General features: G+C 49.9%; 197 protein-coding genes, 12 tRNA genes, 1 rRNA gene, 3 pseudogenes, 2 riboswitches and 1 other annotated feature (1 of these 216 cut by a window edge). Of the genes and pseudogenes, 161 read left to right on the forward strand and 52 right to left on the reverse strand.

The annotated features are described in order from the left end of the window. Nucleotides 1-245 precede the first annotated feature (245 nt). From rrf to catA, 24 genes are all read left to right on the forward strand, one after another. Nucleotides 246-362, forward strand: a 5S ribosomal RNA gene (rrf, locus tag AR333_RS17900). A 5-nt stretch (nucleotides 363-367) separates the two neighbouring features. Next, nucleotides 368-443 (forward strand) — tRNA-Asn (locus AR333_RS17905). Nucleotide 444: 1 nt separating this feature from the next. Beyond that, nucleotides 445-517, forward strand: a tRNA-Thr gene (locus tag AR333_RS17910). A gap of 8 nt (nucleotides 518-525) precedes the next feature. Beyond that, a tRNA-Glu gene (locus AR333_RS17915) sits at nucleotides 526-600 on the forward strand. 4 nt (nucleotides 601-604) lie between these two features. Beyond that, nucleotides 605-680: transfer RNA gene (locus tag AR333_RS17920), tRNA-Val, on the forward strand. Nucleotides 681-685: 5 nt separating this feature from the next. Further along, nucleotides 686-761, forward strand: a tRNA-Thr gene (locus AR333_RS17925). Between the two features lie 9 nt (nucleotides 762-770). Beyond that, nucleotides 771-845: transfer RNA gene (locus tag AR333_RS17930), tRNA-Gln, on the forward strand. A gap of 8 nt (nucleotides 846-853) precedes the next feature. Further along, a tRNA-Lys gene (locus AR333_RS17935) sits at nucleotides 854-929 on the forward strand. A 13-nt stretch (nucleotides 930-942) separates the two neighbouring features. Next, nucleotides 943-1023 (forward strand) — tRNA-Leu (locus AR333_RS17940). Between the two features lie 63 nt (nucleotides 1024-1086). Beyond that, nucleotides 1087-1161 (forward strand) — tRNA-Gly (locus AR333_RS17945). Nucleotides 1162-1170: 9 nt separating this feature from the next. After that, a tRNA-Arg gene (locus AR333_RS17950) sits at nucleotides 1171-1247 on the forward strand. Between the two features lie 10 nt (nucleotides 1248-1257). After that, nucleotides 1258-1334 (forward strand) — tRNA-Pro (locus AR333_RS17955). A 7-nt stretch (nucleotides 1335-1341) separates the two neighbouring features. Continuing rightward, a tRNA-Gly gene (locus tag AR333_RS17960) sits at nucleotides 1342-1415 on the forward strand. A gap of 231 nt (nucleotides 1416-1646) precedes the next feature. Continuing rightward, entirely contained in the window at nucleotides 1647-4433 is a 2787-nt protein-coding gene (gene ppc, locus AR333_RS17965; protein WP_068776758.1) for a phosphoenolpyruvate carboxylase, read from the forward strand. Between the two features lie 127 nt (nucleotides 4434-4560). Next, entirely contained in the window at nucleotides 4561-5139 is a 579-nt protein-coding gene (sigW, locus tag AR333_RS17970) for an RNA polymerase sigma factor SigW (RefSeq protein WP_068776759.1), read from the forward strand. 81 nt (nucleotides 5140-5220) lie between these two features. Then, on the forward strand, nucleotides 5221-5820 hold the full coding sequence (locus AR333_RS17975) for a zf-HC2 domain-containing protein (RefSeq protein WP_068776760.1): 600 nt from the start codon (nucleotides 5221-5223) through the stop codon (nucleotides 5818-5820). 214 nt (nucleotides 5821-6034) lie between these two features. Beyond that, nucleotides 6035-6853 carry a diadenylate cyclase CdaA gene (gene cdaA / locus AR333_RS17980; RefSeq protein ID WP_068776761.1) on the forward strand — a complete coding sequence of 273 codons (819 nt, stop codon included), beginning with the start codon at nucleotides 6035-6037 and terminating at the stop codon, nucleotides 6851-6853. Next, nucleotides 6846-8195 carry a YbbR-like domain-containing protein gene (locus AR333_RS17985; protein ID WP_084783795.1) on the forward strand — a complete coding sequence of 450 codons (1350 nt, stop codon included), beginning with the start codon at nucleotides 6846-6848 and terminating at the stop codon, nucleotides 8193-8195. Before cdaA ends, AR333_RS17985 begins: the two co-directional genes overlap by 8 nt. 143 nt (nucleotides 8196-8338) lie before the next feature. After that, nucleotides 8339-9679 carry a phosphoglucosamine mutase gene (gene glmM, locus AR333_RS17990; RefSeq protein WP_068776762.1) on the forward strand — a complete coding sequence of 447 codons (1341 nt, stop codon included), beginning with the start codon at nucleotides 8339-8341 and terminating at the stop codon, nucleotides 9677-9679. A gap of 1241 nt (nucleotides 9680-10920) precedes the next feature. Next, the gene (gene glmS, locus AR333_RS17995) at nucleotides 10921-12750 is read left to right on the forward strand and encodes a glutamine--fructose-6-phosphate transaminase (isomerizing) (protein ID WP_068776763.1); all 1830 of its coding nucleotides are present in this window, start codon (nucleotides 10921-10923) and stop codon (nucleotides 12748-12750) included. A 412-nt stretch (nucleotides 12751-13162) separates the two neighbouring features. Continuing rightward, nucleotides 13163-13306, forward strand: coding sequence for a molecular chaperone DnaJ (locus AR333_RS25045; protein ID WP_068776764.1), 144 nt, complete (start codon nucleotides 13163-13165; stop codon nucleotides 13304-13306). A 63-nt stretch (nucleotides 13307-13369) separates the two neighbouring features. Beyond that, on the forward strand, nucleotides 13370-14128 hold the full coding sequence (locus AR333_RS18005; protein ID WP_068776765.1) for a MerR family transcriptional regulator: 759 nt from the start codon (nucleotides 13370-13372) through the stop codon (nucleotides 14126-14128). Between the two features lie 12 nt (nucleotides 14129-14140). Next, on the forward strand, nucleotides 14141-14803 hold the full coding sequence (locus tag AR333_RS18010) for a GAP family protein (protein ID WP_068776766.1): 663 nt from the start codon (nucleotides 14141-14143) through the stop codon (nucleotides 14801-14803). 123 nt (nucleotides 14804-14926) lie between these two features. After that, nucleotides 14927-15586, forward strand: coding sequence for a type A chloramphenicol O-acetyltransferase (gene catA / locus AR333_RS18015; RefSeq protein WP_068776767.1), 660 nt, complete (start codon nucleotides 14927-14929; stop codon nucleotides 15584-15586). A 247-nt stretch (nucleotides 15587-15833) separates the two neighbouring features. On the opposite strand, the gene AR333_RS18020 is transcribed toward catA, so the two are convergent. Beyond that, entirely contained in the window at nucleotides 15834-16751 is a 918-nt protein-coding gene (locus tag AR333_RS18020; protein ID WP_068776768.1) for an aminoglycoside phosphotransferase family protein, read from the reverse strand. Nucleotides 16752-17094: 343 nt separating this feature from the next. Here AR333_RS18020 and AR333_RS18025 point away from each other — a divergent pair, with 343 nt between their 5' ends. The 3 genes from AR333_RS18025 (at nucleotide 17095) to AR333_RS18035 (ending at nucleotide 22096) form a co-directional block, all read left to right on the forward strand. Next, a complete protein-coding gene (locus AR333_RS18025; protein ID WP_068776769.1) occupies nucleotides 17095-19563 on the forward strand; it encodes a response regulator in 2469 nt (822 codons plus the stop codon). A 281-nt stretch (nucleotides 19564-19844) separates the two neighbouring features. After that, nucleotides 19845-20837, forward strand: a complete 993-nt coding sequence (gene asnA / locus AR333_RS18030) for an aspartate--ammonia ligase (RefSeq protein WP_216638987.1) — start codon at nucleotides 19845-19847, stop codon at nucleotides 20835-20837. A gap of 200 nt (nucleotides 20838-21037) precedes the next feature. Beyond that, the gene (locus tag AR333_RS18035; RefSeq protein ID WP_156430954.1) at nucleotides 21038-22096 is read left to right on the forward strand and encodes an NAD(P)/FAD-dependent oxidoreductase; all 1059 of its coding nucleotides are present in this window, start codon (nucleotides 21038-21040) and stop codon (nucleotides 22094-22096) included. A gap of 27 nt (nucleotides 22097-22123) precedes the next feature. Here AR333_RS18035 and AR333_RS18040 read toward each other — a convergent pair whose 3' ends face one another. Together AR333_RS18040 and AR333_RS18045 are read right to left on the reverse strand one after the other, a co-directional pair. After that, nucleotides 22124-22657, reverse strand: coding sequence for a DinB family protein (locus tag AR333_RS18040; RefSeq protein ID WP_068776771.1), 534 nt, complete (start codon nucleotides 22655-22657; stop codon nucleotides 22124-22126). An 82-nt stretch (nucleotides 22658-22739) separates the two neighbouring features. Next, nucleotides 22740-23657 (reverse strand): YafY family protein, encoded by a 918-nt coding sequence (locus AR333_RS18045; protein ID WP_068776772.1) that lies wholly within the window; start codon nucleotides 23655-23657, stop codon nucleotides 22740-22742. Nucleotides 23658-23974: 317 nt separating this feature from the next. Between AR333_RS18045 and AR333_RS18050 the strand changes: the two genes are divergently transcribed. From AR333_RS18050 to AR333_RS18095, 10 genes are all read left to right on the forward strand, one after another. After that, nucleotides 23975-25588 (forward strand): DNA-binding protein, encoded by a 1614-nt coding sequence (locus AR333_RS18050; RefSeq protein WP_068776773.1) that lies wholly within the window; start codon nucleotides 23975-23977, stop codon nucleotides 25586-25588. A gap of 249 nt (nucleotides 25589-25837) precedes the next feature. Then, the gene (locus AR333_RS18055; protein WP_068776774.1) at nucleotides 25838-26308 is read left to right on the forward strand and encodes an NUDIX domain-containing protein; all 471 of its coding nucleotides are present in this window, start codon (nucleotides 25838-25840) and stop codon (nucleotides 26306-26308) included. Between the two features lie 353 nt (nucleotides 26309-26661). Then, a complete protein-coding gene (locus AR333_RS18060) occupies nucleotides 26662-27636 on the forward strand; it encodes a LacI family DNA-binding transcriptional regulator (RefSeq protein WP_068776775.1) in 975 nt (324 codons plus the stop codon). A gap of 13 nt (nucleotides 27637-27649) precedes the next feature. After that, nucleotides 27650-28534 carry a ribokinase gene (gene rbsK, locus AR333_RS18065; RefSeq protein ID WP_084783798.1) on the forward strand — a complete coding sequence of 295 codons (885 nt, stop codon included), beginning with the start codon at nucleotides 27650-27652 and terminating at the stop codon, nucleotides 28532-28534. Nucleotides 28535-28605: 71 nt separating this feature from the next. Then, nucleotides 28606-29532, forward strand: a complete 927-nt coding sequence (rihC, locus tag AR333_RS18070) for a ribonucleoside hydrolase RihC (RefSeq protein ID WP_068776776.1) — start codon at nucleotides 28606-28608, stop codon at nucleotides 29530-29532. Nucleotides 29533-29566: 34 nt separating this feature from the next. Further along, nucleotides 29567-30997 carry a C4-dicarboxylate transporter DcuC gene (dcuC, locus tag AR333_RS18075; RefSeq protein ID WP_068776777.1) on the forward strand — a complete coding sequence of 477 codons (1431 nt, stop codon included), beginning with the start codon at nucleotides 29567-29569 and terminating at the stop codon, nucleotides 30995-30997. A gap of 329 nt (nucleotides 30998-31326) precedes the next feature. Continuing rightward, nucleotides 31327-31583: a binding site (T-box leader), on the forward strand. A gap of 78 nt (nucleotides 31584-31661) precedes the next feature. Beyond that, nucleotides 31662-34748, forward strand: coding sequence for an isoleucine--tRNA ligase (gene ileS / locus AR333_RS18080; RefSeq protein ID WP_068776778.1), 3087 nt, complete (start codon nucleotides 31662-31664; stop codon nucleotides 34746-34748). Nucleotides 34749-35037: 289 nt separating this feature from the next. After that, nucleotides 35038-35391 (forward strand): hypothetical protein, encoded by a 354-nt coding sequence (locus AR333_RS18085; protein ID WP_068776779.1) that lies wholly within the window; start codon nucleotides 35038-35040, stop codon nucleotides 35389-35391. 70 nt (nucleotides 35392-35461) lie between these two features. After that, a complete protein-coding gene (locus tag AR333_RS18090; protein WP_068776780.1) occupies nucleotides 35462-36670 on the forward strand; it encodes a hypothetical protein in 1209 nt (402 codons plus the stop codon). A 367-nt stretch (nucleotides 36671-37037) separates the two neighbouring features. Next, nucleotides 37038-37619 carry a TIGR00730 family Rossman fold protein gene (locus AR333_RS18095; RefSeq protein WP_068776781.1) on the forward strand — a complete coding sequence of 194 codons (582 nt, stop codon included), beginning with the start codon at nucleotides 37038-37040 and terminating at the stop codon, nucleotides 37617-37619. A gap of 295 nt (nucleotides 37620-37914) precedes the next feature. On the opposite strand, the gene AR333_RS18100 is transcribed toward AR333_RS18095, so the two are convergent. Next, nucleotides 37915-39909, reverse strand: a complete 1995-nt coding sequence (locus AR333_RS18100; protein ID WP_068776782.1) for a serine hydrolase — start codon at nucleotides 39907-39909, stop codon at nucleotides 37915-37917. 550 nt (nucleotides 39910-40459) lie between these two features. On the opposite strand from AR333_RS18100, the gene AR333_RS18105 reads away from it, so the two are divergent. The 12 genes and pseudogenes from AR333_RS18105 to AR333_RS18155 all read left to right on the forward strand — a co-directional run bounded on the left by AR333_RS18105 (nucleotide 40460) and on the right by AR333_RS18155 (nucleotide 52882). Then, nucleotides 40460-41080: a sensor domain-containing protein gene (locus tag AR333_RS18105; protein WP_068776783.1), complete on the forward strand. Its 621-nt coding sequence runs from the start codon at nucleotides 40460-40462 to the stop codon at nucleotides 41078-41080. Nucleotides 41081-41157: 77 nt separating this feature from the next. Continuing rightward, entirely contained in the window at nucleotides 41158-42984 is a 1827-nt protein-coding gene (locus tag AR333_RS18110) for a hybrid sensor histidine kinase/response regulator transcription factor (RefSeq protein WP_068776784.1), read from the forward strand. A gap of 615 nt (nucleotides 42985-43599) precedes the next feature. Continuing rightward, on the forward strand, nucleotides 43600-44535 hold the full coding sequence (locus AR333_RS18115) for a sugar-binding transcriptional regulator (RefSeq protein WP_068776785.1): 936 nt from the start codon (nucleotides 43600-43602) through the stop codon (nucleotides 44533-44535). A gap of 528 nt (nucleotides 44536-45063) precedes the next feature. Further along, nucleotides 45064-45729, forward strand: coding sequence for a deoxyribose-phosphate aldolase (deoC, locus tag AR333_RS18120; RefSeq protein WP_068776786.1), 666 nt, complete (start codon nucleotides 45064-45066; stop codon nucleotides 45727-45729). Nucleotides 45730-45744: 15 nt separating this feature from the next. Continuing rightward, nucleotides 45745-46149, forward strand: coding sequence for a cytidine deaminase (locus AR333_RS18125; RefSeq protein ID WP_068776787.1), 405 nt, complete (start codon nucleotides 45745-45747; stop codon nucleotides 46147-46149). Nucleotides 46150-46271: 122 nt separating this feature from the next. After that, nucleotides 46272-47450, forward strand: coding sequence for a NupC/NupG family nucleoside CNT transporter (locus AR333_RS18130; protein WP_068776788.1), 1179 nt, complete (start codon nucleotides 46272-46274; stop codon nucleotides 47448-47450). A gap of 44 nt (nucleotides 47451-47494) precedes the next feature. Then, complete coding sequence (gene deoB / locus AR333_RS18135; protein WP_068776789.1) at nucleotides 47495-48676, forward strand: phosphopentomutase; 1182 nt, start codon at nucleotides 47495-47497, stop codon at nucleotides 48674-48676. Nucleotides 48677-48698: 22 nt separating this feature from the next. After that, on the forward strand, nucleotides 48699-49406 hold the full coding sequence (deoD, locus tag AR333_RS18140; RefSeq protein ID WP_068776790.1) for a purine-nucleoside phosphorylase: 708 nt from the start codon (nucleotides 48699-48701) through the stop codon (nucleotides 49404-49406). 200 nt (nucleotides 49407-49606) lie between these two features. Next, on the forward strand, nucleotides 49607-50908 hold the full coding sequence (locus tag AR333_RS18145; protein WP_068776791.1) for a pyrimidine-nucleoside phosphorylase: 1302 nt from the start codon (nucleotides 49607-49609) through the stop codon (nucleotides 50906-50908). 518 nt (nucleotides 50909-51426) lie between these two features. Further along, nucleotides 51427-51534 (forward strand): annotated as a pseudogene (locus AR333_RS25465) (IS30 family transposase); the annotation flags it as partial. A gap of 108 nt (nucleotides 51535-51642) precedes the next feature. Beyond that, the gene (locus tag AR333_RS18150; RefSeq protein WP_068776792.1) at nucleotides 51643-52404 is read left to right on the forward strand and encodes a hypothetical protein; all 762 of its coding nucleotides are present in this window, start codon (nucleotides 51643-51645) and stop codon (nucleotides 52402-52404) included. A 247-nt stretch (nucleotides 52405-52651) separates the two neighbouring features. After that, nucleotides 52652-52882, forward strand: a complete 231-nt coding sequence (locus AR333_RS18155; RefSeq protein ID WP_156430955.1) for a transposase — start codon at nucleotides 52652-52654, stop codon at nucleotides 52880-52882. 612 nt (nucleotides 52883-53494) lie between these two features. Here AR333_RS18155 and AR333_RS18160 read toward each other — a convergent pair. After that, entirely contained in the window at nucleotides 53495-53725 is a 231-nt protein-coding gene (locus AR333_RS18160) for a hypothetical protein (protein ID WP_068776794.1), read from the reverse strand. Between the two features lie 298 nt (nucleotides 53726-54023). Between AR333_RS18160 and AR333_RS24750 the strand changes: the two genes are divergently transcribed. Both AR333_RS24750 and AR333_RS18165 read left to right on the forward strand, forming a co-directional pair. Then, entirely contained in the window at nucleotides 54024-54176 is a 153-nt protein-coding gene (locus AR333_RS24750; RefSeq protein ID WP_156430956.1) for a hypothetical protein, read from the forward strand. A 12-nt stretch (nucleotides 54177-54188) separates the two neighbouring features. Beyond that, nucleotides 54189-54494 (forward strand): annotated as a pseudogene (locus AR333_RS18165) (DUF5680 domain-containing protein); the annotation flags it as partial. A gap of 89 nt (nucleotides 54495-54583) precedes the next feature. Here the strand turns inward: AR333_RS18165 and AR333_RS18170 are convergent. After that, on the reverse strand, nucleotides 54584-55009 hold the full coding sequence (locus AR333_RS18170; RefSeq protein ID WP_068776796.1) for a hypothetical protein: 426 nt from the start codon (nucleotides 55007-55009) through the stop codon (nucleotides 54584-54586). A gap of 170 nt (nucleotides 55010-55179) precedes the next feature. Between AR333_RS18170 and AR333_RS18175 the strand changes: the two genes are divergently transcribed. The 5 genes from AR333_RS18175 (at nucleotide 55180) to AR333_RS25050 (ending at nucleotide 58189) form a co-directional block, all read left to right on the forward strand. Continuing rightward, nucleotides 55180-55854 carry a 4'-phosphopantetheinyl transferase superfamily protein gene (locus tag AR333_RS18175; protein ID WP_068776797.1) on the forward strand — a complete coding sequence of 225 codons (675 nt, stop codon included), beginning with the start codon at nucleotides 55180-55182 and terminating at the stop codon, nucleotides 55852-55854. 127 nt (nucleotides 55855-55981) lie between these two features. Continuing rightward, on the forward strand, nucleotides 55982-56245 hold the full coding sequence (locus AR333_RS18180; protein ID WP_068776798.1) for an excalibur calcium-binding domain-containing protein: 264 nt from the start codon (nucleotides 55982-55984) through the stop codon (nucleotides 56243-56245). Nucleotides 56246-56357: 112 nt separating this feature from the next. Next, on the forward strand, nucleotides 56358-56939 hold the full coding sequence (locus AR333_RS18185) for a hypothetical protein (RefSeq protein WP_068776984.1): 582 nt from the start codon (nucleotides 56358-56360) through the stop codon (nucleotides 56937-56939). A 363-nt stretch (nucleotides 56940-57302) separates the two neighbouring features. Further along, nucleotides 57303-57890 (forward strand): hypothetical protein, encoded by a 588-nt coding sequence (locus AR333_RS18190; RefSeq protein ID WP_068776799.1) that lies wholly within the window; start codon nucleotides 57303-57305, stop codon nucleotides 57888-57890. Between the two features lie 41 nt (nucleotides 57891-57931). Next, nucleotides 57932-58189, forward strand: coding sequence for a hypothetical protein (locus AR333_RS25050; RefSeq protein WP_172798891.1), 258 nt, complete (start codon nucleotides 57932-57934; stop codon nucleotides 58187-58189). A gap of 52 nt (nucleotides 58190-58241) precedes the next feature. Here AR333_RS25050 and AR333_RS18195 read toward each other — a convergent pair whose 3' ends face one another. The 3 genes from AR333_RS18195 to AR333_RS18205 all read right to left on the reverse strand — a co-directional run bounded on the left by AR333_RS18195 (nucleotide 58242) and on the right by AR333_RS18205 (nucleotide 61258). After that, nucleotides 58242-58952 carry an ABC transporter permease gene (locus AR333_RS18195; protein WP_068776800.1) on the reverse strand — a complete coding sequence of 237 codons (711 nt, stop codon included), beginning with the start codon at nucleotides 58950-58952 and terminating at the stop codon, nucleotides 58242-58244. After that, nucleotides 58949-59797, reverse strand: coding sequence for an ABC transporter ATP-binding protein (locus tag AR333_RS18200; protein ID WP_068776801.1), 849 nt, complete (start codon nucleotides 59795-59797; stop codon nucleotides 58949-58951). Before AR333_RS18200 ends, AR333_RS18195 begins: the two co-directional genes overlap by 4 nt. 276 nt (nucleotides 59798-60073) lie before the next feature. After that, on the reverse strand, nucleotides 60074-61258 hold the full coding sequence (locus AR333_RS18205) for a LytTR family transcriptional regulator DNA-binding domain-containing protein (RefSeq protein WP_068776802.1): 1185 nt from the start codon (nucleotides 61256-61258) through the stop codon (nucleotides 60074-60076). Nucleotides 61259-61499: 241 nt separating this feature from the next. Here AR333_RS18205 and AR333_RS18210 point away from each other — a divergent pair, with 241 nt between their 5' ends. The 4 genes from AR333_RS18210 to AR333_RS18225 all read left to right on the forward strand — a co-directional run bounded on the left by AR333_RS18210 (nucleotide 61500) and on the right by AR333_RS18225 (nucleotide 65410). Beyond that, on the forward strand, nucleotides 61500-62384 hold the full coding sequence (locus tag AR333_RS18210) for a Virginiamycin B lyase (protein ID WP_068776803.1): 885 nt from the start codon (nucleotides 61500-61502) through the stop codon (nucleotides 62382-62384). 165 nt (nucleotides 62385-62549) lie between these two features. Next, nucleotides 62550-63056: a hypothetical protein gene (locus AR333_RS18215; protein ID WP_068776804.1), complete on the forward strand. Its 507-nt coding sequence runs from the start codon at nucleotides 62550-62552 to the stop codon at nucleotides 63054-63056. A 147-nt stretch (nucleotides 63057-63203) separates the two neighbouring features. After that, nucleotides 63204-64184 carry a serine hydrolase gene (locus AR333_RS18220; protein WP_068776805.1) on the forward strand — a complete coding sequence of 327 codons (981 nt, stop codon included), beginning with the start codon at nucleotides 63204-63206 and terminating at the stop codon, nucleotides 64182-64184. Between the two features lie 254 nt (nucleotides 64185-64438). After that, nucleotides 64439-65410 carry an NAD(P)-dependent oxidoreductase gene (locus AR333_RS18225; protein ID WP_068776806.1) on the forward strand — a complete coding sequence of 324 codons (972 nt, stop codon included), beginning with the start codon at nucleotides 64439-64441 and terminating at the stop codon, nucleotides 65408-65410. Nucleotides 65411-65489: 79 nt separating this feature from the next. Here AR333_RS18225 and AR333_RS18230 read toward each other — a convergent pair whose 3' ends face one another. Then, nucleotides 65490-65972 (reverse strand): hypothetical protein, encoded by a 483-nt coding sequence (locus AR333_RS18230; protein ID WP_068776807.1) that lies wholly within the window; start codon nucleotides 65970-65972, stop codon nucleotides 65490-65492. A gap of 330 nt (nucleotides 65973-66302) precedes the next feature. Between AR333_RS18230 and AR333_RS18235 the strand changes: the two genes are divergently transcribed. The 3 genes from AR333_RS18235 (at nucleotide 66303) to AR333_RS25800 (ending at nucleotide 70162) form a co-directional block, all read left to right on the forward strand. Continuing rightward, the gene (locus AR333_RS18235; protein WP_068776808.1) at nucleotides 66303-67913 is read left to right on the forward strand and encodes a septation ring formation regulator EzrA; all 1611 of its coding nucleotides are present in this window, start codon (nucleotides 66303-66305) and stop codon (nucleotides 67911-67913) included. Between the two features lie 484 nt (nucleotides 67914-68397). Then, entirely contained in the window at nucleotides 68398-69372 is a 975-nt protein-coding gene (locus AR333_RS18245; RefSeq protein WP_068776810.1) for a ring-cleaving dioxygenase, read from the forward strand. Nucleotides 69373-69589: 217 nt separating this feature from the next. Next, nucleotides 69590-70162 carry a VanZ family protein gene (locus AR333_RS25800; protein ID WP_367584787.1) on the forward strand — a complete coding sequence of 191 codons (573 nt, stop codon included), beginning with the start codon at nucleotides 69590-69592 and terminating at the stop codon, nucleotides 70160-70162. A gap of 149 nt (nucleotides 70163-70311) precedes the next feature. On the opposite strand, the gene AR333_RS18255 is transcribed toward AR333_RS25800, so the two are convergent. Beyond that, nucleotides 70312-70695 carry a hypothetical protein gene (locus tag AR333_RS18255; protein ID WP_068776812.1) on the reverse strand — a complete coding sequence of 128 codons (384 nt, stop codon included), beginning with the start codon at nucleotides 70693-70695 and terminating at the stop codon, nucleotides 70312-70314. A 388-nt stretch (nucleotides 70696-71083) separates the two neighbouring features. On the opposite strand from AR333_RS18255, the gene AR333_RS18260 reads away from it, so the two are divergent. From AR333_RS18260 to AR333_RS18330, 15 genes are all read left to right on the forward strand, one after another. Continuing rightward, nucleotides 71084-71656 (forward strand): sulfurtransferase TusA family protein, encoded by a 573-nt coding sequence (locus tag AR333_RS18260; protein ID WP_068776813.1) that lies wholly within the window; start codon nucleotides 71084-71086, stop codon nucleotides 71654-71656. Nucleotides 71657-71701: 45 nt separating this feature from the next. Beyond that, entirely contained in the window at nucleotides 71702-72097 is a 396-nt protein-coding gene (locus AR333_RS18265; RefSeq protein WP_068776814.1) for a DsrE/DsrF/DrsH-like family protein, read from the forward strand. A 93-nt stretch (nucleotides 72098-72190) separates the two neighbouring features. Next, nucleotides 72191-73327 carry an MBL fold metallo-hydrolase gene (locus AR333_RS18270; RefSeq protein ID WP_172798893.1) on the forward strand — a complete coding sequence of 379 codons (1137 nt, stop codon included), beginning with the start codon at nucleotides 72191-72193 and terminating at the stop codon, nucleotides 73325-73327. Nucleotides 73328-73341: 14 nt separating this feature from the next. Next, nucleotides 73342-73569 carry a sulfurtransferase TusA family protein gene (locus AR333_RS18275; protein WP_068776816.1) on the forward strand — a complete coding sequence of 76 codons (228 nt, stop codon included), beginning with the start codon at nucleotides 73342-73344 and terminating at the stop codon, nucleotides 73567-73569. Between the two features lie 161 nt (nucleotides 73570-73730). Continuing rightward, complete coding sequence (locus AR333_RS18280) at nucleotides 73731-74213, forward strand: DsrE/DsrF/DrsH-like family protein (RefSeq protein ID WP_068776985.1); 483 nt, start codon at nucleotides 73731-73733, stop codon at nucleotides 74211-74213. A gap of 226 nt (nucleotides 74214-74439) precedes the next feature. Then, nucleotides 74440-74814 carry a hypothetical protein gene (locus AR333_RS18285; RefSeq protein WP_156430958.1) on the forward strand — a complete coding sequence of 125 codons (375 nt, stop codon included), beginning with the start codon at nucleotides 74440-74442 and terminating at the stop codon, nucleotides 74812-74814. A 2-nt stretch (nucleotides 74815-74816) separates the two neighbouring features. Then, the gene (locus tag AR333_RS18290; RefSeq protein ID WP_068776818.1) at nucleotides 74817-74999 is read left to right on the forward strand and encodes a hypothetical protein; all 183 of its coding nucleotides are present in this window, start codon (nucleotides 74817-74819) and stop codon (nucleotides 74997-74999) included. 320 nt (nucleotides 75000-75319) lie between these two features. Next, complete coding sequence (locus tag AR333_RS18295) at nucleotides 75320-76267, forward strand: ABC transporter permease (protein WP_068776819.1); 948 nt, start codon at nucleotides 75320-75322, stop codon at nucleotides 76265-76267. After that, nucleotides 76264-77217, forward strand: coding sequence for an iron chelate uptake ABC transporter family permease subunit (locus tag AR333_RS18300; RefSeq protein ID WP_068776820.1), 954 nt, complete (start codon nucleotides 76264-76266; stop codon nucleotides 77215-77217). Before AR333_RS18295 ends, AR333_RS18300 begins: the two co-directional genes overlap by 4 nt. Continuing rightward, nucleotides 77211-77969, forward strand: a complete 759-nt coding sequence (locus AR333_RS18305; protein WP_068776821.1) for an ABC transporter ATP-binding protein — start codon at nucleotides 77211-77213, stop codon at nucleotides 77967-77969. Before AR333_RS18300 ends, AR333_RS18305 begins: the two co-directional genes overlap by 7 nt. Before the next feature lie 125 nt (nucleotides 77970-78094). Then, on the forward strand, nucleotides 78095-79066 hold the full coding sequence (locus AR333_RS18310) for a siderophore ABC transporter substrate-binding protein (protein WP_068776822.1): 972 nt from the start codon (nucleotides 78095-78097) through the stop codon (nucleotides 79064-79066). Between the two features lie 137 nt (nucleotides 79067-79203). After that, complete coding sequence (locus tag AR333_RS18315; protein ID WP_068776823.1) at nucleotides 79204-79758, forward strand: DinB family protein; 555 nt, start codon at nucleotides 79204-79206, stop codon at nucleotides 79756-79758. A 339-nt stretch (nucleotides 79759-80097) separates the two neighbouring features. After that, nucleotides 80098-80859: a DeoR/GlpR family DNA-binding transcription regulator gene (locus AR333_RS18320; RefSeq protein ID WP_068776824.1), complete on the forward strand. Its 762-nt coding sequence runs from the start codon at nucleotides 80098-80100 to the stop codon at nucleotides 80857-80859. Nucleotides 80860-81181: 322 nt separating this feature from the next. Next, nucleotides 81182-82000, forward strand: a complete 819-nt coding sequence (locus AR333_RS18325) for a glycerophosphodiester phosphodiesterase family protein (RefSeq protein WP_068776825.1) — start codon at nucleotides 81182-81184, stop codon at nucleotides 81998-82000. 668 nt (nucleotides 82001-82668) lie between these two features. Then, the gene (locus tag AR333_RS18330) at nucleotides 82669-82929 is read left to right on the forward strand and encodes a metal-sensitive transcriptional regulator (protein ID WP_068776826.1); all 261 of its coding nucleotides are present in this window, start codon (nucleotides 82669-82671) and stop codon (nucleotides 82927-82929) included. Between the two features lie 220 nt (nucleotides 82930-83149). Here the strand turns inward: AR333_RS18330 and AR333_RS18335 are convergent, their stop codons facing one another. Beyond that, entirely contained in the window at nucleotides 83150-84790 is a 1641-nt protein-coding gene (locus AR333_RS18335) for a glycosyl hydrolase family 18 protein (RefSeq protein ID WP_068776827.1), read from the reverse strand. A gap of 423 nt (nucleotides 84791-85213) precedes the next feature. Between AR333_RS18335 and AR333_RS18340 the strand changes: the two genes are divergently transcribed. Next, nucleotides 85214-85882, forward strand: coding sequence for a phosphatase PAP2 family protein (locus AR333_RS18340; RefSeq protein ID WP_084783801.1), 669 nt, complete (start codon nucleotides 85214-85216; stop codon nucleotides 85880-85882). Nucleotides 85883-85975: 93 nt separating this feature from the next. Here the strand turns inward: AR333_RS18340 and AR333_RS18345 are convergent, their stop codons facing one another. Next, nucleotides 85976-86923, reverse strand: coding sequence for an ROK family protein (locus tag AR333_RS18345; protein ID WP_068776829.1), 948 nt, complete (start codon nucleotides 86921-86923; stop codon nucleotides 85976-85978). A 726-nt stretch (nucleotides 86924-87649) separates the two neighbouring features. Here AR333_RS18345 and AR333_RS18350 point away from each other — a divergent pair. The 5 genes from AR333_RS18350 to AR333_RS18370 all read left to right on the forward strand — a co-directional run bounded on the left by AR333_RS18350 (nucleotide 87650) and on the right by AR333_RS18370 (nucleotide 101802). Then, nucleotides 87650-93424, forward strand: coding sequence for a HAMP domain-containing protein (locus tag AR333_RS18350; RefSeq protein WP_068776830.1), 5775 nt, complete (start codon nucleotides 87650-87652; stop codon nucleotides 93422-93424). Between the two features lie 342 nt (nucleotides 93425-93766). Beyond that, the gene (locus AR333_RS18355; protein WP_068776831.1) at nucleotides 93767-94456 is read left to right on the forward strand and encodes an N-acetylmannosamine-6-phosphate 2-epimerase; all 690 of its coding nucleotides are present in this window, start codon (nucleotides 93767-93769) and stop codon (nucleotides 94454-94456) included. A gap of 241 nt (nucleotides 94457-94697) precedes the next feature. Beyond that, a complete protein-coding gene (locus tag AR333_RS18360) occupies nucleotides 94698-96407 on the forward strand; it encodes a DUF4127 family protein (protein ID WP_068776832.1) in 1710 nt (569 codons plus the stop codon). A gap of 242 nt (nucleotides 96408-96649) precedes the next feature. Continuing rightward, nucleotides 96650-97357, forward strand: coding sequence for a zinc ribbon domain-containing protein (locus AR333_RS18365; protein WP_084783804.1), 708 nt, complete (start codon nucleotides 96650-96652; stop codon nucleotides 97355-97357). A gap of 419 nt (nucleotides 97358-97776) precedes the next feature. Continuing rightward, on the forward strand, nucleotides 97777-101802 hold the full coding sequence (locus AR333_RS18370; RefSeq protein ID WP_068776833.1) for a metallophosphoesterase: 4026 nt from the start codon (nucleotides 97777-97779) through the stop codon (nucleotides 101800-101802). A gap of 156 nt (nucleotides 101803-101958) precedes the next feature. On the opposite strand, the gene AR333_RS18375 is transcribed toward AR333_RS18370, so the two are convergent. After that, on the reverse strand, nucleotides 101959-102528 hold the full coding sequence (locus tag AR333_RS18375; protein ID WP_068776834.1) for a TraR/DksA C4-type zinc finger protein: 570 nt from the start codon (nucleotides 102526-102528) through the stop codon (nucleotides 101959-101961). 253 nt (nucleotides 102529-102781) lie between these two features. Next, nucleotides 102782-102890, forward strand: a riboswitch (TPP riboswitch). Nucleotides 102891-103194: 304 nt separating this feature from the next. Here AR333_RS18375 and AR333_RS18380 point away from each other — a divergent pair. From AR333_RS18380 to thiC, 8 genes are all read left to right on the forward strand, one after another. Then, entirely contained in the window at nucleotides 103195-103866 is a 672-nt protein-coding gene (locus tag AR333_RS18380) for a thiamine phosphate synthase (protein ID WP_068776986.1), read from the forward strand. A 44-nt stretch (nucleotides 103867-103910) separates the two neighbouring features. Continuing rightward, a complete protein-coding gene (gene thiO / locus AR333_RS18385) occupies nucleotides 103911-105071 on the forward strand; it encodes a glycine oxidase ThiO (protein WP_068776835.1) in 1161 nt (386 codons plus the stop codon). 272 nt (nucleotides 105072-105343) lie between these two features. Further along, nucleotides 105344-105547, forward strand: coding sequence for a sulfur carrier protein ThiS (gene thiS / locus AR333_RS18390; RefSeq protein WP_068776836.1), 204 nt, complete (start codon nucleotides 105344-105346; stop codon nucleotides 105545-105547). A gap of 2 nt (nucleotides 105548-105549) precedes the next feature. Next, nucleotides 105550-106317: a thiazole synthase gene (locus AR333_RS18395; RefSeq protein ID WP_068776837.1), complete on the forward strand. Its 768-nt coding sequence runs from the start codon at nucleotides 105550-105552 to the stop codon at nucleotides 106315-106317. 137 nt (nucleotides 106318-106454) lie between these two features. Continuing rightward, nucleotides 106455-106607, forward strand: coding sequence for a hypothetical protein (locus AR333_RS24760; RefSeq protein WP_156430960.1), 153 nt, complete (start codon nucleotides 106455-106457; stop codon nucleotides 106605-106607). 16 nt (nucleotides 106608-106623) lie between these two features. Beyond that, nucleotides 106624-107538 (forward strand): bifunctional hydroxymethylpyrimidine kinase/phosphomethylpyrimidine kinase, encoded by a 915-nt coding sequence (gene thiD / locus AR333_RS18400; protein ID WP_084783806.1) that lies wholly within the window; start codon nucleotides 106624-106626, stop codon nucleotides 107536-107538. Beyond that, nucleotides 107535-108239, forward strand: a complete 705-nt coding sequence (gene thiE, locus AR333_RS18405; RefSeq protein WP_253735902.1) for a thiamine phosphate synthase — start codon at nucleotides 107535-107537, stop codon at nucleotides 108237-108239. The genes thiD and thiE overlap by 4 nt, the downstream gene beginning before the upstream one ends. A gap of 83 nt (nucleotides 108240-108322) precedes the next feature. Continuing rightward, the gene (gene thiC, locus AR333_RS18410) at nucleotides 108323-110098 is read left to right on the forward strand and encodes a phosphomethylpyrimidine synthase ThiC (RefSeq protein WP_068776838.1); all 1776 of its coding nucleotides are present in this window, start codon (nucleotides 108323-108325) and stop codon (nucleotides 110096-110098) included. 177 nt (nucleotides 110099-110275) lie between these two features. Here the strand turns inward: thiC and AR333_RS18415 are convergent, their stop codons facing one another. Continuing rightward, a complete protein-coding gene (locus tag AR333_RS18415; protein WP_068776839.1) occupies nucleotides 110276-110620 on the reverse strand; it encodes a hypothetical protein in 345 nt (114 codons plus the stop codon). Between the two features lie 448 nt (nucleotides 110621-111068). Here AR333_RS18415 and AR333_RS18420 point away from each other — a divergent pair, with 448 nt between their 5' ends. After that, nucleotides 111069-111500 carry a methylglyoxal synthase gene (locus tag AR333_RS18420; RefSeq protein ID WP_068776840.1) on the forward strand — a complete coding sequence of 144 codons (432 nt, stop codon included), beginning with the start codon at nucleotides 111069-111071 and terminating at the stop codon, nucleotides 111498-111500. Nucleotides 111501-111566: 66 nt separating this feature from the next. Here the strand turns inward: AR333_RS18420 and AR333_RS18425 are convergent, their stop codons facing one another. The 3 genes from AR333_RS18425 to AR333_RS18435 form a co-directional block, all read right to left on the reverse strand. Then, complete coding sequence (locus tag AR333_RS18425; protein WP_253735903.1) at nucleotides 111567-112076, reverse strand: spore coat protein; 510 nt, start codon at nucleotides 112074-112076, stop codon at nucleotides 111567-111569. Between the two features lie 32 nt (nucleotides 112077-112108). Further along, nucleotides 112109-112342, reverse strand: a complete 234-nt coding sequence (locus tag AR333_RS18430) for a hypothetical protein (RefSeq protein ID WP_068776841.1) — start codon at nucleotides 112340-112342, stop codon at nucleotides 112109-112111. Nucleotides 112343-112519: 177 nt separating this feature from the next. Beyond that, a complete protein-coding gene (locus tag AR333_RS18435) occupies nucleotides 112520-112846 on the reverse strand; it encodes a hypothetical protein (RefSeq protein WP_068776842.1) in 327 nt (108 codons plus the stop codon). Between the two features lie 406 nt (nucleotides 112847-113252). Here AR333_RS18435 and AR333_RS18440 point away from each other — a divergent pair, with 406 nt between their 5' ends. Continuing rightward, the gene (locus AR333_RS18440) at nucleotides 113253-114197 is read left to right on the forward strand and encodes an MBL fold metallo-hydrolase (RefSeq protein WP_068776843.1); all 945 of its coding nucleotides are present in this window, start codon (nucleotides 113253-113255) and stop codon (nucleotides 114195-114197) included. Between the two features lie 127 nt (nucleotides 114198-114324). Then, nucleotides 114325-115587: a M48 family metallopeptidase gene (locus AR333_RS18445; RefSeq protein ID WP_068776844.1), complete on the forward strand. Its 1263-nt coding sequence runs from the start codon at nucleotides 114325-114327 to the stop codon at nucleotides 115585-115587. A gap of 105 nt (nucleotides 115588-115692) precedes the next feature. Here AR333_RS18445 and AR333_RS18450 read toward each other — a convergent pair whose 3' ends face one another. The 4 genes from AR333_RS18450 to AR333_RS18465 form a co-directional block, all read right to left on the reverse strand. Beyond that, nucleotides 115693-116844 carry a virulence factor gene (locus AR333_RS18450; protein WP_068776845.1) on the reverse strand — a complete coding sequence of 384 codons (1152 nt, stop codon included), beginning with the start codon at nucleotides 116842-116844 and terminating at the stop codon, nucleotides 115693-115695. Between the two features lie 253 nt (nucleotides 116845-117097). Next, a complete protein-coding gene (locus AR333_RS18455; RefSeq protein WP_068776846.1) occupies nucleotides 117098-117685 on the reverse strand; it encodes a guanylate kinase in 588 nt (195 codons plus the stop codon). Nucleotides 117686-117959: 274 nt separating this feature from the next. Continuing rightward, entirely contained in the window at nucleotides 117960-119972 is a 2013-nt protein-coding gene (locus AR333_RS18460) for a DEAD/DEAH box helicase (RefSeq protein WP_068776847.1), read from the reverse strand. A gap of 219 nt (nucleotides 119973-120191) precedes the next feature. Next, nucleotides 120192-120860 (reverse strand): hypothetical protein, encoded by a 669-nt coding sequence (locus tag AR333_RS18465; protein WP_068776848.1) that lies wholly within the window; start codon nucleotides 120858-120860, stop codon nucleotides 120192-120194. Between the two features lie 288 nt (nucleotides 120861-121148). Between AR333_RS18465 and coxB the strand changes: the two genes are divergently transcribed. The 16 genes from coxB (at nucleotide 121149) to AR333_RS18545 (ending at nucleotide 145196) form a co-directional block, all read left to right on the forward strand. Further along, entirely contained in the window at nucleotides 121149-122147 is a 999-nt protein-coding gene (gene coxB / locus AR333_RS18470; protein WP_068776849.1) for a cytochrome c oxidase subunit II, read from the forward strand. Nucleotides 122148-122239: 92 nt separating this feature from the next. Continuing rightward, the gene (ctaD, locus tag AR333_RS18475) at nucleotides 122240-124069 is read left to right on the forward strand and encodes a cytochrome c oxidase subunit I (protein ID WP_068776989.1); all 1830 of its coding nucleotides are present in this window, start codon (nucleotides 122240-122242) and stop codon (nucleotides 124067-124069) included. Beyond that, nucleotides 124066-124686, forward strand: coding sequence for a cytochrome (ubi)quinol oxidase subunit III (locus AR333_RS18480; protein ID WP_068776850.1), 621 nt, complete (start codon nucleotides 124066-124068; stop codon nucleotides 124684-124686). Before ctaD ends, AR333_RS18480 begins: the two co-directional genes overlap by 4 nt. A gap of 1 nt (nucleotide 124687) precedes the next feature. Continuing rightward, entirely contained in the window at nucleotides 124688-124999 is a 312-nt protein-coding gene (locus AR333_RS18485) for a cytochrome C oxidase subunit IV family protein (protein ID WP_068776851.1), read from the forward strand. A gap of 134 nt (nucleotides 125000-125133) precedes the next feature. Beyond that, a complete protein-coding gene (locus AR333_RS18490; protein ID WP_068776852.1) occupies nucleotides 125134-125961 on the forward strand; it encodes a cytochrome c oxidase assembly protein in 828 nt (275 codons plus the stop codon). Nucleotides 125962-126014: 53 nt separating this feature from the next. Beyond that, a complete protein-coding gene (locus AR333_RS18495) occupies nucleotides 126015-126470 on the forward strand; it encodes a DUF420 domain-containing protein (protein ID WP_068776853.1) in 456 nt (151 codons plus the stop codon). A 193-nt stretch (nucleotides 126471-126663) separates the two neighbouring features. After that, nucleotides 126664-127410, forward strand: coding sequence for a hypothetical protein (locus AR333_RS18500; protein WP_068776854.1), 747 nt, complete (start codon nucleotides 126664-126666; stop codon nucleotides 127408-127410). A gap of 73 nt (nucleotides 127411-127483) precedes the next feature. Continuing rightward, nucleotides 127484-127978, forward strand: a complete 495-nt coding sequence (locus AR333_RS18505) for a GntR family transcriptional regulator (RefSeq protein ID WP_084783810.1) — start codon at nucleotides 127484-127486, stop codon at nucleotides 127976-127978. After that, nucleotides 127971-128942 carry an ABC transporter ATP-binding protein gene (locus AR333_RS18510; RefSeq protein WP_253735904.1) on the forward strand — a complete coding sequence of 324 codons (972 nt, stop codon included), beginning with the start codon at nucleotides 127971-127973 and terminating at the stop codon, nucleotides 128940-128942. The genes AR333_RS18505 and AR333_RS18510 overlap by 8 nt, the downstream gene beginning before the upstream one ends. Before the next feature lie 56 nt (nucleotides 128943-128998). After that, a complete protein-coding gene (locus AR333_RS18515) occupies nucleotides 128999-129901 on the forward strand; it encodes an ABC transporter ATP-binding protein (RefSeq protein WP_068776855.1) in 903 nt (300 codons plus the stop codon). Beyond that, entirely contained in the window at nucleotides 129894-131210 is a 1317-nt protein-coding gene (locus tag AR333_RS18520) for an ABC transporter permease (RefSeq protein ID WP_068776856.1), read from the forward strand. Before AR333_RS18515 ends, AR333_RS18520 begins: the two co-directional genes overlap by 8 nt. Before the next feature lie 339 nt (nucleotides 131211-131549). Then, nucleotides 131550-133016: a hypothetical protein gene (locus AR333_RS18525; RefSeq protein WP_253735905.1), complete on the forward strand. Its 1467-nt coding sequence runs from the start codon at nucleotides 131550-131552 to the stop codon at nucleotides 133014-133016. Further along, nucleotides 133013-137587: a DUF6603 domain-containing protein gene (locus tag AR333_RS18530; protein WP_068776857.1), complete on the forward strand. Its 4575-nt coding sequence runs from the start codon at nucleotides 133013-133015 to the stop codon at nucleotides 137585-137587. The genes AR333_RS18525 and AR333_RS18530 overlap by 4 nt, the downstream gene beginning before the upstream one ends. Continuing rightward, a complete protein-coding gene (locus AR333_RS18535) occupies nucleotides 137580-139967 on the forward strand; it encodes a hypothetical protein (RefSeq protein WP_068776858.1) in 2388 nt (795 codons plus the stop codon). Before AR333_RS18530 ends, AR333_RS18535 begins: the two co-directional genes overlap by 8 nt. Continuing rightward, complete coding sequence (locus tag AR333_RS18540) at nucleotides 139967-143782, forward strand: hypothetical protein (protein ID WP_068776859.1); 3816 nt, start codon at nucleotides 139967-139969, stop codon at nucleotides 143780-143782. The genes AR333_RS18535 and AR333_RS18540 overlap by 1 nt, the downstream gene beginning before the upstream one ends. After that, nucleotides 143769-145196, forward strand: a complete 1428-nt coding sequence (locus tag AR333_RS18545; RefSeq protein ID WP_068776860.1) for a hypothetical protein — start codon at nucleotides 143769-143771, stop codon at nucleotides 145194-145196. Before AR333_RS18540 ends, AR333_RS18545 begins: the two co-directional genes overlap by 14 nt. A gap of 267 nt (nucleotides 145197-145463) precedes the next feature. Here the strand turns inward: AR333_RS18545 and AR333_RS18550 are convergent, their stop codons facing one another. The 4 genes from AR333_RS18550 to cyoE all read right to left on the reverse strand — a co-directional run bounded on the left by AR333_RS18550 (nucleotide 145464) and on the right by cyoE (nucleotide 150812). Next, nucleotides 145464-147515, reverse strand: a complete 2052-nt coding sequence (locus AR333_RS18550; RefSeq protein WP_068776861.1) for a serine hydrolase — start codon at nucleotides 147513-147515, stop codon at nucleotides 145464-145466. A 118-nt stretch (nucleotides 147516-147633) separates the two neighbouring features. Then, nucleotides 147634-148917: an ATP-binding protein gene (locus AR333_RS18555; RefSeq protein ID WP_068776862.1), complete on the reverse strand. Its 1284-nt coding sequence runs from the start codon at nucleotides 148915-148917 to the stop codon at nucleotides 147634-147636. A 1-nt stretch (nucleotide 148918) separates the two neighbouring features. After that, a complete protein-coding gene (locus AR333_RS18560) occupies nucleotides 148919-149659 on the reverse strand; it encodes a LytTR family DNA-binding domain-containing protein (RefSeq protein ID WP_068776863.1) in 741 nt (246 codons plus the stop codon). A gap of 208 nt (nucleotides 149660-149867) precedes the next feature. Next, the gene (gene cyoE / locus AR333_RS18565; protein ID WP_068776992.1) at nucleotides 149868-150812 is read right to left on the reverse strand and encodes a heme o synthase; all 945 of its coding nucleotides are present in this window, start codon (nucleotides 150810-150812) and stop codon (nucleotides 149868-149870) included. Nucleotides 150813-151151: 339 nt separating this feature from the next. Here cyoE and AR333_RS18570 point away from each other — a divergent pair, with 339 nt between their 5' ends. From AR333_RS18570 to thrC, 4 genes are all read left to right on the forward strand, one after another. Next, nucleotides 151152-151979, forward strand: coding sequence for a creatininase family protein (locus AR333_RS18570; protein ID WP_068776864.1), 828 nt, complete (start codon nucleotides 151152-151154; stop codon nucleotides 151977-151979). A gap of 118 nt (nucleotides 151980-152097) precedes the next feature. Next, nucleotides 152098-152520: a DUF1801 domain-containing protein gene (locus AR333_RS18575; RefSeq protein ID WP_068776865.1), complete on the forward strand. Its 423-nt coding sequence runs from the start codon at nucleotides 152098-152100 to the stop codon at nucleotides 152518-152520. A gap of 576 nt (nucleotides 152521-153096) precedes the next feature. After that, nucleotides 153097-153633 (forward strand): phosphotransferase, encoded by a 537-nt coding sequence (locus tag AR333_RS18585; RefSeq protein ID WP_068776867.1) that lies wholly within the window; start codon nucleotides 153097-153099, stop codon nucleotides 153631-153633. A gap of 238 nt (nucleotides 153634-153871) precedes the next feature. Then, nucleotides 153872-155125: a threonine synthase gene (gene thrC, locus AR333_RS18590; protein WP_068776868.1), complete on the forward strand. Its 1254-nt coding sequence runs from the start codon at nucleotides 153872-153874 to the stop codon at nucleotides 155123-155125. Nucleotides 155126-155237: 112 nt separating this feature from the next. Here thrC and AR333_RS18595 read toward each other — a convergent pair whose 3' ends face one another. The 4 genes from AR333_RS18595 to AR333_RS18610 form a co-directional block, all read right to left on the reverse strand. After that, entirely contained in the window at nucleotides 155238-155597 is a 360-nt protein-coding gene (locus AR333_RS18595) for a potassium channel family protein (RefSeq protein ID WP_068776869.1), read from the reverse strand. Between the two features lie 72 nt (nucleotides 155598-155669). Continuing rightward, nucleotides 155670-156308, reverse strand: coding sequence for a GTP pyrophosphokinase family protein (locus AR333_RS18600; RefSeq protein WP_172798895.1), 639 nt, complete (start codon nucleotides 156306-156308; stop codon nucleotides 155670-155672). 344 nt (nucleotides 156309-156652) lie between these two features. Further along, entirely contained in the window at nucleotides 156653-158398 is a 1746-nt protein-coding gene (locus AR333_RS18605; protein WP_068776871.1) for an ATP-binding protein, read from the reverse strand. A 33-nt stretch (nucleotides 158399-158431) separates the two neighbouring features. Beyond that, nucleotides 158432-159514 (reverse strand): B12-binding domain-containing protein, encoded by a 1083-nt coding sequence (locus AR333_RS18610; protein ID WP_068776872.1) that lies wholly within the window; start codon nucleotides 159512-159514, stop codon nucleotides 158432-158434. Nucleotides 159515-159786: 272 nt separating this feature from the next. Here AR333_RS18610 and AR333_RS18615 point away from each other — a divergent pair, with 272 nt between their 5' ends. From AR333_RS18615 to AR333_RS18700, 18 genes are all read left to right on the forward strand, one after another. Beyond that, nucleotides 159787-161547 carry a sensor histidine kinase gene (locus AR333_RS18615; RefSeq protein ID WP_068776873.1) on the forward strand — a complete coding sequence of 587 codons (1761 nt, stop codon included), beginning with the start codon at nucleotides 159787-159789 and terminating at the stop codon, nucleotides 161545-161547. Further along, a complete protein-coding gene (locus AR333_RS18620; protein WP_253735906.1) occupies nucleotides 161544-163397 on the forward strand; it encodes a response regulator in 1854 nt (617 codons plus the stop codon). The genes AR333_RS18615 and AR333_RS18620 overlap by 4 nt, the downstream gene beginning before the upstream one ends. A 279-nt stretch (nucleotides 163398-163676) precedes the next feature. After that, a complete protein-coding gene (locus AR333_RS18625; RefSeq protein ID WP_068776874.1) occupies nucleotides 163677-164999 on the forward strand; it encodes an extracellular solute-binding protein in 1323 nt (440 codons plus the stop codon). Nucleotides 165000-165245: 246 nt separating this feature from the next. Then, nucleotides 165246-166121 (forward strand): carbohydrate ABC transporter permease, encoded by an 876-nt coding sequence (locus AR333_RS18630; protein ID WP_068776875.1) that lies wholly within the window; start codon nucleotides 165246-165248, stop codon nucleotides 166119-166121. A 19-nt stretch (nucleotides 166122-166140) separates the two neighbouring features. After that, nucleotides 166141-167034: a carbohydrate ABC transporter permease gene (locus AR333_RS18635; RefSeq protein ID WP_068776876.1), complete on the forward strand. Its 894-nt coding sequence runs from the start codon at nucleotides 166141-166143 to the stop codon at nucleotides 167032-167034. Nucleotides 167035-167249: 215 nt separating this feature from the next. Then, nucleotides 167250-167417: a hypothetical protein gene (locus AR333_RS25055; protein WP_172798892.1), complete on the forward strand. Its 168-nt coding sequence runs from the start codon at nucleotides 167250-167252 to the stop codon at nucleotides 167415-167417. A 525-nt stretch (nucleotides 167418-167942) separates the two neighbouring features. Further along, nucleotides 167943-168530 (forward strand): TetR/AcrR family transcriptional regulator, encoded by a 588-nt coding sequence (locus AR333_RS18645; protein ID WP_068776877.1) that lies wholly within the window; start codon nucleotides 167943-167945, stop codon nucleotides 168528-168530. A gap of 159 nt (nucleotides 168531-168689) precedes the next feature. Beyond that, nucleotides 168690-169931, forward strand: a complete 1242-nt coding sequence (locus AR333_RS18650) for an MFS transporter (RefSeq protein ID WP_068776878.1) — start codon at nucleotides 168690-168692, stop codon at nucleotides 169929-169931. 387 nt (nucleotides 169932-170318) lie between these two features. After that, nucleotides 170319-170591, forward strand: a complete 273-nt coding sequence (locus AR333_RS18655; RefSeq protein WP_068776879.1) for an acyl carrier protein — start codon at nucleotides 170319-170321, stop codon at nucleotides 170589-170591. Further along, nucleotides 170572-172077, forward strand: a complete 1506-nt coding sequence (locus tag AR333_RS18660) for a hypothetical protein (RefSeq protein ID WP_253735907.1) — start codon at nucleotides 170572-170574, stop codon at nucleotides 172075-172077. Before AR333_RS18655 ends, AR333_RS18660 begins: the two co-directional genes overlap by 20 nt. Nucleotides 172078-172096: 19 nt before the next feature. Next, nucleotides 172097-173200, forward strand: coding sequence for a hypothetical protein (locus AR333_RS18665; protein ID WP_068776880.1), 1104 nt, complete (start codon nucleotides 172097-172099; stop codon nucleotides 173198-173200). Then, complete coding sequence (locus AR333_RS18670) at nucleotides 173172-174347, forward strand: radical SAM protein (RefSeq protein ID WP_068776881.1); 1176 nt, start codon at nucleotides 173172-173174, stop codon at nucleotides 174345-174347. Before AR333_RS18665 ends, AR333_RS18670 begins: the two co-directional genes overlap by 29 nt. A 106-nt stretch (nucleotides 174348-174453) precedes the next feature. Beyond that, entirely contained in the window at nucleotides 174454-175437 is a 984-nt protein-coding gene (locus tag AR333_RS18675; RefSeq protein WP_068776882.1) for an ATP-binding cassette domain-containing protein, read from the forward strand. Beyond that, entirely contained in the window at nucleotides 175434-176243 is an 810-nt protein-coding gene (locus tag AR333_RS18680) for an ABC-2 family transporter protein (protein WP_068776883.1), read from the forward strand. Before AR333_RS18675 ends, AR333_RS18680 begins: the two co-directional genes overlap by 4 nt. Further along, nucleotides 176244-177059 (forward strand): ABC transporter permease, encoded by an 816-nt coding sequence (locus tag AR333_RS18685; RefSeq protein WP_068776884.1) that lies wholly within the window; start codon nucleotides 176244-176246, stop codon nucleotides 177057-177059. Between the two features lie 100 nt (nucleotides 177060-177159). Next, the gene (locus AR333_RS18690; RefSeq protein WP_253735908.1) at nucleotides 177160-178149 is read left to right on the forward strand and encodes a zinc-binding dehydrogenase; all 990 of its coding nucleotides are present in this window, start codon (nucleotides 177160-177162) and stop codon (nucleotides 178147-178149) included. A gap of 23 nt (nucleotides 178150-178172) precedes the next feature. Next, nucleotides 178173-179855 (forward strand): beta-N-acetylhexosaminidase, encoded by a 1683-nt coding sequence (gene nagZ / locus AR333_RS18695; protein ID WP_068776886.1) that lies wholly within the window; start codon nucleotides 178173-178175, stop codon nucleotides 179853-179855. Beyond that, a complete protein-coding gene (locus AR333_RS18700; RefSeq protein ID WP_253735909.1) occupies nucleotides 179791-180852 on the forward strand; it encodes a hypothetical protein in 1062 nt (353 codons plus the stop codon). Before nagZ ends, AR333_RS18700 begins: the two co-directional genes overlap by 65 nt. 102 nt (nucleotides 180853-180954) lie before the next feature. On the opposite strand, the gene AR333_RS18705 is transcribed toward AR333_RS18700, so the two are convergent. The 4 genes from AR333_RS18705 to AR333_RS18720 form a co-directional block, all read right to left on the reverse strand. Then, complete coding sequence (locus tag AR333_RS18705; RefSeq protein ID WP_068776887.1) at nucleotides 180955-181509, reverse strand: hypothetical protein; 555 nt, start codon at nucleotides 181507-181509, stop codon at nucleotides 180955-180957. 385 nt (nucleotides 181510-181894) lie between these two features. Beyond that, nucleotides 181895-182695 (reverse strand): YwmB family TATA-box binding protein, encoded by an 801-nt coding sequence (locus AR333_RS18710; protein WP_068776888.1) that lies wholly within the window; start codon nucleotides 182693-182695, stop codon nucleotides 181895-181897. Between the two features lie 173 nt (nucleotides 182696-182868). After that, on the reverse strand, nucleotides 182869-183459 hold the full coding sequence (locus AR333_RS18715) for a general stress protein (RefSeq protein WP_068776889.1): 591 nt from the start codon (nucleotides 183457-183459) through the stop codon (nucleotides 182869-182871). A 92-nt stretch (nucleotides 183460-183551) separates the two neighbouring features. Beyond that, nucleotides 183552-187025 (reverse strand): PAS domain S-box protein, encoded by a 3474-nt coding sequence (locus AR333_RS18720; RefSeq protein ID WP_068776890.1) that lies wholly within the window; start codon nucleotides 187023-187025, stop codon nucleotides 183552-183554. Between the two features lie 289 nt (nucleotides 187026-187314). Here AR333_RS18720 and AR333_RS18725 point away from each other — a divergent pair, with 289 nt between their 5' ends. From AR333_RS18725 to AR333_RS18740, 4 genes are all read left to right on the forward strand, one after another. Then, a complete protein-coding gene (locus AR333_RS18725; RefSeq protein ID WP_068776891.1) occupies nucleotides 187315-188238 on the forward strand; it encodes a D-alanyl-D-alanine carboxypeptidase family protein in 924 nt (307 codons plus the stop codon). A gap of 192 nt (nucleotides 188239-188430) precedes the next feature. Further along, nucleotides 188431-189165: a VOC family protein gene (locus AR333_RS18730; RefSeq protein WP_068776996.1), complete on the forward strand. Its 735-nt coding sequence runs from the start codon at nucleotides 188431-188433 to the stop codon at nucleotides 189163-189165. Nucleotides 189166-189313: 148 nt separating this feature from the next. Next, a complete protein-coding gene (locus AR333_RS18735) occupies nucleotides 189314-190792 on the forward strand; it encodes a cell wall metabolism sensor histidine kinase WalK (RefSeq protein ID WP_068776892.1) in 1479 nt (492 codons plus the stop codon). After that, entirely contained in the window at nucleotides 190789-191493 is a 705-nt protein-coding gene (locus AR333_RS18740) for a response regulator transcription factor (RefSeq protein ID WP_068776893.1), read from the forward strand. The genes AR333_RS18735 and AR333_RS18740 overlap by 4 nt, the downstream gene beginning before the upstream one ends. Here the strand turns inward: AR333_RS18740 and AR333_RS18745 are convergent. From AR333_RS18745 to AR333_RS18765, 5 genes and pseudogenes are all read right to left on the reverse strand, one after another. Next, the gene (locus tag AR333_RS18745) at nucleotides 191483-191971 is read right to left on the reverse strand and encodes a spore germination protein GerPE (protein WP_068776894.1); all 489 of its coding nucleotides are present in this window, start codon (nucleotides 191969-191971) and stop codon (nucleotides 191483-191485) included. The two genes, AR333_RS18740 and AR333_RS18745, sit on opposite strands and share 11 nt — an antisense overlap. After that, nucleotides 191968-192147 (reverse strand): spore gernimation protein GerPD, encoded by a 180-nt coding sequence (locus AR333_RS18750; RefSeq protein ID WP_068776997.1) that lies wholly within the window; start codon nucleotides 192145-192147, stop codon nucleotides 191968-191970. Before AR333_RS18750 ends, AR333_RS18745 begins: the two co-directional genes overlap by 4 nt. 2 nt (nucleotides 192148-192149) lie before the next feature. Further along, nucleotides 192150-193118, reverse strand: coding sequence for a spore germination protein GerPC (gene gerPC / locus AR333_RS18755; RefSeq protein WP_253735910.1), 969 nt, complete (start codon nucleotides 193116-193118; stop codon nucleotides 192150-192152). Between the two features lie 214 nt (nucleotides 193119-193332). Then, nucleotides 193333-193485: pseudogene (locus AR333_RS24765) on the reverse strand (spore germination protein GerPB); the annotation flags it as partial. Further along, entirely contained in the window at nucleotides 193482-193709 is a 228-nt protein-coding gene (locus AR333_RS18765) for a spore germination protein (RefSeq protein WP_068776896.1), read from the reverse strand. The gene AR333_RS18765 and the pseudogene AR333_RS24765, both read right to left, overlap by 4 nt. A 155-nt stretch (nucleotides 193710-193864) precedes the next feature. Here AR333_RS18765 and AR333_RS18770 point away from each other — a divergent pair, with 155 nt between their 5' ends. Further along, nucleotides 193865-194329, forward strand: a complete 465-nt coding sequence (locus tag AR333_RS18770) for an Hsp20/alpha crystallin family protein (RefSeq protein ID WP_068776897.1) — start codon at nucleotides 193865-193867, stop codon at nucleotides 194327-194329. 154 nt (nucleotides 194330-194483) lie between these two features. Then, on the forward strand, nucleotides 194484-195233 hold the full coding sequence (locus AR333_RS18775) for a YheC/YheD family protein (RefSeq protein WP_068776898.1): 750 nt from the start codon (nucleotides 194484-194486) through the stop codon (nucleotides 195231-195233). A 10-nt stretch (nucleotides 195234-195243) separates the two neighbouring features. On the opposite strand, the gene AR333_RS18780 is transcribed toward AR333_RS18775, so the two are convergent. Next, nucleotides 195244-196611 (reverse strand): cell wall metabolism sensor histidine kinase WalK, encoded by a 1368-nt coding sequence (locus AR333_RS18780; protein WP_068776899.1) that lies wholly within the window; start codon nucleotides 196609-196611, stop codon nucleotides 195244-195246. Continuing rightward, on the reverse strand, nucleotides 196601-197299 hold the full coding sequence (locus tag AR333_RS18785; RefSeq protein ID WP_068776900.1) for a response regulator transcription factor: 699 nt from the start codon (nucleotides 197297-197299) through the stop codon (nucleotides 196601-196603). The genes AR333_RS18780 and AR333_RS18785 overlap by 11 nt, the downstream gene beginning before the upstream one ends. A 118-nt stretch (nucleotides 197300-197417) precedes the next feature. Here AR333_RS18785 and AR333_RS18790 point away from each other — a divergent pair, with 118 nt between their 5' ends. The 6 genes from AR333_RS18790 (at nucleotide 197418) to AR333_RS18815 (ending at nucleotide 202711) form a co-directional block, all read left to right on the forward strand. Further along, nucleotides 197418-197930: a hypothetical protein gene (locus AR333_RS18790; protein ID WP_068776901.1), complete on the forward strand. Its 513-nt coding sequence runs from the start codon at nucleotides 197418-197420 to the stop codon at nucleotides 197928-197930. Between the two features lie 275 nt (nucleotides 197931-198205). Then, on the forward strand, nucleotides 198206-198823 hold the full coding sequence (wrbA, locus tag AR333_RS18795; RefSeq protein WP_068776902.1) for an NAD(P)H:quinone oxidoreductase: 618 nt from the start codon (nucleotides 198206-198208) through the stop codon (nucleotides 198821-198823). 149 nt (nucleotides 198824-198972) lie between these two features. Beyond that, a complete protein-coding gene (locus tag AR333_RS18800) occupies nucleotides 198973-199443 on the forward strand; it encodes a MarR family winged helix-turn-helix transcriptional regulator (protein ID WP_068776903.1) in 471 nt (156 codons plus the stop codon). 55 nt (nucleotides 199444-199498) lie between these two features. Then, nucleotides 199499-200344, forward strand: a complete 846-nt coding sequence (locus AR333_RS18805) for a pirin family protein (RefSeq protein ID WP_068776999.1) — start codon at nucleotides 199499-199501, stop codon at nucleotides 200342-200344. Nucleotides 200345-200715: 371 nt separating this feature from the next. Next, a complete protein-coding gene (locus AR333_RS18810) occupies nucleotides 200716-201978 on the forward strand; it encodes an MFS transporter (protein WP_068776904.1) in 1263 nt (420 codons plus the stop codon). A gap of 130 nt (nucleotides 201979-202108) precedes the next feature. Next, complete coding sequence (locus tag AR333_RS18815) at nucleotides 202109-202711, forward strand: hypothetical protein (protein WP_068776905.1); 603 nt, start codon at nucleotides 202109-202111, stop codon at nucleotides 202709-202711. Between the two features lie 95 nt (nucleotides 202712-202806). Here AR333_RS18815 and AR333_RS18820 read toward each other — a convergent pair whose 3' ends face one another. The 4 genes from AR333_RS18820 to nrdI all read right to left on the reverse strand — a co-directional run bounded on the left by AR333_RS18820 (nucleotide 202807) and on the right by nrdI (nucleotide 207545). Further along, nucleotides 202807-203556, reverse strand: a complete 750-nt coding sequence (locus AR333_RS18820; protein ID WP_068776906.1) for a sulfite exporter TauE/SafE family protein — start codon at nucleotides 203554-203556, stop codon at nucleotides 202807-202809. A 393-nt stretch (nucleotides 203557-203949) separates the two neighbouring features. Further along, nucleotides 203950-204909, reverse strand: coding sequence for a class 1b ribonucleoside-diphosphate reductase subunit beta (nrdF, locus tag AR333_RS18825; protein WP_068777000.1), 960 nt, complete (start codon nucleotides 204907-204909; stop codon nucleotides 203950-203952). A gap of 205 nt (nucleotides 204910-205114) precedes the next feature. Next, complete coding sequence (gene nrdE, locus AR333_RS18830; protein ID WP_068776907.1) at nucleotides 205115-207199, reverse strand: class 1b ribonucleoside-diphosphate reductase subunit alpha; 2085 nt, start codon at nucleotides 207197-207199, stop codon at nucleotides 205115-205117. Further along, the gene (gene nrdI, locus AR333_RS18835; protein WP_068776908.1) at nucleotides 207186-207545 is read right to left on the reverse strand and encodes a class Ib ribonucleoside-diphosphate reductase assembly flavoprotein NrdI; all 360 of its coding nucleotides are present in this window, start codon (nucleotides 207543-207545) and stop codon (nucleotides 207186-207188) included. Before nrdI ends, nrdE begins: the two co-directional genes overlap by 14 nt. 338 nt (nucleotides 207546-207883) lie before the next feature. Next, a riboswitch (cobalamin riboswitch) is annotated at nucleotides 207884-208081 on the reverse strand. Between the two features lie 239 nt (nucleotides 208082-208320). Here nrdI and AR333_RS18840 point away from each other — a divergent pair. After that, complete coding sequence (locus AR333_RS18840) at nucleotides 208321-209838, forward strand: FAD-dependent oxidoreductase (protein WP_068776909.1); 1518 nt, start codon at nucleotides 208321-208323, stop codon at nucleotides 209836-209838. A 131-nt stretch (nucleotides 209839-209969) separates the two neighbouring features. Here the strand turns inward: AR333_RS18840 and AR333_RS18845 are convergent, their stop codons facing one another. From AR333_RS18845 to AR333_RS18855, 3 genes are all read right to left on the reverse strand, one after another. Further along, a complete protein-coding gene (locus AR333_RS18845; protein ID WP_068776910.1) occupies nucleotides 209970-210521 on the reverse strand; it encodes a hypothetical protein in 552 nt (183 codons plus the stop codon). A 210-nt stretch (nucleotides 210522-210731) separates the two neighbouring features. Further along, nucleotides 210732-211685 carry an aldolase catalytic domain-containing protein gene (locus AR333_RS18850; protein ID WP_068776911.1) on the reverse strand — a complete coding sequence of 318 codons (954 nt, stop codon included), beginning with the start codon at nucleotides 211683-211685 and terminating at the stop codon, nucleotides 210732-210734. 186 nt (nucleotides 211686-211871) lie between these two features. Continuing rightward, entirely contained in the window at nucleotides 211872-212183 is a 312-nt protein-coding gene (locus tag AR333_RS18855) for a hypothetical protein (RefSeq protein ID WP_068776912.1), read from the reverse strand. A 256-nt stretch (nucleotides 212184-212439) separates the two neighbouring features. Between AR333_RS18855 and AR333_RS18860 the strand changes: the two genes are divergently transcribed. Further along, nucleotides 212440-212886, forward strand: a complete 447-nt coding sequence (locus AR333_RS18860; RefSeq protein ID WP_068776913.1) for a hypothetical protein — start codon at nucleotides 212440-212442, stop codon at nucleotides 212884-212886. A 242-nt stretch (nucleotides 212887-213128) separates the two neighbouring features. Here the strand turns inward: AR333_RS18860 and AR333_RS18865 are convergent, their stop codons facing one another. Next, entirely contained in the window at nucleotides 213129-214409 is a 1281-nt protein-coding gene (locus tag AR333_RS18865) for an NAD(P)/FAD-dependent oxidoreductase (protein ID WP_068776914.1), read from the reverse strand. A 485-nt stretch (nucleotides 214410-214894) separates the two neighbouring features. On the opposite strand from AR333_RS18865, the gene AR333_RS18870 reads away from it, so the two are divergent. The 9 genes from AR333_RS18870 (at nucleotide 214895) to acpS (ending at nucleotide 222520) form a co-directional block, all read left to right on the forward strand. Further along, nucleotides 214895-215188 (forward strand): hypothetical protein, encoded by a 294-nt coding sequence (locus AR333_RS18870; RefSeq protein WP_068776915.1) that lies wholly within the window; start codon nucleotides 214895-214897, stop codon nucleotides 215186-215188. A 52-nt stretch (nucleotides 215189-215240) separates the two neighbouring features. Then, nucleotides 215241-215900, forward strand: a complete 660-nt coding sequence (locus AR333_RS18875) for a PspA/IM30 family protein (protein WP_068776916.1) — start codon at nucleotides 215241-215243, stop codon at nucleotides 215898-215900. 3 nt (nucleotides 215901-215903) lie between these two features. Further along, entirely contained in the window at nucleotides 215904-216431 is a 528-nt protein-coding gene (locus AR333_RS18880; RefSeq protein ID WP_068776917.1) for a PspC domain-containing protein, read from the forward strand. Nucleotide 216432: 1 nt separating this feature from the next. Next, nucleotides 216433-217137 (forward strand): PspA/IM30 family protein, encoded by a 705-nt coding sequence (locus AR333_RS18885; protein ID WP_068776918.1) that lies wholly within the window; start codon nucleotides 216433-216435, stop codon nucleotides 217135-217137. A gap of 266 nt (nucleotides 217138-217403) precedes the next feature. Further along, nucleotides 217404-217538, forward strand: coding sequence for a hypothetical protein (locus tag AR333_RS25640; protein WP_301336128.1), 135 nt, complete (start codon nucleotides 217404-217406; stop codon nucleotides 217536-217538). A 144-nt stretch (nucleotides 217539-217682) separates the two neighbouring features. Next, nucleotides 217683-218117 (forward strand): BrxA/BrxB family bacilliredoxin, encoded by a 435-nt coding sequence (locus tag AR333_RS18890; RefSeq protein ID WP_068776919.1) that lies wholly within the window; start codon nucleotides 217683-217685, stop codon nucleotides 218115-218117. 627 nt (nucleotides 218118-218744) lie between these two features. Further along, complete coding sequence (locus AR333_RS18895) at nucleotides 218745-221048, forward strand: glycosyl hydrolase family 18 protein (protein ID WP_068776920.1); 2304 nt, start codon at nucleotides 218745-218747, stop codon at nucleotides 221046-221048. A gap of 133 nt (nucleotides 221049-221181) precedes the next feature. Next, entirely contained in the window at nucleotides 221182-221991 is an 810-nt protein-coding gene (gene nadE / locus AR333_RS18900) for an ammonia-dependent NAD(+) synthetase (RefSeq protein WP_068776921.1), read from the forward strand. Nucleotides 221992-222124: 133 nt separating this feature from the next. After that, nucleotides 222125-222520 carry a holo-ACP synthase gene (gene acpS, locus AR333_RS18905; RefSeq protein WP_068776922.1) on the forward strand — a complete coding sequence of 132 codons (396 nt, stop codon included), beginning with the start codon at nucleotides 222125-222127 and terminating at the stop codon, nucleotides 222518-222520. A 225-nt stretch (nucleotides 222521-222745) separates the two neighbouring features. Here acpS and AR333_RS18910 read toward each other — a convergent pair whose 3' ends face one another. Next, nucleotides 222746-223303 (reverse strand): hypothetical protein, encoded by a 558-nt coding sequence (locus AR333_RS18910; RefSeq protein WP_068776923.1) that lies wholly within the window; start codon nucleotides 223301-223303, stop codon nucleotides 222746-222748. 163 nt (nucleotides 223304-223466) lie between these two features. Between AR333_RS18910 and mutY the strand changes: the two genes are divergently transcribed. Then, nucleotides 223467-224942, forward strand: a complete 1476-nt coding sequence (gene mutY, locus AR333_RS18915; protein ID WP_084783824.1) for an A/G-specific adenine glycosylase — start codon at nucleotides 223467-223469, stop codon at nucleotides 224940-224942. A gap of 301 nt (nucleotides 224943-225243) precedes the next feature. On the opposite strand, the gene AR333_RS18920 is transcribed toward mutY, so the two are convergent. Beyond that, entirely contained in the window at nucleotides 225244-225858 is a 615-nt protein-coding gene (locus tag AR333_RS18920; protein WP_068776924.1) for a superoxide dismutase, read from the reverse strand. 85 nt (nucleotides 225859-225943) lie between these two features. Then, nucleotides 225944-226150, reverse strand: a complete 207-nt coding sequence (locus tag AR333_RS18925) for a hypothetical protein (RefSeq protein WP_068776925.1) — start codon at nucleotides 226148-226150, stop codon at nucleotides 225944-225946. A 389-nt stretch (nucleotides 226151-226539) separates the two neighbouring features. On the opposite strand from AR333_RS18925, the gene AR333_RS18930 reads away from it, so the two are divergent. The 4 genes in view from AR333_RS18930 to AR333_RS18945 are tightly spaced (at most 60 nt apart) and all read left to right on the forward strand, a layout consistent with a single transcriptional unit that may run on beyond the window. Beyond that, nucleotides 226540-227433 (forward strand): carbohydrate ABC transporter permease, encoded by an 894-nt coding sequence (locus tag AR333_RS18930; protein WP_068776926.1) that lies wholly within the window; start codon nucleotides 226540-226542, stop codon nucleotides 227431-227433. Beyond that, the gene (locus AR333_RS18935; RefSeq protein WP_068776927.1) at nucleotides 227430-228317 is read left to right on the forward strand and encodes a carbohydrate ABC transporter permease; all 888 of its coding nucleotides are present in this window, start codon (nucleotides 227430-227432) and stop codon (nucleotides 228315-228317) included. The genes AR333_RS18930 and AR333_RS18935 overlap by 4 nt, the downstream gene beginning before the upstream one ends. Before the next feature lie 32 nt (nucleotides 228318-228349). Beyond that, the gene (locus AR333_RS18940; RefSeq protein ID WP_068776928.1) at nucleotides 228350-229723 is read left to right on the forward strand and encodes a sugar ABC transporter substrate-binding protein; all 1374 of its coding nucleotides are present in this window, start codon (nucleotides 228350-228352) and stop codon (nucleotides 229721-229723) included. A 60-nt stretch (nucleotides 229724-229783) separates the two neighbouring features. Next, nucleotides 229784-230686, forward strand: partial view of a LacI family DNA-binding transcriptional regulator gene (locus tag AR333_RS18945; protein WP_068776929.1) — the 5' portion only. Its footprint extends 105 nt past the window's final position; only the first 903 of its 1008 coding nucleotides appear in the window; its start codon is at nucleotides 229784-229786; its stop codon lies beyond the right edge, outside the window.

Below are 230686 nucleotides of genomic sequence, written 5' to 3' on the forward strand. Positions count from 1 at the left end.
GAGGTGGAAGCACAGCAATGTGTGGAGCTGACCAATACTAATCGGTCGAGGGCTTGACCTACAGGTCTTTACGCGAGTAGAGGCCAACATCTAAAGCATAGTCTATGGCTGTGCACCACAAGATCTTTGGATGGATCTTAGTACATCTTTCGCTGCTAGTTTTCAGGGTACAACCCTGCTATGAGTAGTATGTCCGCAAGGAGATGCTGCGATTTTCGAAGTCTCTAACACTTCGAAATATCCTGTTTGGTGACGATGGCGGAAGGGAACCACGCGTACCCATCCCGAACACGACCGTTAAGCCTTCCAGCGCCGATGGTACTTGGACCGCAGGGTCCTGGGAGAGTAGGACGTTGCCAAGCGTTATTCCCTGATAGCTCAGTTGGTAGAGCACTCGACTGTTAATCGAGTTGTCACAGGTTCGAGTCCTGTTCGGGGAGCCATGCTTCCATAGCTCAGTAGGTAGAGTGCTTCCATGGTAAGGAAGAGGTCACCGGTTCGAATCCGGTTGGAAGCTTGCCAGAAGGCCCGTTGGTCAAGGGGTTAAGACACCTCCCTTTCACGGAGGTAACAGGGGTTCGAATCCCCTACGGGTCACCATAGTGGAGGCTTAGCTCAGCTGGGAGAGCATCTGCCTTACAAGCAGAGGGTCGGCGGTTCGATCCCGTCAGCCTCCACCATATATGCCGTTGTAGCTCAACTGGTAGAGCAACTGACTTGTAATCAGTAGGTTGGGGGTTCAAGTCCTCTCGACGGCACCAGATTTACCTTGGGGATTAGCCAAGCGGTAAGGCAACGGACTTTGACTCCGTCATGCATAGGTTCAAATCCTATATCCCCAGCCATTTGTTTTGAGCCATTAGCTCAGTTGGTAGAGCACCTGACTTTTAATCAGGGTGTCGAAGGTTCGAGTCCTTCATGGCTCACCATTTTTACTTACATGCGCGTGTGGCGGAATTGGCAGACGCACTAGACTTAGGATCTAGCGTCTTTGACGTGGGGGTTCAAGTCCCTCCACGCGCATATTAATTCCAAGTATTTCTAACACAAATAATACTTGCTAATTAATAAGAAGTATGATATAATGCGGAAGTGGCTCAGCGGTAGAGCATCGCCTTGCCAAGGCGAGGGTCGCGGGTTCGATTCCCGTCTTCCGCTCCAACTTCATACGTGCCCTTAGCTCAGCTGGATAGAGCGTTTGACTACGAATCAAAAGGCCGGGAGTTCGAATCTCTCAGGGCACGCCATATTTTTTGTCGGGACGTAGCTCAGCTTGGTAGAGCACCTGGTTTGGGACCAGGGGGTCGCATGTTCAAATCGTGTCGTCCCGACCATATGTATGCGGGTGTAGTTCAATGGTAGAACTCCAGCCTTCCAAGCTGGTAGCGTGGGTTCGATTCCCATCACCCGCTCCATACATACAAGTACAGACCTCTAAGAGGTCTTTTTTTGTTATATCCGATAGTTGACTTATTTAAATTGTCGAAGGATTCTGCACATTTCCTTAAATTGCATGTGCTCTTTCTTTAAAAATAGCTATAATGCAACGCGTGAATGTGGTAAAATATTCTGCAATGAGTATCAATTTTGACGAATTAGGGTGTTTTTTGTTTCAGCGATTAACAGTAGAGAGAAGAGGCGAGGACATGTCGGATAACGAATCAATTGTTCAGAAAAATACAACGAACAACTTGCTTCGCAGGGATGTGCGATTTCTAGGGCATATACTTGGAGAAGTACTGGTCCATCAGGGTGGCAATGAACTTCTTGCCGTGGTAGAGAAGATCCGAGAACTGAGTAAGTCACTGAGAGCTCAATACGATCCTGCTATATATGCAGAAATCAAGGAAACAATAAATGGATTGCAACCTGAAATTCGACATCAGGTTATTCGTGCGTTTGCGATATATTTTCAGCTGGTCAATATTGCTGAGCAGAATCATCGGATCCGTCGTAAGCGTGATTATGAACGTTCTTCCGGGGAGACAGTACAGCCCGGTTCGATCGAAAGCATCGTACAGCGTCTTAAACAAAACGAAATTTCCTATCAGGAAGTGCAGGATATCCTTCAGGAAATTTCTCTTGAGCTGGTTATTACAGCACATCCGACGGAAGCAACCAGACGTGCTGTTCTGGACATTCATCAGCGTATATCCCAAGATGTTATCCTGCTTGATAACCCGACATTAACTTTCCGTGAGAGAGAAAACCTGCGGGAGAAGCTTTTGGCTGAAGTAATGACGCTTTGGCAGACGGATGAGCTTCGTAATCGTAAACCTACAGTTATCGATGAAGTGCAGAATGGGATGTATTATTTTGACGAAACTTTGTTCGATGTGCTTCCTGAGGTATATCAGGAGCTTGAGCGCTGTCTAGACAAATACTATCCGAATGAAACCTGGCATGTGCCTAGCTTCCTTAAATTCGGCTCATGGATCGGTGGAGACCGGGACGGTAACCCGTCCGTTACTTCTGATGTAACGTGGGAAACGCTTGAGCTGCACCGCGGGCTTGCTTTGAAGAAATACGAAGCCATTCTTGCAGATGTCATGAACCACTTGAGTTTCAGTAAGAATCTTGCCGAAATCAGTGAGGAGCTGCAGAACTCAATCGAAGTGGATAAGGAAGTATTCGGACCGCGTACTGAATTGTGGAGTAATAACGATGAGCCTTACCGTATCAAGCTCGCTTATATGATCGAAAGAGTGCGTAATACGGGGAATGCTCTTGCTGAATCTAATGAAAAGTATGCTTCTCCGGATGAGATGATCCAGGATTTATATATTATTGAAAGAAGCTTGCGGAGTCACTTCGCGGACTTTGCAGCGGATGCTTATATCAAAAAGCTCATTCGCCAGGTAGAGCTGTTCGGATTCCACTTGGCTACTCTCGATATTCGTCAACACAGCAGAGAGCATGAACTGGCGATGACAGAAGTCTTAAAGAGAACCAGCATCGTGGAAGATTACAGCCAGCTATCTGAGAAAGAGAAGATTGATCTGCTCAGCAAGCTACTTGACGAACCGCGTCCAATTACATCGCCTTATATGAAATATACGGAGTCGACTGAAGAGTGTCTCAATGTATATCGCAATATATATAAAGCTCAGCAGGAATTCGGACGCAATTGTTTGCACAGCTATCTGATCAGTATGACTTGTGGTGCAAGTGATATGTTGGAGGTTATGGTATTTGCCAAGGAAGTGGGCCTTTACCGGAAAGAAGAAGATGGCACAGTCGTGAGCACCATTCAATCGGTTCCTCTGTTTGAGACGATTGATGACCTGCATGAAGCTCCTGAAATTATGAATACGCTGCTGAACATTCCAGCGTATCGTGCCAGCCTTAACCAGGCGGCTCCCATGCATGAAATTATGCTCGGCTACTCGGACAGCAACAAAGACGGCGGTGTGATTACAGCCAACTGGGAGCTGCGCGTAGCTCTGCGTGAGCTTACCGATATGGGGAATAAGAACGGAGTTAAGCTCAAGTTCTTCCATGGACGTGGAGGTTCCTTAGGACGCGGAGGAATGCCTCTAAACCGCAGTATCCTGGCACAGCCAGTGGATACAATCGGCAGTGGAATTAAGATTACGGAGCAAGGAGAGGTATTATCCTCCCGTTATTCCTTGCAAGGTATTGCGTACCGCAGCCTGGAGCAGGCGACGTTCTCTCTGATCAAGGGTGCCGTGCTTGCCCGTAATCCCGAGCGTCCCGCTAAAGAGACGCAATGGGAAGCAATCATGAAGGATATTTCGGAAACTGCACAGAATAAGTATCAAGATCTTATTTTCCGTGACAAAGACTTCATGACGTTCTTCAAGCAATCCACACCGCTTCCGGAAGTCGGAGAGCTCAATATCGGTTCCCGCCCTTCCAAACGTAACAACAGCGACCGATTCGAAGATTTGCGCGCGATTCCATGGGTATTCGCATGGACACAGAGCCGTTATCTGCTTCCGGCTTGGTATGCCGCCGGTACAGCGCTCCAGACCTTCTATCAGAACAAAGAAGAGAATATGGAAGTTCTGAAGGATATGTATGAGAACTGGTCATTCTTTAGATCCATGATCGATGGTCTTCAAATGGCCATAGCTAAGGCAGATCTGCTTATTGCGAAAGAATATGGCAGCTTGCTTAAAGAGAGTGATATCGCTAATCGTATCTACGAGCTGATCAGCACGGAGTACAACTTAACCTCCGAGCTGATTCTGCAAATTACGGGTCAGCAGGAAATTCTCGATAACGTACCTGTTATTCAGGAATCGATCCGTCTGCGCAATCCATACGTCGATCCGCTAAGTTATTTGCAGGTAGATCTGCTTAAAGAACTGCGCGCGATCCGTGAGACCGACCAGGATGATGCCTTCCTGCTTCGCGAAGTTCTTCTCACCATCAATGGAATCGCTGCAGGCCTTCGCAATACAGGTTGATCGTCCACAACATGCATAGGCACTGGAACAACGAAGTCAAGCCGTCCTCCGGGCGGCTCGACTTTACGTGTTTTACCGAACATTAGTGAAAAGAAGCCCGCATTTCCTAGGGTTGGAGGAGTTATCGTTGAATTTAGTAGAAACACGATTAGCCAAGCTTGCAAGGAATGGGGATCGTGGTGCTTTTGAGGAACTGGTGAATTTATATAAAGACAAAATCTTTCACCTGGCCTACCGAATGCTCGGTAATAAGCAGGAAGCCGAAGATGCGGTGCAGGATACTTTTCTGCGCGTGTACAACAACCTAGACCGGTATGATGAGAACCAGAAGTTTTCTACCTGGATTTTCAGAATCGGAACGAATTTATGCATAGACCGGCTGCGCAAACGAAAACCAACTTATTCCCTCGACGCCGAAATGCCGGATAGCGACGGGAACGATTTTTATGCCATGCTTGCAAGCAAGGACAACCTGCCAGTAGACCAGATCATCCTATCGGAAACGCAGCAGGTCATACGCCGAGCCATTGACACCCTACCGGAAAAATATAAGTCCGTCGTTATTCTCCGCTATCTGCACGACATGTCGCTGCAAGAAATAGGAGACGTACTGAAGATGCCGGTAACAACCGTCAAGACCCGCGTACACCGTGGACGGGAGTACTTGCGCAAAAAACTTGAGGCGGACGGAAATTTTTCTAAGTAGTCCTCGATATTTTGAAACATCTTTGCCGGCCATACGTATGGTATTACACTAATGGCAAAGAACGAGAAAGGAGTGGCTCGGATGAATTGCAAACAGGCCCTCCCTTTGATGCACGAATATTTGGATGGGGATTTGCAAGGGTCGGAGGCGCTGGATCTAAAGCAGCACCTTTTGACATGCCCGGAGTGTCATGCGATTTTCCGTCAGATGGAAACAACGGATGCACTAGTTCGGTCCATACCGGCTCCAGTCGCATCGAATGATCTCACCGACCGTATTATGGGCTCTCTGCCTCCTGTTAAGAAACGCTCGCCTTGGATCCAGTGGGTGCGTAAGCATCCGGCCGTATCTGTCGCGGCAGTATTCCTTTTGACGATGGCAGGAAGCTTCGGGTCGATGTGGAACAACAACACGGAGTTGATGGTACGCGGCACGGACCTCGATAGGGTCATCATTCAAGGCGATAAAGTTATCGTGCCCAAAGGTGAGACGGTAAAAGGCAATCTAGTCGTTGAGAATGGGGAGCTAGTTGTCGAAGATAACGCTAACGTTGAAGGCAACCTGGTGGTTATAGACGGAAATATGTATTTAGCTTCTACTGCTCATATCACGGGAGACAAGATCCGGATTGATCAGGCATTGAGCTGGCTGTGGTTTAAAATAAACGAGATAGTGCACTGAGCGGCCGTCTCCTCCATTTCAATCAGTAGTGAAAGAATGAATTATTCACTCGAGGTCCTTTTTGGTAATTCCAAAAAGGACTTTTTCTCATTTTTTCCTGAAAATCGCTCCGATAGAAGAATTGCATGGAATGTGGTATTATCAAGGAATAGACAGATAAAGATAAGAAAGCGTAGAAGATTCTGATTCGTTGCTTTGATTTGGGGGAACTACAGTGGAATTATTCTCAGATATTTCCATCACGGATATTATTGATATTTCGATTGTCAGTTACGTGGTATACAAATTAATTATGCTGCTGCGCGGCACAAGAGCCATTCAGCTAATGAAGGGTATCTTCGTTGTTTTGGTTACGTGGGCCCTTAGTGTAGCATTTTCATTGAATACCCTGCAGTGGATTATGAACCAGATGTTCACCGTAGGCTTGATCGCAATCATTATTATTTTCCAGCCGGAGCTCAGGAGAGCCTTGGAACAACTGGGACGTGGGCGTTTCTTCTCAAGAATGTCCTCCAGTGATGTGGATCATGACGTGAACATCCGAATTGGAGAAGTCATTAAAGCAATGAACTACTTGTCCCGGCGCAAGATCGGGGCTTTGATCGTTTTTGAAAAGGAAACGGGCCTTACGGATTACATTGAATCGGGGATTGCTGTGAATGGGCGGATCAGTTCGGAGCTGCTTATTAATATTTTCATTCCGAACACGCCTCTTCATGATGGTGCGGTCATTATTCGTAACAATCAGCTGATGGCTGCGGGTTGTTATTTGCCTCTGTCGGAGAATCCTTTTATCAGCAAAGAACTGGGTACCCGGCATAGAGCGGCCATTGGTATGAGCGAGGTATCGGATGCTATCTGTCTTATCGTGTCCGAGGAAACAGGCCAAATCTCTTTGTCGCTCAACGGGCAAGTCGTACGTGACATTAAGGAAGAATCCTTGATTTCGAAACTGTTCGATGAACTCAGGCCGAAGGCGAAAGTCAGGCAGAACCCTTTGAAGAAATGGTGGGGGGGACGCAAACGTGGATAAATGGCTAAGGAACACTAACGTCGTAAGAGTAATTGCCATTATAATCGGAATCCTGCTCTGGGCGGTCGTCCGTATGGAGGGAAGTACGGTAACCAATACGGGCTCGTCGGGTATTAAGGAGCTGCCGATCAGCAACGTAGAGATTACCGCTAAATACGATTCTGATCAGTATTATATCTCTTCCATTGAGCCAAGCCGGGTTCAAGTTATTTTGAAGGGAAAAGATTCAGCTCTTAAAAAAGTCAGCACGAGTAACTATAAGGTTATTCTGGATTTAACAAAATCCTCCGGCAAGGGGGAATACGTTCTGCCGCTGGAAGCGGTCGGTTTCCCATCCTCACTCGAAGTGGAGATTGTTCCGCGGAATGTGAAGGTAGTTGTGGAAGAAATGGTGAAGAAGGAAGTGCCGGTCAAAATTAATGTAAAAGGTACTCCGGAATCGGGGTACAAGCCCGGAGATCCTATTGCTAAGCCGAATAAAGTACACGTAACGGTCCCTGCGGGCAAAGAGGGAGAGGTATATTCGGTTCAAGGAGATATATCGGTAGAGAAGGCGGATTCTGCAGTATCCAAGCAGGTTAAGCTGAAGGTCTATAACAAAGAGGGAAGTGAGCTGAATTACAGCGTAAGTCCGGCCGTAGTGGATGTGGATGTGCCTGTAACCAGTCCTTTCAAAACCGTGCCGCTGCAGATTCAGCTGACAGGAACCCCTCCGGCTGGATACAGTATAGGATCCGTTAAACAGAATCCGGATAAGATCATGGTCTATGGCCCGCAGAATATACTGGATAGCATGGAATTCTACTCGGCCGGTCCGATCAAAATCGACGGGCTCACGGCAACGAAAGAATTTACACTGGATATTCCTCTTCAAAAAGGGGTTACGCAGGTGGAGCCATCCAAAGTTCAGGTGACGGTAGAGATTGTACCTTCTACGAAGAAAGACTTCCCTGACATTCCGCTGAAAGTCGTCGGGCAGGCAGAGGGGACGGATGTGAAGTTCAGTTCTCCTGCGGAAGGGAGCATTACCCTCACGTTAGAAGGTGCGGCGCCGCAGATTGCCGCATTGAAGCCGGAAGATGTGCAGGCCATTGTGGATATAAGCAACTTGCCGCCGGGGACGCATGAGCTGCCGATTACGCTTAATCTGCCCTCCTATATCAAAGACGGGGGAACAGCGGTAACGAAGGCTACTGTAGTTATTACAGCAAGCGGCAATCCGAAGGAGACGGCCAAACCGACGCCTACTCCTGCTCCTACTCCTACTCCATCCCCGTCAGCATCGCCAGCTCCTGCAGAGCCAGGAACGGCCCGCCCGCCGGTGGAGAAAAAGGAACCGTAAGCCTTAACCACTGAAAGTCAGCATGGAATCCGAATAGTTTAAAAGTCGCCGGTAATTAACCAACTAACGGATTTCTATGTATGGGATCGGTGCTTTGTATATGAAGATGGATGAAGCTTGTGATAAAAGGGGAGAAAAGAGATATGGGGAAATATTTTGGAACGGACGGAGTACGCGGGGTTGCCAATAAGGAGTTAACACCCGAAATGGCTTTCAAAATCGGGCGCTGCGGGGGTTTTGTGCTGACGGGCAAGGCTAAGCACCCTAAAGTAGTCATCGGGCGCGACACCCGGATCTCCGGCCCGATGCTGGAGTCGGCGCTGGTCGCCGGTCTGCTGTCGATCGGCGCTAACGTGATCCGCCTGGGCGTCGTATCCACGCCAGCCGTCGCGTACTTGACGCGAGTGATGGGCGCCGACGCCGGCGTGATGATCTCCGCCTCTCATAATCCCGTGGAAGACAACGGGATTAAGTTCTTCGGCGGAGACGGGTATAAGCTGCTCGATGAGACCGAGAACGAAATCGAGCGTCTGCTCGACGCGGACTGCGACGATCTGCCGCGGCCGGTGGGCGGGCAGATCGGGAGCGTGTCCGACGATCTGAAGGCGAAGCAGAAGTACGCCGACTTCGTGAAGGCGACGGTAAATCACTCCTTCGGCGGCATGAAGATCATCATGGACTGCTCGAACGGAGCGGCCTACGAGCTGGCGCCGAAGATTTTCCGCGAGCTGGGAGCGGAAGTGATCACGCTCGCCGTTGAGCCGGACGGCTGCAACATCAACGAAGGATGCGGTTCGACGCATCCGCAGAACTTGCAGCGGGCCGTCGTGGAACATGGCGCGCACCTGGGGCTTGCCTTTGACGGCGATGCTGACAGGCTGATCGCCATTGATGAGCTTGGCGAGGAAGTCGACGGTGACTTCATTCTGAGCATTTGCGGGGATGCGATGAACCGGGCCGGCAAGTTGAACCACAGCACGATTGTGACGACGGTAATGGCCAACATCGGTTTTTTCAAGGGAATTGAGGGCTATGGGCTCAAAGCGACGCAAACCGCTGTAGGCGACCGTTATGTGATGGAAGAGATGCGTAAGGGCGGCTACAATCTGGGCGGCGAGCAGTCCGGTCATGTGATCTTCCTGGACTATAATACGACAGGCGACGGCATCCTGACAGGTTTGCAGCTGGTAGATACCCTCGTATCTACAGGGCGTTCGCTGAGCGACTCCAAAACCATTATGCGCAAGTTCCCGCAGGTGCTGGTGAATGTGCGCGTAGCCGACAAGAGCAAGCTCAGCGACAATGGGGCGATTGCAGGTGCGATCACAGCCGTTGAGAGCCAGCTTGGGGATAATGGGCGTGTGCTGGTGCGTCCTTCCGGTACGGAGTCTCTGATCCGCGTTATGGCGGAGGGACCCGATAAGGAGACGGTAGAAGGCTACGTGAACGATATCGTCGAGGTTGTGAAGCGGGAGCTAGGCTAAGCTTGCAGCGATCCCTCAGCAGCGTATGGAGGTCCTTGCCTTGGTAAGTGCACTTGAGGCTTCCTGATGGATATGAGAGTTGGTTTTTTTATAAATGGAAGCGTGAAAGGGTAAGCCCCTTTCGCGCTTTTTTTTGTCGGAGCAATGGTTTGGTTCTACCTTGGGGTGGTGATTTTTAAAAGGGGTATGGAGGTAACGAATGCGGTACGGTGGGTTTAAGTAATTGGTAAAATTGCTGCTAAACCAACGGGTATAGTACGTGGACAGTGGCTTATAACAAAGTGGGGAAACCTGATTAGGAATGGGGTTAGTTAACGGTACAAAGAAGGATGCATCCCACATATTTGCCCAATATTTAACTGCGGATTTGGTGCTTGTATCTCGATTCGCGGCATAGAAGTTGCAAAGCTGCGCAAAAATGAATATGATAGGGTATATCTTTTTTACTCAAGCATAGAAAGGTGGGTCGTTAAACGGGTTTCAACAAGCGCCAGAACTTGTGCGGAAAGCAGATCTCTCTGTAAGGGGTACGCGGACAATAGTCTAGTGTGCAGGGCAGAGGCGATAAGCGGAACCGACAAGTTGACGAGGTGAAGGTGTTCGAATTTTCGGCGGGGACCTTCCGGCATTCTCATTCGTGCCGACAAGCTGACATGCAAACTGTCCGGGTGACCGGGCATACAAGAATTCAGCGGAATGATCCATAGTTTGTATGTAGAGATAGGGGACTGACTTGTGCTGCTAAGGGGCCATGCAGATCTCATCTTCAGACTGCACATCGTATCGGACGGAACCGCAGAAGCGGCGAACGAGGCAGTCAGCTTTGTTTTCTTATGCCTAAGGGATCTGTGTGCAGATGCGGTCCTTCTCTTAAGGTGTATCTAAAAGCACCCTTCGGGTGTTGTTGAAAAAAACGGCTTGTGAAAAGCTTTTTTGAGTGCGCCTTTTATAGAAACCAGACGTTGTTGTCTTATAAACCTTACTTGATTTTAAATAATCACATGGAGTGGCGAGATAGAAATTCGTGTATGTCGAAAAAAGTACTAGCGTAACAGCGCTATAAAAATCGACCTTTTGATACGAAATGTATCGGTCATGAATAAAGCAAGATAGACGGCAGGAGACAGACGAGAAATGGAGAGAGAAATCCATTCACAGATCCGCCGATCTTTGACAAACAGCCTGTGATCATCCGCATGAGGCGGAGCGGGTCATGGAGCTTAATATTGGGGGTATTCACTATGTGCGGTATTGTTGGATATATTGGTAAACGTGATTCACAAGAGGTTCTGATCGAGGGGCTTAAAAAGCTGGAGTATCGCGGTTATGATTCGGCGGGTGTCGCTGTGTACACAGAAGGCGGGCTGGAGATCAAGAAGGCCAAAGGCCGTCTGGCGGTGCTGGAGTCGGAGCTGAGCGATGCACCTCTAAATGGTACGGTCGGAATCGGACATACCCGCTGGGCTACGCACGGCAAGCCTTCGAACGAGAACTCGCATCCGCATACGGACAATTCGAAGAAATTCTCCGTGGTTCATAACGGAATTATTGAGAATTACATTTCGCTAAAAGAAGAGCTGATTGCACAAGGGCATACATTCGTTTCGGAAACGGACACCGAAGTGATTTCGCACCTGATTGCAGAGCTTTACGAAGGCGATATTGTAAAAGCGGTTCAACAGGCGGTGAAGCGGATGAAGGGGGCTTTTGCTCTCGGAGTGCTGACGGAGTACGAACCGGATCGTCTGGTCGCTGTCCGTCTGGCAAGTCCGCTCGTTGTCGGCGTAGGAGATGGAGAGAACTTCATCGGATCGGACATTCCGGCGATCCTCGAATATACGCGCAATGTGTACATTCTGAATGATGGTGAAATGGCACTTTTAACGCGTGAGGGTGTCGAATTAATGACGATCGAGGGGAATTTTATTTCTCGGGAAATGTTCCACGTTGATTGGGATTTGGTGACAGCCGAGAAAGCGGGCTTCGATCACTTCATGATGAAAGAAATCTACGATCAGCCCAAAGCGTATCGCGATACGATCGGAAGCCGGATTTCGGAAGATGGAAGCCGGGTTGTGCTGGATGAAATCGGGATGACTGCGGATGAGATCCGTAAAATCCGCAACATTCATATCGTGGCGTGTGGTACGGCTTATCATGCAGGACTTGTCGGCAAAAGTGTAATTGAGAAGCTGGTACGCATTCCGGTCGAAGCGGATGTCGCTTCGGAGTACAGGTACCGGGCGCCGATTATTACACCGGAAACGCTGGTTATTGTGGTAAGTCAGTCCGGTGAAACGGCGGATACGCTGGCTGCGCTGCGTGAAGCAAAGCGAAATGGCGCGCGTGTCTTAGCCATCACGAATGTCGTCGGCAGCTCTGTCTCCCGTGAAGCGGACGATGTACTCGTCACATGGGCCGGGCCGGAGATCGCGGTCGCTTCGACAAAAGCTTACACGACGCAGCTCATGGCGTTCTATCTGCTCGGCCTGTATCTGGCGCAGACGCTGGAAACGCTGGAGCAGGCGGAAATCGGCCGTACGCTTGCAGCTATGCAGAGCCTGCCGGATCAGGTGGAGAGCATTCTCGCGCGCAGCGAAGAAATTAAAGCGTACGCGGAGAAAATTGCTGCGCATGAGCACCTGTTCTTCATCGGCCGCGGCATGGATTATGCGGTGGCGCTGGAAGGGTCGCTGAAACTGAAGGAGATCTCGTACATTCACTCCGAGGCTTATCCGGCAGGTGAGCTGAAGCACGGAACCCTCGCGCTGATCGAGGAAGGCGTGCCGGTCATTGCGCTGGGGCTTCAGACGGAGCTTATCGAGAAGACCGTCAGCAATATCAAGGAAGTCACCGCGCGCGGCGGTGAGGTGCTGGGGATTGCTTATGAAGGCGACAACGAACTGGCGAAGTCGGTCGACCAGACGTTCAGCATTCCGCGCACGCTGGATCTGCTCTCGCCTGCTCTGACAGTGATTCCGCTGCAGCTGCTGTCTTATTACGCATCGCTTGCTCGCGGTAATGACGTGGATAAGCCGCGGAATCTGGCGAAGAGCGTGACGGTGGAGTAGGGAGTTGGTAGTGGATCGACTCTCGCATTTGCCTTTTACATTGAAAGACTGTGAATACCAACATGCAAGATTATTTCCTGACATGCTGGGCAGTAGAAAGTGTGCCTTTGAAATAAAGTCGTACCGTTTATAAAAAAAGATGCACCGTTTTACCCCTTTAGACAGGATTGTCTGAAGGGGTTTTTGTTCATCTAAAAAAAGAACATCTAAAATTGAAAAATTAGTAGGTGACGTCACGTCAATTTCAAGCTTATTAATAAAAATTAAAAAAAGTCTAAAAAAGCCTTGAAGTTTACGCTGCGTCATTTTGTATACTATTTAGCAAATACTATAAATCCATTTTGATTATTCGACTATAAGCCCCGCCTGTCAGAGTTATTTATAAAAAGATTAGAAAAATAGGAGGGTTTAGATGAAACAGGGAGATATTATTATTTATGGCTGCGTCATTATAGGAGCAGGTATTGGACTGACAATGGATAATGCAATTCCCGGTGTGCTGATTGGTTTGGGAGCAGGATACTTGCTTAAAAAAATGTTTCATAAAGAAGAATAAATGCAGAATGAACAAAACTATTGTTAACGATAGAGTTATGACGCACAGAAAGGCTGGTTATCAGTGATACATATTAATAAGGTTGGGGAGCTGACAGGTGTTACAGTAAGAACACTGCGTTACTACGATCAAATCGGATTATTAAAACCAGCATCCAAAACAGAGGGTGGGCATCGTTTATATACGAATGAAGAAATAAAAAAACTACAGCAGGTTCAATTTTTAAAAAAGGCTGGATTTCCGCTGCATGAGATTAAGAATATGCTCGCTTCCAGTGCCTGGGATTGGTCGGAAAGTCTAAAGAGTCAACTGTCTTTTATTATAAAAGAACAGGAAAATTTAAAGAAAATAGAGTTATCTTTACGGGAAATGATACATGGAATTGCGATAGAAGGAGAAGAAAACTGGGTCGCGATTCAGAAGATTATGCAATTATCGAATAAAGATAAAGAAATACGGCAGTATTATCGTGAATCTGTATTTACAGACAGAGAAATAAGACTATGGAACAAGGTTCCCAATATGACAAGTGACAGCTCTGATTCACTCGAATGGATTGCTCTGATAGGTCAGTTAAAGCTCTATATGGATGAGGGCCCCAAAGCACCTAAAGTTCAAAATATCATTAGAAGAATGGATGAAAAGCGCTTAGAGGCGTTTGAAGGTGAGGATGAATTTCTAGATAAGCTGTGGGAAATAAGGATGTCGCCCAAGCAATCAGAGAAACTGAGTTTATATCCAATTGACCAGGATGTACTTGAGTTCATGGAGGAGGCATATGCCATTTTTACAGCTGAAAAGAATAATCCGCAACTGGAGTAAGGAGGGAGAACGATGAGCATAGAACTACTTCTCCTAATAGGGGGCTTGGCTCTATTGGACACGCTAAGCCCGGCCACATTAGGGGTAACTGTGTATCTGCTTCTGACAGATAAAGAGAGAGAGAGGCTTACCAAACGTTTATTGGTTTATTTATTGACGATAGCAGGATTTTATTTTGCTGTTGGAGTTTCACTCATGTTAGGATTAGATTTCTTGCTTGATATTATTTCTGGCGTATTACAAAATAGAATCGTAAGCTGGACGTTCTTTATTATTGGGGGCATCTTGTTCATAGCAAGTTTTTATGTTCCAACAAAGAAAGGTTCAGACCTGCCTGCACCAAAATCAAAAAGCATTCTTTCAATGATTGTTCTGGGATTCACTACTTCATTAATTGAAGTAGGTACTGCATTTCCTTATTTTGCAGCAATTGGCATCATGACTACTTCTAATCTATCGTGGGCGGAATGGTCTTCTATTTTAGCTGGTTACAACTTTATCATTGTGTTGCCTTCCCTCGTGCTGTTTCTCTTCTATCTCCTGTTTGGGAGGGGGATGCAAAAATCTCTCGAGAAGCTTCGAGTAAAAATCGCTAATCATACAGGATCGGCTCTTTCGTGGATTATGTGTATAGTTGGACTCATTCTGATTTTTAATAGCCTGGATTATTTGTAGAGTGTTATTCATGCAGCAGCAATAGCAAAATAATTTGTTGGGGATTGTGGTGAGGATATGGTTAAAGCAGTGGATGGGACCTCCTAAAACGAAAAATGCTTTAATTTTAGGAGGTTATAATAAATGATTTTTAATCCGATAGTCATTGATAAATGGAGCAGAAAACCCTACTTTGAACATTATTTAAACAATGTCAGATGCACCTACAGCATGACTGCAAATATTGACATTACCGGGCTGTTGAGAGAACTTAAGAATAAGGGGATTAAGCTGTACCCGGCGCTAATCCACATGATAACTACAGTGGTAAACCGGCACTCTGAATTTCGCACATGTTTTGATTCTGCGGGAAGGTTAGGTTATTGGGACAGTTTGTCTCCTAGCTTTACAATTTTCCATGATGAGGATAAGACTTTTTCAAGCATTTGGACTCCGTATAATGAAGAATTTAATGAATTCTACATTCGTTATCTTGATGATATGGAAAATTACGGAAAGGTGAAACAATTTGTCCCTAAAACAAATGAACCACCTAATACTTTTCCCATTTCCAGCATTCCGTGGGTCAGCTTCACAGGCTTTAACCTGAACGTTTATAACGAGGGTACCTATTTATTACCGATCTTTACTATGGGGAAATATTTTCAGCAGGACGAAAAAATACTGTTACCTTTATCGGGGCAATTTCACCATGCCGTTTGCGACGGGTACCATGCAGGCGTGCTGTATAATGAGCTGCAATTACGTGCAGATACCTGTAAAGAGTGGTTGCCAAATGATTAATTAGCTAACATATTCCGCTTCGTCAGTTCAAATTAAGCAGCGGCAGTCTGGGACTTATTTTTTTATCCAACGCTGCCGCTTTGTATTGCAGGGATAAAAAGCTCTAGGGCCCCTATTAGGGTTAATTCCTGCTAAATACGTACCTTCTAAGCTCCATATTAGACCCAGAGGTTAACCGGTACTAATGTTTTTAGCATGTTTTTCTATCGAGGCTACAATACTTGCTGAGCTATAGTTCCTATGGAGTTTAATGGACTCCTCCATTTCCCTGAATGATTAGATCTATCTGATGAATAAAATCCTCCGCAAGTTCAAGCTGTTTAAATGCAAACTCCAAATCTCCGTTGCCTGAAAGGGCAAAATCCAGATTACCTAATGTAGACATTAGTATACGTGCGGTAACAGCAAATCCAAAAGCTGCTAGATCGGGTCCATTGTTTATTTGGCTTAATATATATTTGAAGGTTGGCTCCTGAACTCCGCTGAATAATGCAAGATTCCCAACAAATGAAGCCAGGTCCCAGTATGCAGGCATCAGTGATAAATCTTCAAAGTCCGCCCAGATCCAACCCTCAGGACTTGGTAATAAGTTTCTCGTGTGGGCATCTCCATGACACGGTATTAGTAAACTTGTATCGAGACGCATCTGTCTATCAGCTGTTACGAACATATCTAACAATGCTTGTATGCGCTGGTCGGGATGATTCATCAATCTATTAACGGATTCACATGTACGCTCCCAAACTCCAAGTAAAGGAATTTCACATGAGAAGTCTTTCATGCCTAGTGAAAGCGTATTTACTAACTCAACGGCTTCGCTTGGTGAGGGCGGTTTTAAATGAGTTTGCGGAACATACTCCCAAAATGTCAACCATGTGCCACCAATATCGTATGGTCCTGCATCAATAGGGTCAGATGGTAATAATACGGGTACGCCCTTAGATTGAAGGTGACGTGCTACCCTTAACTCGCGATCAAGTATCTTGTATGCATAGGCTGCATCTTCTTTTGATAGGACAGTGGCTATTCGGGCAACAATTGGATGCGGATCCAAGTGAATGATCAGGTTCGCACCATTGCTAAGCTCGATAGGTGTGACCTTATTTAATCCAGCTTTCTCTGCTATTAATAACACTTCTGAAATAAGTTTACCTTTAACCGACACTAAAACAGCTCCTCGACTGTGTATAAAAATAATCTTAGCACCATGACTGTATGACTGATAGGTACAAAATCTTTAATAATCAACTCTCCATTCCTCTTTGTTCTGAACTTCATTCTTCATTTAACACTCTTCTTCCATTCAAGGGACTTACTTCTCAGACCATCTGAGACAAGTCCCTTATTCTGGTCGACCTGTTTTGTTGGAGATATCCGAAAACTATGCTAGATTTTAGAGGAGGTAAACAGATTACTGGGTAATGTAAAGTAACTCATAACTCTTGCTGGAAATTTTTAAAGCATTTTTTATATAAGGTAGTATTCAGCATTCTAACGGGGGCTAGTTGATGACAGAGAAGCTCGAAGAGAAGTTGTACCGGAATTTAGACGAAGCGGCGAAACATGTTCTGGCTATGGTCAGCGAGCTGATTAAAGTAAATACCCTTTTTGTTGCGAGTAACGATAAGGTATCCAATACGATATTCAAAGTGTTTAATCGTCATGAGCAGCTTATTGAGGAAGGGACGGTACTTCCTTATGAGCAGACCTATTGCAGTCTAGTGATCGAAGAAGGGGCGAAGCCCCTTGTGATTGAAGATACGACGGCACATCCTTTAACCTGCGGAATGGGTGTTACAGCAGCGTTGGGAAGTTGTTCATTCATCGGCGTACCCATCTGGCACAAGAATGGGCAAATCTTCGGCACGATCTGTGCGATGGACCGGGAGCCGTATACGTATACCGAACGGGAGATCAATCTTCTGAATTCCATGTCCATGTTTCTTTCTTACGTGATTGAACTAGAGAACTCCGTGGAAGAATTGCAAGAAGCCCGGCATGAAATCATGCAGGCCAAAGAGGTGGCGGAGCGGGCAACACAAGCCAAAACCGAATTCCTAGCCATGATGAGTCATGAAATACGTACACCGATGAACGGGATCATGGGCATGACAAGCCTGCTTCAGGAAACCGATCTAACGGAAGAACAACGGGAATACACGGAGATTATCCGCGGCAGCAATGAGTCTCTTCTGTCAATTTTGAATGATATTTTGGATTTCTCGAAGATGGAGTCAGGCAAAATGGTATTGGAACATCAGCCTTTTGACCTCAAGTCCTGTGTGGAAGACATCTTGGATTTATTTGCTTCCAAAACGGTTGGAAAAGATGTGGAATTGGTTTGCTATATTGATCCCGATATACATCCGTTCCTGATGGGAGACGTGACACGGCTTCGTCAGGTGCTGGTGAATTTGGTCGGCAATGCGGTGAAATTTACGGAGACGGGCGAAATTTTAGTTTCAGTCATTAAGGGGCCTGGAAAGAATTCAAAATCCTCCGAGCTGTATGTGACGGTTAATGATACGGGAGTGGGCATTCCTGTGGACATGCAAAGCCAATTATTCCAATCGTTCTCACAAGCTCATATGCCTAATACGAAACGCCGATATGGGGGGACTGGTTTAGGGCTTGCGATATGCAAGCAGCTGGTGGAACTTATGGGCGGCCGTATTTGGCTGGAGAGCCATGAGGGAATCGGATCTACCTTTCATTTTACGATTGCAGCTGAGAGCGCGGATCTCTTTCTGGAGAATGAAAATAAGGAGCTCCTGCTGCGGCACAAGCGCGTGCTCATCGTCGACGACAACAGCACCAATCTGAGGATCTTGAGGACGGTGCTCGAAAGATGGGGCATGTATGTGAAAGCGACTGTTTCAGCAAGAGAAGCGCTGCTTTGGATTGAGCAAGGAGATATTTTTGATCTGGCGATTATTGATATGCGAATGCGGGAAATGGATGGAATTCAGCTGGGACGCAAAATCCGGAAACATCGCACTCCCGAAAGTTTGCCTATGATCGTATTGACTTCCGTGGGTACGGACCAGCATGAGATAGATTTCAAGTCGATCTTTGCGGCTGTAGTCACCAAACCTGTCCGCGATCAGCAGCTGGTAGGGGTTATGCTATCCAGCTTGTTCGAGAACCACCCGGTACCGTCTAGAAAATCAAATTCCTCCTTATTGGACGCTACACTGTCCGAACGCCTGCCGATGAGGATTTTGGTGGCTGAAGACAATGCCGTCAACCAAAAACTCCTCCTTCGCATTTTGGAGAAAATGGGCTATTCGGCCGATGTTGTCGGCAATGGTCTTGAAGCGGTACAGGCTTTAGTCCGGCGCCATTATGATCTGGTCTTTATGGATGTTCAAATGCCGGTGATGGATGGCCTGGAAGCCACCAAGATGATTGAGCAGCGGATCGGCCGTGCACAACGTCCTGTGATCATTGCTGTAACCGCGAATGCTCATAAGGAAGACAAAGAGCAGTGTCTGGCTGCAGGGATGAATGATTATATGAGCAAGCCCCTGCGGCTCGATGATGTCCAGCGGTTACTCGAATACTGGGCCAGAGAAATACGCTTCTCTACATCAACGAAAACGAATAAGGCTGCTGAAGACGAAAGCGAGAATCTCATTGATGTAACCTTGATTCAGGAGCTCCGCAGACTGGATGAAAACAAGTCGTTTTTTGACGATTTATACCGATTGTTTGATGTCGAAGCGGCTTCGTGCATTAAGCAAATTCATGATTTGTGGAGTAAAAAGGAACTGGCTCAATTAGCTTCGAAGGTTCACATGTTAAAAGGGGTCAGTCTGAATGTAGGTGCAGCCCGGCTTGCTCATCTCTGCAATCATTTGGAGCAGGAATTAAAACATGCCGAAGAAATCGAAGAGGTCATTCAAGAACTGCAAGATGTATTTGAACAGACTAAATTTCAACTGGATAAGTTATCCGATATCTCCGGAAAATTGTGAATAAAAGAAAGTGCCGATGATTGTGTCGGTGCTTCTTTTGTCTGTAAGAGAAAATTGTATACAAATATTTAACAGAAAAGTAATTTACAACTAAATTTACGTATGGTAATATTTCTATTAAACAAAAGTAAACTTCTCGGATAAGTCAGTATACATAAATAATCGTGAGAGTCCGGTTTGTGTTCATTTGAGTGTGAAAATCAGAGCTTTCTCGTGATCTAAAAAATTAAAGAGACAAGAGGAAGATATCTATGAAAATTTTGGAGAACTCGATCCGATTAATGGAGCCTTACTCCGCAAAGCTAAATGTGAAAGAAACCCAGAAGGCACTGAACACGTTAAAGCAAGCGTTTGAGCTGCATCTCTCCACGGCTTTAAATCTGACTCGTGTCAGCACGCCGCTCTTCGTCCTGTCCGGCACCGGTATCAATGATAATTTGAACGGCATGGAGAGGCCGGTTCAGTTTACAGCGCTTGACCTTGGCGATCAGTCTCTTGAAATCGTACATTCGTTGGCCAAATGGAAGCGGATGGCGCTGAAGCGGTATGGTTTTGAACAGGGAGAGGGTCTATTCACTCACATGAACGCAATTCGCAGAGATGAGGGGCTTGATCATCTTCATTCGATTTATGTGGACCAGTGGGATTGGGAAAGAGTGATTGCCAGGGAAGAGCGGACATTGACGACTCTTCGGCAGACGGTTGAGAAGATCTACAGCGCTATGAAGGAAACCGAGCGCGTTCTTGTAGAGCAATACCCCGGCTTAAGCCGCAAACTGCCGGAATCGATCACATTCCTAACCGCTCAGGAGCTTGAGGACCGGTTCCCGCATTTATCCGCCAAAGAGCGCGAAGATGCGATTACCCGGGAATATGGAGCGGTATTCGTTATGCAGATCGGAGGAAAGCTCCAGTCGGGAATTCCGCATGACGGACGGTCACCTGATTATGACGATTGGCAGCTTAACGGCGATATTCTGGTATGGAATCCTGTTCTGAAGAGTGCTTTCGAATTATCTTCGATGGGAATTCGTGTGGATGAGGTTACACTGCGCCATCAACTGGAGGAAGCGGGGTGCCCGGAGAGATGTACGCTGGAGTTCCATAAACAACTGCTGGAGGGGCAGCTTCCGTATACAATCGGCGGGGGTATCGGTCAGTCCCGTCTAGGTATGTTCTTCTTGGAAAAGGCTCATATTGGTGAGATACAGGCTTCCGTGTGGCCTTCGGAGATGAAGAAAGTATGCGAGAGCGCTAATATTTTTCTGCTATAAAAGATGCATGCGAATTCTGTTATGAACCTATACCCGTATAAGCGGGTATTTTTTTATTTGGCTATGGTTCTATAGGTGGGTAGGGTATATAATAGTCAATAAGCAGGTAAATAAACCCAATAAGAAACAATCATAGGATCGAATGATAAATGGAAATACAAGGGCAAGGGACAGAGACAGAGACAGAGGGGGAACCGACGTTGATTGAAAAAGAAGTTGTCGTTATTGGAGGCGGCCAGGCTGCTTTATCGGTGGGATACTATTTGCAGCAGAACGTCCGCGATTTCGTTATTCTGGATGCGAATCCGCGAACGGGTGATAACTGGCGGAATCGCTACGATTCCTTGGTTTTGTTTACTCCAAGGATGTACTGCAGCTTGCCGGGGCTGCCATTTGCCGGCGTCCAGGACGGACTGCCTGCCAAGGATGAGGCTGCAGATTACCTGGAGGAGTATGCACGGTACTTTTCACTTCCGGTCGTTTCAAGCGCCGAAGTAAGCCTGCTGCAGAAGAGGCCGGATGGCTTCTATGTGCGAAGCCCTGTGGGGGAATTCAAGGCCAAGCAGGTAGTAGTTGCCACAGGCCCTTTTCAGCAACCCGTTATACCGGCCTTTGCTGCATCGCTCAGTCCTGACATTTATCAAGTTCATTCTTCCGCATACAGGAATCCTGCTCAATTAAATGAAGGGTCTGTTCTGGTAGTGGGTGCGGGTAATTCAGGAGCACAAATTGCAGTAGAGCTGGCCCGGGAGCGGGAAGTAACCATTTCGTCCAGTCATCGCCTCAGCTTCAGGCCGCTGCAAATTTGGGGGAAAAGCATCTTCTGGTACTTCAATACATTAGGGCTGCTGCAGGCGGGCCCTACCTCCACGCGGGGAAGATGGCTCCGGAGACAGGCGGAACAAATCTACGGGCTGGAATTAAAAGAAGAAATCCAGGCTGGGCGGGTTCAGGTGAAAACCCGTGCACTTCAGGCTGAGGGAAGAACGGTAAGCTTCGAGGGAGGATCACAGCTGGCTGTGAACAATGTAATCTGGGCCACAGGCTTCCGTTCGGACTATAAGTGGATGGACATACCCGGTGCACTGGGAAGTAACGGAATTCCTAAGCATGTTGAGGGTGTGAGCCCGGTAGAAGGGATGTACTTCGTGGGCCTTCCCTGGCAGTCTAGCAGAGGCTCGGCTCTACTGGGCTGGGTGAGCCGGGATGCCGAGTCTGTCACGAGGCACATCACCGCTGCAATTAACACCAAAAGCTGACTGCCGCTTGGCAGTCAGCTTTTGGTGTCAGAGGGAGGCTGCTGACCGAAGGGGGACATCTTCCTGATACCAGAAGAGAGCGTACTCCGTCATCGTGGAAGCATGACCCGTCTGGCGCAGCATGGTCGTGATATTCCCCCGGTGGTAGGTGCCGTGGTTGACAACTTGGAAGACGATTTGGGATAAACGAATATTACGGCTATCTGCATAAGGATTATCCAGCAGGATCGTTTTCTCCAGATCGGGCTGCTTTGCGAAGAATGTTTGATACTTCAGCGTTAACTCTTTAAATAGGGCTTCCAACTCACTGAGGCTCTTGGACTCGATTTCCTCCTGCATCTCATGTCGTGCCGTCATGGATTCCATCATATCTTTACCGTTCAGAATATCGAGCCACCCGACATCGACAAGATAGATGTGAGCGAGCGCTCGGGACAAGCTGGCGAAACTGCTGCTCTGTATCTCCTGCGTGTAAAGCTCAGCCGGCAGTTCTTTTAGCCGGTCGATAATCGTTTGCGTAGCCCAGGCATGGAAATGGTACATCGTTACTGGAGTTGTCATTTAGTATCGTCTCCTTTAAGATTCGCGTTTTATTTGTTCGCTGTTGATATCAGTATAGGAAAAGAAGTATGACAGCAGAGTGTCATACTTCCGAGTATGTTTTTAAAATTTTTTCGAGCTTAGTTTTCAACGTTTTTCTCAGCTCAAGAGGTTCCTTCACCTCAACGGTCTCACCGAAGCTTAGCAGCACGGGCAGCAGCCATCGGGTATCCGAAGAATTCGGAACTTTCAATGTGATCGTAAGCGTGCCGTCATCGTGGAAGGATTTGTCCATATCGTAAAAGTGGTCCATGGCTCTAGCCAGCGCGTCAGCCGAAAAATGAAGCACAACCTCTTCTTGGTTGGCGGATTTTGCCCAGTCTGGGCTAGAATCTCTATTGTTCACGGCATGATCGTGTGTGTATACCCGGTTCATCATAGTTACATCCGCCATGCGCGAGGTCCGGAATTCACGATAATCCATGCGGGTCTGGCAAAAACCGTACACATACCAGTTCCCGTGTTTGTAGTTAAGCTGGATAGGCTCGATAACGCGCGCCGCCCTTTCGTTCTTCATATTGATGTATTCAAATTCAATGATACGCCGGCCTGTAATCGCTGTGCGGAGGAGGCGCAGCAGTTCATTGGACTGCTGGCGGCTTCCGATATCCATCGATAAGCTCGGTGCTGCCGGGCCGGAGCGGATCGTCTGCAGACGATTGATCGTACCAAGAGCGCGCTCGTCATCAAAAACGGTGGACATGCTGTGCAGAATCGTAATGAGCGAGCCGACATCGTAAGAGCCGAGCAGGCTTTTATCCATCTTATATTCCTCGATAATCCCATAACCCCCATGAACGCCCTGATAGGAGACGACAGGTATGCCAGCCGCACAAATCGCGTCGATATCACGGTATATGGTCCGCTGGGATACGCCGTATTTTTCAGCTAAGGCTGAGGCGGACAGTACTTCGTTATTGAGCAGCATGTAAATCATTGAAATCAGTCGTTCCAATTTCACGGTCATCATCCTGTCCGGTGGTTTGGTAAACCAGTTCAACTATTTTCTACATTGTATCATATATTTTTCCAATTATTCGGCTGGCCGTTCATTCCCAGCCGTTTCCAGTAAGCACATCATATATCGCTGAGAGCAGGACGATATGCTTGAATAAGGAAGCAAGCGAGCCGGATGAGCTATCTCGATGCCAGGGGACAGTCATGCTGAATTAACACAAAAAACATCCAGACTTTACAAACAATTGCCACTAATTGTTAATTTGGTATGCTAAAATAAAATCGTTGGTTTACAGTCAGATACCCAAAAGGAGGATATTCATGGGAAACGTATTCGTCCGCTGGAAATCGAAACTGGTTCAATCGGTGCTTGCCCTGACGTTAGCGCTGCCGCTGCCATACATCGCGGCTGGAAACTCTCAGATTGCTCTGGCCGAGGGACCCGCGGACCCGGCTCCTTTTATTGAAGCGAAGGTTGTTAATGAGAATGCGGGAAAGAAGGTGCTTTTCGACAACACCCATGAACAGACAGCTGGTGCGGCAGACTGGGTCATCGACGGGGCTTTCTCGGATTTTGGGAACGCGCTTGCGAATCAGGGCTATTATGTCAAGGAACTCCGTAAAACCACTCCGATTACGCTTAGCGATCTGAGCGGCTATGATGTCTTTGTGGTTGCGGAAGCGAACGTTCCTTATAAGGTCAGTGAGCAGGCCGCCATGGCGGCTTATGTGCAGGGGGGCGGCAGCATTTTCTTCATCGGCGATCATTACAACGCCGACCGGAATAAGAACCGATGGGACGGCTCCGAGGTATTCAACGGCTACCGCCGGGGAGCCTGGACGAACCCGGCCAAGGGGATGAGCGCCGAAGAGGCGGCATCTGCCGCTATGCAGGACGTCGCCAGCTCGGATTGGCTCGGTGCGCAGTTCGGCGTCCGCTTCCGCTACAATGCGATCGGCGATGTGGCCGCGAGTAACATCGTCGCTCCGAGCCAGGCTCTTGGCATCACAGCCGGCGTATCCTCGGTCGCCATGCATGCCGGCTCCACGCTGGCGATTCTCGATCCTGCCAAGGCGAAGGGGATTGTCTATCTGCCGCAGACGAATGCGGCTTGGGCTAATGCGGTCGACCAAGGCGTCTATAACGGCGGCGGGGTCGCGGAAGGCCCCTTCGTGGCAGTCTCCAAGAAAGGCGCCGGGAAGGCGGCTTTTATTGGAGATTCCTCGCCTGTCGAGGATGCCACGCCGAAGTATCTGCGCGAGGACACGGGAGCGGTCAAGAAGACGTACGACGGCTTCAAAGAAGCCGATGACGGCGTGCTGCTCGTGAACACGGTGAACTGGCTCGCGAAGAAGGAGAGCTACACGAGCCTGTCGCAGGTCCCGGGCCTACAGCTCGACCAGCCGACGGCCCTGCTGCCGATGGAGGCCCCGGCAGCTTCGACGGAGCCTCAGCCGGAGCCATGGGCCGCGCCGGCCGCGGGCTACAAGTGGTATGACCGTACCACTTTCAAGGCGGGCTCCTTCGGCGGCGGCAGCGGCGGTCCCGGACCCGGCATTCCGGGCCAGGTCACGTACAGCTTCGTCCGGCAGGCGGTTCTGCCTAACGCGCAGGACTTCCAGATCCGCGTTGTCGTTGACAACCTGCCGGCGGGCAGCACCGTGAGCGGCTACAACGCCGGCATTTATCTGGCTTCCGGCGGCACGCAGGCAGCCAAGGTCCGTAATGCGGACGGGACATGGCCGTCCGCATACGGCTACAGCGCGGCGTTCAGCCTGACCGCCGACAGTACGGGCCGCGCTTACAAGGACCTGACGGTCCGGATTAAGCCGGGGACGAGCGGAGCGGCGAACCTGCGGCTTCGCCAGAACAGTACGAATCTGAAGACGGAAGCCGTTACGATCGGGAACGTCCCTGCCGAGCCCCTTCCGTAAACGGACGGGGTTATGCGGGCGGTAATGGCCGTAAGGAAAAGTAGGTTTAAGCCGAGGCGGCCGGCAGATGGAATGGCTGCGATCTCCCTCTGGCCGAGAAGAAGTAACTGGAGTAGAATGGAATCACAAAAACCTGTTTTCAAGGTTTTTGTGATTTTCTTTTTTTGTGCCGCGAGATCCGAAAAGACAGGAAATTATCCTATACTTGTGTATAACTGACGAGCTCTTAATCGAGGAGGTTGCGAGCCGATGCCAATGTCCGAATACTACAAAGACTTGCGTCATAAAATCGGGACACAAATGATTTTTAGTCCTAGTGCCGCTGCTGTAATCCGTAATGAGCAAGATGAAATCTTATTTCAGCGGCCCGTTTCAAATAGGGATACATGGAGCTTGCCTGCCGGGGCAATCGAACTCGGAGAGACACCGGCAGAAGCGATTATCCGTGAAGTATGGGAAGAAACGGGGTTACGGGTAACCCCTGTGAAATTACTAGGCGTGTTCGGCGGGAAGGATTTTAGATTTACGTATCCGGACGGGAACCAGGTTGAATATGCTATATTCCTGTTTGAATGCGTCGTTGACAGCGGAACTCTTGAAGCAATCGACGGCGAATCTGCTGAGTTACGCTATTTCAGCCATGCCCGCATGCCGGAGCTTGCCATCCCTTATCCGAAAGAAATATTCATCAAGACGGAGTCTGAACGTACTTTCTTTTAGGCTAGGTAACTGGGGATATTGAAAAAAACGGGGGACCGCTATACAGACGTTACTTACAGCATTCGCGGAAGAAAGCAGGGGCGCACTCTCTTTCTTGCTTTTTCGGCGGACGATGGATGCTTAAGCAGCTTGAATATTTCTATTATTAAAATTCCTTTCTGAGGTGGATGCTACGACTGATATTTGTGCACGTGTCCGAGCTCAGAAGCCTGTAGTTTCCCGCGTGATCACCTTGACCACATTGTAAGAATGGGGTATTTACTTTAAATGGATTTGAAATAGCGTTGACTCGTCATTTAATCAATAGTATATTATTTGTGTAACCGGTTACCTATGTAAGGTGGAGTGAAAAGATGACTTCCATTAAAGACGTTGCCAGAATTGCAGGTGTATCTGTTGCAACGGTGTCCAGAGTACTGAACGATAAAGGATATGTTGGGCAGAATACCCGGGAAAAGGTTGAGAAAGCGATTAAAGAAACGAGCTACAAGCCTAATGAGGTAGCGAGAAGTTTATTTAAGAAGCAATCGAATACGATCGGATTAATTGTGCCGGATATTATGAATCCCTTTTTTACGGAGTTAGCGAGAGCGGTTGAAGATATGGCTACCAAATTGGGCTATAACGTCATTCTGTGCAATTCTGACGGGGACAAAGACAAGGAACAAGCCTATTTGGATGTACTGAAACAAAAATATGTAAATGGAATTATAGTTTCTTCCAATACGCTTACGGCTCAGCAGGTGGAAGAACTTAATGTTCCCGTAGTAAGCATTGACCGGGAAATCAGCAAAGGTCTGCCGACTATTGTCGTAGAGAACAAGAAGGGGGCCGTGATGGCTACACGTTATTTGCAGGACAAAGGGTGTAGAAGAATCGGTCATATCAGAGGTTCCTACGGGGTAGCGAATGCAGAAGAACGTTATGAGGGCTACAAAGAAGTAGTTTCGAAAGAAACGTGGTTTAGGGAAAGCTTTATTGTCAACGGGGATTTTGATATGCAATTCTCCATTGAAGCGACGGCGGAGCTTTTAAATCGGCATCCTGACATTGACGGTATTTTTGCCGCGAATGATATTATGGCGATCGGTGCGATTAAAGCAGCTCATCAGCTTGGCAGGAAAGTGCCCGAAGAGCTTGCCGTCATCGGATTCGACGGAATCAAGCTGTCCGAAGTGATAACTCCGGAGCTAACCACCATTGTACAGCCCATTTATCAATTGGGCGAAACATCGACTACGATGTTGATCAGCCTGATGGAGCAGCAGCCGGTTGAACAAACGTATTATACGATGGCTGTGGAACTTGTAGAGAGAAAATCAACTTAAGGAGTATATCGCTGTGGAACAGAAACCTAGAATTACGGTTGTGGGCAGCATTAACATGGATTTAGTGACGATTACCACTCAAGTGCCGAAGGTAGGAGAGACAGTTTTCGGTAACCGGTTTCAAATGAATCCTGGCGGAAAGGGAGCCAATCAAGCCGTAGCAGCGGCCAGACTGGGAGCGCATGTTCAATTAATTGGTTGTATAGGCAAGGACGTCTTCGGCAAGGATATTCTGAGACATCTTCAGCAAGAAGGTGTCGATGTAAGCAATGTGGAACCGGTTACAGATTCGACGGCAACGGCAACAATCACTGTTTCTAACGGAGACAACAGTATTATTGTCGTACCGGCGGCTAATCAGTATGTAACGGCTGCATTCGTTGAATCCAAACGAGCTGTTATCGCCAACAGCGACATTCTCATTCTTCAGTTGGAAATACCGCTGGATGGTGTGGAGAAGGCAGTTGAGATTGCCAAGGAAAACGGAGTTACGGTCATTCTTAATCCGGCCCCGATCCGGGAGCTGCCGTCTGAATTAATTCAGCTGATTGATTATGTTACCCCCAATGAACATGAACAAACCCTGCTCAAACAAGGGAGAAGCAAGGAAGAGCTGGATGGGAAACTGATCGTCACGAAGGGCAGTCAAGGGGTCTCGATTCATGAAGGAGATAAGGAAATCAACATTCCTGCTTATAGGATAGATGTGGTTGATACTACCGGAGCGGGAGATGCCTTTAATGGCGGTTTGGCTGTTGCTTTGGCAAAGGGTACTCACCTGAGGGAGGCTTGCAAATTCGGAAATGCGGTTGCCGCATTATCGACGACCAAGCTTGGGGCCCAGACAGGAATGCCTACAGCTCAAGAGGTAGAAAAGTTTATAGGCAGCCGGGATTAGCCAGCTACGCGAAGCTGCTCTTTTCAACATATTGCAATCGCTTACTACAAAAATTCAGGAGGAATACAACCATGACCCAAACACCAAGACCTATAATTATTGACACAGACCCTGGAATTGATGATGCAGTTGCGCTTGCCATAGCGCTGTACAGTGAGAGATTGGATGTCCGCTTAATCACGACGGTTGCCGGCAATGTCGGACTGGAGAAGGTAACGTTGAATGCTTTGCGTTTATTGAAATTTTTCGGGAAAAATATACCGGTTGCCCTGGGGGCTGACAGACCGCTTATCAAGGAACCGATTGATGCAAGCGACATCCATGGATCTACGGGCATGGACGGGTTTGATTTTGAAGAGCCGACGGAAAACCTTGTGCTCGAAGAGCATGCTGTGAACGCCATGTACCGCGTCATTATGGCAAGTGAAGAGCCTATGACCTTGGTGCCGATCGGTCCATTAACCAATATCGCTCTCTTGCTGAGACTGTACCCGGAAGTGAAAGGAAAGATTGCTGAAATTGTACTCATGGGCGGTTCCACAGGACGGGGAAATTCGGGCGTGATGGCTGAATTTAATATTTTTGCCGATCCGGAAGCAGCCAAAATCGTTTTTCAGAGCGGCCTGCCTACTGTCATGGTGGGACTTGACGTTGGATTGAAGGCTCTCGTGTACCCGGAAGACAGCGAACAGCTGAAAGATATGAATCAGACGGGGCGGATGATTTATCAATTGTTCCAGAAATATAGAGGCGGCAGCATGAAAACAGGGCTGAAGATGTACGACAGCTGCGCGATTGCATATCTGTTGCAGCCGGAAATGTTCCAGGTTGTGGATACCTTTGTTGATGTGGAATTAGGCGGTTCTTTGACGACAGGATGTACGGTAGTGGATTTGAAAGGATATTTAAAGAAAGCCAGTAATGCCAAAGTATGTGTCGATTTGGACCCGCAGATGTTCAAGCTATGGTTTATGGAAAGTCTGAAGAAATGCAACTAAGCTGCATTCATATGAACAGGGAAGGAACAACACCATGGATTCTAACATTGTAATGTATGCTTCTGCTATTATAGCTGTATCCATAGTCATCTATATGCTAATCAAGAAAATGGATATCAAAATCACATTGTTCTTAATGGGGATTGTACTCATATTGATCAGCATGGGGATGGGAAAAGAGATCGCCATTAAAGGCTTTGAATCGACAGGATCGATCTGGTTAGATCCGCTTCAAGTCATCGTTACCCAGTTTAAACAAACTTTTGGCGCGGCGGGCTTTATTGTCCTTATATTGGGCGGATACACCGCTTATATGTCTTCCATCGGTGCGAATGAAGTAACCGTAAATGCTTTAACCAAACCTATTGCTAAAATTAAATCCGTCTACGTTCTCGTTCCGATTGTATTTCTGTTAGGAAACGTATTGTCTCTTGTCATTCCCAGCGCTTCGAATCTGGCCATCATATTGCTGGCTACACTGTATCCTATTATGAGAAAAGCAGGGATGTCTGCTCTGACGGCAGGTGCTATTATAGCAACATCGGCAACCATAGTGCCGACCCCGCTAGGAAGCGACAACGTTGCCATTGCGGAGGAATTAGCCAAACATTCATTGTTCGCCGGTATGAACGTGACGGACTATGTGTTTAACTATCACGCGGTGGTTTCCATACCGACTTTAATTTTTATAGCGGTCATTCATTATTTTTGGCAGAAAAGAATGGATCGTAAAGAAAACCAGCTCACAAAGCCTGCTCATGAGGAGAATATCGAAGCGCCTGCCGTCGCTGAAATCAGCGGAGGCAAATTATATAAAACGGTATACGCGATTCTTCCCGTTTTCCCTATTATTCTTCTGTTAGTTGTGTATGCGGTTCAACTTACTACAGGCCAATCAATCAATATGAGCGTGGAAGTAGCCGCATTAGTATCCTTGATTCTTGCTATTGTGTGTGAATTAATCCGTCACAAAGGAAATAAAAGCGTCCTGGAAAAAACGGAAGCATTCTTTAAAGGAATGGGTGGAGCTATCCCTATTGTGGCCCTGCTGGTTGCCGCATCCGTGTTCGTAACAGGGCTGAAATCGATCGGGTTGGTTGATGAGCTTCAAACATCCATGCAACAAATTCAAGGGAATGGGTTAGACTTTATTCTACCTCTCATCCTGGTCGCATTGACTGCTCTTATCGTCATTTTGAGCGGAAGCGGTACTGCCCTGATTTTCGCTATGGTGCCTTTGATCGTACCGTTAGCAGTTGCAGCTGGTATTAACCCCATTGCCATATCGGTTCCACTCGGTCTATCAGGAAACCTCTTCAGGGCCGTTTCACCTGTAGCTGCCGTTATTCTGATCGTTGCGGGAACAGTTAAGGCAGATCCTATCGCCATTGTAAAAAGAACATCTGTCCCTATGATTGCCGGAGTCGTTTTTATGTTCGTGCTCTCCATGATTATATTTTTATAAAATTACGCCTACAGCCGGTTATCGTTCTTTTCGATGACTGGCTTTTTAGGCAAAAACTATCACTACCATCTTAGAACGTTCGGAGAGGATGATCTGACTGCTCTTCATGGAGAATTCATGATCTTCAACAAGCGGCACGTAATTTATTGGGCAGTCCGGGACCAAGCAGGATCAGTGTCGGTGTCGTCCCTTTGCGGAAGCAGGCGGGTTATTCCTCGGTTCCAGAGGGTATACTAGTAAAATTAGACGCGGTTTTCTGAGGAAATCAAGTTGACATTTACATGGAAATGGCGTATACCTAAAACTAGCTAGAAATTGAATAGTCCCAATCAAATTCATTGACGAGAACGAGTACGCTAAATTCCTTGTCCCCCAGAGAGTCGGTGCTGTGCTGAAAGCCGATGTTCAAGACTTAGCCGGAAATCCTCTCCGAGAAGGAAAGCTGAATGCTGTGAGTAAGCTGCCCCGGAGTCCTGCCGTTACCAAGGACGCGTATGCTGGTACGCAGTGGAGGTGCCGTGGAGTCACACAATGGTGATTCTGACGGAACAAGGGTGGTAGCGCGAGATACAATCTCGTCCCTTAGGGGACGGGATTTTTTTGTTTTTTTTCAGATAGCAGGAGCAAGTTCCAATAGAGCTTAAACAAGAGGAGATGAAGATCCATGAGACAAGTGGATGTTAAAGAAAAAGCGAGAATGCGCGAGCTGCGTGTGCTCCAGCAGTGGAAAGAGAACGATACGTTCCGTAAGTCGATCGAAAACCGCGAAGGCAAGCCGAACTTCGTCTTCTATGAAGGCCCTCCGACCGCTAACGGCAAGCCGCATATCGGCCACGTGCTCGGACGTGTAATCAAGGATTTCGTCGGCCGTTACAAAACGATGTCGGGTTTCCGGGTTGTCCGCAAAGCGGGCTGGGATACGCACGGGCTGCCTGTAGAGCTGGGCGTGGAGAAGCAGCTAGGGATTTCCGGCAAGCAGGAAATTGAGAAATACGGCGTTGCCAAGTTCGTGGAACAGTGCAAAAGCAGCGTGTTTGAGTACGAGAAGCAGTGGCGTGAGCTGACCGAAGGAATCGCGTACTGGACCGATATGGATAATCCGTATGTGACTTTGACGAACGATTACATTGAGAGTGTATGGCACATTCTGTCCCATATTCATGGGGAAGGCCTCTTGTACAAAGGCCATCGTGTAAGTCCGTACTGCCCGGATTGCCAGACGACTCTGAGCTCCCACGAAGTAGCGCAAGGCTATGAGGATGTCAAAGATTTGAGTGCAACGGTCAAATTCAAAAGCAAGGCTGCGGATGAGTCCTTCCTGGCCTGGACAACAACGCCTTGGACACTTCCGGCTAACATTGCGCTCGCGGTTAACCCTCAGATGGACTATGCCAGAGTCAACTACGAAGGCGAAGTATATATTGTAGCGAAGAACCTGGCGGAGAAAGTGTTCAAAGAAAATTTCGAAATCCTGTCTGTGCATAAAGGTTCCGAGTTCGTAGGCACGTCCTATCAGCCTCCTTTCGGCTACATTTCCGTGGACAAAGGACATGTGGTAGTGGATGCCGACTATGTGACGGATGCAAGCGGTACGGGGATTGTTCATATTGCTCCGGCACACGGTGAGGACGACTATCGTACGGTGAAGCAGCATGAGCTCGCTTTTGTGAACGTGGTTGACTTGGCGGGGCGTTACACGGATCAAGTGACGGATTTTGCCGGACGCTTCGTTAAGGATTGCGATATTGATATTGTCAAAAACTTGTCCGAACACGGACTGCTCTTCTCCAAAGAACGCTACGAGCACAGCTATCCGTTCTGCTGGCGCTGTAAGTCTCCGCTTCTCTACTATGCGATGGAGAGCTGGTTCATCAAGACAACCGCTGTGAAGGATCAAATGATCGAGAACAACAGCAAGGTGGAGTGGTATCCTTCCCACATCCGTGAAGGACGCTTCGGGAAGTTCCTGGAGGATCTCGTCGATTGGAACATCAGCCGGAACCGTTACTGGGGTACGCCTCTGAACGTATGGCTCTGTCAGGAGCCGGGCTGTGATTGTCAGTATTCGCCGGGAAGCTTCGCCGATCTGCAGGCTAAGGCAGTTGATCCGGTGAGTGACGATCTGGAGCTGCATAAGCCGTTCGTCGATGATGTGCTGCTGCGCTGTACATGCGGCGGCGTAATGGAAAGAACGCCGGAAGTGATCGACGTCTGGTTCGACAGCGGCTCGATGCCGTTCGCGCAGATGCACTATCCGTTCGGCGACAAGCAGCAGTTCGAGGATCAGTACCCGGCAGATATGATCTGCGAAGGTGTAGACCAGACACGCGGCTGGTTCTTCAGCCTGCTTGCGGTATCGACGCTGTTTAAGGGCAAAGCGCCTTATAAAGCGGTTATTTCGACAGGCCACGTGCTGGATGAGAACGGGCAGAAAATGTCCAAGAGCAAGGGCAACGTTATCGATCCTTGGGAAATCATCGAGGAATTCGGCACCGATGCGTTCCGCTGGGCGCTCCTGTCGGATAGCGCGCCTTGGAACAGCAAGCGCTTCTCGAAAGGTATCGTCGCGGAGGCGAAATCAAAGCTCGTCGATACGCTGAATAACGTGCATGCTTTCTACGTGCTGTATGCCGGAATCGACGGTTATAAGCATGAGGATCATGCGCAGCAGGTGTCGGAGAATGAGCTGGACCGCTGGATTCTATCGCGACTGAACAGCGTGCTGAAGAATGTGATTAAGGGGCTGGAAGTCAATGACTTCCTCAATGCGGCGAAGCAAATGGAGCTGTTCGTCGATGAGCTGAGCAACTGGTACATCCGCCGTTCACGCGACCGCTTCTGGGGCAGCGAAATGACGACGGATAAAGTATCGGCTTACCAGACGCTGCATGAGGTGCTCGTGACACTATCGCGCATGGTCGCGCCTTACACTCCGCTGATTGCCGATGATATTTATATGAACCTGACCGGAGACGGCAGTGTACATCTGGCTGATTATCCGCAGGTGAATGAGGCGGTAATTGACGCCGGGCTTGAGAAGGAAATGGATACCGCCCGTAAGATCGTAGAGCTGGCGCGCAGCGTCCGCAACGAAACGGCGATCAAGACGCGTCAGCCTTTGTCGGAGCTGATCGTATCCTTGAGCGGGGATTTCGATCTGAGCCGTTTTGAATCCATCATCAAAGATGAAATCAACGTGAAGGAAATCCGCGTGGAGCAGAGCGACAGCCGCTACGTCCAGTTCAGCCTGAAGCTGAACCTGAAGGTCGCGGGCAAGAAGTTCGGCAAGCTCGTCGGGCCGATCCAAGGCCACCTGAAGCAGATGTCTCCAGAGGAGAGCAAGGCCGTCGTGGATAGCGGCTCCCTGAATCTGACGCTGGACGGCGAGGCGGTTCAGATCGCGCTGGATGAGCTGCTGGTCGAGAAGCACGCGAAGGAAGGGTTCGCTTCCATGTCCGGCTACCAGATGACCGTTGCGCTGAACACGGAAATCACCCGTGAGCTGGAGCAGGAAGGTCTTGTCCGCGAGATCGTCCGTGCGATCCAGGATTACCGCAAGAAGCTGGAGCTGCCGATCGAGAAGCGCGTGAACCTGGTGCTGAACGTGGATGCGGAGCTAAGAGCAGCACTTGAAGCATTCGACCATGTGCTGCGTGACAACGTGCTGGTCAACGAGGTTACTTATGCGGAGGAATCCGGCATGGAGACTTTCTCATTCGGCAGCAAGTCGTTCGGAATGCGGATTGAATAGGAACTGAATAAACAGGCTGTGCCCTTAGGGGTGCAGCTTTTTTTTGTATCGTTCGAGTAAGTGCTGGCAATGTCTGAAGAGAGATAAAGGCTAGCTGAAATGAAAAAATTATTGTTCGTTTGAAAATATGGTATATTTTGTTACAATGTTTTATAAGATGCGTAGGGAGGTTTGTTGATAATTTTAGAAAGAACAAGATATTGTAACGATGACCGGATTGATATGAAGGTGAGTGATAAAGCTGATAAGGTTTGAAGATTATAAAATTAGCCGTTGAGGAGTGATTACAGTGAAATTAAAGAAATTATGTTATTTTCTGCTTTTTCTCTTACTAATTGGTTGCACGAGCCAAAAGGAAGTTATTAAAGAATTAAAATCGAAATCGTCCGATACTTATACCCTGCATGTCTTTAAAGAAGACAGTGGGGCTGATGAAATAGATAAAGAAGTAAATAGGATATGGAATAACAATATTAAGAAAATTGAATCCGTTCAATTCTATGACAACTTTCAAAAACGTAATAAAGAGATGATTAAGGCTCTGGATATTGCGGATTTCCCAACTTTTGTTGTTTTGGATGATGCAAAGATTGTATTAAAAACAACGGACCTTAATGATGTGACTAAGATGATGGAAAAATAATTGCAGGGTTGTTTTAAAATATGTATTTGGAGGTAATAAATGTAAGAATTTATCTGAAGGAGGATTATTTATGAGGAAAAAGATTCCGACTGTACTAATAGCAACTGTTTTTGCTATTAGTACCCCTGTAGGCGGAATAGGAGAAACTTCTGCTCAAACGATTGATGTTACAGATCAGGTTAATAAAGATTTTGTTAGAAGTTTAAGTTTTGAAAATGTCTATCAGTTTGATGCTAAAACGTATAACAAGATCTCCAATAATAATAAAGTCACATTGAGTTTTATAGATGAGTCCAAGGCTGCACTGAATTTACAGTTGAATAACGGAAAAACAATTTTACTGAAAGATATAACTTATACTAAGAAAACTAGTAAGGATTCGAATTCTGATCTAACAGTCATTCGTGGTAAAGCTTCTCTAAATAGTGATGAATTTGTATCTTTCAATATGATTTATGATAAAGTAGAAAATGCAAATGGGAATATTACTATCACGAAAAAGAGCACTACTCTTCAACCAAATGGATCAAAAAGTGTAACCTATAATGATACTAAATATCGTTTTTATAAAGGTACTGATATTGCTCCAGATATTATTCAGTCTCTAAACAAAAATAGTAATCAGTCCCTAAATCAAAATAGTCAAATCACTCCATATGCAAGCATAGATTATCCCCAAACAATAAATTATAAGTATGGAAATAAATTTTATGTAGGGTACTTAATGAATTATAACTATATTCAAGGCAATGGGGGACAAAACCCTTTTCAAATAAAATTGAGTCCATTGGGTAGTTTATATACTTATAAACATTATACAGGTGAAACGGGAAGGCTTCGTGAAGACCTTTCATATATTTCTAAGTTTCTTTTTAGACACGAGCGTATAAGTGGTGTAGGAATGCAAACTTATCCTAATATAAGTAACAGCCCTAATAAATCATTTGATGTAGATTTAACATTTGCGTTTCCGGCGGGTATAGGATTTGGTTATACAGTTAAAGTTCCTATTAGTGGTTCAAATAGTGAAGAACATGGAAATAAGGCAAGATGGGACATGTACGATGTATTATTGGATATGAGCAGTAATGGAAGCCCAGTTAATGCTTTTTATATGTACGGATATATTGCTGGTACAGGATCTGGTACTACAACCTTCAGTTCGGGGGCATCAGCCACTTTATCAGCAATTTATAACTTCCCTAACCAACCCGCAGTTATAGTAGATATTTCTGAAGATATTCCTCTGCCCAATAAAACCATAAACGTCAAACCTTAATAGATACAGCATAGAACTATACAAGGAACGGTCTATATAATGGCTGTTCTTTTTTATTACCAATTGAGACATATTTCATATCCAAATATATAGATCAAAAACCATGCAACTAGGGTGAAAATAGCCGTGAGTGAGCAACAGTATTCGTATTAAATCATCTCTTCCTCCTTCTTGGGGTTTTATTGAAATTTTATTTATATTACATTATTGTGATAACATCGTGCCAACATTGTTCTCATATTCTTCTCAAAGGGGTATCTATATAATTTTATTATAAGTTTGAAAGAGAGCTTCTTTCCCTTCCGCTAATTAATCGATATACTAATAGTAATATCCAAAACTTAGAAAAACGGATGGAGGAGAAATCATGAAAAGTATCGCGGTTTTCTGCGGATCAAGTAATGGGGCTTCGGCCGTGTATAAAGAAGGAGCTGCCGCGCTCGGTAAGGAGCTGGCAAAGCGCGGGATTACGCTCATTTATGGCGGAGCCAGTGTAGGTCTTATGGGTGCCGTCGCGGATGCCGTTCTGGCTGAGGGCGGCAAGGTAATCGGCGTGATCCCTCAAATGCTGCAAACGCGCGAAATTGCGCATACGAACTTAACCGAGCTGATTGTGGTGGAATCCATGCACGAGCGCAAGGCGAAGATGGAACAGCTGTCGGACGGATTCCTGGCTCTGCCCGGAGGGCCCGGTACACTGGAAGAATTCGTTGAAATTTATACATGGGCTCAGCTTGGACTGCACCGGAAGCCATTCGGGCTGCTTAACATCCAGGATTACTACGAGCCGCTCGTGAAGTTTTTCGATCATATGACGAGCGAGCAGTTTCTGCAGGAGAAGTACCGTTCTATGGTGCTTGTGGATTCCGATCCGGCGGCGCTGCTGGATAAATTCGGTTCCTATGAGCCGCCTGCCGTGAAAACTTACATCAAGGAAGACCAGACGTAAACTGCCTTTTCGTGGTGGTCGTCTTCGTACCATCCGTTTGCATAGTGTTGTTTCTTACATAGGCAAAAAATAAAGGAGTGGGCCCGGCATGTTTGCCGGGGCTCACTCCTTTTGAATTTATACAGATGCTGCTGCGAGGCAGCTCGAATTCTTCGGAGATGTCGAAGAAGAACTGTACGGCTGCTCCTGGCGGAATTAACTCTCTGTTCATGTAACTGTGCAGATAGGGTCAGTCTGTCCGCTGAAGCACGATGTTCCTTGCAGCCTGAGGTTCTGGACAAGCATCGGGCCCGCTCTAGTTCTTAATCGGCAAGCTATACGCGCCGAATGCTTGGTCGAGCAGGGCTGCGGCTTCCTGGCGAAGCAGCGGCTGCCTGGAGCGGAAGTCGGCAGAACCGTCCGCGCCGACTTTCGTGTCCGGATCGGCGATTCCTTGCGAGAGGAGCGCGGAGATTCTCGCTGCGGCCCATTCATCCGTCGGGCCCGCTAACCGGATCTCAGACGCTGGTTTGGCCTGCTTGAGGTTCTGAATCATAGCTGCTGCCATTTGCCGGGTAATCACTTCGGATGATTCGAATCCGGGAATATCCGCCATCATTTGTTTCTTGTTGTTCTCACTCTGTCCGGGGAAGATGTACCAGCCATGAGCCTGAATTAGCAGGTCCGCGAATTCTCCTTGGGTCAGGGTCCTAGTGGGCTCGAAAAGATTGCCTTGTGCAGCCCCCATAATATCAAGTGCATTCAAATGATCAATATGAGGCTTGTACGGGCTGGCAGCCGGCACATCCGCAAAGGCTGGTTTCATCTCCACTTTCTGAGAATGTCCGACCACATTGATCCCGTTCTTGCTTGTGTAGTAGAAGTACTTGATGTTGCCGGCTGAATCCTTCTGGAAAGCCAGTTTCTCGCCGGCCTCGTCATCGAATAGGGTCGGCGTAATCATCCGGAGCGTATGCTTGCCGGTGCTTCCATCCTCCATGATGAGTTTTCCGTCCTGGTAGGTGAATCGGGCTCTTAAACCATAAGCGCGTGTATTCTGGTACAAGCCCAAATATTTCTGCGCGTCTTGCTCGGTCAGGTCTTGATAAGCAGGTGTCGGCTTTTTCACAGATTCCGGGAAATAGTGGTCCATGAACGCTTCATAGAAACCAAGACTCATTTGAGTATCACTATTGTAGGACATATAGAAGGCCGTGTTCCGCTCCGGGATCAGAACCATCAGGGAAGAGTGGCCTGGCATGTTGCCGCCTTTAAGAACGACATGCTGCCCATTCATTAATTCTTTGTAATAGCCTTCAAAACCTACTGTTGCAATCGGAATGGTTTTGCCGGCATCGGCAAAGGCGGAATAAGTGTGCATCGGTTCCATGCTCTTGGCACTGACAATCTGCTTGTCCCCGAATTTGCCTTTGCCCAGCTGCATGATCAGGTAGTTCGCCATATCAGTTCCGGTAGAAAGGATACTGCCTTGAGGGCCGTCGGTCGGCGCATGTCCAAAAGCCGGCTGAAGCTCGCCTGCAGGGGAGTAATGCTGCGCCATTCTAGACGTAAGCTCAGGCGTATAGCGTACACTGGTTGATTTCATGCCGAGCGGCTCAAACACTTTAGTCTTCATATACTCATCGAAACGCATTCCGCTCACGTTCTCCACGGCTAAACCTGCCAGCAGAAATCCGAAGTTGTCATACGTGTAAGCTTCGCCCGGCGGCCGGACGACTGTCGGCATGTGCCCGGCGATGAACGACTTCATCGGAATGTCCTGGCCGATATAATCCGGCGAGATGAAGGTGGTGATATCGGGTTTGTCCACCCCGCTCGTATAATTCAGCATCTCGAACAAAGTAAGCGGTTTGCCCGTTGTGTTCGGCACCTTCAATCCGCCCAGGTATTCATTGACATCTCTCTTCAGATCCAGTTTTCCCTCATCGACCATCTGCATCACAGCGAGTGCCGTGAAAGTCTTGGATACGGAAGCGATCTGGAACACCGTGTCTGGATCGACTGGAATCTTCTTCTCTTTATCCGCGTAACCGTATCCCTTGTTGACCAGCACTTTGCCATCTTTAACGACGACGAAATTCGACCCGGCCACATTATCTTTCTTCATCAATTCCGCAAAAAGAGGATCGGCGAACGCTTCGACTTCTTTACCGTCTTGCGGGCCGTTCGTTTTATCCGGATCAACCGGCTGAGACACCTCCGGTTTACCCGGTGCTGGTGTGCAAGCTGTAATTGCAGCGGAGGCTGCTAATAGGGCGGCTAGACTCAGGCTGCGTATCATCGTATTCATCGTGGGGTTCTCCTTTAACTGCTTGTATTTTACTGGTTGTTTCCTTGTGCAGGATCATCATTTTATACAAATAGAGCCGCTTCCTCCTTTCGGTTGTGTTCTCATCGTGTATCGCCCCCAAAGTATCTCAATGAGGCTGTCACAGCGGCAAGTTAGCTTTCGTCACGAGATGGAAGATCCGGACGGGGCGGGAATTTGCAGCCTGATGAATGATGAATCGTAATTAAGGCATGACACTTGTCTGCCGGCATGCACGAAGTGAGGATCACAACCTGCGAATCACGCTTGGGCGGTCTATTTCCTTATGAAATCAGCACCGGAGATTATTGCACGCGTCATATGACACTTTGACACTAGTCTTGTTGACACCAGGAGAGATAGGATACAGGCAGAAGCAGAAGAGAGGGGAAGGAAACTTTCGTACATGCGGCATAATTCAGACACAGGGCAAACATGCGACTTACTTGCACAGGAGATTGAAATACGAAGTTATCAGAAAAGGGTATCGAAAAAAATAAGCAGGAAATAGAAGAAAGGGAGCGGAACTTTTATGGAAAGAAGATTACTTAAGCACGTACAAAACTTTTGGTTTTTGTTGATTACTTTTGGAACAGGGCTATTTTATTTTTGCTTTTATTTGGTCAGTCTGATATTCGGTTTGTCACTGTCTTTTACGCTGATCGGCATTCCGCTGCTTAAGAACATCATGCGCACGACGCAGACTTTTACGCAATATGAACGGATTCAGACGAAGCTTTACACGGATATTTCTATTGAACCGTACCCCGGGAAAACATTAGCGGAAGGCAGCGTATGGCTGCAGGCCAAAGAGGAACTGCTTGATCCGGTTAACTGGAAAGCGATTCAGTGGCTCATGCTGAAGTTTCTGCTCGGTCTGGTTTGCCTCGTTGGGGCATTCGTCCTGTACCTCTCACCGCTGATCATGATCTTGGCACCTTTGATGCTTCACTATGTGGATATGTATATCGTGGTTCCAATCGATACGCTGTTTAAATCTCTGATTGTGATGGCGATTGGATTTATCTGCGTGTTCGCAGGCGGGAAGCTGGGGAGTCTTCTGGTAAGGCTTGCAGGCGGTTATACCCGTGGCATGTTTCAGGCTCTTAACCGGACCGACAGGAGAAAGAACTGGGATGTCTTCTCCCGTTGAACCATATACGTTATGTAGAGGTCTGGTCTATAATAGCGTAGGAACATATGGAAGAAAGAGAGCAGGGGGTGAGTGATTTGTTCGATGTTATAAAAAGATGGTTCTGGTATGACTGGCTGCTGCTTCTCATTCGAATTCTCAGCTGTATATCCCTCCTACTCACGGAGATCCAGGTTCGTAATGAATTAACGCTCCCGTTAACTATCGTACTTTTCTGGCAGATCGCCGCTTTTTCGATTCCGTGGCTGGCACTGCTTCTCAATTATAAATCTTATCTGATTACCGAAATGATCCTATTCGGCGGGATCGTCCTGTATCTGGTCACCCTATTTCCCCAAGCCTATTTGACGTATATTGTCCCCGCATTTCTGATCGCAGCCAATAGTGCAGGCAAATCCTATAAGTGGACGGCCCCCATCACTGTAATCGGCTTTCCGGTGCTCATCCTGCTCTTCTCTCAGGTAGACAAGGGCGGGGTCATTTTCATCAATTATGGGCTGGCTTATACGCTCGGATTTGCTTTTCACCTGCTTGTGGTCAACCATCGGCAGAATGAGATTATCCGGGACCAGAATCACATAATGAAGCAGTATATGTCTCAGATCGAGCGGATTACGCTGTTGGAAGAGCGCAACCGGTTATCCAAGGATCTTCATGATACGATGGGGCATTCTTATACGACGATTATCATGGGACTGGAGACGTTGAAACCAGAGCTGGCCACTGGGGCCGGGCAAGAAAAACTGGGCTCCTTGCTCCAGGTGGCACGTAAAAGCATGAATGATGTGCGAAGTTATCTACACGGGATAGAATCCGACCAAGAGAGTCTTCCGTTGGTCGAGTCTCTCAAGCAGCTCGCTGAAGAGTTTGAAGAGAATGCGAGAGTGAAAGTCGGGTTCCGCACGTTCGGGGAGGATCATCCGTTGCCGAAGCAGGCGCAGATGGTTTTCTACCGCTGCTTGCAGGAATCCTTAACCAACGCTGTCCGGCATGGCGGTTCGACGGAAATAGACGTATCGCTGCAGTTTGAGGACCGGCAGACCCGGCTCGAAATACGCGACAACGGACGGGGGGCAGACCGTCTGCAGGACGGTTTCGGCCTCAAGGCGATGAAGGAAAGGGCGCTCAACCTGCAGGGGCAGGTCTCGGTTTACTCCGGTTCTGATGAGGGAACGGTAGTGATGTGCACGCTGCCCAGACAAGTGGAGCAGCCCGAAGAGGTCATCCGTCTGCTGCTTGCAGACGACCAGCCGTTCATCCGCGAGAGTCTGCGTACTATTCTCGAAGAGCACAAGGATCTCTTGGTAGCGGGCCTCGCGGCAGACGGCCAAGAGGCCGTGGAGATGTGCGGCACTCTGGGGCCGGATCTGGTGGTGATGGACCTGGATATGCCAGGCATGGACGGGTTGTCCGCGACACGGGCCATCAAGCACAAGTGGCCGCACATCCGCATTGTGATTCTGACGACTTTCCAGGACAAGGAAAGGGCTATGGAAGTTCTGCGGAGCGGGGCTGACGGGTATTTGCTCAAGTCGATCGAGCCGCGCGAATTAGCCGAAACGATCCGGCTCGTCCATAGGGGCGGAACGATGATTGCTCAGGACATCTCCTCTAAATTATTCGAGGAGGCGGATCTTCCTGCGGCAGCTCAGTTCAAGGAGCCGGCTGCCGCAGAGGAGAGGCCGGAAGAACGGAGGGAAACCGACAACGAGTACAGCCTGACGCCTCGGGAAATCGAGATTTTGCAATTGCTGTCCCGCGGGCTGCGGTATAAAACCATTGCGGCCAAATTGTATTTGTCCGATGGCACGGTGCGTAACTATGCTTCGGCCGTGTATGCGAAGCTTGATGTGCGCAACCGTGAAGAAGCGGTGCAAAAGGCTGCAGAAGCAGGCCTTTTGTAGTTCTCGTTGTCTGGTCTAGGCATGTGCGGGGATGCCGGATCGCCCACTGTGGGTGTTCGGGTCGTAGGATCATGCCTGACGCAGAGATAAAAGAGACCATGGGAATGTGGCATTCCCATGGTCTCTTTATCTTGTTTGTTGCGTTACATCCTTGTTGGGTAGACCATCATCTTAGGAGGCTTCTCCCCCGCGTAATATTCCCGGCTCGGCATGCGCTGTCTGCCGCCGTGCTTGATGATTTTCTTAACCAGCCCTCCAGCCCTCCAACAATGTCCGGGTCTTGTATAGCGAAATGAAAGATGCCTGTTTTCCCGAATTAAAGTTATCCACGGTTTGTTCATCGTTCGGGAAATGAAAGAGGCCCATTCCGACTTTATCCACTTGTGGATAAGTGAGTGATTTTAAAACTTCCCCAGCCGGGACCGAACACATCCGTGCACATTGTGCCTACGGGACAATCACCTTCATCTATAACATATCAAATATATGTGATTAAGAATCATTCCGTGTTCTTTAAAAGAAAGTACCAGGCGGACTTGCCAAATGGCGGATCAGCAGTGGTATACTGAGCAATACAATGAAGATTGAACCTTGAACAAAAAGTGGGTTGTAAACATGGAGAACGAGAAGCAGCGACTAAGTATTGAAGCGGCAAGACTTTACTATCTGTCGGATTACAGCCAGCAGCAGATTGCAACAAGGCTTGGCGTATCCCGTCCGACAGTGTCCCGGCTGCTGCAGCATGCCAAGGAACAGGGCTACGTACGGATCAATATCGTAGATCCTCTGCAGGATTTGGACGCTCTTGGCGATCAGGTGAAAGCCAAGTATAACCTGGATACCGTGCTGGTGTGTTATTCGCCCCTGGATGAATACCAGGAAATCACCAAACAGATCAGCAAGAAAGCAGCCGATTATTTGCACGAGACGATCCAGGACGCCGATATTATTGGAGTTACGTGGGGCAAAACGATGTATGCGATCGCACGTGAGCTTCAGCACAAGCAGGTTAGAGGTGTTGAGGTCGTTCAGCTAAAAGGGGGCGTAAGCCATTCCCATGTGAATACTTATGCAGCCGAAACGGTTAATCTGTTCGCGGAAGCTTACCATACGATTGCCCGTTATTTGCCGCTCCCTGTTATTTTTGACAGCAACGCTTTGAAGAAGATGGTGGAGGAAGACCGGCATATTCAACGCATTATCCAACTTGGCAAGCAAGCGAATATCGCGGTGTTTACCGTTGGTACGGTGAAGGACGATGCACTCCTGTTCCGGCTCGGATACTTCACTCCCCAGGAGCAGAAGCTGCTTCAAAATAGCGGCGCCGGCGATATTTGTTCCCGTTTCTTCGATGAGAACGGGAATATTTGCAGCGAGGAAATTAACAATCGTACCGTGGGGATTGACCTTGCCGATCTGCGCAGCAAAGAAAAAGCGATTCTCGTCGCAGGAGGCCAGCGGAAGATCGATGCGATCCGGGCGGCTCTCATTGGCCGCTATGCGAACATTCTGGTGACGGATCAGTTCACCGCTCAAGCGCTGCTGGGGTGAATGCCAGGTTTGAGGTATGCTTGGGCAACAAGCAACAAGCAACAAGCAACAAGCAACAAGCAACAAGCAGCAAACAGCAAGTACGCAAGCATGCCGTCACGAGCGGCAATGCATCATGGTCAGTTATGACAAGCACTAAGCCGGGATTAATCAAATACCCTCCAGATGTGGAACAAATGGGATGGACAACCGTAACGGTCATCCTTTCCTTCCGCAGCTGCAGGGTATTTTTTTGCTTGAGCAGAGGAAGATGGGGCAGGTGCGGGCTTTTTTTCATAGATTGTTAAACCGGGTAAGGAAGAGGAACGTTGACAAAAAGGCTGTGCGATAAAGCTCTCAGCGGGTTAATGCGGCTTAAAGGCTCCGCTAATGAAGAGAGAGTGAAGGTCGTTTTTTTTGCATGAACAAATTTTCAATGATGGTTTTACATATGTTCATGTCTGTGCTATCATAGATTATGTAACCAATAACTAATTGAATGAAAGAGTAACATCTTACAGAAGATATAAATAGAAGGAGTTGTTGAATGTGAATATAGCCGCAATGATTGACCACACGCTCCTGAAGGCGGATGCGACCCGGGAAGAGGTTGCTAAACTGACAGAAGAAGCGAAGAAATATGGTTTTGTATCGGTATGTGTGAACCCGGCATGGGTGGCTTTTTCGGCGGAACAGCTGAAGGGCACGGAAGTTAAAGTATGTACGGTAATCGGATTTCCGCTAGGCGCCACTACTCCTGCTGTAAAAGCTTTCGAAACACAGGATGCAATTGCAAACGGCGCGACCGAGGTCGATATGGTCATCAACATAGGCGCATTGAAAGCAAAGGACAACGAGCTGGTAGAGAAGGATATCCGTGCAGTCGTTGAGGCGGCTAAAGGCAAAGCGCTGGTGAAAGTCATTATTGAAACCTGCCTGCTTACGGATGAGGAAAAAGTACGCGCATGTGAACTGGCAGTCCAGGCGGGCGCTGATTTTGTCAAAACATCCACAGGCTTCTCCACAGGCGGAGCTACACGTGAAGATATCGCGCTGATGCGCAAAACGGTCGGTGCAGGCGTGGGAGTTAAAGCATCCGGCGGCGTGCGCAGCCTAGAAGATGTGAATGGCATGATCGAAGCGGGAGCAAGCCGTATCGGCGCAAGCTCGGGTGTTAAGATCATAGAAGGCGGCACGTCTACTTCTTCTTACTAAAGGGAGGACTGAATCATGAAGGATCAATTGATTCAAGAAGCGATTGAAGCCCGCAAACAGGCGTACGTTCCTTACTCCGGCTTTCAAGTCGGGGCTGCCGTGCGGACAGGCGGCAAGATCTACCGGGGATGCAACATTGAGAACGCATCCTACGGGTTAACCAACTGCGCGGAGCGGACGGCCATCTTCAAAGCGGTCTCTGAAGGAGACCGCAAGATCGAAGCCATCGCGGTTGTGGCCGACACGGAAGGTCCGGTATCCCCATGCGGCGCTTGCCGACAGGTATTATCGGAATTTTGCGATAGTGATACGGTTATTTATCTCACGAATCTCCACGGACATACGGAAGAATGGACGATGGACCGTTTGTTGCCGGGAGCTTTCCAGGCTCAAGATATGGATCACCAGAACGAGAGTTAATCTTGTTCTTGTACAACCGGATATGCCCTTCTTCACATGGTTTGTAAGCGCTATAGAAAAGTGATATACCTCACAGTCAGCCGCTTACACCATACACAAGCTCACCAATGGGGGAAGCACAAATGAAATTTCTAATCGCAATCTTGGGCATACTTGTCATCTTCGGTCTCACATATGCAGCCAGCAACAACAGGAAAGAAATTCGTTACCGGCCTTTGTTTGTGATGATCGTCCTTCAAGTACTGCTGGCGTTTGCTCTCTTGAACACGGGTATTGGAGAATTTTTAGTAAAAGGCTTTGCCGGCGTGTTTGAAACGTTGCTAGGCTATGCAGCGGAAGGGATTAATTTCGTCTTCGGCGGTATTGCAAATGAAGGCGAAGGTCCGTTCTTCCTGAACGTGCTGCTGCCGATTGTATTCATCTCCGCTCTGATCGGTATTCTGCAGTATACGAAAATTTTGCCGTTCGTGATTAAATATATTGGTCTTGTACTCAGTAAAATTAACGGAATGGGCAAGCTGGAGTCTTACAATGCTGTCGCTTCCGCGGTTCTCGGACAATCCGAGGTGTTCATTTCCGTGAAGAAGCAGATCGGTCTGCTTCCGAAGCACCGCATGTATACGCTGTGCGCATCTGCCATGTCTACGGTGTCGATGTCCATTGTCGGTGCCTACATGACCATGATTGAACCGAAATATGTCGTTACCGCTCTCGTGCTGAACTTGTTCGGCGGTTTCATCATCGCTTCAATTCTGAATCCTTACAAGGTATCGGCGGAAGAAGATATTCTGGAAGTACAGGAAGAGGAGAAGCAGTCTTTCTTCGAAATGCTGGGGGAGTATATCCTCGACGGATTTAAAGTCGCGATTGTGGTAGCTGCGATGCTGATCGGTTTCGTCGCCGCCATCGCCATGGTGAACGGGATTTTCAGCGGAATCTTCGGGATTTCGTTCCAGGAGATGCTGGGGTATCTGTTCGCGCCGATCGCATTCGTTATGGGTGTACCGTGGAAAGAAGCAGTCGATGCGGGAAGCATCATGGCAACCAAGCTGGTCTCCAACGAGTTCGTCGCGATGCTGGATCTGGGCAAAATGACCGACTTGTCCGGACGCACCGTCGGAATCGTATCGGTATTCCTCGTATCTTTTGCGAACTTCTCTTCCATCGGTATTATTGCCGGAGCTGTTAAAGGGCTGCATGAGAAACAAGGTAATGTTGTAGCTCGGTTTGGTCTTAGGCTGCTCTTCGGTGCTACAATGGTGAGTGTACTGTCGGCAACTATTGCCGGATTGTTCCTATAATTGTTCCTTTAAAGATAGCCGAGAATGGAAAGGGTGCATAGAACATGGACGCATTTAAAAGAATTCACCTGATTGTAATGGACTCCGTAGGAATTGGCGAAGCACCCGATGCTGCCGAATTCGATGATACAGGTTCCGATACGCTTGGTCATATCGCCCGTGAAATGGGCGGTCTGCAAATGCCGAATATGGCCAAGCTGGGCTTGTCCAACATCCGCGAGATCGAGGGCGTGCCTGCTGCACAGAAGCCTCTCGCTTACTACACGAAGATGCAGGAAGCTTCAAGCGGCAAGGATACGATGACCGGCCACTGGGAGATCATGGGCCTGAACATCGCAACACCTTTTCGCGTGTTCGAGAACGGATTCCCGGATGAGCTGATTCAGCGGATCGAGGAGAAGACCGGCCGCAAAGTCATCGGCAATAAGCCTGCCAGCGGAACGGAAATCATCGAGGAGCTCGGTGACGAGCATGTGAAGACAGGCGCGTTGATCGTGTACACGTCCGCGGACTCGGTTCTTCAAATCGCGGCCCATGAAGAAGTGGTTCCTTTGAAAGAACTCTATGAAATTTGTGAGTTCTGCCGGGAAATTACTTTGGATGACCCGTACATGCTTGGCCGGATTATTGCCCGCCCATTCGTAGGAGAAAGCGGTCATTATACCCGGACCTCCAACCGTCATGACTATGCGCTTAAGCCGTTCGGCCGTACGACGATGAATGAGTTGCAGGATAAAGGCTTTGATGTCATCGCACTGGGTAAAATTTCCGACATCTACGATGGCGAGGGAGTTACCAAGGCAGTCAGAACGGTGTCCAATATGGACGGTATGGATAAATTGATCGCTGCGATGGACGAGTCTTTCACAGGGCTGAGCTTTGTGAATCTGGTTGATTTCGATGCCTTGTACGGACACCGCCGCGATCCCAAGGGATACGGGCAAGCGCTGGAAGAATACGATGCGCGGCTGCCGGAAGTCTTCGCGAAGATGAAGGAAGACGATCTTCTCATTATTACGGCTGATCACGGGAATGATCCGACCTATAAGGGCACGGACCATACCCGCGAGTATGTGCCGCTGCTGGTTTACTCGCCGCGCTTCACGGCTGGAGGTAAAGAGCTGCCTCTGCTTAAGACATTCGCGGATATCGGCGCTACCGTTGCAGAGAACTTCGGCGTTCAAATGCCGGAACACGGAACGAGCTTTTTGAGCGCTTTAAAATAAACCTAACCGGAGGTATTTGTTCATGAGCACACACATTGGAGCTGGCAAAGGCGAGATTGCGGAAACGATTCTACTGCCGGGAGATCCGCTCCGGGCGAAATATATTGCGGAAACTTACTTGCAGGATGTGACCTGCTATAACGAAGTGCGCGGGATGCTCGGTTTCACCGGAACTTATAAGGGCAAGCGTGTATCCGTTCAAGGAACGGGCATGGGTATTCCTTCGATTGGTATCTATGTCAACGAATTGATTCAGGATTACGGAGTCAAGAACCTGATGCGCGTAGGAACATGCGGTTCCATGCAGAAGGACGTTCATATCCGTGACGTGATTCTGGCGCAAGCGGCTTGCACGGATTCGGCTATGAACCGCCATATTTTCAGAGAGTATAATTATTCTCCGATTGCAAGCTTCTCGCTGCTGAAGAAAGCCTATGATCTCGGTGCCGAGAAAGGCTTGAACATGCATGTGGGCAACGTGTTCACTTCGGATGTATTCTACCGTGAAGACAAGTCCGTCGTGCAGAAGCTGATGGATTACGGCGTGCTTGGAATCGAGATGGAATCCACGGCACTCTACACAATTGCAGCTCAATATGGTGTGAATGCCCTGACAATCCTGACGGTAAGCGATCATCTGATCACAGGAGAAGAAACCACTTCGGAAGAACGCCAGACAACGTTTAACGATATGATGGAAGTTGCTCTGGAGACTGCTTATTCCCTATAAACGGCCTGACAAAGATAGAGTGGACCCGAAGTGCCCGCCTTGCGGCTGCCGGTTGAGGCCAGCGGCTGATCCGGAATTTCTTGAGACAGAGTGTCTCTTGGGATTCGGGGGGCGAGCATAGTTAATTAAGCACACACGAAGCGGAGTTTGGCTTACGGCGCTGCTGGCGGTGACTAAGGGTAAAGTGAGGAGAATAGACAATGAGAATGGTGGATTTGATTGCGAAGAAGCGTGACGGCAAGGAACTGACAACGGAAGAGATCAATTTCATTATTAATGGATATACCAAAGGCGATATTCCGGATTACCAGGTTAGCGCATTTGCAATGGCTATTTACTTCAAAGACATGACTGAGCGCGAGCGTGCCGATCTGACGATGGCGATGGTCAATTCCGGTGAAACCATTGACCTGTCTGCGATTGAAGGCGTCAAAGTAGACAAGCATTCCACAGGGGGTGTCGGCGACACGACGACGCTGGTGCTGGCTCCTCTGGTTGCGGCTCTGGATATTCCGGTCGCCAAAATGTCCGGACGCGGCCTTGGCCACACCGGCGGTACGATCGACAAGCTGGAAGCCATCGAAGGCTTCCACGTGGAGATCACGAAAGACGAGTTCGTGAACCTCGTCAATAAGCACAAGATCGCCGTAATCGGCCAGACGGGCAATCTGACGCCGGCCGATAAGAAGCTGTACGCTCTGCGCGATGTAACCGCGACAGTCGATGCGATTCCGCTTATTGCGAGCTCCATCATGAGCAAGAAAATCGCAGCCGGTTCCGATGCCATCGTGCTGGATGTGAAGACAGGCGCAGGCGCGTTCATGAAGACCGCCGAAGACGCCAAAGAGCTGGCCCACGCGATGGTCAGCATCGGCAACAGCGTCGGCCGCAAGACGATGGCGGTCATCTCCGACATGAGCCAGCCGCTCGGCGTTGCGATCGGGAATGCCCTCGAGGTCCAGGAGGCGATTGACACGCTCCGCGGTCAAGGGCCTAAGGACCTCGAAGAGCTCTGCCTCGCGCTCGGAAGACAGATGGTCTTCCTCGCGAAGAAAGCCGATTCGCTCGAAGAAGCGGAAGAAATGCTCAAAGAAGTGATGCATAACGGTAAGGCGCTGGAGAAATTCAAGGAATTCATCGCCAACCAAGGCGGAGACCCTGCTGTTGTCGACGACCCGAACAAGCTGCCAAAGGCCGCTTACCAGATCGAGCTTCCTGCCCGTGAAGACGGCATGGTAGCGGAACTGGTTGCGGATGAAATCGGCACCGCGGCCATGTTGCTCGGAGCGGGACGCGCAACGAAGGAATCCGAAATCGATCTGGCTGTCGGCCTTATGCTGAACAAGAAGATCGGCGACAAGGTCAAAGCCGGAGAGTCCCTGGTGACGATCCATTCCAACCGCGAGAACGTCGATGATGTCATCGAGATGTTGTATGCCAATATCCGCATTGCGGACCATGCGGAAGCACCTGTGCTTGTGCATGATATCGTGACGGAATAGGATTTGTCTCCCTCGGAACACATATATAATAAAGAAATAAGTACCGGAATACCAAAAGCAGACTACTCAATAATCTTTATAAATGTGTGTAAGTTACACTATGGTTTACTGAGACCGCCCAAAAAATTCCTTAACTACATCAAAAGGTACAGCCCACTCAAAAAATGAGGATGCTGTACCTTTTTTTTGGCATGAATAGTGTATTAATCTACAGTAACTGTATGTGTTGTTGATCCATGACATTAAGCCCGTATTCAATAATTTCTAATAGTGAAAACATGTTGAGTGGTGGACCCTTCGTTTGTGACCCGATCGAATGTTAAAATACCTGCTATTAAAAGCAATCTTCGAGTTATCCGACGTGGATATCGTTGAGCGCTCACGCATACTAAAGCCCATTATAATCCGAAATCCACAGGATAAATATTCCAAGAACGTTTTCGGAAACTGAGAAAAGCCGTCTGCGCCAGTGAGGAATTCATGAAAGTAAAAGCTTCCGGCGAAAATACAACCAATGTAAGGAATTAGCGAATGCTGTCCACCGTATCAATCACCGCCCTCGTAAATGTTTAGGCTGGAAATCTGCTCATGAAGCATTAATGGACGAACTATCGCACTTAGCGTGACAACCATCTAATAAAAAATGGTTAAATAAATAAAATATGGTAAAATTGTACAATTGCATGTTATGATTAAAAAGGTGGCCGCCTAAACTGGTTTTGGAGGAATTTATTATGTGCATATACAGACAAAGTAGATTAATAACAAGCCTGCTTTTAGCAATTACTTTGTGCTTAATTATTACATCGGTAGGTAGTGCGAATTCATCAGAAAAAAAACCTGGAAGTGATGGGCAAAAAATTGTTAAAAGTTATAGGGTTACAGAAAACGGATTAGTAGAACTTACACTCGATCAGGTTGCGAAGCTCTATAAAGACGGTGATATAGTTGAAAAGAACAAAAATAATATAAAGTCTAATATGTATAATATACAAAATAATATTAAAGGAATAGTGACTCCTCAAGCACCTGCATTTTGTGGAACTGTATGTATATGGGATGTATATAAACAATCCCATAGTTATCTTACACCTAGACCTACGAAAAGAGAAAGGGTTACACCGCCCGTATCCCCTGGTGGTAAGGTATCCTTTAGCGTTAATGAATCCTATACGTGGGAGGTAAATTTAACTTTTAATTCTAATTTAAAAAAAGCCCTAGATATAGCTCTGGGTGGGAGCTGGTCGCAATCAAGTCAGTATCAACAAACAATAAATGTGGAAGCACCATATAATAAATATGCTTGGTATGATTTTACACCAATTATGAGAAACTCTTATGGAATAACTGAGCATTGGGAAAATAGCTACTATACCTCATGGAAAGACAAGGTTCAGAGTACAGAATTTACAGACATATATATGGTGAATAAAGTTGGGGGATTTCAGGATGGAATTTTACAATATGTTGAATCGGATACTCCCCCTAATTACTGATGATAATAAATTATATAAGGCCTACTTTTTTTCATGGATTGATCGACCTGAAGGAGACGTTTTTGAAAAAAAATACAAATATGTCTGATTAATCAAAAGGACTGCCCCCTACTTATGAGATAGGGATCAAAACAACTTGTAAATTATGTAGCCAGTCGTCGAAATTCAACCGCGACTGGTTATTTAGTTTTTTGAATGCAAATAATTTATGGTAGAGTATGTAAAATAATCTGTATAAATTAAGAATTTGTTTACTGAGAAGTTTCAAGAAATGCTAGAAGCAGAAATAGATACACACTTGGGCTACCAACAGCACGAAGTGGCAAACAAAACAACTACGAAAAGCCGTAATGGAAAGAGCAAAAATCGCTTAATCAGTGAGTATGATGAACAAGAAATTATTCGTAGGGATCGTCAGGACGGGTTCCAACTTAACAAACAAGATTATCTCTTTATCAAAGGAAAGAGGTATAACTAAGTCTAATATGGTACCGATACACTGCACAGTCAAAAGGCGTTTAGTGTATCCGTAATTTTTCGTATGCGGGAGACAACTGTTAGAGGTGATTACAAGCAAAAACACTTTAATAAACGTGAGCAGAAACACTTATCTGACAATCGTATGTCTTACGTGTCAGTGAAAAATGAATTACGTACCCAGATGAATTTAAGCGTCTGTTTATCGTTCAATACATGCTAAAGAGAACGCCAAGAGGGTTTTTTCGAATCTAGCGGGTTTCTTGTAGAAATCCTCGGGATGAAGCGTATCGAACAAGGCGCAGATCGGTGTAAGAAGCTTACGAGAAGAATGGAATTATTGTCACAAAGGTAACTGTTGGGACAATGCTCCCCAGGTGTCTTGTTTCAGGCATATGAAAGATCATGTAAAGAGCAGTAATTGTATGACTTAGCCGAAGTGAAACGAGAAATTAATAGTTATATCCGTTATTATATTCATCATCGATATCGATGGGGCTAAAAAAGATGACTCCTGTGCAATACGCGATACAGGAATCATCTTTTAGTGCTGCTTAACGCTTTTTTAATGTTTCCTTGACAGAGGGTCCAAATTATTCCCGCGGATATCCAGCTATTTTTTTTTAGATGTGTAGTCTCCAATTTCGGCACTAATAAGAAATGCTATCCCGAGTAGAAGAGTTAGAACAATTAATCCTGTAAAAGGTTCTCCAATTACATTAAGGAAAATTGTATAATTTTCGAATTTACCACCTGAGGTAGCAATAGCAGCTAACAAGTTAGGTAGGATATACAGAAAAAGAGAAGTGATACAAAAAACTACTCCAGATCCTCTTTTTGTCATGAATTTCTCCCTTCGCAATTATTTTATTTATTATATATATTACCACTCTTTTTTTTTAGAAGGAAGAACTTTATTCATTTTATGGAATAATTGGGTTTTATGTGAAAAATCCATGGTAACAGAATAAGAATATCTACTTTATTTAGCAAGCAAGGGCGTGACCGTATACCGGTTACGCCTTTGTTTTTTGCTCAAATATCGATTAACAGTGAGTTCTTTAACCCTGGAGGAAATATCTGTATATTTGTAGAAGTTATTTAAGAAGCTTAAGAGAAACGGTTAAGTGAGGAGTGGAATTATGACGGAATACGAACGTGGTTTAGTCCTTTTCGTGCGGGAAGCCAAGCATAACGCTTATGCTTCCGGAAGCGGCAGCAGGGTTGAGCCTTCCCGGCCGGGGGCCAAGGACATTCCTTATGAGAGTGGGGAGTTTACCTATCTGGATAGTTAATACGGTGAGCTCAATTTTATCGGACAGGAAGTGGTTTGGCGCAGCGGACAGGCGGTTTGGGGGATGAATTACCATGGGGTTACGGCAGATCCGGTCCCGGGCTTTCCGGATTTTCTGCTTGCAGCTTTGAGAAATGCTCCTGCCGAGACTCCTTACAGAGGACCAGAGTCTTACACGGATGGCGAGTTTGAAAATTTTGAGTATGCGTGCAGTTGGAGCGGCGGCTTCGGTAATTTTGCCGGGCAGGAGCGTATTGTATACAAAGGGAAAGAAATTTATACGCTAAAATTCCATGGAGGCCGGGTGGATTACGCTTAAGATACATGAGAGTGCAGGGAGCTGCCGCATCCCCTTCCTGGCTGGAGAGCCGGTTGCCGCTTGCGCATAATAGGCAGCCCGAACTTTTATCAGGTTGATGATTGACGGTGTAAAGCTCTCTCGGCGGCCCATGAACCTGCAGCAAAGGACAAACCCGTCCCGACAAAAAACAGTAGAAAACGCAGAATATCCGGCGAAAAATAATAATCCGGGTTACAGAAAACACCGAAATACATGAAATACGGGACCAGTAAACCTGCACCAATCAAGCTAAAGAAAGACAGAGCTAGGGCATCGGAAACAGGTGAAGTAAAGCCAAGGATTCTGCGGATACAGAGCAGCGTGATATAGACGGGGACGGCAATAAAGAAGTAGATGACAGCTTTCGGGTCATAAAACTCCTCCCTGTGGTTGAAGACCTCTTTATGAAAAGGAAGTTTGGCTAGTGTGCCAAGCAGCATCCCTGGAAAATAACTCGCGCTGATTACCAGGATATAGAGCAGAAATCGCAACATAAGTGCATACACCTTCCTTTTCCCGGCTCAGATTATTTGGAAGAGAAGAAGCCTCACTTGTATTTTAGCGGGGGAGTGAAGTTGCCAGTAGTACTATCTTTTATAGTACGGGTGTTTATTAGCCTCAACAGCTGTCAAAACAATATGAGAACTTTACAGGAGATCGTGCCATGGATATTTATGCAATCAAACTGAAGTTGGACGAGGAAGATGAATTCAGGAGAGTAGAGCGGCTCTCGGGCTATATAACGGAGGAGAAGAGGGCGAAAGCGGAGCGTTTCGTCCGTGCCGAAGACCGGATGAGGGCGATTGCTGCGGATGTACTGGCCCGGTGGAGCCTGTGCAGGAAGCTTAACGTGCCTAATGATGAGCTCCAGTTCTCGGCGAATGCGTACGGCAAGCCTTTTTTAAGCGGCGCGGCAGAAGAATGCAGCTACAATGTTACTCATTCGGGTGAGTGGGTGGCGGTGGCGGTCGCAGACGTTGAAGTTGGAATCGATGTGGAGCAGATCAAGCCGATCGACCAGGGAATTGCGGAGCGGTTTTTCTCACGGGGAGAGAATGACGATCTGGGAAGACTTCAGCCAGAGGACCAGCTGGATTATTTCTATGACTTGTGGACGTTGAAAGAAAGCTACATTAAGGCCGTAGGCAAAGGCTTATCCATTCCGCTGGGTTCCTTCACGCTGCGCAAAAATGGGGAGAACATCGTGCTCGAACCGGAGGAAACGCATTTTTTCAAACAATATGAAGTAGATGGGCCCTACAAGCTGTCGGTGTGTTCGGTCAAAAGAGAATTCCCGCAGGCGATAACTTTGCTGGAGTTAGAAGATTTGAGACTGTAACCTTTGGAGTACAAGACATCTGTTGATCAAATCTTTAGCAAAATTAAGCGGGAATTGTATTGGAAATAATAAACAGGTGGTTTATGATGAATGGGCTTAATTAATTTCGTCTAAGGGGATAAATACAATGAAGAAAAAGCTCGCAGCAGCCTTAGCTGTAGCACTATTTATCGGGATTCCGCTAGGTTACGGCAATGTCGCAGAAGCAAAGGCCAAGACGTACAAGAATTGCACCGAACTTAACAAAGATTACAAAGGCGGCGTAGCTCGTTCGGCTTCCGTCAAGAACAAAGGCGGTAAAACCAAGTACAAGCCTTACGTTTCACAGGAACTATATGACGCTAATAAGAAGAGTGATCGGGACAAAGATCTGATCGCTTGCGAACAATAAGACAGAGGGCCCTTCGGCAGAAGGGTCTTTTTCTATTCACACCTTGCCCCCGGAAATAGTACACTCTAGTAAAGGACAACCGAGCAGAATATGGAGTTTGAAAGGAACCGTTATGAATTTTTTTAAAAAATCCACCCATGAAATCAGAACCCCCTTCGAGCTTGAGTTGCTTGAAAAAGCTCAGAATATGCAGCAGACCGTCCCACCGGAGCCATGGATCTATGAAGTCATCGTACCGGCTTCGGGCGTTACCGCATGCGGCTGGGATGAGGATGAGAACCTCGTGCTGATCAGCGGCTCCGGGTACAGCATTACCCAGGCGATTACGGGAAATAGGATACATAGAGACCGGGATTCCTCTCTAACGGACGAAGGGATGAGTAAGGATTATTTAAAATTTACAATTCCTTTGACGGGCCTGGAAATTGGTATTTTTGGATTCCAAGCCGGGGATGGCAGCTTCGGGACGGATGACGGCTGGCGGCTTGATGTCATTTATCCGTGGTGGCCGAGAGCTTCCGTTGTTCTGGATAACGTGTTCCGGCAAGGCTACCGCTATTTGAAGGATGCGGTCATGATTGACCTCAAGCGCTTGGATGGACCGGTCAAATGCGGATTTTCCCCGTCGGGCAAGCATTTTGTTGTAATGGGTTCGGGAGGCGCACTCGTGTATTCGAGGAATCTTGCCGCATGAATCCCCGGCGAGAACATCATAGAACCGCTGACCGCTTTAACTATAGCCGGGATCGTGCTAACGGTACTAGACCGGATAATTCTGTATCGAATAAAACCAGATAAAGCTGGCACCGGATGAATCCGGGGCCAGCTTGTTTGCTCTATTCGTCCACCATACGCTTTTTGTACAGAGTGACGACCGGTACATGGACCTCGATTCACCGCAGAGCGATGATCCCGGGATGGGGCAGCCCCTCGGCAAACATTAAATTGATCCAATCTTTAGAAAACAACTGAAACATTCTACCCATTCCCGCGTCTCCAAGGATGAAAGGAGAAACAAGCATACAAATTCATACCAGATGAAGGAGCCGTTTAAACCATGATAACCAAACTTATCCTTACGGCTGGAGTTGTAATGACTCTAACCGTTTCAGGCCTATATGACCGCATTCCGTTTATGCCTGTCTCGGAGCACACCAAAGTGCCGAATACGAAACAGGATTTTGAAAAAAGCGTTCGGCAGAAAAAAGCCAGCGCATTGGAACTTAAAAATAAAGTGCCGGCTGACGAACGGATATTGACGACATTTACTTTTGCCAAAGCGCTGTCCGAACAAGAAGTGCAGAAACTGGTGGATCTGTATGAATTGGAATTAACACACGTTTACTCCCGGTTCATTGATGGACAAGGTCTGCGGGCAACTTCCGTTAACAGGGTCAAAGGAACCCCGTATGTCGACAAAGCTTTTATTGACGACCAAATCAAGAGATTGGGCGGAGAATATAAAGGCATTATTGAAGCGAATGGCTATATCAAAGCCGGCATGTTGGAGAAGGCGGCCCAAGAGAAACTTATTTATGTAGCGGACATCGACGGCGATCCGAAGGTGACTTACAACCCCAAGAAAAAATTCCCTGTAGGTCAGTATTGGAATTTAGAAGATTACAAGCTGACTCTTGCCGAGTAAGCCCGAATATAGCAGCTTAGACTGAGATTAGAGGTGCTGACATGAGAACTCTAAAATGGATCATAGCCGTCATTTTGCTGCTGCTTGGATTCTTCTCGTTTTATTTTACTCGCCGCCTGTATTTGTTAAGTGAACCTCAAGCGTTGAGAGGGCAGCCGGGTACCGGGGTAGGTTTATGGGAATTTAAAATCCGCAGCGAGAACATTCGAGACGATGGTCGTGTTGCTGATCGCCGGTGTCGTGTTCACGCTGCCGGGACTCATTCTGCTGTATACGACGCTCCGCCGCAAAAAGCATAAAACCGAAAACAAGGCGGGCATCGGATGAATTTCGGCGCCCGCCTTGTTTGTTCTATTCGTCCACCATACGCTTCTTATACACCACCACTGCCAGGACATGAACAACGATAGCCCACAGCAGAATGACCCCCAGATTCGGCCACACACCTGCCAAACCTGCGCCGGATTCCACCTGATTCGCTAATTCAACAAGTTGAATGTTCGGCATGTACTCCGCGATTTTGAGAATCGGGTACTGCTCGGTATAGGCGGTAATCAGAGATCCGAAGGAAAAGAGCAGAAAGATCGGCATAACAGCCACGGAAGCTTCCATCACGTTCTTGGTTACCAGTCCGAGCAGGGTCCCCATACCGATGTAGAACACCGCCGAGAAGAGAAGCGCAAGAGAGACGATCACAATATTGGCCGGATTGTACTCCATGAGCAGCATAGAAGCAGCCAGGATAACGATGGTGCCGAGCAGACTGAGCAGGCTTTTGCCGCCAATGATGTCTAAAGTACTGGCAGGGGAAAGCATAAGTCCCCGCAGCGTGTTCTTTTCTTTCTCCTCTGCAATAAGAGAGCACTGGATAAACGTGGCTACCAGCGTGAAGGTGATATTAAACACCATAAAGTAAGAATTTACCGTCCCCATTCCCATCCGGCTGTACAGCGCAGCCATGAGAAGAGGAATGAACAGCGTGGTGGATACATACAAATTTTTGGAAATATCCTTAAAATCTTTCTGTAAAATAGCCATCGAACGTTTCCATGAAAATGTCATGCCAGTTCCCTCCCGGTTATGTCTACAAAGATGTCTCCCAATGTGGGGTTGTTCGAATATACGGATTTAACCTGGTTTGCATTCATGAAGTCGTACAGCGTCTGGGCGCCTTCGGACCCGCGCTTCACGATCACCAGGGTTCCATCGTTTAATTCTACGGTGAGTGTGGCATCTCCGAATTTCTCACGCAGGTTGCGGGGGGAATCCATGAGTTGAATCGACCCGTTGTTCAGAAAAGCGACCCGATCACACAGCGTCTCCGCTTCATTCATGTCGTGTGTCGTTAAGAAGATCGTCGTTCCGCCGGCTTTAAGACGGGCCAATCCCTCATAAACGTGCTTGGTGTTCACGGGATCGAGTGCCGATGTAGGCTCATCGAGGAACAAGAGCTCCGGCTCATGCAGGAAAGCACGGGCCAGCGTCACCCGCTGGAGCATTCCCTTGGATAGCTTGGCGACGGTTTTCTTCCGTTCGGAAGCCAGATTCACCATCTCCAGTACCTCGCCGATCCGCTTAATTGGAACATCGTACAGGTCGCAATAGAGCTTCAAGTTGTCTTCAATGCTCAAGCGGGTATACAGGGAACTGTTATCGGTAAGCACGCCGATTTTCTTACGGTAGGCCTCTTCTTTTAATTGAGTAGTCGGGACTCCGAACACACAAGCGCTGCCTGAAGTCGCATGGAGCTGTGCCGTTAATATTTTAATGGTTGTGGTTTTTCCCGATCCGCTCGGACCCAGGAACCCAAAAGTTTCTCCCTTCCGTACATGGAAGGATACGTCCTTGAGGGCCGGAGAATTTGTAAATAATTTGCCTAACGATTTGACTTCGATGATGTTTTCCATACTCGCTTGCCTCCACTCATTCGTTCGTTTTGTCGATACCCTTACTCTAAACGAGCCTGGGAAAGCCCGCATTATAATGGCATTGAAAGGAGCATACGGGCCTGTGAATGGAGCGTATTTGGAGGCGAATGGAGTGGCTAAATGAGCGGATGAAGCGGTTTTCGGGCCGAATGGAGCATTTTTCAGGCTGAAAATCGCACGGAATCAACTAATAGGAGGGAATATTTCCATTATCTTAAAGTTGTATGGGTTTAGCGCATGCCAGTCATTCAGACCTCATTTGAGTCCGAGCATTTCCTTGAGTTCGGCCATTTTGGTCTTGGACAGAGGCACCGATGACTTCGCCTGGTCCTCCAGAATGAGACTGTAACTGTTCCGTGTCCAGGTCACAATTTCTTTGACCTTCTGCAAATTCACAATATAGGAACGGTGGCACCGGAAAAATCCATAAGGACGCAGCCGCTCCTCCAGTTCATTGATTTTGAACGCACTCGGATACACATCGCCTTTGATGTAAATATTCGATTGCCCTTCGCTGCTTTCGATGTAGTCGATCTCAGGGGGATCGAACAAAATGATTTTATCGTTCATCTTCGTTGGAATTTTGCCAAAACGGACGGGCTGCGAAGTAACCTCAGGTTCCGCATCATCTTCATCATTTGCAGTTTCCGCTGCGACAGCTGCATCCGATGCCGTATCCGGTGCTTCAGCCGCCTCCCCGGCAGCCGGTTCATGCTCAACCACTGTACCGGTTACTGCTTCGGGTTTCTTGGAAGCCGCTGTGACCTCCTGCTGTTCCGCTAGTCCATCTTGCTCCTGGTCGTCGGCGATATCGAAGGCGTGAAGGCCTTTATGATCGAGACGATACACTCTATTGGTAAGACTGAGAGCTGTTTCCATGTTCCCGGTCAGGACGAGAATGCTTTTGCCGCTTGCGCTGAGACCACGGACCATTTTCTGAAAAACCATCTTCGTTTCATTGTCCACATTCTGTTCCGGTTCCTCATACACATGCAGAGCCGGATTCTGACAAAGCAGCCGCGCATACTGCACCCGCTTCTTCTCCGATACGGAGAGCTTGCTCACCCGGATATTCGTTTTCATTTCCAGCTGTACCGTCCGCATGACTTCTTCTATTGGAAAAGGCGAATCATACAGCTTTTTGAAGAAAACCAAGTTCTCTTTCACCGTCAGCCGTTCATACATACCGTCATCTAATAGGGAAAAGCCGATTTGGGCAAAATACCGCGCTTTATTCTTCGAAAGCTGCTGCTGATTGATTTGAATCTCGCCGCTGTAAATCGCGATTTTGCCAAGCAGCATATGGAGCAGCGTGTGCCGCACATTCATGCTGGAATATAGTGCGATTACATCATGCTGGCTGATTTCCAGACTAAACGCGGGAAATACGATCATATTCTCCGTATATTTCTCTAAATCCTTAATGGCTAGAACCGCCACTTCTCATCACCTGATCTTCGTCATATTCACGTTATGGAGTGTAGAGGTAAGACTTTTTTTATTATACATGAGGGCGAACGCAATGTAATGGATAAGAGACGTCCCGTTGAAGATACAAAATGACTAGAATCATTCTCTCTCTGGATAAGCTGCCATTCAACAAGTAGAGTGAGAAGTATAAATGAATAGAAGATTCGTATCAGTCAACCTATCAATCTATTACGAGGGAGGACGTATGAAGATGCCGATAATTAAAGAATTCACGCTGCCGCATCCGAACTCGGGGCCCTACGGAATGACACTCGGACAAGATGGCTCGATGTGGTTTACGGAACAAGAAGGGAATCGGATCGGAAGAATAACCGCGGATGGCGATATCCGGGAGTTTCCGCTGCCTACTGCAAACGCAGGAGTTTCTTCGATCCTGTGCGCAGCTGACGGTACCCTGTGGTTTACCGAATATAAGGCGGGTAAGATAGGGAAAATGACCATGGACGGACGCCTGGTGGAATATGATGTGCCTACAGAAGATGCAGGACCCTATGGCCTTGCAGAAGGACCGGACGGGGCTATCTGGTTTACGGAAATCACGGGCAATAAGATTGGGAACATTCGTGCAGCAGGTGAAATCACTGAATATGAGCTTCCGGAACCGGGGGCATTCCCTTCTTTTATAACGGCGGGGCCGGATGGTGCCTTGTGGATCACGTTGAACCAGGGCAATGCGATCGGTAGAATGGCGATTGACGGTACCCTGACAACGTATCCGCTTCCGCACCAACAAAGCGGACCCGTTGTTATTACTCATGGACCGGATGGTGCGCTTTGGTTCGTAGAAATTATGGGGAACAGAATCGGAAGAATCACGACTTCGGGTGCAATCACGGAATATCCGCTCCCCACCGAAGGTGCCCGGCCTCACGCAATCATTGCCGGACAGCACGGTGACCTCTGGTTCACGGAATGGAGTGCAAACCGCATTGGACGCATCACGTTGCAAGGGGATATATCGGAGTATCCCATCCCTACGGACCATGCTGAACCACATGGGCTTGCACTGGGACCTGACGGTTCCGTATGGTTCGCGGAAGAGTGCAACAAGATCGGGCGCTTAACGCACGAATAACCAAAGAGTATAATCTAAGAACAAAAGGCTCCAATCCTGTTGTGGCGACAGTGATTGGAGTCTTCTATTTTGAAAAGCGATGTTATTAGAAAGGTGTATAGAGTTTCTAGTCAAAATATTCCACGAATGTGATACGATAATAGAAAATAATTAGGGGGAAACAGGTTGGAAAAGAAAGCTCTGCAAGCTCTGAACATTAAAAAAGGTATACTTATCCTCATATCTGCGGCTTTGGTATATCTGCTCGTTACCAGTTTGCTGTCCGCTACACTGCTTCCTAATCGTACGGCGTTTGCCGATTTCGGAAAAGCGGAGACGTTATATTTCATGGAGGAACAGACCGGTCTGAAGGAGACGGCTCTGGTAAGCAAGTTTTTCTCCCTGAACGAGGACAAATGGGTGTCAAAAACACCCGAGCGGATACTGAAACATATGAAGCCGTCCTCCTTTACAAGGATCTCCTACGATTCGGACAAGGGCAGGAACCTGCTAATTGATGAACAAGGCCGGGTCTTTATTGCCCAAACGAAGTCGGAGATTCGCAACAAGTCCAGCCTTCACTGGTTGTGGTGGGTTCTTGAATTCAACAAGGAAGGTATCATTTATTATAGAACGGAGCCGGATCGGGCCGTCGTTGAGCTTGTGAAAGAGATGAAAGCCAGCTTGAAGTAGAAGATCGGGCTTTTCCTTGGTATAGTTAAATAGAGCAGGAATGGCCTGCCGTCGTTTGGATTTTTTTGCTGGGAGGTCGTTAACCTTGCCCTTAGATCACATTTCAGGTACCTAACATTTCTCATTTTAAAAGGAGTGCCTGAAAACATGTTGAAATATGCGATTCATACCTATTTGTCTCAGAATCCCGAGAAATTTAATGGCGCTGTTCTTGTTTCACAAGAGGGGCGGCTCGTATATAAAGAAGCCTTTGGTATCGCCAACAGAGAGTGGAACATTCCTAATACCTGCGCCACCCGTTTCCGAATAGGCTCCGTTACTAAATCGATCACGGCTTTGGCTATGTTGATGCTCGCCGGGAACAAGCGGATCAACTTGAGCGATCCGGTCGGCAAGTTTCTTCCTGCCTTCTCGACGGCCCGGGGAGCTACGCTTACGCATTTGCTGAACCATACATCGGGAATCGGTAATCTGACGATGCAGCCCGATTTTGCCGTGCGGTCTCTTCAACCGCATTCTGTGGATGAACTGCTGGAATGGATCGAATCTCTTCCGCCAGAGTCCGAACCGGGCGAGAAGTTTAGCTACTCCAATTCAGGCTACTTGATCCTGGGCAAAATCATCGAAACTGTCAGTGGTTTGCCGTATGAGGATTTCCTGGACCACAGAATTTTTCAGCCTGCCGGTATGCAGAATACCATTCTCGATTCCAGGACGATCTTGCTTCATAAAGCAAGCGGCTATGAGATGACTCCCGCGGGTGAGCTTCAGAACGCTTCGTACATGGACATGTCCAATGCCTATTCGGCCGGAGGGCTTGTCTCTACCGCAGAGGATCTGCATTTGCTTGATTCCGCGCTTGATGAAGGTGTTCTGTTCCCAAGCGGCATGACAGCACAGATTTTTGCTTTCGATGAGCGGCAGCCTTACCGGTACGGCTGGCATTTGGCCAGAACCGCCCGTAATCAAGCGTTAGCTTTTCATCACGGCGGCATTAACGGCTATACCGCTTCTTATATGAAATTGCTGGATAAGAAAGCCGCCGTCATTGTGCTGAGCAACGTATCTACTTTGCTGACTTCTACATTAGCAGGCGTTATTGCGGAGGCTCTGGATAGCGGCAATTAGCTCTTATGCCAAAAGAAGAAGATCAAGTTCCTCTCGGGAGCTTGGTCTTCTTCCTTTGTATTTAGAGCTCTGGAATAGAAATAGATTCTGCATGAATGTGTGCAACTTTTCATGCCGAAAACTTTGAGAAAAAATTCACAAAGTCTTCAAGATGAAGGGTGTATTTTGGAATAAAAATCCTTTATCATAGAAGTATGAAAAAGATTTCATTCACAACCTTCTCTTAAAACCAACAAGCATAGGGGATGAACTCCATGGCAAACGTATTCGTATTGGGTGGAACAGGATTTTTAGGGTATTACACGATCAAAGAACTGCTAACCCGCGGCTACAAGGTTTCGACGTTGTCGTTGCCGCCAATGCCTGCAGAAGAGCTGCTTCCTGGCGAAGTAGATTGCAAGTTAGGCGATATCAATGAGATGAGTGACGAGGAAGTCCTGGAGCTGCTGGCCGGCAAGGATGGGTTTATATATGCAGCGGGTGCCGATGAACGGATCGTTCCGGAAGCCCCGGCCATGAAATTCTTCTATGAGGCGAATGTTCGGCCGACTCAGAGATTGGCTCGTCTGGCGAGACAAGCAGGCGTAAAGAAATTCGTCCTGTTCGGCTCGTACTTTGCGCATTTTGCCGAAGTGTGGACCGATCTGCCGCTGATGAACAATCCTTATCCGCGTACGCGTCTGCTTCAAGAAGAAGTCGCCTGTATGGAGGGCGAAGGCGCGATGGACGTAACGACTCTGCGTCTGCCGTATATTTTCGGAACGATGCCGGGCCGTATGCCGCTGTGGACCATGTTCGTCGACCAGGTCAAAGGCAAGGAAATCGCCCCGGTACTGGGCGGTGGAACCGCTATGGTAACCGCGCAGCAGGTTGCCGAAGCGGCAGTCGGGGCCATGGAACATGGTGAGCACCGCGGTAAATACGCGATCAGCGGCATCAATATGAAACACAGTGAGTTTCATCAAATGATTCTGGATGAACTCGGCCAGACCGAGACCAAGGTTGTGGTTATGCCGCTGGAGCAGATGAAGCCAGCCATGGAGCAGCATGACGCAGCCACAGCGGCCGCGGGCAGAGAGCACGGCATCCACATGGGCGTCGCCGTACAGGTTCAGGACCGGGATGCTTATCTGGATCCGGCAGATACGATGCCGATTCTGAAGTACAGGGAAGACGATGTTATAGCATCGATCGTGGAGACCCTTCGGAAGTGTGTGAAAGGTTAGGAAACCAAGGAAAGCCTGCGCGGGAGCGTGGGCTTTTTTGTGTATATCCTTTTAATAATAGAGATAAAGAAATAGGACATTAATTAAACATAGGAATTAACATACTTAATAAAAATAAAAAGAGTAGGGGTGAGCTGAGCACAAGCAATTTTAAGAAAGTATAGTTGTGATTAGCAAAGCTTAATATTCTTTCCGTTATAAAATAAGAAGATGCCCCGTAAAGTCCAGTTGTTCCTCCTATAAAACCTCCGGTTAAATATAAACTGAATCTTATAAAATTTCGGAGAAACCAATTTTTTATAGGAATCCGAATGAGAAGCCGCTCTGACAATAGAGAAACGATCCCTCCATAGATGGTGATTACAGGAAGCGAGTATATAAAGTAGATAGAGAAACTAGAAGCGGATAAAATAAAAAGTTCTTTCTTATCAAGGTTAGTTATATCAAGAAATAAATTAGGGTTAAGGAAACTGAAAAAAATAACAAAGATCGCGGAAGCCCAAACGCCAACTAATATTTTTGTAAAGAGGAATTGCTTAGAAAAGAGATCGCTGTTATCCATGTCCCACACTCCTGTTCAATAGTTGACTGGCATTTGTGTATTATTATGGAAATAAAAGCGGGATAAATCAAGAGGGTTAATAAATAGCTGGCCCCTTTTATAGAGGAATTTCACGCTGGAACCTAGTATTAAAACTAGTTGATATATGTAAATTTTTTACTCCAAATGTTTACTGATCTTATGGTTTAATTAAGGAGAAGACTGCCAAGTTTAACCTGCTGCTGAAAAAGGTAGGGCTGTCTGCACAAAGTACCTGCCCGGGAATCTTTTCCTAACCACATTCATGTGTTCCGATATACGACAAAAGTATGTTCACCAGGAGGCTTTTCGATGAAAAAATGGTTGTCACTTGCATTATCCTCTTTTCTATTCTTAACGAATACGGTTTATGCCGCTGCTCCTGCCGCTAACCCGGCTCAAGTAACTACATTTAGTCAGGCTTTACAGTTTTTTATTATATTCATTGTGCTTCTGGCCTGTGCAGTGCTGCTTCTGTATCAATTAGTCCGCATCAGCAAGCTAAAGAGTCAGAAGAAGAAGTTTCTGGAGGAAGTCGAACGCTTCTCGGCCGCTTTGTACCGTGATAAGGCAAGGCTGTCGCTGCTGCTGGAGCTGTACTCCGGTCCTTCCGCAAGGCGGCTTATTCAGCCGGTAGATGCAGAGGTGAGCGAGATGCTCACGATTATCGAGGAACTACAAAGGGTTACGTCTGAAATCCCATCTGCTTTTTTCTCGTTCTCATCCGGAGCCTCCATAGAGGAATGTAAGGTGCTTTTTAAGGAGTACCAGGGTGTGTATGAAAATCTGAGTCAGAAAGTCGAGAAATTCAGCGAGCTTGAGAAAGAAAACAACAAAGCGATGGGTGAGCTGGAAGAAAAGATTCAGTTCCTGATGAATAGAACCCGGGATCGCGCGGGTATTTACGGGGTGGCGGAGATCGAAGCCGAGCTTGCGCAAGTGAACAACCGGATTGAGATCGTGAAGAGGGAACAGTTGTCCGATTTTATCAATGTCAACGTCGGGATTCAGCCTATCCTTAACCAGCTGTCGGATATTGAGCGTTTGCTCAAGGTGATTCCGGAGCTGTATGACAGGCAGCAGCAGTTTATCCGCGAGATCGGTGAGGTGCGGTCTACCGTAGACAGGAGTATGCATGACAACGGTTTGACTCCTGCAGAGCTTGATGTGCACCATGAGCTGGATCGTGCCCAGGAGAAGGCTGTTTTCCTGCTGGAGCAGCTGCAGGCGGGCAAAATCAGGGACGCGGAACGGTTGTCCAGAGATATAGCCATTACTATCCGGCGTGCGGGCAGCTCGGTACAGGATACGCTGGAGCTGCGGGACAGTGTCCACAAGAATTTGAAATTGCTGGACGATAATATCCGTGATCTGCATTATCCGGAGGCGGAGTATAGGGAAGAACTGCAGCGGGTTCAAGAAAATTTCCATGAAACCGTGTGGTCATCCATGGAGCGGGATTATAAGGAGTTTACGAAAGCTTACGAAGGGCTGAGAGACGAACTGCCCGAAGCAAGAGATCTGCTGGAGGCAGGCCGTTACAGTAAAGCGGGCGAGAAGGTCATGGCTCTGCTGGAATCTTACACAGAACTGTACAACAAGATGTCCCGTCTGAAGGTATATGAGAATGCGGTGGAGGAGTTTAACCAGCATAGAGCTCAAATCGGCCATCTCTGGCATACGTTCCAGGCGACGGTAGCGCTCATTTCGACCAATAGGCTGGAAGCCGCTATTCATTCGGAAGAGCTGGGTACGCTCCGCTTCAAGATTCAGGATCAGAAGGAAATGCTGGATCGGCGCCTGAATATGCGCCCTATCCATCTGAAGCGTCTGGATGAGGAAGTAGAGGTTTTCCAGAAGCATGTGAATGTCTTTAGGGAACAGGTTATGGTATTCGATGCTCAGAAGCAGTGGGTCAGATAGAAGGTGTACAAATGAGATTCCGGCATGCAGCGGGAAGCGGCGGCAGTTGTGAAAGGAAGAAGTACCTGTAAGGGATCTTGATAGCAATTGCAGCCTTCCTTTGTCTAAGAATAGCGTGAAATAACGAAAGATACCGTGTCTAGCAACGCGGTGTCTTTTCTTATGAACGTGCAAGTAATCGTTGTTTAAAAGAACTTCCCGGGTCGTGGCGCCCTCCCGTCTATAGCGTGGTGATAGTAATGGGCAAGATATGTCCTTTCGTGAATTAACATAGAGCCGATGACTATTTTTCGGGGATGTCGAATGTTTGACTTTTTATCAGTTTAGCACTAAACTCATTACTATAAGGCGGACTTATCAGGGAATTGGCGGCTGCTCGCTGCTCGTAAAGAAGAGGAATATCACGCAGTGAGAAAGCCAGGCCCGTTTCGTCATACATTTCTTGAATCACGCAAATATTATATGTAATCAGGAGGGTATCCCTATGGAACTGAAAGGCATTCACCACGTATCCGCAATTACAGCAAAGGCTCCTGCCAACTTCGAGTTTTACACGAAAGTGCTCGGCCTCCGGCTGGTCAAGAAGACAGTCAATCAGGATGATATCAGCGTCTATCACTTGTTCTACGGCGATGAGAAGGGGAATCCGGGAACGGAGCTGACGTTCTTTGAAATTCCGATGGCAGGCAAGAACCGGGAAGGAGTAAACAGTATTTCGGCGATCTCGCTGCGCGTAGCGAGCGATGAGGCTTTGACCTACTGGTCTAAGCGATTCGATGAGTTCGGAGTAGACCGGGATGAGATCAAGGACCGGGCGGGCAGAGCTACGCTGGCCTTCCGGGATTTGGAGGGGCAGCGTCTCATTCTCGTATCGGATCGCAAGAACCAGGGCGTCCAGGGTGGCATTCCTTGGACGAAGAGCCCGGTTCCCGGCGAGTTCGGCATTCTCGGGCTCGGTCCGGTCCGGCTGACCGTCGAAGATCCGCTGCCGACCACTGTCGTTCTCACGGAGCTGCTGGGATTCCGCCGCGCGGGCGAGTACGCCTCCGAGGCTGCCGGACAGCCGGACATCGTCGTATTCGAGACGGGGGAAGGCGGCAGCGGGGCTGAAGTACACGTCGAGGAGCGTCATGACCTCGCTCCCGAACAGCTCGGCCGCGGCGGTGTGCACCACGTGGCGTTCCGCGTAGACAACGAGGAGGAACTCCGCGAATGGATTCAGCGGATCCGGGCCGCGCGGTTTGCGAACTCAGGCTTTGTGGATCGCTTTTACTTCCGTTCGCTCTATTTCAGAGAGCCGAACGGCATTCTGTTCGAGCTGGCAACGGACGGCCCGGGATTCGATACGGATGAAGATATCCTTCATCTGGGTGAATCTCTTGCGCTGCCGCCGTTCCTCGAATCCCGCAGAGCGGAGATCGAGGCACACCTCAAACCGCTGGATACTAAAGGGGAGTAAAAGGTGGACCCACATCAGGTCGAGGCTGGCAATAAAAACAGTACTTTAGCAGCATGAAATTAACTAGTTGGAAGGTTATGATCGATTCATGAGTACTGGGAGCACGCAGGTACATTAACTTCAATGTAGTAAGATTGTTAATTGAGCTGCTACCTCCGGCAGCTCAATTAACACATTAAGGAGCAGCTCTATTATGCTAAGATTTCATATCTTCTATATGATCTTAAGTCTGCCCGTTTATTTGATTTTTGTTTATCTGCAACAAAGAAAAAATAACCCCAAAGTATACATAAGCTTAATTTTTCATGGAATCTTTTATATCTATGTATGCTATGTCATCAAGTACACACTATTTCCAATTCCGGTGAATGAAAATTACTTGAGTCTTGTAAGGCCTGGCACAGCATTTAGGCAAAACATAAATATGCAGCTCTTATGGTTGTCCGACAATTTTTCATTTACTAAAGAACATGCTTTAAATATCCTGATGACGATCCCATTTGGTTTTATCATTAATTATTTAATAAAACCTCGCGGTTTCGGAAGGATAATTCTGCTTGGCGCACTAGTAGGAATTTGTATTGAATGCTTCCAGTTAAGTATCTCTGTCCTCTTAAATTACCCTTACCGAATTATAGACAGTAACGATGTTGTGATGAATTTAGCCGGTGTAGTCGCAGGTTACTTGATTTTCAGGGTGATTTCTTCGGTCTATATAAGGTTGGCTGATACTCTTCATATGGAACACAACTCATTTACTAAATATGTATATGATTGCAGTAAAAACTAATTAAGTCGGATATAGAGGTCAAAAATCTCAGGTAATCGTCGCAGCAAAAAAATCACCAAAAACGCTTCTCAGACACGTCCGACGTGCGAGAAGCGTTTTGTTTGGTTATAGGGAGGATTACGACTGCCGTGATCGTGATCCTTCGTCCCCTAAATCTTCAACCCGGCAAAATAAGCCCCTTCGGCCGCGACTTCGCGCTGATTGCTGCGTTCCAGCACCTTCACGGCAATGGTACGGCCCTGCTGGAATTGTGGAAGCTGATCCCTCACAACAACGGTGGTTAACTCCGTCCGGAATGTCTCTCCGCTTTCCATAGTGACGGCCAGTTCCAGAAATACTTCCGGCTGGTCATCCACCTGTACGGAGGATTGGGTGAACGCCGTTACGACCGCGCTTGCGGGTGTGCCGTTTGTAAGGATGTGTTTGGTTTTACGGATCTCTTGGATAAACGTATTCCGCTGCCTGATCATCCTAACCGCCGCAGGAACGATCAGACTCAAGACCACGACGATCCCTGCAATAATAAAATCCATAGTATGTACCGCCTCGCCTTGCAGTAGTTTAAGGTTAACAGCCTTGTCCAATTATACCGAATTAACTTCATGGGAGTAACCTTTATCGATGTACAGCAGTCCAAACCAGATGCTTGCTCTGTATTCGAATGGGATCAGGCAAAGATTACCCGTATCCCCGACTTGACGAAAAGAACAAATCCAAGTATAGTGTCAATATACCCATACGGGTATCAGTATTAAAGAAAACAAGGTTTATGAAATCTGAAGCCTTGGCACGTGAATGAAGCAGGAAGAAAGAATGGATACTAAACAGACGCAGCTTGTGCTAAGAGGGCGTGAATGTCCTCGATGCGAAAAGTCCGGTCGGAATAGTAGAGCAAACTACCTACAAGGAGGCACCCATATTATGTCATCCATTAAAGCGGACCAAGTCGTAGATGCAAGAGGACTGGCATGTCCGATGCCGATTGTCAGAACGAAGAAGTCTATCGAACAGCTGCAGTCCGGACAAGTGCTGGAAGTGCAGGCGACGGACAAAGGCTCCCTCGCGGATATTAAGAGCTGGGCCAAGACCACCGGCCACCAGTATCTCGGTTCTAATCAGGAAGGGGATGTATTTCACCATTTCATCCGTAAATCCGACCCTTCCGAAGTAAAAGAAGAACACAAGTTTCCGCACACCATATCCAATGAGCAGCTGCAGCAGAAACTTCAGGATAACCCGCAAATCCGGGTGTTGGACGTTCGCGAGCCGGCTGAATATGCATTCGGCCGTATCCCTGGCGCGATTTCGATTCCCTTCGGAGAGCTGGAGCAAAGACTGGGCGAGCTTAACCCGGAGGAGGAACTGCACGTAGTTTGCCGGACAGGCAGACGAAGTGATATGGCTGCCCAGCTTTTGACGGAGAAAGGATTTAAACAGATCCGGAATGTAGTGCCGGGCATGTCGGAGTGGAATGGCTCCCAAGAGCAGAATTAAATGAACGTAACTTATTATATTTGAATCCCAGGAGGGCTTACGATTATGACTAACAAAGTAGCGATTATCGCATCCAACGGCGGATTATTTGACGCTTATAAAGTATTTAATATCGCCACGGCAGCCGCGGCAACTGATGCTCAGGTTGCTATCTTCTTTACCTTCGAAGGGCTTAACCTGATTCACAAGGACATGCACAAGCAGCTGCCGCTTCCGGCAGGCAAAGAGCAGATGGCTGAAGGTTTCAAGAATGCCAACGTACCCGCAATCGAGCAGCTGCTGGAAATGGCTCAGGAAATGGGCGTCCGTATTATCGCCTGCCAGATGACAATGGACGTAATCGGACTTAAAGAAGAAGATTTCGTGCCGGGTATTGAAGTCGGCGGCGCGGCAACCTTCCTGGATTTTGCCTTTGACGCGAATGTAACTCTCACATTTTAAGGAAAGTTAACTGCTTGAATCATTAACGGTGCAACAGCAGCAGGCGAACAAACACAACTATGGAACAAAGGGAGGAAATATGAAATGAGTACAGTGGAAATCCGGGGAATGACAGCAGCTGAAGTAACCCGCAAAGTGCTTCGTGACGAGCCTCTTTTTATACTAGATGTACGTAATGAGGATGATTTTAACGATTGGAAGATTGAAGGCAACCGGGTGGAGGTTATTAACGTCCCTTACTTCGAGCTTCTTGACGGCGTGGACCACGTACTGGACAAGATTCCGGCTGACGGGGAAGTGCTGGTCGTCTGTGCCAAGGAAGGCTCCTCCAAGTTCGTCGCAGAACAGCTGGCAGAGAACGGCCGTACGAATGTAGCTTATCTTCTGGGAGGAATGAAATCCTGGAGTGAGCATCTGGAGCCGGTTAAGGCTGGCGACCTGAAGGACGGGGGCTCGATCTACCAGTTCGTACGTATCGGTAAAGGCTGTTTGTCGTATATGGTAATCTCCGGCGGAGAAGCGGCTGTAATTGACGCGGTACGCACCACGGATGTATTCGCGGATTTTGCGAAGGAGCGCGGCGCCGTCATTAAGCACACGCTGGATACGCATCTGCATGCGGACCATATTTCCGGCGGCCGTAAATTAGCGGAGCAGACGGGCGCAACCTACTGGCTTCCTCCCAAAGACGCCGATGAAGTGGTCTTCAGCTATGAGAAGCTGGAGGAAGGGGCGGATATTACGGTAGGCAGCACGAGAATCGGCATAGAGCCGATCTATTCTCCGGGCCATACGATCGGAAGCACATCGTTTATTGTCGATGACCAGTATCTGCTGACAGGCGATATTCTATTCGTGGCTTCGATCGGGCGGCCGGACTTGGCAGGTAAAGCGGAGGACTGGGTCGCGGACCTGCGGACCACGCTGTATGACCGCTACAAGCGGTTGTCAGACGAACTGCTCGTTCTCCCGGCTCACTTCGGTAAGTTCACAGAGCTGGGCGAGGGCGGCCTGGTGTCCGCCCGTCTCGGAGACCTGTTCAAGGATAATCCGGGCCTCAATATTCAGAATGAAGCGGAGTTCAGAAGCACGGTATCCGAGAACCTGCCGCCTCAGCCGAACGCTTATCAGGAAATCAGACAGACGAACATGGGCAAAATTACGCCCGACGAAGAAGAGCAGCGCGAGATGGAGATAGGTCCGAACCGCTGCGCTGTTCATGACAATTAAGGAGGAATACACACATGGAATCCAACATTACAGTAGACACCAAAGGCATGGCTTGTCCGATGCCGATCGTTAAAGCGAAGAAAGCTCTCGATACGCTGGAGAGCGGTCAGGTTATGCAGGTCATCTCGACCGATAAAGGCTCACTGAACGACTTTCAGGCCTGGGTGAAGCAGACGAAGCACGAGCTTGTGAAGCATGAGGAAGACAATGGGGTGTACACGTTTTATGTGAAAAAAATATAAGGGAGTGAAGCGGACCCGTTCTGGTGTTCGCTTCCCTTTTGTGGGGCTTCGAAGGAGGTCGTGGAGGATATTAACGGTTGAATTAAAAAAAATTTTAACCTAAAATATACGTATACGGGTATATGTAAAATACAAACAGCAAAGAGGTGCGATTAATGGAGATGGAGAATCAGAAGGAACGAACGACGATTGTACTTTTCAGCGGTGAACTGGACAAAGCCATTGCCGCTTTTATCATAGCTAACGGCGCAGCCGCTTATGACCACGAGGTCACGATTTTCTTCACATTCTGGGGCCTCAACACGCTCCGCAAGGACGAAGCCGTGAACGTGAAGAAAGGCTTTCTCGAGAAAGCCTTCGGCTGGATGATGCCGCGCGGCCCCGAGAAGCTCGGGCTGTCCAAAATGAATTTTGCCGGCATGGGTCCGCAAATGATCAAACACGTCATGAAGAAGCACAATGCACTGTCCTTGCCGCAGCTGATTGAGCTTGCGCAGGAGCAGGGAGTCAAGCTCGTTGCCTGCACGATGACAATGGACCTGCTGGGCTTGCAGAAGGAAGAGTTGATTGACGATATCGAATACGCCGGTGTAGCCGCTTATCTGGGTGACGCCAACGAGGCGAAAGTGAACTTGTTTATTTAATTTCATACACGGGAAATAGAAAAGCAGGGAGGTTCTCCTCCTTGCTTTTTCTTCGTCTGAATGAACGGTACCGAGGAAGGAAGCGGCAGCCTTTTGGTTTAGGATATGCACGGATTAGAAAGTTAATTCTTCACGTTTGTCAGGTCTCTTTTGCATGATCTGATATACTAGAAGGCAGAAGATGACTCCCTCATTTTACGAAAAGAACTTGAAGGGTGTGAGCAGAATGTTTCGATGGATCGATAAACATTACGAGAAATTGACATGGATGATTCTTCTGGCGGGCGCTATTCTTTTCTTCACGGCCCGTGCCTATATCGGATTTAGTGTTACCGCTTACCTGATCGTCAGTATCGTTAAGGAGCGGAAGGCCATACGTACACGGATCAAGGGGACCTCTGCGCGAGGCAAGCTTTATTATCTGATTGGCTTTATGCTATTAATAGGCCTTATTATGCTTTGTTTCAAAGCCGTTGCCCTACTGAATCTTCCCGTATGGCTGCTCTATATCACGATATTTATCCTATTGAATGCAGCCTCCATAGGGTATTTGACCGTTATGAGAAAATGGACTTTACGAGATAGGGAAAGGGAGGACTGAGCTTGCAGCTAGACCAACTTCTGCACAGACCAACCAAAGAAAACCGGGCACTTCTGATGAAGAAGATTGTCTGGTTTTTCGTTGTTTGGCAGAGAGCCAAGTATAAGGTGGTTACAAACTTCTGTTACTTACTTGTGGCGACCTTCTCACTTCGTGTGTATCAGACTTTCTCTAATGCTAATTGAGAATCGTATCTGGTCATGAAGCTTCATTATGAAGCATGTAGTACAACCCGATAATCATTATAATCTGCATAATTTTGTTTGTATGTGAAATATAAACCCATGGTTTGTCCTTATAATCCCGTATAAACAGCTGATTTTTTCGATATTTGTTCAAATGTATAAATATACAATTAAAAAACGCTTTATAAGATTGACAGATGAGGGGGAGGTGCTATAATACTTTAAGTAAGCCTAATTGATAATGAATCTCATTCTTAATGAGAAAGTTTCTGTTAACGAACTATTCATTCAACATTACTACGCCGCCCAAAGGAACTGTTATGAAAAAGAGATATCTCGTCATTGCGCTCATCGTCTTTTCATTTATCTCACTGTTTATCGGGGTTAAGAGCATAAGCCCTTTGGATCTGTTTAATCTGAGTGATGATAAAGTACAAATTATGCTCGTCAGCAGGCTGCCACGATTAATAGCGATTCTGATCGCGGGAATCTCAATGAGTGTGGTCGGTCTGATTATGCAGCAGCTAAGCCGCAACAAGTTTGTGTCACCGACAACGGCCGGAACCATGGATTCCGCGAGGTTCGGTATTCTCGTTGCAATGATGCTGTTCGGATCCGCGACTCCGCTTCAGAAAATGCTTGTGGCTTTTGCTTTCGCCCTCCTCGGTACCTTCATCTTTATGAAGATTCTAGACCGGGTGAAATACAAAGATACGATTTTCATTCCTTTGGTTGGATTGATGTTCGGTAATATCGTTAGTTCCATCACAACCTTTTTTGCTTACAAGAATGGTCTTATCCAGAACATGTCCGCATGGCTGCAGGGTGATTTCTCGATGATCATGAAAGGTCGCTATGAGCTGCTCTATGTAAGCATACCGATCCTGATCATTGCTTACTTCTATGCGAACCGCTTCACCATTGCAGGAATGGGGGCAGAGTTCTCAACGAATCTCGGTCTCAAATACAAACAGGTCGTCAACATCGGCCTGATTATCGTAGCGCTTGTGTCTTCCGTAGTTCTGCTGACTGTCGGTATGCTGCCCTTCCTGGGTCTGATCATTCCGAATATCGTTACCTTATACACGGGCGACAACCTGAAGAAAAGCCTTCCTCATACAGCTTTGCTGGGCGCCATCTTCGTTCTGTTCTGCGACATCTTGGGCAGGATTATTATCTTCCCGTATGAGATTTCCATCGGACTGACCGTCGGCGTTATCGGAAGTGGAATTTTTCTTTATCTGCTTATGAGGAGAAAGGCATTATGAACGCAAAAGTACAACTGAAAATCAGCATCTTAGCCATCATCGCGCTCGTCCTCATTGCCATCTTTATGACGATTGATGCAGCGGGCAACTGGGACTATATACTGCGGACTAGACCCAAGAAGATTCTCGCCATTATTCTGACGGGCGGAGCGATCGCCTTCTCGACGATGGTCTTCCAGACGATTACGAATAACCGGATTCTGACGCCGAGCATTATCGGACTGGATTCCTTGTATATGCTGTTCCAGACAGCCATCGTCTTCCTGGGCGGCTCAGCCAGCTTCCTGCTTAACAAGAACGTCAACTTCCTTCTTTCCATTGCGCTCATGGTCATGTTCACCGGGGTGCTGTACAAACTGCTTTTCAAAAGAGAAGGCAACAATCTTTACTTCCTCCTGCTGGTCGGGTTAATCTTCGGGACGTTCTTCCAGAGTATTTCTTCGTTCATGCAGGTACTGATTGATCCGAACGAGTTCTTGCGGGTACAGGACAAAATGTTCGCCAGCTTCAATAACGTGAACACGGATTTGCTGATCATCTCGATTATCCTGCTGGCGCTGGTCATTGCGTACTTCGCCCGGTTTACCAAATATCTGGATGTGCTGGCGCTGGGCAGGGAGCATGCCGTGAACCTGGGGATCGATTACGATTATGTGGTCAAAAGGCTGCTGGTCGTGGTCGCGATTCTAATCTCGATTGCCACCGCGCTCGTCGGTCCGATTACGTTCCTGGGGCTCCTGGTTGCGAACGTGGTTCATGAATTCCTGAGAACCTACCGGCACAAGGATCTTATTACGGGTTCCATCCTGATCAGCATCATTGCTTTAGTAGGAGGTCTGCTGATTGTAGAACGGGTATTCACCTTCTCAACAACTTTGAGCGTGATTATCAACTTCATTGGCGGTGTCTACTTTATCTATCTTCTATTAAAGGAGAAAAAATCGTGGTAGAGGTCAAGAACGTATCCAAACAATACGGCGGCAAAAAAGTCGTCGACAAAGTCTCGGTCAAGATCGAGAAAGGGAAGATTACTTCTTTTATCGGACCTAACGGGGCCGGCAAAAGTACGCTGTTATCTATGGTCAGCCGCTTGATTACTAAAGATGAAGGCGAAGTCTTCATTGACGGCCAAGAAATCGGGCAGTGGAAAAGTAACGATCTGGCCAAGAAAATATCTATTCTCAAACAATCCAATCATATCAATATACGCCTTACGATCCGGGATCTGGTTAACTTTGGGCGGTTTCCATACTCTCAGGGCAGACTTACTGCCGAAGACAACAAATTCGTCGATGAAGCGATCGCTTATATGGAGCTTCAAGAGCTGCAGGATAAGTTCCTGGATGAACTCAGCGGCGGCCAGAGGCAAAGAGCCTATCTGGCGATGGTGCTGGCTCAGAATACGGAATATATCCTGCTCGATGAGCCTTTGAATAACCTGGATATGAAGCATTCCGTGCAGATTATGAGGGTGCTCAGAAGGCTGGTGGAGGAGCTTGGCAAGACGATCGTCATCGTGATCCACGACATCAACTTCGCTTCCTGCCACTCCGATTACATTGTCGCTCTGAAGGACGGCAAGGTGGTAAAGGAAGGGAAGACAGACGAGATTATTGATTCTGCCGTTTTGAAGGAAATCTACGATATGGATATCGAGATCCACAACGTGAACGGCAACAGATTCTGTCTCTATTTTAACTAGTATCTTATAATACTTAAGCCTGTCTGCAGTACCTGAAGCTGTTATTCAAACAGTGGATAAACTCACACAGAGGTGCGGCTTATCCACATGTGTATAATACAAATTATTCTATAGGAGTGATTCAAGTGAGTAAAAGAATTTCGATGCTTTTCATGACGTTAATCCTGGCAGTCGTTACAGCGGCCTGCGGGAACAATAAAGAGGTAACTTCCGGCGCATCCAAGGATGGGGCAGCGCCAACCACATCGACCGCACCGTCCAAGGACATTACGATCAAGCACCAGCTCGGTGAGGCTACGTTCAAAACCAATCCGGCTAAAGTTGTCGTATTCGATATGGGCGTACTGGACTCCCTGGATAAACTCGGCGTACCGGTAGCGGGCGTACCGCAGGACGGGCTTCCTAAATACCTGGAGAAATACAAAGATGCTAAGTACACGAACGTAGGCAGCCTGAAAGAACCAGCCTTTGAAGTCATTAACAAATTGAAGCCGGACCTGATCATTATTTCCGGCCGTCAGCAAGAAGCTTACAAAGAGCTGAATTCGATCGCTCCGACGATCTTCATGGGTGTAGATGCTTCCAAATATATGGATTCCTACAAAGAAAACAATAAGAACCTGGGTCTGATCTTCGGTAAAGAAGCAGAAGTGGAGAAAGAAGTAGCGAGCGTAGAAGCCTCCATTAAGACGCTGAATGAGAAAGCAACGGCAAACGGTAAGACAGGTTTGATTACGCTGGTGAACGGCGGTAAAATCAGTGCTTACGGTCCAGGCTCCCGTTTTGGAATTATTCATGACGTATTGGGTGTAAAACCCGTAGATCCGACGATCAAAGTATCGACTCACGGTGATACGATCTCCAATGAATTTATTGTTGAGAAGAACCCGGATTACCTGTTCGTAGTTGACCGCGATTCCGCGATCGGCAACGAAGGAGCCAGTAAGAAAGTGATTGAGAACGAACTGGTCAAGACAACGAAAGCTTTCAAAGAAGGCAACATTGTTTACCTGAACCCGGATTACTGGTACCTGTCCGGCGGCGGATTGGTGTCCGTAGCTGAAATGGTGAAAGAAATCAGCAGCGCTATTAAATAAGCGGAAGTACTTTTCCGGTAAGCTCAGCCAAAAGGTTGAGCTTTTTTGTTTATTTGTTGGCCCAGACAGGATTTGGATAAATTCGTATAGAAGAGAAGAAATAGGAAGTACATATAAACAGGAGGATTGAATGCCATATGGATATCAATCAGGAGAAAGCGTTCCCGTCCAGCGGAAATACAGATCTTCACCCCGCTCAGCGGCAGTTTAATTATCATGAGTGGGCTAACCGGAGAGTCATCACGTCCATTCTGGAGCTTCCGGCGGAAGAACACCGCCGCCGCATACAGAGTACGTTTGCTTCCCTCTCGGAAGCGATTATCCACATGTATGCGATAGATGCCAGATGGCTTAGTGTGCTCTCAGGTGCAAGCTTTGAAGAATCCGGAGGGCTTCTGATGAAACTTACTGATGAAAGCAAAGAAATGCCATTAGAAGAGGTGTGGGCACGGTATAACGGGATTTACGAGCGTTATCACGTATTCCTTAAGGAAGCGGATCTGGATGCCTTATTTGAACTGGCCCATCCTCAGTTCGGAGTTTTCCATATAAAGCTTTCCGAAGTCATCCAGCATGTCGTTAATCACGGTACCTACCACCGTGGCAATCTTTCCTCTATGCTGCGGCAATTAGGTAATAAGAGTGTGCCGACCGATTATATGTTTTATTTGTTTGCAGAATCCCGGCAGTAAGCTCTAGCAAAGATGAGCAGCGCTTGAGATCTGTGTGAGATAGGGAGTTATTCCGTTTTCTCTCCCGTTTACGGCAACCGATCGTATCCCAAAGATGCACGCTTGAAGACACTTTGACCCGGCGGTTGAAGTGTCTTTATTGCGCGGCATTGTTCGAATTGGAGGAAGATCGCTGAATTAATATTTTTTTTCTAAATAATAGGAATAGATCTTGACTTGAATGAAAATGTTCCATAATCTATACATATAAACGAGCATAAATAAGCACAAATAAACATCGCGTTCATTCATACCCGGTGTAATTGACTCTATACAGACAGGAAAGGATGTGACTGCTAATTGCTTGCGGCGGAACGTAAATTAAGAATCGTGGATTATGTCAAAGAAAACCGGATCGCTGCGGTATCGGTGCTTGCTAAAGAATTCAATGTACATGAGGCAACGATCCGCAGAGACCTGGCCGAGATTGAGCAGGAAGGCCTGCTGCGCAGAACACATGGCGGTGTCATTGTGGACCCCGGGGCCAACATAGAGCCTTCCTTCTCGGAACGGGCGAGCGATCAGCTGGACCAGAAGAAACGGATCGGCAGGATGGCGGCATCCATGATCGAAGACGGAGAGCATGTCATTCTGGATTCGGGAACGACGACGATCCATATTGCGCAGCACCTCGTCAACCGGACGAATCTGACGGTCGTGACGAACGACATCAACGTCGCGGCGGAGCTGCGGGATTCAGCCGGTGTCACAGTCATCATAACCGGAGGGGAGCTCTATCGCTCTAGCTATATGCTCAATGGCATGTTTACCGATCAGATCTTGTCATCCCTGCATGTTCAGAAGGCTTTTCTCGGGACTCCCGCCATTCATCCCAAGCACGGGCTTACTCATCCGGAAGCGCAGCTTGTCGTGACCAAACAGGGAATGATCCGATCTGCGCAGGAAATCATTGTGGTGGCCGACGATACTAAGATTGGCAAGGTATCTCTGCATTCCGTGGCGCCTGTTCAGGCTGTCCATACCTTTATTACCGGTTCCGAGGCTTCTGATCCGCAGGTGAGATCGTTTCAGGACGCGGGAGTCAGAGTCATCACGGTGTAGCCTGGCGGGGGCAACTGCTGCAGGTGCACAAGTGCGTAAGGGAGTAGGAGCGTAGGTGTGTAAGTCGTAAGTGCTAAGTGCTAAGTGCATAAGTGCTAAGTGCATAAGTGCTAAGTGCTAAGTGCATAAGTGCTAAGTGCTAAGTGCGTAAGTCGTAAGTGCTAAGTGCGTTAGTTGTAAGTGCATAAGTGCATAAGCGTGTTAATGCTCCTGCTGCTTGAAGGGAATTCCGCTGCCCATCTGCCCATGACGCTGTCCGGGAACTGATTGTGAATATGCAGACTGAAATAAATTCGCTAACTTCACCTTGAGGAGGAATATCATGAAGACGTCTGTAGAAAAGGTTTATTGGCAGGCACACCGTGGAGGCGGAGCCTATGAGCGCCCCGACAATACGATGGCGGCCAATCTGTACGCATGGAGCCTCGGAGGAATCCCTGAAGCGGATATCCGGACGACAAGAGACGGGATCATTGTATGCCTTCATGATGAGACGCCTGCTAGAACGACAACGGCGCCGGATGATGTCAAGGACCGTCTCGTCTCTTCTTTTACGTTCGAGGAAATCCGGCAGTGGGATGCGGGGGTGAAATTCAGCGAATCCTTCAAGGGCGAACGGATTCCATCATTGAAGGAAGTGTTCGAAGAGATGAGCGGCAGGCCGGAGCGCTTGTTCTATCTCGATCTTAAAGAAGTGGACTTGCAGCAGCTTGGAGCCCTGATCGATGAATACGGAGTTCATGAGCAGGTGATTTTTACCCACAATGTCCAGGATAATTGTAAGAGGATGAAGACGATCGCTTCCGGTGTCCGCAGCATGCTGTGGATAGGCGGTAACGCGGAGCGCATCCAGGAGACTTTCTTGCAGGCGCGGCAATCAGAGTTTGACGGGCTCGATCAGATTCAGCTCCATCTGAAAAAGTCGGGTCAGGATGGAGCTGTCTGGCCGTATGCACTGGAGCCGGCTTTCTTGGAGGATGCCTTGGCTGCCGCGCAGAATGCCGGTCTGGATTTGGAGGTATTTCCATTTGAATTCGAGGAGGCCTCTATTCATGCTCTGCTTGATATCGGAATTCGCTGGTATGCAACGGATGAACCCGCGAAATTCGTACAAAGTGTACGTTCATGGATGAGTAATTAGATCCTTGCTGTGGATAGACTTTAGAGGGCGGTTCTCCGGATTGGAGAGCTGCTTTTTGTATTGCGTGAGCTGTGTGGGAAGAACTAACTACATCTGTTTTCTGGGAAAAGAGTGTGGTATAATCGTATCCCCGTCAATCGGTAAGGATAAATTTTGGTGGAGATATGCACAGGTTTATACACAAATCAACAGGTGTTCAAGTGCCTATTGTGTATAAGTTTATCCGCTTGTATGAACATATCCACAGATAAAGTTATCCACATGTTTTCTTGATATAGGGGAGAAAGAGTCATGTGGATATGTTGACAGAAATGGAAGAGAGTATTATAGTGAATTTATACCCATAGGGGTATATGGAGGATTTACAATGTGCTATGTGCGATATGCGAATATAAATGAAATATCGAATTTACATTTACGACCGGTGCAGAAGGTCTTCTGAATTTTAAATAGAAGAACGGAAGAGCGAAAGATGAGGATGGCTTTCAAATCGAGGGTCTATACAGTGCAGGAAGTTCCAGATTGTCTGGGAATCGGCGGACCCCTGCCGTTATTGATATGCGCCGGTTCCACATAATTTGTAAACGTATAGCCGGATGCTGTAAGCTTGTTCGTTTTTTTTGGTATAATCATAACTATAAGCGTGTGTAAAGAAAGGAAGTATCCTTATGAATTATGATGAAAATATTGTGCGGCGTTTGAAAAGGATGGAAGGACAAATCCGGGGCGTTCTCAAGATGATGGAGGACGAGAAGAACTGTAAGGACGTAGTAGCTCAGCTTTCAGCGGTCCGCAGCGCGGCTGACAAAGCCATGGCCTATATTGTGGCCACGAATTTGGAACACTGCATCCGTCAGGAAGAGCAGGAAGGCAAAGATACCGGCAAGCTGGTACAGGAAGCGGTGGAACTGCTCGTTAAGAGCCGCTGAAGCTGATCTTCAGATAAGGTGGCCAAGTCTGAAGTCTGGTAACGCACGGCAAGCCCCGGTAGAGTACAGGGGCGGAGAGCGGAGCCGGCAGGCGCATTTAGGAAGCGATAGAGCGATAGACACGGGGAGCTGCCCCTGTTTATAGAGAAGAGGTGCCCGGGGTCCGTAATGGACTCCCGGGCACCTCTTTTCTCAGCTGCGGCCTGATTACTGCCCCTGGTCAGTTCATTGTGCTGTAGATTGCTTGCAGAAGCTCGCCGTCCAGATTCTGGCCGTAATCCCAGAACATGATGCCGCCAAGGCCGCCATTTTTCAAATAATTGACCTTATGAGTAAGCGATTCGGTGTCATCGTAACCCAGGAAGCTGCTGCCCTTGGTCAGGTAAGGTGCTTTGGCCGTATCGTCCCATTGGCGAACCCAGCCGTTCTTGTTGATATAGTTGTTCTTGAGATCGTCATACTTGTATTCCCCGAGTCCACGGGAATAGAAGGCTCCGCCGATCACGATTTTATTTGCCGGTACGCCGCGCCCCTTATAGAGCTGTACGGAATTATGCACGCTGTAGCTCGGGTTCAGGGGAGAAGTGTACAGGTTAGCATGGTGGCTGTTCGAATTAATCTGCATATCATACGTCATGATGTTGATGAAGTCGAAATAAGGATGGACAGCCGCCAAATCAATTCCCTGAAGGGAATATTCGGAGGCACCCATGGCCGCAGTAATCTGATAGCGCGCTGCGCCTGTGCGGCCATCGGCCGCACTTCCGGCATCCAGCACTTCACGGAGTTTCTTCAGCAGCAGCGTATAATTCTGCTTGTCCCCTGCCGCCGGATATTCCCAATCCAGATCGATGCCATCCAGCTTATGCGTACGAATGTATTGAAGAGCGCTGTTCGCAAAGGCGGTACGGTTAGCTTCGGTGGAAGACGCGCTGACAAAGCCCTGCGAACGTCCCCAGCCGCCGACGGAAATCAGCACCTTCAGGGCCGGGTTCTTCTGTTTCAGAGTGACCAATTGGGCAATATGCGAGGCATTGCCGCCGCTCACGCCATTGCCGGCCACGTCTGCGAAGGCGTAGAAAGCATGCGTCAGCTTATGGGCAGGGACCGTGCTGACGTTGGGGAAATTCCAGGCGGCTACATAAGCGCCGATAATCCCGCTCGGCGGGTTGGAGCCTCCGCCGTCGCCGCCAGCCGATGTCTTAACGGTCAAAGCAGCGCTGGCTGCGGAGAGGTTCCCGGCTGCATCTTTAGCTTTTACCGTGAAGGTGTAAGTGGTATTGGGAGTAAGCCCCGTTACCGTCGTGCTTGTTCCCGCTGTCGATACGGCGAGTACTGCTCCGTTGTATACCTCGTAACCCGTTACGGCGACGTTATCCGTGGAAGGCTGCCAGGATAGTGCCACACTGGTTGCGGCTGCCGCACCTGCGCTCAGATTAGCAGGCACCGTTGGAGCGGTGGTGTCCGTGCCTCCGCCCGTGCAATCCGAGACGGTCTTCCAGACGCCCCAAGTGCCGGATAAGTCCGGCCGGTCACCTTGTGTCCACCACTTGGCTTCGTATACTTTGCTCAAGTAGGTAACTCGCTGCCCGCCCGTGTAGGCAGTGCTTGCGTTCCACTCGGCAGGGGCGCAAGCTGCGGCAAGTGTGTTCGCGCCAGCCTTGAAATTGGCAGTCTTCTCGGCTGCTTGTGCGGCGGTTGAGTCCGTGGCATCCACGCGGAATATGACCTCCGGTGAGTGGGCCGGAGCTTGGCCGGCGGCATGGGATGTCCCTGTAGGGAGCAGACTAATACATAACATGAGGGCAAGTAAAATACGCACAATTACGGGTTTTCCCGACAGGAAAGCCTGTCTGATCATAATCTGGATTCCTCCTTTAAGATGAAATATAGAGATGAATAGGTATACCGGTGTGTATCGTGTATCATCACCCCCCTTTGAATCGGCTGTCGATGAGATAGAAGAAACGGTTGGGATAGCGCTTTCATAATACTTCGGACTAAAGCGCTCTTTGTCTCTGTAGACATAGCTGCTCTTTTAATTATCCGAGATATTGCTTGTCAGTAGAAGGGAGAATATTTTACTTTGAAGGGGTATTTTCCTCTTTTTACCTCAGGTGGAAGCGGAGTGGATGATTTGATTTTGGCCTTGCGGGGACGGGAATGACTCGGATTTTTAAACCTCATATAGAATATGGTATGATCAGGCAGGTACAACTCTCTGAGAATAACAGGCCTGCAAAGGCAAACTGTCGCATATGAAAGGCAGGTACTCCACATCACCATGCATACAAAATTACAGGGAATGTTAACGCGTGCTTTTCTGATAAGTTTATTCACTGCGGTGGGCTTCGGTGTAATTGCGCTGCTGGTAAGCCAGCAGAAAATCGCCGCATTTGATCTGGCCATCATTTCAGCCGTACAGGGCCTGGAGAGTCCCGGCTGGACCCGATTCGCCATACTGCTTGATAAAGTAGGCTCTACTGCTTTTGTGCCCGTCATTACGGTGGTGGCCGGACTGTACTTGTACGTGGTGCTGAAGCATAGATCGGAGCTGGTGCTTCTGATCGCGGCGATAGGCGGAGCGGCACTCCTTAATACGATTCTGAAGAAAATGTTCCAGCGCGAAAGGCCGACTCTTAATATTATTATGGAAGAAACCGGCTTCAGTTTCCCGAGCGGACATTCGATGGCTGGATTTGCGCTCTATGGAATCTTGATCTTCCTGCTCTGGAAACATATCAGGAGCACGGCCGGACGAGCGATTCTGCTTGTACTGGCCGGAGGTATGATACTTGTGATGGGAATTAGCCGTATCTATCTTGGTGTTCATTACCCCAGCGATGTGTTGGGAGGGTTCCTCGCCAGCGCTTTCTGGCTGACCGTGTGTATCTGGACGTACCAGAGATATCAGCTCAAGAGAGAGCAGCGTACCGGCCGGGCGCAGGATTAGAACGGTCCTGCCGGCGTTTCCGGGCAGGAAGCAGCCCGCCCGGCACATAAGAAGAGGCCCCCGCGAAGATGAATTCGCGGGGGCCTCTTGCCTTTACTCTTGTCCGGCCGTAATGTGGCCGAACAGCAGCTTCGCGGCGCCAAACATGCCGGCCGATCCGCCAAGCTCGGCCGGGATGATCGGCACCGGCGTCGCCGTATAAGCGGGCATGGTGATGTCCTTCACATGCCGCCGGATCAGATCGAACAGGAAATCCCCCTGTTCGGTAACCGCCCCGCCCACGACAATGGCGGACGGGTTGAACACATGGATGAGGCTGCTAAGCCCGATGGCGACATATTCGGCATACTGTCGGACGACTGTCATCGAAGCCTCATCCCCGGCGCGCGCCTGCGCGAACAGCTCAGGCGGAGTCGCTCTTGTCAGCGATGCGGCGCCATGCTCGCGCATGAGTCGCTTCAGCGCGGTCACCGACGCGTATTGCTCCCAGCAGCCGCGGTGGCCGCAGGTACACGGCTGTCCTCCTGCTGCCACAACCATGTGGCCGTAGGCACCGGCGAATCCGTCACGGCCCCGCAGAGGACGGCCCTGCCGGATGAAACAGCCGCCGACCCCGGTGCCGAGCGCTACGCAGAGGAAGCTGTCCCAGTCTCTTCCTGCGCCAAGCCACTGCTCCCCGAGTGCAATGACGTTAACGTCATTGTCCACGGCAGCAGGCAGGCCGGACAGTTGCTCGATGTCCGCACGCAGGGTCGTGCCGCTCCAGCCGGGCAGATTATCGGTCGCGAAGGCGACGCTGCCTTCCCGGTTGATGTAGCCTGCGCTTCCGATACCGATGCCTGCAATCGGCAAGTTCAATTGATTGGCCTCATGCTTATAACCCTGAATGAGCTCACTGAGCTTGGCCATGAGCCCGGCCTTGCCCGCTGATGCTTCTGTTTCCAGTTTGCGGGTTGCGTGCACGGTGCCATCCGGTCCGATCAGTCCGCTTTTGATATGAGTTCCGCCGATGTCAATACCGATGGCTGCGTGAGAAGACATGGGAAATCCCCCGTTCGTCTATTTTTGAAATGGAAACTATTTTTCGTAATATGAATTGCAGAAGAGTGCTTAGCTCCTTTTTATTATAGGAGAAGGCTGGAAATGTGTAAATGATAATAACTAAAACCGGCAGCTTCATTTGTTCCTAAAGAAAATCCAATCCTCACAATGGTCCTCTATTTAATGTAAGGTTTTTTGGAACCTCCTCTTTTTGATAGCTGAATTTGATCATAGCCGCAGCTTTTAAGGGCCTGTAGAACATAATTTTCAGCTTTTTTAAAAAAAATTGATATTCTCTGTATTTTCCTGTTTCACTCGGGCTTCATTGGGGTATAAAAGCGCAGCAACGTGCCTTGGTGTCGAAAGCTGTCAGGCAAATTTGAAGGAATTACCTTGTTCCCGAGGGGTGCAAATTTTCTTATTAGGGGAACCTTAAAAGGCAAAGTTGCGTAGGAATAGCAGCACAAGGTATTCATTCTCAGTCTTATATGTAACGGGTTTACCAGGACAATACGGGAAAAGAGGGGAGAGCCTGACGGGGCAAGCGGGAAGCGGAGATACGAAAATCACTCCTTCTAAATAAGTTCTATTTACAAAATATTTTGTGAAATTTCCTCTACTTGCTATTGTAATCATACTGGAGAACCACTACCATTAGAGTTAACATAACTATCGACTACCCATGAAATTATACTATGTTATATACAAATTCGGAGGAAAAGCCGTATGTCGGAACATGAAAAGAAATCCAGTGAATCAACGGATATTTTAGACGAAAAGCAATTGCTTCAAGTGCTGCTGGCTTTTAAAAAAGGCGACTTTTCTGTTCGGATGCCTTACGACCTGAACGGGATGCCGGGTAAGATTGCGGACACCCTGAATGATATTCTGGATATGCAGGAAAATGTGGTGCAGGAAGTCCAGACCGTTGAGCGCATCGTAGGCAAAGAAGGCAATACAAACCGCCGTTTCACGTGCCGGACTAATGGTGGAAGCTGGAATACGTTCAATGATTCGCTGAATAATTTGATCAGTGATCTCATCCAGCCGACAGGCGAAATGGTTCGTGTGATTAACGCAGTTGCCCAGGGGGATCTATCCCAGAAAGTCGAAGTCGATTTCGAAGGGCGTTCTCTGACGGGAGAATTTCTGCGTACGGCTAACAACATTAACCGGATGGTTAACCAGTTGGGTACTTTTGCCGCCGAAGTTACGCGCGTAGCGCGGGAGGTAGGTACCGAGGGGATCTTGGGCGGACAAGCCGAAGTCACGGATGTCTCGGGTACTTGGCGCGATCTGACCGAAAGTGTAAACAATATGGCGAGCAACTTGACTGATCAGGTCCGGAATATCGCGGATGTGACAACGGCTGTGGCGAAGGGTGACTTGTCGCGCAAAATTACAGTTAACGCCAAAGGCGAAATCCTGGAGCTGAAGAACACGATCAATACGATGGTGGATCAGCTTAGTACGTTCGGCTCCGAGGTTACCCGTGTGGCCCGTGAGGTAGGCACCGAAGGTAAGCTGGGCGGACAAGCCGACGTTAAGGGCGTTTCGGGAACTTGGTACGATTTGACTGAAAGTGTTAACGATATGGCAAGCAATTTGACCAACCAGGTCCGGAACATTGCGGTTGTGACGACGGCGGTAGCGAACGGGGACCTCTCCAAGAAGATTACCGAAGAAGCGCAGGGCGAGATTCTGGAGCTGAAGAATACGATCAATACGATGGTGGACCAGCTCAGCACCTTTGGTTCCGAGGTTACGCGTGTGGCGCGTGAGGTAGGTACGGAAGGTATTCTCGGAGGACAGGCGGACGTTAAAGGCGTGTCCGGAACATGGCGCGATTTGACCGAGAGCGTGAACTACATGGCGACGAACCTGACGAATCAGGTGCGGAATATCGCCGAGGTCACGACAGCGGTAGCGACAGGCGATTTGTCCAAAAAGATCGCCGTAGACGCCAAAGGCGAGATTCTGCAGCTGAAGAGTACGATCAATATCATGGTGGATCAGCTCAGCATCTTTGCTTCCGAGGTTACGCGTGTAGCGCGTGAGGTCAGTAATGAGGGCAAGCTGGGCGGCAGAGCGGATGTTAAAGGCGTGTCCGGAACTTGGAAAGACCTGACGGATAGCGTGAACTACATGGCGAGCACGCTGACTGATCAGGTCCGCAATATCGCGGAAGTCACAACCGCTGTTGCGAAGGGTGACTTGTCCAAACAGATTACGGTAAATGCGACAGGTGAAATTCTGGAGTTGAAGAACACGATCAACACGATGGTGGATCAGCTCAGCACGTTTGCGTCCGAGGTCACGCGTGTTGCGCGGGAAGTAGGCACGGACGGCAGACTGGGCGGTCAGGCGAACGTGAAAGGCGTATCCGGTACATGGAAGGATTTGACCGACAGCGTTAATGACATGGCCAGCAATTTGACCAATCAGGTCCGGAATATCGCGGTGGTGACGACAGCGGTAGCGAACGGCGATTTGTCCAAGAAAATTTCCGAAGACGCCCAGGGCGAAATTCTGGAGCTGAAGAACACGATTAATACAATGGTGGATCAGCTCAGTACGTTTGCATCCGAAGTTACGCGCGTGGCGCGTGAGGTAGGTACGGAAGGAAGATTGGGCGGACAGGCCCAGGTTAAAGGTGTAGCGGGTACCTGGAAAGACCTGACGGAGAGCGTTAACGACATGGCGAGCAATCTGACGGATCAGGTTCGGAACATCGCGGACGTGACGACTGCCGTAGCGAAAGGTGATTTGTCGCGCAAAATTACGGTAGACGTTAAGGGCGAAATGCTGCAGCTGAAAAGCACGATCAATACAATGGTGGATCAGCTCAGCAACTTTGCGTCCGAGGTTACCCGTGTGGCGCGCGAGTTCGGTACGGATGGCAAGCTCGGAGGCCAGGCGGATGTGAAAGGGGTCTCGGGTACCTGGAAAGACCTGACGGATACGGTGAACTACATGACGGGCAACTTGACCAGTCAAGTTCGTAATATCGCGGACGTGACGACAGCCGTAGCAAACGGAGACCTGTCCAAGAAGATTACGGTTGATGTGAAAGGCGAGCTGCTCGAGCTGAAGAACACGACCAACACGATGGTGGACCAGCTCAGTTCCTTCGCCTCCGAAGTTACGCGTGTCGCCCGTGAAGTAGGTACGGACGGCAAGCTGGGAGGCCAAGCGCATGTGAACGGAGTCGGCGGGATCTGGAAAGACTTGACCGACAATGTTAATACGATGGCGACGAACCTGACCAACCAGGTACGGGGCATCGCCAAGGTCGTGACTGCCGTAGCGAACGGTAACCTGAAACAGAAGCTGACGGTCGATGCGGCTGGTGAGATTTATGATCTGAGCGAAACGATCAATAGCATGATCGATACGCTCGATACGTTCGCTGACCAGGTTACCACTGTTGCACGTGAAGTAGGCACGGAAGGTAAGCTGGGAGGCCAGGCGCATGTTCCGGGAGCATCGGGTACATGGCGTGACTTGACGGATAACGTTAACTACATGGCGTCAACCTTGACCACTCAGGTGCGGCAGATTACGAATGTAGCTACGGCCGTAACCAAAGGAGATCTATCCCGGAGCATTGATGTTGCCGCGGGTGGGGAAGTTGCCACACTCAAAGACAATATCAACGAGATGATCCGTAATCTCAAGGAAACGACCCGGATCAATACCGAGCAGGACTGGTTAAAAACGAACCTGGCGAAATTCAGCCGGTTGCTTCAAGGGCAGCGTGATCTGTATGAAGTCTGCCGCATGATCATGTCCGAGCTTGCACCGCTTGTCTCGATGCAGCACGGTGTATTCTATATGAACGAAGCTAACGGGGGAGAGCCTCTCCTGCGGATGTTCTCCAGTTATGCCTACCAGCAGCGGAAGCATCTGTCGAATGAGTTCCGCATGGGGCAAGGGCTTGTCGGCCAGTGCCTGATCGAGAAGCAGCGTATCCTTCTGACCAATGTACCCGAAGACTACGTGGTTATCGGTTCCGGTCTGGGTGAGGCGGCCCCCCTCAATATCGTGCTATTGCCGATTATGTTCGAGGATCAGGTCCTGGCGGTTATGGAGCTCGCCTCCTTCCGCCGGTTTACCGAGATCGATATTGCCTTCCTGGATCAGCTGACCGAGAGCATCGGTATTGTGCTGAACACGATGCAGGCGAACATGCGAACGGAGGAACTCCTGTCTCAGTCCCAATCGCTTGCCGAGGAGCTTAAGAAGCAGCAAGAAGAGCTTCAGCATACGAACGACGAGCTGGAAGACAAAGCGAAGCTGCTTGTTATCCAGAAGGCGGAAGTAGAGAGCAAGAACAATGAAGTGGAGCAGGCCAAGCACTTCCTCGAAGAGAAGGCGGAACAGCTTGCGCTGACGTCCAGATACAAGTCCGAATTCTTAGCGAATATGTCGCACGAGCTCCGGACTCCGCTGAACAGCTTGCTGCTACTTGCCGAGCAGCTGTCCGAGAATCCGGATCATAACTTGACCGGCGATCAAGTGAAGTTTGCCCGGACCATTCACGAGTCCGGTCTGGATCTGCTTAATCTCATTAACGATATTCTGGACTTATCGAAGATTGAATCAGGCACGATCTCACCGGATCTCAATGAGATTAAGCTGACCGAAATCTCCGATACGATGGAGCGTACGTTCCGTCACATCGCTAATGACAAGCAGCTTGATTTCAAGATCAAGATGGAGAAAGCTCTGCCTGAATCCATTATTTCTGATTCCAAGCGCTTGCAGCAAATTTTGAAAAATCTGTTGTCCAACGCGTTTAAATTCACCGAGAAGGGTGAAATTGTCCTTCTTATGCGCCGCGTTTCCAGCGGTTGGAGCCAGGATAATGAATCGCTGAACCGGGCCCGGATGGTTCTCGCATTCTCGGTAGGGGATACCGGAATCGGAATTTCGGAGGACAAGCAGCATATTATCTTCGAGGCGTTCCAGCAGGCCGATGGCAGTACGAATCGCGTATACGGCGGTACCGGACTGGGGCTGGCCATTTCCCGTGAAATTGCCGGTATGCTGGGCGGGGAAATTACGCTCTTCAGTGTCGTAAACGTGGGAAGCACCTTCACACTGTTCCTGCCGGTTGATCTTGATCCGGCTATGCTGGAAGCTGCTGCAACCTATGTGCCTGAAGTGATTGACGTTACGCCTCCTCCTCAGAGTTATCTGGGTGTGGATCGGGTAGAACCGACGCAGCTTGTAGATGACCGCAACGATATCGAACCCGGAGATCGTGTGTTCCTTATTATCGAAGACGACATGAAGTTCAATGAAATTCTGCTGGATCTGCTTCATAAAAAAGGACTGAAGGGTGTTATCACGCCTAAAGGTAACAAAGCTGCGGCGCTTGCGAAGAAATACAACCCTGTAGCGATTACGCTGGATTTAAGGCTCGAAGATATGAATGGCTCCTCAGTACTCGATCAGTTGAAAGATGACATCGAGCTGCGTCATATTCCAGTTACGGTCATGACGATTGAAGATGATGCGACCGAACTTCTGCAGCGCGGTGTATTCGACTTCCTATGCAAACCGATCAAGAACGAGGATCTGGAGAACGCTATCGATAAGCTGAATGCATTCAGCGAGAAGCCCTATCAGCAGCTGCTTGTCGGGATGTCGGATGCGGACCGCCGGAAGCAGACAGTAGATCTTGTTAAGAATTCAGATATCAAAATCAGCTCGACAGATACCGGGCGTAAGGCGCTGAATCAGCTGAAATCCAAAGATTTCGACTGTGTACTCGTCGATACGGATTTACCGGATATGGGTCCGGCCCAGTTTGTCAGAGAGATGCAGAAGAACGCTAAAAATAAACACAAGCCGGTACTGATTAACCGCAGCCAGAAGCTCTCCAGAGAAGAAGAAGCGGATCTGGAGGAACTACGCTCCATTGCGGTGATCAAGGATGTCAGAACGCCAATTGGCATTGTTGATGAAACGATGTTGTTCATGCACCGCAAACTGGATAACCTGAGGGATGATCAGAAACAAATTCTGATTAAGAATCATCAGTCTAATGAACATATCGAGTCCAAAACAGTTCTGATCGTCGATGACGATATCCGTAATATCTTTGCATTGACCACTATTCTGGAGCGTCAGAATATGAAGGTTCTTTCCGCTGAGAACGGGCATGATGCAATTGAAATCCTGGAACAGTCGCCGGATATCAACATCGTCCTGATGGATATTATGATGCCGGTTATGGACGGTTACGAAACGATGCGCGAAATCCGCAGCAGACCGCATTTCGCGGACCTACCGATCATCGCGCTGACCGCCAAGGCGATGAAGGGTGACCGCGAGCAGTGTCTGGAAGCGGGAGCTTCGGATTACATTACGAAGCCGGTCAACAGCGCGCAGCTCTTAACGATGCTGCGCGGCTGGTTTATGGCCCAGGACGGGCAGGAGCCTGCTCCTACCGGGGCGCCGGGTTCCGAGCCGTTCGGATGGATGAAGGGCTAATAGAAGGGAAGATAGAGCCGTGTGCGCAAGCACACGGCTCTTTTTTAAGGGATGATATGGAAGAAGGAGCTTGTTGTGAGTTGGTGAATAAACAGAAAATTTACTCCAAAATTATGTTGAATTACGGATAATTACTTCATATAATGAGATCAACCCGATCTTTTTAGACCGCGGGATTTCTTGAAAGAACGAATAGATGGTACAAGTGGGCAATTCAGCGCACATACAGATAGATTGGCCTAGCTACGAACAGAACAAAGGCCATCCGTGGGAGAGACCCGTAAGATGAATGGGGATACGTCTTAATTTGCAGATCGTCCTACACACACTGGAGGTACAATTATGGACAAAACCATGCTGGAAAAAGTACGGGGAGGAATCATTGTTTCGTGTCAGGCGCTGCCTGAGGAGCCTTTGTTCGGCAGCGAAGTGATGGCGAAAATGGCAATAGCTGCGCAAGCGGGAGGCGCAGTCGGGATACGGGCCAACACCCCGGTAGATATTGCAGCTATTAAAGCGGAAGTGAATTTGCCTCTGATCGGGCTGTGGAAACGCGATTATGAAGGCAGTGAAGTCTATATTACTCCTACTCTCGAGGAAGCCGAAGAAGTCATCCGCGCAGGAGCGGACATCGTAGCGCTGGATGCGACCTCCCGTCCCCGCCCCAAAGGGGAGACGCTGGAAGAGCTGGCGGCAAAGCTCAGAAGCCGGGGAGATGTCCTGCTGATGGCGGATATTTCTACAGTGGAGGAGGGGCTGCGGGCGGAGGAGCTCGGCTTCCATATTCTCTCGACTACGATGTCCGGATATACACCGTACAGCCCGCAGCAGGAAGGCCCCGACTTTGATTTGATCCGGGAGCTTGCCGCGAGAGCTTCTGTACCGGTGTTTGCCGAAGGGCGCATCCATACCCGGGAAGAAGCGGTCGAATGCTTCCGCAGCGGCGCGTATACGGTTGTAATCGGAGGTGCCATAACGCGTCCTCAGCAGATTACGAAGCGGTTTACCGACTTTGTCCGGACTCAAGGGTAAGACGCTGCGACATAGATCCGGCTGCCTGTTCTTCCCCAGGGCGTTACAGCCGAAGCTTGTAAGTGCAGGGGCGGAGTCCGCAGAAGGAAGCGGACGTAGTCGGATGGAATACAATAGAAAGCACAGTTAATTCTTGCTTGGGCTGGATAGACGTTCATCTTGTTATTCATACATACATATCCAGATCAGGAAGAAGCCCGAACCTAATTATTTTTCCATGTATATGAGGAGGATATCAAGAATGACGAAAATCGCTTTTGTACCCTTGGACGAGCGGCCCTGCAATCTGGAATTCCCGCGTCAGCTAGCGGCTATGACCGATCTGGAAATGTCGGTACCGCCCGTTTCCATTCTGGGCCGGAAGAAGACGCCGGCAGACACGTCTGCTCTGCAGGACTGGCTGCTTCATGAAGGGGAACAGGCGGATCATGCCATCGTTTCCCTCGATATGCTGGTATATGGGGGCATTGTGCCCTCGCGTTTGCATCACTTGACGGAGCAGGATACGCTGAACCGCCTGGAAGTGCTGCGTGAACTGAAGCGAATACGCCCTCAGCTGCGTATTCATGCGTTCAATCTCATTATGCGCGTACCGGCTTATTCCAGCAGTGAGGAGGAGCCGGATTATTACGCGGACTACGGCCGCGAATTGTTCCTGTACGGCTGGTACCGGGACAAAAAGGAGCAGGAAGTCCTGACGGAGGAAGAGGAGCAGGCTTACGCGGATATTCTGGCAAAAGTACCGCCGGAGGTGCTGGCTGATTTCGTAGGCCGCCGGGCTATTAACTCCTTCGTGAATCATCAGGCCCTGCAGCTTGCTGCGGAAGGCATCATCGATTATCTGATCATCCCTCTGGACGATAACTCCCGCTACGGCTTCTCGCCTCTGGAACAGCGGGCGCTTGCCATTCGCTCCGAGGAACTGGATCTGCTTGACCGCGTAGCGATCTATCCGGGCGCGGATGAGATCGGCTGCACGCTGTTCGCGCGTATCTTCTGCGAAACGAAGCAGTATCTGCCCAAAGTGTATGTGCGCTATTCGTCTACACGCGGGCCTTTCTGCATTCCGAAGTATGAGGACCGCAGCCTGGGCGAGAGCATCAAGGCGCACCTGACCAGTGCGGGCGCCTTTATGGCGGACAGCTCGCATGGCGCAGACGCCGTGCTGATGGTCCACTCGCCGGCTGTCGGTGAGGCCGACATGGCCGAGACGTCCCATGCGTGGGGACAGCGCCACCGCACCTACTTCTCCGAAGTGAATATGCGCGAGTTCGCCCAGGCGATGCGCGTCTACCTCGGCGAAGGCCGCACTGTGGCGCTTGCTGACGTCTCCGTCTGCAACGGCGGAGACACAGTCCTGCTCAAGCTGCTAGCCCGCCTGGGCCAGCTTGAGGGGCTGTCCGCGTATGCCGGATGGAACACCTCCGGCAATACGCTGGGCACGGTGATCGCCCACGCGATCATCGAAGCGTACTACGCGGGCGCAGAGAGCGCCTCTGCGGGCGCCTTTGCGCAGGCGGCTGTGTCTGGCGCATCTCTGCCAGCAGAGGCGGCAGCGGCTGTCTCCGCGGCCGGAATTCCGGCAGTAGAAGCCGCCCCAGCCGCAGCAGCCGGGACGCCTCTTGGCTGGCAAGGTGCGCTGACGCGCAGCGAAGAGCAGCAGCGAAGCAGCCGGGCGTTCTATCTGTACCGGCTGGTGGAGGATTGGGGCTACCAGGCGATTATCCGCAAGGAAGTAACGGAGAAAGTACTGCCCGGGCTTGGAGCCAACTACTTCAGTCTGCCTGGAGTACAGCAGCAGGTTGAAGATCTCATTGCGGACAAGCTCCGCGCTTTCGCGGAAGAGCGTCTTAACGGCATTACGCCGCTTCGGATCGATATTACCAATGTGCACCTGCCTTGGAACCGGATGTTTGAGGTCGGTTTTGACCTTGCTTTGAAGAGCGAATAAAAAAGGTTTGTCCCGCTTGTCCGGGACCTGCCGGAGCCGTTCTCTGTCATGGACAGGGACGGCTTTTTTGGTTCTCCGGCATAATGTTCAGGGCTGCGGATGAACTGTTGTCCTTTTTTCCGGAACAGGCCCATACAATATAGGGTGAATGTCATTCGCACAACTGCCGTGAAACAGGTATAATGGTGATGTCGAAATATGTAGATTGTGCCCATGCAATCTTGATCATTGAGGAGGTACCTATGTCCGGATTTATTGGGAAGATTAAACAGGGCGCAGCCGAAGCGGGTAAGAGAGCGCAGCAAACAATCGAAGTAAACCGGCTGAAGCTGCAAATAGCGGCCAAGCAGAAAGATATGCAGAAACTGTATACCCAAATCGGTGAAATCGTCTATGAGGCCTACAAACATGAAGATCCATACCCAGACAGTCAGGTTGCAGCCGTAACGGGCGATCTGAGCACCCTTGACGCCGAAATCAAAGCCATGCGGGATCGTATGTACAGCCTGTATGACGAAAAGTCATGCGAATGCGGCCATGTTGTCGCCATCGATACCAGGTTCTGTCCTAACTGCGGCCGTAAATTCGAGCCGTATACAGAGCCGGCCCAATTTAATGCGATCGTGGATCTCAAGCCTTTCTGCCCGCACTGCAAAGAAGATATCGAACCTGGCATGCAGTATTGTACCGGCTGCGGCTATCATTTGAGTGAAGAGGATATCGCCAAGCAGGGGCAAGAAGGCGGAGTTCCATACGCGGGTAAGTATGAGGATACGTTCGAAGACTCCGCAGTTAATCAGGAGGACCGCGATCAGGGAAACAGCCGCCAGTCCAACCAGTATGTGCAGCGGGATGTGAATCATGCTGAAGATGCCCGCGAGGAAACGGACAACAGATATTACGGGAATAGCTACGGCGGAAGCTATGAGAATAAGCCGGACAATAAATAAGCTCGCAGCTGGAATTTTATCGTTTTAATTCGGGCGGTGGCCTGTCGGCTACATGATTGGCTCCGGTACTCAGTTTTATTCCCGGTTCAGCAGGTAGTCCCAAGTAAAGATGCTATAGACTGCGGTACTTTCTTTTTAGAAGACCCGATATTAGAAAAATCCAGTGCTGCCTGCAAATATATGGCGTATGCTGAGAATATCCTTGCATCAGGCATGGCTCCTTCAACACGGGCCATCCCGGTGGAAGGATTTTTTTATTGCCATTATTTATGATAGCGCTTGCAAAATTGTGGAAAACGTTAAATAATAAGATGGAATATTCCATATATATTAATTACATTGAAGAATAAATTTAAAAGGAGGGACGTTTGGTACCGGGTAACTGGCATACATCAAAACAACATACACAGGAGGATGTTATGACGAAAAGAAAGCGTTCTCGTATTCTTGCCGCTGTTCTGGCTCTTGGCTTGACACTATCCCCCGCTCTACCCTATGGTTCCGGGTCCGCCGTCTACGCGGCAGGTGCCAAGAACGTATCGCCGCCTCTTTTGATTACGGAGCTGATGCCCGACACAGAGAATGTCAATGGGGCAGACGGGTATGAGTTTATTGAGATCTATAACAATACGGACAAGCCTCTTCCGTTTCATGATTACAAAATTCTTTACCGCTATCTCGAGAGCTCAACACTATGGCCGTCGGTTCCGGATGATGTAGTCATTGAGCCGGGCGGAACCCTTGTTTTCTGGATCATGAACGGGAAGAACGGTGAGAAAACCGTCGCGGATTTCAATACCCACTTCGGGACACAGCTTGTAGAGAATAAGGATATCGTCCAGATCTATTCGGGCGGCATGGCGAATACGAGAATGCGCGAGGTAGTGGTTACGACCAATACGGGACGTGAGCTTGTCTCGGCTTTTTATAATGAGGGGGAGCAAATATCCGCTCCGGATAAAGCTATTCTCTATCAGTACCCGGAGACAGGCGGCAAGCAGATGAAGCTTATGGGCTGGGGCACGAAGCCGGGTACTCCGGGGTCTGTCAGCCCCGATCAGGTTCCTGCAGTGCCGGTCCAAGTGACGGATACGCTGCCGCCGGCTATTGAGGATCGTACGGACAAGGAAGCAGCCGCATCCGGAGAGAATCTGTCCATTGTCGCCGAAGTCACAGATAATGTCCAGGTGACCAGTCTGACTCTGTTCTACAAAACGGACAAACAGAATGACTACCGGAAGGCTAACGTACGGTTAGATCCGGAGGATGGGCTGTACCGGTACTCAATCGGATTGCTGGATCTTCTTGGCGGCAGTTATATCGATTACTATTTTACCGCTTCCGACGGCAGACAGGAGACAACAAGCGGCACGAGCCGTATTGCTTATGGAGACAGTCAGACAAGCCCCAGACTGAATGTCCAGAGCGGTAAAGTTCTCGGTGGCTCGACCGTTCTCAGAGGGACAGTGAACGGAACCTCCCCCGACCAGTTAAAGCTTACGATAGACGATACATTGGTGACGGGAACGTATCCTTCGCTGGAAAAGCCGGCCTATTTCGTTTTCGAAGCGAACGGAATCGGGCAGGGCAATCAGAATGCCCTGACGATCGGTTCGGAATTAGTAGGCCTGGTGGACAAAACGGCTTCTAATTTCGAGACGGTCATTGTCCCGGTAGATCCTTCCCTGCTCCGGGAGGGGAAGAATGACATTGCCTTCCGGGCAGGCTCAAGCACGGGGACTTATTATGAGGACAAGCCGATTACAGGGCTTGACGATTATGACGTGCGCAATGTCCGTCTTGTGCTGCCGGACGGTACAGAGCTCCGGGATCCTGCCTACGCGGACCCGGCCGCTTTGATCGATATGGGAGACGACGGGCGCTTTCTCCCTGTTGTGACCTTCTCCTTCCCGGTAGCGGGCGAGGAGCTGACATCGATTGCTTACCCTTGGGACACTGCAGGCGTAACGGACGGAGCGCATGTGGTTAAGGCAACAGCACCGGATGGCCAATCGGCTTCAGCACGCGTCATCGTGGACAATAACGGCCCGTCCATCGCTACGACGCTGGAGGAAGGAAAGCAGTATAAGGGGCCCTTCACCATTGATGCGGACATAACGGATGCGGGCGCCGGCATTGCATCTTCTCAGGTGATGCTTGACCGGCAGCGTATTCAGCTTCCTTATGAGGCGTCATCTGCGAAGCTGGCCGCTGGCAGCCACGAGCTGTTCATTACCTCTGAGGATAAAATCGGCAACAAAAGCGAGCTGACGGTCCGGTTCACTGTGCCGGCGGAAGCGCCGGATCAGCCTGTCCTGGTGACTCCGGAGCACGGCGCTGAAACCGGTTTGAACCCGGAACTCCGCGTATCGGTGAGCGATCCGACGAACGATGACCTCAGTGTCTCCTTCTTCAAAGGCTACAAGTACGATGCGGCCAGCGGAGGTGTGCAGCTCTTCAAGAATGCGACGGAATGGGAGCCGCCGTTATCTTCTTCCCCTGCGGGAGAATCCGCTTTGACGGAAGAGGAGAAAGCAGCGGTTAGCGCTTCCGATGACCAGTACGTCACGGTCGATTCGGAGACGGAATTTCCTTATCTGCGCTTCCAGATTAAGCTGGACGGACAGATCGGAGCGCAGGACATCGTAGAGGTGGACTGGGTGGGCAAGACGCTTCCAGGCCGTAAGGTAACTATGTATGCCTGGAACCATACCAAAGCCAAGTGGATGCCGGTCACTTCGCATGTGCCTTCCAGTGAAGCGGACTTTACCCTTAAAGGCAAGGTGAGCGGTCAGGATTACGTTCGGGAGAATATCGTGAATGTCTTGATCCAAGATCTGATACCGGGACGCGGCGACTATGACTTTACGATGGTTTGGATGTCGGATACCCAGTTCTATTCGGAGCTGTACCCTCAAATTTACGAGTCGCAGGTTAACTGGATTAAAGATAATGCCGGGGCTATGAATATCCGTTATGTGGCCCATACAGGGGATATTGTCAACGAACCGACATCGGTATTCCAATGGGAACGCGCCTCCAAGAACATGCAAGTATTGGAGGACGCCAATGTGCCTTATGGCGTTCTTGCAGGGAACCATGATGTAGGCACGACGGACAGTGACTATACGACTTATTATCGTTATTTCGGTGAGGACCGCTTTGACAAGCAGCCTTACTACGGGGGGGCCTACAAGAATAACCGGGGCCATTATGATCTGATTTCGGCGGGCGGCAATGATTTTATTATCGTTTATATGGGCTGGCAGCCGGAGGATGAGGATATTGCCTGGATGAATCAGGTGCTGCGCGAACATCCGGACCGCCAAGCTTTTCTCGGTTTCCATGATTACATGCAGCCTAACGGTACACGTTCAAGTATGGGTGAGCGGATCTACGAGCAGGTCGTTGTGCCTAACCCGAATGTAAAGATGGTTATGAGCGGGCATTATACCGGCAGCTCTATGCAGACCGATGCCCTGGATGACAATGGGGATGGCACGCCGGACCGCACGGTATACCAAATTTTGAATGACTATCAGGGACATGAAGAAGGCGGTCTCGGCTACATGAAGCTGCTGCATTTTGATACGGAAAGCGGCAGCGTGTACTTGAATACTTATTCGCCCTATAAGAATGATTACAATTACTATGAACCGGAACAGTATCCTGGAAAAGATGAGACTACGCTTTCATTTGATTTAACACCGCAGATGAAAAGAGTGGCGACCAATTATTTAACGGCTAAGCTCTATACGGATGAGAAAATCGGCAGTCCTGTGCAAGCCGCAAGCGGACAAACCGCGTCGGTAGAATGGTCCGGCCTTCAGGCGAATCAGCCTTATGGATGGTATGTACGGGTAGAGGATTCTTTCGGCGGATTGACCTATGGAGATGTCTGGAGCTTCCGTACCCGGAATTTACCAGGTGTACCCGCTAATCTCCGTGCCTCGGCCGTAACGGAATCATCGGTATCTCTGGTATGGGATCAGAACGGGGAGCCGGGAAGTGTAACCTATGATGTGTATCAGAACGGGACGTCAATTGCCTCCGTGAGCAGTGCTCCCTATCAGGTTAGCGGTTTGTCTGCCGATACGAGCTATCAGTTCTATCTGCGTGCACGTGACGGCAACGGAGTTCTTTCGGAGCCAAGCGAGACGATTACCGTCAGGACAGCGATCAATCTGGGAGTCCTGACGGACCAGACGAACCGGTATATACAATCAGGTGAGCTTGGAGGACCTCTGGCCAAACAACTGACGAATAGTCTGGAGCAAGTGCGCCATCATCTGGATAAAGGAAACACCAAGCAGGCAGCTGGACATCTCGAGAACTTCCAGAAGCATCTCAACAACAAGGCGCTTCAGAAACATATTCAAGCTGCCGCCAAAGAGCTGCTGAATCAGCAGTCCGACGCGCTGCTGAAAGCATGGAGAACTCAGTGAATCCGGTTTACCGGATGAAGTGAGCGATAGGTAAAGATAAAGGCACTTCAATACGAATCTTTACACGCAGCAGCGGCTGCTTCCCGGAATGAAGAGGGAAGCAGCCGCTGTTTTTTAATGGAATCATCCGACCCGTGTTCGGATTCTGGGGTTCTGTCATTCACAAGGATCTTCGTTGGTCTTCGGACGGCTGTTTCCCGTTTCCTGCATATCTGAGCTGTTACCGTAGTTCTTAACTGCTCTCCAAGCATCGGTATCGTCGATTTCAGCCTGTCCTTGATCGTCATCGTTAGGAGAAGCGAGGATCGGTTCCAGGACCTCTTCTTCTATAGGACGCTGAACCTGTGCGGCCGTATCCTCGCCCTCACGGACCTCGGAATGCTCCACACAAGTGGAAGCCCATGGAATAGCTTCCAGCCGTTCGAATGGAATCGGCTCGCCGCATACCTCACATTTACCGTAGGTATCTGTCTCAAAGCGGCCAATCGCTTGTTTGACGTCCGCAAGCTGCTGCTGGATATTCTCATCTACTGCCTGATCACGCCCCCGTTCAAAAGCTTCTGTAGCTATATCGGCGGGATGATTGTCATAAGACGACAATTCTCCTGTAGAATCTCGGATGGACTCCTCCTTGCGGTCGGTATCCAGAATATGTTCAAGCTCGTTTTTTTCGCTATATAATCGTTGTTCAATCAATTGTTTTTCTTCGTTGCTTAACCCTGCCATCGTCGATTTCCCCTTTCGTATAAACAGGTTTGCATCGGTCAGTACTTTTCATCAAATCTCCGAAGCAAGTGTACAAATCTATTACCCGGACAAGCCTTCGTTTGACGCACGAAGAGACACGGCGATAGGGGAAGTATGTGGGAAACTTCCTTTTGAATACGGGGGGAACAGCAATCTGTAAGGAATTAAAGAGTTTTTAATTGGAAAATAAAAGCTTGTAATCGCCAAAAGGATAAGGTATGGTAAGAATAACCTTATATGTATCGGGAGCTGGATAAAGTCCGGCTGAGAGTGTGACCGCATGTCACTAACCGTATCTGATCTGGGTAATGCCAGCGTAGAGAGAATAGCCCTGCCAATCCAAGGCCGCACGGTATATTCCGTTCGGTCTTTTTATGTTCATTGCAAGCCGTAATCTTCATCTTCATATCCCCATCCACAGGTGTTAGAGCCTTATGATCATTATGGGCGTCCGCTGCCGGGGAAGAATTGAAGATTGCCTCAAGCTGTTGAGGCGGCGGCAGTAAGGAGCATTATGGATACGGGTCAGCCACTTTCTGCGGGAAGTGGTTTTTTGCGTTTGTATCTTTTACTGGCCGCACCTTTGGAGGAGCGATATTGCATTTCGGAAGCCAGGAGGTAGCAACTAGGGAAGGGGCGGAGGATATGAGCAAAACCGGCGGGTTAACGAACGGATACAAAGCACATCCGCAGCTGCATGCGGTTTCGACCGGGCGGCAATCTCCTGACACTTTAGTACAAATTGCATGCGAGATACATCCTTATCTGACCTTCTTTCATCTTCGTGAAAAAGAACTCCCGCCCCGCGAGCTTTGGAGGCTGATCGAGCGTCTGGTGACCAAGGGATTCCCGCTTGACAAGCTGGTCGTTAACGACCGCGCGGATGCGGCTTGGTGCGCGGGCGCAGCGGGAGTGCAGCTGCCTGGCAGCGGGCTCCCGCCTGCTGTTGTAAAGCAGCGGTTTCCCGGGCTGAGAGTAGGGGTGTCGGTGCATTCGTCCCAAGAAGCACGGCAGGCCGCTGCGGGGGGCGCGGATTATGTGCTGGCGGGACACATTTACCCGACAGGCTCTAAGCCCGGTCTTGAACCCCGGGGAATCGGCTTGCTCCGGGAGGCGGCAGAGAATTGCGAGGTGCCGGTGATTGCCATCGGCGGAATCATGCCCCGGCACGCGGAGGAACTGCTGAACGCCGGTGCCGGCGGCATTGCCGTCCTGAGCGGGATATTGAACGCGGATCATCCCGCCGAAGAGGCGGAGCGTTACAGGAAGTGTCTGCTGCTGGCGAGTGGGATGTGCGAGGCGGATCTCAGGCTTTGAAAATGTGGATGATCTTATGGGGACAAGACAGGAGGAGACAGAGAATGAATCTCATTGTAGATACGGTTGTGATCGGAGGAGGTGTAATTGGAAGCTCCATCGCTTACCAGTTGGCCCAAAGAGGCCGGTCTGTGGTCCTGCTCGAACGTGACCGGATCGGCGGGCAGGCGTCCGGCGCGGCCGCGGGTATGCTCGGTGCCCAATCGGAGATGCATGAGCCGGGGCCCATGTTCGATTTGGCACGGTTGAGCCGGGAGCTGTTCCCGGCAGCTGCAGATGAACTTCGGGAGCTGACCGGGATACATATCGGGCTGACCCCAAGCGGCATGCTCAAGGCGGCATTCACGGACGCAGATGAAGCTGTCCTGAAAGCGGACATACACTTTCAGCGCGGGGAAGGCGGCCGCGCCGAGTGGCTGGATGCGGAGGATGCCTGTCGGCTCGAACCCGCATTGAGCCGGGATATCCGCGGCGCGGAGTATCTGCCGGACGAGGGACATGTTCTTGCGCCGGAGCTGACGGCTGCACTGGCTCGCGGCGCAGAGCTGCTGGGCGTCCAAGTGATTGAACACGCCGAGGCGCTTGAGCTGCTGACGGAGCGGGGCCGCATCTGTGGTGTGAGGACACGCGGGGGCACGATCCGCTGCGCGGAGGCAGTGCTTGCAGCCGCGCTGTGGAGCGACCGCCTTCTGGCTCCACTCGGAGTGGAGCTTCCGGTATATCCGGTGAAGGGAGAATGCTTCTCCCTCACTGGCGGTGCCCCGCTCCTCAAGCGGACGCTCACCTCGGACGGCTGCTACATCGTGCCCAAGCCCGGCGGGCGCATTATCGTGGGCGCGACGGCACTGCCGGGTTCGTTCGACCTGCAGCCGCGTCTGGGCAGCCTGATCTCACTGGCAGCGAAAGCGCAGCGGCTGGCACCGGTCCTGGCAGAAGCAGCGTGGGAGCGCACCTGGGCAGGGCTAAGGCCCCAGACGCCCGACGGGCTGCCCTACATCGGCGAAATCAGCGCCTGCCAGGGGCTGTTCGCGGCGCTGGGCCACTACCGCAACGGCATCCTGCTCTCGCAGGCGACGGCAGTGCTGGCTGCCGCCGTGATCACCGGAGGCACTGCCGCAGCGGCTCGGGAGCTGCCCGGTGCCGGTCAATTGCTGCAGGCGTTCCGCCCGGAGCGGGGCGTTCTTGCTGGAGCAAGCCATGAATAGAATGGGGGTTCTCCAAGATTCAAGGGCAGCGGCTTGCCGATTTGGCACCGGAGCAGAGGTGAACTGAACCGGGCCGCAGGCAGGCTTTCCTTAAAATGACTTTAACCTAGTCAGATGGTTTTCATGAAGAGCCGTATTCTGCACAGGCTGGAAGGGTGAGAGGTGGTATGCAGGCTGTCAGTAGCAGGTACCCGGAGCCTGTTTACCGGTCGGTTAATCCCTTTGCGGCTGCCAGTATTTATTCTTCTCAAAGGTAAGGAGAGATTGGGAATATGAAGCTACATGTTAACGGCGATGCCATTGAAGTTCCGGACGAATCCTCGACAATAGCGGGGCTTCTGGAGCATCTGGGGCTTAGCGCAAGTTTACTCGTCGTCGAGACGAACGGCCGAATTTTGCAGGCGGAAGATCACACCGGTACACCCATCATGGATGGGGACCGGATCGAAATTGTTCATTTTGTAGGAGGAGGATAATCATGCTGACAATCGGACCCTATTCGTTTAAATCACGGCTGCTTCTTGGGACCGGCAAGTTCCCGGATTTCGAGGTGCAAAAGCAGGCGGTGGATGTATCGGAATCACAAATCCTGACGTTTGCCGTGAGGAGAATGAACATCTATGACCCGCAGCAGCCCAATTTCCTGTCGATGCTCGATGTAAGCAAATTTAAGCTGCTGCCGAACACGGCGGGCGCCAAAACGGCTGAAGAAGCGGTGCGGATCGCCAAATTGGCTCGTGCGTCCGGCCTGTGCGACATGATCAAAGTTGAAGTGATCGGCTGTGACCGCACATTGCTGCCGGACCCGGTGGAGACGCTCAAAGCTTCCGAGATCCTGCTGGAAGAAGGATTCCTGGTTCTGCCTTATACCTCCGATGATGTGTTATTGGCACGACGTCTGCAGGAGCTGGGCGTGCATGCCATTATGCCGGGGGCATCGCCGATCGGTACGGGACAGGGCATTATCAATCCGCTGAATTTGAGCTTTATTATCGAGCAGGCGACCGTGCCGGTTATTGTGGATGCGGGAATTGGAGCGCCTTCGGATGCGGCTCTGGCTATGGAAATGGGAGCGGACGGCGTTCTGCTGAATACAGCGGTGTCCGGAGCGAAAGATCCTGTTCTTATGGCACAAGGGATGAAGCTTGCGATAGAAGCCGGCCGTGCCGGGTACGAAGCTGGCCGTATTCCGCGTAAGCGCTATGCATCGGCTAGCAGTCCGGTGGAAGGAGTCAGCGTAAGCTGAGGAATGGAAGTAAGTTAAATATTATTACCATATTGAGAGATGTTGGGGTTTTGGGTTCTTTTGGTTGAACGCAGCTCCGGTGGGCGTGGGCAAGAACGAAGAACCAAGAACGAAGAACCAAGAATGAAGAACCAAGAATGAAGAACCAAGAACGAAGAACGAAGAACGAAGAACGAAGAACGAAGAACGAAGAACCAAGAACCAAGAACGAAGAACGAAGAACGAAGAACGAAGAACCAAGAACCAAGAACCAAGAACGAAGCACCAAGCACCAGAAGGCACGGCTATAAAAAGGAGGCAGGGAAAATGCAGAGAAGCAGCGGAACAGCCGCAGGTGAAAGCGATAATATCCTTTCACAGCCGGATAGTCTCGGCCCGGGAATTCCAGTCGCGCTGACGATTGCAGGCTCCGATAGCGGGGGAGGCGCAGGCATCCAGGCTGACCTGAAAACCTTTCAGGAGCTTGCGGTATTCGGCACGAGCGCCTTAACGGCGATAACAGCGCAGAATACCAAAGGTGTTCACGGGGTTTATCCGATTCCGCCAGAGAGTGTCATCGGACAGATTGATGCGGTAGCGGATGATTTATTTCCTGCAGCGGTTAAGACCGGGATGCTGTTCAGCGCAGAGATTATCGAAGCTGTGGCCGAGCGTGCAGCCCGTTACGGCTGGCAGAATCTTGTCGTCGATCCGGTAATGATCGCCAAAGGAGGCGCGCGGCTTCTGCAGAAGGAGGCCATTCAAGCTCTGACGGTGCTGCTGCTTCCGCTTGCTTCTGTGGTCACGCCGAATATACCCGAGGCGGAGGCGCTGACGGGCCGGAGCATTGGGACAATGAGCGAGCGGAAGGAAGCGGCTCGTCACATTCACAGCTGGGGTGTCCGCCACGTTGTTCTCAAAGGCGGCCATGCGGGGAACAGGGCGCAGGCAATCGATCTTCTGTATGACGGCAACGGGTTTACGGAGTTTGCCGCTCCGTGGGTGGATACCCGGCATACACATGGAACGGGCTGCACCTTTGCCGCTGCCCTGACAGCAGGTTTGGCACGGGGTATGCGTCTGGATGAAGCGCTGCTTCTGGCTAAACGGTTTATCCAATCCGCCCTGACAGATCCTCTGGGGATCGGAAGCGGACACGGCCCTACTAATCATTGGGGCTATAACCGCACCTATGGAGACCTGCGCCGCATAATCCCGTCTAAGGAGGCTGTTATCTTATGATGGATCATCCGGAAGCGGAGACTGCCCTCGCCCGGGCAGGTATGCTCCGCGCGGCCTTGCATCTCTACTTCGTGATGGGCAGCCCTAACTGCGCGGGTCGTTCCCCGGCGACAGTTCTGGATGAAGCGATCCGCGGGGGCATCACGATGTTCCAGTACCGGGAGAAAGGCCCGCATGCCCGTGAGGGCATAGCGAGGACGGAGCTCGGACGGGAGCTCCGCGAGCGATGCCGCCGGGCGGGGATCCCGTTCATCGTGAACGATGATGTCCGCCTGGCGCTGGAGCTGGAGGCCGACGGACTTCATGTCGGCCAAGAGGATCAGGCGCAGCAGTCTGCCGCTGAGCTGCGCCGCCTTGCCCGCGGGCGGATCTTGGGGATATCCGCCCACAATGTTGCCGAGGCGCGGGAAGCGGTCCGTCAGGGCGCCGATTATATCGGCGTCGGACCGATGTACGCCACGGCGACGAAGTCCGATGCCCGCCGCGTGCAGGGCCCGGCGGTAATCGCCGAGATGCGCGCAGCAGGCATCTCGCTGCCGCTCGTCGGCATAGGCGGCATCACGCCGGCAGGGGCGCGCGCCGTTCTTGAGGCCGGAGCAGACGGAGTCGCGGTGATTACTGCGATCAGCCAGGCGCCGGATGCCGCCCGCGCGGCAGAGCTTTTTCAACAGGTGTACAAAAATAAGGAATTTGCGGGATGAGCGTCAGGTGCTGATACAACGAGATGTTCTGATTTTTAATAGGTCCAGGTCAGTCAATTTATCCAATTAGAGGAGGAAATTTAATGACGAACGCCAAAAATGTTCAAGAGCCTCACGTATCCGCATTTCCAGGAAGCCGGAAAGTCTATGTGGAAGGATCGCGTCCGGATATTCGGGTAGCTATGCGTGAAATCGGATTAAGCCCGACAAGCGGGCGATTCGGAGAAGAAGAAAACGCACCGGTACGGGTATACGATACGAGTGGACTATATACGGATACCGGTGAGCGCACGGACATCCGCAAGGGACTTCCCGCCAACCGCTCCGGCTGGGTGATGGAGCGCGGGGATGTCGAAATGTATGAGGGCAGGGAGATCAAGCCGGAAGATAACGGTTTGCGCACGGAAGAGGCCATGGCTAACACAGAGATATTCCCTGGACTGGACCGCAAACCTCTTCGTGCGAAGCCGGGCCGTAATGTTACACAGATGCATTACGCCCGCCAAGGCATCGTTACGCCCGAGATGGAGTATATCGCCATCCGTGAGAATGTTGCCCCGGAATTCGTGCGGGATGAAGTGGCTCGCGGCCGTGCGGTTATTCCATCCAATATCAACCATCCCGAAAGTGAGCCGATGATTATCGGACGTAATTTTCTGGTAAAAGTCAACGCTAACATCGGGAACTCCGCAGTCGCTTCTTCCATCGAGGAAGAGGTGGAGAAAATGACATGGGCAACCCGCTGGGGAGCCGATACGGTCATGGATTTATCCACAGGCAAGAACATTCATACGACAAGAGAATGGATCGTACGCAACTCTCCTGTACCCATCGGAACGGTGCCGATCTATCAAGCACTGGAGAAGGTCGGAGGCAAAGCCGAGGAGCTTACTTGGGAAATCTACCGGGACACACTGATCGAGCAGGCGGAGCAGGGAGTCGATTATTTTACCATTCATGCAGGGGTACTGCTGCGCTACATCCCGATGACGGCCAAGAGGACGACGGGGATCGTATCCAGAGGCGGCTCTATTCTTGCTGCCTGGTGTCTGGCTCATCATCAAGAGAATTTTCTGTACACCCACTTTGAAGAAATTTGTGAAATTATGAAAGCTTACGATATCTCTTTCTCGCTGGGTGACGGTCTACGTCCCGGTTCTATTGCCGATGCCAACGATGAAGCGCAGTTTGCCGAGCTTGATACGCTGGGCGAGCTGACCCGGATTGCCTGGAAGCACGATGTGCAGGTTATCATTGAAGGACCGGGACACGTACCTATGCATCTCATCAAAGAAAATGTGGACCGTCAGATGGAGGTGTGCCACGAAGCTCCGTTCTATACGCTCGGACCTCTGACCACTGATATCGCACCGGGCTACGATCATATTACATCCGCCATCGGCGCAGCCATGATCGGGTCGTTCGGAACGGCGATGCTGTGCTATGTGACGCCCAAAGAGCACCTGGGACTGCCTAACAAAAACGATGTCCGCGAAGGGGTTATTGCTTACAAAATCGCGGCTCATGCAGCAGATCTTGCCAAAGGCCATCCTGGGGCGCAGGATCGCGACAATGCGCTCTCGAAGGCGCGCTTCGAATTCCGCTGGCGGGACCAGTTCAATCTGTCTCTTGATCCCGAGCGGGCGATTGAATATCACGACGAAACATTACCTGCCGAGGGGGCCAAGACGGCACATTTCTGCTCCATGTGCGGGCCTAAATTCTGCTCCATGCGCATTACTCAGGACATTCGCGAATATGCGCGCGTGAATGGCCTTGATGAAGATGAAGCCGCCCAGGCGGGAATGGAAGATAAAGCAGCTGAGTTCAGGCGTGAAGGCAGCGTGATCTACACTTAAATGAACGGCGTCAGAGAGAGTATGATCAAATAAGCTCGCTATCCCATCGTAAAAAAAGCACTGCCGCGTCCCTGTCAGGGAATAGGCAGTGCTTTGCTTTTAATATGTATGGGGGGAATCTAGGCTAGGGGACGTGCCGTCATGGTATGTGATGACCTGTCAGTCCCCTGACTATTTTTACCCCTGCGGTCCGCTCTGCTGTTTATGGAGTTCTGCCGGATTCGAGCTTCCTTCTGCACTTAATTGGGACTCGGCACTTAGTTTATCCGGAGGGATGTGAATGGGTTCGGACGGCTCTTTTTCTGGAATTGTAGCGCCTGATTCGGGCTCTGTCCATTCTTGGATGGACCCTTCTTCTTCTAACCATTCGCGGGATTGAAATTGAGGTGAAAGGTCCTCCTCCTCGTCATCGAACCCGACAGATCCGTACTGATCGCGTGCGCCTTGTATACTTTTTATGAAAACGGTTACAACTAAAAATCCGAATACGAGAAGAGTGATCGTTCCCCATAGGGCGGTCATAATCAGAGCCTCCTTGACTTTACGAATCCAACTGCGAAAGAGGGGTGTAAAACCTCCTACCGTATGTACGCATGAGATGAAAAGAAGTTTCTTCTTTTTTCGGTAAATATGTAAAGAATTTGTGACTGCATTAGGAGCCGGCGGAATTAAATCATCAAGTTAAGTGTTGAGGGGGAAAAACTCATGCTGACCTGTGTTAGTGTTAGTCAGAACAGAGGGAATTGGAACAGAAAAGGCAGGATTGAAACAGAATAATGCTTAAATTTATGTGAGAAAATATTACTTTTATATGACAGATTTCTATCGAATGTTAGATAATTTCACCTATCAATGCATTATTTGCTTGAGAATTAGTTAGCAACTGCCGTATAATACAAATAAATCTATATCATTTGAACGTCTCTATTCAATTTATGTCATATAATATAACGCAATTGGAGGGCTGAAGATGAAGATTGCACTAGTGGCTCATGAAGTGAAGGCAATGGAATTGATTGATTTCGTAGTGGCCTACCGGGAGTTATTTGAACGACATGAGCTGTATGCCACCGGAACGACTGGAACCATGTTGACGGATGCAGCCCGATTATCGATCAATAGGATGCGGCCGGGCGATCAGCAGATCGGCGCCATGGTAGCCCAGAATGATGTGGATCTTCTGATTTTCTTTCGAGATCCGCTCGCTTCATTGGGGCATCAGGCCGATATAACGGCCTTACTTCGATTGTGTGATGTACAAGGCATTCCGGTTGCTACGAATATGGCGACTGCTGAAATTTTGGTAAGATCGCTCAATTTAGGATATTACGACTGGCGGTATGCGGTTCAGACTAAGGGGCTTCATACAGAAACGGAGCTGTGGGCGAGCGGGGTGGAATAGTCCATAGGCAATAAGAGAGTCCTCTTCCTGAACAGGAAGAGGACTCTTAGTATTTGCTGCGGACGGCTAGACGGAATAATGCTGGCTTTGAGTGGGTTGAATGTACTGGGACAAGGTTGGAGCATAGTTTGTTGATGGCTGAGTGTAATCGGTGGATGGCTGTGTATACTGGAAGGCATTCTGGCTTCTGCCGGCAACATATTGGCTGACCAGTTGTTGTGTCTTTTGTTCGGACTTGTGATAGGACTGAATATGCTTTTCGATTTCTTGACGAAGGGCCGGTGAGGCAGCGTTGTACATGTTATTCTGCTTCATGAACGTATACAGCTCGCCCTGCAGTTGCAGAGAATCCAATGTCAACTGATTGAACAATTGGCGGATAGACGGACAATTGGATTCCGTAGCTGCAGTTGCATATTCTCTAACAACGCGCTTCAGGTCTGATAAGATTGTATAGAGCAGGTCCTGATCCTTGAGGACGGAACTGCTTTGCTGCTGGCTTGGTGAATATTGATGTTGTTGAGGCTGTTGATGTTGTTGGTGCTGCTGCTGATGCTGTTGGTTCTGCTGGTGCACAGAAATCCCTCCTTTGTTCCATGTATGTTTGCTTATTGTTGCTGTTGTTGTTGAGGCTGAGTCGGTGCAAGATTGATGTGCTGGTGGAGGGCATTCATCAGCTGGCTGTAATGGTGCTGATGACGCTGCACGGAATGCTGGGCGAACTGCTGAATGGCCGGATTTTGTGAACTGACTAAAGCATTGATGGATTGTTTGATAAGCAGATCTTCGTTGGACATCGAGTCCGCGATATATTCAAGTTCTTTGGCCGTAATCGGTTGCATGGAAATCCCTCCTTTCGTATCTCTTTGTAATGTAACCAATTCATTTGGAATTATGCGGTAAATAATGAAAATGCTTCGGAATACATCTGAATGAGTTTCAGAATGGTCCCTGCATACAATCCGGCTTGATCATATGGCATTAAAAAAACCATGCATATTAGCATGGTCCGGAGCTGGTTATTCCGTAGAGTCGGATGAGCCTGTCGATTGGTTTCTGCGGCCGATTTCTTCGGTTACGATAAAAGCAAGATCCTCATTGCCGAACATGGACAAAACGCCTAACAGCGTATCATCCGGAATGTCTCCAGCCTCTTCCTTGGGCACGGTAAGCTCTAGTGCCTGTTGAAGCTCTGTGTTGCCGCTCTGCTGGGGATAGGCCCGCATATATAACTCTGCAGGATCTAATCCATGGTTGATGCACCACTGTGCAAAAATAAGAATCATCATCCGCTCATCGCGCTGATAATTTTCGATAATTTGCTGTTCCATCTCTTTTGAGTTCATGTGAATAGTAAAACTCCTTTCCTTGTGAAGCAAGGCTTGTCATTAATCATATGGTAACATGAAGGGACGTTAGAGAGATACTGGCGTTATACAGGGGAGAAAGGAACCGCTAATGGATAATCAGGAGGAATCTTCCTGACCAGGATAAAAAAAGATAGATTCCGGGACTGTTTTAGTTTATGATAAGGATAACAGGGACTTGGGGACTAGTCATCTAGTCTTACATCCCGAAAACCAAGCTACGCATTCTCCCAGGAGAATGCACAGTCGTGCGAGTGAGTCACATGGGGTCTGTGACCGTCCGGCTGTTGTCGAGCTTGGTTTTTTTGTGCATTCCAGGCGTGATATTATTAAAGAAGCAAAGCTAGTTATAGCGTGAACTGTACAGAGGGAGCTGGATGTTTGCATGAAATCCAAAAGGTTTACGAATTTGAACCCGGAGGCCGGACTGAGTACGTTTGCCGATTTGCGCAAGTGGCGCAAGGAGCGCCGGGGTAAGGTGAAGGATTTGTCCTTTCAAATTGAGCTTTGTCCCCAGCGGGATCCCGTTTATTTGCAAGGCAACCGGAATGATACCACCATTACATGGATCGGACATTCAACCTTCCTGCTGCAAAAGGAAGGACTGAATATCGTCACGGACCCGGTGTGGGCGAACCGGATGGGACTGGACCGCCGCCTTGCTCTGCCGGGTCTGGCGATCGAGGAGCTGCCTCCTGTTGATGTGGTGCTCCTGTCCCATGGGCACTATGATCACCTCCATATCCGGTCGCTCCGTCAGCTTCCCGGATCGCCGAAGCTGCTCGTGCCGGAGGGGCTGGGCAGCATGCTCCGCCGCAAAGGATTTCATAACATGGAGGAATTTTCATGGTGGGAGAGCAGCGAGCTGGGCGGTTTGCTGTTCCATTTTGTTCCGGCGCAGCACTGGACACGGCGCTCCTTGTGGGATACGAATACATCCCACTGGGGAGGCTGGGTTATGGAGCGGGCCGACCGTCCGGGCGATGATGCGGACAGCCTGTATTTCGCGGGCGACAGCGGATATTTTGAAGGGTTCGGACAAATCGGAACCCGGTTTAAGATCGGCAGTGCACTCATGCCTATCGGCGCTTACGAGCCGGAATGGTTCATGTCTACCCAGCACGTATCGCCGGAAGAGGCTGTGCAGGCTTTTCTGGATGTAGGCGCCGCTTATTTCGTGCCGATGCATTACGGCGCATTCCGTCTGGCGGACGATACGCCTAAGGAAGCGCTGGACCGCTTGAAGGCGGATTGGACGCGGCGGGGCTTAGAAGAGGAGCGGCTGCAGGTGCTCGTCCATGGGCAGACGTTGAAATCACCCGCGCCTTAGTGGCTTCAAAGTGCTTTTTCGGGACAAACCGTCTTTTTTGAAGACAGTGGTGCATATACATCTTGGAGAATGCCGGACAGGGTGAGGACACCAAGATGCCCATTAATTCGAGAGAGCGGGGGAGACGATGAAGCGCTGGATGGTCGTGCTGATCCTCGGTTTTGCCGTGTATGCAGCGGGAATTTTGATGTATTTCGGCTGGGCGGATATATACAGCCTGCCGCCTGAGATGTTGGGGACCAACGTGGACCCGGAAACTTTCATGAGCCCGGATCAGATTCAACGCGCAGAGGCGCTTTCACGTGTTCGATCGATCGTCTATTTTATCGAAACGCCTCTTCAACTGATTCTTATGGTTCTGCTCGTGGGGATTTCGATCCGCTTTCGCAAGGCCGTTGAACGCTTGACAAGAAGGCGCGTAATGCAGCTGGGATTGTTTGTCTTGTTATTCCTATCGCTGGTGTATGCCCTCATGCTTCCGTTTGATTATTTGATGCTGCTGGTGGAACGGCATTATGGCGTGTCGAATGTAGCAAGCGGAACCTGGCTTACCGATCGTGCCAAGAATCTGGGGGTTGAGTGGGTAACTTCGAGTCTCTTGTTCCTGGGACTACTCGCCATTATGCGCCGGAGCCCGCGCCGCTGGTGGGTGTGGGTATGGATGTTGTCCATACCTCTGCTGCTGTTTGTCCAGTTCATCCAACCGGTCGTCATCGAACCTCTTTATAACGAGTTCACTCCACTGCGTGAGGGGCCCCTCAAAAAAGAACTGCTCCGGCTAGCGGCCGAATCCGGGATTTCTTCGAAGGATATCTATGAAGTGAACATGTCGGAGCGGACCAGCCAGTTAAATGCCTATGTTTCCGGTATTGGTTCGAATGCGCGTGTGGTTCTGTGGGATACGACACTAGAGAAATTGGAACCTCGTGAAATACTCGTTGTTATGGCTCACGAAATGGGCCACTATGCAGAGCGTCATATTTTCTGGGGGAGCGGTTTCGGGCTGCTCCTAAGTTTCGGACTGGTCTGGGCGGGAAGTCGTTTCTATGAGGTAATTATCCGGAATTGGGGGGCTTCCCGGGGTCTCAGCGGACCAGGAGACCTGGCTGCGCTGCCGGTGCTGCTCGCGGTTGTCTCTCTATTCACTCTGCTTGTAACACCGCTGGACAATGCTGCTTCCCGGCTGATGGAGGTTAGGGCCGACCGTTATGCAATGCGGCTGACAGGAGATGGGATGGGAGCTGCAAGCGCCTTTCAGAAGTTGGCTGCAACGAATTTGAGCCCGGTGACACAGCCTCGTCTGCAGCAATTTTTTCTGGGTACCCATCCGACTATCGAGAAGCGTATCCGATATTTTAATAAGTACAAGGATGCCTCTGCGCCGCAATAAAATAAAAAACACCCCTTGGAAATATCATTGCGGAAGCAGCTGCTTCTATACAAGGATATTTCCAAGGGGTTTATTTAATTGCACAGAGCGCGCGACGGAATGATGTTATTCCGAAGCTTGCCGGCTGCGTGTCATCTGCTGCCACACGGAACCTTCGGCAGCGTGTCCGCCCTCAATCCGGGCGATAGCCATCTGCACCTGCATGGAAATTTCGAATTCCGGGTCATCTGCAGCCTCCCGCAGTGCTTCCAATGCCGATTCGTCACCTGCTTCATACAGGAAGCGGGCGGCACGCCAGCGGACGATTTTGTTCGCGTCCTTCAGGGCGGTTACCATGACGGGAATAGCGGCAGGATCACCGAGATCGGACAAGGTGTCTCCTGCCGTCCGCCGAACCGCCGGGGTGCGGTCTTCCATAGCCTGGAACAGGTAAGGAAGGGCCTCGGGTTCTTTGATGTCCCCCAGGAACACAATGGCCAGACGGCGGACCGATGTTTTCTCATCGGTAAGCGCTTTGGCAAGCAGCGGCAGCGTGTCTACGGCAGGCTTGATACTTTGCAGCGCCGCATATCTTGTCTTCCAGTCGGGATCTTCCAGCAGCCGGTCGATCTCGTCATAGGTCAGTTCCGCGGGCTGCTGCGCAGTCCGAGCCGCGGTTGTATCCGATATGCCTTGAGCGGCTTGCTCAGCCAGAAGGCCTAAGCGCTGATCATCGTAGGAAGCATCGATTTCCTGCACGACATCCTGCAGGACTTCCTGAAGATCACCGTAGCGGACATCCAGCTCCTGAAGCTTCCGCTCCTTGAGCAAATAGGGGGAACTCTCAGTGGCTTTCATGGCCGCTTCCGAGAAGCGTTCAGGCATAGCTGCGCGGGCCTCCTCGCCAGCTGCGTTCACACGCACCTGCAGCGGAATTCCGCGAAACATTTGCAGAAGCACCTTCACTTCTCCGAAGCCTGAGCCTGCCTCGTCTTCTCCGGGAAGGGATGCCTGAGAGTCCCCGCTGCCAAGCACTTCGCGCGCCTGGGTCAGGATCTGCTTCCAATCTCCCTTGGGAGAACGGTCTAACGCGATAAAATCGGCTACCTGAAAAACACTGGTTACACCAGGAATATCAAGCAGCTGCTGCATATAACCCGGTGCGCCTTCACGCTTATCACGGGTAAAAGTCAGGCTGCGGCCTTTGGGCAGCGCCTTGTCTACATTCAGTTTCATGCTATTCGGGCTTGGAGTCGGTTCAATCGACGTTAATTTCACACCAAACACCCTCCTTTACTCCTATTATGATACCACATTTTCCGGAAAAGAAAGTTCAGTGACTAGATGGCGAAAAATACCGTTAAATCGGGCGTGGAACGGAAAATTCCTATCCTTTCAAAATTTTTTCTTCTATATAATAGGGGAGGTATAGGGGATTCTACGCTGCAGACAGAGAAGAACTCCCCTTCGCCGAAGGCTGCAAGGAGAGTCACAGTTCAACCATTGTATAGGGCTGGGACGAGTCCGCATTCTAATCTAGTTCTACAAGGTTGCGGTGGAGATAAGTATCCAGTGTTTTAGTCAAATCGAATACGGTATGAGCGATATCAATATTTTCGAAAGAATGCTCACAGAAATCGCGGTATTGCATTTCTTCATGATAGTGGGACATATACAGGCTGATTTCCTTATCGGAGTGGCCGTTCTTTAGCATTCGTGTCTCCAGCACATCAGGGCCCGCATAAATACAGATACGGACAACGTTATCCGCATATAGTCGTTTGAGTGCTTCCGCGCCGAAGCGGTTAAGAATCAGATAAATAGCTCCGGCATTGCCGAGCATAATCTCGATATCCATATGTTGGATGCCGTATAAGTGGGTGTCAATGTCGGTAACCTCAAGGAAATTTCCGTCATCCTTATCTTTTAAGAATTGTTCCTTCGTTATGAAATGATAGTCCTGTCCGTCGACTTCAGTCGGCTTTTGAGGGCGTGTTGTATAGGAAATGACCTGTTTAATGCCAAGAGTAGAACCAGCCATCTCTGCAACAGTTTTGCGGCCGGCGCCATGAGGGCCCGTGAACACAAATATTTTGTCCTGTTCCTTCAATTCATACATACTAAAGCCTCCTGTCGTTCGGATATCGAGCAAAAGGGCATGTGCATAAGAAGGGATAAACAACGTCAGAGAAATAGAGGAATATAGTCTATTCTACAATGAACAGAAGGGGAATGGGGAAATTTTGTTATTGCGGCTTCATTTATTTGTTTATCTTTTGAAAAAGAAAAAAGAACCGGGAAGCCTATAAGCTTCCCGGTTCTTTATATTGGATGTATAGTCCACCATCCGCAGCGTGAGAATCCTGCGGAATTGAGTTGGGCAAACAGCGGGATTATCTGCCGCGCTTGAAGCCGCCGCCCCGCGGAGAGTTCCCCCGTGGGCCGCCTCCGCGTGCCGATGGTCCGCGCGAGCCGGAACCGCCGCCCCGGGAACCTTTGGGGCCGCCAGTGCCGCGCGAGCTTCCCCGTGCTCCGGAACCGCCCTGCCCTTTGGGGGTGCGCTGGGAAGCTTCACGCTGAGCTGCGCTGAGGCCCCAGCCAGCTTCGCCGAAAGGACCGCTGGTGACATCGCGTGCTCCGCCGCGCGGAACATTGCCGCGTTCACCGCGATCGCTGCTGTTGCTGTCGCGGCCTGCGCGGAAATCCGTGCCCGCTCTTCCGCCGCCTTCACGGCTGGTGCGGAAATCTGTATCGCGGGAGCCCTCGTTTCGCGATGTGCCACCGCGAGGATTGGAGCTGCGTCCGCTAGTGCTTCGCGCAGCACCGCGGTCAGACATGCGTCCGCCGCCATAAGCCGCACCATCGCCGCTGCCGCCGCGACGTCCGCCCGTGCTGCGTCCTGCCGGCTTGCGTCCGCTGTCACGGCTCTCGCTGCTCCAACTGTCGCCGCGGTCTGCACCGCGAGGAGCGTCTGCGCCGCGTGCACCGGCACTGCCGCCGCGTTCGCTCCAGCCACCGCCGCCGCGTGAGCCACGCGCGTCGCTGCTGCGGGTATCGCTGCCGCGTGCAGCACCTCCGCGGCTTCCGCCGCGGGAACTGCTTCCGCTCCGCTTATCGTCGGCGGAGCGGTGCTCCCAGCGGCCCTCAGAACGGGCCGCAGCGCGGCGGGCGCCGCCCTGTCCGGTATATTTCGTCTTGCCGGGCCGGCCTGCTCCGCCTTGTCCGCCGCGCGAATCGCGGCTGCCTCGTTCAGGACGGTCACCGCCTGCACCTTCACGCTCACCGTGGGTCGCGTCCTGTCTGCGCAGCTGTTGGCGGATGCCCTGCTCGATCTGATCGACATAGACCTGATCGCGCTGAGTAGCGAACGTGATTGCGACCCCGGTCTGACCGGCGCGTCCCGTCCGCCCGATGCGGTGGATGTAGCTCTGTGCATCCTGCGGGATGTCGTAGTTGAAGACGTGAGTTACGCCTTCAACGTCAATCCCGCGGGCCGCTACATCCGTAGCAACCAGCAGCTGGATGCTTGCATCCCGGAAACGCTTCATGACCTGCTCACGCTTGGATTGGGACAGATCGCCATGCAGCTCGTCCGACTTATATCCGCGTTCCTGCAGCTCAGCGTTCAAGGCTGCCGCTCTGCGTTTGGTGCGGCAGAAAATCATGGCAAGGTAGGGCTGCGATTTGTCGATTGCTTTACACAGCGTATCCAGCTTGCCGCGATCGGTAGTGCGCACGACAGTCTGGTCGATTTCCGTCAACGTCACCTGCGGTGCTTTCACCCGTACTTCTTCCGGGTTTCTCATGTAGCGCTGAGCCAGATTCCGGATAGGATCCGGCATAGTGGCCGAGAACAGCATCGTTTGACGGAGATGCTGCGGCGTCTGGGCAATAATTTCTTCCACTTCATTCAGGAAGCCCATATGAAGCATTTGATCCGCTTCATCCAGTACCAGCATGGACAGCTTGTACAGGTTAAACGATTCTCTGCGCAGATGGTCGAGCAATCTTCCCGGTGTGGCAACGATAATATGCGCGCCGCCGTTGGAAGTGAGCTTGCGGAGCTGCTTCTCGACATCCTGTCCGCCGTAAGCGGCAAGAACGTTAACGCCCATGTACGGGGCGAGCTTGGCCGCCTCCGCTGCGATTTGAATGGCTAGTTCCCGCGTAGGGGTAAGGATTAGTCCTTGAACCTCAGAACGGGAAGTATCTGTACGCTCCAGCATTGGCAGCAGGAAAGCAAGGGTTTTGCCCGTGCCGGTCTGGGCTTGGGCTATTACATCACGGCCGCCAAACACGATAGGGAGCGCAAGCTGCTGAACGGGTGTCGGCTCATTGATGCCGTGTCTGGTCAGCAGTTTGGCTAGCTCGGGGCTGACGCCAAGATTAACAAAAGGAAAAGACATAGAAGTGATAACTCCTTCGGATTAGGGATGCTTCCCATTCTACCCTAATGGCCGCACCATGGAAAGCGATTGCTGCACATAGTCGGACTTTCACGGCATAATTATGCTTTATCGGCATTTGGGCAAGGGTTTAAGCAGCAATCGAGAATGGAAAGAATGATTCATATTTCTGCTTTTAGGGCAAACTGACGAGTGATGGTATTTTTACGGGGTACATAATTAAGGAAGTTTCTCCGTGCCGAAGATCTGAGTAACACTTTTATTGAATTCACTTATATAGGGCTGCAGAGATGCGCCTGCGGCTGAATAAAGCTTATAAGCGTTTAACTGGTTAATGAAATTCCGGTTGGCCGAAATGTAAACGTCGTGAACCTGCGGATCGGCGGCCCGTATTTTCTCTGCAATGCGCTGTTTAAAAACATGGGATAAATTCCGGTGATCCTTCACGGTATCGTAGCCAAGGAAGTCTGTTGCCAGTTCATTCGTGTATAGATTCTGGTAATAGGGCTGAGGCATATTATTTTTAGGATCAAGGGGCCCCCGCGTAAAACGCTCGTTTCCGCCCGATTTGGTGCCGGCGGCGGCTCGGTCAAGCATGACGGCTACATAAGCATTGTTTTCGGTACGCATTACAATAGCGCCCATCACTCCGTGCATTGCGGCTATTTGATTGGAAAGGTTATGATCGTAGGCCATTGCTCGGTTATTATGAATGATCGAATGAGCCTGTTGTTCCGTCTGGTAGGCTCTGGATTGATTATGGCTTTCCTTCCGTTGCTGGACCAGACCGTAATTGGTTTCTTTGGGATAGGTGTTGGTACACCCTGACGTGAACAGAATAAGCGCGCATGCAGACAGAAGCGGAATAGAGCGGCGGAGCGTAGTCATAACGAATTCCTCCTCGTACAGCTGTGTTGTAATTTAGGATGAGGCGGGTCCGGATGAATTATACTTGGCAATGTGAAGCATATTAAAGTTAAAAAATCACGTATCGAACAAAAAAACTCAGGGGGATATCTGAAAATTTGACGGCTTTTAGAACAATTTGTGAACTTCTGTAGAAGAATTGACAAAAAAGTTTTACCTAATTATAGTTAATTAAGTGATAAGGTTGATTGACATAGGCCTGTCGTTCGTGGTAAAAATATTGGTTTACAAAAGTGGGGTTGATAAGCAATGAGTCGATGGAAAAAGAATTGGCGTCTGGTCCCCCTATTTGCGGTGATGACGTTCCTACTTGCGGGTTGTGGAGACCCGACGCTTTCCGCTTTGCGGCCAAGAGGCCCGGTGGCAGAAGAGCAGTTATTCTTAATGAAAATCTCGCTCGCCATTATGCTATTGGTTGTAGTAGTGGTATTTGCGCTGTATTTGTTCGTAATCATCCGTTTCCGTAAACGGAAGGGGCAAGAAGGTGTTCCCAAACAAGTAGAAGGAAACCATGTGCTGGAGATTGTATGGACGGTCATTCCAATCCTGCTGCTTATCGTGCTAGCTGTTCCAACGGTGTATTATACGTTTAAACACTCCACGAACCATGTGCAGGACAAAGATGCTATCCATGTAAAAGTAACCGCTCACCAATTCTGGTGGCAGTTTGAATATCCGGAACTGGGCATTTCGACTGCGCAGGATTTAGTCATTCCAAAAGGCAAGACAATCGCGCTGGAGCTGACTTCAGCAGACGTTACTCACTCCTTCTGGGTTCCGTCACTGGGCGGTAAGCTCGACACGAATGCCGGTATGACGAACATCTACTACTTACAAGCAGATGAAGTGGATGTATTTAAGGGCAAGTGCGCCGAGCTGTGCGGTTCGTCTCATACTTTGATGGACTTCAAGGTAAAATCGCTTGAACAAGCCGATTTTGACGCTTGGACCCAGAATATGAAGACTCCGGCCGTTATTGCAGCTGATGCCAAGCAGGGCGAAGAACTGTTCAAACAGAAGTGCCTGCAGTGCCACGCTGTTGATGCTCAAGGACTTGGCTTCGGACCTAACCTGAACGGATACGCGGATCGTGAAATGCTGGCAGGCGTTCTGGAGCATAACGATCAGAAACTTAAAGACTGGATCAAGGACCCGCAGGCTGAAAAGCCGGGAACTTTGATGCCTATCGTTCCTTTGGAAGACAAGCAGATTGATGAAATTATTAAGTATATGAACAGCTTGAAGTAAGACTTAGCAAAAAGGAGGTTAATACGTTGGCACAAGCACACGCTCACGCAAATGCGCATGCGCACCATCAAGTCAAACGCTACACGGGTTTGATGGATTGGCTTACCACCGTGGATCATAAGAAGATCGGCATTCTGTATTATCTCGCCGGCGGACTCTTCTTCTTGATCGGTGGTCTAGAAGCAATTTTGATCCGGATTCAGCTGATGAATCCAGATTTGAAGATTTTCATCGGAGATACGTTCAATCAGCTGACTACGATGCACGGAACGACGATGATCTTCCTCGCGGCGATGCCGATGATTTTCGGATTTATGAACGCGCTTATCCCTTTACAAATCGGGGCTCGCGACGTTGCCTTCCCGTTCTTGAACTCACTCGGGTTCTGGCTATTCTTCTTGGGAGGCGTACTCCTTAACCTTTCCTGGTTTCTGGGAGGCGGTGCGAACGCGGGCTGGACAGCGTATACGCCACTCTCGACCATTACAACCGATTCAGCGTTAGCTGTCACGGTTGGGGGTAATGTAACAGGCGTCGACTTCTATGTGCTCGGATTGCAGATTGCCGGTCTCGGTACTCTAATCGGGGGTATCAACTTCCTGGTAACGATCATTAACATGCGTGCGCCGGGCATGACTTACATGCGTATGCCGATGTTTACATGGGCATCCCTAATCACGTCCGCACTGATTTTGTTCGCTTTCCCGGCCATTACGGTGGGCTTGGTCGCGTTAATGTTCGACCGCATATTTGACGGTGCTTTCTTTGATCCGGTTCGCGGCGGCAGCACGATTCTATGGGAGCATTTATTCTGGATCTTCGGGCACCCCGAAGTATACATTCTGATTCTTCCGGCATTCGGTATTATCTCTGAAATCGTCAGTACGTTCTCAAGCAAGCGTCTGTTCGGTTACAGTTCCATGGTATTTGCAACGGCTCTGATCGGATTCCTGGGCTTCATGGTTTGGGTCCACCATATGTTCACTGCCGGGCTGGGGCCTGTTGCCAACTCGATTTTCTCGATTGCAACGATGGCCATTGCAGTACCGACAGGTATCAAAATTTTCAACTGGATTTTCACCCTGTGGGGCGGACAAATCCGCTTTAACACATCGAACCTTTTTGCAACATCGTTTATTCCTACGTTCGTAATGGGCGGGGTTACAGGCGTAATGCTTTCCGTTCCGGCTGCTGACTTCCAGTACCACGATACGTATTTCGTTGTCGCTCACTTCCACTACGTAATCGTAGGCGGTCTGATTCTTGGCTTGTTCGCCGGTTCTTACTACTGGTGGCCTAAGATGTTCGGCCGTATGCTGAACGAAACACTGGGTAAAATACATTTCTGGACCTTCTTCATCGGTTTCCACCTGACATTCTTCCCTCAACATTTCCTTGGTCTGATGGGTATGCCTCGCCGCGTATTTACTTATGATCCGGGTCTGACCGCAGGTAACCTTGTCAGTACGGTTGGCGCCATTCTGATGGGTGTCGGTACTATTGCCTTCATCATTAACATCATTGTGACGAACAGAAAGCCGATCGACGCTCCTAACGATCCTTGGGATGGCCGTACGCTCGAGTGGACAATTCCGTCCCCGGCTCCTGAGTATAACTTCAAGCAGACTCCGCTTGTTCGCGGTCTGGATGCACTATGGAAAGAAAAAATGGCTGGCAACAAAGAGATGACGCCGGCAGAACCGGTTGGTTCGATTCATATGCCGTCACCTTCTATTCTGCCGCTGGTTATGTCCATCGGATTGTTTATCGCCGCATTCGGTTTCATGTATCACACGTATGTGGTATCCATTATCGGTATCGGTATTACACTGATTTGCATGGCTCTTCGTTCCATCTATGACGATCATGGCTGGCACATTGAACCGGAGGAGCTTAACGAAGACAAGGGGGTTAAACGATGAGCGCGCATACGCACGAAGCGGACACTCTGCCCCTTGAGCCTGAGAAGGCGACCCTCGAAGGCAAGAATAAAGTCCTCGGATTCTGGCTTTTCCTTGGCGGGGAAATGGTATTGTTCGGCACCTTGTTTGCCGCTTATATTGCCCTTCGGAACCAAATTCCGGATGGCCCGACTCCACAGGAATTATTTAAACTGTCGACAGTAGCCTGGGCAACCATGATCTTGTTGACAAGCAGCTTAACGAGTGTATTCGCTATGATGGCTATGCATCGTCATGATCTTAAGAAGATGCTGATATGGCTAGGCGTTACAGTTGCTTTGGGACTTGGATTCTTGGGTCTCGAGATTTATGAATTCTATGAATACGTGCATGAAGGTCACGGCTTTACGACCAATGCATTCTCCACTTCCTTCTATACGCTTGTCGGCTTCCACGGGGGCCACGTAGCATTCGGTATTCTCTGGATCACTCTTCTGATTATCCAGGGCACACGTAAAGGTCTGACAGTTGTAACGGCGCCTAAGTTCTATGTTGCGAGCTTGTACTGGCACTTTATCGACGTCGTATGGGTATTTATCTTTACGGTCGTTTATCTGATGGGGAAGGTGGGTCCTTAAGATGAGCACACACGAAACGACTTCACCAAGTAAACGTCACAAACACCAAAGTCCTGCGAATCATTATTTTTCGTACATTGCGTCCATCCTGCTGACTATGATTGCTTTCTTGCTGGTCATGTACGGAGGTCTCGACAAAACGTTCTTGTACGGCTTCTTGCTCTTCATGGCTCTCATCCAGGTAGCGCTTCAGTTGTCTTACTGGATGCACATGAAAGAAAAAGGACATTTGTTTCCGATTGTCGGTATTATTTTCGGCGGAATAGTCGCATTGACAGCAGTCGCTGCGGCAGTATTCTGGATGTGGTGGTAAGTTAGTAGAATAGAGGCGGCTTCGTTGGCTTTGATGCAACAAGCCGTCTCTTTTTATAACAAGAACGGGAAGTTGAATTGTTGCTGGCTAAAGCATTGCACGACTATTAAATTTAAAAAGGAGATGACACAGCGATGGGTTTTTTTGATCTGTGGAACCCGGTTGTCCTGCTGTTCGTTGTCGTTGTCGGCCTGGTTTATCATAATCTGACTTCTCCGTCTAAAGCGGAAGCTGAGGGTAGAGAGCCACTTCGTACAAAGATGAGATTGTCCTTTTACACAGGACTCGCTTTGTTCTATATCGGGCAAGGAAGCCCCTTGAGCTATATCGGTCACCATTACTTGTTCAGTGTACACATGGTGCAGCAATCGATTTTGTATCTGATTATGCCGGTCTTTATCTTGAACGGCATTCCGGATTGGTTGATACGCCCTATTTTTAAGAATAAGATTGCTAAAGGGATCTTGAAATTTGTCACACAACCTTTGATTGCGATCTTGGCGTTTAATCTGTTATTCTCTATATATCACCTTCCGTTAATTATGGATGCGCTGATGAAGAATGAGTGGATGCTGACAGGTTATCATACGCTGCTTCTGCTAACGGCGTTTGCTATGTGGTTCCCGGTGTTCGGTCCGCTTAAGGAATATGCGAACTACTCCGGATTAGTGAAGATGGCTTACATTTTCGGTAATGGCATCTTATTGACTCCGGCTTGTGCGCTTATTATTTTTGCAGATGTGTCGTTGTATGAGATGTACCGGAATGCCGTTGTGCCTTTCAGTGCTTTACCGTTACTGGAAGATCAGCAGCTCGGAGGCGTCCTCATGAAGATTATTCAGGAAATCGTGTACGGCACTGTGCTTGCCATGGTTTTCTTCAAATGGTATCGAACGGAGAGGGAGCAGGAAGAAGAGTTGTCGGATGAGCCCAGCGAGAAAAGCGGCCTGACAACGGCGTAATAAGCCTGCAAGAGCCCCTCCGCCCAATAAAGGAAATGGATGGGATCTCAAACATGCATGTATTACCTACAATCAGTACGATGTTTATTGTGATTAGCGCCATTTTTGTCGGTTTCGGTTGGTATCATATTCGCAAAGGGAATCGTGAGACCCATACGAAACTAATGATTGCAGGTGCGATCTCGGCACTGACATTTTTTACGATCTATATGTCGCGCACTATTTTTCAAGGGAATACAGCCTTTGACGGACCGGAGAATTTGAAGCTGGCTTATCACCTCTTCTTGTTCTTCCACATTACACTCGCTACGGTGGGTGCTGTGTTCGGTATTGTAACCCTGATCCTTGCGTATAAGAAGAACTGGATTCGTCACCGCAAGCTGGGTCCTATTACCGCGACCATTTGGCTATGTGTAGCCCCGACGGGTGTGATGGTGTACATTCTGCTTTATGTGCTTTATCCGGGCGGCGAGACCAAACCGCTCATTGATGCCATTTTTGGTCTTTAAAGAGGTACGATTACAAAAAAGCGGCTTTTATTTTCTTCGGAAAATAAGGGCTGCTTTTTTTTGTGCGATAAGATGGAAATTTTTATTGCGTTGCTGTGTATATACTGTTAATATAAACATACACAGTAAGCACAGTAAGCACACCGATCACATTATGTCCAGGGATTTTAAATACTTTGAATGAGGTGTCTCGATGAACAGCACATGGGAGAATATCTGGTGGCTGGCTAAACAGGAATTAAAAATGGTTCGTATGGGCTATCTATGGAATTTTTTATATGCGATGAATGCCTTGTTCGTTATAACTATTTTTGGGGGAACGGGTAGTGGCATGCTCGTTTCAGGAGATTCTCATTTATTTCTGATAACGGTGTTTAATTTTTTTCTGCTCACGGTTATTCAAGTTTTTGGTTATTCTTTTGACTCGCGTTATATGAATTATTGGAAGAAGGATTCCTATACAAAACGTGTTGTGCTTTTAAAGATGCTGCCGGTGACAAACAGGGAGATCATCCTCAGCCGCTATGTGAGCTATCTATTGTATGGCGCTACGTATATCGTTTTGCTTTTTGCAGGAATAAAAGTTTGTATGGCTTTCGGCTTGATAGAATCGGTCAGTTGGGGAACTTGGACCGGGATGCTCGTGACTTGGTATAGTACAGTGTTGTTCGCCGGAGCATTTTATTTATATGGTGAAATGTCGATGCGGGGAAGATCATTTTTTAAGATGGGATTTGTCTTGAACGGATTAGCGCCTCTGATATCAATCGCTCTCTCGGTAACTGGAGGATTCTTGGTATGGTCTATCGTTATTAATAGGGTGAAAGAAGACGGAGCACTGCTGCCTGTACTTTCATTCCTGACTGGTGCTTTTACGTTGTACTTGTCCTGGAAACAGCTTGAGAAGAAGATGGCAAACAGAGATTTCTACTCGTCCTAATAATTGGCCGCAAGATTCAATAGGTTGAAGGAAACGGCTGTGGATTTAAACGTTTGAAAGCAGGTGAACGATTGTGCATATTCCGATTAAAATTTCGCCGGATAGTCCAGAGCCTATGTATCATCAAATTCAAGTGCAGCTAAAAGCACTTATTCTAAGCGGTCACCTCCCGGAGGGGACACTGCTGCCATCGATAAGAGAGTTTGCCAAAGATTTGTCGTGCAGTGTGATTACGATCCGCCGTGTATACCAGGACCTGGAGACGGAAGGCATTCTAAGAACGAGGCAGGGAACAGGAACATTCGTTGCCAAGGTGGGAACGGTAACAAGAGAACAATACCGGAAGGAAGCGGTGGTGGAAGCGATGAAAGAAGCGCTGCGGAGCGGCTTGCGGGTAGGATGTTCGGTCGAAGAATTGAGAGTGCTATTTGAAGAAGCGCTGGTGGAATTAAGGGATGAGGAAGCAGCAGGTGTTAGTGCTGGTATAACCGGTCCTCTAGAGGGCCGTGTATGGTCAAAGCAGATACGGGCAATAGAGGGCCTAGGGGAGGAGATTCACAGTGAGTGAACATGCGGTGATGCGAAATCAGTTGAGCAGTAACCAGGCGGCAGGCAGCAGCGCAGGTGACCGGTCTGCACTGCGTATGAGCGGAATTGTGAAGAGGCTGGGCGAGTTGACACTCGGTCCGCTCGATTTCGAGATCGAGCCGGGGACAGTGGTTGCCTTGGTAGGCCCGAATGGTTCCGGCAAGAGCTCGATATTCCGTATGCTGATGAATCTCTCCAAACCCGATCAAGGTGAGCTTCGGATGCTCGGAAAGGTATATGGCAGCGATGAAGATGAAGCGGACGTCAAGCGCCGGATGGGCTATGTACCCGAAGAATCAAGCTGGGATGAGCTTGGCTGTACGACGATCAGGCAGCTGCACCATTTTGTGTCCCGGTGGTATCCATCCTGGAATGAAACTCTCTATCGGCAGCTGATGATTGACTTCGAGCTTCATGAAAGGATGAAGCTGAGTACGCTGTCCAAAGGGATGAAGCGTAAATTAAGCTGCATCATCGCCATATCTTATGAGCCGCAGGTTCTTCTCCTGGATGAGGCTACATCCGGACTGGATCCGTTTGCATCCAAGCGGATGATTGAACAGCTCGTGCGCTATATGGACGGCGGAGAAAGAAGTATATTCTTCTCTACTCACGTAATGGAAGAGGTCAGACGCCTGGCGGACTATATTCTGTATATCAACCGGGGAAGATTCGTTGGAGTGTTCGAAAAGGACCGGCTGCTGGATGACTGGAAAAAAATGTGGGTGCGCGAGGCGCCTCAAGCAGCAGGGCAGCTGCCTGGGGTGGTGGCGATTGAGCCGGGAAGAGACGGGGGTCTGGTCCAGATCATTTCGAAGGCTTCCATGGAAACCGAAGCGGCCCTCTCTGTACAGGGAATCGTTCCGGTTCGCGTCACGGGTATGGAACTGGAAGATATTCTAGAAATACTGGGAAGACAAGATAGGGAAACATCTGAAGAATAAGGCACTGCAGCCAGTTAGCCTATCTATTCCAGGAAATCGAAAGGGGAAAGCAGAGGATGAAACCATTAGAGTTGGAACAGGTGTCTAAACAATACGGGGACAAAACGGCAGTTAACCGGATTTCTCTGGGAGTGAAGGCGGGAGAGATTTACGGCCTGCTGGGGGGCAATGGAGCCGGCAAAACAACGACTATGCGGATGTCGCTCGGATTGATTTATCCCGATGAAGGCAGCATCCGCTGGAACGGGAAGGGATACAGCGAAGAGCTCCGCAGGATCATGGGCTACCTGCCTGAAGAGCGCGGCTTATATGCCAAATACAAAGTGTCGGAGCAGCTTGTCTATCTGGCTGAGCTGCGCGGGATTAAGCGCAAAGAAGCGGATAAGGCGCTTAAACTGTGGCTTGAGAAGTTCGAGGTGCCGGAGTATTACGATAAACGCGTAGAAGAACTGTCCAAGGGGAATCAGCAGAAAATACAGTTCATTGCTTCTGTGCTGCATGATCCGGAGGTCATTATTATGGACGAAACCTTCAGCGGGCTTGATCCTGTAAATGTGGAACTGCTGAAGAGCACGGTCAAGGAGCTGAGGGATAAAGGCAAAGCCATTTTATTCTCCAGTCACCGTATGGATCATGTGGAAGAATTGTGCGAGAACATTTGCATTCTGCATAAGTCAAACACCGTTCTGCAGGGCAATTTGCGTGAGATCAAGCAGTCTTTTCCAAAAGAAAGGGTTATTCTTGAAACGAAAGATCCTGTTCTGGCGCTTGATCAGATCCCAGGGGTGCTGTCGGTCCAGAGGCATTTAAACGGCTATGAAATCCGCATTAGCGAAGCCGAAGCGGCTCAGCAAATTGTGAAGCAGGCGGCATCCGCTACAGATATTTTGCGTTTTCAGATTATGGAACCGACGTTGAATGAAATCTTTATTGCAAAGGTGGGACATTCGCATGAATAACATGATGACCGTAATCCGGTTCACCTTATTTAACCGGTTGAAGACGAAGTCGTTTAAAATATCGACGCTCATTTTTGTGCTCATGATCTCTCTAGTCGTGAATTTACCCGCTATTATCGAATCTTTTTCTCAAGGCGACGGGGATAAGGCAGTTAAGATCGGGGTGATGGCAGCAAAGCCGGAGCTTAGTGAACAGTTATCGCAATACTTCGCCAAAGCGCAAGAGGGCGGTCTGACTGCCAAGATCGAAATCGTGCCGATGAACCGTGCGGACAGTGTAGAGGCTGAGAATGCTCTGATCCGTGAAAAGCTGAAGTCAGAGGAAGTGAAAGGAGTCCTTGTGGCGGCAGAGGCTGCGCAAGGAGAGTTCCCTGCTCTGGTGTATAAGACAGAAGATGCCGGTTTTTCTCTTAGCTCCGGCGGAGATTCCACCGCTGGGGCCCTCCAGACCGCGCTGCAGACGATCAAAATGAATGCGGCTGTCATTCAGTCGGGCATCGATTCGGCTGTGCTGGCGAAGATCCAGGAGCCTGTCAAGCTGACCTCCGAGTCTATCTCGGTCAACGAGAATCCGGTTAAGAGCAAAGAAGAAATGGGCATTGCCTTTGTTCTCGTCTACGCTCTCTTGTTCCTGCTGTACATGAGTGTAATCGGGTATGGCAGCATGGTCTCTACGGAAATCACGGCGGAGAAAAGTTCTCGTGTGATGGAGATTCTAATCTCCAGCGGTTCACCGCTGAAGCAAATGTTCGGTAAAATTATCGGGATCTGCATGCTCGGACTGCTTCAACTTGTTCTGATTGGGGTGGTCGTAGCTGTAAATCTGATGTTCCCTTGGAACGTAGATGTCATCAAAGACATGAATATAGACCTGTCCCTGCTTCCATTGGATCTTCTCGCTTACTTCCTGCTGTTCTACCTGGGTGGATTCTTCATCTATGCAACGATCTTCGCTGCAATCGGCTCGCTTGTGAGCCGCAGTGAGGAAGTGCAGCAGGCGGTTATGCCGGTTACGATTCTCATTATTGTCGCGTTCATGTCCGCGATGTTCGGCTTACAGAACCCGGATGCTCCGTTTGTAGTCGTCATGTCGTTCATTCCGTTCTTCTCCCCGCTGATTATGTTCCTGCGGATCGGTTTGGGAACGCCGGCGGGCTGGGAGATCATTCTCTCTATCGTGATCATGCTCGGCTCGATCTTTGCTCTAGGCTGGCTCGCTGCCAAAATCTATCGCACGGGCGTGCTCATGTACGGCAAGCGCCCTTCGTGGAAAGAGCTGCGTAAAGCGATGAAGGCTTTTGAAGGATAGAGGTATAGGTTAAATAAGTATGTGATTTATCTTACCTATCGGTTAAAATTTCGCGTGTGGATGAATGGTATCTGATGAGAAGGATTTTCTCGATAGTCCGAGACTGCTTTTTTTTGCAGTCTCTTTTTTTGCTTTTCGCCCAGCTCAAAAGTTCGTTCGGTTCAAGACTTATTAATAAATCAAAGATAATGGAATAAAGCGACAACTATCGCCATATTCATACAAATTTCAATTATTTTCGTTAAAAAATGGTATTCAAGTCCCGATAAATTTTATATGATCAAGTTGCGGTCTTTGGAATTATTTGGGCCAGCCTTACGGAGAGCGGGGAGACCGGGCGTGTCGCATTCATTGAAGCTGTTATCATGGAACATTGAGAAGTTTAATGCGGATAAAATGAATGATGATTTTTTTATCAAATATGTCGCGCGGGTCATCCGGCTTATGGAGATCGATGTCGCAGGCATAATGGAAATCGTCGGCTGGATCGGCAATGAAGTGTGCACCGCCATTGTCAATGAATTGAACCAGCAGGAGCAGCAAAAGGCGACCGGCGTCGTGTGGAGCGGGCAAGCGAGCGAGATGACGCCCAGCGCGCCGAACGAGCAGTATGTATTTGTGTGGAAGTCGGGCTTGTTCAGTTCCGTGGAGTGGAAGCTGTGGAACGTGCTAGGCGAGAACGCGTTCGATACGTTTTTCGCAACCAACAATATTACCGATGAAGACGAGAAGTTCCAGGTGACCCAAAGCCTGGCTAAAAACGGATGGATGAACGACTCATTTATGGTGCCTTATAGCGCTTATAGCAAGCTGGTAGCCGATCCGCAAAATTTGGACTGCACAAAAAAAAATCCGACGCTTAATTTGACCGCTCAACAAAAGCAAGATTTGTCGGCCATTCTCACGGCTTATGCTCCGGAGACCTTTCCCTATCCGAGGTCGCGACCGCCGTTCATCTTGCGAGTAACGACGGCGGATACAAACACGGTCATTACATTTGTTCTTTTGCATGCGCCGGGCCCGAGCGATACGTCGCCGATCACGGCCAGCAATCAGATTAGTTTAATCGACCCGGTTATCCAGGCGGATGTAGGCGTCGTAATGGGCGATTTCAACGTCACCGAGGCATGGGCGAAAAAAACTTGGGCGCTGCAATACTATAATTGGGACCTGGGAAGGCTTCGTTACGTTCTGGACGACAGCGGACAGTACATTTTTGCCGCGCCTTTCCAGCGTTTGACCGGACCTGATTTCGCTTCCAATTCGACAACTCAACCGGCGCTGACGACGGTACAAAACTATAGTTTCCGGCTGCAGGACAATCTGACCAGTATGACCTCGACGCTGGTGGCCCCGGATGCGATCGCCGACAGCACGGTGATGCAGTCCATATTGTCCAGTCCGTATGATAAATTTTTTGTCCGTTCCACCCAGACGGACCCTTCCGATCCTTATGTGTGCAATTTGGCAGATCTGACCACTCCTAAGGAAGTATGGACCGGGGTGATAGATACGGACGGCAATCCGGTCAATGATACCCGTTCTACGACGCCAAGCACGTATCAGCGGGATTTGAGTTCGCTGACGGCGGCTATCTACAACAATTGGTACAACCGTCATGCCGGCAAATCGTCAAGCCTTAATTTGCAGCAGATTCCGAAGCTGAACGTAAGGCCCACCACATTGCGGGAGGCGCAATATGCTTATTATTACGCCATCAGTGACCATATGCCGATCTGCATGGAGCTGAAGTACGCAGCGGACCCGGACAACGACATGACGGCGGAAGGAGTCAATTTCGAATGAGCTTGCTCGATACTCTGCTCGGCATGTACGACGCCGGAACGCAGCAATTGAATTTGAATATGACGGCGCTGGGCGCATGGACGGCTCCTTTGGCGCAATCGTCCGGAAGCGGAGCGTGGCAGTTCGGCGGTGTCGCACAGTCTCCGTCCGAACAGGCGGGGACGATTACCTTTGCAGCGTCCGGCTTGAAGCTTACGGGGACGACACCGCTGATCCTGTTTCCAGCCGGGCAGTTTTCGTCTATTCAATGTGCCATTTATAACGCGGATACAAGCCCGGTTTTTGTTGTATCCGCTTTCACTTCGTCGAATTGGAATTTGGCCAATTCCTTTCCGGGCTTGCAAGGAACATTTTGGGAGGAGCTTGCGGTCAAAACGGACGATGCGTCCCGATTGCCCCGTCTGCTGCTTGCTTCGGGCACGGTTGTGGAACCAAGCCTTAATCGCAGCTTGTCTGCGGGCGTGTCCTTCTTTGCGGTGTTCGATGAGACGCAGGGGCTGTTCGCTCCAGCTTCGTGGATAGTCGGTCCGGCTCCCGTCGGCTTTGGCGCCATTGTAGCGGCGGCGGGGCTTGGCACTAGTCTGGATATAGGTTTAGAAATATCCACCTCCACGAACGGCTTCCCGGGTATTTTCAACAATTTGCAAATACCGCTTGCCGCCTCGCTATCGTTCGATCCCGCCGATCAGGACGCAACGCCCGGTTTGAGTTTCTCCGCCCAGTTAAGCTGGGGAGGGCAGCAGCAGACGCTAAGCGCCGTGCTGCCATCCGAATCGGGGGGGACGGTAGAAATCGGACTGACCGGACAACTGGCGCTTCCCGGACAAGCGGAGCTTGCCGATTATTTTGGCGGGACAAGCATTACTTCCTATTTGCCGGACCCGTTCAAAAATGCTATGAACAGCATTTGCATAAGCAGTTTGTATTTAGGAGTCGGTCTCGGGTCAAAAAAGCTGGAATACGCGAAAGTGACGATATCGGCTTTTACAGATACTTCTCTTGCTATTATCGCGGACTATATTGAAGTCGAAAATATTGCGGTGTCGGTCACAGTCAACGATCCTTTCGGCAGCCCGTCGGCAGCATACCGCATGACAGGAGTACTGGATATCGGAGGCGTAGAGCTGGATGTTGCCGCCGATCTGGTACCAACGATCATGTCGCAGGTTCTGTCGGTCAGCGTCGATCTGGCACAGGGGGAACAGCTGAATTTGACCGCGATCGCGGAGAAGTTCGGACTGCCCCCGGGAGCTCCGAGCGTCATGCTGACCGAGTTCCATATGGGAGGATCAACGGACGGCACATTTTATGTGGGCGCTTCTTTGGAAGAAATACCGACCGGCAGCGGGCAGCAGGCTTTCGTTCTGAGCGACCTGATATTTGAACTGGACTACAGCAGCCAGGCAGAGCCGGCTGCTACATTCAGTATGACGGGATCGATGACGATCGCCGGGGTAGACGCGGTCCTGTCGCTGACTGCCGGGAACGGCTGGGAAATTCAAGGGGAGACGGGGACGGATACGCCAATCCCTATCGGAACGCTCATAGAAGATTTCGGAAATCGGTATGGACTTACATTCCCGAATCCGGTATCCAGTCTCGAGCTGCAAAATGTTGCGTTTACTTACGCGAAGACGGCCGGAGCTGCGCAGGGCAGTTTCTCGTTCAGCTGCGAGGGAACCTTTACAATCGATACCGCTCCGGTATCTGTCGCCGTCACGATCGACATGGAGCCGGATGCGACCGGGAACGGCTATCATTCGACATTCGGCGGAACGATAACGATCGGCTCGCTAACGTTCGCTTTGATCTTTGATACGGGCAATATGCAGTCGGACATTTTCGCCGCTACCTTCAGCGCCAGCGGCGATTCGCCTTCATCCATTTCTATTTATGAGCTTGTCTACGCCCTTTCGCCTGAAGCGGCTTCTGTCGTTCCGCAAGATTTGGAAGTGGAACTGAAGGACGTGAAGTTTATCTACTACAAAGATGCTAGCGGATCAAAATATGCCCTGGGCCTTGATTTGTCTGCTTCCTTCAGCTTGAGCGATTTGCCGCTTATCGGCAGCGATATGAGCGGAACGGATGCATTCAAGGTGAACGATCTGCAGTTTCTATATGCGTCCCAGCCGTTCGCGGCCGCAGAAGCCGGAGCGGTGAACGCACTGCTTCCGCAAGGAGTTTTTCCGCTGCCGTCCGCCGGCTTTGGCTCCGGTATGACCGTCGGAACCGAACTGCAATGGGGCGGGCAAACACAGACGTTCATGCTGGCTATGGGATCAACCTCCGCCACCCGCACGCCTGCGAAGAGAAGTTATGGCGCAGTGGGCAGTGTATCCGATTCAACGGCATCGGCATCCGCGCAATGGTTAAGCATCCAGCGCTCGTTCGGTCCGGTTGCTTTGAACCGGATCGGAGTCAGCTATCAGAATGGCCTGCTCTGGTTTTTGCTTGACGGTTCGCTGTCGGCGTTCGGGCTGACCATTACGCTAAGCGGAATGGGCTTTGGTTCTCCGTTATCGGCGTTCGAGCCGCAATTCTCGCTACTCGGGCTCGGATTTGATTTGAAGGAAGGACCGCTGGAGATCGGCGGTGCTTTTTCCGAGGTATCGCCTGCGCCGGACGGCACCGCTTTTTCCTATGAAGGCGGCGTCGTAATAGAAACGGAACGTTTCTCTATAGAGGGGATCGGCTCCTATGCTGAGCTGACGGACGGGCAGCCTTCCATGTTTGTATTTGCCACGGCCAGCGCCTCGCTTGGCGGACCGCCGGCGCTGTTTATAACAGGCTTGTCTGCCGGTTTTGGATATAACAGCTCCATGGCGATGCCTGCGCCGGAGCAGGTGGCGGATTTTCCTTTGATGGCTCTGGCAGGGGGAGGGACGCCGCCGCCGCCGCTCCTTGGGCTGTTGGCTGAGCTTGACGGAACGGCGGATTACGCGCCGGGCAAGCGGCAAGCTTGGATCGTTCCAAGTAGTGGCGATTCCTGGCTCGCCGCCGGCATCTCTTTTCAATCCTTTGGGCTTATTCAGAGCCAAGCGCTTTTGCTGGGGAAATTCGGTAGTGATCTGGAATTTGCGCTGCTCGGAACATCAATGTTGCGTCTTCCAAAATCCGGCGATACGGTGTACGCTCAGGCGGAGCTTGAGCTGCAAGCGATATGGAAGCCATCGAGCGGATTTTTCGGTCTTACTGCCTTGCTGACCCCGGATTCGTTCGTGCTGGATCCGAGCTGTCATTTAACAGGGGGCTTTGCCTTTTACTTATGGTATGACGGACCGAACGCCGGGCAATTTGTAGCGACATTAGGAGGCTATCATCCGGCGTTTCAGCCGCCATCCTATTACCCGTTAGTCCCGCGGCTTGGTATCAATTGGGCGCTCAGCGATCAGTTTCAAATCGAGGGTGATGCTTATTTTGCCATAACGCCGGGGTCGATTATGACGGGGGGAGCGCTCAAAGCGCTGTATCATGACGGCAATCTCAAGGCATGGTTCACCGCCAATGCCGATTTGCTGATTACATTCAATCCATTCAGCTTTCAAGCGGATATTAGCGTAAGCATAGGAGCGTCTTACCGGATCAATCTGTTGTTTACAAGCAAAACGATCAGTGCAGAGCTTGGAGCGTCGCTGGAGCTGTGGGGGCCGCCGACCGGGGGGAAAGCCCGCGTTCACTGGTGGATTATCTCATTTACGATCGATTTCGGAGCGGATGCGAGTGCCGCTCAGAACGACCCGCTTGCTTGGGAGCAGTTCAAGCCGCTTCTTCCGGCGCTCGACAGCGTTGTGACCATAAAAGCGGCGGGAGGGCTGGCACAGAGCCCGGCTGCCGGAACGAATGGAAGCGGCTCGAAGCTGGACGATTCGGACCTTGGCTGGCTCGTACGGGCCGGAACATTTAGCTTTACAACGCAAACTGCGTTTCCGGCAAGCCATTATGCGGCCGGTTCGAGCCTTGCGGCTATCCCGGACCCTGCCTATCCGAACGGATATTCCGTTCAGGTCCGGCCGATGAATACGACGAACGTGTCGGCTTTGCATCAAATTGTCATTAAACAGGGCGGCAGCGAGATCGACTTGTCAGGCTGGACGCTTGCGCCATACGGCTCGAACTTGCCGTCGGCGCTATGGGGAGAGCCGCTTAAAGATGCGGCCGGACAGTTTGTGCTTAACCCGCAGGTGCCCAGCGCCGATACGGTGGCGAATGTGCCTTCCGGATTAGCGGTTTCTCCTCCGCAGACGGAGCTCGGAGCTTCCCGCTCGGCGCTATCCGGCGAACTGCTCGCTTTTGAGGATTTATCGCCGCAGGGTGAAATGCCGCTTGCTTTGTCTGCCCAGGCGGAGCCGCTCTATGTTCCGGTATTCGCCGAGGATACGCCGGATTCAATAGCAGCCGTTATGGGAACTGCGATGCAAAATAGGAACAGCATTTATGAAGTGTTAAGCGGATTGCAGATTTATACGGGCAGCAACGGTTCGCTCGCAGGGCTCGCTTCGCAGGCGGACAGCTTGTACTGCGATTCCCCGCTGCAGGTTGCCGCCGCAGGAAGGAGCAGGCGAGATGGCTGACAGTTTGCCGATTGGAGATATTCGATTCTACGACAATAAGATACCGGGGCTGGAAGCCGGCACATATACGGTAACGGTAAGCCACCAAATCGAAGGGCTGGGATTGACGGCGGCGGAGCAGCAGCAGTTAACGGCTGTGCAGTCGTTTACGGTGTCTGGTCCGCAATTTGCGATTGACGCATCGGAAATCCACAGCGTCGTGCCGCCCGCAACCGCATCGGGTGATTTCGGTGGCGAATTGCCGCATATTGTGCTGAACGAGCCTATTCTTCCGTGGGAGAGGAGCATGAGCGCGGCCGGAACGCCGTGGCTCGGCTTGTTAGTTTTCAAAGAGGGGGAATTGCTTCCGGGGGATCCTGACGCGACGGATGCCGCGACTTGCGCCATCCGGACGACCGCAGGCGATTTTATGGCCTTGCAGGGAAGCGGAGATATTCTGATACCTCCTGGTCTTGTAAAAGATCCGGCTGTTCCGGACAGTCTTTCTTGCCGGTATATCCAGATGAGCAAAGAGCAATTTCAGGCGATGACGCCTTACGCTGCCGAGCTTCCCTATTTGGCGCATGTGAGGGAGATCAACGCCGGGGATAAGGCTTCAGCGGGGGATGACGGCTGGTATGGCGTCGTCGTTGCGAACCGACTCGTAGCGTCCGATCAGGACGGCGGGAATTATACCGTTCATCTCGTGTCGTTCGAGGGGATGGAAAGCATGATGGCGGCGGATGCCTCTATTGCACAGCCAACCGTGGCGCTGTTATCGATGACTTCCTGGTCGTTCCGCTGCCTGTCGTCAGCCGGCGAAAACTTTGGAGGGCTTGCGGCGGGAATTGCGCAAGGCGGCATGTCCGGCGGAGAGTACAATCCGGATCTGCTCTGGCTGCGCCATCCGCAAGCCGGTCAAGTGACGGCCGGCGATGCCGCCCATACCGAAGCGGCAAACCGGCTGATGAACGGCTACGTGGCGCTGCCGTACCATACCCGTACCGGCGAGGATACTTTTGCATGGTATCGGGGGCCACTCGCTCCGGCGGTGCCGGCAACGCTTGCCAAAAGTACACCGTTTCTGTCGTCGGACGCCGCTTTGATCTATGATGCAGGCAACGGCCTGTTCGATTGCTCGCTTGCTTCCGCTTGGGAGATCGGCCGATTTATGGCGCTTGCCGACGAAAGCTTCGGACGCACGCTGCTCCAGTACCGGCAGCAGAGTACGGGACTTACGCAAAAGCTGTATGCGCATGCGGAGGCTCACGGGCTAACGGAAGCAGGCGATTTGCAAAAGCTTGCGCATCCCGGAGCTGTCAAGCATTCGTGGCTGGACACGCTTGCAAAAGATCTTGGACGGCTGATAGGAAGGAAGCATTCTGCGGAATCCGCGGAATCTGCGGAATCTGCGCAAGCGCCCGTTCTGGCGGCATCCGGCGCTGTCCGCAAGCGGGCGGAAGCTCCGTCTTCGGACCGGACAGCTTCATTGCGCCGGTTCATGCAGCAGGAGGATATTCGTCAAATGGTGCGTGACGGCGCATCGGAGCCGCTGCAAGCGGCAGCGGCTTGGATTGCACGCAAAATGCTGCTGGAGAATGTACCGTTCGGTCATTTGGTTCCTATAGAATCGATGCTGCCGCCGGAATCCATTCGCTTCTTTTATATGGATATGAATTGGATGGATGCGATGCTTGACGGGATGATGTCCGTTGCGATGCAATCCCGTCTAGATACGCTCGCTTATCAGCTTGACAAAGAAGCAATCGTAGCGGCTGTTAAGAGCAATCTGGAAAGCTACGGGAACGGGCTTCAGGGGGACGGAGCCGATCCCGGTCCAGACGGGGAGACGCGTGTAGCGGGCTTTTTACTCCGATCCGCCCTAGTGTCGGGCTGGCCCGGAATGTCGGTGCGCGCATTCGATGCCCAGGGCAATCCGTTAAAGCTTCTTCGTCTCTGCCGGCTTTCTTCCGGCATAATGTTCGCGTTGTTCTGGGGGGTGCCGTCCAGTCTGGTGTTCAGTGAGCCTCAGGAAGGCTTACGCTTCGGTATAGATGATGCCGGCACCCTTGATTTGCGCAGCCTTTCAACTACTGACGCGCAATATCCGTTCGGCAGCGAACTTGGCATCCATTTGCCGTTGTCCGGGGATTATTTGCGGAACGGGGAGTATTTGAATTTGAATCCGGACGATCCGAATGGACTTGTCCAGTCCGTCGCCGGGCTGATATCTCAGAAGCTGGCGGAAGGGGCGCTTGCTATAAGCTCGTCCGATCTGGCGCTGCAGCTGGTTAAGGCGCCGGAGCGGCAAATATTTGTGCCTGATAGCTCGGCTTTCGCTTTGCCGGAAAACGGCAAGCAGCAGCGGGAAACAGGCCGTAACCAAGGAGGGAACGATTAATGGCCGATCCGATTGTGCTTGTGCCAATGGAAGTAAGCGCTTTGTCGGCGAACGCATATGTGCTGCAAAATCAGCCGTTCCGCCGATGGGAGGAGACATACGGCAATATTGCTCAATTTGACAGCGCGGAGCCGGGACCAACCGACGTGACGGGTGGATTCGGAAGCTCCAACACGGGTGTTTATTTGCATTGGAAGCTGCCGGATGCTTGGACGCACGGGTGCCAGCAGCCCGATTCGCAACAGGTGCAGTATCCGCTAACTCCGAACCGCTGGCTTATCGTACGGCTAAGCGGCCCGCTGGCCGCAAGAACGGCATCCGCTTTCGTGGTGGAAAGCGACGCCCCCGGAACGGCCGATTCCAGTGTCTGGCTGTTCGATCCCGACATTGTGTCCGCATGGGAGGGTAGCACCGATCCGCTGCGTCAGCAGGCAGGCAGCGCTTTGAGCGGTGCGGGACCTTTTATAACGGGCATGCTTGGAAGGTCCTTTCAGTTGGCGGACTGGAAGGAGCAGGGAATTGAGCAATTGTTCGTGACAGCCGTCGCTCCGGGCAACCATCTGTTTAACGCTTATCAAAGCCATTGCCGCGAAGTTTTTTCATTTTACGATGCGCTTGCAGACGTCACGGAGCCTGACAGTACGCTCAGCTACTTGGTAGCCGGATGGTATTCCAATTCAGTCTCGGACCCGGTCGCTTCTTGTTTGAATGGGCAAACGGGGGATGAGGCGGAGCAGCTTCTGTCGGCGCTGTTATCCGGCTATGGCTGGTCGCTTGATAGAGCCGAGGGCGATCCGCTTCCGGCGGGAACGGTCTGCCATGGCATGGTATACGGGGTGGATTGGCAGCCTCAAGGTACGATGCAGACGGTAAAAGACCGCTTTACGGCCGCAGGCGGGTCGATCAGCGTTGCGGTGGGAAATACGTCCATCGACGCTTTTGCGGCTATGATCGGGCAGCAGCTTCAGTCGCTGTCCGCAGGGGGCAACGCGGAGGCGGTACAAATATTAGCGGAGCAGCCCAATGCAGCAGCACTGCTCGAAGCGTTCCAGTATAACTTGCTGCACATGGCCGACAGCGGCGATTGGGCCGGACTTGATTACCGGATTCGGCAGGAGTGGTTCGGCTCAAAAGCCGGAGGTTACCGTTGGACAATCGTTGATATTGCCGCGGCGGATTCCGCAGCGGGCGAAGGCGTGAACGACGAGAGCTGGCTGAACGGGCTGAATGCGGATCAAGCGGCCTTTGACGCGGCTCGTCTTCAATTGCATGATGCACAGTGGGAGCTGTACGCAACATGGTGGAAGGAGGGGCGTTTTGCTACTTATCCCGGCTTTGCGCAGCCTTCCGGCGTTACTCAGGCCCAATTTGCGATGGCGCTCGCAGCGGAAAACGATCCTTCGTACAATCCGGATCAGCCGCCCGGGCCGGCCAATATATACAGCGTGCCGAAAAAAGTGCTGGATTTGGCGAATCTTCTTAGCGGCACACTTGCTCCAAAGGTGCCTCAGCCGGTATATGCGGATGCTGCCACTACGCCTGAAGACGCGTTTCAGGCCGGTATCGCCGTTTTTGAGCAGCAATTGAGAGCGCAGGGCCTGCTGGCGCAAAACCGCGGACTTAAAGCTGCGGCAGAGCCGAGATTTTGGCAAGCGCAAGATCCCGTCGTTCTGATTTCGGGAGCCGGCAATACGGCGGAGATTCCGCAGGCCGGCAGCCAACTCCCGTGCCGAATGACCGCACAAACGATTGCCGGGCTTCAGAATGGCGGGACCGTTATTCCGGCCTCGTCAATTGCCGGACTGCCAGCTTTTCCGGCTTCGGCTGAAAATTTGGCGGAGATGCTGCAAGGCGCCTATAGTTCGGCTGATTTTGCCGCGGCGGTGTCGGCAGCAGCAGGGGCCTTGTTTACCGAGTGGCTTTTGTGCGATCCCGACAATGCGGCATCCATTTCCGTCACCTATCCGGCGTTTACAAGAGAAAGGCTGGCCGAGCACAACCCATCCGATTTTGAAGGGGGGCTTCCAGCGCTGCTGCCGGAACCATGGTCGCAGCCATGGAATCCGTTCATGCTGAAATGGGTCGCGGAGTGGTATCCGCTTCCTTCCGTCGGCAGCAACTGGACCTTTCAAGGGACGGATTACTCTTATACAGGAGGAAGCCAGTCGCTGACTCCCCAGGCGATAGGCGGGGATTGTCTGCTTACGCCTCAAACGGCGTTCTTGTTCAGGAATCGGCTAATGCAAGCGGCCGCCGCGGGCGGCGATCCCGCCGACGCGGCGCTAGGGCAGCTTGCCGACTTGATCGGGGAAGCGGACCAGTGGGATTTCATCTCCCAGCGCCTTAGCGGCTTCGGGGATCAGCTGTCGCTGCGCGATTCGCGGACGAATCAAGCGCCGGCTGCCGATGTCGCCTTTACGTTCGACGACGGCACGACACACACGCTCGCCGAGCTGACCGGAAATCAATTCGACAGTCTGCCGCTTATTCTGGATACAGGCGGCACGACACCGTTTCAGGCCGTCCGGCAAGGACAGTTCTGTTTTTCTTATTTAGCGTTGTACGACGCTTTCGGTCAGGTGCTAGAAGTCGTGGGCGATTCCGGCCTGACGAGCTCGTCGCTGTTCGCGCCTGTTGCGGCAGAAGGTCTGAAGCCAGACACTCCGGTCGTTCAGGCCAATCCGCAGCGTTTTCTCCAATTGCCGCCTCGGCTGCTTCAGCCGTCGCGTCTTGATTTCCGCATGGTCGATGCGAACAATCCAGACCAGCCGACCGATCTGGATTCTGGCGCAAATCCGGTTGCCGGCTGGCTGATTGCGAACCATTTGGACGGATCGGTAGCTATTTATGGCGCGAATGGGGATGCGATCGGCGCAGTCAGCCAAAAAATTGGTGCGCACGGTGCGCCGATTCTGAGTTTGGCATTTGCTCCGGATGGCGGCTATCAGTCGCTTGCCGAACTGACGGAGGCTTCTCCGCAGCTGGCCGCGATGCTGCAGGGGCTGCTTACGCAGAGCGCAGCCGCCTTTGAAGATTTTCTGGAAGCGATCGACAATACGCTCTGGACGGTCGATCCCGCCTCGGTCGGCTTGGACAAAAGTTTGGGCATCTTGTCCGGCAAGCCGCTTGCCCTTGTCCGCGCAGGCATGCAGCTTTCTTTGGCGGATCAACCTCTTGGCGATACTAGCTGGGCGGCTACGTTCTATCCGCCGGTACCGGATTTCATCGTCCAGCCGTTCGAGGTGAGGCTGGGCGATTCGGCCCTTCGCGAAGATGGACTCGTCGGTTACTTTTTGAACGGATCGTTTGATTCGTTCTATTGCGTGCAGCCGCCCGCCGAGGCGGACGGGTATTTGATTGCAATCGGGCAAGGGCAGTATATCCCGCTTCGTTTCGACGGCAAGACAAGCGCAGACCTGCTTATGCTCGTCGATCCGATGTCGGCCGTCCACGCTTTTACCGGCATTCTTCCCGCCCAGCCGGTCAAATTGGACAGGCGTTTCTTCGATACGGCTTTAGACCGGCTGTCTGTCCGATTACCGGTAGGGCCGATGCTGACGGCGGTGGGGCCCAATCCTCAGCCCATATCAGCTCCGTCAATGCCCGCCAGCGCCGTCAAGATTCCGGTTCCGGTAGAACGGGGGAGTTCGTGGACCTGGATGGAGCTTGCGGCGGCGGACGAGGTAACGATACAGAGGCTTGCAGTTACCGATACGGATGGGAGAGCGGTTATAGACGGCAGCGATCGCTCCTTGAGAGAAGGACAGATGGTAGTTCAATTGAAAAAGGAGGAAGAAAAGCATGAACGAAAATGAATATGGGGTAGTCACAGACGCTCCGGTATTGCTGACCTATACGATTATGACCGACCCGGCGCCGCTGTCGGCGAGCACGCCGACCTACAATTCTTACGGCACGATTACGGTGACGGTATCTCCCGCCGCAGCGAGCGTTTATTGCAAAGAAATAGATATTTATATTCCATCCGGCATTGTCAGCCGGACGGATCAATTCGTCGCTTCCGCCGACAGCAGCAATTGGCAGACTCATGTGGGGAAAGAGGTTCCGGGCAATCAGGTCGGGCTTAATCCCCGTCTCAGCTATGTGCAAGTTAAATTTATGTGCAAATCGCCGGAGTTCTATTTGGTTGCCAGTCCGGTCAATCTGACCGTAGGAATACAGCAAATGACTCAGCAGCCGGGATGGATCGGAAGTCTTGGCCTGACCGAGATGTCGACAAATGATTCGAGCCAGCCCTACATTTTGCGGTCGATGACATTCGGGGTTTCGGTTGGCGCGGCTCTGTTGTTTGCGCGCAACTTCACGGCAAGCGCAGCAGACGGAGGAGCCTCTCCAGCGGGCGTTTTTACGAACGGTCAGCCGATCCAGCTAAGCTGGGAAAGCAACGGAACCGAATTCCAAATTTTTGAAGCCGCCGGCTCCGGTCCGCTGTATACCGGTACGGATAATTCCTTCAAGCTGTCTTCGGGCCTCGCGAAGACGACGACCTTCATTTTGGCTGCCAGCCAAACCGATCTTCGAGCCGAAACGCAGTATATTTACGATAGCGTCACCGTTGTCATTTCGAATGAAGATTCAACCCCTCATTCCGTTACGGCAGCCGGTACAGTATCGGGTGCATTAGTGGAATCGACAGGAGAAATGCTCGCTCAAGGCAAATTTACCGCCAGCGGGGGAGCCAGCTTGGAAGGCCAAATAGACGTGAACGGCCCCTTGAACGTAGAGGGGGGGATACAATGCAACGGTGAAATGTCTATAAACGGAACACTATCGGCGACCAATACGGCGGCATTTCAGTCCGTCATCGTTTCAGGCCTGCTCGGCTTGAGGGGCGGCAGCAATATATTCGGCGTTCCTATGCCGCTGTTGAGTGACAATGGCGTTACCTATATCGCTCATACGGACGGTTATGCCATAGCGACCATCAACCCTCCGGGAGGGGATATTTCCTCGACGATTTCGACTTGCACCGTTACTTTGCTCACCTTTTTGAATGGGCAGACTTTGTATGAATTATCAGCAACGGGAGGCTTGGCGACCGCATACAACTCCTCATGGACAACGGTCAATTGGTATAGTCCGAACAGCGTTACGATGCCTGTGCCGCAAGGATATAGATGGCAAATCTTAGTTAATCAGTACAGCGGAAATGACAAAAACCCGACCGTTTCGCTGTTTTGGATTCCGCTCGGAAACAATGAAGGTTAGATTTTTTTCAATGTCTATTCAATAGGGGCTTGACCACATGCCGATCGGGATTTTTTATGTTGAAATTCAAACCTCTTTAAGCTCTATACATTTTATATATAAATATGCAGGGCGACATTTTACGGATATTCTCAGAAATTAACGGGGTCGGGATAGCGTTCGCGGTTGTCGGCGTGTATAAGTTCGGAGTTAGACAAACCTGAATTTCATCCTCAGAAAGAAACTAAGAAACCAGGCAGCGTTCTGCTGCCTGGTTTCTTCTCGTTTTTATTTACTTTTCATATTCATTTTAAATACATCTCCTGCTTTGCCGCCAAAAACGATTAACCCTCCTTCAGGAAGTACAGCTGAATGGGTGCTGCTTACCTTTGAGAAGTTCACCAGCACTCCCTTCGCGTCATAAACGGCAAATCCCCCGCTGGCCGGAGCCTGGACGTTGATAACCTTATTGGCTGATTTTTTATCAATTTTATACCAGACGGCCTGACCGTTGGATGGTATGATGCAAATCGGGGAGTTTCCTTCAGGAAGAGCTTTAATTGCATCTTCACTGATATAAGATTGTCCACCGATGTTTACATACTCTTTTTGATTCACGTTATAGAAATTCAAATCAAAAGCATCTCTTCCGTTCATAACAGGAACAGCGGATACATTGACTGCTTTATTCTTGTTAACGATTTTAGTGCCGGATGCGTATCCATGATCGGAATCAACGTTTATTTCTCTAGCCAGAAGCGCCTGATTCAGATAACCGACAGAAGTTATTTTTTCTTCCAAGGCGTAGTAACGCTTTCCGTTTCTTTGTTCCCAGACCTTTTTAGTTTTTTTGTCAAGCGGGTTGGGGTCCAGCTTTTGATAATCATATGTCACCATAACGGTTTGGCCTAATCCTGGAACGTCCAGGTACCTGTTAAATTTCAGATAAGTTTTTCCGTTCTTTGCCCGGTCGAAACTTAGGGTGATATTTCCCTGTTTATTTTTGAATTCTCCCTTGCCCGTGTAGACAAACTTTTCAGGCGGGGTCAAACCGCCCATAGCGGGCAAATCTATCTCTCCGTTCTTTATTTCCAGATTTAACGTTGTACCCACGAAGCCGTATATTCCGGAGTAAGCCTGCAAATCCGGCGGCATATCTGTCTTCACGGCCGGTTGGAATGTTTTTTCGGGCAAAATTTCTTTAATGATGCCTTTGGCTTTTAAATATTCCAGTAAAATATTGGAGGTCATAATACTGTTGTAGACAGAAGCCCCTCCTGATGACAGCACCGCTACAGAAATATCATGCTCGGGGAGTGTGGTCAGATTTGCGTGATACATTTGCGTATCCCCGCCTTTGGATAATGCCGTAATCCCGTAATCATCGAACGGAGCTAGCTTGACGGCGTCCCAACCGAGACCGTAATTAATAGTGTTGGTCTTTTCCGGGACCCACAATCCCTTTCGGTACTCATGACTTTGCATGGCCTTGACCGACTTCTCGGACAAAAGATCTGTCCGGTTCCCGATTAAGACTTCAGCGAACTTGCTTACTTCTTCGGCGGTGGAGTAAATGCCTCCTGTCCCGATCAGATTGACATTTTCTACGGGCAGAGCTTGGTCAATCCCCGGAACATAAGTTTTTGCAAGCCTGCTTCGGTCAAATGAATCACGCGGTGTCTTGGTAAAGCTTAAATCAAGAGGCGTGGTAAAATGCTTATTCAGAAACTCGCTGTAGCTTAACCCGGTTACTCGTTCAACCAAGATTTCAAGCAGCTGAAAACCATCGTTGCAATAGACCGAAAATTCGCCGGGGTCTGCTTTTAAATGTTCGGATCTTAATTTGGACAATAATTCATCATGAGTTCTCGCATCATTATCATCAAGCAAGAATCCATTCTCATAGTGACTGCCGTAAAGTCCCGAAGAATGATTCATTAACATGCGCGGTGTAATCTTTTTGTATCGTTCGTCGGCCATTTTAAATTCCTTTAAATACGTGGTCAGCGGTTTATCGATATGGATTTGATTGGAATCGGCCAGCTTCATCGCTGCGGCGGTCACATATAATTTACTTACGGAACCTATTCCAAACATCGTGTCCTTCGTTACCGGGGTCTCGGCAGCTTTATCTTGTACACCTGCACCGCCGGATAAAACAACAGATCCATGATCCTTGATCGCATACTGTATGCCGCTTACGCCATAATCGGACACGATTTTCGAAGCTAGTGTCTTTGCCTTTTCTTTAACAGGATCCTGAGTCGTTTGAGCAAATGCTGAGGTGACCGGTACTGTCAAAAGCATAGCGGTCAATAATACAGAAACCATCTTCTTCATGAACAATTCCTCCTCCTATTTCATTTGGATAGACTTGCTGTATTAATCATACAAGGAAAAAAAGCGGCTCAAAAAAAAAACCCCCAAACGAAAAAAACAATCCCTAAACAACAAGTGTCTAAGGATTGTTCGTTAAAAAGGGCAGAAGGACCATATTATTAAAAACTTTATGTTTTGTTTCAAGAGTCATATGACCCCCGTACTTGTCGCAGATTCTGGATATATTCGTTAGTCCGATCCCATGAAATTCCTGGTTTGGTTTTGGGCTGCGTAAGTGGGCGCCTTCATTCTCCATATGATTCATGATGTGAATGAGCAGGGCGGACTCGGCAGCATGTATTTTTATAAGAATGTATCTGTCTTCCGCGATCTTGATATGTTTGGAAGCTTCAATTGCGTTATCCAGCATATTGCCCAAGACAACACATAGATCATAACGCTCAATCGTAATTTCTTGGGAACGCAGGTTAAGTCTGGTGTCGATTCTTATGCCATTGGCCTGCCCGATATCAAGTGTATTGGTGACAAGGGCATCTATAACCAGATTGCCTGTATTCACCCGTTGATAGGCTCCTTCGACTTTGTTTAATGTTGTTGTGATATGTTCCTTTGCCGCTGCTAACTCATTGCGCTTAATACATTCTTCAATATACAAAAACTGTTGATTCGTATCGTGAATGATTCTTTTGATGGATTTGAAGCTGTGAACAACTTTTTCGTAATTCGCATCCTGATAGTTCATCTGCTGCTGGAGCTGAGCATTGTCATGCATAAATTGAAATTTATCCATAATTGTATCAAATATATAGACAATCATAACGTTTAAGAAAAGAAAGCCGATAGCCGAAAGGAAGGTATAGAAGCTCTTATAAGTCAGAATATTCAGGTGGTATATACTCATGAGCGGAATAACCAGAAATAAGGCGTAGTAGCGATACGGCAATGAAAAACTTCTTCGTTTGGTACCTAGCCGCATCATCTGAATGACAGCAAACATAATCATGCAGCTGATTAGAACAAGTTTCGTGTAGGCGATTGGATCGGGTTGATTTACAAGGCTGTCAAAGTCGACTGAATCCAGGATATATAAAATATATAGGGAGATAAAATTAGCGATAGACATTAATACACCGTAAAGCAGTGAAAAAATGATCTTGGCTCTGATTTCTACTTGATAAGACTGGACAACACTGAATATCATAAGCAAGGGAAGAATCGTATATAAGATTGGAGAGAAGGGAATGACCAGATAGAAGTAGCCAGACAGTCCAAAGATGAGGAAATAGAAGAAGCGGTTATGTTTTTTGGCTGATTTATCGAAAACCGAGTTGAAGAAGAAATTAATTTGAACGCCAATGACAAGTATAACGCATATGGCAATAGGTAAATTATTTTGAAACATATCAATCGACCTTCATAATCATAAACTTGGTATAAAAATCTTTAACCTCTTTAACTTTAGAACGCCCAATGGGCAGTTCCGACCCGTTTGACATTAGAACAACCCCGCTAGCAAACTTCCTCACATGAAGCAGGTTGATAATAATGGAACGATGGATTTGCAGGAAGTTACTGTCTTTTAAGGTCAAAGCATAATCGGAAAGGGTTCCTTTGCTTCCATAGGTTTGATTAACGGTTGTAAAATGTAGTTTGCTTTTAATAGTTAAGCTTTTGGCAGCTTCAATACTGATGAGGTCATCATATTTAATAACGACTTCATCATAGGCTGACTTGATGACCATAAACTTTTTATCCAGTGCTTGAAAGTATTGGCACAGCTTGATCATTTTCTCTTCCAAGATCGGGGGAGCAACGGGTTTTATTAAATACTGGAATGTCATGACGTCAAAACTTTCTACCATATATTCCGGGTAATTTGTCAGAAAAATAATTTGTTCATCCAGGTTATTTAGCCCTCTTAGTCTACGGGCTGTTTGAATCCCGTTGATTCCGCCCATTTCAACATCCAATATTAGAATATGGAACGGGGGGTTATGGTGCAGATAATAGGTTACCAGCTGCTCTCCCGAGCCGAACAATTCGATTTCAAATTCTATATTGATCTTTATCGACAAAGTAATCAGGATGCTCTTAACAAGTTCTCTTTGTTTCTCCTCATCATCGCAAATAGCCACCCTATACATAGGATTCACCTCTCAATTCCATTCCATTATTACAAGCACTCTATGTAAGCATGATATATTTTTTGGGCTTTGTATATACAGATTTTGGATGAAATGCAAATTCCAGTCCCTGAATAGAATTATATGGTGAGGTTGCAAGCATGGGCAAATAAAAACGACTTCCCTGATTGGGAAGTCGTTGTTCTGGCTGGCATCTGACCGCAGCGGCCTACTGGGATATGAAAGGCCCGAAGAAAATTCCCATCAGTGAGTAAATAATGATTGTCAGGAATAAGAGAGTCATATGGATAAGTGAAAAAATGAACATGGATTTCGCCCATTTTTCAGATTCCATTTTTTTGTAGCCGTATACGCTTAAGACAAGCCACGCCACGCTTAGAAGAAGTGCGACCAGCATAATGCCAATACTTAATGTTCCAAAGAGAAAGCTTACTGCAATTAAAACAACCAGATACACATTTGTTTGTATATAGGTTCTTTTAACACCCTTAACGACCGGGAGCATGGGAACATTAGCCGCCTTATAATCATCATGTTTACGAATGGCAATCGCATAGAAATGAGGCATTTGCCAGAGAACGGTTATGACGAAAAGTCCAAGAATCGCGGGATGTGTAATATCCGGATAAATAGCGGCCCATCCAATAAGCGGCGGCATGGCTCCTGAAATACTTCCTATCTCCGTATTGTAAATCGTGCGGCGTTTGCTCCACATCGTATAGGGGACCACATAAATAAACAACCCCGCAAATCCCAAGACTGCGGCCAGCGGAGTCGTAAAGGCAAGAGCGGTTAATCCCAGAACGGCCATCACAATGCCGAGCCACAAGGCGGTCACAGGCTTTATGGCGCCGGTAACGGTGGGTCTGTTCTTGGTTCTTGCCATAACGGAGTCAATATCGCGATCGTACAGGTTGTTAAAGGTACCCGCGGCCCCGATGACCAGAATCGAACCGATCAGGGCTAATACAATGACCGGAAGTTTCCCCACCAAATCAATCTGGTAAGTGTATAGTGCCAAAGTCAGACCGGCCAACATCGGTAATAAATTTGATTTAATGATCCCTGTCTTGACGGTTTGCGCCAGTATGGTTGACAAAGGCTGTGGCGGCGCAGCCAAGGGAGTGGGCTGATTGTTGCTATTGCTGGGCATTAGTTCTGCTTTCATTCCTTTCCTTCATACACAAATTATTTAAATTGTAGCATAAAAAGACCCTTCTATCTGCAAATATAGACTTTGTCCGTGATCGTTCATAATTGCTGACGTGGAAATGCTGCTATTATCTTGTCTTGGAGCTCTATTATGAAAGAAAATCCCGGTGTGATCTATTTTGATACAGGGATTGTGGTAGTAACACGTAATTTGAACGGAATTTTGTGGATAGCAGATAAGGGGTAGTATTGTGCGAGATACGTTTTTTTGTGAGGGAAGGCTGGACATCTATTTTACGTTGGTAATAAAATACAAACATAGAAGATTGGAGGAATGTGCGTGACTTATTCCATATTTGAAGATACCATGTCCGACATGAGTTGGACGGAGATTCAAGCCAGCATTGACAAAGGGGCTATTGTATTACTGCCGTCTGGAGTTATAGAACAGCAGGGACCTCATATTGCTACAGGATCAGATATATATGTCAGTCACTTGATCTGCCGGAAGATTAGAAACGAGCTTAGGAAGAATAACAGAGAATGTCTGATTGCCCCACCCTTTTATTGGGGAATCAATCATGTCACGGGTGGTTTCCCGGGTTCATTTACTTCAAGGAAAGAGACAGTCATTCATATCCTGGTTGATATTTTTGCGAGCTTGAAGCAATGGGGAGTTAAACAGGTGTTCCTGGTGGATATCCACGGTGACCCCGTGAACGGAGAAGCCTTATATGAAGCGATCACGGCTGCGCGTACAGAGCTGGGCCTGGATACCCGTTCTTTGATCTCCCATTGGATTGCTGAGGATCTGGGGATCGATCAAGAGAATGAAAATTTCTTAATCTTTGATGTGGATCTGGTACTGGAGGATCTCTACGCACCGGAATACTTAGATGTCCACGCGGGAGAGAGCTGCACAGCCATGATGAATAAATTTTTCCCTGAGCTGGTGAATGTTGAACTTGTCCGGGAACTCGAATCTACGAATCTCAGCCATGAGGATTTTAAAAAATGGCTTGCCGGTGGAGAAGTGGCCAAAAGCATAACTCCGCATGGTTATTTTGGTGCTCCGGCGGATTATGGCAAGGTAGACCTTACTGAAATCAACTTTGTAGATAGTTTTAGTAAATTCGCCTCCATTCGCTTAATGGACTATTTGAAGTAATATATTGGAATGATTTTGTCAGCTGCGTGACATGGTTTGTTCGACCGGCGGAGAAGTGTAAAAGTTGATTCTGCGGATAACCTAAAAGGACACTTACATCAAGAATGGAGATCTGCATATGTACGAGCTAAAAACCAAAGAAACGGATGCCAGTGTTATCGAATTCATAGAAAGTGTCGGCAGCCCACAGAAACGTGAAGACGCCTATCAATTGTTAGATATTTTCACTGAAGCCACCGGGTACACAGCCAAGATGTGGGGGCCGACTATTATCGGATTTGGCTCTTATCATTACAAATATGAATCGGGTCATGAAGGCGATGCGCCACTGGTTGGCTTTTCACCGCGTAAAGCGAAGATAAGCTTGTATTTTGCGACAGGGGATACCCGAAGAGATGAACTGTTAGAGAAATTGGGCAAACATACGGCAGGAAAAGCATGCGTGTATGTGAATAAGCTGGCGGATATTGATGTGGATGTATTACAATCTTTAATCCGCCAGTCGGTGAGTTTTTTGACAGAGAGATACCCGAGCGAGTAAGTCTAGTATTGAAATGCAACCCGTAGGTAGACACTTTGGGGAAAATTTTCTTTGGGCCTGAATTCATGGAAAAGAAAGAGGGGGGATGCATGCAAAAGTCCAACCCGACAGGGAGTGGCTTTCTTCCCTATTTATGGTTACAGGTCTTTCTAACCGTATATTTGATACTATTCGAAACCATCGTTTACGGGATGACAGGCCCTGTTATGGAACCGATGTTACCAACTGTAGGTGAATATTTCACCTTCCTATTCATGGGATTTATTATTATTTTTAGTGGTATTTTTTTATTTAGCTTATTGGCACTGTGGTTTAAGGAGAAATTCTTTTCCGGATTGAATAAATGGATATACCATAGCCTAGTCAGTATTATATGTTCCGTTTTTTACTTGCTTGTAACTCAAATTATACTGCATGATGATCAAAAGTGGATTTTTTATGCCTTGGTTCCATTAACCACCTATGCTATATTTTTTTTCGTTTTTGAGTGTTTTTTATATAGAAGGTATTTTTCAAAGTGAATAATTAAGTGAATATGAATCCCGGCGTGAACGGGCAGAGAGGCGGGCAAAAAGGATGGTGAACAAGGGCGAACTTGACTATTTAACAATAGCTGAACAAGCATTGTATCGTTATCCGATCCGATGCGATTCCATTGAATGGATAAGGGAAAGTGAAAACATCACATTCCACGTTCAAGATAAAGAAGCAGAGCAAGCTTTTCTGCTGCGTCTGCACAGGCCAGGATATCAGCTGAATGAACAAAGATGGGGACTTCTCCACGCAGATTTGCATGAGGACAATTATCTTGCCCATGATACTCAATTGTTGCCGATCGACTTCTCCTGCTGCGGCTTTGGTCCCTTCCTGCTTGACGTTGCCGTGACATGTCTCCATCTCGATGTGCCAAGACGAAAGCAATTAGCGGAAGCTTATATACATGAGAGAGGAATTGCTCGGGAAGAACTTCTTAATCTGGATGCTTATATCATCCTCGCTGTTATTCGCAACTTTGCTTTCCATACGCGACATCCGCATGAACATGAGGGATTAAGGAACAATCTTCCGTTTTTCGCCGAACATTATTGCCGGCCTTATTTAAATCGACCTTAAGCTCATTAATTATTTCACTCGTCTACATTTGAATCGGACCCATAAAGACCGGCAAAACTATTGATTTTTTGAAGAGAGTATGCCAGAATACCACACAAAGCTCCAATTTCCTTAATGTTCCTGATATATTGATCTGAAGTAGAAGAATCCAGCTTCATTCTTGCCTTCCATTACCGTGAAGCGGTGATGAATCCGATCCTGTGAGGAGGAAGATAGGCTCTGAGTCTATCGAAATCAAATGAAATTTGTTTGCGTAGAATGTAACAAGGAATTCTCAAGCTTTCGCTATACCTGTACTTGTAACGGAATGCTGGATATCCGCCAGGATTTCTCCGGACTGGATGCGGAAGAGTTAAAACAGCTTTTTCACAGCCGTCTCTCCGACCGGTTATCTCCATATGCGAGCGGCGTATGGCGCTACAAAGAGCTGATCTTCCCTGAAGTGGACGACTCCGCAATCGTAACCAAATACGAAGGCAACACGGGCCTGTACCGCAGCGAAGCTGTAGCCCGCTATGCCGGAACTCGCAGCGTGTGGCTCAAGGCGCAAAGCGAGAACCCAAGCGGCTCCTTCAAGGACAACGGCATGACGGTTGCCGTCACTCACGGCCGTTCGCTTGGTTATGACCGCTTCACATGCACGTCGACGGGGAACACATCGTCCTCCCTTGCCATGTATGCGTCCATCGCGGAACGCAGCTCTTACGTGTTTGTGCCGAACAAGAATATTTCACTCAATAAAGTACTTCAAACTTTAGCTTATGGCGCTAATATTTTCTCTATTGAAGGAACCTATGATCACGGGATCAAATTCCTGGAGGAAAATAGCGAGAAGCTGGGTCTCTATATTTGCAATTCGATCAACCCGTTCCGGATTGAAGGCCAGAAGAGCATCGTGTACGAGCTGGCCCAAGTACTGAGCTGGAAGCTGCCGGACTGGATTGTCGTCCCTGGCGGTGCGCTCAGCAATGTGTCGGCACTGGGCAAAGGCTTGTCTGACCTGTACGCTCTCGGCCTGATCGACAAGCTGCCGCGCGTCGCACTCATACAGGCCGAAGGCGCGAGCCCGTTCTACAAGATGATCTCGGAAGGCAAGGCGGCACTCGAAGCGGAGCCGAATCCTTACACGAGAGCATCAGCCCTGAACATCGGTGATCCGCCTAGCTGGCGCAAGGCGCAGCGTACGCTGCAGGAGACTAACGGTGTGGCGGTTTCCGTTACGGACGAAGAAATCCTGAATGCCAAGGCCGTCGTCGACGCTTCCGGTATCGGCTGTGAGCCCGCTTCTGCTGCAACAGTAGCGGGACTTAAGAAGCTGGTCGGCCAGCAGATCATTGATAAGGACGAGACGGTAGCCTGCATTCTGACGGGCAACATGCTCAAAGACACCGATGCGCTCCGGGAATATCATTTGGAAGAAAACAAGCCGTTCTCGAACAAAATCATTCCGGCGAGTCTAAGCTTTGAAGATATTCTGGCAGCCATCAAGTAAAGAAGCACTACCGGCAGCCGGTTAATCCAATAATCAAGCAAACTAAAGAGCCCTGACTTTTCCATTCTCCACTGGAAGGTCGGGGCTCTGCCTGTTTTTGTATGGCCGGACGTTATTCCTGTTTGGCGCCTCTTCTTAGGCGTGACGGTTTATTTTTACTGGTTAAGATGCCGAAGGCTACGTAAATAATCAACCCCAGGAATAAGCCGGTTCCCGCAATGATATAGAATATGGTGAAAATCTTGCCGAACTCTGTCTGCGGCGCAAAATCCGGATGGCCGACCGTGCTGAGGGTAGCTACACAGAAATAAAGGGAATCAAGCCAGGATAGTCCTTCTGCTTCATGATAGAAAATGGTGCCCGAAAATAAGATCAGCAGGGTAAGTGTAAACAGGACTTGAAAATCCTTTTCTTTAAATGCATGCCATATTCCGGTCAGCAGTCTTTTAAGCGTCAGTAGAAAAGATACCATATTTCTATTTCATCTCCATTTTGATGTATCTGGGTGTCCTGGGATGGAATAGCTCGATTGCCTATGCCATTTCTACGCCCGGGCAGGTGTGTCCAGGGGCAGCTTCATCGAACTAATGTGATTCTGTACATCTTCATTCAAGGCAAGCATTCTGCGGTCCAGAGAGGAGATCATATCTGCCGTATCCTTAAGCTCCTGCTGGATTTGGGGAGGTATGCCTGCGTTATATTTGTAATAAATCTTGTGCTCCAGACTGGCCCAGAAATCCATGGCAACTGTCCGGATCTGAATTTCTACAGGCACATGCTCCACCCGGTTCGTCAAATAAACCGGAATATCAATAATGAGATGCAGGCTCTGATAGCCGTTTGGTTTCGGATTTTGGATATAATCTTTCGTTTGTATGACACGTACGTCATCTTGTCCGCATATCATTTCATAGATCTGGTACATATCCGTTGTAAAAGAACAAATAATCCGGATGCCCGCAATGTCACGGATATATTGTTTCGTATTCTCGATACTTACATCCAGATTTTTGCGTTTAAGCTTGCTGACGATGCTCTCCGCCGATTTAATCCGGGTCTTCATATGCTCGATGGGGTTGTATTCATGAATGAACTGGAATTCTTCATTTAAAATTTGCAGTTTCGTACTGACTTCATCCAAAGCAAATTTATAAGTGAGCAAGAACCGTGCCCATTCTTTCATATTTTTTAATTCCAATTTCAAATTAATCCTCCTATATAAAAACCTTTGCACTGAGGATGTGTCTTATCGGAAGAGACGCATAAACAGCTCTATTTAAAAGTTTACAAGTTCCTGGCCGCGAACACAAATTTGACGGGGGACCGGCATGTAAAGGAGAGATCCGCTTTTTGTAAAAAAGAGTGCAGATTTTTCATGCCGGCTCCGATAAATACAATAGACTGTAATGGACGTAGGACAAGCGGTGCCTCAAGGCTTCACATTTGCCGCCGGTAAGTAAGCTCGGATTTTGTGGTGCACACAAAAAAACCAGACGTCGTGACGTCCAGTCTAGTGTATAACATAAATTAGAGCAGCCTCTGCAGCTCGCAGCAAGCTTCTTCATAAGCCTGCCACAGCTCTTGCATCACAGCAGGCGAGTATTCAACCGCCCCGCCTTTGGCCTGTGTTTCGATATTCTCGAACAGCTTAGACAAATGGTCGATTCCAAGACTCAGACTGGTTGATTTAAGATCGTGAGCCATGTAGCGTATTCCTGTCAAATCTTTGCTCCGCATCTTCTCTTCGAGTTGATGAAGCTTAGCGGGCGCCTGCTCTTGGTACATGCGCAGCAAGAGAGCAAGGACACTGGGAGAGCCGGGCTCATCCAAGCCGTTCAGCTCCTCAATGACTTCCGGCATAAGAATATGTCGGCTGGTTGAGATAGGAGGACCTGCAGGCAGCCATTTGCGCACCGCAGCCTGCAGCTTCGATAGCTGAAGCGGCTTGGTCAGGTAATCGTCCATCCCGGCGTCCAGACAGCGCTGGCGGTCACTGGTCATAGCGCTGGCCGTCAGCGCGATAATAGCCGTGCGCGGGTGCCGTCTTGCGGTTTCCCACTCGCGAATCAGCTGAGTGGCCTGCAGGCCGTCCACGATGGGCATTTGCGAGTCCATCAGAATAAGCGAGTAGTCTTTGCGGGACCTGGCTTCAATGGCTTCTTCGCCATTCACGGCCGTATCAATTTGCGTAAAACCAAGCTTCTGCAGCTGCAGAAGAGCGACCTGCCGGTTAATCGCATTATCCTCGACAAGCAGCAGAGGCTGCTTGCGTTCTTCGTCCGTAAAGGCTTGTGAGCGGGCATTAGCTTGATTGGCATTCCTGGAAGCCGCGGCCGTATCCGCCTGATAGTCGGCTTCGGCCGGCAAGGCCAGCTGAAGCTCGAACCAGAAGGTGGAGCCGGAACCGATCCTGCTCGTTACATCAATTCGTCCCTCCATCCATTCGACAAGTCGTTTGCAGATTGAAAGACCGAGGCCCGTGCTTTTCTGCGCATCTTCGTGCTGTGTATGTGCCTGGTAGAAGGGATCGAATACCCGGTGTACATGTTCATCGGAAATCCCGATTCCCGTATCGGATATTTCAAATCTCAGCGTCTGGTATGCGGCTGAGCTTTGCAAAAGCCTGATCCGGATTTGAATTTCACCGTTCTCCGTGAATTTAATGGCATTACCAGCCAGGTTGATCAGGATCTGCCGGATTCTTCCCGCATCACCGATCAGATGGCTGCTTATCGTGTCGTCTATGACACCTTGCAGGGTATTGTTCTTGCGGGCCGCGTTAGGCTCAAGGAGCCGGATGGCATGATCAAGCAGCTTCCTGACTTCGAAAGTTTCCGGTTCCGCCTGCATGTGCCCTGCTTCGATTTTGGATAAATCCAAGATGTCATTAATGATGGTGAGGAGAAGAGAAGCGGACTCCTCTATAATGGCGATGGATTGTTTCTGCTCATCTGTCTCCAGTGTATGGGACAACAATTCCGCCATTCCCAGTATGCCGTTCATAGGGGTACGAATTTCATGGCTCATGGTCGCCAGAAACATACTTTTGGCTTCGTTAGCCCGTTCTGCTTCCGCTTTGGATTGAACCACCTCGACATTGGTCTTGGATAGTTCCCTCTGAAGGTTAACAAGCTCGTTATTCAGGGCACTGAACTGGGATAATACTTGTTCCTCCCGGTGTCTTGCTTGTATGAGCTGATTAGACAGCTTCTCAATCGTCTGGCGATAATGGGTGATTTCGGTTAGGTCTTGCTCGGTGTAATTCGGATCCACGTAGAATCCTCCTTCCTCGGTAAACGAAGGCCTTTAAATAGGCCGTGCTAGTTCGTTTCCGATACGGTGGTGCTTCCAGTGGTCCGCCAGCCGGATGGCCTCCTGCGCGTCGTTGGCGTAACCGTCGGCTCCGACTTTACGCCAAAGTTCCCGGTCAATATTAAACGGCAGTCCTCCCACTAGAATGTGCACATTATCTCCTGCTTCGCTGCTGCGAATCTCAGCGATCAGTTCTTCCACCAAGTGCACATGGAATGTCATCGTTGCCGAAATAGCGACTATATTGGCCTTCTTCTCGACTAGTGTTCGGATTAGACTGCGTGAGGGGACATTGGCGCCTAAATAATAGGTATCCCAGCCATTCAGCTCGAATAGGTCAGAGACCATGCGCAGCCCGATCTCATGCAGTTCTTCACCGACACAAGCGGCTACCATAGTGCCGCCGGTTCGCTGCGTTGCGAATAAGTACGGGTATAAGTGCGACATCACCATCTGCGTGGCGGCGGTACACAAGTGCTCCTGTGCCACCGAGATCTGATTGGTCTGCCAGAGGCGGCCGATTTCCCTCTGGGACGGTTGGAATACATGAAGGTATAGATCAGTGATAGGGATGCCCGCTTCCACGCGGTCCAGAACGAGCTGCAAAGCCTCTCTGCGGTCCGCCCGGAGCAGGGCATTCGTGTATGCGGTAGCCATATCCGCTAACGGCTGGTCAGCGGTCAGGAAAGATTGTGAAGCAACAGCGGATTGCATTTGATTCAGTCCGACCTGTACATACTGGACGATCAAGTTCCGGTCCGGTTCTTCGAAATGTTCATTTACAGCTTGCTCGATCAACCGGTAGTTAAGGGCCATATCTTCCTTGGACAACTTGTACCCGGCGAGCAATTCCATGGCCCAGGACGTATAATGACTGAATAAGTCCGGGCTTTGCATATGAACGCTCTCAGCCAGATATCGGATACTGTAATTGGAGTCCTGCCGGGCCAATTGCCGGCCGCGCTCTCCAAAACGATCCATCAGATCAGGTTGAAGCTGATACTGCAGATGAGTGACATATTCCGCTAATTCGTCGGCCATTTGTAAAAGGCGCCGGCCCGTGTCTTCATGATTCATGATTCGGGTAGACCTCCTTTAACAATACGAAGGCTTGTAAGAATGAACTAGCCTGCGATTTATGCCTTGCGACAAGGTGAAAATTTCTTGTATATCTTCTATTATACTCTTTTACGGCACATTTGGAAATTGTTTGGATGGATATACCCTTTAAATAGTTGGGCTTTTTCTGCGATATTTATGATACGATAGGAAAAATCATTCCATTTCAACAAGGGAAAAACAGAATTTTCCAATAAAAAAAGTCGTAATAAAACTAGCGGGGGAATCGTATGAGGCGGTGGCTGGGGCGTTCGCTCAAACGTAAATTATCTTTTCTGATGCTTGTATCTATCGGGATTCCGCTCCTGTCGTTCGGTATATTTTCTTATCAGATGGCCGCCTCGGTGACCGAAGAAAAGGCATCGCAGGCAGGTATGAATTTATTGGCCCAAATGCGGACGAATCTGGAGCTCATGGTACAGGATGTCGAAAATATGTCTATATTTCTAATCGGGCAAAGAGATGTCCAGCAATACCTGTCGGACACGCAGTGGGATGCTCTGAGACCTACGATCATTATCGGTTTTTTGACTAATTTGGCTTTCTCCAAGGCTTATATCGCTGAGATTACGATCCATTCAGCCCGTGATCTGCCGGAATTGTCCAATACGAGTATTGTAAAGTCCGGAATGCCGGATTGGCCCGGACCCAAAGACATATCGGAAGGAGACCGTCCCAAATGGTGGACGCCTCTTTATACAAATCGCACTACGATAGGAGAGCAGAGAGTGATCTCCCTTGTACGTCCTGTTCGCAGCACGAATACATTTGCCCATCTGGGAAGAATGACCATCAGCCTGGATCAGAACGTGATTGCGGAACTGGTGCGTAAGTCGGCAATCAGTGAGAACGGGCAGGTGTTCCTGCTGGACGGAGAGCGGAAGTTGATCGCGGGCGGAAATTCGCAGCTGCTGAACAGTCCGATTAAAGAATGGATGCCGGATCTTCCCGAAATGGAGGGTTCTTCTGGAACGTTTAATATAGGTGAAGGCAGCGAGAAGAGGACGGTTCTTTACGATACTGTGCCTGGTGTAGACTGGAAGCTGGTCGGGGTTATGCCGTTCAAAGATTTCCGCAAGCAGAATGAGTATGTACTGCTGCTTACTGCTTTGGCCGCTGCGATTGCGGTCGTGCTGGTGTCGTCCCTGGTCTTGTTCTTCGTGCAGAAGGTGACCGAGCCGCTCTTAATGCTGACGCGTTTCCTGAAGGACACCGATCCGGAAGAACCGATGAAACCTTTGCCGGTTACATCCGCAGATGAAGTCGGGCAGCTGATGAGAAGCTATAACCGGCTAAGCGATCGTATCGAGCGTCTGACCGAGCAGGTTAAACGCAATGAAGCCCGCAAGAAGGAAACCGACATGCTGGCGCTGCAGGCACAAATTCATCCTCACTTTCTATATAACACGCTGTCCTCGGTGCATTGGATGGCACTGATGAGCAACGATATGAAAATAGCCGAAATGGTAGGACACCTGAGTGATTTCCTGCGTTTCAGCCTGAACAAAGGTTCCGAATTCTGCGAGGTGCAGCAGGAAATCTCGCATGCGCAGCATTATGCGGCCATTCAGGCGGTCCGCTATCCGGATAAGTTTACGATTGATTTTATTGTGGATTCTGAAATCAGGAAGAAGAAGGTGTTGAAGCTGCTTCTGCAGCCGCTGATCGAGAATGCGCTTATTCACGGCATTCAGAAGCAGACGGAGACAGGGAAGATCTGTATCTACGTCCAGCAGATGGGTACCGATATCACATTCATGGTGGAAGATACGGGGGTGGGTATCGATCCGGATAAGCTCAACGAAATTCGTGCTGCATTGTCCGAAACGGCGGACGAGCCTGTTGTGCCGGGCAGCTACGGGCTGCGCAATGTTCACCGCAGGCTGCAGCTTCATTACGGACAGGAAGCCGGCCTGCATATACGCAGCCGAATAGGCGAAGGAACGATTATTACCTTTACGATACCGATCATAGAGGGAGCTGGATTATGAATATTCTGATTGTCGACGACGAAGTCATTATCCGCACCGGACTAAGTACGGTCATCCAGTGGGAGGAGATGGGCTTCAGGCTGCTGCCGTCCGCCGAGTCTGCGGAGGAAGCGCTGGGACGTATCGCCTCCGAGCATCCGCATATCATTCTTACGGACATCCGCATGGGCGGAATGGACGGCATTACGATGGCGGGGAAGGTCAAGGAAGTGCTGCCGGAGACGGAGATCATCGTGTTGACGGGGTACGATGATTTTGCTTATGTACAGCAAGCTATCCGCAGCGGTATTGGTGACTATTTGCTCAAATCAAGCCGTCCGGATGAAATTATACGTGCGGTGATGAAGGCGAAGCAGCGGCTGCTCAGCAAATGGGAGACCCATAAGGCGGATAACATGCAGCGCAATGCTTACCGCGGCAAGATGCTGGAGCGGCTCGTGACGGAGGGGATCGACGACCCCGAGTCACTGAAGCAGGTGCCCCGGCTGCTCGGCAGGCTTGGACTGGCAGCTCCGGCTCAGGCGGAAGAATACGCGGAGCAGGAGTCTCCTGATTCATACAAGCTGCTGGCTGCGGAGGGTCTTCCGGGGCGGTCCACGCAGCAGGGAGCGGACGAGCCGCGCAGGGCAGACCATCCGCATGGAGAATATGAGCGCCCGCCGGCCGGGACTGGGGCGCGGGCGGGCGCCGGGTCCGCGCCGCCCGCGGGTGCTACCGCCCAGCCTTACGCCGGGCAGAACCGCCGGCTGCAAGAGCCTGAGCTGCAGGTGCTGCTGCTCAGTGTGCAGGGCTGGGGCGACACCCGCGCTTCCGGCGGCCTGCTCCGCTTCGCCGTGGATAACATGCTCGGCGAGCTGCTCCCCTGCGAGACGCTGCAGCGTCAGGGCGACATTCTCGCCGTGCTGCGCACCGACGATCTCGGTACGGAGGCGCTGCGCAGTGAGCTTGCACGCATTTCAGACAAGCTGAAATGCGTGCTGTTCGCCGCCGCGGGCAGCCCTGTGCGCGGGCTCGCTCAGCTGCCGCATTCGTACCGCGAGGCGGTCTACGCGGCATCCTTCCGCAGCATAGCCGGCAGCGAGCTTCTACTGCTGAGCGAGACGGTCAAGGGGCGCAAGGGCGGCCGGACCGTCTGCTCGAAGGAAGAGGAGTCGGAGCTCGCCGTGCTGCTGAAGGGAGGCAATCCGATCGACCTGCGCCACTTCGTGGAGCGGGTGATGGATGCGGCGCTGGTAAGCCCCGATGCGACACCCGCTTCTCTGCAGGCCTACTCGCAGTCGGTCGTGATTGCAGCCCACCGGTGGCTGGAGAGGACTGCCTCCGCGCTGGGCCTGACAGATCTGCCGCGGCTTTTGCCGTCTCTAGGCGAGCAGGCGGATACGGGACATGCCGGATCGGATGCCCTGAGTCTTGCGCCGGGCACGGCAGGGGACGGGCTGGGTGATCCGGGAAGCATGAAGGACACCTTGTACAAACGGCTGCGCGTGATCATGGAGACCTATTACCAGTACTTGTCCGAGGATGGGGTCCTCTATGTGAAGAGGGCGATTTCGTATATTCAGGACAATCTGGATCATGCGCTGACTCTCCAGCAGGTGGCTGGCCATGTCCATGTGAATCCGAATCATTTCAGTGAAGTGTTCAAACGTGAAACCGGCGTTACGTATATTGAGTTCGTTATGCGCGAGCGCATCCGGCGGGCTGCCGAAATTCTGAGCGAGACGCCGATCAAGATCAGCGAGGTAGCCAAGAAGGTCGGATATGAAGACATCAAATATTTCAGTCAGCTGTTCAAGAAGTTCACCGGGCAGACGCCGTCCGATTTCCGCTCCAACCGGGAAGGGAAGTAAGAGATAAACAGCCAGACCGGAAGAGAATTCTCTTACCGGACTGGCTGTTTTTTAATGGAGCAAAGACTCCCGGATCGGCGGGCGCGAGAATTATGGGTATTTATACAAAGGTACAAGGTTTAGTTGAATGTTTGCGCTTACAATCGCCTGTACGGAAATAGGGGAGTTTGATAAAACGACCGGGATTATTCTACCCTTCACCCGAAATCTATCCCCTTTTGCAAAACAGGGCATACTTTTATACTGAAAAAGAATAGAGATAAGGAGGGGTTTTAACTTATGAAAAAATCAGTCAAGACAGGTATTGCTCTTATTCTGTCACTCTCACTATTATCCGCATGCAGCAAATCCGAACCGCAAGCTGGTGGCGCAGACGCTTCTAAACCAGGTGAAAAAGTAAAACTGTCCCTGTGGCACAACTTTACAGGTGAAGATGCGCGTGCCAAAACGATGCGTGCAATTGTAGAAGAATACAAAAAAGCAAATCCTAACGTAGAGCTGGAAGTGCAGGCGATTCCGCCAGATGGTTATAAAACTCGTTTGAAAACGGTTGCAGCGGCAAATGAAATGCCGGATCTCTTCGTTATGTGGCCGGGCGCTATGACTAAGGAATTTGTAAGCGGTAACCTGCTTCAGCCGGTTAATGAACTGCTTGATAAGAATGCGGAGTGGAAGAACGGATTCCTGCCGAACTCTTTTGACGATTTCACGATTGACGGCAAGACATACAGCATTCCTATGTCCCTGTCCCCAACCTCCATCTTGTACTACAACAAAAAAATGTTTGACGATAACGGTGTGAAAGTGCCGAAAACCTGGGATGAAATGATGACTGCGGTTGAGACTTTCAAATCCAAGAAAATTACGCCGATCGCACTGGGTAACAAAGCAGCTTGGCTGGCGCAATCCAGTATTCTGAGCTCACTGGCAGACCGTTATACAGGCACCGAGTGGTTCAAGAAAGCTGTCGCTCAAGACGGTGCGAAATTCACCGATCCTGAATTCGTAGCTGCACTGAAAGGTCTGCAAGACCTCGGCAAAGCAGGCGCATTCCAGGAAGGCTTCAACTCCATCGACAACACGCAAATGGAGCAGATGTTCGCACAAGGTAAAGCGGCTATGATGATCGATGGCGGCTGGGCACTGACCAACCTGACCACAGGTACACAGCCAGAGCAGCTCAATAATATTGAAGTAACGGTTCTTCCTTCGGTTCCGAACGGTAAAGGCGATCCGAATTCCCTGTCCGGCGTAGTCGGCGTAGGTCTCGGAATGAACAAACGTACGGAAGGCACGAAGAAAGAAGCTGCACATAAACTGATCCAGGCAATGGCTGGACCGGAAGCGCAAAAACGCACACTCGAGTCTAACCAGCTGATTTCTTACAAGGTCGAACTCGATAAGAGCAAGGTGTCCAGCCTGTTCGCTAAAGTAAACGATCTTGTAGGCCAAGTAAAACGTACACCGGTATACGATTCCCAATTGTCCTCCGCTGCATCCGAAGTGATTAACAACGGTATTCAAGAGCTGCTGATGGGCGGCAAGCCGGAAGATATCGCCAAAAAACTGCAAGATGCTCAGGCTAAATCACTGGGTAAGTAAGACGGTTTGAAAGCTGAGAGAAGCGGGGCGCCGGTCGCCCCGTTTTTATCTCACAGAGAGAGAGTCCACCATTAAATCGGACCTAAAAGAGAGAAACTTTTTTCGGATATTCATACGTGGAAATCGGTCCGGGACTTACCGCCTTCCGATTTCTAGGTATGTAGACCTGCTACTACCCGCCGTTGACGCGGTCATTGGCTAATGGCCCGTATGCGGCGGTTATCTTATCAGGAGGGGAGAGACACCATGATTACGTCATCCAGAACAAACCGTTTTATCGTGCTTGGTCTCCTGCCGGCGCTGCTCATTTACAGCGTATTCGTCATCATTCCTATTTTCTGGTCTGCGTACTACGGTTTTTTTGACTGGAAAGGAATTGGAGAAGCCAAGTTCAATGGATTCGATAACTATATCGAGGCGCTGAAAGATCCGATCTTCTGGCTTGCCTTGAAAAACAATATGATCGTAGTAGCCGCTTCCGTCCTAGGTCAAGTACCGATCGCATTGCTATTGGCGCTGGTACTCAGAAAAAGCACGGGCTTTCAAAGATTCATACGTTCCGCTATTTTTATGCCTATGGTTCTTTCGTCCGTTGTCGTAGGTATTATCTGGAGCTATATCTATCATCCGCAGATCGGGATTTTGAACTTCCTTCTTGAGGCTGTCGGCCTGGAGAGCTGGACGAAGGCCTGGCTTTCGGAGAAATCAACTTCCATGTACGCACTGACCGTTCCGATTATCTGGAACTATATAGGTCCTTACCTCATCATGTATATTGCCGCACTTCAGAATATCCCTTCGGATGTTGACGATGCCGCTAAGATTGACGGCGCAACGGGTAGCCGCAAATTGTTCTCGATTACTCTGCCTATGATCTGGGATACGGTTAAAGTAACGATTGTCCTTTGTATTTCGGGCAGCTTGAAAGCATTTGACCTTATTTATGTCATGACCGGGGGCGGTCCGGCGCATTCAACGGAACTGCTGGCCTCCTATATGTATAACAACACGTTCTCCGTTTATCGTTTCGGCTATGGCAGTGCGATCTCCACGCTGATCATTATTATCAGTCTGGTGCTTATTACAGCCAGCCAGAGGCTGATGAAACGCAACGATGGATAACGAAAGGAGGAGGGCTTAGATGCCGCAAATAACTGGAACCGCAACGTCCCCTTCGAAGAAAGGGAAAGCCGGACATGAGGGTAAAGGCTTCAGCAGTATCCTGAAAACATCGGGCTTGAATATCGGACTGGCTCTTTATGCGCTGGTCACCTTGTATCCGCTCATATGGCTGTTTATCAGCGCATTCAAAACGAATGAAGAGTTTTTCGACCGTCCATTCGGTCTTCCGCTTAAATGGCAGTGGGATAACTTCGTACAAGCCTGGAAAGTGGCCGAAATCGAGACGGCTGTTCTTAACTCCGCTATTGTTACCCTGGGCGCTCTCGTATTGACTTTGGTGATCGGGGCATTAACGGCCTTCATACTGTCGCGGTTTAACTTCCGCATGCGCGGACCGCTGATGGGTTATTTCCTGCTGGGGATGCTTATTCCCGTACACAGTACGCTTGTTCCGCTCTTTATTATGATGAATAAAGCAGGAATGCTGGATACGTATTGGGCCCTCATTCTGCCTTATACGGCTTTTGAACTGCCGCTGGCGATCTTCGTTATCGCCGCTTATATGACCTCGGTGCCCAAAGAAATCGAGGAAGCGGCCCTGATCGACGGAACAGGCTACTGGGGCATTTTCACGAAAATGCTGCTGCCTTTGTCCATTCCGGCTATCTCTACCGTAGGAATCCTCGCATTCCTTCGTTACTGGAACGATTTCGCGTTCGCGCTCGTCTTTATCAACAAGCCTTCGCTTAAGACGCTCCCGCTCAGCTTGTCCCAGTTCGCTACCGGCTTCGGGACGGACTACAGGCTGACGATGGCCGCGATGGCCATCTCGGTTATTCCGACGATCATCGTGTACCTCGCCTTCCAAGAGCAGATTATGAAGGGTATGGTTGCGGGAGCGGTTAAGGGTTAATTGATTTGATAGATCAAAGTCAGGGGCCACCGGCTGTTTTCTCAGCTGTTGGCCCCTGTTTACAAGCCGGCAATCGTCTCATTGCTTACTGGTTGGTAGCGGCATACATGAAAAGAAGGGCAAAGATGAGGTAAGCTGCACTGACGTTCTTCATATAGGAGTTAAAACCCTTGTTTCTCCTGAAATCCATGTAAGCACACACGAAGGCGGCCAAGATGAAGAAGCAAGCGGTAGCAGTAGTGAGAGCAGGGCTGAAGTGCCAGAACTTGATAGCTACCAGCGCTAAGACGCTTGCCAGGGAGTACGCCAAGCCGATCATCCAATCACCTCGATTCCCAAGTGAACTGATGCATAGTTTTAAAGCTGCCATCGTCAGCATCTAAAAAAGCAGGCAGAGCTAAGCTCTCCTGCTTTTTTTATAGGAACGCCCGGCCTGAAAGTGCGCGCATGTAGGCCCGGCGGTATTAGGGATCTGGGGATTGTCTCGGAAGCATATAGCCGGAAGACAGGGGGTAAGGCCGGGTACATTATTGTACGCGGCTTTGTTTTTTGCTGCTCATTTTGTCAAACACCATATCGACGATTTTAGGGACAGCCGCCAGCAGAATGCCTGTAGCAACTTTGCGGAGCAAGGATGATTGCATGTTCATTCTCCTCTCTAATTCCGTTGTATCCTTAATTAACCGGAGGGGAGTCGGATGAAACGTCTGCGGGCTTTTGATAATTAACTAATTTATGGAAGAAGGGGGTGGCCGCTTAGTCAGTGCGGGTAAGATCGGCAATTATGTAGTTGTTAAGAACCTTGTACGGCAGGTTGTAAAAAGGGCTGAAGGAAGCAGTTGCCTTGAGCTGATCTATCACATATAATATTACTGACTGAACGTTCAGTATAGGAAGAGGTAGCCATCATGAACTCACGCAAACGTGAAGGAGAATTGACGAAGCTGCGGATCGCAGAGAAGGCGAAGGAGCTATTTATCCAGAAAGGCTATATTGCGACCTCTATGGAAGAGATTACGACGGCTTCGGAGACCAGTAAGGGGAATATCTATTATCACTTTAAGAACAAAGAGAATTTGTTTCTGTACATTCTTGAGCGGGATTATGAGAAGTGGAAGGATGACTGGGATGCGAAGAAGGATTCCTATCCGAGTGTGACCGAGAAGCTGTACGGGATAGCGGAGCATCTGGCGCAGGATTTCAGCAACCCGATTACCAAGGCCGCTGAAGAATTTTCTGGAACACAGCTGGCGAAAGAGGATGTTTTCGAGAAAATTCTGGAGATGTCGCAGCATCCGTACAAAGTTTTTCGTGAGCTGCTTAGGGATGGCATAAGAGAAGGCGAGATCCGGGAGGGAAACGCCGACGACATGGCGGATGTTTTTCGTGCGATGATGTCAGGTCTGGGCGTTGTTTACTATCAGAAAGAAATAGATGAGTTATTCAGACTGTACCGTTATTCAGTGGAAGTGTTTCTTAAAGGGGTGGCAAAGTAACTGCCCCGCATTTTTTTGGGATTTTAACTGACTGACCGTTCGGTTAAATTGCAGCTTTTTTTTCGCATTTAACTGACTGGACGTCCAGTCTATAAGTAGAGGTTAGTCTGAAGAAGAGAAGTTCCAACATATTAAATGAAGAATGCGGGGGATTAATGAATGAAAGCACTATTGAATAACCGGGTATTTATGCTGATTCTCGGCTCGGATCTGCTGCAGCAGATGGGGATTTGGATCCGGAATATGGCGATGCTGTTCTTCGTCATGGATATGACGGGCAACGACCCGGTAGCTGTCTCGCTGCTGACGGTTATTGAGTACGCGCCTATCTTCTTGTTCTCCTTCCTTGGAGGGGCGCTGGCTGACCGGTGGAATCCGAAGAGGGCGATGATCACCGGCGATTTACTGTCGGCTTTGTCTGTGGTGGCGATCATGGCTGTGCTTGCGACCGGATGGTGGCCGGCGGTATTCGCCGTTACCTTCGTATCCAGCGTGGTGAGCCAGTTCTCGCAGCCGGCCTCTGCCAAGGCGTTTAAGCGCAACGTTCCGGATGAATTAATCGGAACTGCAATAGGGATTACGCAGACGCTGCAATCGCTCTTCCTCATTATCGGACCGGCAATCGGGACGCTGATTTATGTGAAGGTCGGCATCGAGGTGTCCTTGTACAGCCTGATCGCCTTGTTCCTCCTCTCCGCGCTCCTGCTGTCTCTGCTGCCGCGAATGGAGAGCAGCAGAGAGCGGGAGGAAGGCTCTACGCTCGCCCGTGAGTTCCGCGAAGGCTACTCCTACGTCCGCAGACACGGCAGTCTGCTGCCTGTAATGGGCTGCTTCGCGCTGGTGGGGCTCGGCACGGGACTGACTCAGCCGCTGGAGGTGTTCCTGCTGACAGAGCGGCTCGGCCTCGGCAAGGAGCATCTGCAGTGGTTCACCGCCTTGTACGGTGTCGGTATGCTCCTCGGAGGTGCGCTGGCGGCATCCATCGCACCGAAGCTGAATGTCCGCCGCATGCTGATGATTGGCCTGCTGTTCGAGTCGGCCGCTATCGTCATCGAGGCCATCTCCACCTCGATTCTGCTGACCGCATCGCTGCGCTTCGTAACGGCCGTTCTGATGGCCGTCGTTCAGATTACGCTCAGCATGTTTATGGTCAAGGAGGTGGAGGAGGCTTACATCGGCCGTGTGAACGGCCTCATCGCACCCGTGCTGATCGCCATGGTACTGGTCGGCTCCTCTGTCTCGGGACTGCTCATGCAGGCCACTTCGCTGATCTTCGTGTATACGCTGGCGGGTATCTTCATTGCGCTTTCGCTGTTGCCGGCCAGCAGGCTGCGTTCTCAGTCGAATGCGGCTGCAGTTGCGGCTGCCGAAGATCCGGGGAAGCAGGCAGCGTTAGACTGAACTGCCCAGTAGCGGGAGATGGCCCTCCCAGATAAAGAGAAACGGACCTGATGAGGTCCGTTTCTCTTTATCCAAGCGACTGCTTAAGGAGCCTGTCGCCTGCTCGTAAGAGGTGTATCGTAAGAAGATGGCCGGAGCCTTGAGGGAGCGAACTCTATTAATTTGGACACAAAAAAAGCTGGATGCTTTGTCTCAAGAAAATGTAAACGACCCTGTTTATGTGTGCATTTAGATTGACAGTCCCTGTCACTAGTAGGATAATATTGGTAACCGAAATTGGGAAAGGGTGTGTCTATTTACAGCAAATGGTCGCTGGCCGGATTTGACCTTTTTAATCAGCCATTGCGAATAGGAACGGATTTCTAACCTTCTGAAGGAGTGATATTTATGTTCGAGAAAATCATTGATATTTTATGTGAAATTAAGGGGGAAGACCTGGAATTGCGGGACAATCTGACTCCTGCTACGGACCTCAATAATGATGTCGGACTGGATTCGTTACAAATGATCCAATTTATGCTGAAGATTGAAGAACGCTTAAATATAACCATCGACTATGATGAATTTGATTATATCCATCTGGAATCTATCGGTTCGTTTATCGAATTCCTGCAAAGCTGTGAATCGAAAAATCATCAATATGAAGATGTTAAACAGTGAGCGGATGAGCTCTCTCCGGCAAACCGTTATGGGGACCTACGATCCGGAGACACGCTGGCGGGCTTCTGGCTTGTCTTCTCTTCCTGCCCTGGCGGATCGTGACCGGGAACCTGTCGTCCTCTGTATGGATGAGCTGTTGTTCCCGTTCTGCGGCCCGGATGATGTGCTCTACACAAGGTGCAGGATCCATGATGATCTGCGCGCGCATCTGGATCAGCTGGGATTCAAATTCCAGTCGAGGCATGTTTTTGACTGGAGTGCCGGTCAGATCGCAGAACCTCCGCTGACGCTGGAGCAGTTCAAGCCCTGTATCTTCCGGCTTGCGGCGCGGCAAGGGAGAAGCGGGCATGGACACACGGCCGGGGAGGCCCGGCAATATGTGAATGCAGGGGCCCGGGACGCTCATGGTTCCGAGACAAGCTCCGGCACGGCAGCTGCGTATGGCAGTGACGGGAGCCATGTAACAGGCTTGTTATCCCCTTATGCAATTACAGAGGATACGGCTGCTTATCTCAGCGTGTATCCTCCCGTGAAGCCTCTGCCTCTGTTAGAAGCCGTGATAAAGGTGAATTCCAAGTTCTACTCTAACCGTATGCTTCAGTCTCTGGGAGAGAAAGCATACGGCATCGAGGTTCACAGCGCTGCGGAGGTTGAAAGTCTGGGCCAGAAGCTCTTGGACCAGGGAGCCTATCTCATTAAGGACCCCTTTGGGGTCTCGGGCAAAGGCAATCTGCTGATCGACAGCAGTTTTATGCAGAGCAGGGTAGCTTCCCACTTACGGAAACAAGAAGAAAGCGGTCTGACGACCCGCTTTCTTCTGGAACCCTTTCTCGCCAAGGAAACGGATTTTTCCTCCCAATGGCTGATCCGGGATACGGGGACGATCGAGCTTATCTCTGTTCAACGGATGATCAATCATCAGTTAAACTACGGCGGCTCTATGACGGCAGATTCGGCCTTTGCGGACAGATTGGACAAAGCCGGTTATTTCAATGTCCTGGAACAAGCGCTTGGCCGCATGTTCGAGGACGGCTATCACGGATTTGTATGCGTGGATTCCATGATTTTGCAGGGAGGGGAACTGGTCCCTATTGTAGAGATCAATGCCCGCAAATCAATGGGGCTGATCAACGCTTACCTGGACCGCTTCTGGAACCGGTTCGACAAACAAGGATGGCTGACCTTTCTGTCAGTGGGACTGCCGTCAGGATTTAAATTTGATAGTTTCATGCATACTCTCCGTGATTCGGAGCTCCTTCTGCAGTCACCGGAGGGATATGGCGTCATGCTTCTCTCTTCTAATACGTTAACGATTAATGAGACTCTGGCCCAGCATGCGGCGCAGGAGGGCTCTTCTCCCAGAAGAGGGCTCTCTAAGGGGAGGCTCTACGTATCGGTTGTCGGACGTGATGAGGAGCACCGCAGCGAAATCATGACCCGGCTGCGGGGGGCGCTCTCCGATATGTCCGTGAAGATCTACAACTAAATAGGAACGGGAGCTGCCTATGAACTCTACCTCGGTTACCTTGCTTGCGTCAGGAAATTCGCTTGGCGCATACATGCCGGCGATGCACTTGGACCGTTTCCTGCAAAGCCAGGGAATCTCTACGCATGTTCATGTTCTGGAGAATTTGTACCATGCCGAGGTTCGCAATAAGATCCGCGCAACCAAAGCCGCTTTTCATGCCAGCTTTTCCGTTGCCCGTATGGGACATAAACTGGCAAAGCCTGTCGATACTTCCTTGAAGGAAGAAGAAGTAGAGAAGCTTCTTCGGCAATGGAGGGAGAACGGCCAATCCAGATTTGCCGTCTTTACCGGCTTCTGGCTGCCTATCATGGAGCGCTATAAGACGTTAGCGGGCTTCCAGGTAGATATCCAGCTAATCCGGATGGATGCTTATGACACCCCTTCTTTTAAAGTGCACCGGCAGCTCTGTGCACACTATGACCAGGTATGGTTCTACGATCCGGCTTCGCTGCCTCGTTATTACGTATCGGCGGAGACAGATGAGCCGATTTCCTATGAGAAGAGAAGCGGACGTTATCTCATCCACGGCGGGGGCTGGGGGATCGGAACTTACCAGGACACGGTGGAGGCTCTCAGGGAGCGCGGCTGCCAGCTTGACGTGATCGTCTACGATCATTCGGAAGTCCGCGAAGATAGTGAAGCGATACGATATTTCGGGACGGCCCCGGACTGGAATCCTTGGGATCGCAACGCGCAGGGAAAACATACATATCCGCCCATGGTCCGGTTCGTACGTGAAGGCGGCGCAGTGAACGAGTATCCGCTGGCGGATTACCGGGATTATCTGAACATAGTCCGCAACTGCAAGGCTATTCTCAGCAAGCCGGGGGGCGCCACGCTCAATGATTCATTCTCCCATGCCGTGCCGTTCGTGATGCTTGAACCTTTTGGGGACCATGAGCTTCATAACATGGAATATTGGGAAGCGTGCGGCTTTGGAATCCGATTTGAAGATTGGCAGTCTCAAGGTTTTGCCGAGAGCAGTCTGGAGCTTTGTTACGGGCGTCTGGCGGAGCAAAGGTTAAAAAAAGAAAACTTCGGGAGGGTGTACTATGCAGCCAAAAACAGCAGTTACGTTTGATCCGATTACATTCCGTAATATGAAGAGGACTTTAATACCGCTGGCCGAAACAGGCAGAAAACGCAGAGAAGACCCCACCTATGCAACACCCATTCCATATGAAATTGGAATTAAGCTTAATAACGGATGCAATTTGCGGTGCAAACACTGCTTCGAGTGGAATCCGGAGGGCTTTCACCACGGGTATGCCAAAGAAGTGAAGAATGATGAGATCGACATTGCGGTGGTTGAAAAACTGCTGGCCGAAACGCGGGAGCGGAAGTCCCGTGTATTCCTGTGGGGCGGAGAGCCCTTATTCTATTCCAAATTCGACGAACTGGCAGAGCTGCTGGCCAAAGAAGACCGCTATACGACGATCTGTACGAATGCCATCCTGATCGAGCAAAAGCTGGATTCCATTCTGAAAATGTCGGAAAACTTGGTCATGCTGGTGAGCCTGGAAGGGTTTGAGAAAGAAAACGACGCCATTCGCGGGAAGGGCACTTTCAAGAAAGTGATTAAGGCCGTGGAGCTGCTTCTCGATTTGCAGAAACAAGGGTTGTACAAAGGCAAAGTTTCCGTAGCCCTGACGGTGAACGACAATATGATCGGACAAATGTACGCATTGATGGAATATTTCGAAGAGCTTGGCGTAGATTCCGTCTATTTTTGCTTCCCTTGGTACATTCCGGAGAATACGGCTGACAAAATGGATGCGTATTTCTCCAGTCATTTTCCGGGCCTGGCCTCGCGTTTTGCACCGGAGCACAAGAACAGCTGGCATTCCTTCACTTTCCATATTTCGCCCGAGAAGCACGCGGATCTTCTGGAAGAGATCGAGCGCGTCAACTCCAGGGTGTGGAACGTACGCATCCGCTACCAGCCGGCGCTGGAGTCGGATGACATCAAGGACTTTATAAGCGGGGGAGAGAAGCCCGCGATGAATAAGACCCAGTGCTTCTCGATTTCGAACCGGATGGATGTCATGCCGGACGGGAAAGTAAACCCGTGCAAGTTCTTCCCTGAATTCAGTGTCGGCAATCTGAACGAGCAAAGCGTCGCAGACATTTTCCATGGAGATGAGCTCAAGCACCAGCGTGAAGTGGTCGCTTGCGGACTGATGCCGATCTGCTCCAAATGCGTGCTGCTGTACAACAACGGAGTCTAATTAAGAAGTGACGATGGTTTAACCGGCGTTTTCCGGCAAGGGCCTGGCAACAGGCAAGGTTGCCGGAAAACGCTCATTAACGAGGGAATCATTCAGGAGGGGCAGGATGGACTTCATCCGTGTGAGGGAACTGCATAAATCGTTTATTTACTACCGGAAGGAAGCGGGCCTCAAGAACTCGCTTAAGAATTTGTTTGCACGTAAATCTCTCGTCAAGGAAGCGGTGAAATCAGTTTCCTTTGATATCGGGCCGGGAGAATGCGTAGGATTTCTCGGTCCTAACGGAGCCGGGAAGACTACGACCCTCAAGATGCTTTCGGGTATTCTCTACCCGACGGGCGGCGAGGCTGAAGTGTTGGGCTACACTCCATGGGAGAGGAAAAATGCGTTCAAACGGCAATTTTCCATCGTTATGGGCCAGAAAAACCAGCTCTGGTGGGACTTGCCCGCAAGTGATTCGATTTATCTCAACAAATGTATCTACGAAATTGATGACGCCGCCTATTCGCGAAGTTTATCGGAATTATCGGAAATGCTCGATGTCCAGGAGCTTCTGAACGTCCAAGTTCGCAGGTTGTCACTCGGGGAACGGATGAAGATGGAGCTGATAGCTGCCCTGATTCACCGTCCGAAACTTCTCTATCTGGATGAGCCGACGATTGGACTGGATTTTCCTTCCCAGAAAAAAGTCAGAGAATTCCTGAAATTTTACAACGAGCAGTTCGGCGCGACGATCATGCTGACGAGTCATTACATGAAGGACGTGGAGGATTTGTGCCGGCGTACCATCATCATTAATGAAGGAAGCATCCTGTATGACGGCGAGCTGCAGAAGATCAATACCATGTTCGGCGAGCAAAAGGTGATGCGGCTGCAATTCTCAGAACCGGTAGCCGATCAGCGCCTCTCCAAATTCGGACGCATCGTAAGTTCGGACGGTTATCACGCGGTGCTCGAATTGCCTAAACAACGTCTGAAGGAAGTGTCCCGCATTCTACTGGACACGTTCCCGGTTATCGATTGGACCTTGGAAGACGTACCGATTGAAGAAAGCATCTCAATGCTTTACCGCAAGGAGTCTGTCGGATGAAAAATCGTGAATTGTACCGGGTTTTGTTCTCAATGGGTGTGCAGCACTCCATGGAATACCGGTTTCATTTTTTTCTTGGCCTTTTGAGCGCGGTATTTCCGATTATGGTGCAGTATTTCATCTGGACGGCCGTATATCGGCATTCGGGAGAAACAGCTCTTTTCTCTTACTCTTACAGCCAAATTATTTTGTACACCATTCTGGCCGGGCTGATCTCTAAGCTGATCGCAACGCAGTTCGAATATCAGATTGCGGAGGACATCAAGAACGGGGGACTTAACAAGTATTTAATCAAACCTGTCAGCTACTTCGGCTATAGGCTTCTTTCATTTATCGGGCAGAAAGCGATCTACTATGCCGTTACGGCGCTTCTACTTGCAGCCATTTTATGGACGGCCTACGTACAAGGCGTTTTCATTCCGGAAATTGACCGTCTTCTGCTGTTTGCCGTTTCTTTATGGGGAGCGTTAGTCCTTCATTTTCTTATCGTTTACTGTATTTGTGCCAGTGCATTCTATCTGCACGAAATTTCTTATTTTTTTCTTATTACAGGCTTACTCATTAATATTTTAAGCGGAGGAATGTTCCCTCTTGAGATTTTCGGCCATACCGTTGTGAGGCTGCTTCAGTTTACTCCTTTTCCTTACACCATTTATTTCCCTGTTAACGTACTAAGCGGCAGGACGGAGGCGGCCGGCATGTATGAAGGCCTGATGATCCAGTTGGGCTGGATTGTGCTGTTTCTGTGGATTGCCCGGGTTACCTGGCGGGTCTCCATCCGGAAATATTCGGCGGTGGGGGGGTAGATGGCTATTTTGAGTTTAACTAAAGTAAAAAAATATGCGGTCCTGTACCGGATGTTTATTAAAAACTGCCTGATCGCTCAAATGGAGTTTCGCGGAAATTTCCTTATGAGTCTTCTGGTCGAATCTGTCTATCTCTTGGCCAAGCTGTTGTATGTACTCGTTGTTTTCCGGACAGATCTTCATGTGGATGGGGTTCCGCCGGAAGGGCTGCTGTTATTTATCGGGATGCACACCGTAGCGACCGGAATTTATGTGGGAATTTTCTTCACAAATTTCACCAAAATTCCCGATTATATTAAAGACGGCACTCTCGATTTAATGATAACCAAACCAGTTTCACTGCAATTTATAGCTTCCTTGCGCTATGTGGATTTGGCGCTGCCGATTCCCGATATTCTGGTTGGGGCAGCCATGATCATCATTGGATGGAATGCCATGGACATTCCGCTTTCTTTGTCCACGATTTCAGGATTCTCCGTGCTGCTGCTCGTTTCCGTCATCGTTACGTACTGTCTGATGATCATACCCGCTTTGCTGTCATTCCGGTTCGTCCAGACCGGGTCAGCATCGGAGATTGCAAATTCCCTGTGGGACGCCAATAACTTCCCGATGGCCATTTATCCGGCATGGGTCCGCAGAATCGGAACTTTTGTGGTCCCGTTGTTCCTGGTTACGAATTTTGGCCCTATGTTTGTGCTCGGCCAATTAACATGGGTGCATATTTGCCTGGCTTTGGCGGGTTCTTTGCTTCTCTTTGCAGCAGTCCGGGCAATCTGGCAGCATGAAGTCCGTAATTACAGCAGTGCAAGCAGCTAAGGATCATCTTGGGATCTGACAGTTCGGATAAGAACGTATAACTTCCAAAAGGGATGTGTTTAATATGTCGAATCTTGAACTTAGGGCGGGAAGCAGGTCCTTGAATTGCATCTTTGAGCAGGCGAACCGGATCGTGTTCAGGGAAGAAGATGTGCCGCAGCCCGGACCGGAAGAAATTTTGTGCGGGGCAAAAGTATCCCTAGTCAGCACGGGAACCGAGCTTTCTTGCCTGAGGGGGCGGTTTGATGCCGGAACGGTGTGGGAATCGTGGGTGAAGTATCCGTTCTATCCGGGCTACTCGATGGTAGCCGAAGTCATGGAAGTTGGTTCTGCTGTTGAGGGAGTCCGCGCAGGGGATCGTATAGTATGCCAGGCCCCTCATAAGCAGTATTTCGTGCTGAATGCCCGGGAAGCAGTCATTGTACCGGATTCGATCTCTGACGAGCAGGCTGCTTTCCTGCCGATCAGCCGAGTTGCGCTGCTTGGCGTACTTCGCGCGGAACCCGCGTTAGGAGAGCGTGTAGGTGTCATCGGACTGGGATTGATCGGACAGCTGGTTATTCAATTTTTGAATCTGTGCGGCACACGGCAGCTTATCGCCATTGCCCCGAGTTCTTCGCGTCTTCAGCTCGCCCTTGAGAATGGAGCGACGGATCTGCTCGATATGGAAGCGGCAGCGGCGCTGGAGCCTATAGAGGAGCTGACCGGTGGGAAGATGCTGGATACGGTGTACGATGTTACCGGATATCATGAGGTGCTGCAGTCCTGCACGCGTTTCACAAAAGATTTGGGTAAAGTCATCCTTCTTGGAGACTCCACTCAACCGACCAAGCAGTCGGTGGGGCCGAAAGTGGTTTTTAATTCCGTGTCCATCCTCGGAATTCACGGGAGAATGATGGCCGGATTTAAGGAATGGACGGAACCGGGGATGAATGCCTACATTTTTGACTATATGAATCGTGGCAAGCTGAATGTGGAGCGTTTAATTTCGAAGAAAGAAAGCCCCTTGAAAGCAGATTTGGTGTACGGGCAATTGGCGGATCCGCAATCTGGTCTGATGGGCGTAATTTTTGACTGGACACAACTGTAGGACTTGATTAGGGGGACGAGTAAATGAGAACGGTTGATCAGCTTACCTTAAAAGAGAAAATCGGGCAGCTGTTGATGGTAGGTTTCGAAGGAGTGACTGCGACAGAAGAAATCAGTAAGCTTCTGCAAGAGCATCATGCAGGGGGCGTCATTTATTTTATCCGCAATATTGAGAGTACCGAGCAAGTATTTGCGCTTACGCAGGAGCTGCAGATGATTGCAACGGATGCCACGGGGATCCCTCTATGGATTGCCGTCGACCAGGAAGGCGGCATGGTTGCCAGACTGCGTGAAGGAATTTCGTACTTGCCCGCAGCTATGGCCTTGGGAGCAGCGCATAATCCGGAACTGCTCTATGAAGCAGCCAAGGGTGTAGCGGAGGAGCTTGGGGCGCTCGGGATCAATATGAATTTTGCGCCGGTTGTGGATGTGAATATTAATCCGAGAAATCCGATTATCGATGTCCGCTCTTTTGGTGATGATCCGGAGCAGGTGAGCGAGCTGGGGATAGCGGCTATGCGCGGTTTCCAGGACGGGGGTATTGTTTCTGTCATTAAACATTTTCCGGGGCACGGTGATACAGAATCGGATTCGCACTGGGAGCTGCCGGTTGTGAATCAGCCGCTGGAGAGAATCCGGCAGGTTGAGCTGGTGCCTTTCCGGCGGGCTGCTTTGGCAGGGGCAGAGGCGGTTATGTCCGCTCATGTCGGAATACCCGCTTTAAGCAGAGGTGAGCGGGTGCCGGCGACTTTATCCCATCCGATTCTGACGGGTATTCTGAGAGAAGAATTCGGATTCGGAGGGTTAATCGTAACCGATTGTATGGAGATGGAAGCTGTATCCAAAGATATCGGTGTACCTGAAGCGGTCATCCGCGCAGTAGAGGCGGGTGCGGATATTATGCTCGTCAGCCATACGCATGAGGTGCAGTTAGCGGTGATTCAGGCATTGGAGGACGCTGTGCGGAGCGGACGTATTCCGGAAGCGCGCATTGATAGTTCCGTCCGTCGTATTCTGGAGCTGAAGCAGAAGAAGGCTGGAAGTATCGAAACAACCAGCTGGGAAGATACGCGTATCCGGCTGGAAAAACAGCAGACCTTGGATGCCCTTAAACGGCTGCGCAAAGAGAGCATTACGGTTGTGAACCATGAGCCGGATCACTGCAAGCTATCTCCTCATAAGAGCACGCTGGTGCTGTGGCCGGAAATTACCCAGGCTTCCCATTCGGAAGATGTGTTGTCCCATCACGTCTCTCTCGGCAGTTATGTGAAGCCGTTCATACAAAAGGACTTCACCGAACATATTTACAAAACCGATCCTGGCCGCGAGGAAATAACCGGACTTGCTGCAGAGGCTGAGGGTTACGATCAGGTTGTGATAGGGATTTTCCATGCTAACTATAATCCGGGGCAGTTAGAGCTTGTTAACGAGGTGCTGGCTGTACGTCCGGATGCGATTGCAGTTTCCCTGCGCAATCCGGTCGATTTGGCGGCTTGGCCTTATCTCAAAGGATTCGTAGCCTGTTATGAGGGGCATCCGCATACGCTGCAAGCTGTATCGGAACTGCTGCTGGGACGTTTGGAACCTGCAGGCAGGCTGCCGGTCACTATTCCGTATTCGCATTCAGGAGGAGAACATTCTAATGCCTATGAACGTGAGTCTGAGCAAGAGTTCCAAGCAACTGCCGGTATCAACCCCACCTCTTAAAGGATTTCTGAGGTGGGCCTATACGCTATCGATTACAAGCTCGTACAGCCAGACGCTGCCGTGGTATTACAGCAATTTTATTCAACTCTCATGCACAAAGCGGTTTTTGGAGGATGGAATCCAGTGCTTTGTAGATTTTCACCGGGGACAGCCGAATGAGCTCAATTTCAACAATCCTTTTCTGATAACCTGCTGTGTAAACTACTCTATCCTATCCAATCTCAGCCTGGATTCGCTGATCGAGTTTTTTGTGCACCAAATCCGTAATGAGTACTATTGTATCGTTTTCCTGGATGAATCCCGGTTGTCCGTATCGGCCTCCTTCGAGCAAGAACCTTTTCCACATCACCTGTTTTTGTATGGATACGATACCGACGAGCGGGTTTTTCACGCCTCGATGTTTGACAAAACGGGAGTTTACCGCAATCTGACGATCACGTTCGACGAATTCAGGAATGCCATCCAGTCTATGCGGACTCTGCTGGAAAACAACGAGACAGGAGATCATCATACCTATTTATATCAATTTAAAGATGGAATCTATAAATTTGATCATACGGCAGTGAAAGACCAGCTCAAAGATTATTTGAACAGCGAGAATCACATCAATCGCATTAACTTTAACGGTCAGAATCTGGTGTACGGTCTGGAAATTTATGATTATTTGAAGCTTTACTACGAGGCTGTCCGGGATGGAAATCCATCTCTTGTATGGCAGAACGATATAAGGCATCTGCATGTGCTGTGGGAGCACAAAATGGTGATGAGCGAACGGATTTCATATATGATCGGTAACGGAATAATAGGGCAGGACGAGATCCTGGTGGACGGATACAAAAAGCTGACGCATCAAGCGATGCTGCTGCGGGACCACTACATTCGTCATAGTATGCGGCCGGATGCTTCTATTTTTGATCGGGTATCGGGGAAGCTTCAGGAATTTAAGGAACAAGAGGCGCACTATTTGGAGAAGCTGCTTCGTCAATTGGAGAAGTAATGTCTGACATGCGGCAAAAGCCGAGCGGATGCCCTTGGGAATAAGGCATCCGCTCGGCTTTTGCCGGTATACGGGATAGGATATGCGGCGGCATAGTTATCTTCAACGGGCGTGACCGGTATTGGCTGCCATGCGCTGGGCCAGATTGGCTACAGCCGGATCCGGGTCCGTCACATAATACATGGTGTCGGATTTGCCGGGGTCAAGCTTCCACCAAAGCCAGTGAAGACCGGAACGATTTTTGATTTCGGTTTTGGAAACAGGCATGTAGATTCGCCCTTGGGCATCAATTAGAACGGGTTTTCCCCGGGTGCCGTTATAGATGAAGCGAAGCGGCTCCTGCGTCTGAATGAGTGCGGCACTGATGGCAGCCTCGGGCTTGCGCGAAGCTTGCTTGGCACCAGCGGTACTTGTAAAAGCCGTAATTAAGTCCGGATCAGTGACATAGTTTCCGGTTTCGGGTAAGTAGAAGGAAGCAGGCATTGTCTGGGCGCTTAATTCTCCGTAGGACATGCTGCCGGGTACCAGCCTGTTAAGCAGGAAACTGAGTATTAATGCCGCAATAACAGTACTGACCACGATGGAGAAAAGCAGTTTGCGGATGAGTCCGCTCGGGAAGTTCCATTGGCCGAACCATTGAAATAAGCGCAGTGTCATCGGTAAGCCCTCCTTGGGTGCATATTCCACGGCGACCTGTAAGCGTTTTCAAAACTACTTTTTCAACCTGTCTGCAAGAAAGGCAGGTGGCGGCAAAAAAATCGTTCGTTGTCTCCGGTTTATATGTACAGCGGGTTCGTATCTTCCAGACCCGATGTAAGAATTACTTAAACGATTTGGAGTTTATTAAACGCCGCAAGGAGGAAAATGCTTCAGGAGTCCTAGCCAGAGCAAGGAAAGGGGCGGAAGTCCCGCTCCTCACATCCGATGGGAGATTGATACAGTTCTTAAGGCCCTCCGCAGCAAGCAACTAACCTTCATGGACGAAAAAGCCGCCGCAGCCAAAGCGGCCGCGGCGGACAAATCATGAACGACAGGCAGCCGATTAATACGAAGTCGTAATGACTGGGGTGCCGATGGTTATACGGTTCCGACCGGTCTCGCTATCCGTGTGAACGGCCGCTTGCAGATTGACGCGGTGTTGGCCGCTCTGCACATAGGCTTGCAGCCTTGACGAACTCATGGTGATGCTGACGGTATCTCCGTCCGCATAGCGTTCAAGCTCCCGGGTGCCGAGCAGGCCTCCCAAGTGAGCCTGCAGCTGCCGAGCCTGTGCCTGGGCCTCCGGCAGCGGATCAGAGGCATCGCCCTGCAGGACGATGTTGGCGTCCGCGTGCACGCCTGCGGCGGCCAGCGCGGCCCTGACGGCCTGCAGGCGCGCTGTCAGGGCCGTGAGGCCCGCCTCAGCGCGTTCGTCCAGTCTGGCGATGACGAATGCGCCGCCGTCATCCAGACGCGTGAGCTGCAGCGACAGGCGTCCGCCTGAGGCAAGCGGCGCGGCTGCCGCATAGACGGGATGCCCCGTCTCGCGGCTAAGCGTGCCTGCCGGAAGGCCCAGGCTGCCGGCCAGCTGCCCGCCGGCTGCAGCGAGAGCGTCATCGCCGCCCGGCACGGCGATCGGAGCGGCATAGCGCAGCGTGACAGCGGCGTCCTGCGCGAGCAGGCCGTCCGCGGCTGCAAGCAGCGCAGCCAGGTCATTGCGGCCGCTGTCGTCCGCGGAATTCCGCTGGCCGGCAGCAGACCAGCCGGCCAGCAGGAGCGCGGCGATCAGCGCGAAGCCCCAGAAGAGCCCTTTCGCAGTAAGTTTCCGTTTGATTGTGGGCTGCATGGTATGAGGCTTCGTCATGATTCATCGCTCCCGTCCGAATCTACTAATCTAGTAACAGTATAGCCGGGAACGGATGGCTCCATACCTGGGATGAACCGGATAGACACGATGCAGGGTAAGAAGGGAATGCCAAAATCCCCCTTCAAAACGCTAAGCGCTTTACGAAGGGGGAGAGGATTGGGTGCCGGAAACTACCGGCGGAAGTTAATGTCTTCTTTATTGCCAAGCAAATCCCGGTTACTGTCCGCCGGAACATGGTCGGCTCCGCCGTAGACATCGGGCCGTCCGTCGTGAGTACCGTCGTCTGAAGCGCCGCGGCTTGTCCGCAGGATTTTATTGACTAATTCCCATTTATCTTCAGAAGTTTCTACCGTAACCAGAATGTCGCCTTTGTTAACCCGGCTGTGGTAATCCTCGATCTGATCTTCCGGAATCCCGGCGCCGATGAGTGCGCCTGTAACACCGCCAGCGCCTGCTCCGAGCGCGGCTCCGGACAAAGCGGCAGCCAGCGGGCCGGCGGCGAGGAAGGGACCTATACCGGGCACCGCCATCAGGCCGATGCCGGCAATGAGGCCTGCGGCGCTGCCGATAGCGGCTCCGCCTATTGCGCCCTTGTCAGCCTTTGTTTCTTCTTCGCCGGTGGTGACTGTTCCCCCGGCTTCTTCTTTATGCTTAGCGAGAACGGAGATGTCCTCGTCTGTGTATCCGTGTTCTTTTAATGAAGTAATAGCTGTGTTCGCTTCTTCTCCCGTATGAAAAACACCTATTGCTTTGCGGCTCATGATATTTTCCTCCCTTGAAGTGGACTACCCATCGTTACCCTTTCCTCAGGGGGATGAATCGGAGCCGCGAGAGAAGGGCGGCCTAGAGTTTCCTACAGATCGAGTGTCCGGTCCCACTGGACAAAAATGCGTTTTAATTCATCCATGGAAATCGGTTTGCTCATGTAGTCATCCATCCCGCTTGCCAGACACTGCTCCTTGTCTACATTCCGCGCCGAAGCGGTGACCGCGACAATAATAGGCACCTGATCAGCGGGAACCAGCTGCCGGATCAAGCGGGTCGCCTGAAGCCCGTCCATGACCGGCATTTGGACATCCATGAACACCAAGTCATAAGCTGAACGGGTTACAGCCTCCACCCCTTCCATTCCGTTATGGGCGATATCCGACCGATAGCCGAGTCTGGTCAAATATTTCATAAGCAGCTGCTGGTTGACGGGATGATCCTCTACGATAAGAATTTTTAATGAAGACTCTTTTCTTTGCGGATTGTTCCAGACATTATGTTCGTCCATATTATCGAGCTTTGGGAGTGTACTGGCTTCTGGGACGGTACTGTTAGGAAGAGTGAAATGGAAAATCGATCCGACGCCTTCGGAACTCTCCACCCAAATTGTACCTCCCATAAGCTCGACAAGCCGCTTGCAGATGGAGAGTCCCAAACCAGTGCCCCCATATTTACGGTTAAGCACGGGATGCAGCTGGGAGAAAGACTGAAACAGCTGGCTGAGCTTGGCGGCAGGGATGCCGACACCTGTATCGGAGACGGTGAAACCGAGCAGCATCGTTTGCGAATCGGCAGAAGCCAGCTTATCCACAGTTACCTGGACCGATCCTGTTTCGGTGAATTTAATCGCATTGCCGACGAGATTAACCAGGACCTGCCGGACACGAGACGAATCGCCTGTATAGATTGGCGGCACATCCGGAGAGATTCTGTATCCCAGGTCGATCTGCTTTTCGGCGGCTTTGGGATAGAATAGCTCCAGGGTGCTCCGCAGGACACCTTCCAGGTCGTAAGGCTCATGGACGAGTGTCATTTTACCGGCATCAATTTTACTGAAATCAAGGATGTCGTTCAGAATTTGCAGCAAGGCGTCGCCACTGCTCCGGATAATCTCCGCATAATCAAGCTGCTCTTCATTTAATTCCGTCTCCATAAGCAGATCCGTCATGCCGACAATCCCGTTCATGGGAGTCCGGATTTCGTGGCTCATCATGGCCAGAAACTCCGATTTGGCATTGGCGGCTCTCTCAGCGGACTCTTTGGCCTGAATAATTTCTTTCTCATCCGTAATGTCATTAAACACGACCACCGCGCCCTGGATCTCACCGTTATCTATAATCGGAGTCACCCGGTAATCCACGAGGAAGCTGGATCCGTCTTTCCTCCAGAAAATATCTTCCCGGATCATGCGCGACTGTCCATCTCTAACTGTCATGTGGATCGGGCATTCTTCTACCCTGTATGGGCTGCCGTCCGCTTTGGTATGATGGATTTCATCGTGATTGTGGATGCCGATAAATTCCTTGAGTGTGTAGCCCAGCATAGAAGCGCCCGCCGGGTTAATAAACATAGACTTACCGGACGCATCCATTCCGTAAATTCCTTCTGACACAGAGTTCAGAATTAGAGTGAGCTGATAGCTGAGATTCTCGATTTCGCTTATATAGAGTTTACGGTCCGTAATGTCGATCGCAATCCCATATACGCCTACCAGCTCCTCATCGACGTAAATGGGTATATTGGTTACATTGATTTCAATGGGAGATCCGTTCTTATGCATAATGACTGTGTCATAGTTTTGCGGCATTCCCTGTTTGGCGCGTTCAAAATGATGCAGCGTCATTTCCAGATGCTGAGGGCTGATGAGCGGCATGAAAGAGATCGGCATCAGCTCTTCCTTGGTATAACCGATCATTTCCTCCAGCTTGGCATTCAGCGTGACGAAGTTCCCTTCCAGGTCAAAAGAATAGACACTTGAAGGATTGTATTCAAAAAGAGATTTGTACCGCTGCTCGCTCACCTGGAGCTGACGCTCTGCCGTTTTCCGGTCCGTGATGTCCCGGGACACAGAGACGATTTCCTGGATGTTTCCCTTGTTCTCATCATAGGTGTAGCACCCGGTGCTCTCGAACCAGATATACTCTCCATCTTTGCGCCGGATCCGATAAGTAACCGTATAGCGGCCGATATTCTCCAGGTTGGCCTGCAAGTATTCTGTAACGAGAGGGATATCATCCGGATGGAAGTAATCGTAGGCGCTAGTTCCCACTAATTCATCCGGTTCATAGCCGAGCAGTGCTTTGCAGGCTGGTGAAGCATAGACATACCGGGCCTCTTCGTCTGCCGTATGTCTGGAGATGAAATCGAGTGAATGCTCGGACATCAGACGAAACTGCTGCTCGCTGCTTCGGATCCGATCTTCCATTTTCTTGCGCTCCGTAATATCCTGAACCGTTCCGAACATTTGTTGAGCGATTCCGGCCGCATCCCGGATCACATGGCCCACCGCATGGACGCTCTTGACTGCCGCCTTCTCCCCGGTAATGCGATATTCCAGATCAAAGGCCGCTCCGTCCAAGGCATTCGATACCGCTATTTTCACCATGGCGAGGTCCTCAGGATGGATACATTGAAGAAACTGCTCGTAGGTATGCAGGGGTCTTGTTTCCGTTATGGAGTAAATTTGGACGCATTCTTTGGAATACTCGATATGATTCAGCTGGATATCCCAGCTCCAAGAGCCTAATTGGGCGATACGCTGAGCTAGAGCCAAGGTATCCTCACTTTTTTTGAGCTGTTGATCCGTCTTCATACGGTGAGTAATATCCCGGCCTATTCCCAGCGCCAGCTCAATCTCTCCATCTTGTCCTCGTATATACCGCACGGTTGTTTCAAACCAAATATAATGCCCCTGTTTATGGCGGTATCGGCCTGTCAAAATATCCTCATCGGGCGCGGCACCGTGGTTCTTCTGGAGATCGTCCGGTAAATATTGATCGAGCAAATTACTGCCGGTGATTTCCTCCGGGGTATAGCCGAGTAATTTGGTGATAGAGGGAGAGACATACTGGCAGATTCCCTGCGGATTTGTATAAGTGATGATGTCCCCGGCGTTCTCTGAGATTAACCGGTACAATTCCTGGCTTTTCTCAAGACTGCTCAGCAGTTCTTTCTCCCGGGTAATATTCTTAGCCAGTCCATATACACCAACGATATGATCTTCAACCACAATAGGAATATAAGTGACGGAAGCGATGATAAGCTGTCCGTTCTTATGTTTGAAAGTGATTTCGAAATTGGGAGAATGACCCTTGCGGGCTTCCTGGAAGTTTGTCTGCCGGATTTTGGTGTCATCCTGTGTAAAAAGCTGTTCCGTCTGCAGACGGATAAATTCCTCAGCCGAATATCCTGTTATTCGTTGAATCGAAGGATTGGCATCCAAGTAATTTCCATCCAGATCCATGACGTAAATAGCGTCCGGATGGTGCACATACAAGGATTTGTAGATACCGTCTTCCGAAATTGCGCGACTGAGTGCAGCGGCAGTTATTTTCTCCAAGGCTGACAACTCCTTTCTATGCCGTTCTTTTTTATAAGAAATCGTGATAAATGGCGATTAAAGAACCTGATTGATATTTAATGCACTTGTAATAAAGGGTTGTCTATTAGTATCTTCCTACATTTCTTACTTAATCGGAAGAGGGGGGCAATTCTTTTTATTTTTTTGCTCTAGAAATACGGGGTGTTATTAATTCTCAGGCCCTGCGGTCGTCTAGCGAGTCTTTGTCCTTCGCCGGTTCGTCTAAGATACGAGAGAAACAGAAACGGACTAATAGGAGTGGAGAAGTATGAAACGCACCGGAAGAAGGCTGTTGTTACTTGCTCTGATAGCAGCAGGTTTATGGCTGTGGAAGGGAAGCGGCGGAGAAGAGCTGGAGTTTGATGCTAGAGCAGCGGTACTGATTCATGCGGACACAGGCAGCGTTGTCTATGAGCGAAATGGGGATGAAAGTCTTCCGCCAGCTTCCATGTCCAAAATGATGACGGAATTAATTGTCTATGAGGAGGTGAAAGCCGGCCGTGCATCTTGGAACGATCAGGTGCGGACAAGCCGTTATGCCAGCGAGGTTACCGGCGCCCAGATCGGATTGAAATTCGGGGAGCGGCTGACACTCAAAGAAATGCTTGCCGCAGTAGCCATTGAGTCGGCCAATGACGCGGCTGTCGCCGTGGCGGAGCATATTGCGGGCACCGAGGATGAATTCGTTGTGAAGATGAACCGCAAAGCAGCCGAAATCGGGCTGTCGAAGGGAACTGCTTTTGCGAATGCAAGCGGATTGACCCGTGCAGATCTCGGTTCCTATGCGTCCGAGAAGCATAGGGGAGAGAGCGTCATGACTGCGAAGGACACGGCCCGGCTCGCCGCTTATTTGATCCGTCAATATCCGGAAGTGCTGGAGCTTACCCGCAAAGCGGATTATGAGCTGCCCGGAAGATTCGGATTGATTCAGACTACGAACCGGATGCTTCCGGCTGCCGGAGATGCGTTTGCGTATGAAGGAAGCGATGGCCTTAAGACCGGCTTCACCGACCTGGCCGGGTACTGCTTCACCGGAACGGCTGTCAGGGACGGGCAACGGCTGATTTCCGTGGTGATGGGAACGGGAAGTCAGGAAGGACGATTCAATGCCACCCGTAAATTGCTTGATTACGGATTTGAATCAGTTAACAATAGCAGCCGAAAGGACAACTTATTCGGCGCCGAGAGATAGTAGACTTGTTCTTTTTTGCGGAGTGAACGGGTTGAATGGCCTGCTTCCTTAACTTCAGAGAGAATTGGGAAAGCCCTTCCGTGCGTATTGACATTAACGTGCAATACATGGAAGATAATACCTGAATCCTGGCCCGTTGCGTAGGAGAGGGGCAGGATGATCTGGAATTTATTTTCTCAGGAGGACAACGGTATGACTTTTACGAAACTGGTCGATGTCTTTGTGCCTGTTTCCGATCTTGATCGATCAGTACCCTGGTACATCAAGGTTCTTGGTCTTCGCTTGCTGGGCCGCGACAACGAGCACGCGAGACTTTCTTTCTACGAAGGGACCTGCCTGACGCTCACCCGGCAGAAGGAGCTGAACACGTACAGTGCAGTTGCTTTTAATGTGAATGTGTATGATGCCCATGTAGATTATGTACGCATGAAGGATGCCGGAGTCACGATGGTAGAGAAGCTGAAGCCTCTGCAGTCCATGAGCCGCTTCACCATTGCGGACCCGGACGGGAATCCCATTGAAATTGTCGGATGGGAGGAAAGCGGGCACGAGAAGACGGGGACCATCCGTCTGGGCGGCGCGTATTTGCCCGTCAAGGACCTGGACAAGTCGACAGACTGGTACGAGAGTAATTTAAACGCCCTAATCGGTCAGCGCTTTACTATTTCGCCTTCCGGAGGTACAGATGAAGTAAGAGCCGTCGCGTTTACAAATATTAATCTTTGTCTGATCGAGACGCCGCAGAATGCTCCGCTGGAGCATAGAGCGTTTACGATCGGTTCTACAGATCCCAGAGGGGATTATGAACTGTTAAGGTACCGGAGTGCCGTGAAGCTTTCTACTCTGACCAAGGAATTTAACCGCGATGTGTTCGGCCTGCTGGATCCGGACGATAATCAGATCGGAATTATCGGTATCTTGCATTAATACGTGCTTTTACGGGTGTGTGCTGTCATCTCTGCTATTCCTTCTTTTACGTAAAGCACCGGTATAGTATATTGAGGTCATACGGCAAATTTTACCTAATAGAAGAGCCTTGCTGCCGTATGGAATTTCACGCTTAGGAGACGTGCCTATGTCCATTCGCACAAGGCTTTTACTTTCCTATATCGCCATGCTGATTATTCCTCTAGTCCTGTTGTTCCTGACAGGTATAGGGCTTTATTATATGCTGGTTCAGGATTTGAAGCGGGATTACCACGTGGATCTCAGCCAGAATAATCCTATTAAGGAAGTTGCCACGATCGAAGAAGAGAATTATCAGAAAATCCGCAGCGAAATAGCCAAGAATCCGATAAGCGCGGATGATCCTTCCAACTGGACCCACTGGGAAGAGCTGGTCCAGCGCGTCAATATGGGGATTGTGCTGCGTAAGAATGACCAACTGCTCTATGTTTCACCTATAATAGAAGATAAGGAAGGACTGGAGGAACTGCCCGCCTACAGTTCTTATTCAGGATTGTCGGACGCAGAGCTCACGAACAAATTTTTTGTGCTGCGGCATCATGATTTTCTATATCCGGATGGAAGCAAAGGCAGTCTGTTCATTGGAAATCATGACTCCGTGAGCAGTAAATATTTGATGAAATACGGTCTTCTTTTTCTCTCTGCCCTTGTGGTGGTGCTGGTTCTGACCAATGGCGTGATGACTTACCTGATGTCCAGAAGTCTGATTAATCCGCTCCGATCCTTGAAGCGAGCGGCTGAGCATATCAAGGATGGACAGCTGGATTTCGAAATACGTCCCGCCTCCGGGGACGAAATCGGGGAGCTTGCGGTTTCCTTTGAAGAGATGCGGAGGCGGCTTAAGGATTCGGTTGAGCTGCAGCTGCAGTACGAGGAGAACCGCAAACAGCTGATTTCGAACATTTCGCATGATCTGAAAACCCCTGTGACCGCGATTAAGGGCTACGTGGAAGGCATTATGGACGGGGTCACGAATTCGCAGGACAAGTTCGACCGTTACCTGCATACGATTTATGCCAAAACAGTCGATATCGACCGGATGATTGATGAGTTATTTCTGTATTCAAAGCTTGATTTAAAAAAGCTGCTCTTTCAATTCGAAGAGGCGGATTTGACTGCGTATCTTAAAGATTGCGCGGAAGATATGCAATTCGATATGGAGAAGAACGGAATCCGGTTAACGCTGGAGCTCTCTTCTCAGGACCCGCTTCCGGTTATCATTGACCGTGAGAAATTGAAACGCGTATTGACGAATATAACAGAGAATGCACAGAAGTATAGGGACAAGAAGGAAGGGCATATCCGTGTGTTCGTAGTAGAGAGGCCTGAATTCGTTCTGATTGGCGTTCATGATAACGGCCAGGGAATTCCGTCCGATGTACTTCCGCATATTTTTGACCGCTTCTACCGGGGCGATCCCTCGCGCAGCACGCAGACAGGGGGCAGCGGGCTTGGTCTGGCTATCGCCAAACAGATTGTCGAAGAACATGGCGGCAAGATTTGGGCCAGCAGCCGATATGGCGAAGGGACTACGGTTCAGTTTACAATCCGCAAAGCGGATCAAGGTGAGAGGAGAATAGCCACATGAGTGAAATCGGCCGCATCTTGATTGTGGAGGATGACGTGAGTATCGCCGAGCTGGAGCGGGATTATCTGGAGTTGGACGGCTTTCAGGTCGATATGGAACATTACGGGGAACGGGGGATGCAACGCGCGCTTACGGGCGATTACGATCTTGTGCTTCTCGATGTTATGCTTCCCGGAACAGACGGTTTTGCTATCTGCGAACGAATCCGGATGGAGCGGGATATTCCGATTCTTATGGTTTCCGCCAAGAAAGAGGACGTCGATAAAATCCGCGGTCTTAGTCTGGGGGCGGATGATTATATCATTAAGCCCTTCAGTCCGGGGGAACTGGTCGCACGCGTGAGGGCTCATCTGTCGAGGTACCAGAGGCTCAAAGGCAGACATGGAGGCGCAGCGGACAAGGATGAGATCCGGATTCGCGGACTGCTGATCAACCGCGCTTCCAGGCGCGTGTATATGAACGGGCATGAAATTATTTTTACAACCAAAGAATTTGATCTTCTCGCCTATCTCGCCATGAATCCGAACCGGGTGTTCAGTAAAGATCAGCTATTCGATCAGCTGTGGGGCATGGATTCTTCCGGTGAAATTTCAACGGTAACGGTACATATCCGCAAGCTTCGCGAAAAAATAGAGCCGAGTCCGTCGGACCCGGCGTACATTGAAACAATATGGGGAGCAGGATACCGGTTTAAGCCTTAGATTCCCGATTCCGGGCGACTGTTCCCTGGGCAGGAGGGGCGGCCTCGACAGGGAGGTTGGTATCACCTGCGGTAGTGGACACGGTTCCGGTGGGGTTCGAATAGGGGCCGGGGGGGCGGATTTGCCGGATATGCTTGATCCGGGATTCCATCCGAACGGGACCACTCCCCCCGATCTGCATCACAGAAGAAGCGGAGACGCCCAGGACTTTGACGGAGCCTACTTGAATAGATCCCGCCTGGCTGGTGGTCTTGGTCGCTCCGGGAGGAAACCGTATGTCGGGGAAAGGCTCTATGAAGATAGGGTATGCTTCGAATGCGCCTTCTTCCTCGATGAAATTCGGCACTTCCCTCTGTACGGCAATAGCGCGGTAGCGTGTATAGATCCCTTGGTTATCTCCGATCTGAAAAACAGCGGAGTCGGCTACGCCAAGCACCTTCGCTTGTCCGAGGTATACCATCCGCCGCCTGCTGCTCATCTTTCGCTCGCCAGCGGCACCAGAGGGCCAATAATGACGGATTCCGGCGGCGTGTCAAAAACGGAGGCTGCTGAAATCGAGTCCGTATCTCCGATTAAGAATGTTGAAGAACTCGATACCCCGATAATGTAAATGGACCCGACTTGGAGGCACTTGTTCTCTACATAAAGGTCCACACTCACGAAGAATCCCTCCCGTCTTCCTTTTCTTGCCGATATCGGTTCAAATAAATCCGGATGCCTTCACGAATATCCGATTTGGTTTTCTCTATTAATTTATGGGTTCTAACCTCGGCAGATTCCGCTGCTTCGCTATGTCCGGGAGTCCTGGAATAATGCCGGACTCTCGCCTCGATTTGGCGTCTTAAATCATCCATAATTCTTTTACTTTCGCCTGGAGCGACATTCAAATGCTGTTTGGCGGCGAGTTCCATCAGTTCTTCCATGGCCTCGCGGTCTAGAAACTCATGCAGCTGCTGATTCGCCTGCTGCTCCATAATCGGAGGCTCCCGCTCTCCGGGCGGCTGCCGGTATTCATCCGAAGTGAAAGCGGAAGACACCGGCTGGGCTGCGTTTATGTCTGCTCCCGGGGGCGGTGATACCGGCATTCCGTTAACTGCCATGTCTTCGATCTCATTCATCGCGGAGGGAGACACGCCGATTGTCAGCGTTCCATCCAACTGTTCGACCTTGAGCTGATCGAATTTGTATTCGATCCGGTCGATATGGATAGCCCGCTGACGTCCCAGTTCTTCAAGCTCCTTCCGCATACTTTGGACAGACTCTTCAAGTCTGCGGAGCCGCTCTTCCTGCCGCTGGGTGTAAGCCCACAGCTGCTGAAGCTGCTGCTGATAATACGGATAAGAACCATCGGGGCTGTACATAGGCGCGCTTCTCCTTCCGTGATTGGATATGAAGTTCTCCGGTATGAGGCGCGGAAGGACGGCAAGCGCACGCGGCTTCAAGAGATTGCGGTGCTGCCGCCCGTATCGCCTGCGTGATCCGTGCTGGCGCATGCCGGCAGATCTCCCGGGCAGCGGCAGCAGCGGAGCCGCGGGTGCAGGCACTGCCGCAGGCGCCCCCCGCAGCAGCGATGCGCAGCCCGCCTTGCCGGCAGGCGGCCGACATGGCCGCGCGACTGCCGGCAAGCTCCTGCAGGCGGCCGACAAGCTCCTGCAGGCGGCAGTCGGGCTGGCTGCCTTACATGGGCGGCAGCGGCGGCAGCAGCTCAGGGCCCGGACAGAGCGCCTTCGCAAGCGGCGCGGGAGCGGCATTGCCCGCATCCGGTCCTTGCGCCGCCGGGCCGGGACCGCCGCCTGAGCCGGCAGACCCGCCGAAGCCGGCCAGTTCGCCCTTACCCGGCTCAGGAGCGGGCCCCGTGAAGCCGCCGGTGTTGTACTGATTAGAGAGGGCGCGGATACTTCCCGCGCTCCCGATTTGCAGCACCGACGAATTGGAGACGGCATCGACCCTAAGCTGCTGGATCGTGATGGTTTGATGGATCGTCCAGCTCATGCCGTCGCCGTCTTGTTCGCTTCTGCTTCGACAAAGTCGCTGTCATTCGTATTCGTCGCGCTGATCGCGTTGTAGACCGAAGGCAAATCTCCTGTATTAAAAGAGCCTGCTCCTGCAAAGCTTTTCGAAGAGCTGTTAGGAGAAATAACAAGACAGTCCCCGAATTGAACGACGGAGCTGGGGCCCACGGACAAAATTTTGACGTTCCCGACGATGGCCGGCATAGGCGTTCTCCTTTGCTGCGTCTTCTTGTTTATTCTATGTAGGGAAGTGCCCAGATGTTCATATCTTTTCCCGTATGTTTCGGCAAGGGTGCTTCTTTCACTCACACCAGGCAGCCCTTTTTTCATATAATGCCAGAGAAGCGGGGTGAGCTGCGATGAACCAGCCAGACATGAACAAATGGTTGAAATGGGAGCATATTGAGAAATTTCTTGATCAGCCGCAGAAATATATGGAGAATATAAAATGGATCGAAGGATTCGTCCGGGATGTATTCGACCGCACGATACCGCCTCCGGTTGTCAGTGCCAGCAGGACTGCGAATAGCAGTGCAGGGCAGCAGAAAGAGCTGTCGACGAGCGATGTGTTTGAGACGCATACGCATGTTTTTATACGTGTGAAAATCCCTAAACGGGAAGACCCATATTCTCTGCAGGTGCTCGTTAAAACCAGTCACGTCAAGATTCTCGGTCTGATTGATGAGCCTAAAAAAACGATTAAAATGCCCAGCCCGGTAAATCCCAAGACGGCAAAAGCGCGCTACCGGGAGAATGTCCTGCAAATTCAGGTCCGCAAACGCAAGTTCAAAGATAACTATCACGAAGCGTATATAGAATTCTGATGTAGGGACCGGCCCCGCGCCGGTCCTTTTTTATTGATAAGAGCGTATGCGGCAACGAAGTCCTTTAGAATGAGCAAAAGCACACAACAAGTAAGATGCTGACTGCATATACTGAAACGTAAAAAAGATGGACAGGGAGGGGGAGAACAGCCTAATGGGAATCCGGTATCTGCGGAGCAAGTGGCTGAAAACTAAAGCGATTAATGGGGACAGTCTCGTGAACATCCACATTCCGGAAACGAAGAGATATACGAAGGATGTCCTCAGGGACATGCTGAATAAATACGGCATGGTGTACATTAAACCTGAAAGTGGTTCTCTTGGAATTGGTGTCATCAAAGTGGAAAGAATTCGGGGCATAAAGCCCGGAGGATGGACCTATAAATATCAGAAGGGACTCCGTAAAAAACAATTTCAGACGTACGGCGCTATGTACGATTCCATCGAGAAGGATAAGGCGCCTAAAAAATATTTGGTTCAGAAAGGCATTCGTACTCTGAAGTATAACAAAAGATCTTTCGATATGAGAATCATGGTACAGCGTGATCGTTCCGGTATATGGAAAGTGACCGGTACGGTGTGCCGGTTATCCGCACCGGGCCGCATCGTGTCCAACGGAAGCCAAGGGGCTACCCTGCACACGTTGAAGCAGATGCTATCGCCTTATGCGGATGGCGCCCGGTTAGCGGCTGTTACAAACAGGCTTGAGCGGCTGAGTATCCGGGTAGCCAAACAATATGCGCGCAACTACCGGTTTACACGTGAACTGGGGCTTGATGTAGCGCTGGACGCCCGTCTGTATCCCTGGATACTCGAAGTAAATACGACACCGCAAATAGCGCCTTTCAAAAATATAGATGTTCCCATGTACAACCGGATCAAGGCTTTCCGCAAAATCAAATAACTCCCGGTAATCAGCCCTTCGGGAGTTTGATTTCAACCTGGGTGCCTTCTCCGATTTCACTCTGGACAGTCAGGGTTCCGGCATGCAGCTTAACGATGCTTTCCGCAATGGCAAGTCCCAGCCCGACACCGCCGTTCTTCCGGCTGCGGGCTTTATCTACCCGGTAGAACCGGTCGAACAGCCGGGGAATGTCTTCTTTATCGATGCCGATCCCTTCATCGATGACAGCAATTCGGATGGAGCGAACTTCGTCCTGTGCATGGATTTGAATCGGTTTTTGACTGTATTTGACCGCATTGTCCAGAAGAATAATGAGAAGCTGTTTAATTTTCTCCGGATCACCAATCATCTTCATTTTACTGCCGTTATCCGGCAACTGGAGCTTTACTTCCCGGTCGAATGTGAGCTGGATAGAGGCGGCTGTCGCTTGAAGGAGAGGACGCATTTCGAACTCCTTCCAGTCTACGCGCTGCCGCTCGTCGGAATCGGCTATGGTAAGCAGGCTTTTGGTCAATTCTCTAAGCCTTACGGATTCACTTAATATGGCTTCAATAGCTTCCTCACGAAGCTGCGGATCGTTGCTGGCCCAACGCTGGAGCAGTCTGGCATAGCTTTCGATGATGGTCAGCGGCGTCCGCAGCTCATGGGAGGCATCGGCAAGGAACTGCTTCTGCTGGTCAAAATGTTGTTCAAGCCTGCCGATCATCTCATTAAAGGTATGGCCAAGCTGTGCAATTTCATCTTTACTGCGGCTGGATTTTACCTCCAGTCTCTTGAACGTGCCGCTTTTCTGAATACTTTCCATGGTCTGGGCCAGCCGGTGAATAGGATTGAACACCAAGGTGGAGTAGATATAGCCGAAAATGATCGACAGCACCAATGCGCCCAGAGTCGTATAAAAAAGAGCCAGGAAGAGCACTTGGACGTTATCATTCAAAATAACCAGCTTACGGGCAATTTCAAGTGTCGCGATCTGCCGCTCATCCTCGATGACAGGCGTCTGCACGTAGAGACAGAAGCCGTTATCGGTAGAAACCAGCTTGGAAGTCGGCGCGGTAGATGGAATATATTTGGCCGGCCGCTGCAGCAGGGTTTCATCCGTATAAATTTCCTTCTGTACAGTAGAGTCCGGACCGATTAGACGGATGAGCTCATTAGCCACGAGAAAATCTTTGAGCAGGAACGGGTTCTCCCAGTATTCCGGGTGCTGGATAATATTCTCTTGAAGCAAGAGCTTGGCTGCCTTACGCTCAATGCTTTGGGTCTCATTACGGGAATTGTTCTCGATAAACAGATAGTAGATGAAGAAATTGACTCCGAGCAGAATGAGGAAGAGCAGGGAAGTCTGCAGAAGGGCAAAACGAAATTTAAGACTCATCGGAGCTGCCTCCTTTGATGAGATAGCCGACACCTCGGATCGTATGAATGACCTTCCCTGCAAAATTCTTCTCCAGCTTCTGCCGCAGGTAGCGGATGTACACATCTACGATGTTCGTATCGCCGACAAAATCGTATCCCCACACGTCGGAGATAATGTCCTCCCTCGATTTAACCGCTCCCTTGTTCTGGATCAGATATTGAAGCAGATCAAATTCCTTGGGCGTGAGTTCAATGACCTTGCCGCTGCGGGTCACTTCTCTGCTTTTCAAGTTCATGCTGATATCATCCGCCTGCAGAACTTCGCTGTCCCCCTGCGTCTGCGGGCCGGTCAGCCGGAGCAGGTTGCGGATCCGGGCCAGCAGTTCTTCGATAGCGAACGGCTTCGTTACATAATCGTTGGCACCTTGATCAAGGCCGCTGACACGGTCAGGTACAGCATCCCGCGCAGTCAGCAGAATCACGGGTACTGCCGTCTGCTGGCGAAGGCGGCGCAGCACCTCAAGCCCGCTCAGCTCCGGCAGCATGATGTCCAGCAGGATCAGATCCCATGGCTCGGCCAGAGCCATCTCAAGTCCGGATCTGCCGTCTTCCGCCATGCTGACCTCGTAGCCTTCGTGCTGCAGTTCCAGCTGCAGGACGCGGGCGATTTTTGTCTCATCCTCAACCAACAAAATTTTGCTGCTCATCCCCCGCACACCTCCTGCATTTACAGGTAGTGTTTGTACAGGAGATGGATTCCATTCATACACAACTTATTTACATTAACTGTATTTTTCATATAATAAATACACAAAGGAGTATTTTATGAAAAAAATTAAAAACACATGTTTGTTGACGCTATGTTTATTTACTTGTATTCAATTTACCGCAGTTGCTGCCCCTTTAGTAAATAGCGAAGCTTTTCATGAAGGTTACCTGTTGTCGGGAGTTTCTAATGTAGGGTATTGGGAGGATCCAACAGTCAGTCAGATGGGATACAGTTATTTTATGGCCAATGCCAGAGCAGATTATGCTGCCATAAGTAATGCCAATATTGGATTTATCAAAGCTTCTTCAGAAAGTGAGGCAGCTGTAAGATTTTACGCCAACTGGTTTAATTATGATTGGTATGGTTCTATGGATGCTTACATGCTTGATGGAACAAAAGATCATACTCTCACACAAAAATGGTATAAATGCCATGTAATAATGAATGATAAAACAATGACTCAAGAAGGATGGACTAATTCCGAAAAGCACAAAACTGCCCTCCATGAATTAGGGCATGTACTTTCATTAAAGCCGCCGGGACCCGGTGGATACGAAGACCAGCTATAAAAATGCGCAAAGCGAGTTTATGGGCGAGCAGGCGGAGCATTTTAACGCTTTAAAAAAGCAGGTGCTTGAAAAATTCCAGGAACAATTAACTGAATAATTGCAGCAGGGGCGAAAGCTAATTAGTTTTTGTCCCCTCTTTTTTTAGGAGCATCACAACAAAAGGGAGCTTGCTTTACAAGCAATCAGATTACTAGTATACTGATAATCGGAAGTTAAATAAATTTGCATAGCCTTGGAGAACTTAACAACTAGAAATCTAGAAGGAGTGGTTTACATTGACGAACACCAAGGTAGCTGTTATTTATTATAGTTCGACAGGCACAAACTACAAGCTGGCCCAGTGGGCTGTTGAAGGTGCGAAAGCAGCAGGAGCGGAAGTTAAACTTCTGAAAGTTCCCGAGCTGGCTCCGGCTGCAGCCATTGATTCGAACCCTGCATGGCGCAAACACGTAGATGAGACGAAAGATGTTCCGGAGGTCACACATGCGGACCTGGAATGGGCGGACTCTTTTATTTTCAGTATTCCGACAAGATTCGGTAACGTACCCAGCCAAGTGAAGCAGTTCATTGATACTGCCGGCGGTCTATGGGCACAAGGCAAACTGCTGAACAAGGTTGTCAGCGCCATGTCTTCGGCTCAGAATCTGCACGGCGGACAAGAGCAGACGATCCTTTCCCTTTATACGACGATGTATCACTGGGGAACGATTGTCGTAGCGCCAAGCTACGGGGATCCCTCTACGTTTGCTGCCGGAGGCAACCCTTACGGTACAAGCGTAACGATCGATGGAGAGGGGAATATGAAAGAAGACGTGGAAGCAGCGGTGAAATACCAGGCTAAACGTACAGCCACGGTCGCTTCTTATGTAAAAGCAGGCCTGGAAGGCAAGTAACAGGACTGCGGGGGTATGTAAAATACCCTCCATCCTCTTCTGTTCATGCGGTAGTCGTGCAGAATGTATCCTCTCTCGGCGGGACATTGACACGTTATCAGATTACACCTACACTGATAACAATACTCACAAGAGATGAGGTTTTTATTGTGGACAAAAGATGGTTTACAGACGAGAACACCGTAAGCCTGCTCATATGGCTGAGACTAGTCCGGTTCTACCAGCGGAGCAATCAGCTTTCTAACGATTATCTGGAGCAGTACGGAATTACCGTCAATCAGTTTGATACATTGGCTCAGATCTTAGTTCATCAGCCTGTTACTCAAATGGAACTGGCCGAGCACATGATGATCACCCGTGGCGGGGTTTCCCACATGCTGAGCCGGTTGGAGCAGCAGGGCTTTATCAGCCGCAAACAAGACTGGAAAGTTAAGTACATTTCACTTACGGATAAAGGCAGAACACTGATCGAAAAAATCATGCCTCTGCAATCCGATTTCCAGGCCTCGATGTTCAGCGATGTTCTGAATGATGAGGAACAACAGCAACTGCACGAGATGATGAAGAAGATCCATAAACATAGCCTGAAGAAAACAATCCCGCAAATGGAGGAAGAATAGCGTTCAGTGCGGTGCGGGAATGAAAATACCTGTTGAAGGGAAAGGGCTGATTAAGATGAATATACAATCCGGCAAACGAAACATTGCAGAGGTTAAAACTATAAAGCTGGAGCAAATAAGCCATGTTCATACGGCAGGGCCTGTTATGGAGCCCGGATACTGGAGTAAATTCGATCCGTTCCTTCTTATGATGGAGGATAAATTCCGTAAGGGTGCCTTTGACGTCCATCCTCACAGAGGAATCGAGACCGTCACCTACGTGATTGACGGACAGCTCGAGCATTATGACAGCAGCACCGGTGACGGGGGTGTTCTAATGCCTGGAGATGTGCAGTGGATGACGGCCGGGAGCGGGGTCGTACACAATGAGGTCCCATCCGAAGGTATAACGGCACACACGCTGCAGCTCTGGGTTAATCTGCCAAGAGAGCAGAAGATGTCAGCACCTCGCTATCAGAATATGAAAAGCAGTGAGATGCCGGTAAGAGAAGAGGAAGGAGTCCTAATCCGCGTCTTCTCAGGCTCATCCGGGGGCGTAACTTCGCCAACCTTGAATCATGTGCCTGTTACGATGGTCGAAATGCTAATAGAGCCAGGAAAGACGGTCAGCCAAGATCTGCCCGGCAGTTATAAAGGCCTTATTTATATTCTGGAAGGCCGTGGTATGTTTGGCGCTAATCAGGTAGAAGGGTCCAAGGGTCAGGCACTCTTTTTTGGAGAAGATACCGAGGGGGAAGAGACCGAAATGGAGCTGACCGCCAAGGAAGCGCTGCGTCTGCTGCTCTATGCGGGTCAACCGCTCAGAGAGCCTGTTGTTGCCCGCGGACCGTTCGTTATGAATACGGAAGAGGAGATTTATCAAGCGTATTCGGAGTACCGGAGCGGGACCTTTTTAAAGTGAAAAAATTGCAGGAATAAGGCTACGTTCTTTGCACTATCAATTTACTAATAAATCGTAATGAATGTGCTGCGGTCCGATTTCCCGTCAGGCCGAGGAATTCAGTCCGTTGGGATCAACATAAGATAGGATGCGGATCGAGTAGAGCGGCGCATTGGAATTTGGAAATAAAAGTAGCTTGTTATGTCATGCACACAAAGAGCATAATAGCAAAGGACGTTTAGTGAACATTGCTAGCGATGATAGAACAATGAATACAACCAATGGCTCCATGCCTGTTGACGAGGTAAAGTCGGAAGAACCCGGCTTGTCACAGGTATGGAGCTTCCTCTTGAGAGAGGATATTACGCAAAATAAGGGGTAGGGAAGACATCATGAGCGAGAACAGAAGAAGCTTTCATTTTGCGTGGATCGTATTAATCGGATTGTCCATTATGGCCGGATTCGCCAGAGGCGGGATTAACACGGCAGGAGGGTTGTTCCTGACTCCGGTATCCCAGGATTTAAAGATCGGAATGGGGAGCTTAACGCTTTACTTTAGTATTTCGGCGCTGGTGATTTTAATCTTCCTGCCGCTTGCAGGAAAGATGATGGCCAAGTATGAAATTAAATTCTTATTAATCATAGCCACTATTCTGCAGGCGGGATCATTTGCTATGTTCGGGTTTATGAACTCTGTCTGGGGCTGGTACATTTTCTCCATACCTATGGCGATCGGTTCCATTTTCGTTGCGCAAATGGCTGGTCCGGTGTTGATTAACAACTGGTTCAAAAAAAGTAACGGCTTGGCGATAGGAATTATGATGGCTGCTGTCGGTATGTTTGGAGCGGTGCTGCAGCCTCTGGCTGGTAATCTTATTGCCAGTGAGGGCTGGAGAAGCACCTATAAGATATTGGGGGTATTGGTCATAGCTGTTGTGGTTCCCGTCATTCTATTAACCATACGAAAGTCACCCCGGGACAAGGGCTTGCAGCCTTATGGCGGTGAGGTTGAATCTACTGGAGATCAAGATGCAGTCTCTTTCGATGAAAGAGGGGTTACAGCTGCTGTAGCAAGAAAATCTTCTGCATTTTACGCTCTCGTTCTCTTTTTCTTCTTGATTACCTCCGTAGGCAGCTTTGCCCCGCATGTCGGTCCCTTTGCCATGGGACTCGGGTATGACGTTCAATTTGCAGGGAATGTAATGGGCTTCTTTATGCTCGGCTTGTTAATAGGTTCCTTAACGTTTGGTTTCATGAGCGATAAAATCGGCGCCAAAAATACGGCCATATTTGCAATGCTAACGGGTCTGGTCGCAGTGGCCTTGTTAATTATGCTTGCTACAAACCCGCTTGTGTTCCGGATAGGAATCGGTATCTATGGTTTCGTTACAGCTTCCATTGGTGTTCTGGGTCCGCTGTTAACCTCGGCTGTATTTGGAAACAGAGAATATAGTCAAATCTATGCAACTGCAGCGATCGGGCTGGCTGTTGCGGGTATTGTAGCCCTTCCGGCATATGGATTTGTTTATGATATGGCTGGAAGCTACACACCGGTGTTGTATACGATTGCGGTCATGCTGATCTTGAATATCGGCGCCGTTATCTTTGCTTTCAGAGGGAAGAAGAAGCTTGAGCAAGAAGGATTGTGGAACTGATAAGCATGTTTTCTTTATAAAAGGATGCCGCCGGCTGCGCTTTTGCGTATGCGGACGGCATTTTTATTTACGTTGGGTCAGCAACTTCCCACGGATTTACGCGTCCCACTTCATGGAAAGGGTGAACCGTATGAAGTCGTATGTACGATTTATTTCATTAATGACCGTAATGTTTTCACTGAGCGCTTGCTATAGCATCCGGCAAGAGGCTGTTGAGAAGACTGTGCTCACATCCAATCTGGATATCGCTTCTTATGAAAAGAACGAATTGGTTCTGGATGCGGATGTCATCGCCGAAGGGAAGGTCATCTCCAAAGAAGTACAGAAAGATTTTGAAGGCTTTCCTGCGACAGACACCAAGATAAAAATGACTAAGGTATATAAAGGAAGTCCGGAACAAGAGGTCGAGGTTCGCGTCCGGGGCGGTGAGCTTGGTGATGTCATTTATAAATTTGAAGAAGAAGATGCAATTCCGACTTTTCGAGAAGGAGAGCGAGTCTTCTTATTTCTTACGAGCAATAAGGGAAGCCGTACCGATAAGAATGACTTCGATTACTTTGTGGTCGGTCTATATCAAGGGAAATTCAGTGAAGTAGACGGGAAGTTGAAAAACAAAAAGTTTGAATTTGACTTAAATACGTTTCCACAGGAACTCCAAGCACTAGAAGAATTCAACAAGACGAATAAGATCCGAACAAACACTCTTCCCGAAGGTCAGGAAAGCAAAATATAACTTCGGATGAGAGAATGGGAAATCTGATTGTTCAATAGAACGAGATGCCGGTCAACAGTAGTCTGAAACTGCCCGCGGCATCTTTTTTGTGTTCATTAACTTTTGGGAAACACCAATACCATTCCAAGCAGGATGATTACCACAAATAAATATTTTTCGAAATTGTGGGCCGGAATTCGTTTGTTCAGAAAAACACCGAGTGCGGTAGCGGCGAGGATAGCCGGCAGAGAATAGGCGTAATAAATGAAGGCGTCAGATGTCCATAATCCTCCGAGCGCATGTCCTGCTACAACGAAAACGCCGGATATCAGAAAATGAGCCTGCAAGGTGCCGCGGAAGCGATCGGGATTCCACCGTCTCAAGGTGCCATATACCACAACGGGCACACCGTTAAAATTGTAAGCACTGCCGAGCACTCCTGAAGCAAAACCAAAGGGAAGTACCCAGCCGGGATTGTTAAGCAGCGGACGCTGTATGGCGCGTGAGAGATTCTTTTTAAACAAAGAATAGCCTCCGAATGCGATTAGAAAAATACCGAGTCCTGTCGTAATTACAATTGCAGAAGCCAGATGAAGCAGAGCAAGTCCGGCGGGGATTCCGATTACGGTTGAAACCGCCAGCCGGATTAAGACAGGGCGTTCAATGTGACGCCATCCGCTGAATACGGTCAGCAACGCTACGGTGAGTCCGGCCAATCCTATCAAAGAAACGGAAGTCTGTAGAGGGATCGGAAGAAGTGCCAGCAACGGCATACTTACGATGGCCTCCCCGAAGCCGAAAACCGATTTCATTAAGGCACCTATAGACACCGCCGCGACTATCAGCAGGATCAGTGTGATTTCCATGAAAAAACTCCTTCGTACTTTTGACGTTATAATATAATAACATGATAAATGATGATATAAAACACGAATTTTAAGTGCCTTGATCGGCTGTTTGGATGTATAAAAACCCATCTTTAATGGTGGGGGATGTGATTTTTATTATAACGCCTTAAAAAGCTATTTAAGAGGGTTTGAACAGATTGCGAGTTTAAGCTTTTCCGGAGCATAGAATAAGAGCGGACCCATGCTTATGACGAGAATAAAAAACAGCCAGACGCTTGTTCAGGTCTGGCTGTTCATGTACCATGGCATCCGTATACGAAAAAACAGCCAGAACCTGAATCGGTTCCTGGCTGCTTCTTATCCTGCTATTGTAAAGTCATCTATACTCTCGTGCGAGATAGCGCCGACAACCTACACGCCGTCGAACTTGAAGTCGTCGTCGCTCAGCGGCTCAACCTTCAGGGCGCGGACGTAGCCGTTGCCCTTCTTGGAGAAGAAATCATGCTGCTTCGTCTGGGTACGGATGCCGTTCAGCACGATCGGATGAACGGGCTCTTCCGGGAAGTACGGGTCGCGGCCCAGGTTCATCAATGCTTTGTTAGCGTTATAACGCACATAACGCAGCACATCATCCTGCAGGCCGAGCGCAGTGTACAGCTCTTCGGTATAGGCCTTCTCGATCTCGTAGAGCTCCAGAAGCAGCTTGATTTGCTCCTCGGCCGCTTCCTGCTGCTCCTCGGCACTCAGCGAGGCGTACACTTCCTGCGCCAGCGTACCCACGTACAGGCCGTGGATGCTTTCGTCGCGCAGGATGAGGTCGATGATCTCTCCGCTGTTGGTCATCTTGCCTTGTCCCGCCAAGTAAAGCGGATAGAAGAAGCCGCTGTAGAACAGGTAGCTTTCGAGATAGACGGAAGCCGTCATCGCCAGATAGAGATCCTTCTCGGTCTTGATGCTGTTGTAGTAACGGTTGATGAGATCCGCCTTCTGCTGCAGGCGTCCATTCTCTTCTACCCAGCGGAAAATGCCGTCGATCTCTTCGTTGCTCGCCAGCGTCGTGAAGATGCTGCTGTAAGATTTGGCATGAATCTGTTCCATCATGCCCATGAAGGACAGCACCGCTTTGCGCTGGAGCCCGTCCATGTGCTCGACGAGCCTTGGCATGCCGACGCCGCCTTGTAGCGTATCGAGCAGCGTCAGGCCCCCCAAGACCTTCTTGTAGACGTCCTGCTCGGCCTGGCTCATCTCGATCCAGACCATCTTATCGTCGGACAGCGGGATTTCCTCCTCCGTCCAGAACTGCATCACATTCTGCTGCCAGAACGACCAAGTGTAATCATCATCCGGGCGGTTCCAATTGACTGCTTTCATCATCGCGGGTTCTCTCCTTTAGCTTTCAGGCAATGGATGCTTCTCTACTTCTCTAGTTCTCTAGTTCTCTACAGAGAGGCAGCGCATGGAACGGGATACGTGTGTAACGAAATCCCGCTATGCGCTGTTCTTGTTTATCGCCCGTACGGGCGTTTCTTTGTGCCAGAAATTAATCGTATCGGATACTTATTGCAGGACAAGCCTTTTATACCGAGCAGCTCAGGCATTCCTCTACCGACAGGCGCTTTGTGCGTGTGTAATAGAGGGATTTGAGCCCTTTCTTAGCGGCGTATAAGTAATTGCGGGCCAGTTCACGCGTCGAAATATCGCTGTTCACGTGCAGGACCGTCGAAATTCCTTGATCGACATGCTCCTGGATTTCGGCGATCAGGTCGATAATTTTGAACGGGTCCATCCGGTAAGCCGATTTATAAAAGAACATATTATCCTTGGACAAGTAAGGCATCGGATAATAAGTCGTCGAGTTCGCATAAGTCCGGGTCTCAATCTGATCTACGATCGGCATCACGCTGGAAGTGGCATTCTGAACGTACGAGATGCTCTGCGTGGGCGCAATGGCCAGGCGGTAAGCGTGATACAAGCCGTGCTTCATGACCTGCTCTTTGAGCGCCTTCCAGTCCTCCGGAGAAGGCAGCGGCATGCCGTTGAATAGAGCTTTCACTTTCTCCGACCCCGGACGGTAGTCTGTCTCTTCGTATTTTGCGAAATAGGTACCCTTCGCATATTCGGAGCGCTCGAAATCGTGGAACGTTATTCCGCGGTCACGGGCGATTTCCATGCTTTTCTCCAGAGAGTAATAATTGATCGCCATGAAAAAAGCACGAGCGAATTCCTTGGCGTCTGCGCTCTCGTAAGCAATCTTGTTCTTGGACAAGTAGCCATGCAGATTCATGGCGCCAAGACCGACCGAATGCAGCTCCTTGTTCGCTTTGACAACACCCGGCGCGTTGGCGACGGTCGTGTGGTCGCTGACGGAAGTCAGCGCTTCGATGCCGGCGTGAACGGAATCACGGATAGTCCGTGTTTCCATTACATTCACGATGTTAAGCGAAGCGAGGTTGCACGAAATATCCCGGCGGATAATATCGCCTTGACCGTAGTCGCCGATTTCGGTCGTCTCCTGCAGCTGGAAAATCTCCGTGCACAGGTTGGACATTTTGACCTTGCCGATGTCTTTGAGAGCATGACCGCGGTTGGCATTCGACCGGTTCATGATGTAAGGGTAGCCGGATTCCAGCTGAATGACGGCGATTTTGGTCAGCATATCGCGCGCGCTCATGACGATCTTCTTCTTCACTTTCGGGTTCGCGAGAAGCTCGTCATACATCTCATCGATGTTCATATCGTCGAGATGCCGGCCGTACTCCTTGTAGACGGAGAATGGCGCGAATACATGAAGCGGTTGGTTCTGTTCAGCCAGCTCGTAGAACTTCTGGGGTACGATCAGGCCGATCGACAGCGTCTGGATACGGGATTTCTCGTCCGCGTTAATCTTCTTGCAGTCGAGGAATTCGATGACGTCCCATCCGAACACGGAGTAGTAGACGGCGCCGGAGCCTCTGCGCTGGCCCATTTGATCGGCGTAGGAGAAAGCATCCTCCAGCAGCTTCATGACCGGCATGATGCCCTTAGCGGCTCCCTCAACGCCTTTGATAGGCTCGCCGCGTCCGCGCAGCTTCGACATGTTGACGGCAACGCCGCCGCCGATTTTGGACAGCTGCATGCAGGTGCCGATGACGTACTGAATGGAATTCAGGGAGTCGTCCATCTCCAGCAGGAAGCAGGACACCATCTCGCCACGGCGGCTGCGTCCCGCATTGAGGAACGTAGGCGTTGCCGGCTGAACGCGCTGCTCGATGATCGCTTTGGCGATGCGGCCTGCTTTGCCGAAGTCGCCTTCGCCGAGATGGAGGGCTACGATGGCCGCACGGTCCTCGTACGACTCAAGCACCTGCTTCTTATCGTTGGTCCGCAGGGCGTAGTCCTTATAGAATTTGGAAGCGGCCATATAAGATTGAAACTGGAATCCGCTGTCCGCTATTGTCTTATGGATGGATTCGATTTGCTCGATCGTATAACGTTCATAAACGTTCTCATAGAAATCCTCGCCGATCAAATAATCATAACGCTCTTTAATGGTGCCGAATTTCACGGTTTGTCCTTCTATTTCTTCCAGAAAAGCCTCCAGAGCTTCACGGTCTTTTTCTAATCTATAAAATCCGTCTATTCCCGGTATCATCAGTTCATTGTTCAGTTCAATATGTCTCAAGATGCTGCACCCCTTCGTGGAATCGTTCTACGTCACCGGACGTGCCGGATAATTCGAATTTTGCAAGTACAGGTACGCCGTAAGCAGATGAAATGCGGTCTGCGCTCATGGCAAAAGATTGTCCCCAATTCAGGTTGCCGCTTGCGGCGACCCCGCGCAGCAGGGAAGAGTGACGCTTCAGGAAATCCATCACTCTTGCTGGAATTTGACCGAATCCGGTCGTATATGTAACCAGAACAAACGGTTCCTGGATCGACAGGTCTTCCTCAATCCTTACGGCCTGCATGCTCAGTTTGTTGATGAATCGCTGCACATTTCCTGTGCGGGAGTCGTATACAATCAGCATGGAACTCTCTTCCTTTCCACTCTCAAAAATACCGGGCGCGCTGACCGTAAGTGGAGGGTCAGCGCGCCCGGATAGAAGCCGCTCCGTCAAGAAGCGGCTTGCGTTTCCCGGCTGCGGCCGTCCGTATGCGGTGGGGGTACTCCCCCCGGCTCATACGGCTGGCTGCGGTTTCCGCAAGGTGCCGTGCGCTTCCTTCTCATGCGCTCATGCGCGAAAGCCGCACATCTTGCGCCTCAAGCATGCGCGGAGTTCGCGTACATGCGCTTTAGAAGGAAGCTGGCATCCTGCGGCAGGCAGGAAACAAAAGCTCCGGACACCTCCCTATCTCCCGTAGGTTCAGCGGTGTCTGGCGGACAGGCAGGTCTCCTGGCTTCAGGTTCATCACGGTCCGCCGCCTTCCCGACAAATCTAATGTCAGTGGCTTGCCTGGCGAACCGTTTCCCTGTGACAGTGGCGGGACCGCGCCGGATTCGCACCGGACTTCCCTCTTAATCCCCTCCCTAGTAGGCGGGGAAACCTGTCCACTCAATATGTAGATGGTAAATATGAATTTACATCAAGATATTGTGGTCTGTCAACCGTTCTAACGTCCTGATCCTAGGTAGAAAAAACGAGGAAAAGGACGAAAACACGGTGATAAACAGCACTAAAACGGCTGTCATTCTCTTTCAAATTTTTTTTTGAATTCACCCATATGCCATACAAAATGTGGGATATTTGGTATACTTGCACGGGGTATTTTATTCCTTATTTTTTTATGAAAGAGGAGGTTGTCATGAGAGGTAATAATCCGTTCGTAGTGTTCTTGTTAATGATCGGAATCGGAGCAGCGGGACTTCTATCGGGCTGTGAAGAGAAAAGCAAACATGCCGTTGTCGTAAACCCGGATCAACCCGATGTGGTTGTTATCGGTTCGGAGATAGAAGGCATCTATTTAGCCCGTGCGGCTGCTGACGAGGGATTATCGGTGGTCATTCTTGACCCGAGAGAGAAGCAGGGCGGGCAGCTGATTCAAGGAGAGATGCAGTATCTGGATGAACCTTTCGATGAGAAAGGCAAATCATTGCTGCAAGGAAGGGTTAAGGAACTATTCGATCAGTACAAGGACGGCAAGATCCGTAAACCTGAGCAGTTCCAGGCTTATTACAGCTCTTTGGCGGAAGGGATTCCGGTAGAATCGGGTATTACGATTACAGACATAGAGCGGACTAGCGGTACAGAGTCAGGCAGCCGGAGCATTAAATCCGTTACATACAAGACCACAAGCGGAGATACCAAGACAAAGACCGCTAAATACTGGGTAGAGAACACGGATTTCACAGCACTTACGAGTAAGCTTGGCACAGCAAGGATACCGGGTGTGGAGACCGTTTTTAATTCCCCTGGCCGGGACTATATGGCTTCGTCCATCATGCTGAAATTCAGAGGAGTGGACTGGAAAGTCTTTCAGAAAAAAGTCGGAGGCTTGAGTAAGGCAGAAAGGGAGTCGGTCTATGGCGGGAATACCTATGTGAATGGCACGTTTGCATACGGACTGGGAAATATAGGGGCCACCTATAAGCCGAGCCGGGATAATTTGTTCCTTAGAGGATTGAATGTCGTGAATATGCTGGACGGAGAAGCTTTGATCAATGCCCTGCTTGTGTTTAACGTGGACCCGGCTAATCCTGAGAGCGTGAGGCAGGCCATAGACCAGGGCAGGCAGGAAAGCGACCTGGTGGTGCAGCATTTGAGGCAAAAACTGCCGGGCTGGGAGAAAGCCGAAGTGAACGGGTACCCGGACTATTTGTACATCCGCGACTATGACCGTTACGAGACGGAATACGTCCTTCTGGCGACCGATGTACTCAGCGGCCGTATGCATGACGATAACGTCAGTATTGCGGGCTACGCGATTGACCTGCAGGGAACCCAGCATTCCCCATGGGGGAACAGCACCGGCAAGCCTGACAAATACGGTATGCCGCTCCGTTCCTTCCTGCTCAAGGGCTACTCCAACGTCATCGTTGCAGGCAAAAATGTAGGCGCCTCGGCTGTCGCATACGGCAGTGCCCGCATCCAGCCCAATACTTCTCTGGCAGGAGAGGTGATCGGCATTATCCTCGGGCAGATCGGCAGTGAGAAAGAACTCGCTTCTCTGACTGCTGAGGATATGAATAAGCTGCATGCTTATATCAAGAAGGAGTACAACATCAAACTGGCCGGAGTGAAGGCTGTGAACAAACTGGAGGGCTACAGCGAAGAGGAGCTCGCTAAGATCAACGCAGGTTCAATGTCGCTGAAGAAGAAGTAGAAGAATTCCGCCAGCTTGCAATCAGTATCATTTTCTATTTATGATAGGCAAGCAGATCGTAATTTTCAGACAAGTTCTCGGTCAAATATATAGAAAAAGTTCAAGCTCCTATTATAAGGAACTTGAACTTTTTACATGTGAATGTCTTTATTTCGGTTCTTTTTATACAGTATCGTAAAACCGGTTAGCAACCATTCAATTATATGAAAAATTACAGATATAGTCAGAGCCGATAGAAAGTCTTGTAGATACACTCCGGGAATAAGGGAGGCAAAAAAATAAATAAGCAGCCAATCTGCAACGATCGTAATAAGCTGCTTGCTGAAAAAGGAAAGAGGTCGTTTGAGAAGGGTGCGGGCTATGGCAACGGTAAGAGGGTGAATAAAAGTTTCAAACAACAAGAAGCTGAGTAAAATAAAAACAGAGAAGGTGAACAGGTTCTCCGCAGCATTAAAACGGATTAAGGTGCTGGTATTTTCAAGACTTTGGAAGAATGTCATATATAGAAAAGAAAAGCCTGTTATCGGCCCCAAGATGAGCAGCGATAAAGTAGGTATGGCCCAAATTTTCGTCTTCCAGGAAGGCTTGGTTTCACGATCTCTTCGCGCTAAGTAATTGATTACAAGATTTAATGCACAGAATAGAAAAAGCAGCAGTCCGGTTAACAAGACATAAAGGTTCATAGGGTCCTCCAGGAGCAATGGGATAGTAAGTTTTCCGCAAATTTATAAATAGATTTAGAAAACATACCCGGAGATGAACATATTTTATATGCAATAACCTAAAATTACCATTCGATTTTATTTATATCAACATATCGTTTCGCTGCTGCCACAAGAAAAGGCCTCCTCCTTAACGGAAGAGACCTTTTGTGCTATTCATTATTAAGAAGATTAATTATTCGTAATGATTTCAGGTGTTGTCAGCTTGTCGTAGAAATCAACGTACTTATCTTTCTCTGCTGTATTCCGAAGAGCCATGGCTACACGCGGATGCTCGTTAAGGGTACCAGCAATCATGTAAGGGATAATGTAGCCCCACTCGACTTTCTCGCGCATTGGAATCAGATGGTTCTCAATCAGCTCAAGAATAGGACGCACGTCGTAACGCGGGTTTTTGAGGTAGCTGACAATGAGCTCGGTCGGACAGTTTCCTGCTGCACGGCCCATTCCATAGACGGAAGTGTCCAGGAATTCAACACCCTTCTCCGCCCCAACGATTGTATTGGAGAATGCGAGCTGCATGTTGTTATGCATATGCAGGCCGAGTTTTTTCTCGGGAAGCAGACGCTGGAATTTGTTAACCATATAATCGATATCTTTGTGGTTCATGCTGCCGTAGGAATCGACCACGTACACAACGTCGACCGGGCTTCTGTTAATAAGCTCGAATGCTTCATTAAGCTCGTTCTCCATAACATGGGAAAGCGCCATAATGTTCAGTGTTGTTTCATAACCCATGTTGTTGAACTTTTGTACCAGCTCCAGCCCTTTGTCCACATCTTTGATGTAAGAAGCGACACGGATTAAATCCAGTTGGCTTTGCTCACGCGGAAGAATGTCGTTCTCATCCACACGGCCGATATCAACGAGCGCGGAGAGTTTCGTATCCGTTTTCGTCGTGATGACTTCACGCAGGAAGTCTTCGTTCAGAAAACGCCATGGACCGGCATTGTCGCTTTTCAGCAGCTTGGCTGAATTTTTGTAACCGATCTCCATATATTCAACGCCGGCTTCATTCAAACCGCGATACATATCCTGGACAAATTGCACGCTAAAATCCCAATTGTTGACGAGCCCTCCGTCGCGTATTGTACAATCGAGAATTTTATGCTGATCGTGTTTCATTTCGTTGCCCTCCAAAGCCTCATCCGGCTCAATATTTTGCTATATTATCACGCATCCCGCACAGCTTGTCAATTCATGACACGAAATTGTTTTGTAAATTTTGTAAAAAAATCAGGACAGACCTTCTCCGTATACGAAAGTCCGCCCTATTTTCAGAGGAGTGACGCAAAGCTCCTGCTGTCGGTGCTACTTGACCAAAATAATTTTCCCGATAAATGGAAGCGGTTTCATTCTGCCGTCGTGCGCATTCCGGATTCCGACAACCATGAGCGCAATAGCTGTAATATCAATAAAAGGCATAAGAAGCTGTTCGGCGGCTGGCGGCAGCGCAGCCAGGAAGATATGCGAACCGATGGCGCACAGAAGTAGAACCAGTCCCTGATTAGCGTGATACATGGCGAACCGGGATTGCCGGGCAATCATGAGCGGCAGCCAGAAGAACAGATAGGCCGACATAGCGGCATTCTTGTTGCTGTCGATATCAGTAGGATTGTGCATAGACGACACCTCACCACGCGGAATCGAGATACGTACCTTACAACACCTGTGATACTTCTACTATAGAATATGTTTAACCTGTTTGGGAAGCATTGGACGCACATATTTTTGGAATATACAGTAAATTTGGGGAAGCGCTTAGAATCCGGTTCATCCGGTATCAAAAGACAGGTTCCTGCGGACAATAAATACGACCGCGGTTTCTTGCCAGGTGAAGAGAATGCTGCGGATTGAACTTATGTGAAAGGATATCTCAATGAGTGATATACCCATTTTCTTTGAATTTCCGCAGGAGCAGGCACTAAGGCTTGCTTATGATACGTTATGTGAGCTCGGCTACAGCCCCGGCATAAGTATGGGAACGGCCAAGCCAACGCTGCATATTCATGTGGAGGGTCAAGATTTGTCCTCCGCTTTGCAGATTGCACAAGCGAGCGGGGGAGAATTACGTGTGAGTGAAACGGAAGATTATCAGGAGACGCAGTTGTACAACTCCGCTTACGATCTGGATCACATTCGTATTCCCGCACATTTAGTGGCTGATCCGGAGAGCGATGCGGAGGGGAACATACGGGAGGAGCCTGGCGTCAGGGGCCGTTCTAATACAAACCCGGACTCGGCCGGGTCCTGCGAGGAGCTTCAATCCGGCTTCGATCCTTCAGATGATGACTATGACGGATTTCAGGGCGGTATCCATATTTAAATGAGATTTATCTTGTAAGTGAAAGAACGTCGGCCGCTTGGATGGCTGACGTTTCTCGTTAATGCTGAATACCGGAGCCGCACGGATTGTTATTCTCAATAGTATGCGCCTCGTTTCAGGCAACCCAAAATCCCGATTCTCTTAGGAATCGGGATTTTTAGTCAGTCTTTCGGTAGCAGGCTGTTTTGGACACAGATTGATTGCAGCTTGCTGCGCGGACGCCTCGCCGCCCAGACAGGATCTTATGACTCTGCTGCTGTTCCGGCAGCGAACATAGCCGCATGCTTGCCTGCTGTATATCCGGTTGCAAAAGCGGCGGTAATGTTATATCCGCCCGTGTATCCATGGATATCCAGTACTTCTCCGCAAAAGAACAGTCCTTCGGCCAGCTTGGATTCCATCGTTTTTGGATCGATTTCCTTCAGATTAACGCCGCCGCCCGTTACAAAAGCTTCTTCGATCGAAAGCGTACCGTTTACCCGTACAGGGAAAGCTTTGATCAGCTTACAAAGCTCCATCCAGTTCTGCTTGGGGATATTGTCGTGGGTAATGGCTTCGTTTAGTCCGGCTTTTTTTAATAGGATAGGAATGATCCGTTCAGAGACGTAGCTTTTAAGAACGTTTTTGATCGCTTTTTTGGATTCCGCTTTTGTAAGAGCGAGTGTCTCTTCATAAATCTCTTCCGTGTTCTTGTCGGGGAACAGATCGATGGTGACCAGGACACTATCTGCCTGGGATTTCACGAGTTCTTTGACGACAAACTGGCTGCAGCGCAGAGAAATCGGACCGGACAATCCGAAATGAGTGAAAATCATGTCTCCCCGGTGGGTAATCAGCTTCTTGCCCTTGGCATTCCATACGGTCATAGCAGCCTCACGCAGGGACAACCCCTGAAGCTCCTTGCTTTGGATAAAAGCTGAGCTGGATGTAAGCGGCACTTCGGTCGGAAATAGATCCGTAATTGTATGCCCGGCATCTTCTGCCCATGCATAGCCGTCTCCGGTAGAGCCCGTCTGTGGAACGGATTTGCCGCCTGATGCCACGATGACGCACCGGCTGTGCAGGAGCTCGCCCGTTTTAAGGCGCACGCCTTCAACGCAGCCATCCCGGTACAGAACGCGGTCTACCGGACTGTTCGTGCGGATCTGGACGCCTTGTTTACGCACCTGGCCGACGAGTGTCTCTACAACGGTCTTAGCTTTATCGGTAACGGGAAACATTCTTCCGTTGTCTTCTTCTTTGAGCGCGATTCCGAGATCTTCAAAAAAAGCGATAATATCATGATTATTAAAATGAGAGAATGCACTATGGAGAAAACGTCCGTTGCCTGGAATATGGCGGATAAGTTCATCCTGCTCTTTGTTGTTCGTTACATTACATCTGCCGCCGCCGGAAATCCCCAGCTTGCGTCCCAGCTTATCGCCTTTATCCAACAGAAGGACACGGGCACTGCCTGAACTGGCAGCTACTGCGGCCATTAATCCGGCAGAACCGCCGCCTATTATTATCACATCGTAAGTCATATCAAGCTCCTGAACTCAAATTTTCTTCGATCATATCACGGATCGTTTTCATTTCAAAGAATACCCGGCCGCAGAGGACCGTTCAGAGCGGGAACAGTTTCTCAAGATCACCAGCGTGCCGCTAAGGTTTGGGTCTGGGCTGGAACGCCTGACATTCTCATACGTATTCATTAGTATGAAGTAAAACGGCTCTCAGCATTTCCTTGTGCAATGAGAGGAAGAGCATTAAGCGGTTCCGGCTGAGGTGAATACGGTTTACTAGGCTGATGGTTAATCGGGTTTATAGTCATTGGAGGTAATCGTCCCGTTCTGGCAAGATCTTGACGGCTTTTCCTTAATTAAGGCCTGTGTTGCCCTAAGGTCTGATGCCCTCCCCGACTTAAGTCCAGGATCAAAAACCGCCGCGAGTCCGTTTTGGCAGTTGCTGATGTCGTCTAGAATAAGGACATAGAGAACGAACAAAGAAAGGCGGTGACAAACAAAAGATGAAACGAAACCCTAATATGGGCCTCGCGCTCGTACTGATTGTTTTCGGAGCTTGGATGATCCTCAATATGCTGGGCATTCACCTCGGACCGATCATGAGCTATTTGATCCCAATCGCGATGGTTGTCATCGGATATATGGGCATTAAGAGAGGAAGCAAGCTGGGCTGGGTCATTGCCCTCTTCGGTATCTTTGCTCTTCTGGGCAAAATGACGACCTTGTTTATTATCCTAATCGCTGTCGCCATGATCGCATTCGGCGTATCGATGCTAAAAGGCACTTCAAACACATAAGCCGAACCAGCCACTATCCTAACATGCTGATTAAAAAGAAGGTGGTAATAAGATGAGTATCTTAAAAAGAATCCGAGATATAACCGTTGCAACACTGAACGAGCGGTTGGAAGAAAGTGAAGATCCTATCCGCCTGATCGATCAATACCTTGCATCCAAAAGAGAGCAACTCATGCAGAGCGAACGCTTGCACCAGCAGTGCACGGCACACGCTACTTCGCTCAGACATCAATACCTCTCCGCTCTTGAAACGAAGGAGAAGCGCGAACAGCAGGCATCGCTGGCCCTTAAGGCAGGCGAAGAGCAGATGGCCAGGGTTATCCTGCACGAGAAGCTTCAGGCGGAAGAGCGCAGTGATCAGTATAAGAAGCTGTACGAAGAAGCCAGACAATCCGCGGCAGAGCTTGAGGAAGAGCTCCAAATCATGCGAGCCGACTTCCAGGAAGTGCTTAACAAGCGCGGCTATTATTTGGCCCGTATCGAATCCGCCCGCTTACAACAGCGGATGCACGCCCGTCTGGGCCACGATAACGGCTCATCGCCCCGCATGTTCTACCGGATGGAAGAGCATGTAAGCGACATTGAGATGGAGACGAACGCTTTGCGTGATGTCCGCCGCTCAACCCGCGGAGGCTATTCCGAGAATGGTCACCCGGCATTAGAGAAGGAGCTCGAAGCGCTTCGGCGCAAGATTAGTCAGGAGGAGTCCTAATTCATGAGAAAACTATACCGCTCGCGTACCGACAAGAAAGTAACCGGGCTTTGCGGCGGACTCGCGGAAGTTCTGAATGTGGATGCGACCCTGCTGCGGCTGCTTACAGTCGTTGCGGTCTTCATCACCAGCGGTTCGCTGATTCTGCTTTACTTCATTGCCAGCTTTATCGTTCCTAAAGAGCCGGGATTCGATCCTCCGCGCGGTCCTTACGGCGGCGGCCCCTATGGCGGTCACCCGCATGGCGGCTACGGCGGCAACTATGGCGGCAGCAATTATGGTGCTCAGGGCGGAAATCAGAACTATAATAACGGCGGCTGGAACGACAAGAATTTCAAGAACTACAAGCAGGAGCCTCCTGCAGGTTCTTCGTATGGAGCGTCCGCACCTAAAGCCGATAACATTGACGAAATGATGAAAGATATCGAGAAGAAGGCTATGAAGAAAGAAATTGAAGAGCTCCGCAGTAAACTGGAGCGTCTTGAGAAGCAGCAGAAGCCATCTAACAACCAATTCAAAGGAGATGTATAACATGGGAGTTTTTTCGAGAATTAAAGATATGACGAAGGCGTCGATTCATGAGGTATTGGACAAGGTAGAAGATCCGGTCGTTATGCTCAACCAATATATCCGTGACATGGAAGAGGAAATTGCCAAAGCTGAAGTGACCGTTGCTAAGCAAATCGCCAACGAGCGTAAGCTGAAGCAGCGTCTGGAAGAAAGCGTGCGCTTGTCCGCTGACCGCGAAGGCAAAGCCGCTGCAGCACTTAAGGATGGACAGGAAGAAGCTGCCCGTCATGCCCTGGAAGAGAAGCTGTACCACGATGAGAAAATCGCCGAGTTTACAGACCTTCACACTTCCTCCAAAGGACAGGCGGAAGAACTGACTCATCAGCTGCACCAGATGAAAGACGAGTACTACAAGCTGCGCAACAAGCGCAACGAACTTGCGGCACGCACCCAACTCGCTAAAGCGAAGAAGCAAATGGCGCAAGTCAGCTACAACGGTGTAATCGAGAGCGGCAACGCATCGAGAGGCTTCCAGCGCATCGAGGAGAAAATCATTCAGCTTGAAGTTGAAGCCGAAATCTCCCGCAAGCCTTATGTTCCGGCTTCCGGCTACGGCGTATCCTCTTCAAGCAGCTACAACCCGGCTGATTCTGCAAAACAAGCCAAGGTTGACGAGCAGCTTCAGAAGCTGAAAGCCAAAATCGGCGGGACTGAAAAGTCCGAGTAGTTTAGTAATTCAAGGGGAAGGAGCTCCGGCAATTCTGAGCAGGAATAGCCGGGCCTGCTCCTGAGCATCACACACCTTTTGCACGAAATTCAACGCGACATTCCATTATGCTTGGGCCTTCGGAGATCGGACTCCGGAGGCTCTTTTTTTATATTCCATGCAAGTAAAGACTTAGAGCTGCGGGATGACCGGGCCATATGGAAGAGTCCGAATGACGGCGGGCCGGAGGGCGCATACTAGCAGTAAAATGGAAGGGAGATGAGTACATGACCCGCAACGACAGCAACAATTCCAAAGCCCAGGATATTCAGGAAAAAGAAAATAAAAACGGAAAGTCAGAGGCCGATCCGACCGGAACTCATGACAAGAAATTGAACGGTCCTAATTTTCCTGCTACCTAGGACAGGAGCCTGATAAACGATTCCAATTTCCATTAATTGGACCGATGAATGAGTTTGCCCTTTGCTTTCGCCTCCCCCGGCTGTATAATATAAATGGAAATCTAATAATGTCCATGACATTGATCACAGGGGAGTGAACCAATTATGGTGATGTCTTTTGACTCATATATGAGAGACATGGTACAGCCAATGCGTGAGGATCTGACCAGAGTCGGCGTGAAAGAACTGCTGACACCGGAACAGGTAACCGAGGCGCTGGAGCAATCCAAAGGCACGCTGCTGCTTGTTATTAACTCGGTATGCGGTTGTGCAGCCGGTCAATGCCGTCCTGGTGTTGCCAAAGCTCTGCAGAACGAAACAACGCCGGACCATTTGTATACGGTTTTTGCAGGCCAAGAGAAAGAAGCGACTGCCAAGGCACGTGAATATCTGGCACCGTATCCGCCTTCTTCGCCGTCTATCGCGCTGTTCAAAGACGGACAACTGGTGCACTTTATTCAACGTCACCAGATTGAAGACCGTTCCGCTGATATGATTGCCGGCGATCTTATTGACGCATTCGATAAATATTGCAAATAAGACAAGCCGAATTACGGCTTAATCTTTTAAAGAAGCTCTTTTCCTTTTTTTATTAAAGGGAAGGAGTTTTTTTTATTTGTATCAAAAGAAGAAATAGAAAGTGAAGGATCGCAGTGAATTCCTGTAAATGGTAGCGGGGAACTAGTATCTTGAGCATTTCAGACTATAGCCACAGCTAGTACATTTTCGTTACAGTTACGATATAAAGAGAGCGTTTTCATAACGGCGGCAGAAAGAGGTTAATGTGACTTCCTCATCGCGCTCTATAAGCAGCTTCCGGTACAAAACGCGAGTGGGTGTAATAGTGAGCTGAATCCAGGCACGCGGGCGCCTTGCTGTCCAGATAAGACGGCCGTATTCTTTCTTTAAAAGAATACAGGTCTGATGACATGCAGTCGGTCGCGGATGGCGGTGTGAAAACCTGCTGGTATGGAGGAGGTGAATGAAACTCAATTTGTTAGGCGGTAAGAAATTCAAACTTTTATGAAAGCGTTTTCTTTATCATCCTTATTCCTGTACTGAACTTATTGAGCCTGAGTGCTTACACAAAGTTGGGGCGAATCGTGAATTCATGAATCCGTTATTCATAGCTTTACTAGACTAAGTGAGAAAGAAGGGAATATTAATATGCGTTCTAAGAGAGTTAAAGCCGCCCTTGTGGGCTTATTAGCAGTGCTGTGTACGTTTACTCCTCTGCTCGGAGCGGGAGGCAGTCCCGTTCAAGCAGCGGCTGCAGACAGCAGCCAGAAAATTGTCGGGTATTTTACCTCATGGGGAATTTACGGGCGCAATTATAAAGTACCCGATATCGATGCAACGAAATTGACGCATCTCAACTATGCGTTTGCGGATATTTGCTGGGGCGGCCGTCACGGCAATCCGTCTCCGGACAGTCCGAACAAGAATACGTGGTCTTGTACAGACCCGGCTGTTCCTCTTCAGAACAAGCAGGTGCCTAACGGGACCATCGTGGTTGGTGAGCCCTGGGCGGACGTGAATACCCCTTATGGGAGTTACACGTACGATGAGTGCAATACCAAGGCGCTTTGCGGTAATTTTGCGGCGATGCGCGACCTGAAGAAAAAGAATCCATCGCTCAAAACACTCATTTCCGTAGGAGGCTGGACTTGGTCCAACCGCTTCTCCGAGACCGCGGCGAGCGCAGCTACCCGGGAGACTTTCGCCAATTCAGCGGTTGAATTTATCCGTGCCTACGGTTTTGACGGAGTGGACCTCGACTGGGAGTATCCCGTGGCCGGCGGTTTGGCGGGCAACACGTACAGTCCTTCGGACAAGCAGAATTATACGCTGCTGCTCCAGAAAGTCCGCGAGAAGCTCGACGCGGCTGGCGCTCAGGACGGCAAGAAGTACCTGCTGACGATTGCTTCCGGCGCGAGCCAGAAGTACGCCGACAACACACAGCTGGCTGAAATCGCCAAAGTGCTTGATTGGATTAACATCATGACGTATGACTTCCATGGCGGCTGGGAAACCGAGACGAATCACAATGCAGCGCTGTATGTAGATCCGAATGATCCGACGGTCGGCGACAAGCGCAAATATAACACCAACGATGCGGTGCAAATTTATCTGAACGAGGGCGTTCCCGCGAATAAAATCGTACTGGGACTGGCCTTCTATGGTAAAGGTTGGAAGGGCTGTGCGCCAGGTCCGAACAATGACGGGCAATACCAGAAGTGTACACCGGGCTGGGACGGCAGCACGCTGCCTACAGGGACATGGGATGACTGGACATCCGGGAATAGCGGAACGTTCGATTACGGCGATCTCGCCGCGAATTATGTAGGCAAGAACGGCTATACGCGTTACTGGAACGATACAACCAAGACGCCGTACCTGTTTAACCCGACGAACGGAGTCTTTATCAGCTACGACGATATTCAATCCATCGGAGCCAAGACAGCTTACATCAAAAGCAAGGGTCTCGGCGGAGCGATGTTCTGGGAAACAAGTTCAGACTGCCGCACAAGTCCGAAGTTCTCCTGTACGACTAAACTGCTGGACAAAGTAGCCAGCGACTTACTGACGGGAGGTCCTGTACAACCGGATACACAGGCTCCGACAGCGGCAACGAACCTCACATCGCCTTCCAAAACGGCAAACAGCGTAGCACTGAGCTGGACGGCTGCCACGGATAATGTTGGGGTAGCAGGCTATGAGGTTTCTTACGGTACCAACAAAGTAACGGTGACAGGTACTGCCGCCAACATTACAGGCCTTCTGCCGTCGACGGCGTATACATTTACCGTCAAAGCGAAGGATGCGGCTGGTAATTTGTCTGCACCGGTATCCATTACCGTTACAACAAATGCAGGTGGCGCTCAGCCGGATACGCAGGCGCCTACAGCGGTAACGAATCTGGTTTCCACTGGTAAAACAGCGAACAGTGTCGCGCTCAGCTGGACAGCCGCGACGGATAACGTAGGAGTCACTGGGTACGAAGTCGCTTACGGCACGAATGTAGTGAACGCCGCCGGCACGAGTACTAACGTAACAGGCCTGCAGCCGAATACGGCCTACACGTTTACCGTAAAAGCCAAAGATGCGGCAGGCAACCTGTCTGCCCCGGCTTCTGTTACCGTTACGACGGACACCGGCACAACTAATCCTGGCCCTGGCGTCGAGACAACTTTTAAAGTAACAAGCGATTGGGGAACGGGTTACAACTACAGCTTCACCATCAAAAATACAGGTACAACGCCGATCACCAACTGGAAATTAGAATTTGATTATGCCGGCGGCGATATCAATGCGATTTGGGATGCTACGATTGTCAGCAAAACCAATAATCATTATGTGATTAAAGGTTCCGGATGGAACAGCACACTTCAACCGGGTGCTACCGTTACTTTCGGCGGCGGCGGGTTGGTAAAATCAACGCCTACGAACATCACAGTTACAAGTAACTAAGAGTGTCAGAACTGAGAGGATAACCTGAGAAAGCCGCTAGAAAAAGTCGCCCCTGACCATACGATGGTTGGGGGGATTTTTTTTGTGGTAATATAGATACAAATCTTTAGGAGTGGAGAAGGAGGATGACAAGATGAGTTTACAGCAGGAGATTATCCAAGAACTCGGCGTTAAACCGGTTATAGACGTACAGGAAGAGATCCGTAAGCGGGTAGACTTTCTGAAAGATTATGTGAAAAAGGCGGGGGTTAGCGGTCTTCTGATCGCAATCAGCGGAGGAATTGACAGTGCAGTGGCTGCAGGCCTGTGTAAAAAAGCAACCGATGAATTAACAGCGGAGACGGGCAAAGAATATAAGACAGTCGGGGTTTTCCAGCCTTATGGCAAGCAGGAGGACATTCATGACAGCTATGCGACAGCCGATGCGTTCGATCTGAAATACCGGATGGAAACGAACATTGAGGAATCCGTTAACGAAGTAGCGCTTGAGGTGGAGTACGGATTGAAAGGAATCGGCGATTCCCGTCATATGACCAAAGAAGGCAAGGGCAATGTAAAAGCAAGAATGCGGATGGTCGTACAATATGCGATTGCTTTTGAAATGAACCTTCTTGTCGTAGGTACTGATCACGCTTCGGAGGCGATTACCGGTTTCTTCACGAAGTGGGGAGACGGAGCCGTGGATATTACGCCGCTCAGCTCGCTTAACAAAAGGCAGGTCCGCGCTGTAGCGGCAAGCCTCGGTGTGCCGGACAGCATCGTTAATAAAGCTCCGACCGCAGGATTATGGGAAGGGCAGACCGACGAGAAAGAGCTGGGGATTAGTTACGAAGATAACAGCGACTATCTCGAGGGCAAACAAATCGATCCTGCTGCCGCGGACAAGCTGGAGAAACACTACCAGAAGACGCATCACAAGCGTAGAGGTATTCCCGGGATCTAAGAAAAAATATCGGAAGAGCCCTTGGCTCTTCCTTTTTTCAGTTTTATAATCGGGGCGCGCAGTACCGTTTTTCAACGGTATCAAGTCAGCTGCCTGCCAGACGGGAACCATGTAAGCGGAGGAGGAACAAAGTATGATCACGGGAGTCGGAATGGATCTCGTTGAGATCGGACGGATTGCGGAGATAATCAAAGAACCGTCGGGCGACCGGTTTCTCCGGCGGATTCTGACGGAGGAAGAGAGGGGTTTAGCGGATCGGCGCCAAGGCAGGCTGAAGGAGTTCACCGCCGGGCGGTTTGCGGCTAAAGAAGCGGTGGTCAAAGCACTTGGCTGCGGCATCGGTAAGCAGGTCGGCTTTCAGGATATAAGCATCGTGCCGGATGAGCTCGGCAAGCCTCACTGCCGTATTTCGGCAGCGGCAAGAGACAGACTCGGCCTGCACCCGGAGCTTTGCATCCATATAAGCATCACCCATACTGGATCGCTTGCGGCCGCTTATGCGGTAGCGGAGCAGCCGGATCACCACTGATCGGGCGATTGCACACCACGAACATTTACCGGAATATAGCATTATGCAATGTACACAATTAACTGAGGCTGGATACCGCTTCCTTCGGAATGCAGAGAAGCTCCTGAATCAACAATAAAACCGCCAGTTCATTGGACCGGCGGTTTATTGTATATATAAGGCTTGCAGGTGAAGGGATTAAGAGTAAAGTGTAGGCATCTGTTAGGGGAGTGCACACTCAGGAGACTATTCGGCAGATACGCGGGACTGTGTACGTGACAGTGACCAGGCGCATACCAGCAGGCTCAAGCCGCTCATGCCTTGAAGAATGACGCCCGAGTAGCCGAGATACCAGAGTGCGATGATTACGGTAAGGGTGAAGAGCCATAAGCCCAGCCAGAAAAGACGTTTGTCGATAGCCGTGCCCAGAAGCACATACACTACCGATAATAGGAACGACCTCAACAGAGGGGTGAAAAAAGGTCCGACAGCCTGTACATATTCAAGTGCCGCGACCGCTCCGATCAGCATGGCAGCCGGGAAAGCGAGCATGATGATGGTTATGGAGCTGCTCCGTACCGCACTTGTCCTGCGTGTTACACGCAGCCAGAGCAGAAGACTTATAAGCACGGCCCCTATAAATAAGGCCTGTGCCAGCCAGCGCAGATCAATCCATACTTCGAAAAATTCAACAGCAGCCGCTCCAATTCCATGTACGCCCCAAAGTGCCAGAAAAGGCGTCAGCCAGCGCAGACTGGAGGGGGCGCCTGCCGGCAGGCCTGCTCCAAGACGGGCTTCGTTCATTAGCGTGTGCCTCCGTTTCCATACCAGTAGTCCGTTAATGCGATTACGACAAGAATAACCAATTACAGCGGTAAAAACAAGCTGGACCCCGGCCTGTTCCATCTCTGTACCGTTTGTTTTATAATAGAGGTTTGAGAAGTGCCGGAGAGGAGAACTGTTACGAATGCCTAAACGACAACAGCCTGACAGCGGCAGCGAACATCCGTTAGAGGAGAAACCGGTCGGAGCGGTGAAGCGCACCAAAGCTGCCGGCTCCAAATCAAGCAGAGTTTTCACGGAATATCCTGCAGAGCAAAAGCAATTTTTCTCCACCCATTTATTGGCGTGGTATTTGATACATCGGCGTGATCTTCCCTGGAGACGAAGCCGGAATCCTTATCATATCTGGATCTCAGAGGTTATGCTGCAGCAGACGCGTGTAGATACGGTTATTCCTTATTTCCACAAGTTTACGGAGCTGTTCCCTACGGTAGAGGCGCTTGCTACGGCGCCGGAAGATGAAGTGCTGAAGGCTTGGGAGGGCCTCGGCTATTATTCGCGGGCCCGGAACCTTCAGCAGGCGGTCCGCGAAGTTCATGAACAGTACGGCGGGACGGTTCCCGACAGCAAGGAAGAGTTTTCTTCCCTCCGCGGCGTTGGGCCTTATACCTCAGGCGCTGTTCTAAGCATCGCGTATAACAAACCGGAGCCGGCTGTAGACGGCAATGTGATGCGGGTATTGTCGAGATATTTCTTGATCGAAGACGATATTGCCAAACCTGCCGCGAGGATCGGTATGGAGAAGCTGGCGCGTGATCTTATCCCCGAGGGTGCCGCAGGGGATTTCAACCAGGCGCTTATGGAGCTTGGCGCGATGGTCTGCACCCCGCGGTCGCCGCAGTGCCTGACTTGTCCTGTCATGGACCACTGCGCGGGCAGGCTGGCCGGCAGGGAAGAGACGCTGCCGGTGAAGACCAAAGCGAAGCCGCCCAAGCCGGAGCGGCGGCTTGTAGCTCTCATCGAGGGCGAGGGCGAGAACGCGGGACGGATTCTCATCCGACAGCGTCCGCAGGAAGGTCTCCTCGCCCGGATGTGGGAGCTGCCGCATGTCGCGGTTGGACCGTCTGCGGATGGTCCAGGCGCGTCAATGGCAGCGGCGTTCCCCGGCACCGCGGAGCCGGGGGAGCACGAAGCGGCGGCACAGTTAGCCGCTGGAGATGCGGGCACCGTCTTGGCGGCGCCCGGGGAACCTGGCGATGCCGCTGCGGGGGGCATCGCACCGGCTTCCGCGGCCAGGCGGGGCCGCCGCGGGGCCGGGGGTTCCGCAGACAGCCCCGCCTGGGGCGGTGATGCGCGGAACATGGCACTGCTGCAGTCCGCGCTCGCGGATGAGGAGCACGTGGACGTGCTTCCTCAGGAATGGATCGCGGACACGAACCACACCTTCAGTCACCTGTATTGGGACATGAAGGTGTACCGCTGCCGGCTTGGCGGCTCAGCCGGCGCGCCGGCGGGCCAACTCCCGTACCGGTACCGCTGGATGGCACCGGAGGAGATGGAACGCTATGCGTTCCCGAACGTGTTCCTGCGCGTGCTGAAGATGTATGAGGAGGAACACGGACCCGGCAGGGCCGTACAAGCGGACAAGCCGGATGCTTAAGCCAGCACGGGCGAAAGCAGACGTAGAGCCGGCTGTACGAATTGATTAACTTCGTGAATAATTATGTGCCATGTTTATTATAAAGAATTAAGATTTAAAGTTAGATTCGTTCAATTCACTGAGTGGGCCTGCCTCAACTAGGGTAGATTGACGTGATGGAGAAGCTTGCATGGCAGGCAATCGCGAAAATCCTAGAGTGGCGGGCCCTTTGCCCTTCGCGGGCCATTCCATCGCACAAAAAAAGCACTCTCCTATGCCCGAAGGACATAGGAGAGTGCCGGTGTATCGGGTTAAGCTGAAATTACTTCTTAGCAGCTTCGTAACGAGTATTAACAGCATCCCAGTTAACAACATTCCAGAAAGCGGCGATGTAGTCCGGACGCTTGTTCTGGTAGTTCAGGTAGTAAGCATGCTCCCATACGTCCAGGCCAAGAAGCGGTGTGTCGCCTTCGAAGAGCGGGCTGTCCTGGTTAGGCAGGCTGTATACTTTCAGCTGGCCGTCTTTGCCCAGTGCAAGCCATGCCCAGCCGCTGCCGAAACGGGTTGTCGCCGCTTTAGCAAAGTCTTCTTTGAATTTATCAAAACCGCCCAGCTCGCTATCGATAGCTTGCGCTAGGGAACCTGTAGGAGCTCCGCCGGCGTTCGGGCCGATTGTTTCCCAGAACAGGGAGTGGTTCGCATGGCCGCCGCCGTTGTTGCGAACTGCGGTGCGGATGCTTTCAGGAAGGCTGTTCAGATCGCTGATCAGATCCTCCAGGGATTTGCTTTGCAGTTCTGCATGTCCTTCAAGAGCTGCATTAAGGTTAGTTACGTATGTGTTGTGGTGACGGTCATGGTGAATCTCCATCGTAGTTGCATCGATGTGAGGTTCCAGAGCGTTATTCGGATAAGGTAGAGCAGGTAGTTGATGTGCCATGATTTTAATTACCTCCTAATGTGATGAGTGATCACTATTACCATTCCATTTTATTATAAGGCTAATTTTGATAGTAAAGCAACATTTATGTATCATAAGTCGGCCGGTCTCTTACTTTGCGTCGTTCTATCTCCTGAATCACTTGGGCATGTATAGCCGAACCCTGGGCATTCATCCAAGGCGACAGCTCGCTCATGACGGCGTGATGGTAGGCAAGTTCCTCTTCATTCCAATCGGCAGCTTCTAGCGAGCTCAGCTCATGCAGTTGTCTGCGTTCATGATCCCCGGACATATCTTTTCACCTCCGGTATATAGGATTAACCGCTTGTCCGGCTTCTTATCCCACGGAAAGTCAATTCCAGGGAAATTCGTAAGTCTCCTCCTGCTGATACTGGGGAAGAGGTGTCTCATACTATATGTAAGCGCTTAACATATTCTTGCTTGCTAAAGAAAAACCATTGACACTCTTCCTGAAAGCGTTTATCTTAAATTTATGAAAGTTAAACCCTTTTAACTTTTGAGTCGTTATGGCGGAAGGAAACTCACTAGAATATGCATCTTTGCACCTTTCCTTGTTTAAAAAGGCGTTTATAGCATGATACCTGATTTGGTTCCCATGAAATGAACGCCTTTTGTTTTAAATAAAAGTTAAAGCGTTTTAACTTTTAAGAGGAGGATGCTATGAAGAGCCATGCCGCAAGGCACCAGACGTTCTGGTTTTATGTTTTCGTTTCGCCTTGGCTTTTGGGAGCCGCTTTGTTTGCTTTCTATCCCATCGTGTCGTCGGCTTATTACAGTTTTACAGAGTATGATATCGTCAATCCGCCTAGATGGGTCGGGCTCCGGAACTATACGGATTTGTTCGAGGATAAGGTGTTCTGGATCTCTATTTGGGCAACCGTCCGGTATACGCTGCTCAGCGTACCGGTCCAGCTTGCGCTTTCGCTGATTTTTGCCCTGCTGCTTAATCAGAGAATTCCGTTCAAAGGCTTTTTCCGGACTGTGATGTATTTTCCGAGTATGATTTCCGGTGTCGCGATGGCGCTCATCTGGATGTGGATTTTTAATCCTCAAAGCGGGCTGCTCAATCAAGGTCTGAGCTTGTTGGGATTACCCGGACCGCTGTGGCTGTTCGATGAGAATTGGGCGATTCTTGCACTCGTGCTGATGTCTCTGTGGACGGTAGGGGGAGGTATGGTGATTTTCCTGGCCGGACTGCAGAGCGTGCCGCCTTCCCTCTACGAAGCAGCTGAGATTGACGGAGTGACGCGAATACGTTCCTTCTGGCACATCACGCTGCCGATGATTTCGCCGGTCTTCCTGTTCCAGCTCATCATGGGGCTCATTGAATCGTTTCAGGTATTTACACAGGCCTTTATTATGACGAAGGGCGGCCCCAATTACTCGACGATGTTTTACGTGTACTACTTGTATCAGAACGCCTTCAAGAATTTCAAGATGGGGTACGCTTCCGCTATGGCCTGGCTGCTGCTCATCGCCGTTATGCTTCTCGCTTTGCTGATTATGAAAGGATCCAGGCGATTCGTTCACTACGAAGGGGGAGACGGGGCATGAATACGGCTGGCACAGGTCCACAAACGAAGAAGGCTCACAAGTCTTCGGTTCTAAAAGCAGGCAGGCGGACATGGTTCGACTGGGTGGTCTTTGCGGTGCTTCTGCTCTTATCCGTTCTGATGGTTCTTCCGTCCATTCACATGCTGTCCACTGCTTTCAAAACAAGGGCGGAATCGCTAAGATTCCCGCCGACTTTGATCCCGGACACAATCGTGACCGAGAATTTCACGAAGCTGTTCGAACTTGATTTTGTAACCTGGTACCAGAACAGTCTGATGATTGGAATTCTGACGGTTACCGGTACCGTGCTTTCCTCCGCTTTTGTCGCGTACGGCTTCTCCAGATACCGCGCCAAAGGCAAGAATATTCTGTTTGCTTTTCTGCTCGCCACGATGATGCTGCCTTACCCGGCTGTCATGATTCCGCAGTTTATTCTTTTCAAACAGCTCGGCTGGGTCGACAGCTTCCTGCCGCTTATTGTTCCGGCGTTTCTGGGTTCCGCTTATTTTATTTTCCTGCTGCGGCAGTTCTACACCTCACTGAGCGGTGAGTTGTTCGAGGCAGCTAAAGTAGACGGCTGCTCGGAAATCCGCCAGTGGTGGAGTATCGCTCTTCCTTTGTCCGGCCCGGCTCTTGCTACCGTTGCGATTTTCTCCTTCATATGGAGCTGGAACGATCTGCTCGGTCAGGTGCTTTACCTGAACTCGACCGAGAAGTTCACGCTTCCGATCGGCATGGCCGGTATGGTGTCCTCAACCACCCGCCCGCCTTCATGGAACGTGGTTATGGCCGCGTCTCTGCTGGCAATTGTCCCGATCCTGGTTTTATTCTCCACCGCGCAGCGCTACTTTGTGCAGAGTATCGTGCTGACGGGAGTCAAATAAATACCGAGCCAATAGAAGGAGGTCTATTCACAATGATGAAGCCGAGGAAGGCGATAGGAACGGCGATGGCCGTATGGATGGCGGGGGCGCTGGCGTTAACCGCTTGTTCAGCAGGGGAAACCGCGAAGGACCCCGGCACAGAAGGCAAGGGAGAAATCGTAACGCTTACGCATTATACCCAGGATGCGCCGGATAAAGCTTATGTCGAGGAGCTTATTCCCGAATTCGAGAAACAAAATCCCGGCATTAAGGTAAAGATCGTGAAAGCTCCATATGAGCAGTTCGAATCGAAGCTGCAAAGCATGGTAGCATCAGGCAATGCACCGGATGTAACGTCCCACTGGGGCGACGCCGGGTTCGCCGAGTATTACGATAAAGGCATGATTCGTGACATGACGGACCTTCTCAAGGCGGATAATTTTAAAGCCTCGGATTATGGAATTCCGGATCACTTGATGGACATCTATAAGGTTAATGACAGAACTTATGGAATTCCAGTCTATAGTTACGTTTCCGTTCTCGTATATAATAAGGATATGTTTGACAAAGCGGGCCTGCCGTATCCGCCGTCGGATTATGAAGATAAGTCCTGGACTTTTGAGAAAATGCAGGACTATGCCCGGAAACTGACGAATGTTTCCAAAGATTTGAACAAGACCCAGTTCGGAATTGACTGGGGCTGGTCTGAGCGGGATATGCGTCCGCTCTATTTCGGAACCAGTGTCTATCCGGAGGATACATTCACCAAGAACGGTGGCAATCCCGCCTCCTCGCGTTTTAACTCGCCCGAGGTCAAGGATGCTTACCGGACCATTTATGACATGATGCACAAAGATAAAAGCATGATCGATCCCGTTACGAGCAAAGCGGTAGCGGGCGAGGGCGGGGATCCGTTTGCAGCAGGCAAGGTAGGCATGTCTGTCGGGGGCGCCTGGCTGTTGGCCGGCTCCAACGATTTCGGCTTCAAGGTCGGTGTGGCGGCCATTCCGGCCGGCAAGAACGAGAAGATCCGGGACGTCTTGTATGTCGATCCGCTGTTTATCCTGAAAGATTCGAAGCATCCCCAAGAAGCGCTGGAATGGATCAAGTTTCAGCTCACCAAGGAAACACAGGAGAAGGCGATCGAGCTTAGCGGCGGAACCCCTCCGGCTAATGCCTTGGCGGCTGAGAAATATTTCAGTACTTTTGCGAATATCGATCCTAAGGATGTAAAGAACGTGTACGAGGGCGGCATTAAATACGGTACGGAATCGTGGAATCACATGATCCCGGGGTATGCGGAGCTGAATACGATCATTAAGAACGAGATGGAGCCGCTTGAAAACGGTCAGAAATCGGTAGATGACGTCATGCCGGGGCTCCAAAAGCACATCAATGAAATTTTGGCGAAAAGGCAGAAAAAATAACAGGGTCGGACTCTTAACCAGCCCTGTTGAACAGAAATTCGACGTTGGGAGTTCGATTGGATGAAAATCAGTATTTTTGACGTTGCGAAGAAGGCCGGGGTGTCGGTTGTTACGGTATCCCGGGTTCTCAACGATTTCCCATCAGTCAGAGAAAAGAACCGGCAGAAAGTGCTTCAGGCTATTAAGGAGCTGGACTACCGGCCGAATTCGGCTGCGCGGAGTCTTGCTATGGGGAAGACAGGCGTAATCGGGCTGACGCTTACGACGCTGCAGGACACGCTGTTTGATGGAATTATCAAGAGTGTGAATGATGCTCTAAAGGAACACGGATACTTTCTGGCTCTGTCTATTGAGCCTGAGACAGCGGAAACTGCTAATGGAGAGAGCAGCAATTTCCTGTATCAGGAAGACCGGGTGGACGGCATTATTCTTCTGTCCCCCCTCAATGAAGAGCGCGATGTGCTGGAGCTCAAAAGAAAGAAAATCCCTTTCGTCCTGGTGGATAACCAGCTGGAAGATACGAGCGCCTCGGTTGTTAATGTCGATAATTATATGGGGGGGCTGACGGCAACCCGACATTTGCTTGGCCTGGGCCACACGCGAATTGCGCATGTCTGCGGCCCCGCCCTGTACCGGAGCGCGAGAGAACGCAAACGGGGCTATATGGATGCCATGGCGGAAGCCGGACTTACGCCCTATCTGATGGTCGATTCCGATTTTAACATCCGGGACGGTTACGAAATTGCCAAGAGCTGGCTTGCCGGAGGAGAGTGTCCTACGGCGGTTTTCGCAGCGGACGACTTCATCGCGCTTGGCATTGTGGAGGCATTCCGGGATGCGGGCCGTCACGTTCCGCAGGATCTGTCTGTCATCGGCTACGATGATCAGGCTTTTTCTGCGGATATTCATCCCCGGCTGACTACGATCCGGCAGCCGGCGGAAGGGATTGCTCAGGAAGCGGTC

The sequence above is a fragment of the Paenibacillus sp. FJAT-26967 genome, from assembly GCF_001541095.1.
In the GTDB taxonomy this organism is placed as follows: domain Bacteria; phylum Bacillota; class Bacilli; order Paenibacillales; family NBRC-103111; genus Paenibacillus_F.

What these genes read in the sequence shown, in the direction of transcription:
- ppc (WP_068776758.1), top strand. Translation starts at nt 1,647, where the DNA reads ATGTCGGATAACGAATCAATTGTTCAGAAAAATACAACGAACAACTTG.
- AR333_RS17975 (WP_068776760.1), top strand. Translation starts at nt 5,221, where the DNA reads ATGAATTGCAAACAGGCCCTCCCTTTGATGCACGAATATTTGGATGGG.
- glmM (WP_068776762.1), top strand. Translation starts at nt 8,339, where the DNA reads ATGGGGAAATATTTTGGAACGGACGGAGTACGCGGGGTTGCCAATAAG.
- glmS (WP_068776763.1), top strand. Translation starts at nt 10,921, where the DNA reads ATGTGCGGTATTGTTGGATATATTGGTAAACGTGATTCACAAGAGGTT.
- AR333_RS25045 (WP_068776764.1), top strand. Translation starts at nt 13,163, where the DNA reads ATGAAACAGGGAGATATTATTATTTATGGCTGCGTCATTATAGGAGCA.
- AR333_RS18010 (WP_068776766.1), top strand. Translation starts at nt 14,141, where the DNA reads ATGAGCATAGAACTACTTCTCCTAATAGGGGGCTTGGCTCTATTGGAC.
- catA (WP_068776767.1), top strand. Translation starts at nt 14,927, where the DNA reads ATGATTTTTAATCCGATAGTCATTGATAAATGGAGCAGAAAACCCTAC.
- AR333_RS18025 (WP_068776769.1), top strand. Translation starts at nt 17,095, where the DNA reads ATGACAGAGAAGCTCGAAGAGAAGTTGTACCGGAATTTAGACGAAGCG.
- asnA (WP_216638987.1), top strand. Translation starts at nt 19,845, where the DNA reads ATGGAGCCTTACTCCGCAAAGCTAAATGTGAAAGAAACCCAGAAGGCA.
- AR333_RS18040 (WP_068776771.1), bottom strand. Translation starts at nt 22,657, where the DNA reads ATGACAACTCCAGTAACGATGTACCATTTCCATGCCTGGGCTACGCAA.
- AR333_RS18050 (WP_068776773.1), top strand. Translation starts at nt 23,975, where the DNA reads ATGGGAAACGTATTCGTCCGCTGGAAATCGAAACTGGTTCAATCGGTG.
- AR333_RS18055 (WP_068776774.1), top strand. Translation starts at nt 25,838, where the DNA reads ATGCCAATGTCCGAATACTACAAAGACTTGCGTCATAAAATCGGGACA.
- AR333_RS18060 (WP_068776775.1), top strand. Translation starts at nt 26,662, where the DNA reads ATGACTTCCATTAAAGACGTTGCCAGAATTGCAGGTGTATCTGTTGCA.
- rihC (WP_068776776.1), top strand. Translation starts at nt 28,606, where the DNA reads ATGACCCAAACACCAAGACCTATAATTATTGACACAGACCCTGGAATT.
- dcuC (WP_068776777.1), top strand. Translation starts at nt 29,567, where the DNA reads ATGGATTCTAACATTGTAATGTATGCTTCTGCTATTATAGCTGTATCC.
- ileS (WP_068776778.1), top strand. Translation starts at nt 31,662, where the DNA reads ATGAGACAAGTGGATGTTAAAGAAAAAGCGAGAATGCGCGAGCTGCGT.
- AR333_RS18090 (WP_068776780.1), top strand. Translation starts at nt 35,462, where the DNA reads ATGAGGAAAAAGATTCCGACTGTACTAATAGCAACTGTTTTTGCTATT.
- AR333_RS18095 (WP_068776781.1), top strand. Translation starts at nt 37,038, where the DNA reads ATGAAAAGTATCGCGGTTTTCTGCGGATCAAGTAATGGGGCTTCGGCC.
- AR333_RS18100 (WP_068776782.1), bottom strand. Translation starts at nt 39,909, where the DNA reads ATGAATACGATGATACGCAGCCTGAGTCTAGCCGCCCTATTAGCAGCC.
- AR333_RS18105 (WP_068776783.1), top strand. Translation starts at nt 40,460, where the DNA reads ATGGAAAGAAGATTACTTAAGCACGTACAAAACTTTTGGTTTTTGTTG.
- AR333_RS18115 (WP_068776785.1), top strand. Translation starts at nt 43,600, where the DNA reads ATGGAGAACGAGAAGCAGCGACTAAGTATTGAAGCGGCAAGACTTTAC.
- AR333_RS18125 (WP_068776787.1), top strand. Translation starts at nt 45,745, where the DNA reads ATGAAGGATCAATTGATTCAAGAAGCGATTGAAGCCCGCAAACAGGCG.
- AR333_RS18130 (WP_068776788.1), top strand. Translation starts at nt 46,272, where the DNA reads ATGAAATTTCTAATCGCAATCTTGGGCATACTTGTCATCTTCGGTCTC.
- deoB (WP_068776789.1), top strand. Translation starts at nt 47,495, where the DNA reads ATGGACGCATTTAAAAGAATTCACCTGATTGTAATGGACTCCGTAGGA.
- deoD (WP_068776790.1), top strand. Translation starts at nt 48,699, where the DNA reads ATGAGCACACACATTGGAGCTGGCAAAGGCGAGATTGCGGAAACGATT.
- AR333_RS18145 (WP_068776791.1), top strand. Translation starts at nt 49,607, where the DNA reads ATGAGAATGGTGGATTTGATTGCGAAGAAGCGTGACGGCAAGGAACTG.
- AR333_RS18150 (WP_068776792.1), top strand. Translation starts at nt 51,643, where the DNA reads ATGTGCATATACAGACAAAGTAGATTAATAACAAGCCTGCTTTTAGCA.
- AR333_RS18160 (WP_068776794.1), bottom strand. Translation starts at nt 53,725, where the DNA reads ATGACAAAAAGAGGATCTGGAGTAGTTTTTTGTATCACTTCTCTTTTT.
- AR333_RS24750 (WP_156430956.1), top strand. Translation starts at nt 54,024, where the DNA reads ATGACGGAATACGAACGTGGTTTAGTCCTTTTCGTGCGGGAAGCCAAG.
- AR333_RS18170 (WP_068776796.1), bottom strand. Translation starts at nt 55,009, where the DNA reads ATGTTGCGATTTCTGCTCTATATCCTGGTAATCAGCGCGAGTTATTTT.
- AR333_RS18175 (WP_068776797.1), top strand. Translation starts at nt 55,180, where the DNA reads ATGGATATTTATGCAATCAAACTGAAGTTGGACGAGGAAGATGAATTC.
- AR333_RS18180 (WP_068776798.1), top strand. Translation starts at nt 55,982, where the DNA reads ATGAAGAAAAAGCTCGCAGCAGCCTTAGCTGTAGCACTATTTATCGGG.
- AR333_RS18185 (WP_068776984.1), top strand. Translation starts at nt 56,358, where the DNA reads ATGAATTTTTTTAAAAAATCCACCCATGAAATCAGAACCCCCTTCGAG.
- AR333_RS18190 (WP_068776799.1), top strand. Translation starts at nt 57,303, where the DNA reads ATGATAACCAAACTTATCCTTACGGCTGGAGTTGTAATGACTCTAACC.
- AR333_RS25050 (WP_172798891.1), top strand. Translation starts at nt 57,932, where the DNA reads ATGAGAACTCTAAAATGGATCATAGCCGTCATTTTGCTGCTGCTTGGA.
- AR333_RS18195 (WP_068776800.1), bottom strand. Translation starts at nt 58,952, where the DNA reads ATGACATTTTCATGGAAACGTTCGATGGCTATTTTACAGAAAGATTTT.
- AR333_RS18200 (WP_068776801.1), bottom strand. Translation starts at nt 59,797, where the DNA reads ATGGAAAACATCATCGAAGTCAAATCGTTAGGCAAATTATTTACAAAT.
- AR333_RS18210 (WP_068776803.1), top strand. Translation starts at nt 61,500, where the DNA reads ATGCCGATAATTAAAGAATTCACGCTGCCGCATCCGAACTCGGGGCCC.
- AR333_RS18220 (WP_068776805.1), top strand. Translation starts at nt 63,204, where the DNA reads ATGTTGAAATATGCGATTCATACCTATTTGTCTCAGAATCCCGAGAAA.
- AR333_RS18225 (WP_068776806.1), top strand. Translation starts at nt 64,439, where the DNA reads ATGGCAAACGTATTCGTATTGGGTGGAACAGGATTTTTAGGGTATTAC.
- AR333_RS18230 (WP_068776807.1), bottom strand. Translation starts at nt 65,972, where the DNA reads ATGGATAACAGCGATCTCTTTTCTAAGCAATTCCTCTTTACAAAAATA.
- AR333_RS18235 (WP_068776808.1), top strand. Translation starts at nt 66,303, where the DNA reads ATGAAAAAATGGTTGTCACTTGCATTATCCTCTTTTCTATTCTTAACG.
- AR333_RS18245 (WP_068776810.1), top strand. Translation starts at nt 68,398, where the DNA reads ATGGAACTGAAAGGCATTCACCACGTATCCGCAATTACAGCAAAGGCT.
- AR333_RS25800 (WP_367584787.1), top strand. Translation starts at nt 69,590, where the DNA reads ATGATCTTAAGTCTGCCCGTTTATTTGATTTTTGTTTATCTGCAACAA.
- AR333_RS18255 (WP_068776812.1), bottom strand. Translation starts at nt 70,695, where the DNA reads ATGGATTTTATTATTGCAGGGATCGTCGTGGTCTTGAGTCTGATCGTT.
- AR333_RS18260 (WP_068776813.1), top strand. Translation starts at nt 71,084, where the DNA reads ATGTCATCCATTAAAGCGGACCAAGTCGTAGATGCAAGAGGACTGGCA.
- AR333_RS18265 (WP_068776814.1), top strand. Translation starts at nt 71,702, where the DNA reads ATGACTAACAAAGTAGCGATTATCGCATCCAACGGCGGATTATTTGAC.
- AR333_RS18275 (WP_068776816.1), top strand. Translation starts at nt 73,342, where the DNA reads ATGGAATCCAACATTACAGTAGACACCAAAGGCATGGCTTGTCCGATG.
- AR333_RS18280 (WP_068776985.1), top strand. Translation starts at nt 73,731, where the DNA reads ATGGAGAATCAGAAGGAACGAACGACGATTGTACTTTTCAGCGGTGAA.
- AR333_RS18285 (WP_156430958.1), top strand. Translation starts at nt 74,440, where the DNA reads ATGTTTCGATGGATCGATAAACATTACGAGAAATTGACATGGATGATT.
- AR333_RS18295 (WP_068776819.1), top strand. Translation starts at nt 75,320, where the DNA reads ATGAAAAAGAGATATCTCGTCATTGCGCTCATCGTCTTTTCATTTATC.
- AR333_RS18300 (WP_068776820.1), top strand. Translation starts at nt 76,264, where the DNA reads ATGAACGCAAAAGTACAACTGAAAATCAGCATCTTAGCCATCATCGCG.
- AR333_RS18315 (WP_068776823.1), top strand. Translation starts at nt 79,204, where the DNA reads ATGGATATCAATCAGGAGAAAGCGTTCCCGTCCAGCGGAAATACAGAT.
- AR333_RS18325 (WP_068776825.1), top strand. Translation starts at nt 81,182, where the DNA reads ATGAAGACGTCTGTAGAAAAGGTTTATTGGCAGGCACACCGTGGAGGC.
- AR333_RS18330 (WP_068776826.1), top strand. Translation starts at nt 82,669, where the DNA reads ATGAATTATGATGAAAATATTGTGCGGCGTTTGAAAAGGATGGAAGGA.
- AR333_RS18335 (WP_068776827.1), bottom strand. Translation starts at nt 84,790, where the DNA reads ATGATCAGACAGGCTTTCCTGTCGGGAAAACCCGTAATTGTGCGTATT.
- AR333_RS18340 (WP_084783801.1), top strand. Translation starts at nt 85,214, where the DNA reads ATGCATACAAAATTACAGGGAATGTTAACGCGTGCTTTTCTGATAAGT.
- AR333_RS18345 (WP_068776829.1), bottom strand. Translation starts at nt 86,923, where the DNA reads ATGTCTTCTCACGCAGCCATCGGTATTGACATCGGCGGAACTCATATC.
- AR333_RS18350 (WP_068776830.1), top strand. Translation starts at nt 87,650, where the DNA reads ATGTCGGAACATGAAAAGAAATCCAGTGAATCAACGGATATTTTAGAC.
- AR333_RS18355 (WP_068776831.1), top strand. Translation starts at nt 93,767, where the DNA reads ATGGACAAAACCATGCTGGAAAAAGTACGGGGAGGAATCATTGTTTCG.
- AR333_RS18360 (WP_068776832.1), top strand. Translation starts at nt 94,698, where the DNA reads ATGACGAAAATCGCTTTTGTACCCTTGGACGAGCGGCCCTGCAATCTG.
- AR333_RS18365 (WP_084783804.1), top strand. Translation starts at nt 96,650, where the DNA reads ATGTCCGGATTTATTGGGAAGATTAAACAGGGCGCAGCCGAAGCGGGT.
- AR333_RS18370 (WP_068776833.1), top strand. Translation starts at nt 97,777, where the DNA reads ATGACGAAAAGAAAGCGTTCTCGTATTCTTGCCGCTGTTCTGGCTCTT.
- AR333_RS18375 (WP_068776834.1), bottom strand. Translation starts at nt 102,528, where the DNA reads ATGGCAGGGTTAAGCAACGAAGAAAAACAATTGATTGAACAACGATTA.
- AR333_RS18380 (WP_068776986.1), top strand. Translation starts at nt 103,195, where the DNA reads ATGAGCAAAACCGGCGGGTTAACGAACGGATACAAAGCACATCCGCAG.
- thiO (WP_068776835.1), top strand. Translation starts at nt 103,911, where the DNA reads ATGAATCTCATTGTAGATACGGTTGTGATCGGAGGAGGTGTAATTGGA.
- thiS (WP_068776836.1), top strand. Translation starts at nt 105,344, where the DNA reads ATGAAGCTACATGTTAACGGCGATGCCATTGAAGTTCCGGACGAATCC.
- AR333_RS18395 (WP_068776837.1), top strand. Translation starts at nt 105,550, where the DNA reads ATGCTGACAATCGGACCCTATTCGTTTAAATCACGGCTGCTTCTTGGG.
- AR333_RS24760 (WP_156430960.1), top strand. Translation starts at nt 106,455, where the DNA reads ATGAAGAACCAAGAACGAAGAACGAAGAACGAAGAACGAAGAACGAAG.
- thiD (WP_084783806.1), top strand. Translation starts at nt 106,624, where the DNA reads ATGCAGAGAAGCAGCGGAACAGCCGCAGGTGAAAGCGATAATATCCTT.
- thiE (WP_253735902.1), top strand. Translation starts at nt 107,535, where the DNA reads ATGATGGATCATCCGGAAGCGGAGACTGCCCTCGCCCGGGCAGGTATG.
- thiC (WP_068776838.1), top strand. Translation starts at nt 108,323, where the DNA reads ATGACGAACGCCAAAAATGTTCAAGAGCCTCACGTATCCGCATTTCCA.
- AR333_RS18415 (WP_068776839.1), bottom strand. Translation starts at nt 110,620, where the DNA reads ATGACCGCCCTATGGGGAACGATCACTCTTCTCGTATTCGGATTTTTA.
- AR333_RS18420 (WP_068776840.1), top strand. Translation starts at nt 111,069, where the DNA reads ATGAAGATTGCACTAGTGGCTCATGAAGTGAAGGCAATGGAATTGATT.
- AR333_RS18430 (WP_068776841.1), bottom strand. Translation starts at nt 112,342, where the DNA reads ATGCAACCGATTACGGCCAAAGAACTTGAATATATCGCGGACTCGATG.
- AR333_RS18435 (WP_068776842.1), bottom strand. Translation starts at nt 112,846, where the DNA reads ATGAACTCAAAAGAGATGGAACAGCAAATTATCGAAAATTATCAGCGC.
- AR333_RS18440 (WP_068776843.1), top strand. Translation starts at nt 113,253, where the DNA reads ATGAAATCCAAAAGGTTTACGAATTTGAACCCGGAGGCCGGACTGAGT.
- AR333_RS18445 (WP_068776844.1), top strand. Translation starts at nt 114,325, where the DNA reads ATGAAGCGCTGGATGGTCGTGCTGATCCTCGGTTTTGCCGTGTATGCA.
- AR333_RS18455 (WP_068776846.1), bottom strand. Translation starts at nt 117,685, where the DNA reads ATGTATGAATTGAAGGAACAGGACAAAATATTTGTGTTCACGGGCCCT.
- AR333_RS18460 (WP_068776847.1), bottom strand. Translation starts at nt 119,972, where the DNA reads ATGTCTTTTCCTTTTGTTAATCTTGGCGTCAGCCCCGAGCTAGCCAAA.
- AR333_RS18465 (WP_068776848.1), bottom strand. Translation starts at nt 120,860, where the DNA reads ATGACTACGCTCCGCCGCTCTATTCCGCTTCTGTCTGCATGCGCGCTT.
- coxB (WP_068776849.1), top strand. Translation starts at nt 121,149, where the DNA reads ATGAGTCGATGGAAAAAGAATTGGCGTCTGGTCCCCCTATTTGCGGTG.
- ctaD (WP_068776989.1), top strand. Translation starts at nt 122,240, where the DNA reads ATGGATTGGCTTACCACCGTGGATCATAAGAAGATCGGCATTCTGTAT.
- AR333_RS18480 (WP_068776850.1), top strand. Translation starts at nt 124,066, where the DNA reads ATGAGCGCGCATACGCACGAAGCGGACACTCTGCCCCTTGAGCCTGAG.
- AR333_RS18485 (WP_068776851.1), top strand. Translation starts at nt 124,688, where the DNA reads ATGAGCACACACGAAACGACTTCACCAAGTAAACGTCACAAACACCAA.
- AR333_RS18490 (WP_068776852.1), top strand. Translation starts at nt 125,134, where the DNA reads ATGGGTTTTTTTGATCTGTGGAACCCGGTTGTCCTGCTGTTCGTTGTC.
- AR333_RS18495 (WP_068776853.1), top strand. Translation starts at nt 126,015, where the DNA reads ATGCATGTATTACCTACAATCAGTACGATGTTTATTGTGATTAGCGCC.
- AR333_RS18500 (WP_068776854.1), top strand. Translation starts at nt 126,664, where the DNA reads ATGAACAGCACATGGGAGAATATCTGGTGGCTGGCTAAACAGGAATTA.
- AR333_RS18515 (WP_068776855.1), top strand. Translation starts at nt 128,999, where the DNA reads ATGAAACCATTAGAGTTGGAACAGGTGTCTAAACAATACGGGGACAAA.
- AR333_RS18520 (WP_068776856.1), top strand. Translation starts at nt 129,894, where the DNA reads ATGAATAACATGATGACCGTAATCCGGTTCACCTTATTTAACCGGTTG.
- AR333_RS18530 (WP_068776857.1), top strand. Translation starts at nt 133,013, where the DNA reads ATGAGCTTGCTCGATACTCTGCTCGGCATGTACGACGCCGGAACGCAG.
- AR333_RS18535 (WP_068776858.1), top strand. Translation starts at nt 137,580, where the DNA reads ATGGCTGACAGTTTGCCGATTGGAGATATTCGATTCTACGACAATAAG.
- AR333_RS18540 (WP_068776859.1), top strand. Translation starts at nt 139,967, where the DNA reads ATGGCCGATCCGATTGTGCTTGTGCCAATGGAAGTAAGCGCTTTGTCG.
- AR333_RS18545 (WP_068776860.1), top strand. Translation starts at nt 143,769, where the DNA reads ATGAACGAAAATGAATATGGGGTAGTCACAGACGCTCCGGTATTGCTG.
- AR333_RS18550 (WP_068776861.1), bottom strand. Translation starts at nt 147,515, where the DNA reads ATGAAGAAGATGGTTTCTGTATTATTGACCGCTATGCTTTTGACAGTA.
- AR333_RS18555 (WP_068776862.1), bottom strand. Translation starts at nt 148,917, where the DNA reads ATGTTTCAAAATAATTTACCTATTGCCATATGCGTTATACTTGTCATT.
- AR333_RS18560 (WP_068776863.1), bottom strand. Translation starts at nt 149,659, where the DNA reads ATGTATAGGGTGGCTATTTGCGATGATGAGGAGAAACAAAGAGAACTT.
- cyoE (WP_068776992.1), bottom strand. Translation starts at nt 150,812, where the DNA reads ATGCCCAGCAATAGCAACAATCAGCCCACTCCCTTGGCTGCGCCGCCA.
- AR333_RS18575 (WP_068776865.1), top strand. Translation starts at nt 152,098, where the DNA reads ATGTACGAGCTAAAAACCAAAGAAACGGATGCCAGTGTTATCGAATTC.
- AR333_RS18585 (WP_068776867.1), top strand. Translation starts at nt 153,097, where the DNA reads ATGGTGAACAAGGGCGAACTTGACTATTTAACAATAGCTGAACAAGCA.
- thrC (WP_068776868.1), top strand. Translation starts at nt 153,872, where the DNA reads ATGAAATTTGTTTGCGTAGAATGTAACAAGGAATTCTCAAGCTTTCGC.
- AR333_RS18595 (WP_068776869.1), bottom strand. Translation starts at nt 155,597, where the DNA reads ATGGTATCTTTTCTACTGACGCTTAAAAGACTGCTGACCGGAATATGG.
- AR333_RS18600 (WP_172798895.1), bottom strand. Translation starts at nt 156,308, where the DNA reads ATGAAAGAATGGGCACGGTTCTTGCTCACTTATAAATTTGCTTTGGAT.
- AR333_RS18610 (WP_068776872.1), bottom strand. Translation starts at nt 159,514, where the DNA reads ATGAATCATGAAGACACGGGCCGGCGCCTTTTACAAATGGCCGACGAA.
- AR333_RS18615 (WP_068776873.1), top strand. Translation starts at nt 159,787, where the DNA reads ATGAGGCGGTGGCTGGGGCGTTCGCTCAAACGTAAATTATCTTTTCTG.
- AR333_RS18620 (WP_253735906.1), top strand. Translation starts at nt 161,544, where the DNA reads ATGAATATTCTGATTGTCGACGACGAAGTCATTATCCGCACCGGACTA.
- AR333_RS18625 (WP_068776874.1), top strand. Translation starts at nt 163,677, where the DNA reads ATGAAAAAATCAGTCAAGACAGGTATTGCTCTTATTCTGTCACTCTCA.
- AR333_RS18630 (WP_068776875.1), top strand. Translation starts at nt 165,246, where the DNA reads ATGATTACGTCATCCAGAACAAACCGTTTTATCGTGCTTGGTCTCCTG.
- AR333_RS18635 (WP_068776876.1), top strand. Translation starts at nt 166,141, where the DNA reads ATGCCGCAAATAACTGGAACCGCAACGTCCCCTTCGAAGAAAGGGAAA.
- AR333_RS25055 (WP_172798892.1), top strand. Translation starts at nt 167,250, where the DNA reads ATGAAGAAGCAAGCGGTAGCAGTAGTGAGAGCAGGGCTGAAGTGCCAG.
- AR333_RS18645 (WP_068776877.1), top strand. Translation starts at nt 167,943, where the DNA reads ATGAACTCACGCAAACGTGAAGGAGAATTGACGAAGCTGCGGATCGCA.
- AR333_RS18650 (WP_068776878.1), top strand. Translation starts at nt 168,690, where the DNA reads ATGAAAGCACTATTGAATAACCGGGTATTTATGCTGATTCTCGGCTCG.
- AR333_RS18655 (WP_068776879.1), top strand. Translation starts at nt 170,319, where the DNA reads ATGTTCGAGAAAATCATTGATATTTTATGTGAAATTAAGGGGGAAGAC.
- AR333_RS18660 (WP_253735907.1), top strand. Translation starts at nt 170,572, where the DNA reads ATGAAGATGTTAAACAGTGAGCGGATGAGCTCTCTCCGGCAAACCGTT.
- AR333_RS18665 (WP_068776880.1), top strand. Translation starts at nt 172,097, where the DNA reads ATGAACTCTACCTCGGTTACCTTGCTTGCGTCAGGAAATTCGCTTGGC.
- AR333_RS18670 (WP_068776881.1), top strand. Translation starts at nt 173,172, where the DNA reads ATGCAGCCAAAAACAGCAGTTACGTTTGATCCGATTACATTCCGTAAT.
- AR333_RS18675 (WP_068776882.1), top strand. Translation starts at nt 174,454, where the DNA reads ATGGACTTCATCCGTGTGAGGGAACTGCATAAATCGTTTATTTACTAC.
- AR333_RS18680 (WP_068776883.1), top strand. Translation starts at nt 175,434, where the DNA reads ATGAAAAATCGTGAATTGTACCGGGTTTTGTTCTCAATGGGTGTGCAG.
- AR333_RS18685 (WP_068776884.1), top strand. Translation starts at nt 176,244, where the DNA reads ATGGCTATTTTGAGTTTAACTAAAGTAAAAAAATATGCGGTCCTGTAC.
- nagZ (WP_068776886.1), top strand. Translation starts at nt 178,173, where the DNA reads ATGAGAACGGTTGATCAGCTTACCTTAAAAGAGAAAATCGGGCAGCTG.
- AR333_RS18700 (WP_253735909.1), top strand. Translation starts at nt 179,791, where the DNA reads ATGCCTATGAACGTGAGTCTGAGCAAGAGTTCCAAGCAACTGCCGGTA.
- AR333_RS18705 (WP_068776887.1), bottom strand. Translation starts at nt 181,509, where the DNA reads ATGACACTGCGCTTATTTCAATGGTTCGGCCAATGGAACTTCCCGAGC.
- AR333_RS18710 (WP_068776888.1), bottom strand. Translation starts at nt 182,695, where the DNA reads ATGACGAAGCCTCATACCATGCAGCCCACAATCAAACGGAAACTTACT.
- AR333_RS18715 (WP_068776889.1), bottom strand. Translation starts at nt 183,459, where the DNA reads ATGAGCCGCAAAGCAATAGGTGTTTTTCATACGGGAGAAGAAGCGAAC.
- AR333_RS18725 (WP_068776891.1), top strand. Translation starts at nt 187,315, where the DNA reads ATGAAACGCACCGGAAGAAGGCTGTTGTTACTTGCTCTGATAGCAGCA.
- AR333_RS18730 (WP_068776996.1), top strand. Translation starts at nt 188,431, where the DNA reads ATGACTTTTACGAAACTGGTCGATGTCTTTGTGCCTGTTTCCGATCTT.
- AR333_RS18735 (WP_068776892.1), top strand. Translation starts at nt 189,314, where the DNA reads ATGTCCATTCGCACAAGGCTTTTACTTTCCTATATCGCCATGCTGATT.
- AR333_RS18740 (WP_068776893.1), top strand. Translation starts at nt 190,789, where the DNA reads ATGAGTGAAATCGGCCGCATCTTGATTGTGGAGGATGACGTGAGTATC.
- AR333_RS18745 (WP_068776894.1), bottom strand. Translation starts at nt 191,971, where the DNA reads ATGAGCAGCAGGCGGCGGATGGTATACCTCGGACAAGCGAAGGTGCTT.
- AR333_RS18765 (WP_068776896.1), bottom strand. Translation starts at nt 193,709, where the DNA reads ATGCCGGCCATCGTCGGGAACGTCAAAATTTTGTCCGTGGGCCCCAGC.
- AR333_RS18770 (WP_068776897.1), top strand. Translation starts at nt 193,865, where the DNA reads ATGAACCAGCCAGACATGAACAAATGGTTGAAATGGGAGCATATTGAG.
- AR333_RS18775 (WP_068776898.1), top strand. Translation starts at nt 194,484, where the DNA reads ATGGGAATCCGGTATCTGCGGAGCAAGTGGCTGAAAACTAAAGCGATT.
- AR333_RS18780 (WP_068776899.1), bottom strand. Translation starts at nt 196,611, where the DNA reads ATGAGTCTTAAATTTCGTTTTGCCCTTCTGCAGACTTCCCTGCTCTTC.
- AR333_RS18785 (WP_068776900.1), bottom strand. Translation starts at nt 197,299, where the DNA reads ATGAGCAGCAAAATTTTGTTGGTTGAGGATGAGACAAAAATCGCCCGC.
- AR333_RS18790 (WP_068776901.1), top strand. Translation starts at nt 197,418, where the DNA reads ATGAAAAAAATTAAAAACACATGTTTGTTGACGCTATGTTTATTTACT.
- AR333_RS18805 (WP_068776999.1), top strand. Translation starts at nt 199,499, where the DNA reads ATGAATATACAATCCGGCAAACGAAACATTGCAGAGGTTAAAACTATA.
- AR333_RS18810 (WP_068776904.1), top strand. Translation starts at nt 200,716, where the DNA reads ATGAGCGAGAACAGAAGAAGCTTTCATTTTGCGTGGATCGTATTAATC.
- AR333_RS18815 (WP_068776905.1), top strand. Translation starts at nt 202,109, where the DNA reads ATGAAGTCGTATGTACGATTTATTTCATTAATGACCGTAATGTTTTCA.
- AR333_RS18820 (WP_068776906.1), bottom strand. Translation starts at nt 203,556, where the DNA reads ATGGAAATCACACTGATCCTGCTGATAGTCGCGGCGGTGTCTATAGGT.
- nrdF (WP_068777000.1), bottom strand. Translation starts at nt 204,909, where the DNA reads ATGAAAGCAGTCAATTGGAACCGCCCGGATGATGATTACACTTGGTCG.
- nrdI (WP_068776908.1), bottom strand. Translation starts at nt 207,545, where the DNA reads ATGCTGATTGTATACGACTCCCGCACAGGAAATGTGCAGCGATTCATC.
- AR333_RS18840 (WP_068776909.1), top strand. Translation starts at nt 208,321, where the DNA reads ATGAGAGGTAATAATCCGTTCGTAGTGTTCTTGTTAATGATCGGAATC.
- AR333_RS18845 (WP_068776910.1), bottom strand. Translation starts at nt 210,521, where the DNA reads ATGAACCTTTATGTCTTGTTAACCGGACTGCTGCTTTTTCTATTCTGT.
- AR333_RS18850 (WP_068776911.1), bottom strand. Translation starts at nt 211,685, where the DNA reads ATGAAACACGATCAGCATAAAATTCTCGATTGTACAATACGCGACGGA.
- AR333_RS18855 (WP_068776912.1), bottom strand. Translation starts at nt 212,183, where the DNA reads ATGCACAATCCTACTGATATCGACAGCAACAAGAATGCCGCTATGTCG.
- AR333_RS18860 (WP_068776913.1), top strand. Translation starts at nt 212,440, where the DNA reads ATGAGTGATATACCCATTTTCTTTGAATTTCCGCAGGAGCAGGCACTA.
- AR333_RS18865 (WP_068776914.1), bottom strand. Translation starts at nt 214,409, where the DNA reads ATGACTTACGATGTGATAATAATAGGCGGCGGTTCTGCCGGATTAATG.
- AR333_RS18870 (WP_068776915.1), top strand. Translation starts at nt 214,895, where the DNA reads ATGAAACGAAACCCTAATATGGGCCTCGCGCTCGTACTGATTGTTTTC.
- AR333_RS18875 (WP_068776916.1), top strand. Translation starts at nt 215,241, where the DNA reads ATGAGTATCTTAAAAAGAATCCGAGATATAACCGTTGCAACACTGAAC.
- AR333_RS18880 (WP_068776917.1), top strand. Translation starts at nt 215,904, where the DNA reads ATGAGAAAACTATACCGCTCGCGTACCGACAAGAAAGTAACCGGGCTT.
- AR333_RS18885 (WP_068776918.1), top strand. Translation starts at nt 216,433, where the DNA reads ATGGGAGTTTTTTCGAGAATTAAAGATATGACGAAGGCGTCGATTCAT.
- AR333_RS25640 (WP_301336128.1), top strand. Translation starts at nt 217,404, where the DNA reads ATGACCCGCAACGACAGCAACAATTCCAAAGCCCAGGATATTCAGGAA.
- AR333_RS18890 (WP_068776919.1), top strand. Translation starts at nt 217,683, where the DNA reads ATGGTGATGTCTTTTGACTCATATATGAGAGACATGGTACAGCCAATG.
- AR333_RS18895 (WP_068776920.1), top strand. Translation starts at nt 218,745, where the DNA reads ATGCGTTCTAAGAGAGTTAAAGCCGCCCTTGTGGGCTTATTAGCAGTG.
- nadE (WP_068776921.1), top strand. Translation starts at nt 221,182, where the DNA reads ATGAGTTTACAGCAGGAGATTATCCAAGAACTCGGCGTTAAACCGGTT.
- acpS (WP_068776922.1), top strand. Translation starts at nt 222,125, where the DNA reads ATGATCACGGGAGTCGGAATGGATCTCGTTGAGATCGGACGGATTGCG.
- AR333_RS18910 (WP_068776923.1), bottom strand. Translation starts at nt 223,303, where the DNA reads ATGAACGAAGCCCGTCTTGGAGCAGGCCTGCCGGCAGGCGCCCCCTCC.
- mutY (WP_084783824.1), top strand. Translation starts at nt 223,467, where the DNA reads ATGCCTAAACGACAACAGCCTGACAGCGGCAGCGAACATCCGTTAGAG.
- AR333_RS18920 (WP_068776924.1), bottom strand. Translation starts at nt 225,858, where the DNA reads ATGGCACATCAACTACCTGCTCTACCTTATCCGAATAACGCTCTGGAA.
- AR333_RS18925 (WP_068776925.1), bottom strand. Translation starts at nt 226,150, where the DNA reads ATGTCCGGGGATCATGAACGCAGACAACTGCATGAGCTGAGCTCGCTA.
- AR333_RS18930 (WP_068776926.1), top strand. Translation starts at nt 226,540, where the DNA reads ATGAAGAGCCATGCCGCAAGGCACCAGACGTTCTGGTTTTATGTTTTC.
- AR333_RS18935 (WP_068776927.1), top strand. Translation starts at nt 227,430, where the DNA reads ATGAATACGGCTGGCACAGGTCCACAAACGAAGAAGGCTCACAAGTCT.
- AR333_RS18940 (WP_068776928.1), top strand. Translation starts at nt 228,350, where the DNA reads ATGATGAAGCCGAGGAAGGCGATAGGAACGGCGATGGCCGTATGGATG.